Genomic DNA, 225,472 nt, shown 5'->3' on the forward strand with positions numbered 1-225,472 from the left:
GAGCCGTTCCGCGGGGGCCGGAGGCCGGGCGGGAGGCCGGGCGGGAAGGACGCGGAGGCGTGCCGGGTCAGCTCAGTGCCCGGTAGCGGCGCTCGGGCCGTCCCGTGCCCCCGTACCGCAGCGTCACCTCGGCCCGCCCCGTCTCCGCGAAGTATTCGAGGTAGCGGCGGGTGCTGACCCGGGAGAGCGCCCCCGCCTGCGCGCACTCGGACGCGGACAGCCCCTGGGGGTGCTCCCGCAGGATGCGCTCCACCAGATCGGCCGTGTGCGCCGCGAGGCCCTTGGGCAGTTCGCGGGAGCCCGGCGGGCGGGTGCCGAATATGTGGTCCACGTCCTCCTGGCGGGCCTCCTGCCGGGCCTCGTCCAGGGCGTCGAGCCGGTTGCGCAGCGAGGCCACATGGTGCAACTGCTCCACCAGCGCCGACCGGTGGAACGGCTTGATCAGATAGTGCAGCGCACCGGCCCGCAACGCCGCCCTGACCACGCCCGCGTCGCGGGCGGCGGTGATGAAGAGGGCGTCGATACTGTGCCCGTCCGCGTCCCGCTCCTCCGCCGCACGCAGCTCCCGCAGCACGCCGATCCCGTCGATGTCGGGCAGATAGATGTCGAGCAGTACCAGATCGGGGCGCAACCGCCGGGCCGCGCGCAGCGCTTCGGCGCCGCTGTGGGCCACCCCGACGACCGTAAATCCGTCCATCGCGGACACATAGCGGCTGTGCAGCTTCGCGACCATGAAGTCGTCGTCCACCACCAGCACCTTTGTCACGCGGCCACCGTAGAGCGCGACCACAACGACCACAACGTCCGTTGATTCCGGAACGGAGACAGGCCGTCAACACGCGGGCAACATGTGGGCCACTTCACAGCGAAAGGCGGAACCCGTGCGATTGCGCACTCCACTCGCCCTGCTCGGGGCGGCGGTGCTGGTGCTCGTGGGGCCGCCGCTGCTCTCCACGGGCGGCGGCTCGGACAGCGGCACGCAGATCCCCGGACTGCGCCTCATGGTCCCCAACACCCCCGGCGGCGGATACGACATCACGGCGCGCACCGCCGCCAAGAACGCCGAGGACGCCGGACTCACCCACAACGTCGAGGTGTTCAACCTCCCCGGCGCGGGCGGCACCGTCGGCCTGACCCGGCTCGTGGGCGAACACGGCAACGGCAGGCTCGCGATGTCCATGGGCCTCGGCGTGGTCGGCGCGGTCCACACCAACAAGTCCCCCAAGACCCTGGGTGACACGACCCCGATCGCCCGGCTCACGGAGGAGCAGGACATCGTCGTCGTCGCCAAGGACTCCCCGTACAGGAGCATCGGCCAACTGCTCACCGCGTGGAAGGCCGACCCGGCCGGACTCCCGGTCGGCGGCGGGTCCTCGCCCGGCGGCCCCGACCACCTCGCCCCGATGCTGATGGCGAAGGCCGCGGGCATCGCCCCGAAACAGGTCAACTACATCCCGTTCGACGGCGGCGGCGAGCTGCTCGCCTCGATCCTCGGCGACAAGGTCGCCTTCGGCGTCTCCGGGGTCGGTGAATACCTCGACCAGATCAAGGCGGGCGAGCTGAGGCTGCTCGCCGTCACCGGTCCCAGGAGGGTCCCCGGACTCGACGCCCCCACCCTCCGCGAGGCCGGGCTGGACACCGACTTCACCAACTGGCGCGGCATCGTCGCCCCGCCCGGTCTCTCCGACGCCGAACGCGACAAGCTCGTCGGCCTGGTCCGGAAACTGCACGACTCGAAGCAGTGGAAGGACTCGATGAAGAAGAACGGCTGGGACGACGCCTTCCTGACCGGCGACGCCTTCGGTGACTTCCTGGACGCCCAGGACCGGCGCGTCGCCACGGTCCTCAAGGAGCTGGGACTGTGACCACCGACGACACGGCGCCCACCGCCTCCGTCCCTGCTCCCGTCCCTGCTCCCGACCCTGCCTCCGCCTCCGCCTCCGGGCGCGGCTCCTGGCTGCGCGACCACTCCGAACTCGGCGTCTGCGTCCTGCTCCTCGCCCTCGGCGTCCTGGTCCTCACCGACGCCCTCACCATGAGCGTCACCCTCACCCAGCGCGGCCCCGTCGGCCCCAGGACCGTCCCGGTCGTCATCGGCGCCGGACTGCTCGTGGTCGCCGTACTCCTCGCCGTGGACGTCCTGCGGGGCGGTCGCGGCGAGGCGGAGGGAGGCGAGGACATCGACCTCGCCGAGCCCGCCGACCGGAAGACCGTGCTCCTGCTCGCCGGGGTCTTCCTCGCGAGCGCCGTACTGATCGACCCGCTCGGCTTCCCGGTCGTCGGCGCGCTGCTCTTCTGGGGCTCCGCCCATGCGCTCGGCAGCCGGCACCACGACCGCGACCCGCTCATCGCGGCCGGACTCTCCCTCGTCACCTACTTCGTCTTCGACAGCCTGCTCGGGGTCCCGCTTCCGGGCGGCCCGCTGATGGGGGTGCTCTGACCGATGGATTCCCTCAACTCCCTCATCGACGGCTTCGGTACGGCGCTCACGCCGGCCAATCTGCTCTGGGCCGCCCTCGGTGTCCTGCTGGGCACGGCGATCGGTGTGCTCCCCGGCATCGGGCCCGCCATGGCGGTGGCCCTGCTGCTGCCGGTCACCTACGGACTCGAACCGACCGGCGCGTTCATCATGTTCGCCGGGATCTACTACGGCGCGATGTTCGGCGGCTCCACCACCTCGATCCTCCTCAACACCCCCGGGGAGAGCGCGGCCGTCGTCGCCGCGATCGAGGGCAACCCGATGGCGAAGTCCGGCCGCGGCGCCCAGGCGCTGGCCGCCGCGGCGATCGGACACTTCGCGGGCGGGATGATCGGCACGATCCTGCTGGTCGTCCTCGCCCCGACGGTGGCCTCCCTGGCCGTCGACATCGGGGCCCCCGACTACTTCGCCATCATGGTGCTGGCCTTCATCGCCGTCACCTCCGTCCTCGGCTCCTCCCGCGTCCGCGGCCTCGCCTCCCTCCTGATCGGTCTCACCATCGGCCTCGTGGGCCTGGACCAGATGACCGGCCAGCAACGCCTCACCTTCGGCTCGCTCCAACTGGCCGACGGCATCGACGTGGTGATCGTCGCGGTCGGGCTCTTCGCCATCGGCGAAGCCCTCTGGGTCGCCGCCCATCTGCGCCGCTCCACCGGCGAGCCGATCCCCGTCGGCCGCCCCTGGCTCGGCCGGGCGGACCTCGGGCGCACCTGGAAGCCCTGGCTGCGCGGCCCCCTCATCGGCTTCCCGTTCGGCGCGATCCCGGCGGGCGGCGCGGAGATCCCCACCTTCCTCTCGTACGTCACGGAGAAGCGGCTCTCCAAGCACCGGGCGCAGTTCGGCAAGGGCGCCATCGAAGGGGTCGCGGGGCCGGAGGCGGCGGCCTCCGCCTCCGCCGCGGGCACGCTCGTCTCGATGCTCACCCTCGGCCTGCCCACCACCGCGGTCGCCGCCGTGATGCTGGCCGCGTTCCAGCAGTACGGCATCCAGCCCGGCCCCCTCCTGTTCGAACGTGAACCCGAGCTGGTCTGGGGCCTCATCGCCTCGCTCTTCGTCGGCATGGTGCTGCTGCTCGCCCTCAACCTGCCGCTGGCACCCGTGTGGGCGAAGCTGCTGCGGATCCCGCGCCCGTACCTGTACGCGGGCATCCTGTTCTTCGCCGCGGTCGGTGCGTACGCGGTCGGCGGCGAGTCGCTCGACCTGGTGATCCTGCTGGTGATCGGTCTGATCGGGTTCGGGATGCGGCGGTACGGGCTGCCGGTGCTCCCCGCCGTGATCGGGGTGATCCTCGGCCCGGCCGCCGAACAGCAACTGCGGCGCGCGCTCCAGATCAGCGACGGCAGCCTCTCGGGCCTGGTCAACACCCCGTTCTCGGTGACGGTCTACGCGATCGTGGTGCTGATCGTGGCCTGGCCGCTGGTGCGCGGGCTGGTGGTACGCCGGCGCGCGACGGAGCGGAAGTAGCACAGGGGGCCGCCCGGGGGGATCCGGGCGGCCCGTGCGTCCCAGGGGCCCCGCGCTGTCGGTGGCGGCTGAGATTATCGACCGCATGACGACGATCGACTGGGACGCCGCCGCCGACTCCTTCGACGAGGAACCCGACCACGGGCTGCTCGATCCGGCGGTCCGCCACGCCTGGGCCGGGCGGCTGGAGAACTGGCTGCCCGCCACCGGCTCCGAGGTGCTCGACCTGGGGTGCGGCACCGGCAGCCTCGCGCTGCTCGCCGCCGGACAGGGGCACCGGGTCACCGCCGTCGACCGGTCGCCGCGGATGGCCGCGCAGGCGCGGGCCAAGCTCGCGGGGACCGGCTCCGAGGTGCTCGTCGGGGACGCCGCCGACCCCCCTCTGGGCGACCGGCGGTTCGATGTGATCGTCGCGCGGCACGTGGTGTGGCTGCTGCCCGACCCGGCGGCGGCCCTTCGCCACTGGTTCGGTCTGCTGAAGCCCGGCGGGCGGCTGGTGCTGATCGAAGGAGTGTGGGGCGGGGTCGGCCTCCCCGCGGCCCGTCTCACCGCGCTGCTCGCTCCGCACACCGAGCGCATCCACCACGAGGCCCTCTCCGGTGACGCCCGGCTCTGGGGCAAGGAGGTGGACGACGAGCGGTACGCCCTGGTGGCCCGCGCGGAGCCGCCGCGGCGGCACACGGAGGTCGTCGACGTCCATCTGATCCTCCGCCGCGGCCCCGATGTCCTGCTCGCCCGCCGGGCCGGTACGGGATACGCGGACGGGCTGCTCCACATGCCCTCCGGCCACGCGGAGGACGGCGAGGACGTCCGGGAGGCGATGATCCGGGAGGCGGCCGAGGAGATCGGTGTGGAGCTGGACCCCGAGGAGCTGCGGGTCGCCCTCGTGATGCAGCACCGGGGTCCCGCCGGCGCCCCGCGCATGGGCTGGTTCTTCGAGGCGGAGTACGACGCGGCCCGCCCGCCCCGCAACGCCGAACCGGGCAAGTGCTCCGAGCTGGCCTGGTTCCCGCTGGACGCCCTGCCGGACGACATCGTCGCCTACTGCCGCGCGGGCCTCGACGGATACCGGGCGGACGAGCGCTTCCTGATCCACTGGCACGAGGACGGCGACCCCATCGCCTACGACCCGGCGGGCATCGCGCGGGCCGTCCCGCTCCGGCCCGCCGGGGCCGACACCGGCAGGGTCCACCACATCGAGCTGTGGGTGAGCGACCTGGCCGGGGCCGAGCGGTGCTGGGGCTGGCTGCTCGGCCGCCTCGGCCATGTCCCGTACCAGCGCTGGCAGCACGGCCGCAGCTGGCGGCGCGGCAGCGCCTATCTCGTCCTGGAGCAGTCGCCCGACCTGGCCCGGGGCCCGCACGACCGCCGCCGCCCCGGCCTCAACCACCTGGCCTTCCACGTCCGGGACCGGGCCACCCTCGACGCCCTGGTGGCCGAGGCCCCCACGCACGGCTGGCGGCTGCTCTTCCCCGACCGCCATCCGTACGCGGGCGGCGGCGAGCACTACGCCGCGTATCTGGAGGACACGGCGGGACACGAGGTGGAGCTGGTGGCGGGCACCCGTCCGCACACTGATCCACCGGGGACGGCGGCACGGCGCTAGAGCGCGTGCGCGACGTCCCCCCGGGCCGTCGCGCACACGGCCTGAGGGCTGTCCCGCCAGGGATGACGGGACAGTCCTCAGGCGAGCAGCGGGGCCAGGCCTTCGGTACGGGCGAGCTGTTCCAGTTCGTCCAGCGCCCGGACCGCCGCTCCGGCCGCGTCCGGGTCACGCCCGGCGAGGCCGCTCTGCGTGAACTCGTCCTCGTCCAGCCGCAGTACGGACGTGCCGTCCGCCGACACCCACAGATCCAGGTCCAGATCCTCGACCGACAGCACACCGTCCGCCAGGACGGCGGGCCGGGTGATGTCGCAGTACCAGCCCTTCAGCTCCCCGTCCCCCGTACGCACCTCCTTCACCGCGAACCACCGGTCCCGCCAGTAGTGCTCGGTGAAGACGTCGCCCGGCTCGAACCGTACGAAGCCGAAGTCCCGGACACCGGGCGCCGCCCAGGGGGCCCGTACGGTCACCCGGGTGCCGTCGTCGCGCAGCAGCCCGGCGGGGTAGCGGATCTTGGTGCGGCCCGCCTTGGTCAGGGCGACGAGGACGGCCACCGGTTCAGACGAGGGTGCGGACATGACGTACCTCCGTGGCACAGATCCGGTAGCCGAACCAGTCGTTGATCGCCAGCATCGGACCGTTGCCCGCGTCGTTTCCGGTGTACGCGTCCGTGTACCCGGCGGCGCGCGCCCGGTGCAGGGAGTCGTTCTTCGCGAGCTTCGCCAGCCCCCGGCCGCGGTATGCCCGGCGGGTGCCGGTCATACCCGTCGAGTAGGTGGTCCGCCCGTCGGTCGTGGCCGCGCTGAATGCGGCCACCTCGCCGTCCACCATCGCGACCGAGGTCAGCCCGCTGTCGAAGCAGGGATGGCGCCACGTGCTGTTCAGCCAGTCCTCGTAGTCCGCGAGTTCGCTGGGGGTGTCGCTGGGCTCGTCCGCCGTCGTCTCCGCGTCCGCCTCGAACAGCGGCCGCGGATCGTCGGCGAAGTCGGCCGCCGTACGCAGCTCGACGCCCGCGGGGACCTCCTGACGCGGCGGCAGCGTGCCGTTCGCCAGGTCGAGGTGCAGGAAATGGGCGGGCCGCCTCGCCGTGTAACCGCGCTTCCGGGCGAACTCCCGGTTGGCCGGTTCGTCGAGGACCCAGGTGTAGACGGCGACGGCCCCGATCCCGGCCAGATACTCCTCGGCGGTGGTCAGCAGCAGCGAGCCCGCCCCACGACCCAGCCGGTCCGGACGGGTGTACGGATTGCAGAACCCCTGCCCCGGCTCGGGGCTCTCGTGCGCGATGCCGACCTGTGCCGTGGCGATGATCTCCCCGTCCTCCTCGGCGACGAGCAGCCGGTAGCGACGGTCGGGGTGGGAGGCGTCCAGATCGAAGGTGATCTGTTCGGCGGTGGCCACCATGTACGGAAGTGCGGCCCGCCGTACCCGGACCCAGCCCTCCGCGTCGGTGGGCCGGAAGTCGCGAACGATGACAGTCATGCGCCGGACGCTACGTGGAGCCCGGCCCGAACCGCTCCCCAATTTCCCGCGGTGGGGGAGAATCGGCCCGTGACCCTGAAGATCGCCATTGACCCGGATGCCGGCATCGCCCCGTACGAGCAGCTGCGCACGCAGCTCTCCGAACTGGCCCGCTCCGGCGCCCTGCCCGTCGGCCACCGGCTCCCGACCGTACGCGGCTTCGCCGATGAGCTCGGCCTCGCCGCCAACACCGTGGCCAAGGCGTACCGCGCGCTGGAGGCCGACGGGGTGATCGAGACCCGCGGCCGGAACGGGACGTTCGTCGCGGCCGCCGGGGACGCGGCCGAGCGGAAGGCCGCGACCGCCGCACAGGAGTACGCCGAGCTGGCCCAGCGGCTCGGCCTGTCCCGGGCACAGGCGGTGTCGCTCGCCCAGGACGCGGTGCGGGCCGCGTACACACGATGACGGCGCCCCAGGGGTAATCGACGGGCGCGGGCACGGGCCGGTGGACAGGGGCACGGGCCGGCGGAGGCGGGCACGCGCCGCCCCGGAGACGGAGTCAGAGCCGGAGTCGGAGTCGGAGTCGGAGTCAGAGGTAGAGGCCCGCGTCCGCACCCGCGTCCTGCTTCGGTACCGACGCGGGTCCGCTGCCGCGCCGCAGCGCGTACAGCTCCGCCAGCGTCGCGCCCTCCCGGCCGAGCCCTTCCTCCGTACCCAGCCAGGACACCGACTCCTGGCGGGTCAGCGAGCCCACCTCGATCCGGGCCAGACAGCGGCCCGGCCTGACGACCGCCGGGTGCAGCCGCTCCAGGTCCTCGTTGGTGGTGACCCCCACCAGGACGTTGCGTCCCTGACCCAGCAGGCCGTCCGTCAGATTCAGCAGCCGGGACAGCGCCTGGCCCGCCGTGTGCTTGGCCTCGCCGCGGATCAGTTCGTCGCAGTCCTCCAGGAGCAGCAGGCGCCAGCGCCCCTTCGCCGTGCCGTCGTCCTCGCCGATCGCGATGTCCATCAGATAGCCGACGTCGTTGAACAGCCGCTCGGGATCCAGCACACAGTCGACCTGGCACCAGTCGCGCCAGGACCGGGCCAGGGTGCGCAGCGCGGACGTCTTGCCGGTGCCGGGCGGACCGTGCAGCAGGAGCAGCCGGCCCGCGATGTCGTCCGGGGTCACCTTCATCAGCCGGTCCATGGCCTGAGCCACCGGAGCCGTGTAGTTGGGGCGGACCTCGTCCCAGGTCCCGGCGGCGATCTGCCGGGTGGTGCGGTACGGGCCGCGGCGGGGGGAGACGTACCAGAAGCCCATGGTCACGTTGTCGGGCTGTGGTTCCGGTTCGTCCTGGGCGCCGTCCGTCGCCTGCCCGAGCACCTTCTCCGCCAGCTCGGGGCTGGTCGCGGTGACGGTGACATCGGCGCCCCGGTTCCACCGGGAGACCAGCAGGGTCCAGCCGTCGCCCTCGGCGAGGATGGCGCTGCGGTCGTCGTCGCGGGCGGCCCGCAGCACCTTGGCGGCCGGGGGCAGCAGTGTCGCACCGGACTTGACGCGGTCGAGGGAGGAGCTGTGGGAGTACGGCTGCTCGCCCGTCGCGAAGCGGCCGAGGAACAGCGCGTCGACGACGTCGGAGGGTGAATCACTGTCGTCGACGGTGAGCCGGATCGGCAGAGCGGACTCAGGGTTGGCAGACATGGCGCCCATGATCCGGTACGGGGCGACCCCGCGCACCCAGGTTTCACCACCTCGTGCGGGTCGACCGTACCCGGCTCCCGTCGAACTCAAGGGGGCGGTAAGGCGCATTCGCCAAGAATCTTTGACATGGACACTTCCTGTTCCATGGGTGCTGCTGCTACCACGGACGGAGCAGATATCCCTGCTCAAGGAGGTCCCATGAATATGTCCAGACTCGTGGCGTTCTCGTCCTCTCTCCTGCTCGGTACCGCGCTCGCCCTCACCGGGGCAAGTGCGGCCAACGCCGCCGAAACCGTCAAGGCCGTCGACTACGTGGCCCTTGGCGACTCGTACTCCTCGGGCGTCGGGTCCGGCAGCTACGACAGTGCCAGCGGCGACTGCAAGCGCAGCACCCGCGCCTACCCGGCACTCTGGGCCGCCGCCAACTCCCCCTCCTCGTTCGCCTTCACCGCCTGCTCCGGTGCCCGTACCGGGGATGTCACGGGCGGTCAGCTCGGCCCGCTGAACTCCTCGACCGACCTGGTCTCGATCTCCATCGGCGGCAACGACGCGGGCTTCGCCGACGTCATGACGACCTGTGTCCTCCAGCCGGAGTCGACCTGCCTCGGCCGGATCGCCACGGCGCGCGCCTACGTCGACTCCACCCTGCCCGGCAAGCTCGACTCCGTGTACGCGGCGATCAGCGCCAAGGCTCCCTCCGCCCGGGTCGTCGTCCTCGGCTACCCCCGCTTCTACAAGCTCGACGGCAGCTGCCTCGCCGGTCTGAACGAGAAGGAGCGCGCCGCCATCAACGGCGCCGCCGACTACCTCAACGCGGCCACCGCCAAGCGGGCCGCCGACCACGGCTTCACCTTCGGTGATGTCGCGAAGGCCTTCGCCGGGCACGAGATCTGCTCAAGCAACGTCTGGCTGCACAGCCTGAACTGGACCAACATCGGTGAGTCCTACCACCCCACCGCCGCCGGACAGTCGGGCGGCTATCTGCCCGTCCTGAAGTCGGCCGCCTGACCGCGTCCGCCCCGTGGATCAGGAGGCCCCGCCGGTCGGGGTCTCCTTGTCCGCGGGACCGGAATGGACAGGAAATCGACCGGTACGGACCGGTACGGACCTGAACGGACCGGGGGGCCGACGCCGGCCCGATCTGTCCAAGTCGCCCTGGAATCGGACAGATTCGGTAACTGGTCGTCAACCTCCGTATGTGTGTGCTCAATCCTGCAACCGGGATACACGAGTGTCATCGCGGGGCGATAGGGTTAACCTGCCCGGGCCGGGTGCCCTCGTACGGGTGGGGAGTGACATGGAACAGATAACGGTGCGAAGCAGGCCGCGAGTGCCTGCCATTACCTGCGGCAGCAGCGCGACCAGTTCGCGCCTCGACCGCCATCTCGCGGTGCTCGGCGGCCCTGCCGTCCCGCAGCGCGACTCGGCGGAAGCGACCCTGCTGATGCGTGAGCTGACCTCGCGCGATGCCGCGCACCGCCGCCGGAGCAAGAGCGCGCGTGTCTCGCTCTTCGCACCGCTGCGGCGACTGCGGCGCTCGCTCTTCGGCAGCCGCCGCTGATCAGACGGCACGTCACCACTGATCCGGCCCGTCACCCGGGGCGGATCAGGCGATCACACCGTCCCGGCGTAGCACTGCTGTGTGCCCGTCCGTCATTCCCAGGGCCCGCAGCAGTGCGTCGGTGTGCTCACCCAGCGCCGGTACGGCGTGTACGCGGCAGCTTTGTCACCCCTGCCCTGCGGCACCCCCCTGCCCCACGGCCACCGCCCGCCTCGGGGCCGCTCCCGCCCCCCCGGCCCGTTCCCGCCGCACGGCCCCGTTCCCGCCGCAACGTCCAGCCTCTTCGCGGCCGGTCACAGCAGCGCGAACTGTCCGTCCGGGCCCTCCTCGTGGTGATCGAGCACGGAGGCGGGCCGCCGCGACGCAGCCGCGACCGGCAGCACCCCGGCGCTCAGCAGCTCCTCGCGGGAGAGCAGCGGCGCCCCGAGCAGCCGCGCCCGTAGCGTCCGCTGCCCGGCCCGGAGCCCGTCGAGGAGCGCGAGGACGGTGATGAGTTCGAGCAGCTCCGAGGTCCACTCCTGGCGCCAGCCGTGCGGGCCGACCGTCTCCAGACCGCCGCCACCGGGCTCGCCTCCGGCCCCTGTGACCGCTGCCGCTGCCGCTGCCGCTGCCGCTGCCGCTGCCGCTGCCGCCGCCGTACGCCGCTCGATCCAGAGCTCCAGCATCCGTACGCCACCCACCCGGAACTCCCACGCCCCGGCGGGTACGGGGGAGATGCGGCCCTCACCGATGGCGAGCACCTCCTCGCCGGGGTCGTAGCCCAGCGTGAGCGGCCGGGGCGGGATCGCCGCCCGCACATAGGGGCGACGGCCGCCCGGCAGCCGGGGGCGTTCACCGCCACGTGCTCCGCGCAGCTGCGCCCGCATCAGCTCCCGGCCCAGCTCCACCCCGGCCGACCACAACGGTCCGTCGGCGGGCAGCGGTACGGAGCAGCCCGCGGGGGAAGGACGGGCGACGGCGAGCACCCAGGCCAGTACGGACTCGGCGGTGGGCGCGTCCGGGCCGGTGCGGCCCTCGCCCCCGATCCGGCGGCGCAGCAGATCGAGCAGGCCCGGTGCGAGGTTGGGTTCGCTGCCGCCGGGCCGCCGGAAGAGCGGCCGGATGCGGCCGGGCCGCCCGGCGGGGGAGTGCCCGTCGGGAAGCAGCGCCGTCACCGAGAGGGCGGGTCCCGGGGCCTGCGGTACATACCCGTGCTCGATGGCGAAGAGCTGGTGCTCGTCCGCGACCCGCCACAACTCGGGGCGGGCGGCGTCGATCAGCCGGTGGTCGGGGATCAGCCACTGTTCGTCGTAGGGGCCGTGCAGGATGCGTACGGGTTCGGGGAAGGGCCCGGGGTTCCGGGCGAACCTGCCCGTCGCGGTGTTCCGGCCGGGCAGCGCGGCGACCGGGGTGTGCGGCGTACGGGAGCGGCTGGGCCCGAACAGCCGTTCCTGCTCGGCGCCTTCGGCCCGGACCAGCAGCTCCCACCGTGCTTTGAGCGTCGCCCGGTCGGGGCCGGTCACCCAGGGGCGCCCGGTTCTGAGCGGTCGTACCGACCACGGCATCAACTCGTCGAGCAGCGGGAAATCCGCGTCCCCGCCGGCCCCGGCCGCCCTCCGCGCTGCCACCGTGTCGTCCTCCCCCTCGCCACGTCCGCCGAACCTCCGGCATCGTAACGGCGGGGCATGACCCCATGGGGTGGTGTCAGTGCGCCTCGACCGTCACGGAGAAGGAGAAACGGTCCCCCCGGTACCTGATCCGCGCCACGTCCACGACCCGGCCGCCGTCGTCGTAGGTCACGCCCGTGTAGTGCAGGATCGGGCTCAGCAGCGGAATCCGGAGCAGTTCGGCGGTGACCGGGTCGGCGAGGCGGGCCTCCACGGTGTCGGTGATCCGGGAGATCCGCACCCCGAGGGCGTCGCGCAGTACCTTCGTCATCGGCCAGCGTTCGAGATCGGCCACATCGAGGCGGGCCGCGACCTCGGGACGCAGGGCGTTCTCCGCCCAGTTGGTGGGCTCGCCCGTCTCGTCGTCGCAGCGCAGCCGCCGGTAGCTGACCACCTCGGCGCAGTCCGGGAAGAACTCGGCGAGGTCGCCCGGGACCGCGCCCGGACCGTGGCCCAGGACGGTGGTCCGCTCGCCCGACTGCTGTGCCACGATCGCGTCGACCGAGCCCAGCAGTCGGACCGGCGAGACGCGGCGGGCGCGCGGCTCGATGAACGTGCCGCGCCGCCGGTGCCTGCTGATCAGCCCTTCCGTCTCCAGCTCCTTCAGGGCCTGGCGCATGGTCAGGACGCTGACGCCGTAGTGCACGGCGAGCTGTTCCTCGGTGGGCAGCCGCGGCGAGGCGTCCTGCGGGCGGCCGAGTATCGAGGCCCGCAGCGACTGCGAGACCTGGTACCAGAGGGGGAGCTTCCGGTTCAGCACCAGCGAGTCGGGGGCGAAGGCGGGTGTGTGGCGCACCTCGTCCACCCGGAGCGTCCGGCCCTTGCTGTCCGCCCCGCCCGGCTCACCCACCTCGTTCACCCCGCTCACTCGGCCACCTCGGTCATCCCTCTCCGCCGGCGCCCCGCGCCGCCGTGTCCCGCTCCGCGCCTACGGGCGGAAGTTGCGGGTCAGACCCTGCCATACGTCGTCGTACCCGCGTTGCAGGTGGTCGGCGGTCGCGGCCTGTGCGGTCGCCGTGACGGGCCAGCGGGTCTCGAACATGAAGGCAAGACCGTCGTCGATCTTCTGCGGCTTCAGCTCCGCCGCGCTCGCCCGTTCGAAGGTCGCGTGGTCCGGGCCGTGCGCGGACATCATGTTGTGCAGCGATCCGCCGCCCGGGACGAAACCGTCCGCCTTCGCGTCGTACGCCCCCTCGATCAGTCCCATGTACTCGCTCATCACATTGCGGTGGAAGTACGGCGGGCGGAAGGTGTCCTCGCCGACCAGCCAGCGCGGGGCGAAGACGACGAAGTCCACCCCGGCGAGACCGGGGATGTCGGACGGCGAGGTCAGCACCGTGAAGATCGAGGGGTCGGGGTGGTCGTAGCTGATCGTGCCGATGACATTGAAACGGCGCAGGTCGTAGACGTACGGGGTGTGGTTGCCGTGCCAGGCGACGACATCGAGCGGGGAGTGGTCGTATGTCGCCGACCAGAGGTTGCCGCAGAACTTGTTGACGACTTCGACGGGGCCTTCGCGGTCCTCGTACGCGGCGACGGGCGCCAGGAAGTCCCGCGCGTTCGCCAGGCCGTTGGCGCCGATCGGGCCGAGGTCGGGGAGGACGAACGGCTGGCCGTAGTTCTCGCAGACGTAGCCGCGGGCGGTGTCGTCCAGCAGCTCCACCCGGAACCGCACGCCGCGCGGGATCAGCGCGATGTGCCCCGGTTCGGCGCGCAGCAGGCCCAGTTCGGTGCGCAGCAGCAGGCCGCCGTGCTCCGGGACGATCAGCAGCTCGCCGTCCGAGTCGCTGAACACCCGGTCCGTCATCGAGGAGTTGGCGTGGTAGAGGTGCACGGCCATGCCGGTGCGCTGCCCGGCGTCGCCGTTGCCGCCCAGCGTCCACAGACCGGACAGGAAGTCGGTGCCGGGGGAGGGGGCGGGCAGCGGGTTCCAGCGGAGCCGGTTGGGGTCGGGGACCGACTCGGTGAACGGCGCGGTGCGCACGGCGCCGTTGTCGACGCGGACGAACGGCGGGTGGGCGGCCGAGGGGCGGATCCGGTAGAGCCAGGAACGGCGGTTGTGGGCCCGCGGTTCGGTGAACGCGGAGCCGCTCAGCTGCTCCGCGTACAGGCCGAGAGGGGCACGTTGCGGCGAGTTGCGGCCGTGCGGCAGGGCGCCCGGAACCGCCTCCGTGCTGTGCTGATTGCCGAAGCCTGACGAATACGCCGGCTCCTCCGCCGTCTTCCCCGCCTGCTCGATGCCGCTCATCATGCGCTCCCGGTGCTGAGAATCCCTGAAATCCGCCGGACAACGAATCCTATGGGTAACCGTAGGAATCGGAACAGGGCGCGTCAACGGCATTCGTGGTGCGCAAGGGGGTTCCAAAAGTTGAACAATGCTCTACTCTCCCGCACATGTCGTGGACACGCAGAGTTCTGGTGGTTCTCGCGGCGCTCGTCGCCGCGTTGCTCGCGGCTCCGGCCGCCCAGGCGCACGAAGAGCGGCCCCTCACCCTTCCCGACGGCACCGGCAGCGTCCCCCAGTACCGCACCGGTGCTCCGGATCTACTGGTCTGCAAGAGCGACCGGGCGGACTTCGTACGCCGGATATCGGGCTTCCCGGCGCAGCTGCGGACCCGGAACCTGGCCCTCTTCGAACAGTGCCGGACGTCCGGCTACCGGCATCTGCAACAGGCCGTCGACGCCGCCGTCCGGCCCGGGACCACCATCGCGATCCTGCCCGGCCTGTACGAGGAGGAGCCCTCGCTCCCGAAACCGGCCGGGGAATGCGCCCGGCTCAAGGCCCCCGACTCGCAGCTCGGCTACCAGATCCTCACCTACGCACAGCAGAAGCAGTGCCCGCACAACCAGAACCTGGTCGCGATCCTCGGCAAGAAGGACCTCCAGATCGAGGGGACGGGCGCGAAGCGCACGGACGTCGTCATCGACGCCAAGTACCAGAAGCTCAACGCGATCCGCGCCGACAAGTCCGACGGGATCTACTTCAAGAACTTCACCGCCCAGCGCACCACCTTCAACTCCCTGTACGTCCTGGCCCAGGACGGCTTCGTCATCGACGACGTCCTCACCCGGTGGAACGACGAGTACGGCTTCCTGACCTTCGCCAGCGACCACGGGCTCTACAAGAACTGCGAGTCGTACGGGAACGGCGACTCCGGCATCTACCCCGGCAGCGCCTCGGACATCAACGACGGCCGGGGCTACGACGTCCCCCGCTACTCCATCGAGATCACCGGCTGCCGCAGCCACCACAACATGGTCGGCTACTCCGGCACGGCGGGCGACTCCGTCTATGTCCACGACAACGAGTTCGACCACAACATGGGCGGCGCCTCGATGGACAGCGCCTTCCCCGGACACCCCGGCCTGCCGCAGAACCACGCCCGTTTCGAACGCAACCTGATCCATGACAACAACGCCGACTACTACCGGTACGTGGCCGACGGCACCTGCGCCAAGCCGCCCGTGGAGCGCGGCTACGAACAGGGGGTCGTCTGCCCGCAGATCTCCATGCCGCCGGGCACCGGAATCATCACCGCGGGCGGCAACTGGAACCTGTACGAGAACAACTGGATCTACGGGCACCGGCGCGCCGCCTTCTTCCTGAGCGCCGCCCCCGCGTTCATCCGGGGCGAGAACTCCCTCGCCAAGCAGGCCGACACCTCCCACCACAACCGGTACGCCGGCAATCACCTCGGCACGGACAAGGAGGGCAGGTCCCGGCCCAACCGCACCGACGTGTGGTGGGACGGGCAGGGCGACTCCAACTGCTGGCAGCCCGGAACGGGAGCCGCCACCCCGCGCACCCTGCCCGAATGCGGCGCGGAACGCGGTGAGGTGTCCTGGCCCACCGACCGGCTGACGGGCGAGCCGGTGAAGCTCGCCCATCTGCTGGTCTGCGCCGACTACAACGTGCAGGCGCGACGGCTGCCGGCCGGCTGCGACTGGTACGGGGCACGGGGCATCGAACGCATCGAGGTGCAGGCGGCCCTCGGGCTCGCCGCGGTCCTCGCCCTGGTCGGCGGGGTGCTGTGGTGGCGCAGGCTGCGCCACAGCCGGACCCTGACCGTGCTGACCCTGCTGGGCGGTGCCGGTCTGGCCCTGGACGTGGCCGGTTCCACCATGGGGCTCGCCTCCTCCTATCTGCCCGCCGCGGCCCTGTTGCTGACGGGTGTGTGGTGGACCGGTACCGGGCTCGCGCTGCGCCGGGAGCGGCCGGGCTTCGGCTGGACCACCGTCGTCCTGGGCGCGCTCACCCTGCTGGACGCCTTCGACAAGGCGGTCCTGATGATCCCGTGGATCCCGCTGAGTCCGGCGTGGGCGCGGGGGTTGCTCGGCGTGGTGTGGGTGCTGTGGGCGGTCGTCGTCGCCGCCCGCCACGGCGCGGAGCCGGAGCCCGCGCCCGCGAAGGACGCCGACGAGCACGCCGAAGGGGCCACCGGCGAGCAGGCGGCCGAGCACTCCGCCGGACAAGGGGCCGAGCACGCCTCCGGGCACACGGAGGCCGCCGGTGCTCCGGAGGGGCAGCCCTCCACGACCCGCACTCCGCCGAACGGAGACGCCTCATGAAGCCGCCCCGCGCCCGCGTCCGTCTCCGCGGCGGAGGCGGCCCCGCGCCCGTCCGTCCCCGCACCCGTCTCCGCGGCGGAGGCGGCCCCGCGAGGGCCGGGCTCGTCCGCGGCGGTCTGCTCGCCCTTCTCGCCGCGGCCGTCCTCGTCCTCGGGGCGAGCGGCTGCGGCGGGCGCGCCACCACGCATCACAAGCCCGGGACCGGCCACGAGCAGGCGAGCGGTGCCGTCGGGCGGCTGCTGGCCACCGAGGACGGCAGCGGTCACCGACTGCGCCAGGTCGACGCCGACCGGGCGCCGGAGGTGGCACTCTCCGTACGGCCCGACTCCGAGGACGGCTGGAACGTCCATGTCTCCGTACGGAACTTCCGCTTCACCCCGGACAGCGTGGGCGGCGCCGCGCTCGCCGGGCGCGGCCATGTCCGCCTGTTCCTCGACGGGCGCCCGCTCGCCCGGCTCTACGGTCCCTGGTACCACCTCCCCAGCACACTCGCCCGCTCCACCACCGGTGAGGGCCGCTCCCTCACCGCCCGGCTCTACGCCGACGACCACACCGCCTGGGCCGTCGCCGCCAAGCCCATCCAGACCACCACCCCTCTCGCTCCCGGCACTTCCGCAACGTCCGGTACCTCCGGGAGCCCCACGCACCCGTCGGATCCGCCGCCCCGGCCCGCCGCCGACCGCATCCTGGACATCACCGTCTCCCACGGCAAGGTCAGCCCCGCCCCCGGCCGCACCGAGGTCCGGAAGGGCGAACGCGTCGCCCTCCGCGTCCGCACCGACCGCGCCGACACCCTCCACGTCCATGGCTACGACAAGGCGGCCGAACTGCCCGCCGGTCGCACCACCACCCTCACCTTCACCGCCGACCGCACCGGGCTCTTCGAGGTCGAGACACACGAGTCCGACCTGCTCCTGACCCAACTCGTCGTACGGTGACGGCGGATCCCGAAGGCGCGGTGCGCACGGCGACCGTCCTCGCCCACGGCGTCGGCTCCGCACACGACCTGCCTCTCTCGCCCTTCTACGCCTTCGCGGGAGCCTTCGCCGCGCTCTTCGTCTCCTTCCTCGCGCTCGGCCTGCTCTGGTCCGCCTCCCGATTCCGGGGCGATCGGGCGGGCCGCCCGATCCCCGGCGCCGTACAACGCCTCGCCGACGCCCGGCCGACCCGCCTCGCGGCGCGCGTGCTCGCCCTGGCCGCCGCCCTGTTCGTGCTGCTCCACCTCCTCCTCGGCCCTGACGACCCGGAACTCAACCCCGCCCCCGGCGCCCTCTATGTGCTCCTCTGGGTCGGGCTCGTCCCCGCTTCCCTGCTCCTGGGCCCCGTCTGGCGGCTGCTCAATCCGCTGCGCACCGTGCACCTCCTCCTCTGCCGCGCCCTGCGCCGCGACCCCGCCACCGGCCGCCCCCTCCCCGTCCGCCTCGGGCTGTGGCCCGCCGCGGCCGGACTCCTCGCCTTCACCTGGCTCGAACTGGCCTCGCCCGACCCCGCGTCGTCCTCCGCCCTCCTCCTCTTCCTCGCCCTCCACTCCGCGGTCCACCTGGCGGGGGCCGTCCGCCACGGCGCCCGCTGGTTCGACCGTGCCGACGCCTTCGAGGTCTACTCCGGCCTGCTGGCCCGCCTTTCCCCGCTCGGCCGCCGCCCGTCCGACCGCCGTCTCGTCCTGCGCTCCCCGTTCAACGGACTGGACGCCACCGAGCAGGGCCCCGGACTCGTCGCCACCGTCTGCGTGATGCTCGGATCCACCGCGTACGACGGCTTCTCCGACTCCCCCTCCTGGATCACCACCGTGCAGACATCACCCCTGGGCCGCACCCCGACCGCCACGCTCGGACTCCTCGGTGCCGTCGCCCTCGTCGCCGCCCTCTACGTCCTGTGCGCCGGAGCCACCCGGCTGATCTCCGGCACCCTTCCGCACCCGCTCACCGCCTTCGCGCACTCGCTCGTCCCGATCGCCCTCGGCTATCTCGTCGCCCACTACTTCACACTCTTCGTCACCGAAGGTCCACGCACAGTCATGGTGGCACTCGGCACTGACAATCCCGCTCCGCCCCCGCCGTTGCTGGGGCCGGGCGCTCTCGCCACGCTCCAGGTCGCCGCCATCGTCCTCGGTCATGTCCTGGGGGTCGTGGCCGCGCACGACCGGTCCGTCCGGCTGTTCCCGCCGGCCCGTGCCGTCGCCGGGCAACTGCCCCTGCTGGCCCTGATGATCGCGTACACCCTCGGCGGGCTCGCCCTGCTCATCGCCTGACGGACCGGCGTCCACCACCCCTGCCCGCAGAGGAGACCCACGGCATCATGGAGCCCGTGCCCCATGCGAACCCGAACCTCCGCCGTGCCCCGGTGCAGCAGCGCAGCACCGTACGTCTCGCCCGGATACTCGACGCCTGCGCCGAACTGCTCGACGAGACCGGCTACGAACAGCTCTCCACCCGTGCCGTCGCCGTCCGGGCGGAGGTGCCCATCGGCTCCGTCTACCGCTTCTTCTCCAACAAGCGGGCGCTGGTCGACGCCCTGGCCCTGCGCAATCTGAACAGCTACGCCGACCGCATCACTGCGCGGCTGACCGATATCGGGGCCGCCGACTGGCGGGGGGTCATCGACGCCGTACTCGACGAGTACCTGGCGATGAAGCGGACCGTCCCCGGCTTCGCCCTCGTCGACTTCGGCGCCCCGTCCCCGGTCGACGACCCGTTGGGCGACGCCAACCGGCGGGTCGCGGGCCGGCTCGCCGAACTGCTCTCCGGCCACCTCGGGCGCAGCTCCGACCCGGACCTGCTCCGGGCGATCCTGGTCAGCGTCGAGGCCGCCGACGCCCTCTTCCAACTCGCCTTCCGCACGGACCCGTCGGGTGACCCGGCCATCGTCGCCGAGACCCGGATCCTGATCAGGGCCTACCTCGGGCAGATCCTCGACTGACCGGTGCGGCCAACCCCTCCCCGCCATGCGTACCGGTCGGTATGCTCGGCCGGGCCGGTGCGGGGGCCGGGGCAACCGCCCTGCCTGCCCGGCCCATGTCCGCGCGCCACTTCCGTCGCCGCCCGGGGAGGGCCCATGTCCCACGACGCCCACGACTCCCACGACGCCGTTGAGTCCCACGACTCCCACGACGCCGTTGAGCCCCGCAACTCCCGTACCGCACCGCGTATCTGCCCCCTCTGCGAGGCCACCTGCGGTCTCACGCTCACCATCGAGGGAAACAGGGTCACCGGAGCCCGCGGCGACCGGGACGATGTGTTCAGCCGGGGGTTCATCTGCCCCAAGGGCGCGTCCTTCGGCGGACTCGACGCCGACCCGGACCGCCTGCGCACCCCGCTCGTGCGCCGGGACGGTGTGCTGCGGGAGGCGACCTGGGGCGAGGCGTTCGACATGATCGCCGCACGGGTCCCCGCGCTGATCGAGGCGCATGGGCGGCAGAGCGCCGGTGTCGTCCTCGGCAACCCCAACGTGCACACGATGGCCGGTGCCCTCTATCCGCCGCTCCTGCTCGCCACGCTCCGTACCCGCAATCTGTTCACCGCGAGCACCCTCGACCAAATGCCGAAGCACGTCTCCAGCGGGCTGCTCTTCGGCGATCCGAACGCCATCGCCGTGCCCGACCTGGACCGCACCGACCACCTGTTGCTGCTCGGCGCCAACCCCCTCGAATCCAACGGCAGCCTCTGTACCGCCCCCGACTTCCCGGGCAAGCTCAAGGCGCTGCGCCGCCGCGGCGGCACCCTCACCGTCATCGACCCGCGCCGCACCCGCACCGCCCGCCTCGCCGACCGGCACGCGGTGATCCGGCCCGGCACCGACGCCCTGCTGCTGGCCGCACTCGCCCAGGTCCTGTTCGAGGAGAAGCTCACCGCCCCGGGCGCCCTGGCGGAGCACCTCGACGGACTCGACGAACTCGCCCGAGCCATGGGGGACTTCACCCCCGAAGCGGTCGCCGGGACCTGCGGCATCGACGCCGCCACCATCCGTGCGATCGCCCGCGAGCTCGCCGCCGCCCCCACCGCCGCCGTCTACGGGCGCATCGGCAGCTGCACCGTGGAGCACGGCACCCTCGCGAGCTGGCTGGTCGACGTCCTCAACATCCTCACCGGCAACCTCGACCGCCCCGGCGGCGCCCTCTTCCCGCTCTCCGCCACCGGCCGCGCCCCCCGCCCCGCCGCACCCGGCAAGGGCTTCGCCCTCGGCCGCTGGACCAGCCGGGTCTCCGCGCACCCCGAGGCCAAGGGCGAACTGCCCATCGCCGCGCTCGCCGAAGAGATCCAGACCCCGGGCGACGACCGCATCCGGGCGCTGATCGTGCTCGCCGCCAACCCCGTGCTCTCGGCACCGGACGGCGACCGCCTCGACCGGGCCCTCGCCGACGGGCTCGACTTCATGGTCAGCGTCGACCCGTACCTCAACGAGACCTCGCGCCACGCCGATGTGGTGCTGCCCCCGCCGCCGCCGTCGCAGAGCGGCCACTTCGACTTCGCGTTCAACTCCTTCGCCGTCCACAACCAGGTCCGCTACACCCGCCCCGCGATACCGCTGGAGGACGGCCTGATGGACGAGAGCGAGATCCTCGCCCGCCTCGTCCTGGCCGTGGGCGGGATGCACGGAACGCCCCCGGAGGCCGTCGACGACCTGGCCATCGGCACCGCGCTCACCAAGGCGGGCGCCCCGAAGGAACTCGCCGCCGAACTGTCCGGTCTCACCGGCCCCGAACGCCGGCTCGACCTGATGCTGCGCCTCGGCCCGTACGACATCACGCTGGACACGCTCCTCGCCCACCCGCACGGCATCGACCTCGGTCCGCTCGGGTCGCGCCTCCCGGAGATCCTGCGCACCCGCAGCGGACGCGTCGAGCTCTTCCCGGCACCGATCGCCGCCGACCTGCCGAGGCTGCGCGCCGCCCTGGACGAACGGCGGGGACGGGACGGGCGGCCCGCGCCGCTCCTCCTCGTGGGCCGCCGCCATCTGCGCTCCAACAACAGCTGGATGCACAACGTGGCCGCCCTGCGCGGCGGCACCAACGTCTGCACCCTCCAGATCCACCCCGACGACGCGGCCCGCCTCGGACTGGAGGACGGCGCCATGGCCCGTATCACGGCCGACGGCGGTGAGGTCGAGGCCCCGGCGGAGATCACGGAGACGGTGGGCACCGGAGTGGTGAGCCTGCCGCACGGCTGGGGGCACAGCCGCCCCGGCGCCCGGATGTCCGTCGCGGCGGCGGACCCCGGCGTCAACGTCAATCAGCTGCTCGACGGCTCGCTGCTCGACCCGCTCTCCGGCACCGCTGTGCTCAACGCCTTCCCCGTCTCCGTAGCACCTGCCCATTGACCTGGGGTTTTGCTCGTATTGCTCGCGCGTCAACATCTTGTTAACGCCGCGACGGGGCACCTAACGTCATCCGGACCGCCGACTCCGGTGGGAGTTCAAAGGTGAACGTGAGGTGTCCCACATGCTGACAATCCTCGGCTTTGCCATGATTGCCACCTTCTTGGTGCTGATCATGACGAAGAAGATGTCGCCGATCGCGGCGCTGGTCCTGATCCCCGCACTCTTCTGTGTCGCCGTCGGCCAGGGGGCCGAGCTCGGCGACTACGTCATCGAGGGCGTCGGCAACCTGGCACCGACCGCCGCCATGCTCATGTTCGCCATCGTGTACTTCGGCGTGATGATCGACGTCGGCCTCTTCGACCCGATCGTCCGGGGCATCCTGCGCTTCTGCAAGGCCGACCCGCTGCGGATCGTCGTCGGTACGGCGGTCCTCGCCGCGATCGTCTCGCTGGACGGCGACGGCTCCACCACCTTCATGATCACCGTCTCGGCGATGTATCCGCTCTACAAGCGCCTGAAGATGAGCCTGGTCGTGATGACCGGCGTCGCCGCCACGGCGAACGGGGTCATGAACACCCTGCCCTGGGGCGGTCCCACCGCCCGCGCCGCCACCGCGCTCAAGGTGGACGCGGCCGACATCTTCGTCCCCATGATCCCGGCGCTCGCCGTCGGACTGCTCGCCGTCTTCATCCTGGCGTACGTCCTCGGCCTGCGTGAGCGCAAGCGGCTCGGCATCCTCACCCTGGACGAGGCCCTCGTCCAGGACCCGGCGACCGAGACGGTGCTCGTCGGTGCGGGTGACGGTGGCGACCGTACCCGCAAGGTCTCCGGCGGAGCCGGTACGGGGACCGGCGCGGGCACGGATGCCGACGCCGCACCCGCCACCGGGAGCGACGGGAGCGACGGGGACGACGGGAACGACACGGACGGCGACGAGGAGTTCAAGGGCCTCGACCCGAACCGGTCCACGCTGCGTCCCAAGCTCTACTGGTTCAACGCCGGTCTCACCGTGGCCCTGCTGACCGCGATGATCATGGAACTGATGCCGATCCCGGTTCTCTTCCTGCTCGGCGCGGCCCTCGCCCTCACCGTCAACTTCCCGCACATGCCCGACCAGCGGGCCCGGATCGCGGCCCACGCGGACAACGTCCTCAACGTCTCCGGCATGGTCTTCGCCGCCGCCGTCTTCACCGGTGTCCTGACCGGCACCGGCATGGTCGAGCACATGGCCGACTGGCTCGTCGGCGCCATCCCCGACGGGATGGGCCCGCACATGGCCATCGTCACCGGTCTGCTCAGCCTGCCGCTCACGTACTTCATGTCCAACGACGGCTTCTACTTCGGTGTCGTCCCCGTCCTCGCCGAGGCCGGAGCCGCCCACGGCGTCTCTCCCCTGGAGATCGCCCGCGCCTCCCTGGCCGGGCAGGCCCTCCACATGTCGTCCCCGCTCGTCCCCGCCGTCTACGTCCTCGTCGGCATGGCGAAGGTCGAGTTCGGCGACCACACCAGGTTCACCGTCAAGTGGGCCGTGCTCACCTCGCTGGTGGTGCTCTGCGCCAGCATCCTCTTCGGCATCATCTGATCCATGGCCGCCACGAACGGCCCCGGCAGGGGCTGGCTGCTGCGCCTCGTCATCGCCTTCGCGTTCGCGCAAGGAGCGGTGTCGATGGCGCGGCCCGCCGTCTCCTACCGGGCCCTGTCCCTGGGCGCGGACGAGCGGGCCATCGGCGTCATCGCCGGGGTGTACGCACTCCTCCCGCTGTTCGCCGCCGTGCCACTGGGGCGCAGGACCGACCACGGCCGTTGTGCACCCCTGCTGCCGCTCGGCGTCGCCCTGATCTCCGGCGGCTGCGCCCTGAGCGGCCTCGCCGGTTCCCTCCCCGAGATGGCGGCCTGGAGCGGAGTGATGGGCCTGGGCCACCTCTGCTTCGTGATCGGCGCCCAGTCGATCGTCGCCCGGCAGTCCGCCCCCGCCGAACAGGACCGCAACTTCGGCCACTTCACCATCGGCGCCGCGCTCGGCCAGCTCATCGGCCCGATCGCCGCCGGCTGTGTCATCTCCGGGCGGGACGGCGCCATGGACCGTACGAGCGCGCTGGCCCTCCTCGTCGCGGCGGCCGTCGCCGCCGTCTCCTTCGCCTCCCTCCGGCGCATCGAACACCGGGCCCCCGCCCGGCCCGCCGGACCGTCGGCGCGGAAGGTCCCCGTCGGCTCCATCCTGCGCACCCGCGGGGTTCCGGCGGGCATCTTCATCAGCCTGGCCGTGCTCTCCGCCACCGACATCCTCACCGCGTACCTGCCGGTCGTCGGCGAACACCGCGGGATCGCCCCCGCCACCGTCGGACTGCTGCTGAGCCTCCGGGCCGCCGCCACCATCGCCTGCCGGCTGGTGATGACGCCGATGCTCCGCATCCTCGGCCGGACCGCCCTGCTCACCACCACCTGCCTGCTCGCCGCCCTGCTCTGCGCGGGCATCGCGCTGCCCCTGCCCGTGTGGGCGCTGGCCGTGCTGCTCGCCGTGCTCGGGTTCTGCCTGGGTGTCGGCCAGCCCCTGTCCATGACCACCGTCGTGCGGGCCGCGCCCGCCGGGTCCCGCTCCACCGCCCTCGCCCTGCGGCTGACCGGCAACCGCCTCGGCCAGGTCGCGGCCCCCGCCTCCGCCGGACTGATCGCCGGTTTCGCGGGCACCGCGGCCCCGTTCGTGATGCTCGGCGCGCTGCTCCTGGGCGCGGCGGGACTCGGCGCCCGCGGCGAAGGGCCCCGCACCGCCCGTTGAGCGGCACTCAGGACCGCGTCCCTGTCTGCGTCCCTGTCTGCGCCACCGCCTGCGCCACCGCCTGCGCCTCTGGCGCCCAAAAACTAACGGCGCTAGTTTGGGGTCCGGACGACAACGGCAGCACCCATGCCCTGGAGGACATGCCATGAAGGCCCATGACGGGATGTACATCGGCGGTACGTGGCGGACGGCCGAGGGCCCGGACACGATCGCGGTCGTGAACCCCGCGGACGAGCAGGTCATCGCCCGGGTCCCGGCCGGCACGGCGGCCGACATCGACGCCGCGGTACGTGCCGCCCGCGCCGCGTTCCCGGGCTGGGCGGCGACGCCGCCCGCCGAGCGCGCGGCCCGGATCGCCGCGCTGCGCGACGCCCTGGACGCCCGCAAGGACGAGATCGCCGAGACCGTCACCGCGGAACTGGGCGCGCCCCTTCCGCTCTCGCAGAGGGTGCACGCGGCTCTGCCGGTGGTCGTCGCCGGTTCGTACGCCGAACTCGCCGCCACGTACGCCTTCGAGGAGAAGCTCGGCAGCTCCACCGTCCTGCTGGAGCCCGTCGGCGTGGTCGGCGCGATCACCCCCTGGAACTACCCGCTCCACCAGATCGTCGCCAAGGTGGCACCCGCGCTCGCCGCGGGCTGCACGATCGTCCTCAAGCCCGCCGAGGACACCCCGCTCACCGCGCAGCTGTTCGCCGAGGCCACCGAGGCGGCGGGGCTGCCCGCGGGGGTCTTCAACCTCGTCACCGGTCTCGGCCCGGTCGCCGGACAGGCCCTCGCCGAGCACGAGGGCGTCGACCTGGTCTCGTTCACCGGATCGACCGCCGTGGGCAGACGGATCGGGGCGACCGCGGGCGCCGCCGTCAAGCGCGTCGCCCTGGAACTGGGCGGCAAGTCCGCCAACGTGATCCTGCCCGGCGCCGATCTGGCCAAGGCCGTCAACGTCGGCGTCGCCAACGTGATGTCCAACTCCGGTCAGACGTGCAGCGCCTGGACCCGGATGCTGGTCGACGCCGAGCGGTACGAGGAGGCGGTGGCCCTCGCCGCGGCGGCCGTCGCCAAGTACATACCGGGGGAGCGGGTCGGCCCCGTGGTCAACGCCGAGCAGCGCGACCGGGTGCGCGGCTACATCGAACAGGGCATCGCGGAGGGCGCCAGGCTCGTCGCCGGTGGCCCCGAGGCCCCGAAGGAGGAGGGCTACTACATCAGCCCCACGGTGTTCGCCGATGTCACCCCGGACATGACCATCGCCCGCGAGGAGATCTTCGGCCCGGTCCTGGCGATCCTCCGGTACGAGGACGTGGACGACGCCCTCCGGATCGCCAACGACACCGTGTACGGCCTGGCCGGAGCCGTCTGGGCCGCCGACGACGCCGAAGCCGTGGCGTTCGCCCGCCGGATGGACACCGGCCAGGTCGACATCAACGGCGGGCGGTTCAACCCGCTGGCCCCCTTCGGCGGCTACAAGCAGTCGGGTGTCGGGCGCGAACTGGGCCCGCACGGTCTGGCGGAGTACCTCCAGACCAAGTCGCTCCAGTTCTGAGCCGACCTTCGCCGTCCGAGCCGCTCCAGTTCTGAGCGGACCTTCGCCGTCCGAGTCGCTCCAGTTCTGAGCCGGCCTCCCCGTCCGAGCCGCTTCAGGGCCGAGCGGGCCTTCCCGCCCGAGCGGGCTTTCCCGCCCCAGCCGCGCTACGTATCCGAACGCCTCCGAACGTATCCGAACCAGCCCCCAACCAAGGAGCCTGCACGTGGTCCGCGCCGCCGTACTGCCCGCCGTCGGAGCTCCCCTGGAGATCACCGACATCGCACTCCCGCAACCCGGCCCCGGCCAGGTGCGCGTCGCCCTCGCCGCCGTAGGGGTCTGCCACTCCGACCTGTCCCTGTCGAACGGCACCATGCGGGTTCCGGTCCCCGCCGTCCTCGGCCACGAGGGTGCCGGAACCGTCCTCTCCGTCGGCGAGGGCGTCACCCATGTCGCCCCCGGCGACGGTGTCGTCCTCAACTGGGCACCGTCCTGCGGGACCTGCTTCCACTGCGGGATCGGCGAGGTCTGGCTCTGCGCCGACGCCCTCAAGGGCGCCGGCAACATCCATGCCCGTACCGCCGACGGCACCGAACTCCACCCCGGTCTGAACGTCGCGGCCTTCGCCCAGGAGACCGTCGTCGCCGGGAAATGCGTGCTGCCCGCCCCGGCCGGCATCCCGCTCACCGACGCCGCCCTGCTCGGCTGCGCCGTCCTCACCGGTTACGGCGCGATCCACCACTCCGCCCGGGTCCGCGCGGGCGAGAGCGTCGTCGTGTTCGGGATCGGCGGGGTCGGCCTCGCCGTCCTCCAGTCCGCCCGGATCGCGGGTGCCTCGCGGATCATCGCGGTCGACGTCTCCCCCGAGAAGGAGGAGCTGGCCCGGCGGGCCGGGGCCACCGACTTCGTCCTCGCCTCCGCCACCACCCCGCGCGAGATCCGCAAACTCACCGGAGGTCAGGGCGCGGACGTCGCCGTGGAGTGTGTCGGACGGCCCGCCACGATCCGCGGAGCCTGGGAGTCCACCCGGCGCGGCGGCCGTACCACGGTGGTCGGCATCGGCGGAAAGGATCAGGAAGTCACCTTCAACGCCCTGGAGATCTTCCACTGGGGCCGGTCACTGACGGGCTGCGTCTACGGCAACAGCGACCCGGAGCGGGATCTGCCGGTACTCGCCGAACACATCCTCGCGGGCCGCTTCGACGTCTCCATGATGGTCACCGAACGGATCGGGCTGGACGGCATCCCGGCGGCCTTCGACAACATGATCGCGGGCAAGGGCGGCCGTGCGCTGGTGGTGTTCTAGGCGCATCGCCCCGTGAGGCCGGAGCCCGCCGGGATCCCCGGGGACGGAGCTCAGTTGTCCGGGGTCAGCAGCCGGGCGTCCATCTCGCCCTGCTCGAACAGCCGGGAGGCCGGGCCCACGATCAGCGGGTCCGGCTCCCCGACCAGCTCCAGGTCCTTGCCCGGGTAGTCGAAGCGGTGCAGGACATGGCGCATCGCCTCCAGCCGGGCCCGCTTCTTGTCGTTGCTCTTCACCACGGTCCAGGGCGAGTCCGCCGTGTCCGTGTGGAACAGCATCAGCTCCTTGGCCTCGGTGTACGCGTCCCACTTGTCGAGCGAGGCGAGGTCGACCGGGCTCAGCTTCCACCGCCGTACCGGATCGATCTGCCGGATCATGAACCGGTTGCGCTGCTCATTGCGCGAGACGGAGAACCAGAACTTCACCAGACGGATGCCGTCGCGTGCGAGCATCCGCTCGAAGTCCGGCGCCTGGTGCATGAATTCGAGGTACTCGCGGGTCGTGCAGAACCCCATCACCCGCTCCACCCCGGCCCGGTTGTACCAGGAGCGGTCGAACAGCACGATCTCCCCGGCGCTCGGCAGATGAGCCACGTACCGCTGGAAGTACCACTGGGTGCGCTCGCGCTCGGTCGGCTTCTCCAGCGCCACCACCCGCGCACCACGCGGATTGAGATGCTCGGTGAACCGCTTGATCGTGCCGCCCTTGCCCGCCGCGTCACGCCCCTCGAAGAGGATCACCAGCCGTTCGTCGCGCTCCTTCACCCGGTGCTGGAGCTTCAGCAGCTCGATCTGCAGGGCGCGCTTGGCCTTGTCGTAATCCCGCCGACGGAGCTTGCGGTCGTACGGGTAGTCCTCGCGCCAGGCGTCCCGGGCGTGGCCCTTCGGCGTCACCAGGACCGGGTCGTCGTCCCCGCTGTCGACCACACCGAAACCGCCGAGATACGGGCCCCCGTAGCGTGCCGCCCGCTTCTCGGACTCCGGAGCGGAATCGCGCTTCCCGCCGGTCCCGCGCCGCGTCCCGCTACGGTCGCCCCGCTGATTGCCGCTCTTCGCCATGACGGGATCCCTCCACGGGCAGCGCCGGATTCTTCCGCGTCAGGCCAGTCTGCTGACGGGTCCGGGAGACCGCCACCCCGGCCAGGCAGAGCAGCCCGCCGCCGACGCTGAGCAGCGCGGGCACCTCGTCCAGCAGCAGCCAGGCCATCACCACCACCAGTGCGGGCACCGCGTACGTGGTGGCGCCCATCCTGCCCGCGGTGGTGCGGGCCAGGGCGTAGGCCCAGGTGGTGAAGGCGAGAGCGGTAGGGAAGACGCCCAGGTAGACCATGTTCAGGGTGGCGGACAGCGGCGCGTCGGCGGCCTCGGAGACCAGCACCCCGGAGAACGGCAGACAGGCGACCGTACCGATCAGGCAGCCGAAGGTGGTGACCTGAAGAGCGGAACCGTGCCGCAGAGCGGGCTTCTGGCCCACCACCCCGGCCGCGTACGCCACGGCGGCCAGCAGGCAGAGCAGGACCCCCAGCACCGAGGAGCCGCCGTGACCGGACAGGGAGAGCCCGACCACCGCCGCTCCCGCGAACGAGACGGCCATCCCCGCCAGCAGCCTGCGCGGCAGCCCTTCACCGAGCAGCCGGGCGCCGAGCAGGGCGATCAGGATCGGGCCGATGTTCACCACCATCGCGGCCGTCCCGGCATCCACCTCCTGCTCGCCCCAGTTGAGCACCACCATGTAGAGCCCGAACCAGAGCAGCCCGGACGTGACGATGCCGGGCCAGGCGGCCCTGGCGGGCAGCCCCTCGCGGCGTACGAGACAGATCGCGCCGAGCACCAGCGTGCCCGCCAGCAGCCGGCCGAGGGCCAGCGCACCGGGCGAATACGCCTCGCCCGCGCTGCGGATGGAGACAAAGGCGGAGGCCCACAGCACCACCGTGGTGCAGGCGGCGGCCGGGGCCCGCCAGTCGCGCCCCGGTGCGGATTCCGCAGGTGATCCCGGTGTCGTCGTCGTCATGACCACGAGGCTAGGGCCGTGACGTTGCGGCCCCCACCGAATGGTCGTCCTCGGTCAATCGTCGGCCGTCCGGTCGCTCGGCTTGTCACCCGGCGGTCGATCGTCGGTCAGTCGGCAGGTCACACAGCGGGTCTCACGGCAGCCATTCGTCCCCCGGTCCTCCGCCGGTCCTCCGCCGGTCGTCAGTCGAGCGCCGACGCCTCGATGCCGAGCAGCCCCGACAGCGCCCGCTGTCCGTCCGGCGTCGCCCGTACCGCGCGCCCCGTCCCGATCCGTACGCACCACCCGTTGTCCAGCGCGTGCCGGCACAGCGCGGCGCCCGCGACGCCCGCCAGGTGCGGGCGGCGTTCCGTCCAGTCCAGACAGCTCCGTACGAGTGGCCGCCGGGACGTCGAACGAAGGCCGATGCCCAGCGCGTCGAACCAGCCCAGGCCCTCGTCGGTGAGTGCGAAGCCGGTGTCCTGGCGCAGCAGCCCGCGTTCGGTCATCGCCTCGGTGATCCTGATGCCGAGCCGGCCCGCGAGATGGTCGTAGCAGGTGCGCCCCCGGGCCAGGGCGCTGCTCATGCTCGCCGCGCGCAGGGTGCGCGGCTGTTCCGCCGCGTCGGGCATGACCTGGGCGGCCAGCTCCTCGACGAGGTGCGCGACGCGTTCGTCGGCCAGCCGTACATAGCGGTGACGGCCCTGCCGTTCCTCGGCCAGCAGCCCGCCCGCCACCAGCTTGCCCAGGTGCTCGCTGGCGGTCGACGGGGCGACCCGGGCGTACCGGGCCAGCTCACCGGCCGTCCAGGCGCGCCCGTCGAGCAGGGCGAGGCAGAAGGAGGCGCGGGTCTCGTCGGCGAGCAGCGTCGCCAGCGCGGCGAGGCGCGGAGCGGCCGGATCGTGCGGTGTCGGGCGTGCCATACGGTCAAGGATGCGTCAGGAACGGTTCGGCGTGGGTCGAACCGTTGCCGCCCCGGCGCGGACCACCTGCTCGTACTGGAGCGCGAGCCCGTCCAGCAGGGCCCGCAGCCCGGTCCCGAAGGCGCCCTCGTCCACCTGCTGGCGGCGGTCCGCCAGCAGGTGGGCCTGGCCGAGGTGCGGGTAGTCCGCCGGGTCGTACGCGGTCTCGTCGTCGACGAAACCGCGGGCGAAGGAGCCCAGTGCCGAACCGGTGATGAAGTAGCGCATCAGTGCCCCGATGTACGTGGCCTGGGCGGGCGGCCAGCCCGCCCCGACCATCCCGCCGAACACCGCGTCGGCGACCCGCAGACCGGCCGGCCGGCGGCCGGGGCCCTGCGCGAGGACCGGGACGATGTGCGGGTGCTCGGTGAGCGCCGCGCGGTAGGAGACGGCCCAGTCGTGCAGGGCCTCGCGCCAGTCCCGGGGGTCGGACGCGTCGAACATCGACAGATCGACCTGGGCGGAGACGGCGTCGGCGACCGCGTCCAGGATCTCGTCCTTGTTGCGGAAGTGGTTGTAGAGCGAGGGTCCGCTGACCCCCAGCTCGGCCGCCAGGCGGCGGGTGGAGACGGCGTCCAGCCCCTCGGAGTCCACGAGCGCGCTCGCCGTTCCGACGATGCGGTCTCTGCTGAGGAGGGGCTTGCGCGGTCGGGCCATGCGGCTCATAGTAGGGCCTGCGAGCAGGAAACTAGCAGTGCTAATTTAAAGTGGGGTGCCGTCCGATGAACCTGGAGCTCAGCGAGGAGCAGGAAGCCGTCCGGCGGCTGGCCGAGGACTTCGTCGCCCGTGAGGTCACTCCTCATGCCGTCGAGTGGGACCGCGCCGAGAGCGTCGACAAGTCGATCGTGGGCAAGCTGGGGGCGCTCGGCTTCCTCGGGCTCACCGTTCCCGAGGAGTACGGCGGCTCGGGCGGCGACCATCTCTCGTACTGCCTGGTCACCGAGGAGCTGGGACGCGGGGACTCCTCGGTCCGCGGCATCGTGTCCGTCTCGCTCGGCCTGGTCGCCAAGACCATCGTGTCCTGGGGTTCCGAGGAGCAGAAGCATCAGTGGCTCCCGCGTCTCACCGCGGGCGAGGCGATCGGCTGCTTCGCCCTCACCGAGCCGGGGACCGGCTCGGACGCCGGGAACCTCACGACGAAGGCCGTCCGCGACGGCGACGACTACGTCATCAACGGCACCAAGATGTTCATCACCAACGGAACCTGGGCCGATGTGGTGCTGCTCTTCGCCCGCACCAACGACACCCCTGGCCACCAGGGAATCTCCGCCTTCCTGGTCCCCGCGGACAGCCCAGGCATCACCCGCCGCACCATCCACGGCAAGCTCGGTCTGCGCGGCCAGCCCACGGCCGAGCTGGTGCTGGAGGATGTCCGGGTACCCGCCGCCGCGCTCATGGGACCGGAGGGCAAGGGCTTCTCCCTCGCCATGTCCGCCCTGGCCAAGGGCCGGATGTCGGTCGCGGCGGGCTGCGTCGGCATCGCCCGGGCGGCACTCGACGCCGCCCTGCGGTACGCGGGCGAGCGCGAGCAGTTCGGCAAGTCCATCGCGAGCTATCAGCTGGTCCAGGAGCTGATCAGCGACATTTCCGTGGACGTCGACGCCGCCCGGCTGCTGACCTGGCGGGTCGCCGACCTCATCGACCGGGGCGCGGACTTCGCCACGGCCGCCTCCACGGCGAAGCTCTTCGCCTCCGAGGCGGCCGTGCGCGCCGCCAACAACGCCCTCCAGGTCTTCGGCGGCTACGGCTACATAGACGAGTACCCGGTCGGCAAGCTGCTGCGCGACGCCCGTGTGATGACGCTCTACGAGGGCACCAGTCAGATCCAGAAGCTGATCATCGGCCGGGCGCTGACCGGGGTCTCCGCCTTCTGACCGATTCCGGACGGCCGTCACTCGAACGGGCGTCTGAGTACCGGACTGAGTACGGATGCGGATGTGGCGCACGCCACGTCGGCGGATGCTGTGCGGCATGAGTGAGACGACATCGGTCAAGCAGCAGAGCACCGCGGCCTTCTACAGCCAGGCCGTCGCATCCTTCGGGGTGGCGATGGGCGCGGTGGCCCTCGGCATCTACTTCCTCGACGCCGACGCGTGGGTGCGAGGCTTCCTCGCCATCGGCGTGCTCTACCTCGTCACGTCGTGCTTCACACTGGCCAAGGTCATCAGGGACCGCCAGGAGGCGGGGCAGCTCATCAGCCGCGTCGACCAGGCGCGACTGGAGAAGATCCTCGCCGAGCACGACCCCTTCCAGAAGCTCTGACCTCGGCTCCGGCATCCGGAGCCCCGGACTCTAAGCGCTTGCTCAGGTTCGGGGTATGGTGTTCGTCCGCTGACGGAGAGGGGCACGTGGCGATGAGTACGGCGCAGGAGATGGACGGTGACGACACCCCGTGGGGTGAGGTGACACCCGAGGCGGCCAGGCGGCTCCTCGTCGCCGCCGTCGACGCGTTCGCCGAGCGCGGGTACCACGCGACCACCACCCGCGACATCGCCGGCCGTGCCGGGATGAGCCCGGCCGCGCTCTACATCCACTACAAGACGAAGGAAGAGCTGCTCCACCGGATCAGCAAGATCGGGCACGACCGGGCCCTGTACGTCCTGGAGGCGGAGGCCGACCGGGACGGCACGGCGGCCGAGCGGCTCGCCGGGGCGGTCCGGTCCTTCGTCCGCTGGCACGCCGAGCGGCACACCACCGCGCGCGTCGTGCAGTACGAGCTGGACGCCCTCGGTGACGAGCACCGCACCGAGATCGTCGAGCTGCGCCGCAGGAGCGACGCCGTGGTGCGCAGGATCATCAGCGAGGGCGTACGGGCGGGGGAGTTCGACGTTCCCGATGTTCCCGGCACCACGCTCGCGGTGCTGTCGCTCTGCATCGACGTGGCGCGCTGGTTCAACGCGCAGGGGAGCCGGACACCCGACGAGGTCGGCGAGCTCTACGCCGACCTCGTGCTGCGCATGGTCGGTGCCCAGAAGTAGCGGTTCCGCGACCCCGGCGGGCGCGCGGTGGCTCAGAAGTACGCGCGGTGGCTCAGAAGTAGTAGCGCGACACCGACTCGGCGACGCAGGCCGGCTTGTCGCCGCCCTCGCGCTCGACGGTGACCAGCGCGGTGACCTGGACGCCGCCGCCCGCCTCCTCGACGCTCTTGAGCACGGCCGTGGCGCGCAGCCGTGAGCCCACCGGGACGGTCGAGGGGAAGCGGACCTTGTTGGATCCGTAGTTGATGCCCATCTTCATGCCCTCGACCCGCATGACCTGCGGTACGAGCGCGGGCAGCAGGGACAGCGTCAGATAGCCGTGCGCGATCGTCGTGCCGAACGGCCCGCCCGCCGCCCGCTCGGGGTCCACATGGATCCACTGGTGGTCACCGGTCGCCTCGGCGAACCGGTCGATCCGCTTCTGGTCGATCTCCAGCCAGTCGCTGTGACCCAGCTGCTCGCCCACCCCGTCGCGCAGCTCCTGTGCGGACGTGAAGATCTTCGGTTCTGCCATGGTTCCGGTCCCTGCCTTCCGGCTCTGTGCCTTCATGCGGCGCCTCGCGGCTCGATGTCTAAGCGCTTGCTCAGCATCCTTCGGGTGGTGCGGTCCTGTCAACGACGGCGCGTCCGGAGTGCGGGGCGCCTTTGGCGACTCGCGGCTGATCGGCAGGGTTTTCGAAGAGGGAGGTGAGGTTCGAGGTGGGACCAGTAGGGTTTGAGGAGTGCCACAGATCCCACAGACACTCCATGAACTCACGGTCGGCCAGCTCTCCGCGCGTAGCGGCGCCGCGGTTTCCGCCCTGCACTTCTATGAGTCCAAGGGCCTGATCAGCAGCCGCCGCACCAGTGGCAATCAGCGCCGCTACACCAGGGACGCCCTGCGCCGGGTCGCGTTCGTGCGCGCCTCGCAACGTGTCGGCATCCCGCTGGCCACCATCAGGGACGCGCTCGCCGAGCTGCCCGAGGGGCGAACCCCGAACCGGGACGACTGGGCCAGGCTCTCGCGGGCGTGGCACGGCGAACTGGACGAGCGCATCGCCCAGTTGGCCCGGCTGCGCGACCATCTGACCGACTGCATCGGCTGCGGGTGTCTGTCGCTGGAGACCTGTGTGCTCTCCAACCCCAACGACATCTCCGGTGACCGGATCACCGGTTCGCGTCTGATGCCCGAGCACAAGCGGTCCGACGGCGGGGAGACGAAGCCCGGCGGCGAGGCGAAGTCCGGCGGCGAGGCGAAGTCCGGCGGTAGCACGCAGCCGGGCGGCGGCACGGCGTCGGACCGTGGCACGGCGTCGGACCGTGGCGCGGCGTCGGACGGTGGCGCGGATCAGGGCTGCTCGCAACGGCCGGGCTGCTAGGGGCAGTCGGAGCGCGGGTGAGTGTGGGGAAGCGCGGGGGGTGTGCTTCCGGTAGTGTCGCGCTCTTCGGCCGGCGGATGCCCGCGTACCGGAGTCCCCTCCGGAGGGTCCCAGTGACCTCGCGCCCCCTCGACCTGGCCGTCGCCCGCGTACGCACGGTCTTCGCCGGAATGACGAGTCCGACGGAGACCGGTTGCGGTCGGTGTCATCTGCCGCGGGAGACCGCGCTGTTGCGCACCCCTGACGTACCGATACCGCCCGACGTCCTGAGCAGGTACGCGGGCGAGGTGCCCGACCATTTCGACGACCCGGACGCGTCGATGCGCCGTTTGCTGCCCGACCTGGTGGAACTCCTCGTGGCGGGCGGGGTGGACGGCGCCTACGGCGGGCTGCACGCCCTGGGCCGTACCCGCTGGAGCCGCTGGCCGGCCGAGCAGCGGGAGGCCGTCCACGGCTTCTTCGAGGCGTGGTTCACCCAGGTGCTGCGGACCCCGCCGGAGGAGTCCGGCGGGGAACCGCCTGCCACGACGTGCTCCAGTCCTGTGTCACCTCGCTCAGCACCGTCACTCCCTTTCTCGCCATCTGGGCGGCCGAGGGGCGCGGCGGGCCCGCCGACGGCCATCTGCTCGCCTGCGTGGAGCGGTACATCGACGACCTCATCGGCGACGAGTGGCCGCTGGGCTGGTGGGCCGATCACGGACGGGACGAGCCCGTGGCGGAGCTTCGGGCGTGGGTACATGAGCACGCCCCCGACCGACTGCGCGCGGTGGGTGCCGACCCGGCACTCCTTCTCCGCGTCGAAGTGCTCGGCCTGCCCTGCGACGACCGGTGGCCCGCCCTGGAGGCACTCGACCACCCCACCGGCGGCGGGGGAGGGTGAGCGCCGCGTCGCTTCCCGGACCGTCGTTTCCCGGACCGTCGTTTCCCGGACCGCCCGGCCCGGGTGCGCCTCACGCCGCCGACGCCAGGTTCCGGTGACGCATCCGCCGGGCCCTCGCCAGCGCACCGGCCGTCAGCACGGGCCGCGGTACCACGATGCCGCATCCGGTGCAGACCGGCCCCGACCACGGCTCCCGGCCGACGTCCTGCCGCCAGGCGAAACCGGTCGCCGTGCAGACCGGGCAGGCCGCCCCGGGCTCGGACCCCAGCGCCGCGATCAGCCGTCGCAGCACCTCGGCGAGCGGTGCGGACGGATGGACCCCGGGGTCGGCGCAGCGGGCGACACCGTTGCCGCCCCAGGTGCGGCGGTGCCAGTCGTCGAACGCGGCCGGCCGGCGCCGCCCGTCGTGCTTCTCGCGCCGCCTGCGCTCCGCGAACCCCGTCTCGTACGCGAGCCAGATGGCCCGCGCCTCCTCCAGCTCCTCCAGCGCGCGCATCAGGCGCACCGGATCGGGGGCCCGGTCCTCGGGTCCGATCCCGTGCCGGGCGCACAGATGGTGCCACGTCGCCCGGTGGCCGTAAGGGGCGAACCTCTCCAGGCACTTGCGCAGCGAGTACCGCCGCAATGCCAGATCGCCCAGCGGATCGCGGACCTGTCTCGCAAGACTCCGGAAACCGGCCATGACACTGCCACCTCCGTCACTCGTACTTCGGCGTCAAGGAATGGACGTACGACTGCCCGTTTCGGCTCCATCGAAAGATGAGAAACGTCCAATGGCTGAGACACCCCACGTGGGGCGGGGGTGATGACCGGTTGCATGGCGGCGTGCGGCCCGGTGGTGAGAGGGCGTGCGCGCATGTGGTGATTCGGGAAAGGTGACCGGTGTTCACCTTACTGAGGGGTGATACCGCCAGTAACCTCCGGCGCATCGGCCTCTCGGAGGAGCACGCATGCCCCCACGCACCGGCACATTCAGGGCCGCCGCAGTCGCGGCCGCCCTCGCCCTCGGTACCTTCCTGCCGACGGCCTCGCCACCGGCCCGAGCCGCGGCGGCGGAACCCGTACCCGTCACCGATCACTGCCAGGGGCAGTGCGCCGACATCCTTCCCCCCGGCGAGAACGGCAACGCCACCCTCGTCGAGATCCTCGGCAACAAGGCGTTCGGCACGCACCCGGCCCACAGCGACGACCAACTCGACCGCTACAACGGCCTGGTGGCCGGGCACACCGCACTCACCGACCGGAAGCTGACCGACTTCTTCAACGACGCCTCCTTCGGGGTCGCGAAGGACCAGATCGAATCCGTCACCTCGCCCCGCGAGGACGTCACCATCACCCGGGACAAGGCGAGCGGCGTCCCCCACATCAAGGGCACCACCCGTTACGGCACCGAATTCGGCGCCGGGTTCGCCGCCGGCCAGGACCGGCTCTGGCTGATGGATCTCTTCCGGCACATCGGGCGCGGCGAACTGACCTCGTTCGCGGGCGGCGCGCTCGCCAACCAGGGCCTGGAGCAGCAGTTCTGGCCGCAGGCCCCGTACACCGAGGCCGACCTCGAAGCCCAGGTCGAGCGGATCAGGACCACCGAGGGCGCGCAGGGCGAGCAGGCCATGGCCGACGCCCAGGCGTATGTCGACGGGATCAACGCCTACCGGGAGAAGTCCAAGAAGGGCCGCTACTTCCCCGGCGAGTACGTCCTCACCGGCAAGATCGACGCCATCACCAACGTCGGCGAGATCCAGCCCTTCCGGCTGACCGACCTGATCTCGATCGCGTCCGTCGTCGGCGGGCAGTTCGGCGGTGGCGGAGGCGGCGAGGTGCAGGCCGCCCTCTCCCTGCTGGCCGCCCAGGAGAAGTACGGCGTCGCCGAAGGAACCGAGGTCTGGGAGTCGTTCCGGCAGCGCGAGGATCCCGAGGCCGTGCTCACCGTCCATGACGGCACCGCGTTCCCGTACGCGGGCAAGCCGGACGACGCCCGCGGCACCGCCCTTCCCGACCGGGGCTCCGTCACACCCGAACCCCTGATCCACGACCGGACCGGCTCGGCGGGAACCGACCGGAAGGACCCGGTCGAGGCCCCGGCCGCCCTCGAACCGCTCCAGGGCATGTACGACAAGGGCGTCATCCCCGAGGGCTCGCTCCCGGGCTCCGGCACCGGCGCCGAGAAGCGCGGTATGTCCAACGCCCTGCTGGTCTCCGGCAAGCACACCGCGAGCGGAAACCCGATCGCCGTCTTCGGACCGCAGACCGGCTATTTCGCACCCCAGTTGATGATGCTCCAGGAACTCCAGGGTCCCGGCATCAGCGCCCGGGGCGTCTCCTTCGCCGGAGTCGGCATGTACATCCAGATGGGCCGCGGTCAGGACTACGCCTGGAGCGCCACCTCGGCCGGCCAGGACATCACCGACACATACGCCATCGAGCTGTGCGAACCCGGTGGCGGCGCCCCCACCAAGGACTCCACGCACTACCTCTACCGGGGCACCTGCACCGCGATGGAGAAACTGGAGCGCGCCAACTCCTGGAAGCCGACCGTCGCCGACTCCACCGCCGCGGGCTCCTACCTCATGCGGGTGTGGCGCACGAACTACGGCATCGTCACCCATCGCGCCACGGTGGCCGGCAAGCCCGTCGCGTACACCTCGCTGCGCACCACCTACCGCCACGAGGCCGACTCGATCGTCGGCTTCCAACTGCTCAACGACCCCGGCCAGGTCAAGGACGCCGCCTCCTTCCAGCGAGCGGCGGGCCATATCGACTACGCCTTCAACTGGTTCTACGCCGACTCCCGCACCGCCGCCTACTTCAACAGCGGCATGAACCCGGTCCGGGCGCAGGGCGTCGACCCGGCCCTGCCGATCAGCGCCGAGCGGGCGTACGAGTGGCGGGGCTACGACCCGGCGGCCAACACCGCCGACTACACGCCGTACGCCGAGCACCCGCAGTCCAGCGGCCAGGACTACTACGTCTCCTGGAACAACCGGCAGGCCGAGGGCTACGCGAGCGCGGGCTTCGGCTTCGGGGCGGTGCACCGGGGCGACCTGCTGGACGACCGGGTGGCGAAGCTCGTAGAGGAGGGCGGGGTCACCCGCGCCTCCCTGACCCGGGCCATGGCCGATGCCGCGCTCACCGATCTGCGGGGCGAGCAACTGCTGCCCGAACTGCTGAAGGTGGTGCGCTCCCAGCCCGTCTCCGACCCGGAGATCAGTGCGGCGGTACAGCAGCTGGAGTCCTGGCGGGCGGCCGGATCGCAGCGCAGGGAGAGCAGTGAGGGCTCCCACGCGTACACCCACGCCGACGCGGTACGGATCATGGACGCCTGGTGGCCGAAACTGATCGAGGCCGAATTCCGGCCCGGTCTGGGCGACGGCCTCTACAACGCCCTGACCGGCAGCCTCGCCGTCGACGAATCCCCGGCGGCCGCCCACGGGCCGAGCGGGGCGCACAGCGGTTCCGCTTTCCAGTACGGCTGGTGGGGCTTCGCCGACAAGGACCTGCGCCAGGTCCTCGGGCAGCCCGTCAAGGGCCCGCTGGCGAAGACGTACTGTGGCAACGGTGACCTGAGCGGCTGCCGTGACGCCCTGCTCGCCACTCTGAAGCAGGCGGCGGCCGAACCGGCCACCGAGGTCTATCCCGGTGACGACAGCTGCAAGCCCGGCGAGCAGTGGTGCTCCGACGCGATCATCCACCGCCCGCTGGGCGGGATCTCGCAGAAGTCGATCCACTGGCAGAACCGGCCGACCTATCAGCAGGTCGTGGAGTTCCCCTCCCACCGGTAGGGGCCGTACGGATGGGCCCGGCCGCCCGGTATCGCCGCCCTGAGCAGGCGATATTCGGTGGTCGGGCCTCCCCGGTCCGGGGATAGGGTGCCGTACATGACAGTGTCAACGCGCCTGGAGAAGGTCACCCCCGACAACGTGATCGCCGCCTGCCGCCTTCAGGTCCGCCCGGACCAGACGACGTTCGTGGCGCCGGTCGCCCAGTCGCTGGCCGAGGCGTATGTGCATCCCGGCGTCGCCTGGCCCCGGCTGATCTGCGACGGCGAGCGGATCGTGGGCTTCGTGATGGCCTTCTTCGACATCCCCTTCGACTACGACGCGGACGTACCGGACGCCCCGCCGCGCTCCGGGCTCTGGCGCCTGGCCGTCGACGCCGGTGAACAGGGCCGCGGCTACGGGCGCTTCGCGGTGCGCGCGGTGAACGAGGAGCTCCGCAGACGCGGCGGGACGCTCTCCACGGTGACCTGGCATCCCGGCGAGGGCGGCCCGGAGGGCTTCTATCTGGGGCTCGGTTACCTCAAGCGCGGGCTGACGAACGACGGCGAGTACCTCGGCGAACTGGACCTGACCGTCTGACCACCCGGCGGATCTGCCGGCACGACCGCCCGACCGCCCGACTGCCCGCCCGCCCGACTGCTCGCTCGCCCGCCCGACTGCCCGACCGCCCCTCGACCGACCGACCGCTCGACCGACCGCCCGACGGGGGGCCTGCCCCCGTGGGCGCCCTGCCGGTCGGGTGCCGCCCGCCCGCAGGGGACGGCACCTACGGGGACGGCACCCGTCCGTCCTACCCGCCGTACCGCAGATACTTCTTCCGCTTCGCCCGGAACGCCGCCAGGTCCTCGCGCCAGGCACCCACCACCTCATCGGTGTCCGCGCCCGCGTCGATCATGGTGCGGACCCGGGTGTTCCCGGTGAGCTTGTCGATCCAGTTGTCCGGGCGCCAGGCGAAGCCGCTCCAGGACCGCTTCGCCGTCACCAGCAGGGCGATGCCGGTACGGACCGGGTCGAAGACCTCCCGGTCCTGGACGTGCAGCTGCACCCCGCCGACCGTCTTCCCCTGGAACTTGGAGAACGTCGGCGCGAAGTACGCCTCGCGGAACGACACCCCGGGCAGTTCCAGGGCATTGGCGGCGGCTGCCCAGCGGTGGTCGATGCCCTCCGCCCCCAGCAGCTCGAACGGCCGCGTGGTGCCCCGGCCCTCGGAGAGGTTCGTGCCCTCGAAGAGGCAGGTGCCGGAGTAGACGAGGGCCGTTTCGGCGGTCGGCATGTTCGGGCTCGGCGGCACCCACGGCAGCCCGGTCCCGTCGAAGAAGTCCGAGCGCCGCCACCCCGACATCGTGACCACGTCCAGCTCCGCCGGCCGCTCCGCCAGGAACTCCGCGTTGAAGAACAGGGCCAGCTCGGCGACGGTCATGCCGTGGGCCTGGGCGATCTCCCGGCGGCCCACGAACGTCGCGAACGCCGGATCGAGGACCGGCCCGAGCGCCGCGCGCCCGGTCACCGGGTTCGGCCGGTCCAGGACGACGAAACGTCTGCCCGCGAGCGCGGCGGCCTCCATGCAGTCGTACAGCGTCCAGATGTACGTGTAGAAGCGGGCCCCCGCGTCCTGGATGTCGAAGACGACCGTGTCCACCCCGGAGGCGGTGAAGATGTCCGCGAGCGGCTGACCGCTCTTCAGATATGTGTCGTAGACCGGCAGCCCGGTCGCCGGGTCGTCGTACCGCCCCTCCGAGCCGCCCGCCTGCGCGGTGCCCCGGAAGCCGTGCTCCGGGCCGAAGACGGCGGTCAGGTTCACCCGCGGGTCCGGGTGCATCACATCGACGATGTGGCGCACATCGGCGGTGACACCGGTCGGATTGGTGACGATCCCGACCTTCTGGCCCCGCAGCGTCCGGTAGCCGTCGGCGGCCAGCCGGTCGAACCCGGTGCGGACCCGGCCGTGCCCGCCGCCGTGCCCCGGGCGGGCGGCGGCGGGTCCGGTCCCGGCCGCCGTTGCCGCGAGGGCGCCCACAGCGCTCCCGGCGGCCAGCAAACCACGTCTGGACAGGCTCATTCCGCTACCTCCATGATCGCGCCGACTGTCATGGTCACGCACGCTAGCGCGGGCGCGGGCCGCGCGGAACGACTCGGACCGGGCAGTTTCCCCGTCCTGGCGCCGGCCCCTTCCCCGACGACATACCGACCGGTTAGTCTGCCGGGGCAGTCGGCTGAGAGAGGCGGGACCCGATGAGTACGGTGCAGGGCGCTGGCGTGGTGGTCACAGGAGCCGGAGGCGGTATCGGCGCCGCGCTGGCCCGCAGATTCGCCGCGGAAGGTGCGCGGGTCGTCGTCAACGACCTCGACCTCGGCCGGATCGAGCCGCTCGCCGAGGAGATCGGCGCCACCGCCGTCGCCGGTGACGCCTCCCGCATCGTGGACACCGCCCGTGACGCCCTCGACGGCACGGTGGACATCTACTGCGCCAACGCGGGCCTCGCCTCGCCCGGCGACGTCTTCGCCGACGAGGAGATCTGGGCCGCCGCCTGGGACGTCAACGTCATGGCCCATGTCCGTGCCGCCAAGGCCCTGCTCCCGGACTGGCTGGAGCGCGGCAGCGGCCGCTTCGTCACCACCGCCTCCGCCGCCGGACTCCTGACGATGATCGGCGCGGCACCGTACAGCGTCACCAAGCACGGCGCCGTCGCCTTCGCCGAGTGGCTGTCCCTGACCTACCGCCACCGCGGCCTCAAGGTCCACGCGATCTGCCCGCAGGGCGTGCGTACGGACATGCTCACCGCCGCGGGCTCCGCGGGCGAGTTGGTCCTCGCCCCCGGCGCCATCGAGCCGGAAGCGGTCGCCGACGCGCTGTTCGACGCCATGGCCGAGGACCGCTTCCTGGTCCTGCCGCACCCCGAGGTCGCCGGGTACTACCGGGCCCGCGCCAAGGACCCCGACCACTGGCTGGGCAGTATGAACCACCTCCAGCGGAAGTGGGAGGAGACCGGCGCATGATCTCCTCCCCGTACGCGGCCAAGCCCTGGGCGGCCCTGCTCAGCGCGGCCCAGCGCACCCCCGTCACCCCGGCCGAGACCCTGGTGCACGCCTTCCGCGCATCCGTCGCCCGCGCCCCCGAGCGCCCCGCCCTCGCCTACTTCGACGGGCGCCTCACCTACCGGGAGACCGACCGGCTCTCCGACTCCGTGGCCGGGCATCTCGCGGCCGAGGGGCTCCGGCGCGGCGACCGCGTCGCGATCATGCTCCAGAACACCCCGCACTTCGTCCCGGCGCTGCTCGGCGCCTGGAAGGCCGACGCCACCAAGGAACGGCTCGCCGCATACAAGTATCCGCGCGAGGTGGAGATCCTGGCCGAGCTCCCCAAGACGGCGAGTGGGAAGATCCTCAGGCGGGAACTGCGTTCCCCTCGGTAGACCGGTTCACGCACAGTACGGAAGGCAGGTGGCGGCAACATGGCCAAGGCGACGGACGGGGACGCCACGCCCGTCCCTCAACGGCTGCTGGCCGCTGCCACCAGGCTCTTCGCCGAGCGCGGCTACGACCGCACCTCGGTCCAGGAGATCGTGGAGGCGGCGGGCGTCACCAAGGGGGCGCTGTACCACTACTTCGGCTCCAAGGAGGACCTCCTCCAGGAGGTGTACGCCCGGATGCTGCGGCTCCAGCAGGAGCGGCTGGACGCCTTCGCGGACGCCGACGCGCCGGTCGAGCAGCGGCTGCGCGACGCCGCCGCCGACGTGGTCGTCACGACCATCGACAACCTCGACGACGCCGCGATCTTCTTCCGCTCGATGCACCATCTGAGCCCGGAGAAGAACAAGCAGGTGCGGGGCGAGCGGCGCCGCTACCACGAGCGCTTCCGGGCGCTCATCGAGGAGGGGCAGAGGAGCGGGGTGTTCTCCACCGCCACCCCGGCGGACCTGGTGGTCGACTACCACTTCGGCTCCATCCACCACCTGTCCACCTGGTACCGCCCGGACGGCCCGCTGAGCCGCCAGGAGGTTGCCGACCACCTGGCGGACCTGCTGCTGCGGGCCCTGCGCCCGTAGCCACCCGGCCCGCCTCCGTACCGGCCCGCCCCGCCCCTCCGTCCGGCCCGCCTCGGCCCCGCTCCGACACCGAGAGCCGTCCCACGCGCTCCGGCGGGTGCGGGATTCTGCGGGCTTACAGGCATATCCGAAGAGCTGTCCGTTTATAGAACGTACATGTCCGGTTCCCGCTCTTGACGGTGCGCGGTCATCTCGCTGAACATCGGTCACGCATCTCGCACCAGTAGCTCCAGTACCCGGCCGGGCACGGCACGGCCGGGTAGCCCCCCGCACGTTCCGTCAGTCCCCGAACGGAATCCGGAGCCCCTCGATGAGCCTGAACCGCTTTGCCCTGCGCAGATCCCCGGCCCTTCCGGCCGCCGCCGCACTCGCTCTCGCCGCCCTGCTCGCCACCGCCGCACCCGCCGCCCAGGCGGCCGGGACCACCGCGGCACCGGCGGCGGTGGCCGCCCCCGACATCCCGCTCGCCAACGTCAAGGCGCATCTCACCCAGTTCCAGTCGATCGCCACCGCCAACGGCGGCAACCGCGCCCACGGCCGCCCCGGCTACAAGGCGTCCATCGACTATGTGAAGGCCAAGCTGGACGCGGCCGGATACACCACGTCCCTCCAGCAGTTCACCTCGGGCGGTGCCGTCGGCTACAACCTCATCGCCGACTGGCCCGGCGGCGACGCGAACAAGGTCCTCATGGCCGGGGCCCATCTGGACTCGGTGACCTCCGGCGCCGGCATCAACGACAACGGCTCCGGCTCCGCCGCCGTGCTCGAAACGGCACTGGCCGTCTCCCGGGCCCAGCTCCAGCCGGACAAGCACCTCCGCTTCGCCTGGTGGGGCGCGGAGGAGCTCGGCCTCGTCGGGTCGCGGTACTACGTCAACAACCTGCCGTCCACCGAGCGTTCCAAGCTCTCCGGCTACCTCAACTTCGACATGATCGGCTCGCCCAACGCCGGTTACTTCGTCTACGACGACGACCCGGTCATCGAGAAGACCTTCAAGGACTACTACGCCGGTCTCTCCATACCCACCGAGATAGAGACGGAAGGGGACGGCCGCTCCGACCACGCCCCGTTCAAGAACGTGGGCATACCCGTCGGCGGACTGTTCTCGGGCGCGGACTACACCAAGACCGCCGCCCAGGCCCAGAAGTGGGGCGGCACGGCGGGACAGGCCTTCGACCGCTGCTACCACTCGTCCTGCGACAACACGAGCAACATCAACGACACGGCCCTCGACCGCAACAGCGATGCCATCGCCCACGCGATCTGGACCCTGTCCGCCGGGACCGGCGAACCGCCCACGGGCGAAGGCGTCTTCAGCAACGCCACCGATGTCGCCGTCCCCGACAACGGAGCCGCGGTGACCTCGTCGATCGCGGTCACCGGCCGTACCGGCAACGCCCCCGCCGCCCTCCAGGTGGGTGTCGACATCAAGCACACCTATCGCGGCGATGTGGTCATCGACCTCCTCGCCCCGGACGGGACCGCCTACCGGCTGAAGAACTCCAGCAGCGGCGACTCGGCCGACAACGTCATCGCGACCTACCCGGTCGACGCGTCGAGCGAGACCGCCAACGGCACCTGGAAGCTCCGGGTGCAGGACGTGGCCGCGCAGGACACCGGCTACATCGACAGCTGGAAGCTCACCTTCTGAGCCTGAGCCCCGAGCCCTTGGGGCCGGGGGCCGGGAGCCGAGCCCCGATCCCTGTGGCCGGGGGCCATGGGGCCGGTCACTGAGCCCCGGACCCCGGACCCCGAGCCCCGATCCCCGAGCCCCGATCCCCGAGCCCCGGACCCTGAGCCCCGAGCCCGGAACCGGCGCCCGGCCACAGCCCCGGCGCGGGGCGGACCCACCCGGTCCGCCCCGCGCCGCCGGGCTCCCGGATCAGCGGTACTTCTTGATCTCCCGCCGGGCCAGCGACCGCTGGTGCACCTCGTCCGGCCCGTCCGCCAGCCGCAGCGTCCGTGCCGCCGCCCACAGCTCCGCCAGCGGGAAGTCCTGACTGACCCCGCCCGCGCCGTGCAGCTGGACCGCCCGGTCGAGGATGTCCACCACCGCCCGCGGGGTCGCGATCTTGATGGACTGGATCTCGGTGTGCGCACCCCGGTTGCCCACGGTGTCCATCAGCCAGGCGGTCTTCAGCACCAGCAGCCGCAGCTGCTCCACCGTGACCCGGGCGTCCGCGATCCAGTTCTGCACGACGCCCTGCTGGGCGAGCGGCTTGCCGAAGGCCGTACGGGACACGGCCCGCCGGCACATCAGCTCGATGGCCCGCTCGGCCATGCCGATCAGCCGCATGCAGTGGTGGATCCGGCCCGGACCCAGCCGTGCCTGCGCGATGGCGAAACCGCCGCCCTCCTCGCCGATCAGGTTGGTGACGGGCACCCGTACGTCGGTGAAGACGACCTCGGCATGACCACCGTGGGAGTGGTCCTCGTAGCCGTACACCCGCATGGCGCGGCGCACTTCGAGGCCCGGGGTGTCCCTCGGGACGAGGATCTGCGACTGCTGACGGCGGATGTCCTCGCCGTCCGGATCGGTCTTGCCCATCACGATGAAGACCTGGCACTCCGGGTTCATCGCCCCGGAGATGAACCACTTGCGGCCGTTGACGACGTAGTGGTCGCCGTCCCGCGTGATCCGGGTCTCGATGTTGGTCGCGTCCGAGGAGGCGACCTCGGGCTCGGTCATGGCGAACGCCGACCGGATCTCCCCCGCGAGCAGCGGCTCCAGCCACCGCTTCTTCTGCTCGGCCGTCCCGAACTGGAAGAGCACCTCCATGTTCCCGGTGTCCGGCGCCGCGCAGTTCAGCGCGGTCGGCGCCAAGTGCGGGCTGCGGCCCAGGATCTCGGCCAGCGGGGCGTACTGGAGGTTGGTCAGCCCGGCACCGTACCCGGCATCGGGAAGGAAGAGGTTCCACAGGCCCTGCCTGCGCGCCTCGGCCTTCAGGTCCTCCACGATCTGCGGGGTGTCCCACGGGGAGGCGAGGAGGGCGCGCTGGTCGTCCGCGGTCCGCTCGGCCGGGTACACATGCTCGTCCATGAAGGCGAGCAGCTTGGTGCGCAGCTCTTCGGTACGGGCGTCGAATGCGAAGTCCATGGGGGTGATCAGCCTTCCTGGAGGGTGGTGAGGCCGTGCTCGATGAAGACCGGGACGAGATCGCCGATGCGGTCGAAACCGGGGCCCACGGTCTGGCCGCGGGTGTAGCGGTAGTGGATGCCCTCCAGGATCACGGCGAGCTTGAACCAGGCGAACGCGGTGTACCAGGAGATGGCGGAGGTGTCCCGGCCGGACCGGGCGGCGTAGCGCTCGATCAGCTCGGCGGGTGCGGGGTGACCGGCCGCGCCGCTGGTGGTGGACACCGGGGACCCGGGCAGCCCGAGGTCGGAGCTGTACATGACGAGCAGCCCGAGGTCGGTCAGCGGGTCGCCGAGGGTCGACATCTCCCAGTCGAGAACGGCCTTGATCCGGTCGTCCGAGCCGATCAGGACGTTGTCCAGGCGGTAGTCGCCGTGCACCACGGTGGGCGCGGGGGAGTGGGGCAGGTCGCGGCCGAGCGCGGCGTGCAACGCGTCGATCCCGGCGAGTTCACGGTTGCGGGAGGCATCGAGCTGCTTGCCCCAGCGGCGCAACTGCCGGTCCAGGAAACCCTCCGGGCGCCCGAAGTCGCCGAGCCCGACGGCCTCGGCGTCCACGGCGTGCAGATCGACCAGGGTGTCGACGAGACCGAGGATCGCACCCCGGGTGCGCTCGGCGCCCAGCGGGGCGAGCTGCTCGGCCGTGCGGAACGGGGTGCCCTCGACGTACTCCATCACGTAGAAGGGCGAGCCGATGACCGCGTCGTCCTCGCAGAGCAGCACGGGCTCCGGCACCGGCACGGCGGTCTGGTGCAGGGCGCTGATGACCCGGAACTCGCGCTTCATGTCGTGCGCGGTGGCCAGGACATGGCCGAGCGGAGGTCTGCGCACGACCCACCGGCCGGTGCCGTCGGTGACGGTGTACGTGAGGTTCGACCGGCCGCCCTCGATCAGCCGGGCTTCGAGCGGTCCGCCCACCAGCCCCGGCCGCTCGCGGTCGAGATGCGCGCGCAGCGGGTCGGGGTCGAGACCTGGCGGGTGGACTGGGCTCATGGTGCGCACCTCCGGGACGGCAGAACGATCGCTGCCCATGATGCCGACCAGTCGGTATGTCGTCCAGTGAACTCCCTGAATCGAGTACGGGAACCCCCTCCACCCTCTGGTCTTCAGTCGTATCTCTGAATAGAGTTCACGTATGGATACAGCCTTGTTGATCGACGAAGTCCGGCTCACCCCGATCCTCATAGCGGACCCGCCCCTTCTGAACACACAGGGCGTCCATCAGCCGTACACCCCCCGGCTCATCGTGGAGGTCGTCACGCGCGGTGGGGTGACGGGCATCGGGGAGACCTACGGCGACGGCACCTATCTGGAGCTCGCCCGGCCGCTGGCCGAGGCGCTGCCCGGTCGCCCGGTCAGCGATCTGAACGCGCTGTTCGCGCTCGCCGAGGAGGTGTGCGGCGACTCACGGGCCGCCGACGACCGGGTCGACGCCGGTGGACTGCGCGGTGTCCGGACCGCGGACAAGCTCCGGCTCTCCGTCGTCTCGGGCTTCGAGGTCGCCTGCCTGGACGCGCTCGGCAAGACCCTCGGCCTGCCCGTGCACGCCCTGCTCGGCGGCAAGGTCCGCGACACCGTCGAGTACAGCGCGTACCTCTTCTACCGCTGGGCCGCCCACCCGGAGGGCGGCGAGCGGGACGACTGGGGTGCGGCTCTCGACCCGGCCGGCATCGTCGCCCAGGCCCGGCGCTTCGCCCGCGAGTACGGCTTCACCTCCTTCAAGCTCAAGGGCGGTGTCTTCGAGCCCGACCAGGAGATCGCCGCGGTCCGGGCCCTCGCCGAGGCGTTCGGCGGGCAGCCGCTGCGGCTGGACCCCAACGGTGCCTGGTCCGTCGAGACCTCGCTGTACGTCGCCGAGCAACTCAAGGACGTACTCGAATACCTGGAGGACCCGGCGAGCGGTACGGCGGCGATGGCCGCAGTGTCCGCCGGGACGGATGTGCCGCTGGCCACCAACATGTGCGTCACGACCCTCGCCGAGGTGCCCGAGGCGTTCGCCCGGGACGCGGTCCAGGTCGTCCTCAGCGACCACCACTACTGGGGCGGCCTGCACCGCACCCGCGAACTGGCCGGGATCTGCCGCACCTTCGGCGTCGGACTCTCCATGCACTCCAACACCCACCTCGGCATCAGCCTCGCCGCGATGACCCACGTCGCGGCCACCGTGCCCAACCTCGATTTCGCCTGCGACAGCCACTACCCCTGGCAGACGGAGGACGTCATCACCACCCGGCACGTCTTCTCCGACGGGGCCCTCGCCGTCTCCGACGCCCCCGGGCTCGGCGTCGAACTCGACCGCGAGCGGCTGGCCGCGCTGCACCGGCGCTGGCTGGACGACGACGGCACGATGCGCGAGCGCGACGACGCCGCCGCGATGCGCAAGGCCGACCCGGAGTGGGTGACACCGCCGATCCCGCGCTGGTGACCCCGCCCCGCTCCCACCCGGGGCCCCGCACCGCCCGCACCCGGAGTCCCGCCCTGCTCCCCACCCTGAGTTGCGCCCGCTGCGGCCCGCGCCGAAGGTCGGAGGATGAAGGCGATCAGCTACAGCAGGTACGGCTCGGCCGATGTCATGGAGTACGGCGAGCGGCCCGACCCGAAGGTCGGCCCGGACACGGTCCTGGTGAAGGTGCGGGCCGCGGCTGTCAACCCCGTCGACTGGAAGGCCCGTGAGGGCCACCTCCAGTCGGGCCTCGAAGCCGTCTTCCCGGTGATCCCGGGCTGGGACGTCTCCGGAGTCGTCGTGCAACCCGGTGTCGCGGTGGACGAGTTCGCCGTGGGCGACGAGGTCATCGGCTATGTGCGGGAGGACTTCCTCTCCCGTGGCACGTTCGCCGAATACGTCGCCGCACCGGTGCGCACCCTCGCCCGCAAGCCGATGGGCCTGAGCTTCGAGGAGGCGGCGGGGCTGCCGCTGGCCGGGCTCACCGCCTACCAGGTGCTGCACCGCACCCTGAGGATCCGGAGCGGCGATACGGTCCTCGTCCACGCGGCGGCGGGCGGCGTCGGCTCGCTCGCGGTGCAGCTCGCCCGGCACGCGGGCTGCCGGGTCATCGGCACGGCGAGCGCCCACAACCACGACCATGTGCGCAGCCTCGGCGGCGAACCGGTGGAGTACGGCGACGGGCTCGTCGACCGGCTGCGGGCCCTGGCCCCCGACGGCATCGACGCCGCCTTCGACACGGTGGGCGGGGAAGCCCTGCGGGCCTCGGCGGACACCCTCGCCGAGGGCGGCAGGCTCGCCTCCATCGCGGACGGGGAGGTCTTCTCGTACGGCGGCCGCTACGCCTTCGTCCGGCCCGACGCCAAGGATCTGGCCCATCTGGCGGAACTGGCCGAGCAGGGCATCATCACGGTCAACGTGGACCGGGTCTTCCCGCTGGAACAGGCCGCGGACGCGTACCGGCTCAACGAGGAGGGACGCACCCGCGGAAAGGTCGTCGTCACCGTGGCCTGGGACTGACACCGGGCCCGGAGGCGACCGGCGTACGGAAGTGACAAGGGCCCGGAGGCGACCGGCGCCGGAGGTGACCGGCGTACGGAAGCGACCGGCACCCGAAGCGACCGCGCGGACGCCCGCCGCCGGTCAGAACAGCATGGCCGCGGCGAACACCGCGAGCGCCACGGTGCACGCCGTCGCCAGCAGTGCGTGGCGGGGCGACAGCGGCTGGGGCCGAGCGACGTTCATCCCCAGCACCCGCCGGTGGGCCACCCGCAGAAACCCCAGCCAGGCCAGCGCGCTCAGCGCCACCGCGACCACGGCGGCGGGGGTCGCACCGGCGTGCAGCGCCTGCCTGCCCGCCAGCAGCGCCACCACCGTGCAGGACAGGGTGGTGCGCCGCCAGGCCAGCCTGGTCCGCTCCGGCTGGAGGCCGGGATCCCGTGGGGGCCCGGTCACCGGCCCTCCCAGCCGAAGAGGACGACCACCACCATCGCGACGGCGACGACGGCGACCGCGAGACTCAGCAGCGTCGGGAAGCGCGAGACCGGCAGATCCTCACCGCGCCGCATCGCCCGCTCGCACCGCACCCAGTGATTCACCGCCCTGAGCGCACAGAGCACACCGGCGGCCAGCAGCGCGAGTGCCAGACCGGCCCGGACGCCCCAGGCCAGTTCCGGCAGGAACTGATCGACGGCGAAACCGCCGCCGATCAGGGCCAGAGCCGTCCGGATCCAGGCGAGGAACGTGCGCTCATTGGCCAGCGAGAACCGGTAGTCAGGGGTGTCGCCCTCTTCACGGATCCGCTGCGGGGCGAACCACAACCGAAGGCTCCGTACGAAATCGTTCACGCCCGGAACCCTATCTGTCGGTTTGTGGTCGTTTACGACCAGGAGCCGGACTCAACGGGACCGGAACTCCCGCAACCGGTGGTGCGCCTCCAGTCCGTCGGGCACCCAGGGCCATTCGGTGAGCCGCGGTTCCAGTTCGGCGTCGGTGAGGAAGGTGTGCCACGCGACCTCTTCCGCCTGAGGATTCACCGGCAGCTCGCACCGCACCTGGTACACGGCCGACCACCAGGAGTGCTCGGCGCTCGTGTACAGGAAGGTGAAGAGCGGTTCGGGGCGGGGGAGCCCGCTGACCCCGAGCTCCTCCTCCGCCTCGCGCAGCGCGGCCTCGTCGTAGGACTCGCCCGCGCCCACGACCCCGCCGACGAACATGTCGTAGTGCGAGGGGAAGACCAGTTTGCCGGCGGTCCTGCGGTGCACGAAGAGCCTGCCCCGCGCGTCCCGCACCTCGATGAACACACAGCGATGGCGCAGGCCCCGCGCGGTCGCCTCACCGCGCGGGGCCTGCCCGACGACCTCGTCGTCCTCATCGACGATGTCCAGGATCTCCTCGGTCCGGTCAGTGGGTTTCATACGGCCCATCCAACCTCACGCCATCGGCGGTGATCCCGGCCCCACGACGTGGGCGACCGGAGCCCTGCCGTACGCGGTCACTGCCCCATGACGTACTTGACGGTCGGGCCGGTCGTCCAGCCGCCGTCCACCGCCAGCTCGGCGCCCGTGATGTACGAGGCGGCGTCCGAGAGCAGGAACACCACGGCCTCCGCGATCTCGGGAGCCTCGCCGACCCGGCCCATGGGCGTGTTCGGGTAGTTGCCGTCGCCCTGCTGAATGCCGACGGCGGCGGTCATCGGGGTGTAGGTCATGCCGGGGTGGACGGAGTTGACCCGGACCTTGGCCGTGCCCAGCTCCACCGCGCCGACCTTGGTCAGACCGCGTACGCCCCACTTGGAGGCGCCGTAGCTGGAGGTCATGGCGAGGCCCATCAGACCGGCGGCCGAGGAGATGTTGACGATCGAACCGCCGCCGTTCTCCTTCATCACGGGGATCACGGTCTTCATGCCGATGAACACGGCGGTCAGGTTGATGTCGATCACCTTGCGGAAGTGCTCGACCGTCTCGGTCTCCAGCGGCTGACCGGTGGAGACGCCGGCGTTGTTCACCAGGCCGTCGATCCGGCCGAACTCGGCGAGCGTGAACTCCGCGACGCGCTGCCAGTCCTCCTCGGAGGTCACGTCGTGGTGCAGGAACCGGGCGTTGTCGCCGAGCGCGGCGGCGGTGGCGGCGCCCTCCTCGTCGAGGACGTCGGTGATCACGACGTTGCCGCCGCCCGCGACGGCGAGGCGGGCGGCCTCGGCGCCGAGGCCGCGGGCGCCGCCGGTGACGATGACGGTCCTGCCGGTGAGGCTGGTCTTGTCGCTCATGGTGCTGTCCTTCATATGGTGCGGGTGGTTCCGGAGCGGCCCGGCACGGGTGCGTGCAGAAACGCGGTGGTGGTCTCGACGAGATCGGCGCGGAACAGGTCCTCGCCGGTCAGCGCCTCGATGCCGTCGAGGTACTGGCGGGCGCGGTCGGCCATGGCCGCGCCGATCAGGGTGAGCGCCAGATCGAGCCGCTCCAGGCGCACCGCCTCGGGCAGCGCGCCCAGACAGTCCGCGATCCGGCCGATCAGCCGCCCGTAGGCGGTGGCGTCGACCGCGGGGTGCAGCTCGCCCGTGCGCAGCCCGGTCTCATGGGTGAGCTGGGCCGAGACGCGCAGACAGCGCCGGCCCCGGTCGTCGGTCAGCAGACCGGCCTCGGCCGTCACCAGGGCCGTGAGCAGCTCCCGTACGCCCGCGTCCGCGCCCAGCGCGTCCAGGAGCGGGGCCAGTAGCTGCTCGGCGCGGGACTGCCGGCCCGCCATGACCGCGTCGAGCAGTCCGGCCCGGGAGCCGAAGTGGTACTGCACGGCGGAGGGATTGCTCTGCCCGGCCAGTCGGACGATGTCCCTGATCTGGGCGCCTTCGACGCCCTGCGCCGCGAAGATCTCCTCGGCGGCGCGGATGAGCTTGTCCCGGGTCTCGGGTCCTGACGTTCTCGCCATGAGCCCATACTAATGCTGGCCATTATTAATAACCAGGGGCCAAGGGCCCCGGAAGCCGGTACAGGGCTGTTCCGCGGGTGGCACCGCCCGTTCAGCGAGGCTGGAGACGCTCGGTCCGCCGCCCGGCCACCGGGCCCGCCGGCATCGCGGGATGCAGCCCGAGCAGCACGATCCCGGTGACGATCGCCGCCAGCCCCGCCGCCTCCCAGGCCAGCGCGCCCGTGTCGGTACGCACCCGGTCGCCGAGGAAGCCGATCCCGCAGGCGATCCCGGCCAGCGGCTGGGCGGCGGTCAGCGCGGGCAGCGACATCCGCAGCGGACCCGTCTCGAAGGCGCTCTGGACCAGGATCAGCCCGGTCACGCCCAGGACGACGACGCCGTACGGCTGCCAGGCCGTCATCAGCGCCTCCCAGCCGCCCTCGGTCAGCCGCTCGCCGCTCGCCCGGGTCAGGGCGTCCTGGAGTCCGTACAGCAGACCGGCCGCCACCGCGAGGAGCACAGGGGCCGCCCCGATCCGGGAGTGCCTCGCGGCGGCCGTCAGCAGCACGGCGAGGCCGACCACCACGCCGATCACCAGCCAGTGGCGCACAGGGTCGGTCACCGGCCCGCCGCCGCGCGGCTCGCCCGCCACCAGGAACGCCGTGACACCGCCCGCCAGCAGCCACAGCCCGGCCCAGCCCTGCCGGCCCAGCGGCTGCTTGGTGCGGTGCCGGGACAGGGCCATGGCGAACAGCAGATTGGTCGCCAGGAGCGGTTCCACGACCGATACCTCGCCCCGGCCCAGAGCCAGCGCGCCCAGCACCATCCCGCAGACCATCAGCCCGAGCCCGGCCAGCCAGCTCTTCACCCGCATCAGGTCGAGCAGCAGCCTGGGGGAGAGGAAGTCGCTCATCGGGGCACGCCGGGCGGCAGCCTGCTGAAGGACGAAGCCGAAGCCCAGACAGCAGGCGGCGCTCACGGAGAGAACCAGGACCAGCACCGACACGATCTCTTCCTCAAGTCAGGCCGGGAGGGAGTGATGTGGTTCGACGATAGTCCCTGCGCCGTACAGGAGCGGTGAGAATGCGGCCGACCGGGCGGTTGACGCCGCCGCGGCCGGTACCGAAGATCTAACGCACGGGTAACTTCGCGCACGGCCCCGGCTCCCCGCCCTGCCCTCTCCTCCCGCTCCCGCACCACCCCGGCACCGCCCCCGACAAGGATGGAACCCATGGCCTACGACGCTGATGTCATCGTGATCGGGGCCGGCCTCGCGGGTCTTGTGGCCACCGCCGAGCTGGTCGACGCCGGCCGTTCGGTGATCGTGCTCGACCAGGAGCCCGAGCAGTCCATCGGCGGCCAGGCGCACTGGTCCTTCGGCGGCCTGTTCCTCGTCGACTCGCCCGAACAGCGCCGGCTGCGGGTCAAGGACAGCCGCGAGCTGGCCCTCCAGGACTGGTACGGCACGGCGGGCTTCGACCGCAAGGAGGACCACTGGCCGCGCAAGTGGGCCGAGGCGTACGTCGATTTCGCCGCCGGTGAGAAGCGGTCCTGGCTGTACGAGCAGGGGCTGCGGCTCTTCCCGGTCGTCGGCTGGGCCGAACGCGGCGGCTACGACGCCAACGGCCACGGCAACTCGGTCCCCCGCTTCCACATCACCTGGGGCACCGGCCCCGGCGTCGTCGCCCCCTTCGAACGCCGGGTGCGCGAGGGCGTCGCCAAGGGCCTCGTCCAGCTGAGGTTCCGCCACCGGGTCACCGGCCTCGGCCGCTCGGCGGGGGCCCTCGACACGGTCACCGGCGAGATCCTGGAGCCGAGCGGCGCCGGGCGCGGCACCGCGAGCAGCCGCGAGGTCGGCGGCGCGTTCGAGCTGAAGGCCCAGGCGGTGATCGTCACCTCGGGCGGCATCGGCGGCAACCACGACCTCGTACGCTCCCAGTGGCCGGCGCGGCTCGGCACGCCGCCCGAGAAGATGCTCTCCGGGGTACCCGCCCATGTCGACGGGCTGATGCTGGGCATCGCCGAGGACGCGGGCGCCCACCACATCAACCGCGACCGGATGTGGCACTACACCGAGGGCATCGAGAACTGGAACCCGATCTGGGCCAAGCACGGCATCCGGATCCTGCCCGGCCCCTCCTCCCTCTGGCTGGATGCCCGCGGCAAGCGGCTGCCCGTGCCGCTCTTCCCCGGCTTCGACACGCTCGGCACCCTCGAACACATCATGAAGTCCGGATACGGGTACACCTGGTTCGTCCTGGACCAGCGGATCATCGGCAAGGAGTTCGCGCTCTCCGGCTCCGAGCAGAACCCGGACCTCACCGGCAAGTCGGTCCGCGACGTGATCGGCCGGGCCCGCGCCGATGTGCCGGCACCGGTCAAGGCGTTCATGGACAACGGTGTGGACTTCGTCGTCGAGAACGACCTCGGCGCCCTCGTCCGCGGCATGAACGCGCTCACCGGCGACACCCTGATCGACGAGGACGACCTGCGTCACGAGATCACCGCACGCGACCGCGAGATCGCCAACCCCTTCACCAAGGACCTCCAGGTCACGGCCATCCGCGGGGCCCGCGCCTATCTGGGCGACCGGCTGATCCGTACGGCGAAGCCGCACCGCATCCTCGACCCGAAGGCGGGCCCGCTGATCGCGGTGCGCCTCAACATCCTCACCCGTAAATCCCTGGGCGGTCTGGAGACGGATCTCTCCTCACGGGTGCTCGCCGCGGACGGTAACCCGCTGCCCGGGATGTACGCGGCGGGGGAGGCGGCGGGCTTCGGCGGCGGCGGCGTGCACGGCTACCGGTCGCTGGAGGGCACGTTCCTCGGCGGCTGCATCTTCTCGGGCCGCGCGGCGGGCCGGGCGGCTGCCGAGGCGGTGGGCTGAGGCGGTCGGCAGAGGGGGTCGGCCGAGTCGGCGGTCCGGGGAAGTCGGCCGAGGCGGTCCGGGGAGCGCCCTCCCCGTCATCCGGACCTCCTCCGGCGGCCGAGCGGCGACTGCGCCACCCGGATCACCCGGGCAGCAGCTCCACCACCCGGAACCGCTCGGCCACGATCATCGTGTCGTCGTCGACGGTGAACTCCGGGTCCCCCAGGGCCTCCCGCATCTCCGCGCTGTGCCAGAACCGCTCGTGCTCCAGCCGCCACTCGGCCACCGACGCATAGCCCTCGCCCTCGTCGAGCGCGTGCTGGAGTCCGACCTCGCCCAGCGACAGCACCCGTACCCCGGTCACCTCGACCACGGCGACCTCCCGGCCCTGCGAGTCGATCAGCGCCGACCGCTCGCCCACCGGCGGCAGTTCCTCCTTCTCCGCCTCGTATTCGGCCAGCAGCCCGGAGGTGGACACCTTCTCCCCGGAGAGCACGGCCGCGACCAACGTGTCGCGCAGCGGGCCGGGGAAGCCCAGAAGGAGGGGTTTGAGGGGTTCGCGGTTCTCCATGACGCCAGTCTGGCACGCACCGGTCGGCCGCCGGGGGCCGCGCGGTGCCCGTACCGGACGGTGGAGGCACGCTGTGCGAACATCCGCCGAATGTGGTCTCATTCCGGCCAACTATAAGGAAGCCCAGAGGAGTTGACGGAGAGCTGCCCTTGACTCGGAGCCGCGCCTGCCGCTTGGCTGTGCGCGATCATTTGCCCACACCGCGTCGAAAGAAGCCTGCGGATGTCCCCGCCTCCGCCGCCCCTGGGCCGCCCCCGCAGACGGGGCGGCCGCTCGGACCACTCCTTCGACCCGGCCCTGGGTGACAGCGAACTCATCGACGCCCGCGACCAGTTCACCCAGGGCAGATGGACCGTGGCCCGCGCGCTGCTCGTCGCCACCACCACCGACTGGGACCGCCGCGGCCATCGGGTCCTCGCCCTCGCCGAGACGGGGTCCGCCGTCGAATGGGCCCGCGACTGGCTGCTCGCCGAACCCGACAGCGCCGATGCCGCCACGCTCCTCGGCTGCGCCGCCGTCGCCCGCGCCCGGCGCCCCAAGGCCGCAGCCGACGCCGTGCCCCTGGCCCGCGAAGCCTGCCTGGCCGCCGCCGGGCGCGCCCCCGCCGACCCGACCCCCTGGCTCGGCCTGCTCCTGCTGGACCGTGCCGTCGGCGGCGACAGCGCGGAGACCGGCAGGCTCTTCGAGGAGATCCGTTCCCGGCACCCCGAACACCACCACGCACACCATCTGATGGCGGCCCATCTCGCCGAGAGCCGCCCCGACAGCGGCCAGGACCCGCTCCACGAGGTCTACGACTTCGCCGCCTGGGCCGCCGAACAGGCCCCCGCGGACTCCCCGCTCGCCGTGCTCCCGGTCATCGCCCATGCCGAGCGCTACCGCGTCCTCGTCGCCGCGGGCACCGAGTCCGACGATCCGGCGGCCTCCGGGCACTGGGCCGGGAGGCGGGCCCGCCAGGTCATGAAGGCCGCGTTCGACTGGTGGCTGGAGTGGGAGCGCGAGGACCACCCCCGCCACCGCGCCGACCTCAACTTCCTGGCACACGCCAAGGTCTGCGAGGGCCGCCCCGCCGAGGCCGCCGCCCTCTTCCACCGCATCGGCCCGCACGCCACACCCGCCCCCTGGGCGTACTCCGGCCGCGAACCGTACCCCGCCTTCCTCACCGCGCGACGTTTCGCGCTCGGCACCCCCTGAAAGACACCGCATTCGGACACCACCGCACGGACGTCGCCACTGAGGACGTCACCACAGAAGGGACCAACCCCGCCATGTCGACGGGCAGTTCATATTCGAGCGATACCGGCACCACGAAGGTGACCGGCGATACCGGCGGGATCAACACGTACAAGGGCGAGGAACGCGCCCTGCGGGCGAACCGGCTCGGCACCCCCGGCCTGCTGCTCTCGGTACTCGCCGCCAGTGCCCCGCTGATGGTCGTCGCCGGGGTGATGCCCACGGTCTTCGGCGTGATGGGCATCGTCGGACAGCCCCTGCTCTACGTCATCCTCGGCATCGTCCTGATGCTGTTCGGCGTCGGCTACGCCGAGATGAGCCGGCACGTCCACAACGCCGGGGCCTTCTACGCCTACATCGCCCGCGGTCTCGGCCCGACGGCCGGCGCGGGCGCCTCGCTCGTGGCGCTGGTCGCGTACAGCGCGATGCAGGTCGGCATCTACGGCATCCTCGGCTTCGAGGTCTCCGGCCTCTTCTCCACGTACCTCGACATCGATCTGCACTGGTGGATACCGGCCCTCGTCGCGGTGGCGGTCGTCGGTGCCCTGGGATGGCTGAAGATCGATCTCAACGCCAAGGTGCTCGGCGTCCTGCTGGTCGTGGAATGCGCCCTCGTCGTGATCTTCGACATCGCGGCCGTCAGCAAGCCCGGACCCGAGGGCCTGTCCCTGCACGCCTTCAACCCGGAGACCCTCACCGGCGCCGGACTCGGCACCGCCCTGTGCTTCTGCATCGCCGCGTTCGTCGGCTTCGAGCAGGCCCCGGTGTACGCGGAGGAGACCAGTCGCCCGCAGATCGTCGTGTCCCGGGTGATGTTCCTGGCCGTCGGCTACGCGGCGCTGTTCCTCGCCGTCAGCTCCTGGGCCCTGACCGTCGCCACCGGCCCCGGATTCATCGCGGACACCTCCCTCAAGGAGGGCCCCGGCATGCTCTTCGGCCTCACCGAGGAGCGGCTCGGCACCACCTTCACCGACGTCCTGCACGTCCTCTTCGTCACCGGCATGTTCGCCGCGCTCCTGAGCTTCCACAACGTCGTCGCCCGCTACGCCTTCGCGATGGGCCGCGAGGGCCTGCTGCCCGCCGGGTTCGGCCGCACCAACAAGGTGAGCGGCGCCCCCGCCACCGGATCACTGCTCCAGTCCGTCCTCTCCGCCGTGATCGTGCTGGCCTTCGCGCTCACCGACGACAACCCGATCGGTGACCCCACCGCGCCCGTACTGCACCTGTTCACCTGGATGGGCAACGTCGGGGCGCTCGGCGTCATCGTGCTGATGGCCGCCGCCTCGTTCGCCGTCATCGCCTTCTTCGTACGCCGCGGCGCCGGCCGGGCCCAGGCCCCGCGTCTCGTCGCGTCCGCTCTCGCCGGTGTCGCCCTGCTGGCCATCGCCGTCTTCACCGTCAGGGACTTCGGCATCCTCGTCGGCTCGGGTCCCGGCTCGGTACTCAACTGGCTGCTGCCCGGCGTGATCGTCGCCGCGCTCGTCGCCGGCCTGGTGTACGGGGCGGTGCTGCGCTCCACCAAGCCGGAGGTGCACGCGAGGATCGGCCTCGGCAACGAGGCGTTCCAACTGGAGAAGGCGGCCGGGGACACCCCCGCCCGGCGCTGAGCGGCGCACCCGCACCGGCCGGGGCGCACGATCGGGACCGTGCCCTTCCGGCACATGACGACGGCGCCCGCCGGCCCGGAGGCATGCCGTGGCATGCGCACCGGGCCGGCGGGCGCCATGGGGCACGGTCCCACGGGCCGTGGGGGGAGGACCGTGCGGGCGGCTGCTCGCTAGAGAACCAGCGACAGCAGCAGGATGAAGGCCAGCGAGACGACGGAGATGATCGTCTCCATCACCGACCAGGTCTTGACGGTCTGACCGACGTCCATGCCGAAGTACTCCTTCACCAGCCAGAACCCGGCGTCGTTGACATGGCTGAAGAACAGCGAGCCCGCGCCGACGGCGAGAACCAGCAGCGCCGCGTGCGAGGTGGACATGTCGGCGGCCAGCGGGGCGACCAGACCGGCCGCCGAGATGGTGGCGACGGTCGCCGAACCCGTCGCGAGCCGGATCCCGACGGCTATCAGCCAGCCGAGCAGCAGCGCGGGGATCGACCAGTTCTCGGAGAACTCCAGGATCATCTGGCCCACACCGGCGTCGATGAGGGTCTGCTTGAAGCCGCCGCCCGCGCCCACGATCAGCAGGACGCCGGCGATCGGTGCGAGGGACTTCTCGACGGTGCTGGAGAGCCGGCCCTTGGTGAACCCGGCCGCCCGGCCCAACGTGAACATGCCGACGATGACAGCCGCGAGCAGAGCGATCAGCGGCGAGCCGATCACATCGGTGACCCGCTGGACGCTGTTCTCCGGGTTGTCCACGACGATGTCGACAAGTGCCTTGACCAGCATCAGGACGACCGGAAGCAGAATGGTCGCCAGGGTGGCGCCGAAGCTGGGACGACGGTCCAGCTCCTCGGACGGGCGCTGCGGAATCATCTGCTCCGGCGCCTTGATGTCCACCCAGCGGGCGGCGTAACGGGAGAAGAGCGGACCCGCGATGATCACCGTCGGGATCGCGACCAGTACACCCAGGGCCAGCGTGACCCCGAGATTGGCGCCGAGGGCGTCGATCGCGACCAGCGGGCCGGGGTGCGGCGGGATCAGCCCGTGCATCACGGAGAGACCGGCCAGCGCCGGGATACCGATCCGCATCAGGGAGTAGTTGCCGCGCTTGGCGACCAGCAGCACCACCGGGATCATCAGCACGATCCCGACCTCGAAGAACAGCGGCAGACCGATGATCGAGGCGATCAGGACCATCGCCCACGGCATGGCCCGCCTGCTCGCCTTCGCGAGGATCGTGTCGACGATCTGGTCCGCGCCCCCGGAATCGGCGAGCAGCTTGCCCAGGATGGCGCCGAGCGCGATGAGGACGCCGACGCCCGCGACGGTCGAGCCGAGACCGGCGGTGAAGCTGGCGATCGTCCTGGCCGGTGCGGCACCCGCGAACGAACCGAGCGCGAGTGACCCGATGGTCAGCGCGAGGAACGCGTGCATCTTGAACTTGGTGATGAGCAGAACGATGACGGCGATGCCCGCCAGAACGGCGATGCCCAACTGCGCGTTGCCGGCCGAAGTGATCGGTTCGACGGCGTCCGCTGCCAGCATCTCGACGCTGAGACTGGTCACGGTGATGATCCTTAGATGTCGAGCCGGCGCAACGCGGCGACGGCTCGCTGGGTGATTTCCTCGGGGGTGCCGGACACATCGACCGCTACGCCGGCCTCGTCGGCCTGGAGCGGCTGGAGGGTGGCGAACTGCGAGTCGAGCAGCGCGGTCGGCATGAAGTGGCCCTTGCGGTCCGCCATCCGCTCCTCGATCAGGGCCCGGTCGCCGGTCAGATGAAGGAAGACGGCACCGGGGGCCCCGGCCCGCAGCCGGTCGCGGTAGACCCGCTTGAGCGCCGAACTGCTGACGACACCACCGAGACCGGCCCGGCCGTGCGCCCACTGGCCGATCGCGTCCAGCCAGGGCCGGCGGTCCGTGTCGTCCAGCGGGGTGCCGGCCGACATCTTGGCGATGTTCGCCGCGGGATGGAAGTCGTCTCCCTCGGCGTACGGAACGCCGAGTCCGGCGGCGAGCAGGGGACCGATCGTGGTCTTGCCGGTTCCTGCTACGCCCATCACCACGACGACGTGGGGGGTGCTCATTGGTGCCTCGCTGTCTTCTTCGACATCGGTCCGTCGCGCTACTGAAACCCATTAGGTACGACTTATTCAAGTGGCTGTGACACAAACGTCGTACTTTTTGTTCCCGAGGGGTGCCCCGTAGGCTTGCCCCATGACCACACAGAGCCAGGGGCTGCATACACATGTGCTGGACACCCTGGGTCTGGAGATCGCCTCCGGCCAGTGCCCACCGGGCCGGGTGCTGCGCAGCGACGAGCTGGTCCAGCGCTTCGACGTCTCCCGTACGGTCGTCCGCGAAGTGGTCCGCGTCCTGGAGTCCATGCACCTGGTCGAGTCCCGGCGCCGGGTCGGAGTGACCGTGCAGCCTGCCGAGGCGTGGAACGTCTACGACCCGCAGGTCATCCGCTGGCGGCTGGCCGGCAGCGACCGCCCGCGCCAGCTCCGCTCACTGACCGTTCTGCGCTCGGCGATCGAACCGGTCGCGGCCCGTCTCGCCGCCCGCAACGCCACCCCCCAGCAGTGCGCACAGCTCACCGAACGCGCCCTGGGCATGGTCGCCACCTCGCGCGGCCAGCAGCTGGAGGGCTATCTGGAACACGACACCGCGTTCCACCGGATCATCCTCAACGCCTCCGGCAACGAGATGTTCGCGCGCCTCGGGGACGTGGTCGCCGAGGTCCTCGCGGGCCGTACCCACCACCAGGTGATGTTCGAGGACCCCGACCCGGCCGCGGTCACCCTCCACGTCCGGCTCGCCGAGGCGGTCCGCGAGAGGGACGAGAAGGGGGCCGAGCGCCTCACCAAGGAGATCGCGGTCGGCGCCCTCCACGAACTGGACGTCCTCGCGCCGTAGCCCGGCCGCTCGTCCGAAGGGGCATCGCTCCGGTCCCCCGCCGGGCGGTCCACGCCGCCGCGGATGACCGCGCGCCACCTCATGAGGCGTACCGTTGTCGTCGGCGTTCGATCATGACAAAAGCTCAGAAACAGGGAGACCACGCTATGCCGCAGCAGGTGCAAGGGGTCATCGCACCGGGGAAGAACGAACCGGTACGGGTCGAGACGATCGTGATCCCGGACCCCGGTCCCGGTGAGGCCGTCGTGAAGATCCAGGCATGCGGTGTCTGCCACACCGACCTGCACTACAAGCAGGGCGGCATCAACGACGACTTCCCGTTCCTGCTGGGCCACGAGGCCGCGGGCATCGTGGAGTCCGTCGGCGACGGCGTCACGGACGTCGCGCCGGGCGACTTCGTCATCCTCAACTGGCGTGCGGTGTGCGGACAGTGCCGCGCCTGTCTCCGCGGCCGCCCCTGGTACTGCTTCGACACCCACAACGCCAAGCAGAGGATGACACTGCTGGACGGCACGGAACTGTCGCCCGCGCTCGGAATCGGCGCGTTCGCCGAGAAGACGCTGGTCGCCGCCGGCCAGTGCACCAAGGTCGACCCCGAGGTCTCCCCGGCCGTCGCCGGTCTCCTCGGCTGCGGCGTCATGGCGGGCATCGGCGCGGCCATCAACACCGGCGAGGTCGGCCGCGGCGACTCGGTCGCCGTCATCGGCTGCGGCGGCGTCGGTGACGCCGCCATCGCCGGTGCCCGGCTCGCGGGCGCGGCGAAGATCATCGCCGTCGACATCGACGACCGGAAGCTGGAGACGGCGAAGAGGATGGGTGCCACGCACACCGTCAACTCCCGTTCCACCGACCCGGTCGAGGCGATCCGCGGCCTGACCGGCGGCAACGGCGCCGACGTCGTCATCGAGGCGGTCGGCCGCCCGGAGACGTACAAGCAGGCCTTCTACGCCCGCGACCTGGCCGGCACCGTCGTCCTGGTCGGCGTGCCGACCCCCGAGATGCAGCTCGAACTGCCGCTCATCGACGTGTTCGGCCGCGGCGGCTCCCTCAAGTCCTCCTGGTACGGCGACTGTCTGCCCTCGCGCGACTTCCCGATGCTGATCGACCTGCACCAGCAGGGCCGTATCGACCTCGGCGCCTTCGTCACCGAGACCATCGGGCTCGGCGACATCGAGCAGGCGTTCGCCCGGATGCACGACGGCGACGTCCTGCGCTCGGTGGTGGTCTTCTGATGACCGCCCGCATCGACCACCTCGTCACCTCCGGCACCTTCGCCCTCGACGGCGGCGAGTGGGACGTCGACAACAACGTCTGGATCGTCGGCGACGACTCCGAAGCGGTCGTCATCGACGCCGCCCACGACGCCGACGTCATCCGCGCCGCGCTCGGCGGCCGTACGCTGCGCGCCATCATCTGCACGCACGCGCACAACGACCACATCGACGCGGCCCCGGCCCTCGCCGCCGCCACCGGCGCACCGATCCTGCTGCACCCGGACGATCTGCCGCTGTGGAAGCAGACGCACCCGGACCGCGCGCCCGACGGTGAACTGGCCGACGGCCAGGAGCTGGAGATCGCCGGGACGGTCCTGAAGGTGCTGCACACCCCGGGGCACGCCCCGGGCGCCGTCAGCCTGTACGCCCCCGAGCTGGCCACGGTCTTCACCGGCGACACGCTCTTCCAGGGCGGACCGGGCGCCACCGGCCGGTCCTTCTCGCACTTCCCGACGATCGTCGACTCCCTCAGGGACCGGCTGTTCGCCCTGCCGGAGGCGACCACCGTCCGTACCGGACACGGCGATTCCACCACCATCGGCGCGGAGGCCCCGCACCTGGACGAGTGGATCGCCCGCGGCCACTGACCCGGCCGTTCACCCTTCAGGCCATGCGGAGAGCCGCAGCCCGCTCTTGAAGCGGCGCGGCTCTCCCGTGACCGGATCGATGAACTCCAGCCCGGCGGCGAGCAGTTGGAGCGGGCGCGCCCAGTCCTCCGGCGCACCGTCCGGCTCCACCACCGGGTAGAGCGGATCGTGGACGAGCGGCAGCCCCAGACTGTTCATATGGACCCGCAGCTGATGCGTCCGCCCGGTGGCGGGCAGCAGCCGGTAACGGCCCAGCCCGCCCCGATGCTCCAGCAGCTCGATCCGGCTCTCGCTGTTCGCCTCGCCCGGCTCCTCCCGCGCGGCGAGCACACCACGCTCCTTGACGATCCGGCTGCGTACGGTGCGGGGGAGGGCGAGGGCCGGATCGTACGGGGCGACCGCCTCGTACTCCTTGCGGACGAGCCGGTCCCGGAACAGCGTCTGGTACGCGCCCCGCTCCTCGGGCCGCACGACGAAGAGCACCAGCCCCGCGGTCACCCGGTCCAGCCGGTGGGCGGGCTGCAACCCCGGCAGGCCGAGATCGCGCCGCAGCCGGGCGACCGCGGTCTCGGTGATGTGCCGGCCGCGCGGGGTGGTGGCCAGGAAGTGCGGCTTGTCGGCGATGACGAGATGCGCGTCGCGGTACACGACGCCGACGGGGAACGGCACCGGCTCCTCCGGCGCGAAGTCCCGGTGGAACCAGAGGAAGCGCCCGGCCGTATACGGCTCGTCGCCACGCACCGCACCGCCGTCCGCGCCGACGAACCTGCCCTCGTCGAGCATCGCGGCCACGCGCGGCGCTCCGACCGCCCCCGCGAACCGCGCCATCAGATGATCCCCGACGGTGGCCCAGGCGCCCTCGGTGTCCTCCGGCAGCCGCACCCGCACCGCATCGACCCCGTCCCGCTGGGGCAGCGGCGCGACAGGCGGCCTCCCGCGCCCCCTCACCGGCCGGTCCGGAACGGGCCGGTGGCGCGGTGGGGGCGGTCGGCGGCGGTACGGGTCATGCGGTGGTCCTCCCGGCGGGCGAGGTGCGGGGGCCCCGTCATCGGACATTCTTGTGTACCGGAGCCGATTTCGGCGAACAGGTCCCGTCCTGCCGCCGGAGGCCGTGGAACACGGGGGCGACAAGGGGTCGGAGATCCTGCCTCGAAGGAGCCCCGCCATGGCTGACCTGCGGCACAGCGGAGCGGCCTCCCCGTGATCACGATGAAGGCCGCTCCGCTGTACTGCTCTGTGTCCGAGGGGGACTCGGTTCGCCGGTCCGCCGCACCCCGCACGGGGCGGCACCCTGGGGGCAACGGGGTGGGGGCACGTCCCTGCCGGGATTCCGCGTGGGGGCGGGGAGCCATGGGTGCGGTTGCGTCCGGCAGGGACGTGCGATCAGGGGAGGCGCGGGACCCGTCCGGCCTGGCGGTACCGGTCCAGTTCGTCCATGGCCGCGTTGACCGTGGCGGTCATCCGGCGGGCCTCGGCAAGGGTGATCCAGCCCAGGTAGATGCGGTGTTCGTCCTGTTGGCACGTGTCACAAGGGTGATCGATGCCGATAGCTCCGAAGCTGACCCGTACCCGCCGTAAGGCGTTGACGAAGTCGGCCCCTACCTCCTTGGCCTCGGTGTGGTCGTCCTCGTCGAAATGCTCGGGCCCTACGGGCGAGTAGTCCATGGTGGGAGTGCCTTTCAGAGCCTGCCGGTCAGAGCCGGAACGGCGATCAACACGCAGAGGCAGCCGACCGCAAGAACGAAGGCGGACCAGCCAAAGCGGTAAACGGCCCTCATGACGGCCCCCTGAGGGCGGATGCGTCCCGTTCCTGCCTGCCGCGCACCCGGCTGACAGCGAGGGCGGCCAGGGCGTCGAGCTGGCGGCAGTGGTAGGCCGTGCCGGGCAACAACCGCTTGTAGTGCGTCTCCCACGGGACACCCGCAGGGCGGGTCACCCGCACCATCCCGCAACGCACAGAAATCACGGTGCAGGGCATGTTCTTGTCCTTGTCGAACACGATCTGCCCGGCCTTGATCTCACCGGCCGACCTGAACGGCCGCACCGGTTCGGGAAGCTGCGCGACCCGCTTGCGGGGGTTCTTCGGAACGGTCGACACCCCTGCCGTACGGGGTGGCTTCGGCCTCATGGTGGTCATGTCAGACGCGCCGGGTGCCACGGGGCCACCTCTTCGCGGCCGGGGATGTTCCGTGCTCGGGGTGCCGGTTCAGAAGGACGCGGCAGTCGGTCGCCTTCGAGTGGTCGCCCGCCTTGACCGCCTTCGCCAACTCGGCGCGCAGCACGGTGCACTTGTCACACTTCATCGAGCCCTCCAACGGCTGCGCTCGTTCTCGTACCGGATGCGGGGGCGGAGGCGCTGTATGGCCTCGCTCTGCGACCGGTCATCGGTCTGTTCGTCGGTTGTTTCCGCCGCTTCCGCCGTGTCCGGGCATCGAGGGGAACCACACGCACACCGGGGCCATACGAACACCGACCGGATCGGCGGATCACCTCCGTCCGGGTAGTCCTCGCCCGCTACCACAGGTGTAGCGAAGGGTGGTTCCTGTCCGTGTGGGGCACCGCTCGTTGCAGCCACGGCCCGTTCCTCTCCGTAGTGAACCCACTACCAGGGCCGCCAGCATTGACCTAGAGTCGCGCTGTCTGCTACGTCGCTCTTCGGGAGGGCACATTGGTAAACCGCAAGGAACTGAACCCCGAAGCAGGCCCACTCGCGGCCTTCGGTGCACGTATGCGCAGATTCCGTGAGGCTCGCGGCTGGACTCAGGACCACTTCGCTACGCTGGTCGGCTGCACGGGGAGACATATCTCAGCGCTCGAAACTGCCCGGAAGCCCCCAACTCTGCCCTTCAGTCGCAAGGTTGACTTGGCGTTAGGCACATCGAACACCGCGGATTCGTTCGAGCGTGAATGGCGGGAGATCAGGCACGGCAGCCTGCTGGAAGGCTTCCCTGAGTACCTGGCGCACGAGGGGCGCGCAGTGGAGATCCGGCTGTTTGAGTCGGGCCTGATCCCTGGGTTGCTCCAGACACCGGAGTACGCGGAGGCGCTGGAGGTGAGCAACGTCAAGCGAGGCTCCATCACGGCCGAACAGGCACAGGAACGGGTCACGTCCCTGATAGAACGTCAAGCAGCCTTGGTGCGAACGCTGCCGCCCCTGCTGTTCGTGGTGCTGGATGAAAGCTGCATCCGGCGACCGATCGGGGGGCACGCGGTGATGAATCGGCAGTTGGCGCGCTTGGCCGAATTTGCCGAGGAGACGAACACCGTGCTCCAAATCGCTGCGTTCGCCGGTGGCGAGGAGAGGCCGTTCAACCGCGCGGTGAACTTGCTGACTCTGCCCGATCGCTCCCTGATCTCCTACGTCGAGTCGCAGACGCAAGGGCATCTGGACCGCGATATCACTTCCGTGGCGCCGCTGCTGAGGGCCTACCATCAGATGCAGGCACCCGCGCTCTCCCAAGCGGCATCCGTGGACATGATCACGCAGGCACGAAAGGGCACCCCGTGACGACCGACTCTCAGCCTCTCCCACTCCGTTGGGTCAAATCCTCCTACAGTGGCAACGGCGGCACATGTGTCGAGTGGGCCCCGACACAGGTGCTGGCTACCGGCATCGTTCCCGTCCGAGACAGCAAGGATGTGAGCGGCCCTGTGCTGTCCTTCCCTGCCGGTTCGTTCGCCACGTTCGTGGCGGGCATCAAGGCCGGAGAGTTCGGCTCGCTCTAGAACTGAGCCACGTACGCGCAGTGCCCCGGTTCCGGATCTCTCCGGCCGGGGCGCTTTGCTTTGGTTTGTTCAGGGGAGTGCGCCCCAGTCCGTGATGAACGTCCTGAAGTGGCGGAAGCGGCGTCAGGACGCCGAACGGGCGCGGCTTGGGCTGGCATGGGCCGACTCGGTCTGTCATTCCTGGTCTGACCTGGGGAATCTCTCGGCTGTTGGTCACGTGGTTGGTCACGCCACAGCCTGGAAAAGCAAAAAACCCCTGTTCAACAGGGGTCTTAGCTGGTGTCCGAGGGGGGACTTGAACCCCCACGCCCGATAAAGGGCACTAGCACCTCAAGCTAGCGCGTCTGCCATTCCGCCACCCGGACCGGGTGTCTGTCTCGCGGGCCGTGCCCGTTCCGACGTGGAAAACCATAGCAAACAATCGGGGGTGCTCGATCACGTCCCGGCACGCGTGAACGGCGCATGACGAGGGGTGGGTGCCCTTGGGTGTGCGCGCCGGGCGCGGGAGGATGAGGGGGAGCACCACAGCGACAGTGGAAGGAAGCAGTGTGAGCGAGACCAACGTGGCCCGGACCGTATCCGGCGAGGACGAGGTCGTGGACCTCTGCCGTGAGCTGATCCGGATCGACACCAGCAACTACGGAGACCACTCGGGCCCCGGTGAGCGGCTCGCTGCCGAGTACGTCGCGGAGAAGCTCGCCGAGGTCGGGCTCGAACCGAAGATCTTCGAGTCCCACAAGGGCCGTGCCTCCACCGTGGCCCGCATCGAGGGCGAGGACCCGTCCAGGCCCGCGCTGCTCATCCACGGGCACACCGACGTCGTCCCGGCCAACGCGGCCGACTGGACGCACGACCCGTTCTCCGGGGAGATCGCGGACGGCTGTGTGTGGGGCCGTGGAGCGGTCGACATGAAGGACATGGACGCCATGACCCTCGCGGTCGTCCGTGACCGCATGCGCAGCGGCCGCAAGCCCCCGCGCGACATCGTGCTGGCCTTCGTCGCGGACGAGGAGGCGGGCGGCACGTACGGCGCCCGCTACCTGGTGGACAACCACCCCGGACTGTTCGAGGGCGTCAACGAGGCGATCAGTGAGGTCGGCGGGTTCTCCTTCACCGTCAACGAGAAGCTGCGGCTCTACCTCGTGGAGACGGCCCAGAAGGGCATGCACTGGATGAAGCTGACCGTGGACGGCACCGCCGGGCACGGCTCGATGATCCACAAGGACAACGCCATCACCGAGCTGTCCGAGGCCGTCGGGCGCCTGGGCCGGCACAAATTCCCGGTGCGGGTGACCAAGACCCTGCGGCACTTCCTCGATGAGCTCTCGGACGCCCTGGGCACCGAGCTCGACCCCGAGAACATGGAGGAGACCCTCGCCAAGCTGGGCGGTATCTCCAAGCTCATCGGCGCCTCGTTGCAGAACACCGCGAACCCGACCCAGCTCGGCGCGGGCTACAAGGTCAACGTCATTCCGGGACAGGCGACCGCCCATGTCGACGGCCGGTTCCTGCCGGGGTACGAGGAGGAGTTCCTGGCCGACCTGGACCGGATCCTGGGCCCCAACGTGAGGCGCGAGGACGTACACGCGGACAAGGCGCTGGAGACCACGTTCGACGGTGCCCTCGTCGACGCGATGCAGACGGCGCTGGTCGCCGAGGACCCGATCGCGCGGGCCGTGCCGTACATGCTCTCGGCCGGTACGGACGCCAAGTCCTTCGACGACCTGGGCATCCGCGGCTTTGGTTTCGCTCCGCTGAAGCTGCCGCCGGAGCTCGACTTCGCCGGGATGTTCCACGGTGTGGACGAGCGGGTGCCGGTCGACGGTCTGCAGTTCGGCGTGCGCGTGCTCGACCGGTTCATCGACAATTGCTGAAGCCCGAGGCATAAATCGACCGCCTGTGCGTATGTGACCGGAAAGAGTGAATCGGCTCATTCGCTCGTAGCCCCGCTAAACCCTCCTCGTTACAAGTGATGCGGTCCGCGGCTGGGACCGCATTTCCAACTAGGAGGAATAATGATCAAGAAGGTCGTCGCAGTTGCGGCTGCTACCGGTGGTCTCGTGCTCGCGGGTGCGGGTATGGCCGCCGCCGACGCGGGTGCCCAGGGTGCCGCCATCGGCAGCCCCGGTGTGCTCTCGGGCAACGTCATCCAGGTTCCGGTCCACGTGCCGATCAACCTGTGCGGCAACACGGTCAACGTGATCGGGCTGCTGAACCCCTCCTTCGGCAACACCTGCGTCAACGCGTGACGTTGCGCGTCAACCCGTAAGGGTTTGAGCCAGGCCGGTCCCGGAGTGCGTGCCATGCACTCCGGGACCGGTCGGCATTCGGCCCTCGCACGGTCGTGTCCGGGGGTATTTCGGAAGGCAGAAGGCAGGAAACGAACCTATGCGACAGGTCACTCGTAAAGGCCTGATCACCATGGCGGCGGCGGGCGGCGTGCTCGCGCTCAGCGGTGGCTACGCGCACGCCGACGCCGGGGCGGCCGGGGGTGCGTCGAATTCTCCCGGGGTGCTGTCCGGGAATTCGATCCAGATTCCGGTCGAGGTACCGATCAACGCGTGCGGGAACTCCGTGAGCGTCGTCGGACTGCTCAACCCGACATTCGGCAACGACTGCGAGAACGGATCACCGGGGAACGCGTCGGGTCCCGGTGCGGCCGACAGCGGCAGCTCCGGCAACCACGCGGCCGCGGGCAGTACCACCGCGCAGGCTCCGGGCGGTGACGCAGAGAAGGCCGGGCACAGCGGGGCCGGGCACAGCGGGGCCGGGACCGGCAGGCACCGTGCGCCCGGTGCCTCGGCCGAGGGCACGGCGCAGGGGTCGCCCGGCATCCTCTCCGGCAACAACGTCGCGGTGCCGATCGACATCCCGGTGAACGCCTGTGGCAACAGCATCACCATCGGCGGGCTGCTCAACCCGACGTTCGGCAACAGCTGCGCCAACGACCCCGTGGTCAGGCCGCCGCACGAGGAGCCGGAGGTGCCGGTCACGCCCGGTACGCCCGTCACCCCGCCGGCCAACAGCCCGCCCGAGGCCAACGTTCCCGCACCCCAGCTCCACCCCGGCGAGCAGCTCGCACAGACCGGTGGAGGCGGGCTCGACCTGCTGATCCCGGCGGGCGCGGGCCTGCTCCTCGCCGGTGCGGGCGCCGTGCTGTACCGCCGCTCCCGCAGCGCCGCATAGCGGCTTCGCGCCTGTCGCGAACCACGCTGTGAGAGGAGCGGGCCCCGCCGTTGCGGGGCCCGCTCCGATGTCATCGGGCGGCGCGTTCCGCCGTCATCCGGATCTCCGTTCCGCGGTCACCAGGTGGCCCGGAGCTGGCGGATGATCCGTCTGCGCAACCGCACTCTGCGGCTGCCGTCGCGGCGCAGCGTCAGGCGGTCCAACTCCCAGTGCCCGTACTCGGCGCGGTCGGTCAGCAGTCGGGCCGCATCCTTGCGGGACACCCCGCGCGGCACGTACACGTCGACAAATTCGTATTCCGGCATCGCATCTATTGTGCGGGCACAGCCCCGGTACGGATAGCGTCTGCACTATGTCTGATGCTGCGCAGCCCACCGCTGCCGAGGTACGTGCCGCCGCCGAAGCGGTCAAAGCCGCGCTCGACCGTCACCTCGAGGCGGTCGAACGCCGTACCGGGGACGACGACCCCGCCGTCTATGACGCGTTCAACGCACTGGCCGCTGCGGCCGAGGTCTACGACGAACTGCTCTACGACCGCTATGACGAGGTCACGCCCTTCGAGATCCCCGGCGCGGACGACTCCCTGCCGCCCTATGCCGGTCCCGGGGAGCCCAGCGCGCTGAGCGTGCTGATCCGGCGCGACTACACGGTCGTGGAACCCCCGCGACTGCTCGCCCAGGCACAGCGCCTCGCCGACCTCGAATCGGACGACCGGGGCGTCGGGAACAACCCCGTGGTCGGCACCAGCGTCCATGCCGCGCTGGGGGTGCTGTTCGGTGAGTACGAACCGGACGAGATCGCCTCCCGGCACACCGAGTTCGGCCTGGAGGAGGGGGATTCCACCCTCTGGGTCTCGGCCGGTGACGTGCCCCCCGAGCCCGGTGAGTGGCTGGGCGCACCGTTCGATCACGCCGATCCCCAGCTCGTGGTCTGCCGCTTCGACGTCAGCTCCGTCTTCGACGAGGAGGAGCTGGACGAGGACCTGGACGACCTGACGGCGGGCAGATCCTGACCTTCCGGTGAGATCCGGCGATCCGTGGCCCCGGCGTACCGGGGCCACAGTGCTGTCCGGACGGCGGTTACGAGGCGGCGTCGGGGGTCGGCAGGGCCTCCAGCAGCGCGCGCAGACGGGTCGTCCGCTCCTGGGCGGGGATCTGCGCCACCGCGTGCGGGAGCGCCTGGTCCACGCCGTGCACGACGGACAGATGCCGCTCCCCGCGGCTGAACGCGGTGTACACCCAGGGGCGGCTGAGCCCCTGCGCCGCGTCGCCGGGCAGCACCACGACCACGGCGGGCCAGCGCATCCCGGCCGCCTGGTGGGCGCTGAGGGCCCAGCCGTGCCGTACGGCCGTCTCGACCCGGTCCTGGGGCACGACGACGGCGGTGCCCGCACAGTCCAGGCGCAGGCCCTCCGCGTCGGCCGAGAGCACCACCCCGGGCACGGTCCGGCCGGGTGCCGGGACATGGACGACGCGGTCGCCCGGGTCGAAGCCGCCGAACCGGCCGGGGCCCGGGTTGAGACGCTGCTTCAGCGCCGCGTTCAACGCGCGGGTGCCCGCCGAGCCGCCGTGGCCGACAGTGATCACCTGGGTGTCGGCCGAAGGGATACCGAAGGCGCGCGGCACCGAGTCCGCGACCAGCTGCACGGTGCGGTGGACCGCCTCGCCCGCGTCGCGCACGGGGACGATCACCACCTCCTTGCCCGGGGCCTCGACCTGATTCAGCTCACCGATGCCGATGCCGGAGACCAGCTCGCCGATCGGCCCCGGGTCCGGTGTACGGGACACGACCTGCGGGCACGCACGGGCGGCCAGCACATCCGCGAAGACCCGGCCCGCGCCCGCGGAGCCCAGCACGCCGGGATCGCCGCTCAGCACCAGACGGGCGCCGTCGGCGAGGAACTCGACCAGGATCGCGGCCGCCTCCACGTCCAGCTGCGGGGCGTCCAGCACCACCAGCAGGTCGAGGGCGAGCGCACCGTCCTCGTCCCGGCCGGGTCCTTCGGCGCCGGACAGCAGCCCGGCGAGGGTGACCGCCGACTCCGGGTCACCGACCGCCTCGGCCAGTCTGCGGCGGCCGTCCGTGCTGTGCGTGGTACCGAGGGCGCGCAGCCCCAGGCCCCGCGCCGCCGCGATCAGGGCCGCGGGCTCGGCGCGGGCCGCCTCGCCGCCGCTGTGGGCGACCAGGCCGCCCGTGGCGACCGTGCGGATCAGCTCGGCCGCCGACGGGGAGGGGGCGGAGGCGGCGGCCTCGGTCCAGTCGGCGCTCTTCTCACAGGCGTTGACCAGCCGGGCCAGACCGTCGGCGAGGCTCTCCTCCGCCAGTGCGTACCGATCGAGGCCCAGCAGCACCTGGACCGGCTCCCGCACCTCCTCGGGGCTGTCGTCGCCGTCCACGCCGTCCACGCCGTTCGTGTCGTCGCTTCCGTCGCTCTCCTCGGCGGATCCGGTCGCCTCCGCCGATTCCGACGGGTCCAGGCCCTCCTGGAAGACCAGCACGACACCCTCGGCGACGGCGTGCTCCACGGCGGCGTCGGGATCGGTCACCGCACGCTCGGCCAGCGACGCCCGTACGGCCGTGGCGTCCAGTGCCGTGTGGCCCTGGCGGGCGGCCCGCTCCAGCAGCCAGCCGACCAGCGCCGCGGTCCTGCGCTCGTCGTCCGGACCGCAGGCGGCGCCCAGCAGGGCCCGCGCGAAGCCGTCCGCCTGCTCCGGGTGGACCCCGGGGACGGCGAGCAGCTGCCAGGGGTCCTCGCGCAGGATCTCGGCGGCCTGCTCGCCCAGCGTCCCGGTGGCCGGGCGGGCCAGCGCCTCGGGAGCCCCGCCCTCGACGAGCAGCTCCCGCACCGAGGCCGCGGCCTCGGGTGACGCGCCCTGCGCGGCCGGGGACGGCTCGGCCGGCCGGGGGCGCGCGGAGGGCTGCGCGGTGGCCGGTGCGGCGCGGCGGGGGGCGGGCGCGGCGGCGGGGGAGTCGAAGAACGTGGTGCCCGCCTTCTCACCGCTCTCCACGGCCCGGACCGCGGCGAGCAGATCGGCGGCGGTGCCGCTGAGCTTCGTACCGGCCGGGATGGGGCCGTCCTTCTCGGCCTTGCGCTTCTCGATCCGCTCCCGCAGCTCACGCTGGGCGGCGAGCTCGGTCTCCGCCTCGGAAGGCGCGGCCGCGGCCGGTGCCTCGTCGCCGGTGGCCTTGTCGCCGGCCGGCTGGTCCTCGGCCGTGTCGTCGGCGGCCTCGTCCTCGGTCGCGTCCTCGTCGGCGGCGGTCCCTGTCGCCTCGGCGGGCGTGGCGGAGGCATCCGGGGCCGACGGCCCGTCCTCGGCGGGCGTGCCGGTGCCCGGCGTGGGCGCGCCGACGGTGCCGGGGGCCGCGTCGGTCTCGCGGTCTTCGGCCGAGGGGCCTGGGGTTTCCCCCCGGGGAAGCGCAGTCACAGCGTGCTCCAGTCCTGGTCGGGATAGCGGTGCACGGGCGCCGACACATCGTCGAGCGCCTGGCAGATCTCGTCAGGAAGACTAAGCGCCTCCACTGACAAAGCCTCCCTGAGCTGCCGCGCGTTGCGCGCGCCGACGATCGGGGCGGCCACGCCCGGCCGGTCGCGGACCCAGGCGAGCGCCACCTGGAGGGCCGTCGTGGCCAGGCCGTCCGCCGCGGTTGCCACCGCGTCCACGATCCGGCTCGCCGGGTCGTCGAGATAGGGCTCCACGAAGGGGGCCAGCTGCTCGGACGCGCCCCGGGAGCCGGACGGGGTGCCCAGGCGGTACTTGCCGGTCAGCACACCGCGGCCCAGCGGCGACGAGGGCAGCAGCCCCATGCCGAGGTCGAGCGCGGCCGGCAGCACCTCCCGCTCGACGCCGCGCTGGAGCAGCGAGTACTCCATCTGTGTGCTGGCCAGCCGGGTGCGTACGCCGGGGGCGGCGAGCTGCCAGGTGGCCGCCTTGGCCAGCTGCCAGCCGCAGAAGTTCGACACCCCCGCGTACCGGACGCGGCCGGACGAGACCGCCAGGTCCAGCGCCTGCAGGGTCTCCTCCATCGGGGTCTCCGGATCGAACGCGTGGACCTGCCACAGGTCCACATAGTCCGTGCCGAGCCGCTCCAGGGACGCGTCGAGCGCGGCCAGCAGATGTCCGCGCGATCCGTTGAAGCGGCGGTACGGGTCGGCGACGCTGCCCGCCTTCGTGGCGATGACCAGGTCCTGGCGCGGCACGAGGCTGTCCACGAGCCGCCCGAGCAGATACTCGGCCTCCCCGCCCCCGTACACATCGGCGGTGTCGACCAGGGTGCCGCCCGCGTCCCAGAAGGCCTTCAGCTGGTCGGCGGCGTCGTGTTCGTCGGTGTCCCGGCCCCAGGTGAGGGTGCCGAGCCCGATCCGGGACACGCGTAGGCCGGTACGGCCGAGATGCCTCTGCTCCATGGGCGCTGAGATTACTGGCCATGGCTCCACGGAGGGGGAGCCTGTGGACAACCGAGGGGCCACCGCGCCTGCCGGATCGCGCCGACGCGCGCTAGAGTCCGGACCACAGGGACGTTACTGATCAGTAAGGGGAGCGGATATGCGGCTCGGCATCAATCTCGGTTACTGGGGCGCCGGCATGGACAGCGACAACCTCGCTGTCGCCCAGGAGGCCGACCGGCTCGGATACGACGTGTGCTGGGCGGCCGAGGCCTACGGCTCCGACGCACCGACCGTGCTGTCCTGGGTCGCCGCGCAGACGGAGTCCATCGACGTCGGCTCCGCGATCATGCAGATCCCGGCCCGCCAGCCCGCCATGACGGCGATGACGGCGGCCACCCTCGACTCGCTCTCCGGGGGCCGTTTCCGCCTCGGTCTCGGGGTGTCCGGCCCGCAGGTCTCCGAGGGCTGGTACGGCGTCAAGTTCGACAAGCCGCTGGCCCGCACCCGCGAGTACGTCGAGATCGTCCGCAAGGCGATGTCCCGCGAGCGCCTCAGCTACGAGGGGCAGCACTGGACGCTGCCGCTGCCGGACGGTCCGGGCAAGCCGATCAAGCTCACCGTCCACCCGCAGCGCGAGCACATCCCGCTCTACATCGCGGCCATCGGGCCCAAGAACCTGGAGCAGACCGGCGAGATCGCCGACGGCGCCCTGCTGATCTTCCCGTCCGCCGACCACCTGGAGGACACCGCGGTGACGTACCTGCGGGCGGGCCGTGAGAAGGCCGGGAAGACCATGGACGGCTTCGACGTGTGTCCCACCCTGCCGCTGGCCGTCGGCGACGACATCAACGGCCTCGCCGACATGTTCCGCCCGTACACCGCGCTGTACGTCGGTGGCATGGGCAGCCGCAAGCAGAACTTCTACAACCAGCTCGCCCAGCGCATGGGCTACGAGAAGGAAGCGGCCGAGATCCAGGACAAGTACCTCTCCGGCGACAAGAACGGCGCCGCCGCCGCCGTACCGCACCGGCTCATCGACCAGACCACGCTGCTCGGCCCGGTGGAGCGGATCTCCGAGCGGATGCAGGCGTACGCCGCCGCCGGAGTCACCACCCTCACCCTCGCCCCGGCGGGCTTCACGCTCGACGAGCGGATCGCCGCCCTGCGCGCCGGTACGGACGCCCTGGAGCGCTCCGGCCTCGCCTAGGACTTCGGTCCCGCAGGACCGGGCAGCACTACGGCCGTGGTGGGGGCTCGGGGGTCATCCCCGCCACGGCCGTCACCCAGCACAACGCGCCGTCCGGCCGACGGTTACGCGGCACCCGCCCGGCGCCGCTCCACGCTCCTCCGGTTGCCGACTGTTCCGCAGCGCATTTGACTTTGGCTCTGCGGACACCGGTACGGAGGTGGCAGTGATGCTCTCGGCAAAAAGTCTGTTCGAGGAGATCCTCGACGACGACGAATCGTTCCGGCTCTTCTGCTCCATCGCCGCCAGCGGGGAGTCCCAGGGCGGCTGGGAGAACGCCCGGATCGCCGCGCTCGTTCCCGCGAGTCAGCGCGACCTCGCCTCCAAGATCGTCCGGCACGGGGCCGACGAGGACAAGCACGGCCGGATCTTCAACGCGCTCCTGAAGAAGCGCGGACTGCCGCCCGTCGAGGTCCCCTCGGAGACCGACTACACGATGCTGCTCGAAGGACACGGCATCGGCCTGGCGCATGTCCGGCTCAGCGGCGATGAGCCGCTCTCGGAGCGCGACATCATCACCTACCTGGCTCACAGCCGGGTCACCGAGCAGCGCGCCTCCGAGCAGATGCGGCTCCTGCGCAAGCACTTCGCCGACCATCCCGACCTCGGCCGCGCGGTGAAGATGATCTCCAACGACGAGGACAACCACCTCGCGTACTGCCACGAGGAACTGCTCCGCTTCGCCCGCGCCGGACACGGCCGCAGCATCCAGCGCGTCCTGCGCGAGTGCGCCCTGGCCGAGATCCGGGTCTACCGCGATGTCAGCCTGGCCGTGATGGCACACATGGGGGCCCTGCTGCACTGGTCCCGTGCCAGGGCGGCCGTCCTGGCGGCGGGCATCCACGCGATGTACGCGTACGAGCGCCTCGTCGGCTGGCGGCGCATGGTGAGCCTGGCGCAGCCGGAGCGGCGTGACGCGCTGGGCGGCCCGGCGGTCCAGGAAGCCGAGTACGCGTGAACCCGCCGTCCCGTCCGGTGCCGTACGGGCTCAGAGCCAGCCACGCCGCTTGAACTGCCGGTACAGGCCGAACACCGCGCAGCCCATCAGGGCGATGACCGCCGGGTAGGTCCACGCCCAGTGCAGTTCCGGCATGTGGTCGAAGTTCATGCCGTAGATGCCCGCGACCATCGTCGGGACGGCGGCCATGGCGGCCCAGGCCGAAATCTTGCGCATGTCGTCGTTCTGCCGCACCCCCATCTGCGCCAGATGCGCCGACAGAATGTCCGAGAGCAGCCGGTCCAGACCCTCCACCTGCTCGTTGGCACGCGTCAGGTGGTCGGCGACATCGCGGAAGAACGGCTGCGAGTGCTCGTGCACGAACGGCACTCCGGCGCCCGCGAGCCGGGACATCGGTGCCGCCAGCGGCCCGGTCGCCCGGCGGAACTCCAGCACCTGCCGCTTGAAGGTGTAGATCTGGGCCGCGGTGTTCTTGGAATTGCCGGTACCGGTCGGCGCGAACACCTGGGTCTCCAGCTCCTCCAGGTCGACCTGGAGCTCCGCGGCGACATCGATGTAGTGGTCCACGACCGCGTCGCTGATCGCGTACAGCACGGCCGTGGGGCCGTGCTTGAGCACCTCGCGATCGGCTTCCAGACGTCGGCGCACGGCCGCCAGCGGGGCGCCCTCGCCATGCCGGACCGTCACCACGAACGAGTCGCCTATGAAGACCATCAGCTCGTCGGCGGTGACCGTGTCGCCCTCGGGCTCGTAGACGACCGGCTTGATGACCGCGAACAACGAGTCGTCGTACACCTCCAGTTTGGGCCGCTGGTGCGCGCTCAGCGCGTCCTCCACGGCCAGTGGGTGCAGCCCGAACTCGTGGCGGACCAGATCGAACTCCTTCTCGGTCGGTTCGTGCAGCCCGATCCAGAGAAACGCGTCCCCGGTGGCCCGCGCCTCGTCGAGCGCATCGGAGAAGTCGGCGGGGCCCTCGGTGCGGCGCCCGTCGCGGTAGATGGCACAGTCCACAATCACGGCGGGCATTCTTCCTTGCCGCGGCCCGCTCCGCACCTTTGCCCGGCGATCCCTCTGCCCGGCCCTCTACCCTGGCCCGTATGCCCACCCTGATCCTCGTACGCCACGGACGCTCCACCGCCAACACGGCCGGAGTGCTCGCGGGCCGCACTCCGGGTGTCTCCCTGGACGAACGCGGCGCCGAGCAGGCCGCCGCCCTCCCCGGACGCCTGTCGGCGCTCACGCTCGCCGCCGCCGTCAGCAGCCCGTTGCAGCGCTGCCGCGAAACGCTCCAGCCCCTGCTCGACGCCCGCCCCGGCCTGCCCCTGCACACCGAGGAGCGGATCAGCGAGTGCGACTACGGGGACTGGTCGGGGCGCAAGCTCGCCGAACTCTCCGACGACCCCCTGATGACCGTCGTGCAGCAGCACCCGTCCGCCGCGGCGTTCCCCGGCGGCGAGTCCATGCGGGCCATGCAGGCCCGCGCGGTCGACGCCGTACGGGACTGGAACGCCCGTATCGAGGCCGAGCACGGCGACGACGCGACCTATGTGATGTGCTCGCACGGCGACATCATCAAGGCCCTCGTCGCCGATGCGCTCGGCATGCACCTGGACCTCTTCCAGCGCGTCCACGCCGACCCCTGCTCGGTCACCGCCATCCGCTACACCCGGCTGCGCCCCTTCCTCCTCCGGCTCGGCGACACCGGTGACTTCGCCTCGCTGGCACCGCGCGAACAGGGCGTCGGGGCGGATGCCGCGGGGCCCCCGGCGCAGGACGGATCGGCGGACGCGGCGGTCGGGGGCGGCGCGGGGGCGCCGTGATCGCTTCGCACAGTAGGGTGGACGCGCCGTAGGCGCCCCCTCATCCGCCGTCAATTCTCAAGGGAGACAGGACGTGTCCCGTCAGGTGTTCCTCTACGACCCACCGGACCGATTCGTGGCCGGTACGGTCGGGTTGCCTGGCCGCCGAACGTTTTTCCTTCAGGCGTCCTCAAGTGGCCGGGTCACCAGCGTGTCCCTGGAGAAGACCCAGGTCGCCGCGCTGGCCGAGCGGATCGACGAACTGCTCGACGAGGTCGTGCGGCGGACCGGCGGCAACTCGCCGGTGCCCGCCGTGGCCCCCATGGCCGTGGCCGACACCGCGCCTCTCGACGCACCCGTCGAGGAGGAGTTCAGGGTCGGCACGATGGCGCTGGCCTGGGACGGTGACGAACAGCGCATGATCGTCGAGGCGCAGGCCCTGGTCGAGCTGGACGCCGACTCCGAGGACGACCTCGCGGAGGCCGAGGAACGGCTCCTGCAGGACGAGGAGAACGGTCCGCCGATGCTGCGCGTCCGGCTGAGCGGCGCACAGGCGCGCGCCTTCGCCAAACGCGCCCTCGACGTCGTGAACGCCGGCCGCCCGCCGTGCCCGCTGTGCAGCCTGCCGCTCGATCCGGAAGGACACGTATGCCCGCGCCAGAACGGATACCGTCGCAGGGCCTGACGGACGCCGGGCTGCTCACCCTGCTCACCAAGGGGCAGCTCACGGTCCTCGGACAGGTGCGCGGCGCGTCCAACGCGGTGCTCCACTGCACGGTCGCGTACGAGGGCGAGGAACGCACCTGCGCCTACAAACCCGTCGCCGGGGAGCAGCCGCTGTGGGACTTCCCCGACGGGACGCTCGCCCAGCGCGAGGTGGCCGCGTACGAGGTCTCCCGGGCGACCGGGTGGGGACTCGTGCCGCCCACGGTGCTGCGTGACGGGCCCTACGGCGAGGGCATGTGCCAGCTGTGGATCGATTCCCCCGAGGGTGAGGGCGAGCCGTCGCTGCTCGCCCTCGTCGAGTCCGAGGAGCCCGGGGACGGCTGGAAGGCCGTGGGCTTCGCCGAGGTGGGGGAGGGCCGGACGGCGCTCCTGGTGCACGCGGACGACGCCCGGCTGCGACGGCTCGCCGTGCTCGACGCGGTGATCAACAACGGCGACCGGAAGGGCGGGCACCTGCTGCCCGCGCCCGGCGGGCGGCTGTACGGCATCGACCACGGGGTCACGTTCAACGCGGACGACAAGCTGCGCACGCTGCTGTGGGGCTGGGCGGGCGAGCCGCTGACGTCCGAGGCGGTGGAGGTGCTCGGCCTGCTGGCCGGGGAGCTGGGGCCGGGGGCGGGGCTCGCCACCCGTCTGGCGGAACTGATCACCGGGGCGGAGCTGGCGGCGCTGCGGGCCAGGGTCGCGGGTCTCCGGGGGACGGGACGGCATCCCGAGCCGAGCGGCGAGTGGCCGGCGATTCCGTGGCCGCCGGTCTGAGGGCCGGGTGTGCGCCGGCGGCTCCGTACGGCGATCGCGCGCGAAGCAGCCGCGCTTGAGCACGAGGCAGCCACGGTTCACGGCCGTACGCCGGGGTGCCGTCGGTGGTCCCTGGCATGGGCGGCCGTCGGCCCCGGAAGCCGTGGAACGGGATGCGGACGAGCCCCTAGCCGAACGCCACGCATCCGCGCAAGACCGCCTCTTCGGCCACGTTCCCCGATCCGGTTCGTATCCGGAAGCATCGTCCGGTTACGCTCATGACATGCATGCCTGGCCCGCTTCTGAGGTCCCCGCCCTGCCTGGCAAGGGCCGCGACCTTCGGATCCACGACACCGCGACCGGCGGACGGATCACCCTTGACCCCGGTCCCGTCGCCCGCATCTACGTCTGCGGCATCACGCCGTACGACGCGACCCACATGGGTCATGCGGCGACCTACAACGCGTTCGACCTCGTTCAGCGCGTGTGGCTCGACACCAAGCGGCAGGTTCACTACGTCCAGAATGTGACCGACGTGGATGACCCGCTGCTGGAGCGGGCCGTGCGCGACGGTGAGGACTGGACCGAGCTCGCCGAGCGCGAGACGGCTCTGTTCCGGGAGGACATGACCGCCCTGCGCATGCTCCCGCCGCAGCACTACATCGGTGCGGTGGAGGCGATACCCGGCATCGTTCCGCTCGTCGAACGTCTCCGGGACGCGGGCGCCGCCTACGAACTCGACGGCGATGTGTACTTCTCCGTCGAGGCCGACCCGCACTTCGGCGAGGTCTCGAACCTCGATGCCGAGGCGATGCGTCTGCTCTCCGCCGAACGCGGCGGCGACCCGGAGCGCACCGGCAAGAAGAACCCCCTCGACCCGATGCTCTGGATGGCCGCCCGTCCGGGCGAGCCGAGCTGGGACGGCGCCTCGCTCGGCAGTGGCCGGCCCGGCTGGCACATCGAGTGCGTGGCCATCGCCCTGGAACATCTGGGGATGGGCTTCGACGTACAGGGCGGCGGTTCCGACCTCGTCTTCCCGCACCACGAGATGGGCGCCTCGCACGCCCAGGCGCTGACCGGCGAGCACCCGTTCGCCCGGGCGTACGTCCACGCCGGCATGGTCGGGCTGGACGGCGAGAAGATGTCCAAGTCCCGCGGCAACCTCGTGTTCGTGTCGGCTCTGCGCCGCGACGGCGTGGACCTGGCGGCCATCCGCCTCTCCCTGCTCGCGCACCACTACCGGGCCGACTGGGAGTGGACCGACAAGGTGCTCACCGATGCGGTCGAGCGTGCCGGACGGTGGCGTGCCGCTGTCTCCCGCCCCGACGGACCGTCCGCCGACGCCCTGGTCGAGGAGGTCCGCGAGGCCCTCGCGGACGACCTGGACGCCCCCGCGGCGCTGGCCGCGGTGGATCGCTGGGCCGCGCTGGCCAGTTCCGGGGCCGGTACGGACGAGAGCGCGCCGGGTCTCGTCTCGCGCACCGTCGACGCACTGCTGGGCGTCGCGCTGTAGTCCCTGCGGGCCCGTCTCCGTAACAACCGCTCGCCCGTAACAACCGCTCGCCCGTGACAACCGCTCGCCCGTGACAACCGCTTGATCCGTAACAACCGCTCGATCCGTGAGCGACGACCGGCCCCGGACTTCTCCATGAAGTCCGGGGCCGGTCCGCTTTCCCGGGGGCGAAAAGGCGAGGGGCGCCGGACGGGACCGTTCGTCCCGTCCGGCGCCCCTCGTTCCGGTTGTTCCGGCGCCGCTCCCGCAGTCCTCCGGGACTCAGTCCTCGGACGAATCCTCGGATGTCTCGTCCGGGCCGCGGTCCTCGTCGGAGGGCGAGTCCGCGGCCGGGGGCGGCGGGCCACCGGGCGACGAGGAGCCGGTGGTGTTCCCCGGGCCCGTTTCCGGCCGCGGCGGTTTGGGCGGTCTGGTGCGGCCGCTCGACGGGTCCCGCAGATACGAGACGTCACCGGTCTCCGTCGCATGACCGCCGGGCGCCTGTCCCGGGCCGCCGTCCCGGCGCCGCAGATAGCGTTCGAATTCGCGGGCGATGGCCTCGCCGGACGCCTCGGGCAGCTCGGCGGTGTCCCGGGCCTCCTCCAGCGTCTGGACGTACTCCGCGACCTCGCTGTCCTCGGCGGCCAGCTGATCGACGCCGAGCTGCCAGGCGCGGGCGTCCTCCGGCAGTTCGCCGAGCGGGATCCGCAGCCCGATCAGGTCCTCCAGGCGGTTCAGCAGGGCCAGCGTCGCCTTGGGGTTGGGCGGCTGCGACACATAGTGGGGCACCGCCGCCCACAGGCTCACCGCGGGCACGCCCGCGTGGGTGCAGGCTTCCTGGAGGATGCCGACAATGCCCGTCGGCCCCTCGTACCTGGTCTCCTCCAGATCCATGGTCCTGGCCAGATCGGGGTCGGAGGTGACCCCGCTGACCGGTACCGGCCGGGTGTGCGGGGTGTCGCCCAGCAGTGCCCCGAGGATGACCACCATCTCGACGCCCAGCTCATGGGCGTATCCCAGGATCTCGTTGCAGAACGAGCGCCAGCGCATCGACGGTTCGATGCCGCGGACCAGGACCAGGTCGCGGGGTTTCTCCCCGCCGACGCGGACGACGGAGAGGCGGGTGGTGGGCCAGGTGATCTTGCGCACCCCGCCGTCCAGCCACACCGTGGGCCGGTTGACCTGGAAGTCGTAGTAGTCCTCGGCGTCGAGCGCCGCGAACACCTCGCCCTTCCACTCCCTGTCCAGATGTCCGACCGCTGTGGAGGCGGCGTCACCGGCGTCGTTCCAGCCCTCGAACGCGGCCACCATGACCGGGTCGATCAGCTCGGGTACCCCCTCGAGCTCGATCACCCAGGCCTCCTTCCGAAGTCTTCTTGTGTACGGAGCAACCTTACGGCTTCGGCCCCCTCCCGCCGCAGCCCCTTTGCACGGGTGGGTGAACCTTGCCACTGAAGGTGCATCAACGGTCGAAACAGGGCATCAGCCTCCGGATTCATCCGAGCTGTGCTGACCGAATTTCCCCTCAACACTGGACGACCGGCCCTGTACGGCGCTATACATCGGATGACCACAACAGAGGTCCGATGTTATTCCCCTGGGGGCGCACATGAGTCAGACCGTCACGGATTTCGAGGTTCACGACATCCGTTTTCCCACCTCGGAACAGCTGGACGGCTCGGACGCCATGAACCCCGATCCCGACTACTCCGCCGCCTACGTCGTCCTGCGCACGGACATCCCCGGCGGCCCCGGCCCCTCCGCCGGCACCGGTACCCCGGACAGCGGCGGCGCCGGCATCGAGGGACATGGCTTCTGTTTCACCATCGGGCGGGGCAACGAGATCATGGCCGCCGCCATCGAGGCGCTGCGGCCCTACGTGGTGGGGCGCCCGGCGCCCCGTACGGCGGCCGATCTCGCCGCGCTGCACCGCGAGCTCACCCATGACTCGCAACTGCGCTGGCTGGGACCGGAGAAGGGCGTGATGCACATGGCGGCCGGCGCGGTCGTCAACGCCGCCTGGGACCTCGCGGCCAAGGCAGCCGGCCTGCCGGTGTGGCAGTTCCTCGCCGCGATGACGCCGGAGGAGCTCGTCTCCCTCGTCGACTTCCGCTATCTCACCGACGCGCTCACCCCCGAGGAGGCCCTCGCGATCCTGCGGGCCGCCGAGCCGGGCCGCGCCGAGCGCACCGAGCGGCTTCTCGCCCAGGGCTATCCCGCGTACACCACCTCGCCCGGCTGGCTGGGCTACTCCGACGAGAAGCTCGTCAAGCTCGCCCAGGAAGCGGTCGCGGACGGCTTCGGCCAGATCAAGCTGAAGGTCGGCGGCGACCTGGACGACGACATCCGCAGACTCGCGCTCGCCCGCGAGGCCGTCGGCCCCGGCATCCGGATCGCCGTCGACGCCAACCAGCGCTGGGACGTCGCCGACGCGGTGGCCTGGATGAGCGCGCTCGCGCCCTACGACCCGCACTGGATCGAGGAGCCGACCAGCCCCGACGACATCCTCGGCCACGCCGCCGTGCGCGCCGGACAGTCGGTCAAGGTCGCCACCGGCGAACACGCCGCCAACCGCGTCGTGTTCAAGCAGCTGCTCCAGGCCGGTGCCGTCGACTTCGTCCAGATCGACGCCGCACGCGTCGCGGGCGTCAACGAGAACCTGGCGATCCTGCTGCTCGCCGCCAAGTACCAGGTGCCCGTCTGCCCGCACGCCGGCGGCGTCGGCCTGTGCGAACTGGTCCAGCACCTCTCGATGTTCGACTACGTGGCGGTCTCCGGAACCTGGGAGGACCGCGTGATCGAGTACGTCGACCATCTCCACGAGCACTTCGCCGACCCCACCGTCATCGAGGACGGACGCTACGTCGCGCCGCGCGCCCCCGGCTTCTCGGCCCGGATGCTTCCCGGATCGATCGCCGATCACCGCTACCCCCAGGGCCCCGTCTGGCAGGCCCGCCGCACACCTCAGGAGGCCGACCGATGACCGGTACACAGGACTTCGACCAGATGTCCGCCCTGGTGACGGGCGGTGCGTCCGGGATCGGAGCCGCCGTCGCGACGATGCTCCTGGAGCGCGGCGCCCGGGTCGCGATCCTGGACCGGGAGACCACGGGAGCGCCCCCGGGTGTGCTCGCGCTCAAGGCCGATGTGAGGGACGACGCGGCCGTGCGGGACGCGGTGGACCGGGCCGCCGCCGAACTGGGTGCCCTGCACACCCTCGTGTCCAACGCGGGGATCGGTTCCCTCGGCACCGTGGAGGACAACGACGACGACGAGTGGGCCCGGGTGCTGGACATCAACGTCCTCGGCATGGTCCGTGCCGCCCGCCACGCGCTGCCCCATCTGCGCCGCGCCGCAGCCGGCCGGCCGGGCTCCGCGTCGATCACCCAGACCTGCTCGATCGCCGCCACCGCCGGGCTGCCGCAACGGGCGCTCTACAGCGCGAGCAAGGGCGCGGTGCTCTCGCTGACCCTCGCCATGGCCGCCGACCATGTCCGTGAAGGGGTCCGCGTCAACTGCGTCAACCCGGGCACCGCGGACACCCCGTGGATCGGCAGGCTGCTCGGCCAGGCCGACGATCCGGGCGCCGAACGCGCCGCGCTCAACGCCCGCCAGCCGCTGGGCCGGCTGGTCTCGGCCGACGAGGTCGCCGCCGCCGTCGTCTATCTCGCGAGCCCCGCGGCAGCCTCCGTCACGGGCACCGCCCTCGCCGTCGACGGGGGGATGCAGGGCCTGCGACTGCGTCCCGCCGACGCCTGAGACCACGTACCACCAGCACTGCCCGCCCCACCAGTACCACCAGCACCGCACACGCCACCAGTACCACCAGCACCGCACACGCCACCAGTACCACCAGCACCCCCCGCACCGCAGAATGAGCCGCCCCACCCGCACAGCCCCGCACCGCCGAAATACTCCGAGCCAGTACTCCACGAAGGACGGGACCCCCATGAGAGTGCGTACGACGAGTGCGGCAGCCTGTGCCGTACTGCTGGCCGTCACAGCCCTTGCGGGCTGCAACCGCGACTCCGCCGACAGCGGGGACGGTGGCGGAAAGGTCGGCATCGACCTGCCGCGCAGCGACAGCGATTTCTGGAACTCCTACCAGCAGTACGTGGAGAAGGGTGTCAAGGGCGGGGAGGTCAAGGCCCTTCCGCTGACCAACTCGCAGAACGACATCGGCAAGCTCGTCGCCAATGTCCAGACGTTCACCGACCAGGGCGCCAAGGCCGTCGTGATGGCTCCGCAGGACACCGGTGCGATAGCCGAGACGCTCAACACGCTGAACGAGAAGAAGATCCCGGTCATCAGCGTCGACACCCGCCCTGAGAAGGGCAGCATCTACATGGTGGTGCGCGCCGACAACAAGGCGTACGGCGCCAACGCCTGCAAGTACCTCGGTGAACAGCTCAAGGGCAAGGGCAAGGTCGTCGAGTTCCAGGGCGACCTCTCCTCGATCAACGGGCGCGACCGCTCCCAGGCGTTCAAGGAGTGCATGGACAAGGACTTCCCCGACATCGAGGTCTTCGAGCTGGCCACGGAGTGGAAGGGCGATGTCGCCTCTGCCAAGCTCCAGTCGACGCTGGCCGCGCACCCCGACATCAACGGCATCTACATGCAGGCGGGCGGGGTGTTCCTCCAGCCCACACTCGCCCTCCTGGAGCAGAAGAAGCTGCTGAAGCCGGCCGGTACGCCGGGCCACATCACGATCATCTCCAACGACGGCATCCCGGAGGAGTTCGACGCCATCAAGGCCGGGAAGATCGACGCGACGATCTCCCAGCCCGCCGACCTCTACGCGAAGTACGCCCTGTACTACGCCAAGGCGGCCCTGGAGGGGAAGACCTTCAAGGAAGGTCCGACCGACCACGACTCGAACATCATCAAGATCCCGGGCGGTTTCGAGGACCAGCTCCCGGCGCCCCTGGTGACCAAGGAGAACGTCGACGACCCGAAGCTGTGGGCCAATCAGCTGGAGAAGAAGAGCTAGCCATGAACCAGGCACCACCACCTGCCGTACAGGCGACAGGCATCGTCAAACGCTTCGGACCCACGGTGGCACTGGACGGCGTCGAGCTCACGGTGCGGCCCGGCGAGTCCCACGCGCTCGTCGGCCGCAACGGCGCGGGCAAGTCCACCCTCGTCAGCGTCCTCACCGGACTCCACCGGGCGGACGAGGGCACCGTGACCTTCGGCGGGGAGCCGTCGCCCGCCTTCGGGGACACCATGGCCTGGCAGTCCAGGATCGCCTGCGTCTACCAGAAGTCCATGGTCGTCCCGGACCTGACCGTCGCCGAGAACCTCTTCCTCAACCGCTTCGACGACAACGCCCGCTGGATCAGCTGGGGCAGGCTCCGCAGGCGTGCCGAGGCACTGCTCGCCGAGTACGGGGTCCAGGTCGACCCCAACGCGCGCGCCCGGGATCTCGCCGTGGAGCAGCGGCAGTTCGTGGAGATCGCCCGCGCGCTGTCCTTCGGCGCCCGGCTGATCGTCCTGGACGAACCGACCGCGCAGCTCGACGCCCGCGGGATCGGGCGGCTCTTCGACAAGCTGCGGGAACTCCAGTGCCAGGGAGTGGCGTTCCTGTTCATCTCCCACCATCTCCAGGAGGTGTACGAGCTGTGCACCGCCGTCACCGTCTACCGTGACGCCCGCCATGTGCTGACCGCCCCGGTCGCCGACATCGGCAAGGCCGATCTGGTCGCGGCGATGACGGGGGAGCAGGGCAGCGGCGCGGGCGCCTGGCACGCCACCGGCGTGGGCGCGGTCGACGAGTCGGCCGCCCCCGTGCTGCGTACCGAACAGCTTTCCCTGGCAGGCGAGTTCGAGGCGATCGACCTCCAGGTGCGCCCCGGCGAGGTGCTCGGCCTCGCGGGCTCGGCGGCCAGTGGCAACACCGCGCTCGGCGAGACGCTGGCCGGGATGCGCAAGGCGACCGGCGGCACGATCTCCGTGCACGGCAGCGCCGTACGGCCCGGCAGCGTGCCGCACGCCCTGGACGCCGGGATCGGGTACATCCCCGAGGACCGCCACGACCAGGGGCTCGTGCTGGACCGCAGCGTCGCCGAGAACGCCACCCTCACGGTCACCGACCAGCTGGGTCCGTGGGGGACCGTACTGCCCTCCCGCACCCGGCAGTTCGCCCGGTCGATGATCGCCTCGCTCGACATCAAGACCCAGGGGCCCGAGCAGCCGGTCTCCGGGCTCTCCGGCGGCAACCAGCAGAAGGTGGTGGTCGCCCGTGCGCTGGCCCGCGGACCGAGCGCGCTGGTCGCGGTCCGGCCCACGGCGGGGGTGGACATCAAGTCCAAGGACTCGCTGCTGGGTGTGGTCCGGCGGGTCGCCGACGAAGGAAACGCGGCAGTGATCATCTCGGACGAGCTGGACGATCTACGGGTCTGCGACCGGGTACTCGCCCTGTTCCACGGGCGGGTCGTCGCGTCGTTCGCAAGCGGGTGGACCGACGGGGAACTCGTCGCCGCCATGGAAGGTGTGGGGGAAAGGGAATGACCGGGACGATACAGCCGTCCGTCGCCGACGACGGCATCAAGAGCGGGGCGGGGGACGGCAGCCCGCGCGGCCGGCTGGCGCTGATCCGGTGGAGCGACTTCTCGCTGGTGCCGGTGATCCTGGTGCTGATGGTGATCGGGTTCATCGTCTCGCCGGTGTTCCTCACCTCCAACAACCTGATCAGCGTCGTCCAGCAGTCCTCCGAGCTGAGCCTGCTCGTGCTCGGCCAGGCACTGATCCTCATCTGTGGCCGGATGGACCTGTCCCTGGAATCGACGATCGGCATCGCGCCCGTCGTCGCCATGTGGCTGGTGCTCCCCACGGACGGCGGCCGCTTCGCCGGTCTGGAGCTCTTCCCGGCCTGGTCGGCGATTCCGCTCTGCCTGCTCGTCGGCCTGCTCGTGGGCGTGATCAACGGCTTCCTGATCCTCAAGCTCCGGGTCAACGGCTTCATCGCCACGCTCGGCATGCTCACCATGCTGCGCGGCCTCCACATCGGCATCACCGAGGGCAAGTCGATCACCGACGTCCCGGAGTCCTTCCGCTACCTGGGCAAGAGCGAGTGGTTCGGCGCCCCGGCCGCTGTCTGGATCTGCCTGGCGCTGTTCGCGATCGGCGGTGCGGCGCTGGCCTGGCTGCGTCACGGGCGCTCGCTGTACGCCATCGGCGGCAACCCGGAGGCGGCGCGGGCGGCCGGAATCCGGGTCGACCGGATCACCTGGATCGTGCTGGCCATCGGCGGACTGCTGGCTGCCTTCGCGGGCATCCTCTACACCGGCCACTACGGATCGGTCGCGGCCACCCAGGGCAACGGCTGGATCTTCCAGGTGTTCGCCGCCGCGGTGATCGGCGGCATCAGCCTCAAGGGCGGGCGCGGCACGCTGTTCGGTGCCCTGACCGGCGTACTGACGCTTCAGCTGGTGGTCAATGTGATGACCCTCGGCGGTGTGCCGGCCCTGTGGAACCAGTTCCTCAACGGTGCGATCATCATCGTCGCGCTGGTCATCTCCCGCTTCGCGAGCGGAGAGAAGCAGGACTGAGCGGACCGCCTCGCGGGAGCGGGCGGGCCATGCCGTACGGGCCGGTGGGTGAGGTGTCACCCACCGGCCCGTACGTATGTCATGGCGTCTGAGAGGCTCGATGGGACGTTCCCGGTGTCATGGCGTCCGGAGAAGCTCGATGGGACGTCCCCGTGTCATGGACTCCGGAGAGGGCGCGGCCGCCGCGCCCGTACGAGCCTCACAGCGTGGACCTGAGCCACTGCTCCACGCTCGCCACATGCACCGTCGCCCAGGCCCGTGCGGCCTCCGCGTCCCGGTCCCGCAGCGCGGCGAGGATCGCCCGGTGCTCGTGCAGGGTGCGGCTGACGGCGTCCTCCTGTGTCAGGCCGCGCCAGACCCGCGCCCGCGTGGTCGGCCCGGAGAGTCCGTCGAGCAGGGAGCAGAGCACCGAATTGCCGGAGGACTGCACGATCCCGCGGTGGAAGTCCAGGTCGGCCGCGACCAGCTCCTCGACCGACGGCTGTCCGCCCAGGGCGTCCAACTGGGCTCCGAGCACGTCGAGTTGGGTCTCGCTGATCCGGCCCGCCGCCATCGCCGTCGCGGCCGGTTCCAGGATCCGGCGCACCGCGAGGAATTCCAGCACCGTGTCGTCGCGGTGGAAGTCCACCACGAAGCTCAGCGCCTCCAGGAGCAGCTGCGGGTCCAGGCTGGTGACGTAGGTGCCGTCGCCCTGCCGCACATCGAGGATCCGGATCAGCGACAGGGCGCGCACCGCCTCCCGCAGGGAGTTGCGCGACAGCCCCAGTTCCGCGGCCAGTTCACTCTCCTTGGGCAGTCGGTCGCCGGGACGTAGCGCACCCGAGACGATCATTCCCTTGATCTTCTCGATCGCCTCGTCGGTGACAGCCATGACGGTCCTCCTGGATTCGGACTGGATTAGACATCCGATGTCTGGCTCCATTATGCGGGTCCGGACACCCGAAAGAGCAGCCTCCGCCCCAGCCGTGGTGCTGGTCACTCCCAGAGGGAGGACGGTGCCTCGCGCCGTACGACGGGGGCGATCTCCTCGGCGAACCTCTCCAGGGTCTCCAGCTGTTCCCCGTGGCTCAGTCCGAAGCCGTCCACGGTGATCGACTGGAGGTCGTGACGGTACACCGCGTGGTAGCCGAGGATCTTGTCGATGATCTGCTGCGGGCTGCCGATCAGCTGAGGTCCGTTCTCCATCGCGTCCTCGATCGTCCGGAACGGGGTGTTGTACCCGGCCCGGCCCGCCAGCTGGGGCTTGAACGTCTGCCGCACCCGTGCCTCGTACAGCTCCTTGTACCGTCCGACGGCCTCCCGCGCACTGTTCGCGATCAGCAGCCCGCCCGAGCCCGCCGCCACATGCGCGTCGGCCGGATCGTGCCCGTACGCCTCGAACCGCTCCCGGTAGTGGTCGATCAGCCGCGCGTACGCCTCGCGTGGCTGGATGGCGTTGGCCGTGAACAGCGGATCACCGTGCTTGGCCGCCAGTTCGGGGGAGTTGAGGCTGGTCGCCGAGCCGTGCCAGACGCGGGGCGCCCCGGCGTACGGACGCGGCACCGTCGTCACGTTCTTCAGCGGCGGACGGAACTCGCCCTCCCAGTCCACGCCCTCCTCCGTCCACAGCCGCCGCAGCAGTTCGTACTTCTCCTCCTGGAGGTCCCACTGACGGTCCTCGTCGAGCCCGAAGAGGTCGAAGTGCCCGGCCTCGGCGCCCTTTCCGACGACCAGTTCGAGCCGCCCCCGGGAGAGCTGGTCGAGCGTCGCGAAGTCCTCGGCGACCCGCACCGGGTCGAGGATCGCGACGACCGTGACCCCGGTCAGCAGCCTGATGACGCGCGTACGGGCGGCGATCGCGCCCAGCACCACGCTCGGGCCGGAGGAGAGGAACGGCCCGGCGTGCCGCTCGCCGATCGCGTACGCGTCGAAACCGAGGCGCTCCGCCGCCGTACCGGTTTCGATCACCTCCTCGAACCGGTCGGCGGCCGAGGGGAGTTCACCGGTCAGCGGGTGCGGGGCGTGGCCGATCAGGGAAAGTACGGAGAATTTCATGACCTCCACTGTCCCCGCGGCATATTGCGCGCGTATGGCGGCCGTATGGCACATATCCGGGCAGGGGTGCGGTGCGGCGTCCCGGATACGCGGACGGGGGCGCCTCCCCGCCAGTGGGAAGCGCCCCCGTGCACCCGCCCCGATGCCGGTCCGGTGATCAGTCCCGGCCGGCCAGCATGTCGTCGACCCTGCCGCGGATCTCGTCGGTCGCGAGCCCCCGGATCGTCAGTGTCGTACGGCGGCGCAGCACATCGTCCGCCGTCTCGGCCCACTCGTGGTCGCGGGCGTAGGCGACCTGGGCCCAGATCTCCGGCGCGTCCGGGTGGACGCGCTCGGCCAGCGCCGGGTTCTCGTTGGCCAGGCGCGCGATGTCGAAGGACAGCGAACCGTAGTGGGTGGCCAGGTGCCGTGCGGTGTCGGGCGACATCCGGGGACCGGAGGCACCGCCGTCGACCAGGAGCCGGTGCGCGACCGCGGCGGGGTTGGATATCCCGGGCAGCGGAAGCTTCCGCGGCAGCCGCGCCATCGGCTCCATGTCCTCCGCCAGCGGGTGCCCCGGCAGCGCGGCGAGCTTGTTCATCACGGTGCGGCCGATGTGGCGGAACGTCGTCCACTTGCCGCCCGCGACCGACAGCATGCCGCCGCGGCCCTCCGTCACGACCGTCTCGCGCTTCGCCTTGGACGTGTCGCCGGGGCCGCCGGGCAGCACCCGCAGACCCGCGAAGGAGTACGTGATCAGATCGCGGGACAGCTGCTGGTCCCGGATCGAGAACGCCGCCTCGTCCAGGATCTGCGCCGTGTCCGCCTCGGTCACCGCGACATCGCCCGGGTCGCCCTCGTACTCCTCGTCGGTCGTCCCGAGCAGCAGCATGTCCTCCCACGGCAGGGCGAACGTGATGCGGTACTTGTCGATCGGGGTGGCCAGTGCCGCCTTCCAGGGGCGGGTGCGCCTGAGCACCAGGTGCGCGCCCTTGGACAGACGTATGGAAGGCGCCGCGTTCGGGTCCTCCATCTTCCGCAGGTGATCGACCCACGGTCCCGTCGCGTTCAGCACGAGCCGGGCGGTGACCCCGAACTCCGTGCCGTCCGTGCGGTCCGACAGATCGGCGCCCGTGACCCGGCCCCTGGTGAACCGGAGGCCGGTCACCGCCGCGTGGTTGAGGACGGCCGCACCCGCCTCGACGGCCGCACGGACCGTCATCAGCGCCATGCGGGCGTCGTTCATCTGGTCGTCGCCGTAGACCGCGACGGCCTTCAGATTGTCCGTACGCAGCTCGGGGACGTCGCGCTGCGCCTTCGCGGGGCTGATCACATGGCCGACGCCGTCACCGAACGCGGACAGCGCCGAGTACGCGAACACGCCCGCACCGAGCTTCGCCGCGCCGTGCGGCCCGCCCTTGTAGACCGGCAGGTAGAAGGTGAGCGGATTGGCCAGGTGCGGGGCGACCTCGCGGGAGACCGCGCGCCGTTCGAAGTGGTTCTCCGCCACCAGCTTCACCGCGCCGGTCTGCAGGTAGCGCAGACCGCCGTGGAGCAGCTTGGAGGAGGCGGAGGAGGTCGCCCCGGCGAAGTCACCGGCGTCCACCAGCGCCACCCGCAGTCCGGACTGCGCGGCGTGCCAGGCGGTGGAGATGCCCAGGATGCCGCCGCCGATGACCAGGAGGTCGTACGTCGCCTTGGAGAGCTGCTCCCGAGTCTCGGCGCGGCTCGGGAGGGAGCCGGAGGCCGGGTGCGTCCCGAGTGCGGGGACGCTCTGCAGGGTGGTCATGGTGATTACTCCTCGACTGTGCTGTCGTCGAGCCAGCCCATGGTCCGCTGCACGGCCTTGAGCCAGCTCTTGTACTCGCGGTCGCGGGTCTCCGCGTCCAAGCGGGGGGTCCACTCCGCGGCCCGGCGCCAGTTGGCGCGCAGGGCATCGGTGTCCGGCCAGAAGCCGACGGCCAGACCGGCGGCGTAGGCGGCGCCGAGGCAGGTGGTCTCGGCGACCATCGGACGCACCACGGGTGCGTCGAGGAAGTCGGCGAGCGTCTGCATCAGCAGGTTGTTGGAGGTCATGCCGCCGTCGACCTTGAGCGCCGCGAGCTCGACGCCGGAGTCCTTGGTCATGGCGTCGCTGATCTCGCGGGTCTGCCAGGCGGTGGCTTCGAGTACGGCACGGGCGATGTGCGCCTTGGTGACGTACCGGGTGAGACCGGCGATGATGCCGCGGGCGTCGGGGCGCCAGTACGGGGCGAACAGGCCGGAGAAGGCGGGGACGAAGTAGGCGCCGCCGTTGTCCTCGACCGAGGAGGCCAGCGTCTCGATCTCGGCCGCGGACTTGATCAGGCCCATCTGGTCGCGCATCCACTGCACCAGCGAACCGGTGACCGCGATGGAGCCCTCCAGGGCGTACACCGGGCGCTCGTCGCCGATCTGGTAGCCCACCGTGGTGAGCAGACCGTTGTACGAGTTCACCGGGGTGTGGCCGGTGTTCATCAGCATGAAGGTGCCGGTGCCGTACGTGGACTTGGCCTCGCCCTCGGCGAAACACGTCTGGCCGAACAGCGCGGCCTGCTGGTCACCGAGCGCGGAGGCCACCGGGACCCCGTCGAGCACGCCGCCCTTGGCGGAGCCGTACACCTCGGCGGAGGAGCGGATCTCGGGGAGCACGGCGGCGGGGATGCCGATGGAGTGGAGGATCTTCTCGTCCCACGCCATCGTGTGCAGGTTCATCAGGAGGGTGCGCGAGGCGTTCGTGACGTCGGTGACGTGGACGCCGCCATCGGTGCCGCCGGTCAGATTCCAGATGACCCAGGAGTCCATGGTGCCGAAGAGGATGTCGCCGCGCTCGGCGCGCTCGCGGAGTCCCTCGACGTTGTCGAGCAGCCAGCGGACCTTGGGCCCGGCGAAGTACGAGGCGAGCGGCAGACCCGTCTCGCGGCGGAAGCGGTCCTGGCCGACGTTGCGGCCCAGCTCCTTGCAGAGCGCGTCCGTGCGGGTGTCCTGCCAGACCAGCGCGTTGTGCACGGGCTCGCCGGTGTTCTTGTCCCAGAGCAGGGTGGTCTCGCGCTGGTTGGTGATGCCGATCGCCTTGACATCGGCGGAGGTGATCCCCGCCTTGACGATGGCCGAGGCGACGACCTCCTGGACGTTCTCCCAGATCTCGGTCGCGTCGTGCTCGACCCATCCCGGCTTCGGGAAGATCTGCTCGTGCTCCTTCTGGTCGACGGAGACGATCCGGCCGTCCTTGTCGAAGACGATGCAGCGGCTGGAGGTGGTGCCCTGGTCGATGGCCGCGATGAACGGCCCGGTGCCATGGGTCCCGGTGGTGTGTGCGTCGGTCACGGTGTGCTCCCGGAAAGTCTGTGTGTACGGCTCTGAATGGCTCAGGCGAAGGCGAGCTGGTAGATCCCGCCCGCGAGGGCGCCGCCGATCAGCGGACCCGCCACGGGGATCAGGGCATAGCTCCAGTCCGAGCCGCCCTTGTTGGGCAGTGGAAGCAGAGCGTGCACGATTCGGGGGCCGAGGTCACGGACCGGGTTGATCGCGTATCCGGTCGGGCCGCCGAGCGAGAGGCCCAGACCGACGACGACGAACGCGGTGATCATCGCGCCGAGCACGCCCGGACCCTTCGGATCGTCCGGACCGAGGCCGGGGATCGTGCTCTGGGTGAGGATGGCGAGCACCAGGACGGTGGTCGCGATGATCTCGGTCGCCATGTTCTGGCCGACGTTGCGGATCTCCGGCGAGGTGAAGAAGACGCCGTGCACCGGACCCGGGTTCGCCGTCTTCTGCTTCGCGACCTCGGGGTCGTTCAGGTGTGCCGTGAAGTGACCGAAGTACGCGGCCCAGACGAGCACCGCGCCGATCATCGCGCCGAGGAGCTGCCCGGCGAAGTAGACCGGGACGTCGCTCCACTCGGTGGCGCCCTTGATCGCGAGGCCGACGGTCACCGCCGGGTTGAGGTGGGCGCCGGACGTGCCGGCGGATATGTACGCACCGGTGAGCACGGCGAAACCCCACCCGAAGGTGATGGCGAGCCAGCCGGCGTTGAACGCCTTGGAGCGCTTCAGCGTGACGGCGGCACAGACGCCGCCGCCCAGCAGGATGAGTACGGCGGTACCTATGGTCTCGCCGATGAAGATGTCGGAGCTGGACACCCGCGACTCCTTTGTCGTTCGTCCAGGGGAAGGCGACTCACCGGGTCCCTCCGGTGAATCGCGCCCCAGGTGGGTACCCACGAAGTGTGGTCACTCCACCTGTAGGGCTTGACCGGCCCTTGGCACTGCCACACCCTAACGCGGAAATTCCGTTAGGTGTTCGGCAATGCCGACCGCTGAACGGCAGTGTTTCCCCCGAATGAATGAAGCGTCAAGGGTGTGTGGCGTACGACTCGGTGCGGGACCCGATCGTTACGGCCTCGGCCGGGTCGGCGGCGGGTGCGGCAGCCGGTGCGGCGGCCGGCCGGCTCAGAAGCGGCCGGCGCCCAGGTCCCGGGAGACCGCGCGGGCGCAGTCCCGTACCGCCGCGATCAGCTCGGGGCGCAGCTCGCCGCCCGGACAGACCCGCTCCACCGCTCCGGTGACGGCCACCGCGCCCACCGGCATCCGCCGCCGGTCGTGGATGGGTGCGGCCACGGCGGCCACCCCTTCCCAGGTCTCCTCCACATCGGTGCCCCAGCCGCGCGCCCGGATCAGGTCGAGCAGCGACTCGAACTCGTCCGGGGCCGTGACGGTGCGGGTGGTGAAGGACCGCCGCTCCGTCTCCATGACCTCGCTGTGCGCCACCGGGTCGAAGGCCGAGAGCACCTTGCCCAGCGCCGTGGAGTGCAGCGGCTGCATGGCCCCGACCTCCAGGACCTGGCGGCTGTCGTCGGGCCGGAAGACGTGGTGGACGACGAGGACGCCGTGCTGGTGCAGGACACCCAGATGGACGCTCTCGCCACTGGAGCGGGCCAGGTCGTCGGTCCACACCAGGGCGCGCGCCCGCAGTTCGTGGACGTCCAGATAGCTGTTGCCGAGCCGCAGCAGTTCGGCGCCGAGCTGATAGCGGCCGGACGCCGCGTCCTGCTCGACGAAGCCCTCCAGCTGGAGCGTGCGCAGAATGCCGTGGGCGGTGCCCTTGGCCAGCCCCAGGGAGGAGGCGATGTCGGAGAGGCCGAGCCGACGCTCGCCGCCCGCCAGCAGACGCAGCATCGCGGCCGCCCGCTCCAGCGACTGGATGTTCTTGGCCATCGCGCCGTACTCCTCCACCTCGGTTCGACAATGCTGAACACTATCGGTCGATGCCGACCTCTGCTCGACCCCCGGGAAACTCTGCCCCACCACTCGCAGCGTGCTGTCCCCCGGGCACAGCATGCAGTCCGCACCGTGAACGCACTGACGGGGCAGGGCCGCGTCCGGCTACGCTGGCGGGGTGCGCCTTCCGACAGAGGGTCGCAAAGCCGACAGCCGTCGCATCCCTGGGAGATCATCCATGGCCTCGTTGCCGACATCCGCCGCCGAAAGCCGGACCCGAGTCGACGCCCTCCGAGAGGCGCTCGCCACCCGTGTGGTGGTGGCCGACGGTGCCATGGGCACCATGCTCCAGGCACAGGACCCCACCCTTGAGGACTTCGAGAACCTCGAAGGATGCAACGAGATCCTCAATGTCACCCGCCCCGACATCGTCCGCTCGGTGCACGAGGAGTACTTCGCGGTCGGTGTCGACTGCGTCGAGACGAACACCTTCGGCGCGAACCTCGCGGCCCTCGGCGAGTACGACATCCCCGAGCGCGTCCACGAGCTCTCCGAGTCCGGCGCCCGGATCGCCCGCGAGGTCGCCGACGAGTTCACCGCGTCGACCGGACAGCAGCGCTGGGTGCTGGGCTCCATGGGACCGGGCACCAAGCTGCCGACCCTGGGCCACGCCCCGTACGGCAAGCTCCGCGACGCCTACCAGCAGAACGCCGAAGGCATGATCGCCGGTGGCGCCGACGCCCTCCTGGTGGAGACCACCCAGGACCTGCTGCAGACCAAGGCGTCGATCATCGGTGCCCGGCGGGCCCTGGAAGCCACCGGCACCAACCTGCCGCTGATCTGCTCCGTCACCGTCGAGACGACCGGCACCATGCTGCTCGGCTCCGAGATCGGCGCCGCGCTCACCGCGCTGGAGCCGCTCGGCATCGACATGATCGGCCTGAACTGCGCCACCGGCCCCGCCGAGATGAGCGAGCACCTGCGCTACCTCGCCCGGCACTCCCGGATCCCGATCTCCTGCATGCCGAACGCGGGACTCCCGGTGCTCGGCAAGGACGGCGCGCACTACCCGCTGGGCCCGTCCGAGCTCGCGGACGCCCAGGAGACCTTCGTACGCGAATACGGCCTCTCCCTGGTCGGCGGCTGCTGCGGTACGACGCCGGAGCACCTGCGCCAGGTCGTCGAGCGGGTCCGCGGCACGGCCCCCACGGTCCGCGAACCGCGCCCCGAGCCCGGTGCCGCCTCGCTCTACCAGACCGTCCCCTTCCGCCAGGACACCTCGTACCTCGCGATCGGTGAGCGTACGAACGCCAACGGCTCGAAGAAGTTCCGCGACGCGATGCTGGAAGCCCGCTGGGACGACTGCGTCGAGATGGCCCGCGACCAGATCCGCGAGGGCGCGCACATGCTCGACCTCTGCGTCGACTACGTGGGCCGCGACGGCGTCGCCGACATGGAAAAGCTGGCGGGCCGCTTCGCGACCGCCTCCACCCTCCCGATCGTGCTGGACTCCACCGAACTGCCCGTGCTGCGCGCCGGCCTGGAGAAGCTCGGCGGCCGTGCCGTACTGAACTCCGTCAACTACGAGGACGGCGACGGCCCCGAGTCCCGCTTCGCGCTGGTCAGCGCCCTGGCCTCGGAGCACGGTGCCGCACTGATCGCCCTGACCATCGACGAGGAGGGCCAGGCCCGCACCGTCGAGCACAAGGTCGCCATCGCCGAGCGGCTCATCGAGGACCTCACCACCAACTGGGGCATCCACGAGGCGGACATCCTCATCGACACCCTCACCTTCACCATCTGCACCGGTCAGGAGGAGTCCCGCGGCGACGGGATCGCCACCATCGGGGCCATCCGCGAGCTGAAGAAGCGCCACCCCGACGTCCAGACCACGCTGGGCCTGTCCAACATCTCCTTCGGCCTCAACCCGGCCGCCCGCGTCGTGCTGAACTCCGTCTTCCTCGACGAGTGCGTCAAGGCGGGTCTCGACTCCGCGATCGTGCACGCCTCCAAGATCCTTCCGATCGCGCGCCTGGAGGAGGAGCAGGTCAAGGTCGCCCTCGACCTGATCTACGACCGCCGCGCCGAGGGCTACGACCCCCTGCAGAAGCTCATGGAGCTCTTCGAGGGCGTCAACATGAAGTCCATGAAGGCGGGCAAGGCCGAGGAACTGCTCGCCCTGCCGCTGGACGAGCGCCTTCAGCGGCGCATCATCGACGGCGAGAAGAACGGTCTCCAGGCCGACCTCGACGAGGCCCTCCAGGACACGCCCGCCCTGGACATCGTCAACAAGATCCTGCTCGAAGGCATGAAGGTCGTCGGTGAGCTCTTCGGCTCGGGCCAGATGCAGCTGCCGTTCGTGCTCCAGTCCGCCGAGGTCATGAAGACCGCGGTGGCCCACCTGGAGCCCCACATGGAGAAGTCGGACGCGGACGGCAAGGGCACCATCGTGCTGGCCACCGTCCGCGGCGACGTCCACGACATCGGCAAGAACCTCGTCGACATCATCCTGTCCAACAACGGCTACAACGTCGTCAACCTGGGCATCAAGCAGCCCGTCTCCGCGATCCTGGAAGCCGCCGAGGAGCACCGCGCCGACGTCATCGGCATGTCCGGTCTCCTGGTGAAGTCCACCGTGATCATGAAGGAGAACCTCCAGGAGCTGAACCAGCGCAAGCTGGCCGCCGACTACCCGGTGATCCTCGGCGGTGCCGCCCTCACCCGGGCCTATGTCGAACAGGACCTCCACGAGATCTACGAGGGCGAGGTGCGCTACGCCCGCGACGCCTTCGAGGGCCTGCGGCTGATGGACGCCCTCGTCGCCGTCAAGCGCGGAGTCCCCGGTGCCACGCTCCCCGAGCTGAAGCAGCGCCGGGTGCCCAAGCGGGAGGCGGCCGTGCTGGAGGTGTCGGAGCCGGAGGAGGGCGTCCGCTCCGACGTCGCGACGGACAATCCCCTCCCCGAGCCGCCGTTCCGGGGCACCCGGGTCGTCAAGGGCATCCAGCTCAAGGAGTACGCCTCCTGGCTGGACGAGGGCGCGCTCTTCAAGGGCCAGTGGGGCCTCAAGCAGGCCCGTACCGGCGACGGACCGACGTACGAGGAGCTGGTGGAGACCGAGGGCCGCCCGCACCTGCGCGGCTGGCTCGACAAGCTCCACACCGAGAACATGCTGGAGGCGGCCGTCGTCTACGGCTACTTCCCCTGCGTCTCCAAGGGCGACGACCTGATCCTGCTCCACGAGGACGGCTCGGAGCGCACCCGGTTCACCTTCCCGCGCCAGCGCCGCGGCCGGCGGCTGTGTCTCGCCGACTTCTTCCGCCCCGAGGAGTCCGGCGAGGTGGATGTCGTCGGCCTCCAGGTCGTCACCGTCGGGTCGAAGATCGGCGAGGCCACCGCCGAGCTGTTCGAGGCCAACTCCTACCGTGACTACCTGGAGCTGCACGGCCTGTCCGTACAGCTCGCCGAGGCCCTGGCGGAGTACTGGCACGCCCGGGTCCGCAGCGAGCTGGGCTTCGCCGGCGAGGACCCCGCCGATGTCGAGGACATGTTCGCGCTGAAGTACCGCGGCGCGCGCTTCTCCCTCGGATACGGCGCCTGCCCCGATCTGGAGGACCGGGCGAAGATCGCCGAGCTCCTGGAGCCGGAGCGGATCGGGGTCAAGCTCTCCGAGGAGTTCCAGCTGCACCCCGAGCAGTCCACCGACGCGATCGTCATCCACCACCCCGAGGCGAAGTACTTCAACGCCCGGTGAGGCACTGTTCCCCGCGCGGCAGCACGCCGTTCCCCGCGCGGTAGCCGGACGAGTCGTACACTGGTCGGTCCAGTGCAGGCCGGTCGCCCTCCCCACCGGGACGGCGGCCGGCCTTCTCGTCCCTACGGAAGGTGTGCCGGATGACCAGTACGGTTCCCGCGTCCCTGACTCGCACGGCCGAAGGCGCCGCCCTGCAGGCGGTCCTTCTCGACATGGACGGAACCCTCGTCGACACCGAGGGCTTCTGGTGGGACGTCGAGGTGGAGGTCTTCGCCGATCTGGGTCACCGGCTCGATGAGGCGTGGCGGGACGTGGTCGTCGGCGGGCCGATGACCCGCAGCGCCGGCTACCTCATCGACTCCACCGGAGCCGACATCACGCTCGACGAACTCACCGGGCTGCTCAACGACCGCTTCGAGAAGCGCATCGGAAGCGGTGTGCCGCTGATGCCGGGCGCCGGGCGTCTGCTGGCCGAGCTCGCCGCGTACGACGTGCCGACCGCCCTCGTCTCCGCCTCGCACCGGCGGATCATCGACCGGGTGCTGGACTCGGTCGGCCACCACCACTTCGCCCTCACGGTCGCCGGTGACGAGGTCACCCGGACGAAGCCGCACCCGGAGCCCTACCTCACCGCCGCCGCCGGCTTCGGGGCCGACCCGTGGCGCTGCGCGGTCATCGAGGACACCGCCACGGGTGTCGCCGCGGCGGAGGCCGCGGGGTGCCGGGTGGTCGCCGTACCGTCCGTGGCGCCGATCGCCCCGGCATCAGGCCGGGTGATCGTGAGCTCGCTCGAAGAAGTCGATCTCGCGTTCCTTCGGGGACTGATCACGGGACCGCGCTGAGAACGCAAGCGCGGCGACCGCCCCGCGCGCTGAGAACGCAAGCGCGGCGACCGCCCCGTCCGCACGCGCCGGGGTCCCGTGCCGTCACTGGGCGCCGGGGCGCACCAGGCCGCTCTCGTAGGCGTAGACGGCGGCCTGCACGCGGTCCCGCAGGCTCAGCTTCGTCAGCACATGCCCCACGTGCGTCTTGACCGTCGTCTCGCTGACGAACAGGTCCGCGGCGATCTCCGCGTTGGACAGCCCGCGCGCCACCAGCTTCAGGACTTCCACCTCGCGCTCCGTCAGCGTGTGCAGCGCGTCCGGAACCGGGTCCTCGCCCGAGGGCAGGTGATCCGCGTACTTGTCCAGCAGCCGGCGCGTGATGCTCGGAGCCAGCATCGCCTCACCCGCCGCCACCACCCGGATGGCCTGGACCAGCTCATTGGCCGGAGCGTCCTTCAGCAGGAAGCCGCTCGCACCCGCGCGCAGCGCCTCCACCACGTACTCGTCGAGGTCGAACGTCGTCAGGACCAGCACCTTCGCCGGACCGTCCCGCCCCGGACCGGTGATCTGACGGGTGGCCTCCACACCGTCCATCCGAGGCATACGGATGTCCATCAGCACCACATCGGGCTGCAGCGCCCGCACCTGATCGATGGCCTGCAGACCGTCCCCGGCCTCACCGACCACCGCGAGGTCGCCCTCGGCCTCCAGAATCATCCGGAAGCCGGTGCGCAGCAGTGGCTGGTCATCGACCAGCAGGACCCGGATCGCCACGAAAACTCCTTAAGGGCCCTCAGGGGCCACTGGTTGGCCGGCCTCGGCCCGGACCGGTCCCATTCTGCCCTGGCCATCCTCGCCGGACTCCGCCGGGCGTACCGACAACGGGTATACCGGGGGAGTCCCGCCGAATTCCGGACAGACCGCGCGGTGGTCGCACCAGCCGCACAGCTTCGTCGGACGCGGCCGCCACTCACCCGTCTCCGTCGCCAGTGAGATCGCCTCCCACAGCGCCAGCAGCTTGCGCTCCACCCGCTCCAGGTCGGCCACCACCGGGTCGTACGTCAGCACGTCACCGCTGCCCAGATAGACCAGCTGGAGCCGCCGCGGCACGACGTCCTTCAGCCGCCAGATCACCAGGGCGTAGAACTTCATCTGGAACAGGGCACCCTCCGCGTACTCCGGACGCGGTGCCTTGCCCGTCTTGTAGTCGACGATCCGGACCTCACCGGTCGGCGCCACGTCGATCCGGTCGATCACCCCGCGCAGCTTCAGCCCGGACGCCAGCTCCGTCTCGACGAACAGCTCCCGCTCGGCGGGCTCCAGACGCGTCGGGTCCTCCAGCGAGAACCAGCGCTCCACCAGCTGCCCGGCCTCACCCAGCCAGCGCGCCAGCCGCTCGCCCTCCGTGTCCTCGGCGAACAGCTCGGTCAGCTCCGGCTTCGACTCCAGCAACCGGTCCCACTGGCCGGGAATCAGCGCCTGCGCCCGCGGGGCCGTGCGGTCCGCCGCCGGTGCGTCGAAGAGCCGCTCCAGCACCGCATGCACCAGCGTGCCCCGGGTAGCCGCCTCACTGGGCTTCTCCGGCAGCTTGTCGATGACCCGGAAGCGGTACAGCAAGGGGCACTGCATGAAATCGCTCGCCCGCGACGGCGACAGGGACGAGGGCGGCTGGGGCGGCCGCGGTACGGAGGTCATGGCTCAGACCCTACGACCCGCCACTGACAGCGAGCGGCATACCATCGACCACAGAGCCTCGCACACTGCATGATCGTGGCAGACGCCACCGACCGAAGGGACCACGTGGACGAGAGCGGCGACAGCGGGCGGCCGCAGCCCGGCGCAGGGGGAACGGGCCCCGGCGCCGGACCCGAGAACGGCAAACCGCAACGCCCCGCAGAACCGGGCGGCGGCCTGCTCATGGGCCGCCCCTTCGGAGTGCCCGTATACGTCGCCCCCAGCTGGTTCGTCGTGGCCGCCCTCATCACCTGGGTCTTCGGCGGCCAGCTCGACCGGGTCCTGCCCGAGCTCGGTGGCCTCCGGTACCTGGTCGCGCTCTTCTTCGCGATCGCCTTCTACGCCTCCGTACTCGTCCATGAACTGGCCCACACGGTCGCCGCGCTGCGCTACAAGCTCCCGGTCCGCCGTATCCAGCTGCAGTTCTTCGGCGGCGTCTCGGAGATCGAGAAGGAATCCGAGACCCCCGGCCGCGAATTCGTCCTCGCCTTCGTCGGCCCGCTGCTCTCCCTCGTCCTCGGCGGTGTGTTCTACCTCGCCATGCAGTTCGTCGAGCCCGGCACCGTCCCCGGCGTCCTGCTCGCCGGACTGATGATCTCCAACCTCATCGTGGCCGCCTTCAACCTGCTCCCCGGCCTCCCGCTCGACGGCGGCCGGATGCTGCGCGCCGTCGTCTGGAAGATCACCGGCAAGCCCATGAGCGGCACCATCGCCGCCGCCTGGGTCGGCCGAGGCCTCGCCGTCACCGTCCTCGTCGGCCTCCCGCTCCTCACCCACACCGGAGCCCTCGGCAACGCCACCGACGAGATCAGCGGCATGGAGACCGTCACCGACGCCCTGCTCGCCGCGATCCTCGCCGGAATCATCTGGACCGGCGCCGGAAACAGCCTGCGCATGGCCCGCCTGCGCGAACATCTCCCCGACCTGCGCGCCCGCACCCTCACCCGGCGCGCCGTCCCCGTCGAATCGGCCACCCCGCTCTCCGAGGCGCTCCGCCGGGCCAACGAAGCGGGCGCCCGCGCCCTCGTGGTCGTCGACGGACAGGGCAACCCCAAGGGCGTCGTCCGGGAGGCGGCCATCGTCGGCGTCCCCGAGCACCGCCGCCCCTGGGTCGCCGTCAGCGGTCTCGCCCAGGACCTCACCGACGGCATGAGGGTCCCCGCCGAACTCGCCGGCGAAGCCCTGCTGGACCGGCTCAAGGCCACCCCGGCCACCGAATACCTCGTGGTCGAGGAGACCGGCGAGATCTACGGAGTCCTCTCCACCGTCGACGTCGAACGCGCATTCGTCGCCGCCATGGCCCGCCCCGGCGCCTGACCCGGCGGCGGGGCCCGGCCACCGCAGCCGCCGGCGCGGTCGGCGCCCCGGGAAACACCGGTACGCTGGTCACATGTCTGAACCGACCGGTGCCGCCCGCCGACGTGGGCCCTTCAAGGTCGGGGACCAGGTCCAGCTCACCGACCCCAAGGGACGCCACTACACCTTCACGCTCGAAGCCGGAAAGAATTTCCACACCCACAAGGGTTCTTTCCCGCACGACGAGCTGATCGGTGCTCCCGAGGGCAGTGTTGTCCGTACCACGGGAAACGTCGCCTATCTCGCGCTGCGCCCCCTGCTCCCCGACTTCGTCCTGTCCATGCCCCGCGGCGCCGCCGTGGTCTACCCCAAGGACGCGGGCCAGATCCTGGCCTTCGCCGACATCTTCCCCGGCGCCCGTGTCGTGGAGGCAGGCGTGGGGTCGGGCGCGCTGAGCACCTTCCTGCTCCGGGCCATCGGCGAGCAGGGCATGCTGCACTCCTACGAGCGCCGCGAAGACTTCGCCGAGATCGCCCAGCAGAACGTCGAGCGCTACTTCGGCTCCCCGCACCCCGCCTGGCAGCTCACCATCGGTGACCTTCAGGACAACCTCTCCGACACCGAGGTCGACCGCGTCGTCCTGGACATGCTCGCTCCCTGGGAGTGCCTGGAAGCCGTGTCCAAGGCGCTCGTGCCCGGTGGCATCCTCTGCGCGTACGTCGCGACCACCACCCAGCTCTCGCGGACCGTCGAGTCCATCCGTGAGATCGGCTGCTTCGCCGAGCCGCAGCCCTGGGAGTCGATGATCCGCAACTGGCACGTCGAGGGTCTGGCCGTCCGCCCCGACCACCGGATGATCGGTCACACCGGCTTCCTCGTCACCGCCCGCCGCCTCGCGGACGGCGTCGAGGCCCCGCTGCGCCGCCGCCGCCCGTCCAAGGGCGCCTACGGCGACGACTACGACGGACCCGGCAGCCAGAGCGGTTCCGCCACCCGCGGCTGACCCCGTACAACGCACCGGCGCCGCCGCGCAGTTGCCCGGACCGACCCGGGAACTGCGCGGCGGCGCCTTTTCGTTGCGGTGGGGGACGGACGTACACCCGTGGGAACCGGCACCTGTGGGAACCGGCACCCACCCCGCTGTTCCCACGCCGTGTGAGGTGTGGCACGATGCTGGCCACCCCCGCCCGCCGACGCCCATCCGGCACGGCCTTCCCCCCCCGGCTCCCCAGGAACCACAGGAGACATACCGCGTGCAGACCTCCGAGCTCCCGGACCTCGCGCACACCGACACCAAGCCGGTGCACTGGCTCGCCACGGCCGCGGCCATGGCCGCCGTCGTCGCCGGGGCGGGACTGCTCCAGCCCGGCTCGGCCACCGCCACCGCCACCGCCACGGCGTCGGAGCACCGCAGTACCGCCCAGCACGGCACCGCGCCCGTCCCGGCCCCGGACCCGGCGACGGCGTCCTTCCCGCTGGACTGCGGCAGTGCCGGGCGCACGGTGGCCAAGCAGGCCCCCGGAGACCTCGACGGGGACGGCAGACCGGAAACGGTGGCGGTCGTCCACTGCGCGGCCGGCTCCGGTACCCCGCCCAGCGGCGTCTACGTCCTCACACAGAGGAGCGGGGCCGCGTCCAGGGTCGTGGCGACCCTGGTGGACCCCGCCCAGAAGATGACGGTCGGCGACTTCGCCGTACGTGACGGCGTCGTCTCGGCGACCCTGCTCGGCTACTCCTCGATCGATGTCCCGCGCTGCTGCCCCGACCGGCGGGAGAACGTCACCTGGCACTGGAAGGGCAACGCCTTCGTCCGTTCCACGGGCGACCTCGCACGGAGTGCCTGAACGGTTACTGCGCGTCCGGTCCGTAGACCTCGACGCTGTCCGAAACGCGACGGACATGAATGCAGTCGCCGGGGCACTCCTTGGCCGAGTCCACGATGTCCTGGAGGAGCGGCAGCGGCACCGGCGTTGTGGCGCCCTTGTCCTGCAACAGCTCGTCGTCCCCGCTCTTCACGTACGCCAGACCGTCGATGTCCAGCTCGAAGACCTCAGGTGCGTATTGCACACAGATGCCGTCGCCCGTGCAGAGGTCCTGGTCGATCCAGACCTCCAGGTCCTGCGTGTCACTGTCGCCCGACGCGTCCTGCTGCACGGTCATGTGTCCTGCCGTTCCCTGCGTATCTGAACCAATTGGAGCCAGCCCTGACGGGTGTTGAACGCTTCGACGATACAACCGGCCGCTTTCCGATGCTCAAGGGTGGGTATTCCCTTGTCGTGAGGGAGAGCGCAAGGGTGAAGATCGGACACGTCCCGGAGTCTTTGTGATCTAGGGGTTTCAATCATCACCCACCCAGGTAGGGTCAGGAAGCGTCCAGCTCCCCATGGAGGAGGTGAGGACCGTGGCAGCCCACGACGACGACATCAACCGCGGCAACCGGCCCGGGCGAGGGTCAGAAGACCCAGCCGGCCAGGTCGCCTATCTCGAGCAGGAAATCGCCGTCCTGCGACGTAAGCTCGCCGACTCTCCGCGTCATACGAGGATTCTCGAAGAGCGGATCGTCGAGTTCCAGACGAACCTCGCAGGCGTGTCCGCACAGAACGAGCGGCTCGCCAATACGCTCCGCGAGGCCCGCGACCAGATCGTGGCCCTCAAGGAGGAGGTCGACCGGCTCGCACAGCCGCCGGCCGGCTTCGGGGTCTTCCTGCAAGCGAACGAGGACGGTACGAGCGACATCTTCACCGGGGGTCGCAAGCTCCGGGTGAACGTGAGCCCCAGCGTCGAGCTCGAAGACCTCCGGCGAGGCCAGGAGGTCATGCTCAACGAAGCGCTCAATGTGGTCGAGGCCATGGCGTACGAGCGCGCGGGCGACATCGTCACCCTCAAGGAGATCCTTGAGGACGGCGAACGGGCCCTGGTGGTCGGGCACACCGACGAGGAGCGGGTGGTGCGGCTCGCCGAGCCCTTGCTGGACATCACCATCCGCCCCGGCGACGCCCTTCTGCTGGAGCCGAGGTCCGGCTATGTCTACGAGGTGGTCCCCAAGAGCGAGGTCGAGGAGCTCGTCCTCGAAGAGGTCCCGGACATCGACTACGACAAGATCGGCGGTCTGGGCGACCAGATCGAGCTGATCCGCGACGCGGTCGAGCTTCCGTACCTGCACCCCGACCTCTTCCGGGAGCACGAACTGCGGCCACCGAAGGGCATCCTGCTCTACGGCCCGCCCGGCTGCGGCAAGACTCTTATCGCCAAGGCCGTGGCCAACTCGCTCGCCAAGAAGGTCGCCGAGGTCACCGGACAGCCCACGGGGAAGAGCTACTTCCTCAATATCAAGGGCCCCGAGCTCCTCAACAAGTACGTCGGCGAGACCGAGCGGCATATCCGCCTCGTCTTCCAGCGTGCCCGGGAGAAGGCGAGCGAGGGTACCCCCGTCATCGTCTTCTTCGACGAGATGGAATCCCTCTTCCGCACCCGCGGCAGCGGCGTCAGCTCGGACGTGGAGAACACCATCGTCCCCCAGCTGCTCGCCGAGATCGACGGGGTGGAGGGCCTGGAGAACGTCATCGTCATCGGCGCCTCCAACCGCGAGGACATGATCGACCCCGCCATCCTGCGACCCGGCCGCCTCGATGTGAAGATCAAGATCGAGCGTCCGGACGCCGAGGCCGCGAAGGACATCTTCGCGAAGTACCTGACCCCGTCCCTCCCGCTGCACGCCGACGATCTGGCCGAGCACACCGGCTCCAAGCCGGCTGCCGCCCACGCCATGATCCAGTCCGTCGTGGAGCGGATGTACACGGAGTCCGAGGAGAACCGCTTCCTCGAGGTCACGTACGCCAATGGCGACAAGGAAGTCCTGTACTTCAAGGACTTCAACTCCGGCGCGATGATTCAGAACATCGTCGACCGGGCAAAGAAAATGGCCATCAAGGCATTCCTCGAACAAGGCCAGAAGGGCCTTCGCGTCTCCCATCTCCTCCAGGCATGTGTGGATGAGTTCAAGGAGAACGAGGACCTTCCGAACACCACCAACCCGGACGACTGGGCCAGGATCTCCGGCAAGAAGGGTGAGCGGATCGTCTTCATCCGCACACTCGTCACCGGAAAGCAGGGCGCGGACACCGGCCGGTCCATCGACACGGTGGCGAATACCGGGCAGTACCTGTAGTGAGCGGTCCGGCTGCGGACGCCCGGTTCGGGCGTCCGCAGCCGGTTGCTTTCCGACCGTCACGACCCGGCCGGAACAATGACGTAATTGATCTCCCCACCGGCGCAGAGGCGCTCTAGGCTCTGCGGTACCGCCGAGTCGCGCAGTGCGGTGACGGGCACCGCATACGCACCGGACAAGCAGCGGTACTTGAGCGTCGCCCCCGCAGGGGAGCGGCGCCGGGCAAGGAGGGCCGCATGACCGTACGGCGAGTAATGGGCATCGAGACGGAGTACGGAATCTCCGTCCCCGGCCACCCCAACGCCAATGCCATGCTCACCTCGTCCCAGATCGTCAACGCCTACGCGGCGGCGATGCACCGGGCGCGCCGCGCCCGCTGGGACTTCGAGGAGGAGAATCCGCTGCGCGACGCGCGAGGCTTCGACCTCGCCCGTGAAACCGCCGACTCCAGCCAGCTCACCGACGAGGACATCGGCCTCGCCAATGTGATCCTCACCAACGGTGCCCGGCTGTACGTCGACCACGCGCACCCCGAATACAGCTCACCCGAGATCACCAACCCACGCGACGCGGTGCTGTGGGACAAGGCCGGCGAGCGCATCATGGCCGAGGCCGCCGAGCGGGCGGCCGCGATCCCCGGTGCCCAGCCGATCCACCTCTACAAGAACAACACCGACAACAAGGGCGCCTCCTACGGCACCCACGAGAACTACCTGATGCACCGGGAGACCCCGTTCTCGGACATCGTGCGCCACCTGACCCCGTTCTTCGTCTCCCGGCAGGTCGTCACAGGCGCGGGCCGGGTCGGCATCGGCCAGGACGGTCACGAACACGGCTTCCAGATCAGCCAGCGCTCGGACTACTTCGAGGTCGAGGTGGGCCTGGAGACCACGCTCAAGCGCCCCATCATCAACACCCGGGACGAGCCCCATTCGGACGCGGAGAAGTACCGCCGGCTCCATGTGATCATCGGTGACGCGAATCTCTCGGAGATCTCGACCTATCTGAAGCTCGGCACCACGGCCCTGGTCCTCTCCATGATCGAGGACGGCTTCATCAACGTCGACCTCGCCGTCGACCAGCCCGTACGGACCCTGCACCAGGTCTCGCACGACCCCACCCTGAAGCAGCTCATCACGCTCCGCAGCGGCCGGACGCTCACCGCTGTCCAGCTGCAGATGGAGTATTTCGAACTGGGCCGCAAGTACGTCGAGGAACGCTACGGCGCCGACGCGGACGAGCAGACCAAGGACGTCCTGCTCCGCTGGGAGGACACCCTCAACCGGCTGGAGAACGATCCGATGAGCCTGGCCGGGGAGCTGGACTGGATCGCGAAGCGGGAGCTCATGGAGGGCTACCGCCGCCGCGACGGCCTGGACTGGGACGCGCCGCGCCTGCACCTGGTGGACCTCCAGTACGCCGACGTACGGGCGGACAAGGGGCTCTACAACCGCCTGGCGGCCCGCGGCAGGATGAAGCGCCTGCTGGACGAGGACGAGGTCACCCGGGCCCGCACGAAGCCCCCCGAGGACACCAGGGCCTATTTCCGGGGCCGCTGCCTGGAGCAGTACGCGGACGACGTCGCCGCGGCCTCCTGGGACTCGGTCATCTTCGACCTGCCGGATCGTGACTCGCTGCAACGGGTGCCCACCATGGAGCCGCTGCGCGGCACCCGCGAACACGTCAAGGACCTCCTGGACCGGTGCCGCACGGCGGAGGAGCTGGTCCGGGTGCTGTCGGGCGGCTGAAAGGCCGCTCGGCTGGGAATCAATCAGATGACCTCCGGACGTTGAGACAAGTACCGGGCCAATGTCGGACCCCATGGGTAGGGTCTGATCAAGTGCTTCGAACCGAGCGGGGTGAGCTACATGGCGACCAAGGACACCGGCGGCGGACAGCAGAAGGCGACGCGCTCCACCGAGGAGGCCGAGGAGCAGGCGCAGGACGCGCAGGCGTCCGAGGACCTCAAGGAGCGCCAGGAGAAGCTGAGCGATGACGTCGACTCGGTACTGGACGAGATCGATGACGTCCTCGAAGAGAACGCCGAGGACTTCGTCAGGTCTTTTGTTCAAAAGGGTGGACAGTAGTTCACGGATGTGAACGCCCGGAAGTGAACCCGGGCGCTCGCGGTGCACGGGGAGGCGGGGTGACGGCTTGCACGACGGAGGTGAGCCGTCACCCCGTACGCGGCCGCACGATGAATTCCGCTGCTCCCGCCGAACATGTGGATCACTGTCACGGGGCGGGTAGGGTCCGTGGCGTAATGTGCTTCAACTGCAATTCGGCCATCGGCAAGTTGGGGGATGATCCTGACACCTTGCGCAGGGCCATCGCATACCTGGAGGGAAACGCGTGGAAGCCAACACTCGTAGCACCGGGCGTCTACCAGCTGCCTTCCTGACGCCGGGTTCGTCCTCGTTCATGGACTTCCTGTCCGACCAGTCGCCCCAGATGCTTCCGGGCAACCGGAGTCTGCCGCCCCTGAAGGGGGCCATCGAGGCGCCGCACGGTACGACCATCGTCGCGGCTTCGTTCCCCGGCGGTGTCGTGCTGGCAGGTGACCGGCGCGCCACCATGGGCAACATGATCGCGCAGCGCGACATCGAGAAGGTCTTCCCGGCCGACGAGTACTCGGCGGTGGGCATCGCCGGTACGGCGGGTCTGGCCGTGGAGATGGTCAAGCTCTTCCAACTGGAGCTGGAGCACTTCGAGAAGGTCGAGGGCGCTCAGCTCTCCCTGGAGGGCAAGGCCAACCGGCTCTCCACCATGATCCGCAGCAATCTGGCCATGGCCATGCAGGGCCTCGCGGTCGTCCCGCTCTTCGCGGGCTTCGACGTGGACCGCGAGAAGGGCCGGATCTTCTCCTACGACGTCACCGGCGGCCGTGCCGAGGAGAGCGGCTACGCGGCCACCGGCTCCGGCTCGATCTTCGCCCGCGGATCGATGAAGAAGCTCTACCGCGAGGACCTGACGGAGCAGCAGGCCCTCACCCTGGTCGTACAGGCGCTGTACGACGCCGCGGACGACGACTCGGCGACCGGTGGCCCGGATGTGGCCCGCCGGATCTACCCGATCATCACCGTCATCACCGACGAAGGCTTCCGGAGGCTGACCGACCAGGAGTCCGCCGAGATCGCGCGCTCGATCCTGGAGCGGCGCCTGGAGCAGCCCGACGGCCCGCGCGCCGCGCTGCTCTGACCGGTCCCTGAGGCTCCTTCGATGCACTCGTCACTGACAGAAAGGGACGGATAGCCGGTGTCGACGCCGTTCTATGTCTCACCTCAGCAGGCCATGGCCGACCGGGCGGAATACGCCCGGAAGGGCATCGCCCGTGGTCGCAGCCTGGTAGTGCTGCAGTACGCCGACGGCATTGTGTTCGTCGGCGAGAACCCGTCCCGTGCGCTGCACAAGTTCAGCGAGATCTATGACCGGATCGGCTTCGCGGCCGCCGGTAAGTACAACGAGTACGAGAACCTCCGCATCGGCGGCGTACGTTACGCGGACCTGCGGGGTTACACCTACGACCGCGACGATGTGACGGCCCGTGGGCTGGCCAACGTCTACGCGCAGACGCTGGGCACCATCTTCTCCAGCGCGGCCGAGAAGCCGTACGAGGTGGAGCTGGTGGTCGCCGAGGTCGGTGCCGCGGCCGAAGGCGACCAGATCTACCGGTTGCCGCACGACGGTTCCATCGTGGACGAGCACGGTTCGGTCGCGGTCGGCGGCAACGCGGAGCAGATCAGCAGCTTCCTGGACCAGCGCCACCGTGATGGCATGACGCTCGCGGAGGCGCTCAAGCTCGCCGTTCAGGCGTTGTCGCGCGAGCCCAACGGTGGCGAGCGGGAGATTCCCGCGGAGCGGCTGGAGGTCGCGGTTCTGGACCGTACGCGGCCGCAGCAGCGCAAGTTCAAGCGGATCGTCGGCCGGCAGCTGACGCGGCTGCTGGACGCGGACGGGGCGGGGACCACCCCGACGGACGCCCCGTCCGACATCGAGGACGCCGATTCCGCCGACGCGCCGGCCGATTCGGCCGGTGCCAAGGGGGCCAGTGCCAAGGGGACGGGCGCCAAGAAGGCCGGTGCCAAGGGTGCCGGTGGATCCACCAAGGGCAAGGACGCTTCCGAGTCGTCGGAGTCGTCCGGAGCTTCGGAGACACCGGAGTCGTCGGAGGAGTAGACCCCTCCGGTCAGGCTTGCTCCTGTGCCCCGGCCCGCGGTCCACCGCGTGCCGGGGCGCGGTCATGAGCGGGCGGCGACTTTGGACGGCGGCGCGGTGGAGCCGCGCACCACCAGTTCGACGGGCAGGCTGCCCGGTTCCGCGGGGCGGCCGTCCAGGACGGCGAGCAGCGCCCTCATGCCCCGTTCGCCGACCTGCTCGGCGGGCAGGCTCACCGTGGTGAGCTCCGGTTCCACCGCGGTGGCCAGGGCCAGATCGTCGAACCCGGTGACCGAGACGTCGTCCGGCACCCGCAGCCCGAGCCGGCGGACGGCCTTGCAGGCACCCGCGGCCAGGATGTCGTCGTCGCAGACGATCGCGGTCGGCCGGGGCCCGTCGGTGTCCAGTACCCGCGCGGTGGCCTCCCGCCCCGCGCGTACGTCGAGGGGGGCCCGGACGGTGTCGACGACGGCGTCCGGCACATCCCGCAGCGCCTTGTGCAGGGCCTGGGCGCGGACCGCGAAGGTCCAGGTGTCCACGGCGGACGCGAGGTGCACGAAGCGACGGTGCCCGAGGGACAGCAGATGCTCCACCACCTGCCGCATACCGTCGGCGATGTCGAGGTTCACATGCGCGGCGGCTTCCGGGCCGGACGGGTCGCTGTCCAGCATGACCAGGGGCAGCTCGGCGCCGTGCAGCGCGCCGAGGGCATCGGCGGCCATGGAGGAGGCGATCACCCCGTCGAGTGCGGCGCGGGCGGAGGCGAAGGGGTCCCGGGCCGGGCCGGTGCCGTCGGGCGAGGGGTAGAGCACGACGCCGAAATCGTGCTCGGCGGCGACGGCGGCGGCGCCGGTGTAGACGCGGGCGAAGAACTCGTTGGTGAGGGCGGGGACCACGAGCAGCGCGGTCCGGGTACGGCCGAGGCGGAGGCTGCGGGCGGCGAGGTTCGGCCGGTAGTCGAGCTCCGTGGCGCGTTCGCGTACCCGCCGCGCTGTGGCGTCCGACACCCGGCCGTGCCACTTGTCGCCGAGCACCAGGGAGACGGTGGCCTGGGAGACACCCGCCGCGCGGGCCACGTCGCGGCTGGTGGGCCGTGCCGGGGCGGGCTGCTGTGCGCTGGTCACTCGGGCCTCCGTGCGGGGTGGTGCGGGGGTGACCGGGACGGGGCGGTGCGAGATCCCGGGGTGCCGCGAGGTGGACCCGCGGACTGCCGTCATGGTACGTATGTGCCTCGACGTTATACGTAAAACCTCGGCGGGGCGGGAGTCCGGCCGAGGGTGAGGGGGCGGGAATGGCCGCGGGATATCTGGACATCCTCCGGGCGCGGCATGCCGCCCGGCTGCTGACGGGCACTCTGGTGGGGCGGCTGCCGAGCGGCACCGCCCACATCGCCATCGTGCTGTTCACCCGCGCCGAGGGCGGCAGCTACACACAGGCGGGCGCCCTCGCCGCCGCGTACGGCCTCGCGACGGCGGTGGGACAGCCGCTGCTCGGGCGGGCCGTCGACCTCTACGGGCAGCCGCGCATCCAGTTCCCCGCCGCGGTGCTCTCCGCGCTCGGCATGTCCCTGCTCGCCCTGGTGGGCCTCGACACGCTGCCGCTGGCCTACCTCGCGGTGATCATCGCCGGACTCTTCACGCCGCCGCTGGAGGGCGGGCTGCGGGCCCTGTGGCCGAGCGTCCTGGGGCGCGAGGACCGGGTGCACCGGGCGTACGCCATGGACGCCGTGGCCCAGGAGGTGATGTTCACCGTCGGCCCGCTCCTGGTGACGGTCCTGGTCTCCCTCTGGTCGCCCGCCGCCGCGCTCCTCGTCATCAACGCGATAGGCGTCCTGGGCGCCCTGTCCGTCGTACTGTCGGAGCCCTCCCGCGCCTGGCGCTCGGCGCCCCGCGAGGCGCACTGGCTGGGTGCCCTGCGCTCGCCCGGACTCCTCGCGCTGCTCGGCGCGTTCTTCTTCGTCGGGCTCGCGCTGGGCTCGATCACCGTGGCGGGTGTCGCCTACGCCGACGACCACGGCAGGGAATCCGTGTACGGCTGGCTGATGGCCGCGCTCGGTCTGGGCGCGCTGATCGGCGGTGCGACCTACGGGGCACGGCAGTGGGCGGGCGCGCCGGAGCGGCGGCTGCGGGTCATCGTCGCTCTGCTGGCGCTGGGCTACCTGCCGCTGATGCTGACCCCCTCGGTGCCCGTGATGACGGCGCTCGCCGCGCTGGCCGGAGTGTTCCTGGCCCCGGCGATCGCCTGCTCCTTCATCGTCGTGGACCGGCATGCCCCGCGGGGCACGGTGACCGAGGCGTTCTCCTGGCTCGTCACCACGTTCGGCGTAGGCGCCGCGGCCGGAACGGCCGCGGCGGGCCCGGCGGTGGAGCTCGGCGGAACGGCGTGGAGCTTCGCGGTCGCGGGGGCCGGTGGGGTGGCCGCCCTGGTGGTTCTGCTGGCCACCGGAAGGGTCCTCGCAGATCCCGGGCGTACGGCCGCTGTTGTGGCGGGATCGGAAAATGATCGAAACGGTGCCGTCGAACCCGGTTTCAGCTCAGGCCATAAGGCGTAATGTTCAGTCATGGACCGCCGCATTTTCGGGCTGGAGAACGAGTACGGCGTCACGTGCACGTTCAGGGGACAGCGCCGACTGTCACCTGACGAAGTGGCGCGCTACCTCTTCCGCCGTGTTGTGTCATGGGGCCGCAGCAGCAATGTCTTTCTGCGGAACGGCGCCCGCCTCTACCTCGACGTGGGATCGCATCCGGAATATGCCACCCCCGAATGCGACAACGTGACCGAACTGGTCACGCATGACAAGGCCGGCGAACGCATTCTCGAAGGTTTGCTCGTCGACGCCGAACGCCGCCTGCACGAGGAGGGAATCGCGGGCGACGTCTATCTCTTCAAGAACAACACCGACTCGGCGGGGAACTCCTACGGATGCCATGAGAACTACCTCGTGGCCCGGCACGGAGAATTCTCCCGGCTCGCGGACATTCTCATTCCCTTCCTCGTCACCCGGCAGCTGATCTGCGGCGCGGGCAAGGTGCTCCAGACGCCGCGCGGAGCGGTCTACTGCGTCAGCCAGCGCGCCGAGCACATCTGGGAGGGCGTCAGCTCCGCGACGACCCGCTCGCGTCCGATCATCAACACCCGCGACGAACCCCACGCGGACGCGGAGCGGTACCGCCGCCTCCACGTCATCGTCGGTGACTCGAACATGTCCGAGACGACCATGCTCCTCAAGGTGGGCGCGACCGACCTGGTGCTCCGCATGATCGAGGCGGGCACCGTCATGCGGGACCTGACCCTGGAGAACCCGATCCGGGCGATCCGCGAGGTCAGCCACGACATCACCGGTCAGCGCAAGGTGCGCCTGGCCAGCGGCCGTGAGGCCTCGGCCATCGAGGTCCAGCGCGAGTACTACGAGAAGGCCGTCGACTTCGTCGAACGCCGGGGCATCCGGACCGGCACGGTCGACCAGGTCCTCGAACTGTGGGGCCGCACCCTCGATGCCATCGAGGCCGAGGACCTCGACCGGATCGGCACCGAGATCGACTGGGTGATGAAGTACAAGCTCATCGAGCGGTACCGGGCCAAGCACAACATGACCATGTCGAATCCGCGGGTCGCCCAGATAGACCTCGCGTATCACGACATCCACCGTCGTCGCGGGCTCTACTACCTGCTGGAGCGCAAGGGCCAGGTCGCCCGCATCTGCAACGACATGAAGATCTTCGAGGGCAAATCGGTGCCCCCGCAGACCACCAGGGCGCGCCTGCGCGGTGATTTCATCCGCAGGGCGCAGGAGCAGCGGCGGGACTTCACCGTCGACTGGGTCCATCTCAAGCTCAACGACCAGGCGCAGAGAACGGTGTTGTGCAAGGACCCGTTCCGTTCCGTGGACGACCGAGTGGAGAAGTTGATCGCGGGTATGTGAGCCGACGACAGGACACGCCTCGGCTTCTCACACGACAGGGCCCCGTACGTTCCTCGTACGGGGCCCTGTGCACGGCCTAGAGTGTCCGGGACCCAACTACCGTGCCCCCTGAGATCTGAGGAACCAGTGCGCCGACTTGCCGGCCTTCTCGTCGTCCCCCTCCTGCTGCTGTCGACAGCGGCATGCGGCAGCGACGACAAGGCCTCCGACTCCGCCTCGTCGAAGAACGGAATGCCCGCGATCACCGCAGGTGCGAAGTTCGGCGAGAAGCCCACGCTCGCCAAGGGCAAGGGTGATCCGCCCAAGGAACTGAAGACCGAGGTCATCAGTGAGGGTGACGGCGCGAAGCTCAAGAACGGCGACGCGATCCAGGTCAATTATCTCGGGCAGTCGTGGGACTCCACCAAGCCGTTCGACAACAGCTTCGACCGTAAGCAGCCGTTCGATCTGACGCTCGGTGCCGGCATGGTCATCCAGGGCTGGGACAAGGGCCTCGTCGGGCAGAAGGTCGGCAGCCGGGTCCAGCTGGTCATCCCCCCGGCGCTCGGCTACGGCGAGCAGGGGCAGGGCGACATCAAGCCCAACGCCACCCTTGTCTTCGTCGTCGACGTCCTGAAGGCGACGCAGATCCCCGCCTCCGCCAAGGGCAGCGAGGTCGCCCAGGACAACATCGACCTGCCGAAGGTCGGTACGAAGACCGACGGCAAGGCGCCGACCGTCACGATCCCCAAGAGCGATCCGCCGAAGAAGCTGGTCTCCAACTACATCCTGGAGTCCGACGGTGCGGTCATCAAGGAGAGCGACAGTGTCGTCGTGAACTATGTGGGTCTGGTGTGGAAGGGTGGCAAGCAGTTCGACAGCACCTACGCACAGGGCAAGACCCAGACCTTCCCGCTGGCCCAGATCACCCTCAAGGGGCTCAAGGACGGTCTGATCGACAAGAAGGTCGGCAGCCGGGTGCTGCTCGTCATCCCGCCGGACCAGGCGTTCGGCGACAAGGCTCAGCAGAGCATCCCCGCCAAGTCCACGCTGATCTTCGCCGTGGACATCCTGGCGAAGATGTAAGACTGTCCCGGTTGCCCAGTTCATCATTTAGAGGAGCAGTTCAGTGAGCATCGAGAAGCCCGAGATCGACTTCCCGGGTGGCGAGCCGCCGGTCGACCTTCAGATCAAGGACATCTGGGAGGGCGACGGCCCCGTCGCCAAGGCCGGAGACAGCGTCTCCGTCCACTACGTGGGTGTGGCCTTCTCCACCGGCGAGGAGTTCGACGCTTCGTGGAACCGCGGCACTCCGCTGCGTTTCCAGCTCGGTGCCGGTCAGGTCATCTCCGGCTGGGACCAGGGCGTCCAGGGCATGAAGGTCGGCGGCCGTCGCGAGCTGACCATCCCCGCGCACCTCGCGTACGGTGACCGCGGCGCCGGTGGCGGCTCCATCGCCCCGGGCGAGACGCTGATCTTCGTCTGCGACCTGGTCGGAGTCTGACCGGTCCGTCGGACGTGAGTGAGGGCCCATGCCGTACGGCATGGGCCCTCACGCTGTCCGGCGCGGGACCTCGCTTTTTGTTCGGACACCCGAGGGCGGTACGGTCGACGGTCATAGCATGGAGAGAAAGGGCGTCGATGGCGATTGCCAAGGCCGAGCGGCTGATGAACCTGGCGCTGTGTCTGCTGGGAACCCGGCGCCCGCTCAGTAAGCGTGAGCTTCGCGGCTCCATCGAGGCATACCTGGAAGCCGGCTCCGACGACTCCTTCAACCGGATGTTCGAGCGGGACAAGGACGATCTGCGGGAACTCGGGCTGATCATCGAGACCGTGGAGAACCTGGACGGCGACACCGGATATCTGGCACGCCGCGACAGCAACCGGCTGCCGCCCATCACGCTGGACGCCGAGGAGGCCGCCGCGCTCGGGCTCGCCGCCAAGGTGTGGCAGCAGGCCCGGCTCGCCGGGGCGGCCAGCGGCGCGCTGCAGAAGCTGCGGGCCGCGGGCATGCCGGAGGCGGAGGACGCGTACGAGGTCCACAGCGCCCTCGAACCCCGTATTCCGGTGCATGAGGCGGCCTTCGAGCCGCTGATGCTGGCCTGCCGCGACCGCCGCCCGGTCACCTTCGACTACCGCAAGGCGAACTCGGCCCGGCCGGCGCAGCGCCAGGTCGAGCCCTGGACCCTGGAGTGCTGGCGCGGGCACTGGTATCTGGCGGGCTGGGACCGGGACCGGGGCGCGGAGCGGGTGTTCCGGCTGTCCCGGATCGCCGGGAAGGTGCGCTCCAGGTCCGGCGCCTTCACCGCCGAGGTGCCCGACGTGGTGACGGTGCGCGAGACCGTCGAGAGCTGGGCGGGGGAGACCGCGACCAGGACCGCGCGGATCAGGCTGCGGTCCGGTTCCGGCTACCCGCTGCGCTCACGCGCCATAGCGGTACGGGAACTCGGCGACGGGTGGGACGAGTTGGAGATCCCGTACGGGCACGGCCTGGACGCCTGGCTCGTCGAGTTCGGCCCGGACGTCGTCGTGGAGGAGCCCGCCGACCTGCGGGCCGATGTGGTGGACCGGCTGCGCGCCGTGGCCAAGGACTAGGGGACCGTACCGATGGCCACGAACGCGATCGACCAGACCCGCCGGATGCTCTCCCTGGTGACGTATCTGCGCGAGCGCCCCGGCGCGCACGTCCAGGACGTGGCCCGCGCCTTCGGGATCACCGAGGACGAGCTGATCTCGGACCTCGATGTGCTCCCCATGTGCGGGACCAGTTTCCGGGGCGGGGACCTGCTGGACATCGACACCGACGGTGACCGCATCTGGTGGCACAACCCCGACGACGTGGCCGAGCCGCTGCGGCTCGCCGCCGACGAGGCCACCGCCCTGCTCGTCGCGGCACGTGCCGTGGCGACCCTGCCCGGACTGCGCGAGAGCGACCGGCTGGCCCTGGTGCGGGCGACCGCCAAGCTGGAGACGGCGGCCGGTGAGGTCGGGGCCGCGAGCTCCCGGCTCTCGGTGACCTTCGAATCGGAGGGCGGGGTCTTCGCCGATGTCGACCGGGCGATCTCCGAGCGGCGCAGGCTCTGGCTGCGCTACTACTCGCCCGCCCGCGACGAGCTGACCGAACGCGAGGTGGACCCGATCCGGCTGTTCGCCGTCGGGCACACCTATATGGAGGGCTGGTGCCGGCTCTCCGAGGCCCGGCGCACCTTCCGGCTGGACCGGGTCGCCGAGATCCGGCTGCTCGACGCCCCGGCCGCGCCGCCGGAACTGGAACTGCGGGACCTGTCGGAAGGGCTGGTGCAGCCCTCGGCGCAGGACCCGGAGGTCGTCATCGAGGTGGGGCCCGGCGGCCGGTGGGTCGCCGAGTACTACCCGCACGACAGTGCGGAGGAACGCCCCGACGGCGGGCTGCGGATCACGCTGCGGACGCCGGACCCGGCCTCGCTGCGCAGGCTCGCGCTGCGGCTGGGCGGCGAAGGCCGCATCGTGTCCCCGCCCGAACTGGCGGACAGCGCGCGGCGGGCGGCCCGTGACGCGCTGGCGGCCTACGACGGCGCGGCCTGAGCGGCGACCGGAGGAGATATGGATCATATGTCTGTGATATCAGGTGTGACGGTGATGGCGGTGCCGTCCTCCGGCCCTGTTCCCGTCCCGGTCCCCGCCGCCGTACGGTTCCGGGCCGCCTGCCCGGACTGCCGCGGGCGCTTCGAGCTCGCCGCGGACGCCCTGCGTCTCGCGATCGGCGCCAGCCGCCGCACCACGTTCTACTCCTTCACCTGCCCCGAGTGCGACGCCGCGGTCCGCAAGCCCGCCGGGGAACGCATCATCGAACTCCTCACCGGCGGCGGCGTCTCCACGCTGCGCCTGCACACCGCCCCGTAGGAAGAGGCTCTGCCGCATGTTCTGGCCCATGCTCGCCATCGCCCTGGGATTCCTGGGCATCGCCGTACTCGGTGTCCTCGCCATCAAGGTGTTCGTCGAAGCGCAGCGGCTGGGCCGTCAGGTGTCCACCACCACACAGCGCATCAACCGAGCGGCCGAGGACCTCGAACGAGCGGCGACCGACCTCGCCGCCACCGGGGATGCCCTCCGATAGCAGGGGCGCGGCCTGATGTTTCTCCACTTCGGGGGGTACGCTGCTGAGGTCGGCCCAGGCAGGGAGGTGCGGGCCGCAATCGGGAGTATGCACAGGCATTGCCTGACGTTTACCCCTGCGGGTTACGATCGCTGCCAGCGCACAGGTCGGACGTATGTCCTGCCGAACGGGTAGCGAGCCCACCCTCCAGTCGCCTCAGTGAGAAGGAAGTCGCACATGATCGGCAATCTGAAGCCCCTCGAGATCGTTCTGATCATCGCTGTCATCCTGCTGCTCTTCGGTGCCAAGAAGCTTCCCGACATGGCGCGTTCGCTCGGCAAGTCGGCCCGCATCCTCAAGAGCGAGGCCAAGGCCATGAAGAAGGACGACGCCGAGCCGGCGGCGCCCACGACGGAGACCGTCGCGGACCAGACCCCGCCGCAGTCCACCGCCGCACGCACCATCCAGGCCGCTCCGGGAGATGTCACCAGCTCCCGCCCGGTCAACGAGGCCAAGCCCACCACCCAGAGCTGACAGCTGACACGCTCCGCCGACAGCTGCTGCACGAGACGAGGGAAGTGGGTTGCTCAAGTCTGCCCGCAAGCAGGAGAAGGACGACGAGGGGCGCATGCCCCTCCTCGATCACCTGCGTGAGCTGCGTAACCGGCTTCTGAAGGCCGTCCTCGCGATCGTCGTGGTGACGATCGTCGCCGCCTTCTTCCAGAAGGAAATCTACGACTTCCTTCTGCGCCCCCTGCTGAATTCGGTCGGCTGCAAGGACGGCGTGGTCATCGCGATCAACGGGAAACCGTGCGCGCTGCTCAAGACCGACACCCTGATGGCGCCCTTCACCAACGCCCTCAAGGTCGCGCTGATGTCCGGCGTGCTGATCGCCACCCCGGTCTGGCTCTACCAGCTGTGGGCCTTCGTCGCGCCGGGACTGCACAACGGCGAGAAGCGGTACGCGTACGGCTTCGCCGTCGTGGGCGCCCCGCTCTTCATCGCCGGTGGCTATCTCGCCTACGCGATCCTTCCGCAGACGGCCGAGATCATGCTCGGGTTCAGCCCGGAGAACGTACAGAACCAGATCGGGCTCGACAGCTATCTGGATCTGCTCACCCGCATGGTGATCGTCTTCGGCCTGGCCTTCGAGCTGCCGCTGCTGCTCATCGCGCTGAACCTGACGGGTGTCGTCTCCGGCAAGCGGATGCTCACCTGGTGGCGCGGCATGATCGTGGGGCTCACCGCCTTCGCCGCCATCGCGACCCCCGGCGGTGAGCCGGTGTCCATGCTGCTGCTCGCCGGACCGCTCGCGCTGCTGTACTTCATCGCGGTCGGCTTCTCCCTGCTGAACGACAAGCGGAAGAACCGCAACAACCCCGACGCCGAGCTCGACGACGACGAAGCCTCGCAGCTCGACCTCACCCCCGAGGACGTCGGAGGGGTGGAGAACGTGTCCGCCTCGCGCAAGGCCCTCCCGGGACAGGCTTCCGGGGAGTCCGACCGTGCTGACACGCACCGGCTGAACGGTTACGACGACATCACCTGACCTTGTAGGGTCCGGCGGGTGACCAGCGAGATCACTCTTTTCGTCAATCCCACCGCAGGACGCGGCCGGGGCGCGCACGCCGCGCAGCCGGCCGCTTCCGCGTTGCGGGACGCCGGATTCTCCGTCCGTACGGTTCTCGGTGAGGACGCCGGCGACGCCCTGCACCGGGCCCGGCAGGCCGTGGCCGCAGGGACCGGGGCGCTGATAGCCGTGGGCGGGGACGGGCTGATGTCCCTCGCCCTCCAGGCCGTCGCCGGGACGGCGACACCCCTCGGTGTCGTCGCCGTCGGCACCGGCAACGACTTCGCCCGTGCGCTGGGCCTGCCGATCCAGGACCCGGCCGCCGCCGGACGGCTGGCCGCCGGGGCGCTCAAGTCCGGGGGCGTGCGCGACATCGACCTCGGCCGGGCCGGGGAGCGGTGGTTCGGGTCGGTGCTCGCCTCCGGCTTCGACTCGCGGGTGAACGACCGGGGCAACCGGATGCGCTGGATCGGTGGCCGGTTCACGTACGACCTCGCGATCCTCGCCGAGCTGGCCGCGTTCCGGCCGATCCCGTACCGGATACGGCTGGACGGCGGCGAAGTCCGGGAGATCGAGGCAACACTGATCGCCGTGGGCAACGGGAGCTCGTACGGCGGCGGCATGCGGATCTGCGCGGACGCCGTGATGGACGACGGGCTCTTCGACGTCACCGTGGTCGCGGACTGCGGCCGGGCCACGCTGCTCAAGGTGTTCCCGAAGGTCTACCGGGGGACGCACCTGAGCCACCCCAAGGTCACCGTGCACCGGGTCTCCTCGATCGAGCTGGCGGCGGCCGGTGTGACCGCGTACGCGGACGGTGAACCGCTGGGGCCGCTGCCGCTCACCGCCACCTGTGTGCCCGGCGCGGTCAGGGTGCTCACCGGGTGAACCGATCGGCGATTCAAAGATCGGGCTGACTGTCGGAGGTGGCGGGTAGGCTCGTATCAAGATGACAGAGGACCTCTCACCAGCTGAGCGATACCAGGCTTCTCGGGTCCGTGCGGCCGAGCAGGCCACGGCCCTCGGGCCCTTCCGAGACATGTACGAATTCGGACTGGACCCGTTCCAGATCGAGGCCTGCCAGGCACTGGAGGCGGGCAAGGGGGTGCTGGTCGCGGCCCCCACCGGGTCGGGCAAGACGATCGTCGGCGAGTTCGCCGTACACCTGGCGTTGACGCAGGGCCGCAAGTGCTTCTACACCACGCCCATCAAGGCCCTGTCCAACCAGAAGTTCACCGATCTGGTCAAGCGCTACGGCGCGGACAAGGTCGGCCTGCTGACCGGGGACAACAGTGTCAACTCGGAGGCACCGGTGGTCGTCATGACCACCGAGGTCCTGCGGAACATGCTGTACGCGGGCTCCCAGTCCCTGACCGGCCTCGGTTACGTCGTGATGGACGAGGTGCACTACCTCTCCGACCGCTTCCGCGGCGCCGTGTGGGAAGAAGTGATCATTCATCTGCCCGAGTCGGTGACTCTGGTGTCCCTCTCGGCGACCGTGTCCAACGCCGAGGAGTTCGGTGACTGGCTGGACACCGTCCGCGGCGACACCGAAGTGATCGTCTCCGAGCACCGGCCCGTGCCGCTCTGGCAGCACGTCATGGCCGGGCGCAAGATGTACGACCTCTTCGAGGAGGAGACCGACCACGGCGGCCGCGGCGCCGGACGCCGTGAGGTCAACCCCGATCTCGTCCGGCTGGCCCGGATGGAGAATCAGCGCGGGTACAACCCGCGCGAGCGCCGCCGCGGCAAGATGGTGCGCGAGGCGGACCGTGAGCGCGAGCGGCGTCAGCGCAGCCGGATCTGGACGCCGGGCCGCCCCGAGGTCATCGACCGGCTGGACACCGAAGGGCTCCTGCCCGCCATCACGTTCATCTTCAGCCGGGCCGGCTGCGAGGCCGCCGTACAGCAGTGTCTGCACGCCGGGCTGAGGCTCAATGACGAGGCCAAGCGCCGCCTGGTGCGGGAGATCGTCGAGGAGCGGACCGCGTCCATCCCCGGCGAGGACCTCCATGTCCTCGGCTACTACGAATGGCTCGAAGGCCTGGAGCGGGGCATCGCCGCACACCACGCGGGCATGCTGCCGACGTTCAAGGAGGTCGTCGAGGAGCTGTTCGTGCGCGGCCTCGTCAAGGCGGTCTTCGCCACCGAGACGCTGGCACTCGGCATCAACATGCCGGCGCGCTCGGTGGTGCTGGAGAAGCTGGTCAAGTGGAACGGCGAGCAGCACGCCGACATCACTCCCGGCGAGTACACCCAGCTCACCGGCAGGGCCGGACGCCGGGGCATCGACGTCGAGGGCCACGCGGTGGTCCTGTGGCAGCGGGGGATGGACCCGACGGCGCTGGCGGGCCTCGCGGGTACGCGTACGTATCCGCTGCGCTCCAGCTTCCGCCCCTCGTACAACATGGCGGTGAACCTGGTGCAGCAGTTCGGGCGGCACCGTTCGCGTGAGCTGCTGGAGACCTCCTTCGCCCAGTTCCAGGCCGACCGGTCCGTCGTCGGGATCTCCCGGCAGGTCCAGCGGAACGAGGAGGGGCTGGAGGGCTACCGGGAGGGCATGACCTGCCATCTCGGCGACTTCGAGGAGTACGCGCGTATGCGGCGCGACCTCAAGGACCGGGAGACGGAGCTGGCCAAGCAGGGCGCCGCACAGCGGCGCGCCGCGGCCGCGGCGTCCCTGGAGAAGCTGAAGCCCGGTGACGTCATCCATGTGCCGACCGGCAAGTTCGCCGGGCTGGCGCTGGTGCTGGATCCGGGGCTGCCGGCCGGGCGGGCCGACGGGCATCGCGGATTCGACCAGCACGACGGTCCGCGTCCGCTGGTGCTGACCGCCGAGCGGCAGGTCAAGCGGCTGGCGTCGATCGACTTCCCGGTGCCGGTGGAGGCGCTGGAGCGGATGCGTGTCCCGAAGTCGTTCAATCCGCGCTCGCCGCAGTCGCGCCGTGATCTGGCGTCCGCGCTGCGGACCAAGGCGGGGCACATCGAGCCGGAGCGGCACCGCAAGCAGCGGGCCGCGGCGGCCGACGACCGGGAGATCACCCGGCTGCGGACCGAACTGCGCGCGCATCCCTGCCACGGGTGCGACGAGCGGGAGGATCACGCCCGGTGGGCCGAGCGGTACCACCGGCTGCAACGCGACACCCGGCAGCTGGAGCACCGGATCGAGGGGCGGACGAACACGATCGCCCGGACCTTCGACCGGATCGTCGCGCTGCTCACCGAGCTGGACTACCTCCAGGGCAGCGAGGTCACCGACAACGGCAGACGGCTCGCCCGGCTCTACGGTGAGCTGGACCTGCTCGCCAGCGAGTGCCTGCGGGAGGGTGTCTGGGAAGGGCTGAACCCCGCCGAACTCGCCGCGTGTGTCTCGGCGTTGGTGTACGAGGCGCGGCAGGCGGACGACGCGGTGGCCCCCAAGCTGCCGTCCGGGCCCGCGAAGACCGCCATGGCCGAGATGGTCCGTATCTGGGGCCGGCTCGACGCCCTGGAGGAGGACTTCAAGATCAACCAGACCGAGGGCGTCGGACAGCGCGAGCCCGATCTCGGGTTCGCCTGGGCGGTCTATATGTGGGCCTCCGGGCACACGCTGGACGAGGTGCTGCGCGAGGCGGAGATGCCGGCGGGGGACTTCGTACGGTGGTGCAAGCAGGTGATCGACGTGCTGGGGCAGGTCGCCGCCGCCGCTCCGCGGGACGGGAGTTCGGTGGCGAAGAACGCGCGCAAGGCCGTGGACGGGGTGCTGCGGGGCGTGGTGGCGTACAGCTCCGTGGGGTGACCGTCGGACGGGGCGGGCAGGGGTGTTCCTCCTCTGCCCGCCCCGTCCCACGACCGGGTGCGGCGGGGCGGCTCAGGCCGCTTGCCTGGACGCGTCTCGTTTGGCCACTTCCTCGCGGACGAGAGGAATCACGAACCGGCCGAAGTCGATGGCGTCGTCCAGCAGGTCGTAGCCGCGGGCGGAGAGGATCTCCACGCCCAGGTCGTAGTAGTCGAGCAGCGCCTGCGCCACCGTTTCCGGTGTGCCCACCAGCGCCGTCGAGTTGCCCGCGCCACCCGTCTCGGCCGCGGTGGGTGTCCACAGCGCCCGGTCGTGGCGCTCGCTCTGCGCGGCCACTCTGAGCAGCCGCTGCGAACCGGAGTTCTCGGGGTTCGTCAACGGGTGGCGGCGGGCCGGCGGGGCGCCGGCCCTGCGGGCCTTGATGCGGTCGAGCGTGCGATGCGCCTTCTCCCAGGCCAGTTCCTCGGTCGGCGCGATGATCGGGCGGAAGGCGACCTGGATCTTCGGGACGTCGGTGCGGCCCGCGGCCTTCGCGGCGGCCTTCACGGACTCGATCTGTTCGGCGGTCTCGGCGAGCGGTTCGCCCCAGAGGCAGTAGATGTCGGCCTCGGCGCCCCCGGCCGCGTAGGCGGCGGCCGACGATCCGCCGAACGAGACGCGCGGATGCGGCTGTTGGACCGGGAAGGTGTCGCTCACGAAGTCGTTGAACCGGTAGTGCGTGCCCTCGTGGTCGAAGGGCTCGTGCGAGGTCCAGGCCCTCTTGATGATCTGGATGGCCTCACGGGTACGCGCGTACCGCTCGTCCTTCGTGAGGAAGTCGCCCTCGCGCTGCTGCTCGTGGTCGTTCCCGCCGGTGATGAAGTGCACGGCGAGGCGTCCGTCGCTGATCCGGTCCAGGGTCGCGAAGGTCTTGGCCGCGAAGGTGGGGTACGAGACGTTGGGGCGGTGGGCCACCAGGATCTGCAGCGTCTCGGTCCGGGCGGCGATGTACGCGGCGGCGGGGGACGGGTCGGGGGAGCCCGAGCCGTAGGCGAACAGCACCCGGTCCCAGCCGTGGTCCTGGTGGGCGCGGGCCAGCTTGAGCGTGTACTCCTTGTCGAAGGACACCCCTGAGCGGGCGGTCACTTCGGAACCTTCATTGGTCGCTGCGATGCCGAGGAACTCGACGGGCATGGCGAAGCCTCATCTCGTGCTGCGGTGGAAACCGGTCGTGTCGGGGAATGCCGTGACGTGGAGCGGTCAGGGACGACACGAGGAGGACCACACTCGACCGAAGTCGATGTGGTCACGGGTGACCAGCCGCAGCTGAGGGCGCATTCGCCCAGTGGAACAGGCGTGTTGGTGTCTCGTCAACCATGGGCCGGTGGACGGACCGGGCCGGTGGACGGACACGCCGCCCGCGGTGCGGGCAGGGGTGGTGGCCGCAGCCCTCGTCCGAGAGCCTGCGGCCACGACGGTCCCCCGCCCGTGGTGCGGCTCGGTCAGATCTTCCTGCGGCTCCTCGCCGCCGTTCCCGCGCAGATCAGTCCCAGCAGGACGGTCAGCCCACCGACGACGACGTTGTTGATGATGACCCCGGTGTCCGGGCTGCTGCCCACGATCCAGGTCGACACGATGATCCAGGCACCCATGGCGCACATGGCCCAGCTCAGGCCGTACATGCGCTCAGGCATGACGGAGAATCCCAGTGCCAGCACGGCGATGGCGATACCCATCACGAGGTTGTGCGTCACGAGCGCGGGCTGGCTCGCGGTGAAGTGGAGCACCCACGGCGAGACGGCGCAGTACAGACCGACGAGGAATGCCGGTCCGTCCACCAACGCCACGTCGCGGCCACCGAGCATACGGTCGTACCGCTCGCGCATTTCGGGGACATCCGGGTGACCGGCCAGGTCACGCCGGGTGTGTGAGACGTTGCTCATGAGTTTTCGTCTCCTTCGGTCCAACAGGCCCGACCGCTGTGGGGAGTGTGCGGAGAGTGCCTGCAGATACCATTCTGCTCTTATCTCTCCCTTATGCGTAGATTTATCTCACTGTGCGATCGGCGGATGTACGGTCATGGCCGTCGGACCCCGGTGTGGCACGGTCTTCTGGGCCGTCCAGTCGTTCAGCCGTTCCGCCAGCGACACCAGATCGTCGGTCCTCAGTACCCGGTCCCCGTACCCGGGCAGGGGGACGTGCAGGGGCTCCGTCCAGCGTTCCGGGATCGCCCCGGTCCCGTACACCGCGCCCGCGAGGCCGCCCGTCACCGCCGCGACCGTGTCGGTGTCTCCGCCCACGTCGACGGCCGCCACCAGCGCGCTCTCGAAGCAGTCCGTCGTGCGCAGCGCCCACAGCGCGGTGCCGAGGCACGGCCACACCGCTCCGTTGAACTCGGTCGCCCTGTCCGGGTGCCAGTCGGGCGCGAGGTTGGCGGCCCACCGCGCACGGTGATCCTCGTGTACGTGCTCCAGGGCGTCGGGCACGGCGGCGAGCGGGTCGCCGCCGGCCAGCGCCACCCGGACCAGTTCGTGGAAGAGGGCGGTACCTTCCCAGGCCGCCCGGTCACCATGCGTCAGCGCCGCGATCCGGCGGGCCGCGTCCATGGTCGCCGCTCGGCCCGCCCCCGAGAAGTACACCGCCGAGGTGGTGGCCCGCATCAGGCAACCGTTGCCCGCGGCCCGTCCGTTGACCTGGAAGTGCAGGGCGGCGGCCAGGTCCCAGGGCTCACCGCTCGTCAGGACCTCCTCGGTCTGCAGACCGATGTCCTTCGGGTCGCCCGCCGCCCACCGCCGGAACCGGCCGAACATCTCCGGCAGGTCCAGGCCGCCGCACTCCAGCAGGGACTCCCCGACGAGGACCGCCATCTGCGTGTCGTCCGTCGCCTCGCCCGGATCCCAGCCGCCGCCCCCGCACATCGTGCCGACGCCGTCCGGGAAGCGGGCCGTGAACGCTCCGGCGGGGCCGAACTCGAACGGGGCCCCCAGCGCGTCGCCGGCCGCCGAGCCGACGACGGCGCCCGACACCCGGGCCGTGCGGGATACCTGATCCAGCGGGTTCATCGGGCCAGGGTAGGGCGGGCGGCACGCGCCCGCTCGCATCGGGGGCCGTCACGGCTCGCACGAGCCGCTTCGGGACTACTTCGGCGGCATCAGGACCGTGTCGATGATGTAGACCGTGGCGTTGGCGGTCGGCACATTGCCGCAGACGACCTTCGAGGAGTCGTTCACCGTGTAGACCATCCCCGAACCGGACGTCGTCAGCCTGCTCTTCTCCAAGGTGTCGAAGGACCCGTTCTCCAACTGCTTCGGCGTCAGCTTCTCGCCCACCACGTGATAGGTGAGCACCTTGGTCAGCTCGGCCTTGTTCGCCAGCAGTTTGTCCAGGTCGGCCTTCGGGATCTTGGCGAAGGCCTCATTGGTCGGCGCGAACACCGTGATGTTCTGCGCGTTGTTCAGGGTGTCGACCAGACCCGCCTGCTTGACGGCGGTGACCAGCGTGGAGAGGTCCGGGTTGTTCGACGCGGCCGTGGCGACCGGGTCCTGCGCCATACCGGAGAACGAGCCCGCGCCGTCCTTCGGCACCGATGCGCACGCCGGGCCGAACGGCTCGTCCATGTTCATGGAGTCGCCGTCCGACGTGGCCGGTGACGATGCCGCGCTCGGCGTGGAACCGGCCGCGGAGTCCTTGGAGTCGTCGGAGGAACAGGCCGTCAGGGCCAGTGGCAGAACGGCTGCGGCGGACACGGCCACGGCGATGCGACGGAAGTGCAGGGTGTTCATGGTGTTCTCCTGGATGGGGTAGTGATCAATACGCTGTTCATGGGCGTTGGGTGACGAAGAGTCAGGACACGTTGACCACCACCGAATGCCAGCCGGTCGCACCGTTGGGGACGGTGCCGACCCGTTTGCCGGTCTGGGTGGCGCCGGTGCGGTCCGTGGCGCGGACCTCAAGGGTGTGGTTGCCGGACGTGGCCGGCCATTCCCACACCCACTGACGCCAGGTGTCCCGGCTGTCCTCCGTGCCGAGGCGGGCGGTGTGCCACTCGCCGCCGTCCACCCGGACCTCCACCCGGTCGATGCCCCGGTGCTGGGCCCAGGCGACACCGGCGACGGGCACCGTGCCCGCCTTGGGTGACGCGAAGGGGCGCGGGGTGTCGATGCGCGATTCGGTCTTGATGGGACCCCGGCGCGACCAACTGCGCTTGACCCAGTAGGCGTCGTAGTCGTCGAACGTCGTCAGCTCGATGTCCTGGATCCATTTGCAGGCCGACACATAGCCGTACAGCCCCGGCACGAGCATCCGGACCGGGAAACCGTGCGCGAAGGGCAGCGGCTCGCCGTTCATACCGAGCGTGAGGAGCGCGTCCCGCCCGTCCATGACGTCCTCGACCGGTGTGCCGATCGTCATGCCGTCCACCGAACGCGACACGATCTGGTCGGCGGGTCCGCCCCGCGACGGGGGCTTCACTCCGGCCTCGCGCAGTAGGTCGGCCAGTCGCACGCCGATCCAGCGGGCATTGCCGATGTAGGGCCCGCCGACTTCGTTGGACACACACGCCAGGGTGATGTCGCGCTCGATGATCTCCCGCGCCAGCAGGTCGCGGAAACTGACCGTGAGGGGACGGCCGACACCCTTGCCATGGATGCGCAGCCGCCACCGGTCGGCATCGACCTGGGGTACCACCAGAGCGGTGTCCACCCGGTAGAAGCTCTTGTTCGAGGTGATGAACGAGCTCACACCCCGGATGCCCAGATCGGCGCCGCGCGGGACGGCGGGCGCCGCCGAATCCGGCACCGGGAGGACGATCTCCGCGCGTGAGGCGGAGGCCCCGGCCTGTACGGACGCGGTGAGTCGCCGTCCCACCAGGCCCGCACCGGCCGAGGCCGCCGCGGCCGTGGTCGCCGCGATCACGAAACCGCGGCGGTCGAAGGAGCCCGGCGTCCCCCGGTCCGTCTCCCCAGCCGCGGGAGTCGGACCGGGAACCCGCGTGAGCCGCCCGATCAGGAGATACAGCACTCCCGCGGCCACCACGGCTCCCACCACCGAAGGCAGTGCGTCGCCCGGCCCGCCCTCCGGCCGGGTGGTCGCCGCCACCGCCCCGACCACGCCGAAGATCAGAACGGCCGCCGAACCGAGCCGCCGGTGCCGCAGCGCGAGCACCCCCACCGCCATGGCGAAGACCGCCAGCAGCACGAGGATGCCCAACTGGAGCACCAGCTTGTCGTTGGTGCCGAAATGCCGTACGGCGAAGTCCTTCAGCGCCGGGGGAGTGCGGTCGATGACCGCCCCGCCCACCGCTGTGACCGGCCCCGCCTCGGGACGTACGGCAGCAGCGACCAGCTCGGCCACGCACAGGGCGCAGAACCCGGCGATCAGACCGCCGAGCGCGGCGAAGGCGGCACGCGCCCAGCGGGACCTGCGGGACCTGCGGGACCCGGAGGTGCCGTGCGTCCGCGAATCGTTCTGAACTTTCCTCACGCCATGTATTCGGCACGGGACGGCCCGTGGATTGGTTATTCACCCGATCGGGTCAGAGCCGAAGACCGACCAATCCGCCCCGGCCACGGCGACGAATCAACGGAAAGGGGCCCCCAACAGCGCCCCGGCCGGCGAAGAAGGACCCGAGGAGCAGGCAATGGCACGGGAACGGCGGCGGATGGCCGTGGTGGGCGCCGGAGTGGCGGGACTGACCGCGGCGCACATCCTCCACAAGGCCCACGACGTGACGCTGTACGAGGCGGACGAACGCGTCGGCGGACACGCGCACACCCACGACCTGACCGGGTCGGACGGCCGCACGCACCGCGTCGACTCGGGCTTCATCGTCCACAACCGGCGTACCTACCCGTACCTGCTGCGCCTCTTCGACGAACTCGGCGTCCCCACACAGAAGTCCGAGATGAGCATGTCCGTACGGTGCGAGGGGTGCGGCCTGGCATACGCGGGCGCCTGCGGCCCCGCCGGGCTGTTCGCCCAGCCACGGGCCGCGCTGCGCGGCCGCTATCTGCGGATGCTCGCCGAGGTGCCGCGCTTCCACCGGGCGGCCCGTGCCCTCCTCGCGCGGCCGGACACCGCGGCCCCCGAGATGACGCTGGGCGAATTCACCGCACGCGCCCGCTTCTCGCCGTACTTCCACTCCCACTTCCTGACCCCGATGGTCTCCGCCGTCTGGTCCTGCGACCCGGTGACCGCACTGCGCTACCCGGCCCGCTACCTGTTCAGGTTCCTGGACCACCACGGGATGCTCACGGTCGGTGGCTCCCCGGTCTGGCGCACCGTCACCGGCGGCTCGCGTACCTACGTCGACCGCGTCGCCAAGCGGCTCAACGCCGTGCACACCTCCACACCGGTGCGGTCCCTGCGCCGCCAATCCGACGGCGTGGAACTCCTCACCGAGGACGGCACCACCGAGACGTACGCCGCCGTCGTCATCGCCACCCACCCGGACCAGGCGCTGCGGCTGCTGGCCGACCCGACGGAGGAGGAGCGCCGTACCCTCGGCGCGTTCCGCTACTCCCGCAACCCCACCCTGCTGCACACCGACACCACGCTCCTGCCCCGCAGCAGCGGCGCACGGGCCTCGTGGAACTACCTGATGCCCTCCTGCACCGCCGACAGCGACCGGGTCACCGTCAGCTACGACATGAACCGGCTCCAGCGGCTGGATGCCCCCGACACCTTCGTCGTCACACTCAACGGCGCCGACCGCGTCGATCCGGACCGGGTCCGGGCCCGCATGGTCTACGAACATCCCGTCTACACCCCGGAATCGGTGGCCGCCCAGGCCCGGCTTCCCGCACTGTCCGGACCCGTCACCGCCTACGCCGGGGCGTACCACGGCTGGGGGTTCCACGAGGACGGCTGCCGTTCGGGGGCCGAGGCGGCGGCGGCGCTGGGGGTGGCGTGGTGAGCGCCCTCTACCCGTGCACGATCACCCATGTGCGGACCATCCCCGGCCGATACGCGTTCCGCCACCGCACCCATCTGTGGTTCATCGACCCCGAACGGCCGCCCCGGCTGCCGCGCGTCCTGCGCCCGCTGGCCCGTTTCGACGCCCGCGACCACTTCGGCGGCACCGCGCCCACCATCCGCGCCGGGCTCGAACGCTTCCTGCGCGGCCACGGCCTGGACCTTGCCGATGGCACCGTCACGATGCTCACCCAGGCCCGCGTCCTGGGCCATGTGTTCAACCCGCTGACCGTCTACTGGTGCCGGCGCCGGGACGGGACCCCGCTCTGCGTCGTCGCCGAAGTGCACAACACCTACGGCGAACGGCACGGGTATCTGCTCCGCCCGGACGCGGCGGACCGGGCGGAGACCGCCAAGGAGTTCTACGTATCGCCGTTCTTCCCCGTCGACGGCAGCTATCGGATGCGGCTGCCGGAGCCCGGCCCCCGCCTCGGCCTGACCATCCGTCTGGAGCGCGACGGAGCCCGCCCGTTCACCGCGACCGTACGCGGCACCCGGCGCGAAGCCACCCCCGCCGAGCTGCTCCGGCTGTCCCTGCGTCACCCCTGGTCCACCGTTCTCGTCTCCGCCGCGATCCGGCTGCACGGCATCCGGCTGTATCTGCGCGGGCTGCCCGTGCGGCCCCGCCCCTCCCACCGCACACAGGAAGGCATGCAGTGAACGCGCCCACACCCGCGCTGTCCGCGCACCGCACCCCCGCTCCCGACCCGGAGCGCTGGCCCGACATCGTCACGCCGCCCCGGACCTCCCGGGCACGGACCGCCCTCGCGGAACGGATCGTCCGGAGCGCGCTGGCCCGGCTGCCGCTCCGGGCCCGGCTCGCCGGCGGCGAGAGCCTGGGCCTGGGCGGCCCGCTCATGGACATCCGTGAACCGGAGCGGTTCTTCCGCAGGATCGGCGCGCACGGCCTCATCGGCTTCGGCGAGTCCTACATGGCGGGCGAGTGGGACTCGCCCGACCTGGTGGGCGTGCTGACCGTGCTCGCCGGACACGCGGCCGAACTGGTCCCCCGCCCCCTGCAACGGCTGCGCGGGCTGTGGGCGGCGCGCCGGCCCGCCGGGCACACCAACACGCCCGAGCACGCCCGCGACAACATCAGCCACCACTACGACCTGTCGAACGACCTCTTCTCCCTCTTCCTCGACGAGACCCTGACGTACTCCGCCGCGTACTTCCGCGGCTTTCCCGCCGAGCGTTCGGTGCTGCCCGCCGCCCAGCACCGCAAGATCGACCGCCTGCTGGACCTGGCCGGCGTCGGCCCCGGCAGCACCCTGCTGGAGATCGGTACCGGCTGGGGCGAACTCGCCCTCAGGGCCGCCGGCCGCGGCGCCCGTGTCGTCACGGTCACGCTCTCCGCCGAGCAGCGCGAACTGGCCGAGGCCCGCATCCGTGAGGCCGGGTTCGAGGACCTGGTCGAGGTCCGGCTGTGCGACTACCGCGAGATCGCCGGGGAGTACGACGCGATCGTCAGCGTCGAGATGATCGAGGCGGTCGGCGAGGAGTACTGGCCGGTCTACTTCACCGCCCTGGAACGGCTCCTGGCCCCTGGCGGGCGTATCGCCCTCCAGGCCATCACCATGCCGGACGACCGGATGCGCGCCGGCCGCACCACGTACACCTGGATCCAGAAGTACATCTTCCCCGGCGGGCTGCTGCCCTCCGTTCAGGCCGTGGAACGGGTCACCGCCGACCACACCTGCCTGCGGATACGGCAGCGCACCCCCTTCGGCACGCACTACGCCGAGACCCTGCGCCTGTGGCGGGAACGGTTCACCGAACGGACCGACGAGATCGACGCCCTCGGCTTCGACGCGACCTTCCGCCGGATGTGGACCTTCTACCTCGCCTATTCGGAGGCGGGCTTCCGCTCCGGCTATCTCAATGTGCAGCAACTGCTCCTGACCCGCGAGGAGACCGCGTGACCACCTCCACCGGAACTCCAGGCAGGACCGCCCCGCGCGGCGCCGCCCGGCCGCACTCCTCGCCGCGGCCGGGGTGCCGGGCCCCGGTCCGGCAGATGTCCCGGGGCACGACGGAGCCGGAGCGGTGAGCGGGTTCCCCTGGGCGGCGTTCGCCGGTGGCCTCGCGGCCTCGGCGGGCGCCGCCCTCGCCGTCATGCTGGTCACCTTCGTGATCGCGCTCGGGAAGGGCGTGCACCGCGTCGTGGACGTCGCGTGGGGGATCGCCTTCGCGGCGGTGGCGGTCGTCTCGTACGTCCTGTCGGCGGGCGGGGGCGACGACGGGCGGCGGCTGCTGGCGACGGTGCTCACCGTTGTCTGGGGCCTGCGGCTCGCCGCGCACATCGGCCGGCGCGGCCGGGGCCGGGGCGAGGACCCGCGCTACGGGGCGATGCTGGCCAAGGCCCCCGGCCATCGGGAGCTGTACGCCCTGCGGAAGGTCTACCTCCTCCAGGGCGCTCTGGTCTGGCTGATCTCGCTGCCGGTGCAGGCCGCGCAGTATCTGACGGGGCCGCCGACCTGGTGGACCTGGGCGGGGACGGCGCTGTGGGCAGTGGGTTTCGTCTTCGAGGCCGTCGGGGACCGGCAACTGGCCCGCTTCACCTCCGATCCCGCCAACCGGGGCCGGATCATGGACCGGGGACTCTGGTCGTGGACCCGGCACCCGAACTACTTCGGTGACTTCTGCGTCTGGTGGGGGCTGTTCCTGCTGGTGTGCGAACAGCCCGCGGTGGCGGGGGCGACGCTCGTGGCTCCGGTGGTGATGAGCTTCCTGCTGATCAAGGGAAGCGGGAAGGCGCTGCTGGAGCGGCACATGGCGCAGCGGGCAGGTTACGCCGACTACACGGCCCGGACCAGCGGATTCTTCCCCCGGCCACCGCGTGGGAACTGATCCTGGCGGCGGCGATGGCCGTGGCAAGGGCGATGGTGGCGGTGGCCCTGGCGGTCCGCGTGAGCGTGCGGAGATGTCGCGCCCCGGCCGACGTCACGCGTACCGGCATCACGCGCACCGGCGTCGCCGCCCCGTCGGGCGGTGACGCCGGTGCCGGTCAGGCGGGGAAGTCCATCAGGGCCACCGGGTTCGATGTGGGCCGCTCCGACCCGCCCGCCGGTTCGACGGTGATCCCCATGCCGGACGCCCCGTCGACCGGCCCGTCGAGCAGTACCGCCCCATCGGTCGCGGACGGGTTCATCAGGCCGGCGGAGCGCATCGTTCCGCTGTCGTTGAACCAGAGCTGGTACACCTTGCCGCCCGGCGGCCGGGCCATGCCCGAGGCCAGGAACACCGCGCGGTCCCGGCTCCGCGAGACGACGACAGTGCCCCGGGCGCCCCCGGCCAGCTCGCCCGAACTGGTCCTCGCGTCCGGCGCGGAGAGCACCTGGGCCAGTTGCTCGCTCTGCCGCTGGGCGCGGTCGGCCTCGTGCCGGGCATCCTGCGCCACGTGGTTCTGCCACACCGCGATGCCGCCGAACGCGGCGGCGGCCGCGACGCAGGCGGCGAGTGCGTACGCCGACCAGCGGCCGGTGCGGCCGGGGCGCTCGTCGCGGGCGGAACCGCCGCGGGCGTGGGCGGGTGGCTCCTGTCGTACGGCCGTGATCTCCCGCAGGACACGGGCGCGCAGCTCATGGGGCGGCTGCACCGACACCGCGAGACCGAGCCGGGCGGCGGTGGCCGACAGCTCCCGTACCTCCTGGGCGCAGGCCTCGCAGTCGTCCAGATGGCGTTCGAACTCGTGGCGCTCGGAATCGGGCAGCGCGTGCAGGGCATAGGCCCCGGTCAGCGTGTGCAGTTCGGCCGTGCTCATGTGCTCACCCCCAGGCAGTCGCGCAGCCGGATCAGGCCGTCACGCAGTCGAGTCTTGATGGTGCCCAGAGGTACGGAGAGGAGCTCCGAGACCTCGCGATAGGTCAGGCCCCGGTAATAGGCCAGGGTCACCGACTGGCGCTGCAGTTCGGACAGGTTGCGCAGACAGCGCCGTACCTGTTCCCTCTCCAGCCGGGTCTCGACCTGTTCGGAGACCTCGTCGAACGCGGGCGTCCGCTCCAGCAGCGCGGCCCTGTGCTCCCTCGCAGCCGAGGCCTCCGCCGAGCGGACCCGGTCGACCGCCCGGTGGTGGGCGAGGGTCAGCACCCAGTTCACGGCCGATCCCCGGGACGCCTGGAAGCGGGGCGCGGTCCGCCACACCTCGACCCATACCTCCTGCGCGACCTCCTCGGACTGGGCGGGATCGCGGAGCACGCTGCGCACCACTCCGAGTACCGGCCCGCAGACGGCGTCGTACACGGAGGCGAAGGCGTCCTGGTCACCCCGGGCGACCAGGACCAGAAGCTCCTGGAGATCGGGCCCCGGCACGGGCACTCCGCTGATCTGTACGGCTTCCTTCACGCGGGTCCTCCCAGGACGCTCATCGGTTCCAGGAGTGATTCGGAGCCGATGGCGGCGCGGATTGGTCAGCTCGCGCGATCCTTCCACGCCGCCCGGATCGCCCCGGGGCCGCCCCGGGATCGTGCGGGAGTCGCACCGCCGGGACTGAGCCGGGACCGCACCGCCGGGCGTCGGCCGTCAGCTCACCGCCGTGTCCCCGACCCGGCCGGGAACGCCGTCGCCGGGCCGGGGCGCCGCCACATCGGCGCTCTTCGCCTTCCGCACCGCGCGGAGGGTGAGGAAGATCAGCAGTCCGAACGGCGACAGCAGGATCGTCAGCACCAGCAGCGGGCCCATCACCAGGGGCGACACCCCGAGCTTCCGCGCTTCGAGGAACATCCACTGACCCAGCAGCAGATCCCAGGCGATCACCTGCGCCCAGAGCGCTCCCGCCCCGTTCGCTAGGGCCGCCAGGTCACGGAACGCATCGATGTCGGGGTTGCTCACCGCCGTCCAGAGCTCGGGGAAGACCGGCACGGCCAGCACGAGATAGACCGCCAGCACCGGCAGGACGGTCAGCGGTGAGGCGACGATCCGCGCGGTGGTGGCCCAGTTGGGCGCGAAGATCATGAGCAGCCAGAAGGGGGCCGTCAGATAGAACGTGATCTCGAAGAGTGCACCGGTCATGCCACGAGCTCCTTGTCGTAGGAATCGGAGTTCCGCCGTGCGGGTGCCGACCGCAGCGCCGCCCAGGCGCCGATCGCGGTGGCGGCCAGGATCATGCCCGCGGCCGCGAGGGTCGACCCGTCCGGGTGGATCAGCGGCTGACCGCGGAGCGCCTGCCAGGTGACCAGGGCCACGACCGCCGCGTACGTGCCGGAGGCGACGACCACCAGCCGGAAGCGCACACGCGGGTCGCGCAGCCGGGCGACCCGGGGCGCGAGCAGGAGCAGGAGGAGCAGGAAGAGCGGGATCAGCTGGAGCGCGTGCATCCCGACGAAGTGCGGAATGCGCAGGTCGCCTCCGGTCGTCGACCAGCCGGTGATCGGCATGGAGGGTCCGCCGTCCGGTACGCCGACGGTGTGCGCGCCCACCACGTCGGCGGTGTCCAGGTCACCGGCCGCGCGCTGTCCCGCGCTCGGCTGCGACATCAGGAAGCCGAACCCCGCGCCCACCAGGGCGAGCAGCACTCCCGAGCGGATCGCCCAGGCGGAGGCGCGATCGGCGATGCGGGCGCGGAGCAGCAGTACGGCGATCACCAGCGTGGCCGCCCAGAGGGTGATGACGGTGTAGGCCATCACGTCGTACAGCCTCGTATCGAACGGCGTCTCGTGATTGAAGTGGCTGCGCTTCCCGCGGATGACCTGCCCGGTGATGATGGCCATCTCGCCCAGGCTGGCCAGTACGACCAGGTTGCCGGCCCACCGTCCTATGCGACGGCCGTGCGTGAGCAGCGTCAGCATCCAGGCGAGCGCCATGCAGTACGGCACGAACGAGACGGCGAACTTGAACGGCTTGGCCCAGATCGGCGCGCCCGCCAGCATCCGGTCGTCGGCCACGAGACCCACCGCGGAGACAACCGCCATCACGGCCATCGCGGCGGAGAACAGGACCAGCGGTCGGTGCCATAAACGCCACGTCGACATAGGTAACCCCCAGGAGAGCAACGATTATGGATAGTGGGACTCCCCGCTATCCGATAGAGGGACTATCTATGATGAGGGCGGGATTTGGCAAGTACGAAAGGGCGGACACGCGGTGCGCATCGGTGAGTTGAGTCGCAGGTCCGGGGTCCCGGTGCCGACGATCAAGTACTACGTACGCGAGGGGCTGCTGCCCGCCGGGCAGCTGACCAGCCCGAACCAGGCGAGTTACGACGCCGGGCACGAGCGCAGGCTGCGGCTGATCCGGGCGCTGCTGGACGTCGGGGGACTCTCGCTGTCCGCCATCGGTGATGTGCTGGAGGCTGTCGACGACCCCGAGCAGCCGGTGCACAAGGTGCTGGGCGCGGCGGCGGAGGGCGTCACCCCGACGGACGGCGAGGAGGCGGGGCCCGAGCTGGAGGACGCCCGCGACGAGGTCGCCGAGCTGCTGGAGCGGCGGGGCTGGCACGTGGAGGAGGAGAGCACGGCCGGGGAGTCGCTGGCCGGGGTGCTGGTCGCGCTGCGGCGGGCCGGGCACGGCGGATTCACCGAGCTGCTGGACGTGTACGCGGACGCCGCCGAGCCGGTCGCCCGCGCCGACCTCGACTATGTGGCGCGGCGCGTGGCGCGCGAGGACCTGGTGGAGAGCGTGGTCGTGGGCACCGTGCTCGGTGAGGCGATGTTCGGGGCGCTGCGGCGGCTGGCCCATGTCGACGCGTCCGCCCGCCTCTACGAGGAGACGGGGACGGCGGAGGGCGGGGAGGGCCCGGCGGGCGCCGGCGCTGACGGTGCGGCGGAGGGACCGGCGGAGGATGCGGACGGGGTGGGCGTTGCCGACGAAGCGACGCCGGGCGCTCTCGACGTAGCGCCGGAGTCTTCTGACGCGGTGCCGGACGGTGCGGGGGAGAAGCGGAACGGCGTGCGCGGGCGGGACGCGGCGGCGCGGAGGTGAGCACGCGCGCCTGACACGCGAAGGCCCCGGTCACCGTGGGAAACGGCGACCGGGGTCCACGGACGAGCTGTCAGGGGGCGCACGCCGTCCCCGCGTCACGCCGCCTCCACAACCGGGGCCGTCCCCGACCGGGGCAGTGCGCGTGACCGCGACCGCGCGTTACGCGGCGCTCTCCTGCTCGCGCTCCACCTGCTCGTTCCACTCGCGCTTGACGGCGCGCCAGGCGTCGTCGTTCTTCCCGAGGCGCCAGTAGCCGGAGATCGACAGCTGCTGGAGCGGGATCTTCCGGTCCAGTCGCAGATAGCGGCGGATCTCCTTCACGAAGCCCGCCTCGCCGTGCACGAACGCCTGTATCTCGCCCTCGGGGAAGTCCAGTGCCTTCACCGCCGCGGTCAGGGCCTCCCCGACCGGACGGTCGCCGCGGTGCAGCCAGGTCACCGCCACCCCGTCGGGCGTCACGATCTTCTGCTCCTCCGAGGCGTCCGGCACCTCGATGAAGGCGTGCACCGGGGCGCCCGCGGGCATCTGCTCCAGCGCCGCGGCGATCGCGGGCAGCGCGCTCTCGTCACCGGCCAGCAGGTGCCAGCCCGCCGCGGCCCGCGGCCCGTACCCACCGCCGGGTCCCAGGAACGTCACCTGCTCGCCCGGCCGCGCACGGGCCGCCCACGGTCCGGCGAGGCCCTCGTCGCCGTGCACCACGAAGTCGATGGCCAGCTCGCGGGTCACCGGGTCCCAGGAGCGCACCGTGTAGGTGCGGGTGGTGGGCCACAGCTCACGGGGATACGCCTCGCGGATCGCTTCCATGTCGAACGGGTGCGCGTAGTCGGCGCCCTCGGGTGCGAAGCACAGCTTGACGTAGTGATCGGTGAACCCGGAGAGCGCGAAGCCGGCCAGTCCGTCACCGCCGAGGATCACCCGCACCATGTGCGGGGTGATCTGCTCGGTACGCAGGACCTGCGCACCCTGGGCCCTGGGTGCCTGCCGCTCTGCCACGAGGATCTCCCTGATCTGGACGTACGGGGGCCCGGAAACCACCGGGCCGGAGAAGTTAGGTTTACCTAAGCTAGCACCTCATGCCCGAAGTGTGGAGAGCAGTCGCTGCAGAGCGCCGCCCAGACCCCACTGGTCCGAGAGCGCCTCAAGCGCTGCCGGGTCACGCGGCTCGTCGGGCAGGGCCGGATCGAAGTCGGGCAGCGGGACGTCACCGGCGACCCGGACCACCTTCGGCGCGACGGCGACGTAATCGCGCGCCTCGTCCAGCCGCTTGCGCTGCGAGGGCGTCAGCTTCGCGGCGGGGTCGTCCACGGCGGCCATGATCCCGGCCAGATCGCCGAAGGCGTCCAGCAGCTTGGCCGCCGTCTTCTCGCCGATGCCGGGAACGCCGGGCAGGCCGTCGCTGGGGTCGCCGCGCAGCAGGGCCAGATCCACGTAACCGGAACCGTCCACGCCGTACTTCTCGCGCAGCCACGCCTCATCCGTCATCTGGAGCATCCCGACACCCTTGAGCGGGTACAGCACCCGCACCTGCCGGGCGTCGTCGACCAGCTGGTAGAGGTCGCGGTCGCCCGTGACGATGTCGACGGGGCCGGTCGCCAGGCCGGTGAGCGTGCCGATCACGTCGTCCGCCTCGTACGGCGCGACTCCCACCCGGGCGATCCCGAGCGCGTCCAGCACGTCCTCGATGATCGGCACCTGCGGGGACAGCGTGTCAGGGGTGTCCTCCTCGTCGGCCAGCCCCTCCGCCGTCTCCACCGCCACCCGGTGCGCCTTGTACGTGGGGATCAGTTCGACCCGCCAGTGCGGCCGCCAGTCGGCGTCCCAGCAGGCGACCAGGTCGTCCGGCCGGTGGTCGTGCACCAGCCGGGTGATGAAGTCGAGGAGCCCGCGCACGGCGTTGACCGGGGTGCCGTCCGGTGCGCGGACCGAATCCGGGACGCCGAAATAGGCGCGGTAGTAGAGGGAAGCGGTGTCGAGGAGCATCAGGCGTCGCGTCACACCCCCGATGATGCCGCACCCCACTGACACCGGCTCAGAGGTGAGCTGAATCACTCTTGTGTTTGGTGTGCGTAAGTGTGGGCAGGCGCGCCAGCGGAGCGGACCACGTCGCATTTTCAACCAATGCGCGTGCAGTGCGGACCGAATCCGCACCGCTCCACGGTCTGCCGGAGGGGGTGGCAGACCGTTTTCGGTTCAACGCGTGAGGTGTATGTGTCAAGGCTGCAAGCCGACCACTTGTACAAAGTGTTCGGCAGACGACCCGATCAAGCCGTGCGGAAACTCGAGAACGGCACCGGCCGAGACGAGCTGCGCGCCGACGGAACGACCGCAGCGGTGATCGACGCCTCGTTCACGGTGGAACCCGGCCAGATCTTCGTCGTGATGGGTCTCTCCGGTTCCGGCAAGTCCACCTTGCTGCGGATGCTCAACGGACTGCTCGACGCCACGGCCGGACGCGTGCTGTTCGACGGCCAGGACCTGACCGCCCTGAGCCCCCGTGAACTGCGCCACGTCCGCTCCTCCAAGATCAGCATGGTGTTCCAGCACTTTGCGCTCTTCCCCCACCGGAGCGTCCTGGAGAACGCCGCCTACGGCCTCGAAGTGCAGGGTGTGCCGCGCGCCGAGCGTGAGCAGCGCGCCGCCCAGGCGCTGGAGCTGACCGGTCTGGCCGGCTGGGAGAAGTCCTGGCCCGACGAACTTTCCGGCGGAATGCAGCAGCGTGTGGGCCTGGCCCGTGCGCTGGCCACCGACGCCGACCTGCTGCTGATGGACGAGTCCTTCAGCGCGCTGGACCCGCTGATCCGCCGCGACATGCAGGATCAGCTGCTCGAACTCCAGAAGCGGCTCAAGAAGACCATCGTCTTCATCACCCACGACCTCAACGAGGCCATGCGCCTCGGTGACCGGATCGCCGTGATGCGCGACGGGCGGATAGTCCAGCAGGGCACCGCCGAGGACATCCTGGTCCGTCCGGCCAACGACTACGTCGCGTCGTTCATCCAGGACGTCGACCGCTCCAGGGTGCTCACCGCCGGTTCGATCATGGAGCAGCCCGAGAAGGGCCGCTCGGACAAGGACCTGATCGCCGGAGCGCCCGCGACCGTGTCCGCCGAGACGCCGATCGCCGAGCTCTTCACGCCCTGCTCCACCAGTGGTGTGGCCGTGGCCGTCACCGGCGACCGGGGTCAGGTGATCGGTGTCGTGCCGCGCGCACGTCTGCTCGCCGCACTCGGCGAGGAACCGCGGGTCGAGCCCGTGAGCCCGTCCCGGTCCGACGTCAGGAAGGTGACCGCCGGTGCCTAGGTTCACCTTCGGTGAATGGGTCGAGGACGCGGTCGACTGGCTCCAGTCGAACCTCACCTGGATCTTCGACGCCATCAAGGCCGTGCTCGGCGGGATGTACGACGGCGTCAACGCCGTGCTCGGCGGCGGTGAGCCGCTGCTGATGGCCGCGATCTTCGCCGTCATCGCGTTCTGGCTGCGCGGCGCGGTTCCGGCCGTTCTCACCTTCGCGGGCTTCGCCCTGATCGACTCCCTCGCCCTGTGGGACGAGGCCATGGCCACGCTCTCGCTGGTCGTCGTGGCAGCCGTCATCACCATCGTGATCGCGGTGCCCATGGGCATCTGGGCCGCGCGGAACAACAAGGTCAGTGCCGCGCTCCGGCCGGTGCTCGACGTCATGCAGACGATGCCGGCCTTCGTCTACCTGATCCCCGGCGTCATGTTCTTCGGCGTCGGCGTCACCCCCGGCGTCATCGCCACCATCGTGTTCGCGATGCCCCCCGGCGTCCGGATGACCGAACTCGGCATCCGCCAGGTGGACAGCGAGCTGGTCGAGGCGGCCGAGGCGTTCGGCACCACACCCCGCGACACCCTGACCCGGGTCCAGCTGCCCCTCGCCCTGCCGACGATCATGGCCGGTATCAACCAGGTCATCATGCTCGCGCTGTCGATGGTGGTCATCGGCGGCATGGCGGGCGCGGGCGGTCTCGGCGAGAAGGTGTACGCCGCGATCACCCAGCTCCAGGTCGGTCTAGCCGCCGAGAGCGGTATCGCCGTCGTCATCCTCGCCATGTACCTGGACCGGATGACCGGGGCGCTCAACGAGCGGGTCTCCCCGCTCGGCCGCCGCGCGGCGGCCAAGATCGCGTCCGGTGCGCGGGGCCTCAAGGTCACCCACTACAAGCCGGGCACCGCGGTCGCGATGATCGGTGTGGTCGTCCTCGCCCTGATCGCCGGCGGGCTCAACATCGCCGGCTCGGACGACGGCAGGAGCGCCGAGGCGGGCGACAGCGCGGACGTCGGCAAGGGCCAGAAGATCAACCTGGGCTACATCCCCTGGGACGAGGGCATCGCCTCCACCTTCCTCTGGAAGGAGCTCCTGGAGCAGCGCGGCTACACGACCGACATCAAGCAGCTCGACGCCGGTCCGCTCTACTCCGGCGTCGCCCGCGGGGACATCGACTTCCAGACGGACTCCTGGCTGCCGACCACCCACAAGGACTACTGGGACAAGTACAGCTCCAAGATCGACGACCTCGGTTCGTGGTACGGGCCGACCTCGCTGGAGCTGACCGTTCCCTCGTACGTCAAGGGCATCGACTCGCTCGATGACCTCAAGGGCCAGGGCAAGAAGTTCAACGGCAAGATCATCGGCATCGAGGCCAGCGCCGGAATGATGGGCACCCTCAACAAGAAGGTGCTCAAGGAGTACGGCCTGGAGGGCGAGTACAAGGTCGTCTCCTCCAGCACGTCCTCGATGCTCGCCGAGCTGAACGCCTCCATCAAGAAGAAGGAGCCGGTCGTGGTGACCCTGTGGTCGCCGCACTGGGCCTACGGCAAGCACGACCTGAAGAAGCTCAAGGACCCCAAGGGCGCCTGGGGCAAGGGCGAGGACGTACACACCGTCGCCCACAAGGGCTTCGCCAAGAAGGCACCGCCGGTCGCCGAGTGGCTGAAGAAGTTCAAGCTCACCGAGGAGCAGCTCACCAGCCTGGAGAACGAGATCCAGACCGCCGGCCAGGGCAAGGAGCAGGACGGCGTACGCGCCTGGCTGAAGAAGTCCCCCGGCCTCGTCGACAAGCTCGCCCCGCTGCCCAAGGGCGCCGGTGGCGCCCAGCAGCAGGGCAAGGACGCGGGCAAGACCGTCAACATGGGCTACTTCCCGTGGGACGAGGCCATCGCGAGCACGTACCTGTGGCAGAACATGCTGGAGGACCGCGGCTACCGGACGACCGTCAAGCAGCTCGACCCCGGACCGCTCTACACGGGGCTCGCGCAGGGCCAGATGGACGTCCAGTTCGACTCCTGGCTGCCGACGACGCACAAGGTCTACTGGGACAAGTACAAGGACAACCTCACCGACCTCGGTTCGTGGTACGGGCCGACGTCGCTGGAGCTGACCGTTCCCTCGTACGTCAAGGGCATCGACTCGCTCGATGACCTCAAGGGCCAGGGCAAGAAGTTCAACGGCAAGATCATCGGCATCGAGTCGAGCGCCGGGATGATGGGCACCCTGAACGAGAAGGTGCTCAAGGAGTACGGCCTGGAGGGCGAGTACAAGGTCGTCTCCTCCAGTACGTCCTCGATGCTGGCCGAGCTGAACCGCTCGATCAAGAAGAAGGAGCCGGTCGTGGTGACCCTGTGGTCGCCGCACTGGGCCTACGGCAAGCACGACCTGAAGAAGCTCAAGGACCCCAAGGGTGCCTGGGGCAAGGGCGAGGAGATCCACACGGTCGCCAAGAAGGACTTCGCGAAGGACTTCCCGGAGCTGACCGGCTGGCTGAAGGACTTCAAGCTCAGTGAGGAGCAGCTGGCCTCGCTGGAGGTGGAGATCCAGAAGGGCGGCGCGGGCAAGGAGAAGGAGTCCGCCCGTCGCTGGATGGACGCCAACCCCGACGTGGCGGAGAAGCTGACGCCCGTCGGCAGCTGATTTCGGCGCCTCGTCAACGAGGGGACGGTCCCGGTGTCGCACCGGGGCCGTCCCCTTCGGCATGGCCGAAAGAACGCCCCGGGGAGGTTTCCCGCTTCTTCGCCCGTGCTCCATCTCGGCAAACGATGTGCGTAGTGTGCTGGCAACCGGGAGGATGGCCAGGCGGGAGGGAGCCCGGACATGGACGAGAAGGAAGCACCGCGAGTGGGTGCCGCGGTCCGCCGACGGCGCAGAACCCTGGGGCTGACGCTGGCCTCGGTCGCCGCGCGCAGCGGACTGTCCGTGCCTTTCCTGAGCCAGATCGAGAACGAGCGCGCCCGCCCCAGTCCCCGGTCCCTGGACCGTGTCGCCGAAGCGCTGGAGACCACGACCGCGCGGCTGCGCGCCGCCGCCGACTCGGCACGCTCGGTGGATGTCGTGCGGGCGGGCGAGGGCGACGGGGTACGCCGCGTGGTGCGCGGCCGCCACCAGCTCAGCGCCCTGGAGTTCACCGGTGAGCAGGACCTCGGGCGCGAGTTCCAGCACCGGAACGACGAGGTGATGTACGTCGTCGAGGGCGCCGCCGAAGTGGAGGCCGAGGGGCAGGCGTACCGGCTGGAGCGCGGCGACACGCTCTTCCTGTCCGGCGGTGTACGGCACCGTTGGCGCGCCACCGTGCCGGAGACCCGGCTCCTGTTCGTCGCGGTGGCCGAGAACATCGACGCCACGTACGACTCCCGCCGCTGACCGCCGCTGACCGCCGCTGACCGCCGCTGACCGCCGCTGACCGCCGCTGACCGCCTCAGGCTGCCGACCGAAGACCGCTGCCATCCGAAGGCCGTTCCCGAAGACCGCTGCCACCCGAAGGCCGCCTCGGGCCGTTGACGCAGGCAGGCAGCCCCGGCCGCCGAGAGCCCGGCGCGGAGGGCCGCGAGTCCCCGCCGCCTCCGCGGCTGCCGTACGTCCCCGAAAGGCCCGCCCGTGCGTGTCGTCTCCCTGGTCCCCTCGCTCACCGAGGCCGTCGCCGTCACCGCACCCGGGCTGCTGGCCGGGGTCACCGACTGGTGCACCCACCCGCCGGACCTCACCGCCGCCCGGATCGGCGGCACGAAGAACCCCGACGTGGCGGCCGTCGTCGCGCTGCGCCCCGATCTGGTCATCGCCAACGAGGAGGAGAACCGCGCACCGGACCTCGCCGCCCTGCGGGAGGCCGGACTCGATGTCATGGTCACCGAGATCCGCACCCTCGACGCGGCCTTCGCCGAACTGGAACGCGTCCTGGTCACCGGGTGCGGCCTCGCCCGGCCCCGCTGGCTGGACGAGGCCGAGGCCGCCTGGGCGGCGCTCCCGCCGCCGGGGACTCCGCGCCCCGCGATCGTGCCCGTCTGGCGCAGACCGTGGATGGTGCTGGGCCGCGACACGTTCGCCGGTGATCTGCTGGCCCGCCTCGGGGTGCGCAATGTCTACGCGGACCATGCCGAGCGCTATCCCCGTATCCCGCTCGCCGAGCTGAACGCGGCCGGAGCCGAACTGGTCGTGCTGCCCGACGAGCCGTACCGCTTCACCGCCGACGACGGACCCGAGGCGTTCCCCGCGCTGCCCGCCGCACTCGTCGACGGGCGCCACCTCACGTGGTACGGGCCGTCACTGGCAGCGGCGGCTTCGGCGCTGCGAGCAGCGCTCCGCTGACCAGCCCGCGCAGCGTGCGCGTCCCGGCCACGGCCCAGGCCGCCACCAGGAACACGTACAGTGCGACGGCCGGCCAGGTGAAGACATCGAGCCCGGTGTGCCGGGCCAGTCCCGCGACGCCGGTCACGCACGTACCGACCGGGAAGGTGAAGCCCCACCACGTCATCGTGAACGTCATGCCGCCCCGCACCGCCCGGACCACCATCGCGACGGCCAGCGCCAGCCACAGCAGCGCGAACCCCATCACCGGTACCCCGTACAGCACGGCGAACGCACCGAAGGCGGAGGCGTACGGGGCAGCGACCGCGCCCGGCGCCACATCGGCCAGCTGATTGACCGCGGTCGTCGACTGACCCAGCGGCCCGAGCACCAGGAACAGCGTCGGCGTCAGCGCGAGCGGCAGGGGGCCCTGGTGCACCAGCCGGGCGAAGACGACCGGCAGCACGACCACCGTCGCCAGCAGGGAAAGGCCGAACATCCCGTAGCAGGCCATCAGCAGGGCCCCACGCCACTGCCCCGCGGGCAGTTCGGGCACCAGCAGCGCCCCGAGCGACGCGGAGACCATCGGCGCCACCAACGGCAGCAGCCAGACGGGTGAGGCCGTACCGGGTTCGAGACGGTGGCGTACGACCATCAGGTACGGGACGGCGACGGCGGCGACGAGCCCGACCAGTGTGCCCGCGACGAACAGCACCGTGTTGACCGCGAGCGCGGCCTGCTGCCCGATGACGTCCTTGCCGACCACCATGGTGCCGCCGCCGACGGCGAGCAGCGCCATGGACAGACAGCCGTAGAACGGGGCGACGGCCGGGTCCAGGAGATGGGTGCGGGCCTGGTCGCGGTGGAAGATCCAGTGCCCGGTGCGGGCCGTGAGGACGGCGACGAGCAGAAGCGCGGAGAGCGCCCACACGACGGTGCACAGCGCGCGCAGACCCGGTAGGTGCGCGGGGAGCGCGACACCCGCGCTCGCGACGATCGCGGTACCCATGACGGACGCGTACCAATTGGGGCCGATGTGCCGCAGGTACGGCAGCCGGAGGGCGGCCGGGCGGGAGGCGAAGGACGACGGGGACTGCGGCTCGGTCCTGGGCTGGGTCTGCGGAAAGATGGCCATGCCACGATTCTTGGCGGTGGCACCGTCCCCCACCAGGGAGTCCGTCTCTATGAGGTCATAAGCTGGCTTTATGTCCAGCGACGCACATGTGCCCCTGTCCCACCGGGTCCCGGACCTCGGGGCGCTGGAGCTGCTGCTCGCCGTCGCCCGGCACGGCAGCCTCGGGCGGGCGGCCCGTGACGTCGGCGTCACCCAGCCCGCCGCGTCCAGCCGCATCCGGTCGATGGAGCGGCAGCTCGGCGTCGCCCTCCTGGACCGCTCCCCGCGCGGCTCCCGGCTCACCGACGCCGGTGCCCTGGTCACCGACTGGGCGCGCAGGATCATCGAGGCCGCCGAGGCGTTCGACGCGGGCGCCCAGGCGCTGCGCGACCGGCGCGACTCGCGGCTGCGGGTCGCGGCGAGCATGACGATCGCGGAGTACCTGCTGCCGGGCTGGCTCATCGCGCTGCGCGGCCAGCGCCCGGACACCGCCGTGTCGCTGCTCGCGGGCAATTCGGCGGCGGTCGCCCGGCGGCTCCTCGGCGGCGAGGCCGATCTGGGTTTCGTGGAGGGCCTGTCGATCCCGGAGGGACTGGACGGCACGGTGATCGCGCACGACCGCCTGGTCGTCGTGGTCGCCCCCTCCCATCCGTGGGCCCGCCGCCGGACGCCCCTGCTGCCCGGGGAGCTGGCCGCGACCCCGCTGATCCTGCGGGAGCACGGCTCCGGCACCCGGCAGGTCCTGGACGCCGCGCTCGCGGTGCACGGCGGGCTGGCCCAGCCACTGCTGGAGCTGTCCTCGACGACCGCCGTGAAGGGTGCGGCGGAGAGCGGTGCCGGACCCTGCGTGCTCAGCGAACTGGCGCTCGGCGAGGAGCTGTCGGCCCGCCGCCTGGTGCAGATCCCGGTCGCGGGCGTACGCCTCCGCCGCCAGCTGCGCGCCGTATGGCCCTCCGGCCACCGGCCCACCGGCCCCGCCCGCGACCTGCTGTCCCTGACGGCGCGCGACTCCCGCCCGCCCGGCGTCTGAGCGCTCCATGCCGGACCGGGGCGTCCGGCCTCCGGCGGGCGGGCCGAACGGGGAATCCGGCCTCTGGCGGGTGTCCTGGCCGAACGGGGGCTCGGGCCTGGTGGCGCGTCAGGCCCGGGTGAGGGCCGGGGCCAGGCCGGCCCCGCCCCGGTGCCGGTCGCGCTCCGTGGCCGCGGCCGCCACCAGCGCCCGCATCACGCGCAGGTCGTCACCCATCTCCGGATGCCACTGCACACCCAGCACCCACTGCGGCCCCGGGAGTTCGACCGCCTCGACGGTGCCGTCCGCCGCGTGGGCGGCGGCCGACAGCGACGGCGCGAGCCGGTCGACGGCCTGGTGGTGATAGGTCGGTACGACGGACGCCTCGGCGACCACCGACGCGTACCGGGTACCGGGCACCGGCGTCACCAGGTGCTCGCCGAGAACCCCGGTCGTGCCGGGCGGACCGCAGTGCCCGTCGATGTGCTGGATCAGGGTGCCGCCCAGCGCCACGTTCAGCAGCTGCATGCCCCGGCAGATCCCGAGCACCGGGACGCCGGACGCCAGCGCCGCGTCGAGCAGGGCCTTCTCCCAGGCGTCGCGCTCACCGGCCGGCGGACCGGTACGGGGGTCGCGCTCCGCCCCGTACAGCTCGGGCGCGACATCGGCGCCGCCCGCGACGACGAGGGCGTCCAGCCGGGCCACGGCGGCGGCGGCCCGCTCCGGCGCGTCCGGCGGCAGCAGCGCGGCCAGGCCGCCGGACCGCTGGACCAGCCGCGGGTACGCGGCGGGGAGGACGGCGGCGGGCAGCTCCCAGACGCCCCAGCTGGTCGTGGGTTCCAGATAGGTGGTGATGCCGACGAGAGGTTCGGGCACGGTGCGTTCCCTCCGGTGGGCCGCCCGCGGGCGGGCCGAAGTCAATGGTGTCACCGCATACCTTATGGCTCCGGTGCCGTCGTGCAAGGGTCCGTGGGCCGCGGTCCGGGTCCGTGGGCCGCGGCCCGTTCAGGACAGGAAGCCGCGCAACAGCGCCGCCGTGCCCGCGCAGTGTTCGCGCGTCACCGCGCGGGCCGCCTCCTCGTCCCCGTCCAGCACCGCCCCGACGAGTGCCGCGTGCTGACGCTGGGAGTGCTCCAGGTTCCGCACGAGCAGCGGTATGCAGTCCAGCAGATCGTTCACCGTGGCCCTGACCGCCGCGTACTGGGCGGTCAGCGTCGGTGATCCGGAAAGTTCGGCCAGTGTCAGGTGAAACAGGGTGTCGTGCCTGCGGTAGTCGGGCAGAGGTGTCTCGTGTGTCGCCGCCAGTGCCGTACGCAGCCGGTCAGCGCCCTCGCCGGTCAGCCCGTGCGCGGCGCAGAGTCCGGCGGCCCCGGTCTCCAGGACCTCGCGGAAGCGCAGGATGTCCTCCATGTCGACCGCCGCCACCCGGCGGCGCAGCTCGTCCTCGCCCGCCGTGCCGGTACGTGGCGTCACGAACGTGCCGCCGTAGCGCCCGCGTCTGCTCTCCACCAGGCCCTGCTCCTGGAGCACCTTCAGGACCTCGCGCAGGGTGACCCGGCTGATCCCGAGCAGCTCGGCCAGCTCGCGCTCGGCCGGCAGCCGCTCGCCGCCCGCCACCAGGCCGAGCCGGATCACCTGGAGTATCTGCGCCAGGGCCTCCTCGAAGCCGTTGCCCGCGCGGACGGGGCGCAGCACGGGCCGCAGGCGGGCCGTCGCCGGTCTCTCGCCGGATTCCTCGGTCACGTTCCGCTTCCCTTTCATTCAATGGTTCCATCCCCTACCTTAAGGCTCCCGGCCGGCCGATGGAGGAGTATCCCGTGGCAGAGCGAACACCCCCGCTCGGTACCGAGGAACTACGTGTCCTCGTCGCGAGCGGCGAGATCGACACCGTCGTCCTCGCCTTCCCCGACATGCAGGGAAGGCTGCAGGGCAAGCGTTTCGCCGCCGGGTTCTTCCTCGACGAGGTCATGGAACACGGCACCGAGGGCTGCAACTATCTGCTCGCCGTGGACACCGACATGAACACCGTCGACGGATTCGAGATGTCCTCCTGGGACCGCGGATACGGCGACTTCGCCATGCGCCCCGACCTCAGCACCCTGCGCCGGGTGCCGTGGAACGAGGCGACGGCCATGGTCATCGCCGACCTCGCCTGGGAGGACGGATCGCCCGTCGTCGCCGCACCCCGCCAGATCCTGCGCCGCCAACTGGAGCGGCTCGCCGCACTCGGCCTCACCGCCCACGTCGGCACCGAACTCGAATTCATCGTCTTCAAGGACACCTACGAGCAGGCATGGGACCGCAACTACCGCGATCTGACACCGGTCAACCAGTACAACATCGACTATTCGGTCCTCGGCACCGGACGCGTCGAACCCCTGCTGCGCCGCATCCGTAACGAGATGGCCGCCGCCGGGCTCACCGTGGAGTCGGCCAAGGGCGAGTGCAACCCCGGCCAGCACGAGATCGTCTTCCGCTACGACGAGGCCCTGGTCACCTGCGACCAGCACGCCGTCTACAAGACGGGCTCCAAGGAGATCGCCGCGCAGGAAGGTGTCGCGCTCACCTTCATGGCCAAGTTCAACGAGCGCGAGGGCAACTCCTGCCACATCCACCTCTCGCTCCAGGACGCCGAGGGCCGCAACGTCATGGCGGGCGACGACGGGGCCATGTCCCCGCTGATGCGCCACTTCCTCGCCGGACAGCTCGCCGCCCTGCGCGACTTCACCCTCCTCCACGCGCCGAACATCAACTCCTACAAACGCTTCCAGCCCGGCTCCTTCGCCCCGACCGCGGTCGCCTGGGGCCACGACAACCGGACCTGTTCCCTGCGCGTCGTGGGCCACGGCCGATCGATGCGCTTCGAGAACCGGCTGCCCGGCGGCGACGTCAACCCGCACCTCGCGGTCGCCGGTCTCATCGCCGCCGGGCTCCACGGCATCGAAGAGGAACTGGAACTCCCCGAGGCGTGCGAGGGCAACGCCTACACCGCCGGGTACGAGCAGGTGCCCACCACCCTCCGGGAAGCCGCCGACCTCTGGGAACGGAGCGACGTGGCCCGTGCGGCCTTCGGTGACGAGGTCGTGCGGCACTACCGCAACATGGCACGCGTCGAACTCGAAGCCTTCGACGCCGCAGTGACCGACTGGGAGCTCCGCCGCTCCTTCGAACGCCTGTGAGGCACCCTGTGACCGCCGACCACCACCCCGCCGATGTCAGCGACACCGTGAGCGCGGACCGACCCGTGCACCCCGACGCCCATGACGTGATCAACCCGGCGACCGAGGAACACCTCGCCACCGTCGCGGCCACCACCCCCGCCGAGGTCGACGCCGCCGTGACCCGTGCCGCGTCGGCCCAGCGCACCTGGGCCGCCCTGGCCCCGGCCGACCGGGCCCGTCTGCTGCGCCGCTTCGCGGCAGCGGTCGACGCCGAGATCGAGCCCCTGGCCCGGCTGGAGACGGCCGAGGCCGGTCACCCGCTCGGCAACGCCCGCTGGGAGGCGGGCAACGTCCGCGATCTGCTCGACTTCGCCGCCGGGGGAGTGGAACGCCTCAGCGGCCGGCAGATCCCGGTCCCCGGCGGAATCGACTTCACCCTCCTGGAACCCCTCGGCGTCATCGGGGTGATCGCCCCGTGGAACTTCCCCATGCCGATCGCCGCCTGGGGCGTCGCCCCCGCGCTCGCCGCGGGCAACGCCGTACTCCTGAAACCGGCCGAGACCACCCCGCTCACCGCCCTGCGACTGGCGCGGATCGGGCGGGAGGCGGGTCTTCCCGAAGACCTCTTCCAGGTGCTGCCGGGGGCGGGCGAGGTGACGGGCCACGCCCTGGTCACCCACCCCGGCGTCGCCAAGATCGTCTTCACCGGCTCCACCCGCGTCGGCAAGCGGATCATGGCCCAGTGCGCCGACCGTGTGAAGCGGCTCACCCTCGAACTCGGCGGCAAGAGCCCCAACATCGTCTTCGCCGACGCCGACATCGAGGCCGCCGCGGCGGCCGCCCCCATGTCCTTCCTGGACAACGCGGGGCAGGACTGCTGCGCCCGCACCCGCATCCTCGTCGAGCGGTCCGCGTACGACCGGTTCCTGGAACTGCTCGCCCCCGCACTGGCCTCGGTCGTCGTCGGGGACCCCACCGACGAGAAGACCGCGATGGGACCGCTGATCTCCCGCGCCCACCTGCGCCGGGTCCGCGACTACGTCCCCGAGGGCGCGGCCGCCCTGCGCGGCAGCGCCCCCGAGGGCCCCGGATTCTGGTTCCCGCCGACCGTCCTCACCGATGTCCGCCCGGACGCGCCCGTCGCCACCGAGGAGGTCTTCGGGCCGGTGGCGGTGGTCCTCCCCTTCGAGGACGAGGCCGACGCCGTACGGCTCGCGAACGCCACCGACTACGGCCTCGCGGGCTCCCTCTGGACCCGCGACGTGGGCCGCGCCCTGCGCGTCGCCCAGGCGGTCCGGGCCGGGAACCTCTCCGTCAACTCCCACTCCGCCGTCCGGTACTGGACCCCGTTCGGCGGCTACAAACAGTCCGGGCTCGGCCGCGAACTGGGCCCCGACGCCCTCACCGCCTTCACCGAAACCAAGAACGTCTTCCTCAGCACGGAGGCCTGAACCCGCATGACCACCGACACCGAGAACATCTGCCGCCGCCTGGTCGGCCGCACCGCCGTCATCACCGGAGCGGGCAGCGGCATCGGCCTGGCCACCGCCCGCAGGCTGGCGTCCGAGGGCGCCCACGTCGTCTGCGCCGACATCGATACGGCAGCGGGCACAGCCGCCGCCGAGGAGGCCTCAGGCACCTTCGTCCAGGCCGATGTCACCGATCCCGGACAGGTCGAGGCGCTCTTCAAGGCCGCGTACGACACCTACGGTTCCGTCGACATCGCGTTCAACAACGCGGGCATCTCACCGCCCGACGACGACTCCATCCTCACCACCGGCCTGGAGGCGTGGAAGCGCGTCCAGGACGTCAACCTCACCTCCGTCTACCTCTGCTGCAAGGCCGCCCTGCCCTATATGCGCCGCCAGGGCCGCGGCTCGATCATCAACACCGCGTCCTTCGTGGCCAGGATGGGGGCGGCGACGTCCCAGATCTCGTACACCGCGTCCAAGGGCGGTGTCCTCGCCATGTCCCGCGAGCTCGGTGTGCAGTTCGCCCGGGAGGGCATCCGGGTCAACGCCCTGTGCCCGGGACCGGTCAACACCCCGCTGCTGCGGGAACTGTTCGCCAAGGACCCGGAGCGCGCGGCCCGCAGGCTCGTCCACATCCCGCTCGGCCGGTTCGCCGAGGCGACCGAGATCGCGGCGGCCGTCGCCTTCCTGGCGAGCGACGACTCCTCGTTCGTCAACGCCACCGACTTCCTCGTCGACGGCGGCATCTCCGGGGCCTATGTGACCCCGCTCTGACGGCCGCCGCGGCCCCGGGCCCGGACCCTAGAGTGGGGGCATGACCTTCGCGACACCGCCCGGCTGGTACCCGGACACGGGTGCCCCCGGCACCGAGCGCTGGTGGGACGGCACGGCCTGGACCGCGCACACCCGCCCGCTCGCCGCCGGGCACCCCGAACCGCGACAGCCGGACACGGCACCGTCGTTCGGGCCGCCCCTGCTTCCCCAGCAGCGCACCGGCAGCGGAATGCCCCGCGGCGGCACGTCCCGCGGCCGGGTCCTGGCGGTCGCGCTGTCGGCACTGGTGGTCGTCGGCGTCGCCGTCACCGGTGCCGTGCTGCTGGGCAGGGACGACGGCGGTACGCGGCCGACTGCGGACCCCGGCGGAACGGCCGCGTCCCCCACGGCCCCGGCCACCGCCTCCCCGAGCAGTGCCGCCCCCGACGACTCCCCGGCCCTCCTCACCGATCAGCTCAACGGGATCACCCTTCCGGTCCCCGCCGGCTGGGAGAAGCCCGACAGCACCGTCGAGGACGTGCCCACCATGCACACCACCCCCTCCTACAGCTGCCCCGGCGACTCCGGCGCGTTCTGCTACCACGGCACGGTCACCACCCACACCCCGGCCCGTACCGACGCGAGCACCCCCGAGGCGCTGGCCGAGCAGGACATCGAAGCCGCCGCCGACAACGCGTACGAGGAGAGCATCGTCGGCGACCGCATCCACGGCGGCATCGTGTCGCACAAGGTGCTGAAGTCCGAGTCGGTGAGCGTGGCCGGGCGTACGGGCTACCTGGTGCGCTGGCAGGTCACCACCGGGAAGGGCCCCGGCGGCGTGGTGCAGTCACTGGCCTTCCCCTCGGCGGTGGGCAGCGAGACACCGGTCCTCGTCAGGTTCGCCTTCGACGCGGGCCGCCAGGAGCTGCCGCTCTCCCTCATGGACACGATCACCCAGGGCATCCGCCCGGTGGGCGACAGCGCGACGAGCGGCGGGGTGGGCAGCTCGGTCGCTCCCTGACACCGCCGGCGCGAACGTCCGGAGCCACACCGGAACCGTGCCGCGCCGCGCTGGAGCGCTGCCGGAGCCTGCCGGGCCGCACCGGAGCCCGCCGGGACCGTACCGGAGCCCGCCGGATCAGAGGAAGGTACGGCCCTCGCCCCGGTACGTCGGTACCGTCGCCGTGATCCGGTCGCCCTCGATCAGGTGCAACTCCTCGAACCGCTCGCACAGTTCACCGGCCTTGGCGTGCCGGAACCACACCTTGTCGCCGATCAGGAGATCGTCCGCCGGGGCGCCCAGCAGTGGAGTCTGCACCTCGCCCGCGCCCTCCTGCGGGTCGTAGCGCAGCCCCTCCGGCAGATACGGCACGGGCAGCCGGTCCGCACCGGCCGCGCCGGACGCCGGATAGCCGCCGCCCAGCACCGTCACCACGCCCACCCCGGGCCTGCGCACCACGGGCTGCGCGAACAGCGCCGCCGGACGGCCGGTGAACGACGTGTAGTTGTCGAACAGCCGCGGAACGTACAGCCCCGACCCGGCCGCGATCTCCGTCACCGCGTGCTCGGCCGCGGTGTGCTGGACGCTGCCCGTACCGCCGCCGTTCACGAATTCCAGGTCCGGCACCACCGCCCGCACCGCCCGCACCACCTCGGCCCGGCGGGTCGCCAGCTCCTTGCGGGCCGCGGACTGCATCAGCCGGACCGCCCGGGAGCGCAGCGGACGCCCCGCGATCGAGTCGCCGACCCCGGCGACATGACCCTCGTACGCCATCAGGCCCACCAGCCGGAATCCCGGCCTGCGGGCCACCGAGCGGGCCAGCTCCGCCAGCTGGACGGGGGAGCGCAGCGGGGAACGCAGCGCTCCGATCCTGACCCGGCCGCCCAGCAGCCGCAGCGAGGTGTCCAGCTCCAGGCAGACCCGGATCTCCTCACTCCCACCGGCCCGCGCCGCGTCGATCAGCTCCAGCTGCGCCTGGTCATCGACCATCACCGTCACCGCGGCGGCCAGCTTCGGGTCGGCGGCCAGCTCGGCGAACGCGGCGCGGTCGGCCGACGGGTAGGCCAGCAGCACGTCCTCGAAACCCGCGCGCGCCAGCCACAGCGACTCCGCCATCGTGAACGACATGATCCCGGCGAACCCGGGACGCGCGAGCACCCGTTCCAGCAGGGTCCGGCAGCGCACCGACTTGCTCGCCACCCGGATCGGCTTCCCCGCGGCCCGGCCGACGAGATCGTCGGCGTTGGCGTCGAAGGCTTCCAGATCGACCACGGCGATCGGGGCGTCGAGATGGGCGGTGGCCCGGTTGTATCGGGTCCGGTCAGCGGCGCGGGCAGTCATGGCCGCAGCTTGCCAGACACCCGTACCGCTGGGTAGGGGGACGATCGGGGCAGATCCCCCGGCCCCGGCGGCCCGTTCCCCTCAGCGGCTCCCCAGCCCGTAGAGTAACGGGCACGCGAGGACCAACGGGCCTGCCTGTGACGCTGATCCGCGGGCGGTACGAGGACGTGAACCAGGGGGCGGGCCGGATGAGTACCGAAGCGCAGCGCGCTCCCGTGCCGCCCCGCCCGACCACCCCGCCGCCGACGCCGCCCCACCCTGCGGGACCGCCCCCCGCCGTGCCACCGCCTCCCGCACCTCCGGCGACGAAGGCCCCGCACCGACCGCAGCGGCAGCCGCAGACACAGCCGATGCGCACACCGGCACCGCAGCCGCGGCCGACCGGCACACCGGCCCCGCAGCCCCCGCCCGGCGCGCCGAACCACCAGGCCCCTCCCGCGCCGACAACCCCCGTCGCACCCGCGCACCGGACCCCTCCCGCGCCCGTCGCGCCCCCCGCGCCCACCCGCCAGGCCCCCGCCGCACCCCTGCGCCCGGCCGCCCCCGCCGTGAACCCGCCCGCCGGCCACACCCCCGCCGAGACGACCGCCCGGCTGCGCCCCGTGCCGCCGTCCGCACCCGGGACCACCGGCCCGCAGTCCCCGCCGCCTCCGCAGACCTCTCCGCCTCCGCAGTCCCCTCCGCTTCCGCCGTCCACGCGGTCGCCGCAGTTCCCGCCGGTCGTGCCGTCCCCGCCGCCTGCGCCGGACGCGCCCCCCGCCGTGCCACCGCCTCCCGCGACCCGGCGCAGACCCGTCGGCGCGGTGGACCTCACACCCCTCCCCGGTAGGGCGCCCCGCCCCGGACCGCAGCCCGCACCCCCCGGCGCGTACCCCGGCTCCTACCCGGTACCGCACCGCTACGGCTTCCCCGAGACGCCCGTGGAGACCACCACCCGGCTGCGCCCGGTCCGGCCGCGGCACCGGGGCCGGACCGCCGCGGCCGCCGCCTGCGTCGTCCTCGGTCTCGGGCTGATCGGCGGCGCGGTCACCGGCGCCTGGCTCACCGGCGACTCCTCGGCCGAACCCGGCACCCGCAGCACCTACACCACGGGCCGGACCCTCTGGCACAGCGTCCCCGTCGACACCCTCTTCCCGCGCACCCTCAAGGGCGACGGCGCGGGCCCCGGCGCCGCGGGCCGGGTATGGACGCGGGTCGCGGTCGCCGCCGACAGTGGCTGTGCCAAGGGCCTCGACCCGCTGCTCCTCCAGACGCTCCGCCCGGTCGGCTGTGAACGCATGGTGCGGGCCACCTACACCGACGCGACGCGGAGCAGCGTCACCACCGTCGGAATGATCTTCACCGAGGCGGCCGAGGAGGGCATGCGCGCGCTCAGCAGCCGCTTCACCGAGCAGCGCCTCGCCGCGCGCAAGGACCTCATGCCGCGCACGTACGCCGTCGGAGGGACGGTCGCCGCGACGTTCGGCGACGCGCAGCGCGCCAGCTGGACGGTTCATGTACTCACCGAGGTCCCGGTCGTCGTGTTCGCCGTCTCCGGCTTCGCCGACGGGCGTACCGTCGCCGACCCGCAGCCGGCCGCCGCGGCCATGGCCGCCGGTGCGACGACGCCCGCCGCCCAGGCCGGGCTCGGCCACGAGGCCGTGGGCGTGGCCGACCGGGTGGAGCGCGGCCTGCGCAGGACCGTCACCGACCTCACGGAGAAGCCGGAATGAACCGCAGCCGCCGTGCCCTCGCCGCGGTCTGCGCCGCCACCGTCCTCGCGCTCACCGCCGCCGCCCCCGCCCACGCGGACGCCATCCGGGACCAGCAGTGGGGCCTGGGGGCCCTGCACACCGACCGGGCCTGGCAGACCACCAAGGGCAAGGGCATCATCGTCGCCGTCCTCGACACCGGGGTCGACAACACCCACCCCGACCTGGCCGGCGGAGTGCTCCCCGGCAAGGACCTCATCGGTTTCGGCGCCGGGCGGGGCGATGAGGCCTGGGCCCTGCACGGCACCGCGATGGCCGGGATCATCGCGGGCCGCGGCAGCGGCACGGGACGGGGCGACGGCATCCTCGGCATCGCTCCCGAGGCCAGGATCCTCCCGGTCCGGGTGATCCTGGAGTCCAACGACCCCTCCCGCGCCAAGGCCCGCAAGTCCCGCGGCACCGCGCTCGCCGACGGCATCCGCTGGGCCACCGACCACGACGCCGACGTCATCAACCTCTCGCTCGGCGACGACAGCAAGTCCGCCCACCCCGAACCGGGCGAGGACGCCGCCATCCAGTACGCCCTGGCCAAGGGCGTGTCCGTCATCGCCTCGGCGGGCAACGGGGGCGAGAAGGGGGACCGGGTCTCCTACCCCGCCGCCTACCCCGGCGTGATCGCGGTCGCCGCCGTGGACAAGCACGGCACGCACGCCTCGTTCTCCACCCGCCGCTGGTACGCCACCGTCAGCGCGCCCGGCGTCGACATCGTCGTCGCCAACCCCGACCGCAAGTACTACATCGAGTGGGGCACCTCCGCGGCCTCGGCCTTCGTCTCCGGAGCCGTCGCCCTGGTCCGCGCCGCCCACCCCGGCCTCACGCCCGCCCAGATCAAGAAGCTCCTCGCGGACACCGCCCGCAACGCCCCGGCCGACGGCCGCGACGACGCCCGCGGCTACGGCATCGTCGACCCGGCCGAGGCCATCGGGACGGGGTCCCGGATGCGCCCGGCCGACCTCGGCGCGAAGTCCGCCGTGACCGGATACCGCAAGCGGTACTTCGGCCCGGGACCCACCCCGCCGGACAGGGACGAGGCCCCGGTGAACTGGCCGGCCCCGGCGGCGGGCGGCCTCGGCGCCGTCCTGCTGGGCCTGGCCGTCGTCCTGTGGCGGGGCCGGAGGCTCACCGGGCGTCGCTGACCACGCCGACCGCGGCCTTCGCGACGGCCTCGACCAGCGTGATGCCGGCCTCCTTCGTCGGCTGCCCGTCACAGAGCACGGCCACCAGGTAGTCGCGCCCGCCGGCCCGTACCCGCCCGATGCTGTTGATGTCCCAGAGCCCCGTCGTGGTGCGCGGCATCCAGCCGTTCTTCAGCGCCCACGCGTCGCCCGCCGCGGAGACTCCCCACCGCTGGTCCGCCTCGACCCGCCCCATCAGCCCCCGCACATAGACCCGTGACGCCCGGGAGAGCACGGATCCCTCGACGGACCCCTGCGCGGAGTCCCCGTCGCCGTCCCCGTCGAACACCGCCCGCAACAGCCGTACCTGATCCGCCGCGGTGGTCTGTGTCAGCCCCCAGGCCCGCGCGGCGGCGGTGCCGGTCAGCCCGAGCCGTACGTTCGCCGCGTCGAGCCCCTCCGCGCCCCCGATCACCCGCCAGAGCCTGGTGGCCGAGGCATCGTCGCTGCGCCCGATCATCGAGGCCGCGTACGTCTGCTCGGCGTCGCTCAGCTCACGCCCCTCGTCCTGGGCCCGCAGCAGCAGCGCCGCCAGGATGTCCACCTTGACGATGCTCGCGGTGTCGTACGCCGCCCCGTCCCCGTACACCGCACCCGCCCCCCTGCCGGTGTCCAGCACCGCGACCGACAGCCGGGCGTCACCGATCAGGGGCGCGACCACCCGGGCCAGCTCCGCGTCGAGATCCACCTCGGCCTCCTCGCCCCTCGCCGCCGCCGGTGCACGTGTGGCGGGCGGTGAGGCGGACGATACGGAGGCCACCGCACCGGGCGAGGTATCCGGCGCGCGACCCACCGGATAGGCGCCCCCGGCGGTCGAACAGGCCGGTGGCACCGTGGCCGACACCACGGTCTTCACCGCCGCGGCGGCCGGGGCGGACCGCGTGGACCGGCGGCGCAATCTCTGTCGGGACATGGTCCGGACGCCAGGAATCCCACCGGGCAGCAGCCTGTGCCCGACCTGTCGCCGGGGTGGGAAGAGGCAGGGACTACGCTCGTCCCGTGGCGCTCAAGAACATTCCGGACCCCGGTTTCTCCGACGACGACGGCACGGCCGATCCCGCACTGACAGCGGCGCTCGCCGCCTGGTCGGCGGACCGGACGGCGGTGGACCCGGTCCTCGAAGCACTGCGGACCGCCCGGCTGCTCGTTCCGGTGGTCGCCGTTCTCGGCGAGGTCGAGGAGGACGAGAACGGGCTGCGCCGCGAGAAGACCAGTGACATGGCGGTCCCCACGCTCCAGGCCGGTGACCGGCGCGCGCTGCCCGCCTTCACCTCGACCGTTTCGCTGGCCCGCTGGGACCCCGAGGCCCGCCCCGTCGCCGTACCCCTGCACCAGGCACTCCAGGCCGCCGCGCACGAGAAGGCCGACACGGTGGTGCTGGACCTCGCCGGGCCCGTCGCGTTCGAGCTGACCGGTCCGGCCCTGCTGGCGCTGGCCGAGAACCGCACCAGCACGGACCCGCTCCAGGACCCGGCCGTCGTCGCGGCGGTACGGGACACGGTGGCGGCCGAACCTGCCGTGATCCGGGCCCACCTCGGGCCGGGCCCGGCCGACGGCACCCTGGCACTCGTCCTCGCCCCGGACGCCGTGCCCGCCGAGGCGGCCCGCCGCGTCGCCGAAGCCCTGTCGGCCAGCGAGGTACTGCGGGCCAGGCTGGTGCGCGGCCTCGATCTGGCGCTGCTGCCCGCCGGGGCGGTCACCCCGGGTGAAGCGCTGTTCACTCGCTGATCACCGATCTGCTCAACGCGCGCATCTCGCACCACACCGTGAGAATTACGGGAAATCAGATCAAACCGACTGATCGCCCCAGATCTCGCGAGGTGGTTGTATGCAGACGCGGACAGTGGTGTCGGAATTCCTGGGAACGCTGCTGCTGGTCTTCTTCGCCGTCGGATCGGCGGTGCTCGCCGTCGAGTACATCGGAACGGTGGGCATCGCCCTCGCGTTCGGCTTCACTCTGCTCACGCTCGCCTACGCGCTGGGTCCGGTCTCCGGCTGCCATGTGAACCCGGCGGTCACGCTGGGCATGCTGGTGGCCCGCAGGATCGACCTCCGGACGGCCGTCGAGTACTGGGTGGCCCAGTTCCTCGGCGGCATCGTGGGTGCGGCCCTGCTCTTCCTGCTGGCCAAGCAGGTCCCGGGGCTGAAGACGAGCGGCGCGTTCGGGAGCAACGGCTACGACGACCGGTCGGCCGTCCACATCAACCTGGGCGGAGCGTTCCTCGCCGAGGTGGTGCTGACCTTCCTGCTGGTCTTCGTGGTGCTGGCGGTGACCCACAAGGTCGCGGTCATCGGCTTCGACGGGCTGCCCATCGGACTGTCCCTCGCGGCGATCCACCTGGTGGGCATCCCGCTGACCGGTACCTCGGTCAACCCGGCCCGCTCCCTCGGTCCGGCCCTGTTCGCGGGCGGTGCGGCCCTCTCCCAGCTGTGGCTGTTCATCGTGGCGCCGCTGGTCGGTGGCGTGATCGCGGCGTTCGCGCACCGGCTGACCCATCCGGTGCCGGCCCTGGAGCCCGCGCAGCTCGACGGGACCGCCTGAACCCGGCGCGGACCCCCGGCCCCGGCCCGAACCGAAAGCGCGAGCCCGCCGCCAGTGACACTGGCGGCGGGCTCGCGCTTTCGGTTCGGGGGAGAGCGGTCAGCCGTAGACCGGGCCGGTGTACTTCTCGCCGGGGCCCTGGCCGGGCTCGTCCGGTACGAGAGACGCCTCGCGGAACGCCAGCTGGAGCGACTTCAGGCCGTCCCGCAGCGGAGAGGCGTGGAAGGTGCTGATCTCCGTGGTGCTCGCGTCCAGCAGTCCGGCGAGCGCGTGGACCAGCTTGCGGGCCTCGTCCAGGTCCTTGTGCTCCTCGCCCTCCTCGGTCAGGCCGAGCTTGACGGCGGCCGCGCTCATCAGGTTGACGGCGACCGTCACGATCACCTCGACCGCGGGAACCTCCGCGATGTCACGGGCCATGTCGTCGAAGCCGGGGGAGCCGGAGGAATCGGTGCTGGGGGTCGCGTCGCTCATGTCCCACACGATAAGGCCAGGCCCGTACGCCACTGTCCGCGGGAGCCCGTTGCGCGCACCGGTCGGCGCCACTCCGGGGAAGCTGCTAACCTTGTGTAACGACCGGCCGGACATCTATGTGCCCGGCCCACAAGTGGAGGCTCCGATCTCCCACCTGTCTGTCCCTGGAGGACGGCGGGTCACCGGTCAGGTGGCGACCATCGTTCCGTACGGACGATGGAGCCGCCCGATGCGCCCCGCGGTAGACGCGGCGGTGTTCCGGTAGTTCAAGGAGCCCCGCCTGTGTTCCGTCCGGGGCATTTTTGCCGTTCCGGCTCGGTTGGTCTCACGAAACAGACGCTACGGGGCTGTCCGCCAGGCGGTCGCGTGGTGCTACCGAGGAGGATCCATCAGCGCCGAGCCCCGCATCAACGACCGGATTCGCGTTCCCGAGGTGCGACTTGTCGGTCCCAGCGGCGAGCAGGTCGGGATTGTTCCGCTTGCCAAGGCCCTGGAGCTCGCACAGGAGTACGACCTCGACCTGGTCGAGGTGGCGGCGACCGCCCGTCCGCCCGTGTGCAAGCTCATGGACTACGGGAAGTTCAAGTACGAGTCGGCCATGAAGGCCCGTGAGGCGCGCAAGAACCAGGCGCACACGGTCATCAAGGAGATGAAGCTCCGGCCGAAGATCGACCCGCACGACTATGACACCAAGAAGGGTCACGTCGTCCGGTTCCTCAAGCAGGGCGACAAGGTCAAGATCACGATCATGTTCCGTGGTCGTGAGCAGTCCCGCCCCGAGCTGGGCTTCCGACTGCTCCAGCGTCTCGCTTCGGATGTCGAGGACCTCGGTTTCATCGAGTCCAACCCGAAGCAGGACGGCCGGAACATGATCATGGTTCTGGGCCCGCACAAGAAGAAGACCGAAGCTATGGCCGAGGCCCGTGAGGCCCAGGCCGCCCGCAAGGCGGAGCGTCAGGGCTATGCGCCCGACGCCGAGTCCGAGGGTGAGGCTGCTGAGGCTCCGGCCGCAGCCGCCGAGGCTCCGACCGAGACACCTTCCGAGGCGTGATCCTCGGGGGCTGCCATCCAGGCGCCCCGGGTCCCCGCGGAATCCCATAGAGATCTGACGCCCCTGCAGTCCGGTGCCCGCACCGTGAGGGGCGCCACTGACGAGGAGAGAACGGCGCGATGCCGAAGAACAAGACGCACAGCGGTGCCAGCAAGCGCTTCAAGATCACCGGCTCCGGCAAGGTGCTCCGCGAGAGGGCCGGCAAGCGCCACCTGCTCGAGCACAAGTCGTCCAAGAAGACCCGCTCGCTGACCGGCACGGTCGTCGTGGCTCCGGCCGACGCCAAGAAGATCAAGAAGCTTCTCGGCAAGTGAGGTTCGGCCCCCGGTGACCCCGGGGGCACGACCTCGATCACACCGGGACCAATTCGTTTCCGGGCCGTGTGAGGACAACCACGGCCCCGCTACAAGGAGTTAACAAGTGGCACGCGTCAAGCGGGCAGTAAACGCCCACAAGAAGCGCCGGGCAATTCTCGAGGCCGCCAAGGGCTACCGCGGTCAGCGTTCGCGCCTGTACCGCAAGGCCAAGGAGCAGGTCACCCACTCCCTGGTCTACAACTACAACGACCGCAAGAAGCGCAAGGGCGACTTCCGTCAGCTGTGGATCCAGCGCATCAACGCCGCTGCCCGCCAGAACGGCATGACGTACAACCGCCTCATCCAGGGTCTGAAGGCCGCCAACATCGAGGTGGACCGCAAGATCCTGGCCGAGCTCGCGGTCAACGACGCCAACGCGTTCGCCGCCCTCGTCGAGGTTGCCCAGAAGGCCCTCCCGAGCGACGTCAACGCCCCGAAGGCCGCCTGATCCAGGCCGCTCTTCCAGGTAACCGAGCCGGACCCGCAGGCGCACGCCGTCTGCGGGTCCGGTGCGTTGCGCCACCTGATCCCCACCTCCGTACGCAGAGAGGCTCGCCGCCGACCATGGGCACCCCCGAACTGATCTCCCCGCGATCGCCGCGCGTCACCGCCGCCCGGCGGCTGGCCAAGCGAAACTTCCGCGGCAAGGAGCGCCGGTTCATCGCCGAGGGGCCGCAGGCCGTGCGCGAGGCCGCCGGGCACCGGGGCAGCGACGGCGAGCCGACGCTCATCGAACTGTTCGCCACCGTCGAGGCCGCCGAGCGGTACGGCGACATCATCGACGCCGCCCACGCGGCGGGCGCCCGGGTACATCTGGCCGACAGCGAGGTACTGGCCGATGTGTCGCAGACCGTCACCCCGCAGGGCCTGATCGGCGTCTGCCGCTTCCTGGACTCGCCGTTCGAACAGATCCTCGCCGCCAAGCCCACGCTGGTGGCCGTGCTCGCCAACGTACGGGACCCCGGGAACGCCGGTACGGTGCTGCGCTGCGCCGACGCGGCGGGTGCCGACGCCGTCGTGCTCACCGATGCCTCGGTGGACCTCTACAACCCCAAGTCCGTGCGGGCGTCGGTCGGTTCGCTGTTCCATCTGCCGGTCGCCGTCGGAGTCCCCGTCGAGCAGGCCGTGCGGGGACTGCGGGACGCCGGGGTACGCATCCTCGCCGCCGACGGCGCCGGCGCCGACGACCTCGACGACGAGCTGGACGCGGGCACCATGGGCGGGCCCACCGCCTGGGTCTTCGGCAACGAGGCATGGGGACTGCCCGAGGAGACCCGTGCGCTGGCCGACGCCGTGGTCCGCGTCCCCATCCACGGCAAGGCGGAGAGCCTCAACCTCGCGACCGCGGCGGCCGTCTGCCTGTACGCCTCCGCGCGGGCGCAGCGCCCGCGCCGTACCGCCTGATCCACCGCGGTCGGCGTCGGCTTCCGGCGGCCCGTGGACGCGGGGCGCCACCGGCCACCGACCGATACCGGCCACCGCGTGAGCCCTCCCACCGGCGCACCGGCGCAGTGCGCCCCCGCAGGGTGTCGCTCGCTCACCGACGACTAGTAGGGTGACGAACTCGGGGGCCCACTGCACCGGTTCGAGAGGTGGGGTACGGGAATATGGCTGTCGGTATGAGCGGTCCGCGTCAGGCACACACGGCCGTCGTACGCACTGCCGCGGACCGGGACGGTACGGGTCCGGACGTCATGGACACGGGCGGGGACGGCGCCGGCCGGCAGCTCAGGGAAACCGACCGGCACCTCAGGGAAACCACCGGCCGGGAATCCGCCGGAGACGTCGACGACGTCGGTATCGGCATCGACGCGGACGACCTTCCCGACGGCCTCGTCATCGCCGACGCGAGCGGCCGGGTCATCTGCTTCAACTCCGCCGCCGCCCGGATCACCGCCACCCCGCGCGCCGCCGCACTCGGCCGTTCCCTGGAGCACGCGCTGCCCCTGGAGGACCTCAAGGGACAGCGCTGGTGGACCCTGACCGACCCGTACGGCGGGCTCGCCACCCGCGTGGGACAGCCCGAGCGCAACCTCCTGCTGCCCGGCGGCCGCGAGGTCCTGGTCTCCGCACGGTACGTACGCGAGCGGCCGACCGGGCCGGTGCGCCGTGTCGTGGTCTCGCTGCGCGGCACCGAGGCCAGGCGGCGCACCGAACGCAGCCACGCCGAGCTGATCGCCACCGTCGCCCATGAGCTGCGCTCCCCGCTGACCTCGGTCAAGGGCTTCACCGCGACGCTCCTGGCCAAGTGGGAGCGCTTCACCGACGACCAGAAGCGGCTGATGCTGGAGACCGTCGACGCCGACGCGGGCCGCGTCACCCGGCTCATCGCCGAACTGCTCGACATCTCCCGGATCGACTCCGGCCGCCTGGAGCTGCGCCGTCAGCCGGTCGACATCTCCGCCGCGGTCGAACGCCACATCCAGGCCCTCACCGCGAACGGGCAGGAGCCCGACCGCTTCCTCGTCCGTACCCGGCAGCCGCTGCCCGACCTGTGGGCCGACCCCGACAAGGTCGACCAGGTGCTCGGCAATCTGCTCGAAAACGCGGTGCGGCACGGTGAGGGAACCGTCACTATTGAGATTGCCCCCGCACCCGCGCCGGCGAAGAGTGACGAAACAGGAACGGCAGTCACCGTGAGCGACGAAGGCCCCGGCATCCCCGAGGAGTCGATGGGACGCGTCTTCACCCGCTTCTGGCGGGGGAGCAAGCGCGGCGGGACCGGTCTGGGCCTCTATATCGTCAAGGGAATCGTCGAGGCCCACGGCGGCACGATCACCGTCGGCCGCGGACCCGGCGGCGGCGCCGAATTCCGATTTATTCTGCCCGTGAGCGCGCCGGCCTACTTGAACTGAGAGGGTCTGCGGAGCAATCGGGCAGCGTGTCGGTGGGCGACGGGCGGGCCCTGAGCCGCCCACGGCCCCCTCCACCCACTGCGGCCCTTAGACTCGACCTTTGGCACCTTTGTGTCCTCCAGGCGTCGAGCGGGGCCACGGGGGTCCGGGGGTATCCCCCGGTAAGAGCAGTATCAGCCAATCGGAAGCACGGGAAGAGATGTCGGCACCGAACAAGTCGTACGACCCAGTCGAGGTCGAGGCACTGAAACCGGAAGAGATCGAGCGCATGCGGGACGAGGCGTTCGCCGCCTTCGCCGCCGCGGGCGACCTCGACGCGCTCGCCCAGGCGAAGACCGCGCACACCGGAGGTACCTCGCCGCTGTCCCTCGCCAACCGGGAGATCGGCGCTCTGCCGCCGCAGGCCAAGGCCGAGGCGGGCAAGCGCGTGGGCCAGGCCCGCGGCGCCGTCTCCAAGGCCCTCGCCGCCCGTCAGGCGGAACTGGAGGCCGAGCGGGACGCCCGGGTACTGGTCGAGGAGGCGGTGGACGTCACCCTGCCCTACGACCGCACCCCGGCAGGAGCCCGCCACCCCCTCGCGACCATCATGGAGCGCGTCGCGGACGTCTTCGTGGCCATGGGCTACGAGATCGCGGAGGGCCCCGAGGTCGAGGCGGAGTGGTTCAACTTCGACGCCCTGAACTTCGTGCCCGACCACCCGGCCCGGCAGACGCAGGACACCTTCTTCGTCCAGGGCACCACGCCCGACGGCAGGGCGACCACGGGCGACGAGTCCGGCATCGTGCTGCGCACGCACACCTCGCCGGTCCAGGCCCGCTCCCTGCTGGAGCGCAAGCCGCCCGTCTACGTGGTCTGCCCGGGACGGGTCTACCGCACCGACGAGCTCGACGCCACGCACACCCCGGTCTTCCACCAGATCGAGCTGCTCGCCGTCGACGAGGGCCTCACCATGGCCGACCTCAAGGGCACCCTCGACCACATGGTCCAGGCGCTCTTCGGAGCGGACATGAAGACCCGGCTGCGGCCGAACTTCTTCCCGTTCACCGAACCGTCCGCCGAGATGGACATGGTCTGCTACGTCTGCCGCGGCGAGTCCGTCGGCAACCCGGACCGCCCCTGCCGCACCTGCGGCAGCGAGGGCTGGATCGAGCTCGGCGGCTGCGGCATGGTCAACCCCAAGGTGCTCATCGCCTGCGGCGTCGACCCCAAGAAGTACAGCGGATTCGCCTTCGGGTTCGGCATCGAACGGATGCTGATGTTCCGCCACAACGTCGAAGACATGCGAGACATGGTCGAGGGTGACGTCCGGTTCACCCGGCCGTTCGGGATGGAGATCTGATGCGCGTCCCGCTTTCCTGGCTGCGGGAGTACGTCGACCTGCCGGCGACGGAGACCGGCCGTGACGTACAGGCCAAGCTCGTCGCCGTCGGCCTTGAGGTCGAGACCGTCGAGCAGATCGGCGCCGGGCTCAAGGGCCCCCTCGTCGTCGGACAGGTCCTGACCATCGAGGAGCTGGAGGGCTTCAAGAAGCCCATCCGCTTCTGCACGGTCGACGTCGGCACCGCCAACGGCACCGGTGAGCCGCAGGAGATCGTCTGCGGAGCCCGTAACTTCTCCGTCGGCGACAAGGTCGTCGTGGTCCTGCCCGGCGCCGTCCTGCCCGGCGACTTCGCGATTGCCGCGCGCAAGACGTACGGCCGTACCTCGCACGGCATGATCTGTTCCACCGACGAGCTCGGCATGGGCGACGACGGCACGCACGGCATCATCGTGCTGCCGCCGGAGCACGAGGTCGGCACCGACGCGATCGAGCTGCTCCAGCTCGTCGACGAGGTCCTCGACATCGCCGTCACACCGGACCGGGGCTACTGCCTGTCCCTGCGCGGCGTCGCCCGCGAGGCGGCCATCGCCTACGGGCTGCCGCTGCGCGACCCGGCCCTGCTCGACGTGCCCGCGCCGAACGCCTACGGCTACCCGGTCAAGGTGGCCGACCCGATCGGCTGCGACCGCTTCACCGCGCGCACCGTGACCGGCCTCCAGCCCGAGGCACGCTCCCCGATCTGGATGCGGCGCCGTCTGCAGAAGGCCGGGATGCGTCCGATCTCGCTGGCCGTCGACATCACGAACTACGTGATGCTGGAGCTCGGCCAGCCGCTGCACGCCTACGACCGCACCCGTGTCGACGGGCCGATCGGGGTGCGCCGCGCCCAGCAGGGCGAGAAGCTGACCACGCTCGACGGCACCGTGCGGGTACTGGACGCCGAGGACCTGGTCATCACCGACAACCGCGGGCCGATCGGCCTCGCCGGTGTCATGGGCGGTGCCAACACGGAGATCGCCGACGCCCGCAACGGCGAGACGCTCACCACCGAGGTCGTCATCGAGGCCGCGCACTTCGACGCGATCGCGATCGCCCGGACCGCGCGCCGCCACCGGCTGTCCTCCGAGGCGTCCAAGCGCTTCGAGCGCGGCGTCGACCCGCAGGCCGCCGCCGCTGCCGCGCAGCGCACCGTCGACCTGCTGGTCCTCCTCGCGGGCGGCACCGCCGAGGCGGGCGTCACCGAGATCAGCGCGCCCTCCGCGCCCCGCACCATCGCGATGCCCGCCGACCACCCCGACCGGGTCGCCGGTGTGGAGTACGGCCGCGAGACCGTCGTACGCCGCCTCCAGCAGGTCGGCTGCGACGTCTACGGGCAGGACGAGCTGATCGTCACGGTGCCGTCCTGGCGCTCCGACCTCGCCGAGCCGAACGACCTGGCCGAAGAGGTCATCCGGCTGGAGGGTTACGAGAACCTCCCGTCCACGCTGCCGACGCCGCCGTCCGGCCGCGGTCTCACCGACCGCCAGCGGCTGCACCGCCGCATCGGCCGGGTACTGGCCGGAGCGGGCTACGTCGAGGCGCTGAGCTACCCGTTCATCGGCGACGCCGTCCTGGACCAGCTCGGCCTGGACAAGGACGACGCCCGCCGCCGTACGGTCAAGCTCGTCAACCCGCTCTCCGACGAGGAGCCGGCGCTGCGCACCACGCTGCTGCCGGGCCTCCTCGGCGCACTGCGGCGCAACGACGGCCGGGGCAGCCACGATCTCGCGCTCTTCGAGACCGGGCTCGTCTTCCGGCCGACCGGCCATGAGACGCAGGCCGTACGGCTGCCCGTCGACCGGCGCCCCTCCGCCGAGGAGATCGCCGGACTCGACGCGGCGCTGCCGCGCCAGCCGCGCCGCGCCGCCGTCGTCCTCGCGGGCGCCCGCGAGCAGGCCGGCTGGTGGGGCAAGGGCCGCCCCGCCGACTGGGCCGACTCCATCGAGGCCGCCCGCGCGATCGCCCGTGAGGCGGGCGTCGAGCTGACCGTCCGCGCCGACCGGCACGAGCCGTGGCACCCGGGCCGCTGCGCCGCGCTGTTCGTCACCGTGAACGGCGAGGAGACCCTCTTCGGTCACGCGGGCGAACTGCACCCGCGGGTCATCAAGGAGCTCCACCTGCCCGAGCGGACCTGCGCCATGGAGGTCGAGCTCGACGTGCTGGAGCGGGCCGTCGACGGCGCGCTCCAGGCACCCCGGATCTCCACCTTCCCGGTGGCGACCCAGGACGTCGCGCTGATCGTCGCCGAGGACGTACCCGCCGCCGAGGTGGAGCGTTCCCTGCGCGACGGCGCGGGCGAACTCCTCGAATCGCTGCGGCTGTTCGACGTGTTCACCGGTGACCAGATCGGCGAGGGCCGCAAGTCCCTGGCGTACGCGCTGCGGTTCCGTGCCGCGGACCGCACGCTGACCGTCGAGGAGGCGTCGGCCGCCCGCGACAGCGCGGTCGCGCTGGCCGCCGAGCGCACCGGCGCGGTGCTGCGCGGCGCGTAGCACCCAGGCACCGGCACAGCAGGGAGGGGCGTATCCGGTCACCGGATACGCCCCTCCTCATGTCCCGCCGAACGGCGGAGGGACCGCACGCGGACCCGGAGACGGAACCGGGAGGAAATCGGTCCCGGACTCCGATCCGCAGCCACCCTCCTCTTCGTTGGGCAGTGGGTCGTGCGATCCGGCGCCGTCCCCCCTGCCTCGGAGCGTCGGGCAGGCCGGCAGGGCGAACGGCGCGGGTGCGGGTCGTCGTCTGTACGAGGGGGAGCCGACGACCCGGCCGCCTCTTGCGAGACGGCCCAGTCAACCGATACGCGAACCGGCGCGACAGGGTGCACAGCAGGATGGTTCGGGCATTCCGTTCACACCCCGTGTGAATCGTGCTCCACTAGGGCTGTCCCGCCGGGGATCATGGGACAGCCCTTAGGCTCATCGCGACGCACGACTGGGGGGGCCATGGAGCCCAATATCCTGCTCGAAGCCCTGATCGACGAGGCCGGTGTCTCCCGGGCGGGGCTCGCCGGGCACATCAACCAGGCGGGCCGGGCCCGCGGCCTGTGCCTGCGCTACGAACACACGGCGGTGTCCCGGTGGCTGAAGGGGCAGCGCCCGCGCGGCCAGGTGCCCGATCTGATCTGCGAAGTCCTCGGTACCCGCCTGCGACGCCCGGTCGCCCTCGACGACATCGGCATGGGCGCGACCGGCGGGAACGCCACGGCGGACAGCATGTCGCTCTCCGGATTCGTCGACCGGGCCACCACGCTGTGGCGCTGGGACGAGCAGCGGCGCCCGCACCTCGCCACCGCCCCCGCGGTCACCGGAACGACGGCGGTGATGCCGGTCTGGGAGTGGGAGAACCCTCCGGAGGACACCGATGTCTCCCGGCCGGGGCAGACCCGGGTGAGCACGGCCGACATCGTGACGCTCCGGGCGGCCCGCGACCACTACGAGCAGATGTACCGCAAGGCGGGCGGCATCGCGACCCGCTCCCGGGTCGTCGGCTTCCTCAACGCCCGGGCCGCGCCCCTGCTGCGCGGCGGCTGCGGCGACGAGCTGGGCCGGCGGCTGCACCGGGCGACGGCCGGACTGGTGGCCGTCGCGGGCATCTGCGCGTACGACTCCGACGCCCACGGCCTGGCCCAGCGCTACTTCCACCAGGCGCTGCGCCTGGCCAAGGCCGGCGGCGACCGGGGCCTGGGCGCCTATGTGATCGCCCTGCTGGTCAACCAGTCGCTCTTCCTCGCCGAACACCGCCGTGCCGTCGCCTTCGCCGAGGCGGCGCTGCGGGCCGCCGGAGCGCGCATCACCCCGGCCCTGGCCGCCGATCTGTACGCCATGCAGGCCAAGGCGTACGCCCGGCTCGGGGACTCCGGCAACACCCTGGCGTGCATCCGCCGTGCCGAGTCCGAGGCGGACCTCGTCCGGCCCGGCGGGGAGCCGGACGAGACGGGATACGTCCAGCCCGGGCTGGTCGACGTACAGGTGGCGGAGGCGCTGCTCACCCTCGGGGATGTGTCCGCCGCCCGGCAGCACGCGGTCTCGGCGGTGCGCGCCCCGGCGCACGACCGGGGCAGAGTGCACCGGCTGGCGATGCTGACCCAGATCGAACTGCTCCAGGGCGAGGCGGACCGAGCGGCGCGCACGGCCGCCGAAATGGCCGAAGGGGCCCGGGGGATGGACTCCCGGCGGCTGCGCGACCGGCTCCGCTCGGTGCGGGAGCAGCTCACGGCGAGCGGTTGCGCCGAAGCGGTGCGGACGGCCGAAGTCATCGAGGGGGCACTGCGCGTGCCTCTGTGAGCTCCCCCGTACACCGCTCCGTGCGTTCCCCTGCGGGACGGACCCTGCTGCCATGTGCCATCGACGTGTCGAAAGGCGGCAGCACCGTGCAGTGGACGAACTCAAGCGAACAGAATGTGTATGAGAATCCCTGGTTCCGGGTGAACCTGGCGGACGTCGTCCTCCCCGACGGCCGTCATCTCGACCACTTCGTCATCCGGCTCAGGCCCGTCGCCGCGGCCACCGTCGTCAATGACGCCGATGAGGTACTGCTGTTGTGGCGGCACCGTTTCATCACCGACAGCTGGGGCTGGGAACTCGCCGCGGGTGTGGTCGAGGACGGCGAGGACATCGCCGCGGCGGCTGCCCGGGAGATGGAGGAGGAGACGGGCTGGCGCCCCGGCGAGCTGCATCCGCTGATGACCGTGGAGCCGGCCAACGGGCTCACCGACGCCCGGCACCACCTCTTCTGGTCGCGGGAGGCCCACTACACCGGCCCTCCGCAGGACGGCTTCGAGTCCTCGCGCCGCGAGTGGATACCGCTCAAGCTGATCCCGGACCTGATCGCCCGCGGTGAGGTGCCCGCGGCCAATATGGCCGCCGCGCTGCTGATGCTCCGTCATGTGCGGCTGGGGTGAGAGCCCTGCCGGGATGCGCGCGGGACCGCGCGACGGGTGGAGACGGGGCCGCGCGTGCGACGGGTCCGCCGAGGGCGTGCGAAGGGTGGAGACGGGGCCGCGCGACGGGTACGCCGAGGACATGGGAAGGGCCGGTCGGGGGTGCCCGGCCGGCCCTTGAGGTGACAGCTCCGCAGGTCAGGCGTACGGGTAGAAGCCCGAGCCGGTCTTGCGGCCGAGCCGGCCCGCGTCGACCATCCGCTGGAGCAGCGGGGGAGCGGCGTACAGCGGCTCCTTGAACTCGGCGTACATCGAGTCGGCCACCGAGGCCACCGTGTCCAGGCCGATCAGATCGGCGAGCTTCAGCGGGCCCATCGGGTGGGCACAGCCGAGCTCCATGCCGTTGTCGATGTCCTCGCGGCTGGCGATGCCCGACTCGAACATCCGGATCGCGGAGAGCAGATACGGGATCAGCAGGGCGTTCACGACGAAGCCGGACCGGTCCTGGGCACGGATCGCGTGCTTGCCGAGCACGTCGTGGACCACGGCCTCGGCGCGCGCGATGGTCTCGTCCGAGGTGGTCAGCGCCGGGATCAGCTCCACGAGCTTCTGCACCGGGGCCGGGTTGAAGAAGTGGATACCGATGACCCGGTCCGGGCGCGAGGTCGCGACGGCCAGCTTCACCAGCGGGATGGAGGAGGTGTTGGAGGCCAGGATCGCGTCCTGCCGGGTCACCACCTGGTCGAGCACCTGGAAGATCTCGGTCTTGACCTGCTCGTTCTCCACGACGGCCTCGATGACGAGATCGCGGTCGGCGAACTCACCGAGGTCGGTGGTGAAGCTGAGGCGGCCGAGGGTCTCGTCGCGCTCCTCTTCGGTGATCTTGCCGCGTTCGGCGGCCTTGGAGAGGGAGTTGTGCAGTCGGGTGCGGCCGATCTCCAGCGCCTCGCCGGTGGTTTCCGCCACCTTCACTTCGAGGCCGCTGCGCGCACACACCTCCGCGATACCTGCGCCCATCTGGCCACAGCCCACCACTCCGACGCGTGCAATGTCGGCCATAGAGTCCGTCACCTCGTGCCTTTCGCTGTTCTCCGTATCGCAGGGTCCCGTGTGATTCCGGTGCCCGCCTCGACCCCACGACGTTACTCCGCGATCCGGCCCCGCCGGTTCGCGGGTCATCCGGCCGGGAGCGGGCATGATCTGCGTCACGCACGGCTACCGATGCCGTACACAGAGGAAGCGAAACGGTGGGTGGGTGAAGATGTCGCAGGTGGGTCGAAGAGCTTTTGTGGCGGGCGCGGCCGGAGTGGTGGCCGCGCTGACGGCGGCCGGTGATGCCGTGGCGTCCTCGGGTGCGGCGGCGCGCGGCGCCGGTTCCGCGCGGGGTCACGGGAGCGGCCATGGACACGGACAGGGGCACGGCCACGGCCACGGGCACGGGGAGGGCCACGGTCACGGGCACGGGGAGGGCCACGGTCACGGTCACGGCTCCGTGGCGCGCGAGCTGCGCGGCATGTGGATCGCCACCGTCGCCAACCTGGACTGGCCCTCCGCGCCGGGCCGTCCGGCGGCGGAGCAGCGGGCGCAGCTGATCGCGTATCTGGACCGGGCGGTGGAGCTCCGGCTGAACGCCGTGGTCCTCCAGGTCCGGCCGACCGCCGACGCGCTGTGGCCCTCACCGTACGAACCCTGGGCCCAGTGCCTCAGCGGCGTCCAGGGGCAGGACCCGGGCTGGGACCCGCTCGGCACGGCCGTGAGCGAGGCGCACCGAAGGGATCTGGAGCTGCACGCCTGGTTCAACCCGTACCGCGTGGCGAACCACACCGACCCCTCCAGGCTCATCGCCACCCATCCGGCCCGGCTGCACCCGGAATGGGTCCTGCCGTACGGCGGGAAGCTCTACTACAACCCGGGTCTGCCCGAGGTTCGCCGCTTCGTCCAGGACGCGATGCTGGACGCCGTGCGCCGCTACGACATCGACGCGGTCCACTGGGACGACTACTTCTACCCGTATCCGGTGGCCGGTCAGGTCTTCGGCGACGACGCCGCGTACGCGCGGTACGGCGCGGGCTTCCCGGACAGGGCCGCCTGGCGGCGCGACAACACCGACCGGCTGGTCCGCGAGACCGCCGAACTGATCAGGGGCGTCAAGCCGGACGTCCGGTTCGGGATCAGCCCCTTCGGGGTGTGGCGCAACGTCGCGAGCGACCCGCTCGGTTCGGACACCCGTGCCGGGGTGGAGACGTATGACGACCTGTACGCCGACACCCGTAAGTGGATCAAGGAGGGCTGGATCGACTACATCTGCCCGCAGATCTACTGGAACATCGGGTTCGCCGCAGCCGACTACGCGAAGCTGCTGCCCTGGTGGGACGAGGTCGTCCGGGGCACGGGCGTCGATCTGTACGTGGGGGAGGCGCTGTACAAGGCGGGTGACCCGGCCCAGCCCGCCGCCTGGCAGGACCCGGCCGAACTCTCCCGGCATCTCACGTTCGCCCGCGACTACGGCGAGGTGGACGGGCACATCTTCTTCTCGGGCAGGTCCGTGACGGCGGACCGGATCGGCGCCCTGGCGCGGGTGGTGGCCGACCACTACCCCAGCCGGGTACGTGCGCCGGGCTGACCGGACGTACGGGGCCGGGGCCGGAGTGAATCCCGGCCCCGGCTCCTGGCTGCTCGCTAGTACGGCTCCGGGTCCTTCTGTGCGGCGGTGTGCTGTACGACGCTGTCGGGCCCGGGTGACATCAGTGATTCGTGACCGTCCTCGAAGCGCAGCCGGTACGGGGGCGTGCCCCCGTCGCCGAGCACTTCGATGATCTCCGCGACCCGGTCGTGCTGCCCCACGGTCCTGCCGTGCGTCAGCAGCCGGTCGCCGGCGTGTGCCTCCATCGGGAGTGACCTCCTCACGGGTGGCGGTCCATGTCGACAAGTCTATGACCGTATGGCGGGTTCGCCTCCTGCGCGGCCCTTCGCCCTGCCTTCGGTCCCGACTTCCGCCCGGCCTTCTGCCCCGTCCTCCGTCCGGTCTTCCGTTCCGCCTCGGGGCCGGTCTCCCGTGCGCCCGCCCCGCCGGCCGCCCGCCCGCTGGGTGGCCGCGATGCAGACGAGCACGGCCACCGCGGCGACCGGTGCCGCCGCCGAGACCGTCTCACCGAGGAGGAGGAACGACCACACCAGCGTCAGCAGCGGCTGGGCGAGCTGGAGCTGACTGGCCCGGGGCACGCCGATCTCCGCCATGCCCCGGTACCAGACGTACAGGCCGAGGAAGGTCGACACCGCGGCCACCCACACCAGGCCGAGGACGCCGTGCGCGGTCAGGTGCACCGGTTCGAAGGGCAGCGCGACCGCGGCGCCCGCCACCGCCAGGGGGAGGCAGAGGATCAGCGCCCAGCCGATCACCTGCCAGCCGGGCATCACCCGGGCCAGCCTGCCTCCCTCGGTGTACCCGGCCGCGCACACCAGGAGCGCGCCGAAGAGGTACAGGTCACCGGACGACACGGCCCCGCCGCTCTCCCGCACCGTGAAGGCGATCACCACGGCCGCCCCGGCCAGTGCGGCGATCCAGAACGTACGGGAAGGGCGTGCCCCGGTACGCAGCGACGCGAACACCGCCGTGGTCAGCGGCAACAGCCCCACCACCACCGCGGCGTGCGACGTGGTGGAGGTCCGCAGGGCAAGGGTGGTCAGCAGCGGGAATCCCACCACCACACCGCCCGCGACGACCGCGAGCGGACCCCAGTGGCGGCGGTCGGGCAGCGGGACCCGGGCGGCCAGCAGCACGCTGCCCGCGATCAGTGCGGCGAGCACACTGCGCAGCGCGACCAGGGACCACGGGCCGAAGCTCTCCAGCCCCCAGACGGTGGAGGGGAAGGTCAGCGAGAACGCGACGACGCCGAGCCCGGCGAGCACGGTGCCGCTGCGGGCCTCCGAGGAGTCCGGGGCCGCCGGTAGGCCCACCGACGGGTCGGCCGCGGCCGACGGCCGGGTGGTCGCGCCGTCCGGAGCACCCGTCGACGTCGAGGGAGCAACCGCTATCGAGGTCGATCCAGTAGCGCTATCCTGTGCTGTCATGCAAGAGCGTAGCAGCGTCGCCGAACTGGCCAGTTCTCTCCGGGGGGAACTGAACCGCTACTCACCCGGTGGGAAACTGCCATCCAGTCGCGCCCTCGTGGAGCGCTTCCGGGTCAGCCCCGTCACCGTCTCCCGGGCCATCGCCCAGCTCGCCGCCGAAGGGCTCGTCGTCACCCGGCCCGGCTCCGGGGCCTTCCGGGCGGAGCCCCGCGGTGCCGTCCCCGCCCCCGGCGACACCTCCTGGCAGGAGGTGTCCCTGAGCGGCGACGGCGGCCCGGAGGTGGTGCCGCGCACCGTCGACGCCTCCGGCGTCCTGGTCACCCTCGCCGCCCCGCCGCCCGGCGTCATCGAGTTCAACGGCGGCTATCTCCACTCCTCGCTCCAGCCCGAGCGGGCCCTGTCCGCCGCACTGGCACGGGCCGGACGCCGGCCGGGTGCATGGGGGAGGCCGCCCACCGACGGGCTTCCCGAACTGCGCGCCTGGTTCGCCCGTGAGATCGGCCCGGCCGTCTCCGGCGCCGACGTCCTGATCACCTCGGGCGGACAGAGCGCCCTGGCCACCGCCCTGCGCGCCCTCGCCCCGCCCGGCGCCCCGGTCCTCGTCGAATCGCCCACCTACCCCGGGATGCTCGCTGTGGCCCGCGCCACCGGACTGCGCCCCGTTCCCGTGCCCGCGGACTCCGACGGGGTGCGCCCCGATCTGCTCGCCGCCGCGTTCCGGGCCACCGGGGCCCGGGTCTTCGTCTGCCAGCCGCTCTTCCAGAACCCCAGCGGTGCCGTCCTCGCGGCCGGGCGACGCCCCGAGGTCGTCAGGATCGCGCGGGCCGCCGGAGCGTTCGTCATCGAGGACGACTTCGCCCGCCGCCTCGTCCACGAGGACGCGGGGCCGCTCCCGGCGCCCCTGGCCGCCGACGACCCGGACGGGGTCGTCGTCCACGTCTGCTCGCTCACCAAGGCCACCTCGCCCAACCTCCGGGTGGGCGCGCTGGCCGCCCGCGGCCCCGTCCTGGAACGGCTGCGGGCCATTCAGGTCGTCGACAGTTTCTTCGTCCCCCGCCCGCTCCAGGAAGCCGCGCTGGAACTGGTCGGCGCCCCGTCCTGGGGGCACCATCTGCGCGTGGTGGCGGCCGAGTTGAAGAACCGTCGCACCGCCATGACCACCGCGCTCCTGAAGGAGCTGCCGGAGCTGGCGCTGCCGCACGTCCCGTCGGGCGGCGGCAGCCTCTGGCTGCGGCTCCCCGGGGACGGCGCGGGCGCCGACGAGTCCGCCATGATCTCCGCGGCCCTGCGCGCGGGAGTCGCCATCGCTCCGGGCCGGCCGTACTTCTGCGCCGAACCCCCGGCAGGACACGTCCGGTTGAGCTTCGCCGCGGTCTCCGGACCGGCCGAGATCGCGGAAGGCGTACGGCGTCTGCGCACGGCCTGCGACGAACTCTTCGGCGGGCCGCCCCGGGGCGATAGCCTCCGGGCATGACCGAAACGCCCGAGGACCGTTACGAGATATCGTCCGCCCCGGACCGGCTCGATCCGGCCCGTATCCACAACTGGCTCTCCACCGACGCCTACTGGGCGCTGGGGCGCACCCGCGAACACCAGGACCGGGCCATCGCCGGATCGCTGAACTTCGGCGCGTACGACAGGGCATCGGGCGAACAGGTCGCCTACGCGCGGGTCGTGACCGACCTGGCCACCTTCGCCTGGCTCTGCGATGTGTACGTCGACCGGTCGGCCCGCGGTCACGGGCTCGGCATCCGGATCGTCGAGGCAGTCCGCGACCATCTCGCGCCCACCGGCGTCCGTCGGCTCCTGCTGGCCACCGACGATGCCCACGGGGTCTACGAGAAGGTCGGTTTCACCGGACTGGACCACCCGGAGAGGTGGATGTCGCTGCGGCCGGCCTGACCCGGATTCCCGTGCGGCGCCCTCTTGACCGGCGTGACGTTCGGCCCCACGGTCGCCGCCATGTACGAGTCTCCTTGGTCGCCGCGGCCCGCAGCTCGTCCCTGCCGGCCGAGCGCTTCGACGACGACCGGCCGCTCGACCACGCCGGCCGGCACGAGATACAGCTCGTCGCGCACACCCTGGTGCCGCTGTGCGGCGCCGAACTGCGCTACTGCTCGCCCACCCCGCGCAGCCGGGCCACCGGGGACGCGCTGGGCTACGCCCCGATGGCACAGCCCGCGCTGCGCGACTGCGACATGGGCCGCTGGCGGGGGCTGACGCCGGCCGAGGTCACCGCCCGTGAACCGGGCGCCGTCGACGCCTGGCGCGCCGATCCGCGCCACGCCCCGCACGGCGGTGAATCGCTGCTCGCCTTCATCTCGCGGATAGGGGGCCGGCTGGACACCCGCCCCGCCTGCGACGGTGCCATCGTCGCGGTCGCCGAACCCGCGGTGATCCGCGCCGCTCTCGTCTACGCGCTCAACGCCCCGCCGTCGGCGTACTGGAACGTGGACGTCCGCCCGCTCTCCACGCTCACGCTGACCGGTCTGCCGGGCCGCTGGAGCCTGAACCTCGAAGCGGGCATCCGCTGATATCCCCAGCACCCTGCCCACTGCTTCCCCAACGCCTCCCGACTGCTTCCCCCAGCGCCTCCCCACTGCACCTTCCGGCGTCGTCCACTGACACCCCCGGCCGCTTCCCCCCCGTACTCCCGGCGTCTTCCCGTCCGTCCGACCAGTCGGTATCGCGGGGCGTCAGGGTTCCCACGGGCACGCGCCCGGGACGAGGAGGCCACCGTGCCGCAGATCCACGGTCACTGCGACGAACGGTTCGCCGGGGTGCGTGAGGCGTTCGAGCGGAATTTCACCGAACGCGACGAGCTGGGCGCGGCCGTCACCGTCCTGGTCGACGGCGCACCGGTGGCCGACCTCTGGGGCGGCTGGGCCGACGAGGCCCGGACCCGCCCCTGGGAGCGGGAGACCCTGGCCAACGTCTGGTCCACGACGAAGGGCCCGACGGCGCTCTGCGCCCACATCCTGGCCGACCGCGGGCTGCTCGACCTCCAGGCACCCGTCGCCCGGTACTGGCCGGAGTTCGCCGGGGCGGGCAAGGAGTGCGTCCTCGTACGTCACCTCCTGGCGCACCGGTCCGGCCCGGCCGGTCTCCGGCAGCCGCACAGCCTGGCCGCGCTGTACGACTGGGAGCTGACCTTGCGCCCGGCTGGCGGCCACCGAACCCTGGTGGGAGCCCGGCACCCGGTCCGGCTACCACGCGATCACCTACGGATTCCTGGTCGGCGAAGTGGTCCGCCGGATCACCGGCCTGCTGCCGGGGGAGTTCCTGCGGCAGGAGATCACCGGACCGCTCGGCATCGACTTCACGATCGGACTCCCGGAGAAGGACACGCACCGCGTCGCCGAACTCGTCCGGGCGAAGCCCGCGAGGGCCGCACAGGCCGCGCTCCTCGCACACCTGGAGCCGGTGGCCGTCGCCCCGCTGCTCAACCCCGCCACGGGCCGGGCCATGGCCAATACGCCCGAGTGGCGGGCCGCCGAGATCCCCGCGGCCGACGGCCACGGAACGGCCCGCGCGGTCGCGTCGCTGTACGGAACCCTGGCCGGGCACGGCAGCCTGGAGGGCCGCCGGATCCTCTCCCGGGAGGCGGCGGAACGCGTCCGCGAGGGTCAGGGCGGCTGCCGGGACCTGGTGATCGGCGGGGGCTTCGCACACGACACCGAGATCGCGCTCGGCGTGTGGCTGAGCGGCCCGAACCGTTCGTACGGTCCCCATCCCCGGGCTGTCGGCCACGACGGCGCGGGCGGATCCTGTGGCCTGGCCGATCCGGGCTCCGGGGTCGCCCTCGGCTATGTCATGAACCGGATGGGTGCCGGCATCGCCGACGACCCGCGGAAAATGGCCCTGGTCGAGGCGGTGTACGCGGCGCTCCGACGCCCGTGAGACCGGCTCGGGCCCCCGGCGCTGTGATTCACCGGGTATCCCCGGGTTTCACCTGCGGTTGTCAGGAGTGTGAGGATGGCTCCATGACAACCAAGGTCTTCTTCGACATCACCATCAATGACGAGCCCGCAGGACGGATCAACTTCAACCTGTTCGACGACGTCGTGCCCAGGACGGCGGAGAACTTCCGCGCCCTGGCGACCGGCGAGAAGGGCTTCGGCTACAAGGGCTCCTCCTTCCACCGGGTCATCCCGGACTTCATGCTGCAGGGCGGCGACTTCACCCGCGGTGACGGCACGGGCGGCAAGAGCATCTACGGCGAGAAGTTCGCCGACGAGAACTTCAAGCTCACGCACGACCGTCCGGGGCTGCTGTCCATGGCCAACGCCGGACCGAACTCCAACGGTTCGCAGTTCTTCGTCACGACCATCGTGACCTCGTGGCTGGACGGCAAGCACGTCGTCTTCGGTGAGGTCGACGGCGACGACAGCATGGAGCTCGTCCGCAAGATCGAGAGCCTCGGTACGCCGAACGGCCGCACCCGCGCGAAGGTCACCATCGCCGACTGCGGCGTGGTCTGACCGGTCCAGGACCCTTTCGGGCCCACGGCTGAGCCGGCCGGCCGACGGACACGTCGGCCGGCGCCTCGGCCGGACCTCCGTGCCCCGCACCCTGCGCTACCGGTGAGCGAGCACGAGGAACTCCCCGTCGCCCGCACCGACGGGCTCGCGGTTCCATCCTCCGTAGAGCCGCTCGACCTCGAAGCCCGCGTCCCGCAGCGAGGAGCGGAGCTCGTCCTCGGTCCGGAAGCGGAGCGTCGCCGTACTGGTGAGTTCCGCCCCGTCGGGGAACGCGTAGTGATGCGTGAAGCCGACGCCCACACCTTCCGCCCCCGCCCCGCCGCCGGCCATGAGCCCGCAGTCGGCCACGTGCCCGGCACCGCCCCCTGCGCCCGCGGCGTCCCGGACGGCCGTCACCTCGGTCCACACCGTCACGGAACCACCATCGGGCAGCTCGACGCGCTGCTCAGAGTCGACCGGATTCCACCGCTCCCAACCGCGGGCCCGTGGATCACGTGTGTCGAAGACGATCCGGCCGCCCGGCACGAGGGAGCGCCGCAGATCGGCGAGCGCACGGGCCCAGGCATCGTCCGCGACGAAGAACTGCGCGACATGGCTGGTCATGACCGCCACGTCGAACGAGGCGTCGGGCAGCACCGAGGACGTGCCCTCCACCCAGACCACCCGCCCGGCACCCGGCTTGGCGCGCGCCGCCTCCAGCGAGGCGCGCGCCGGGTCCACCCCCGTCACCCGGTGACCGGCGGCGGCCATGCCGAGGGCGAGCCGGCCGGTTCCACAGCCGAGATCGAGGACCCGGGCACCGGGGACGCGGCCCACGACGGAGAGAAAGAAGTCGTCCTCGCGCGACCAGGGGCACTGGGCGTCGTACACCGCCACCAGCCGCGCGTCGCGGAACTCACCGTGCAGCATCCAAGGCTCCCTGTTCGTCCTTCGCGTCCTTCGCGCGGTGCACCTTCGCCCCTGCTGTCCGGCAGCGCGCGGCCCGTTGTCGTACCCCCGTGGGAGGGTGCCACAAGGACGCCGAACAGGGCGCCCGCATCCGTGTACCGGCCGCCGTCGCGCGGCCGTCGAAGGAGTGCACATCATGTCCGGCACCGACGCCGTCGCCACGTCCCTGGAAGCCATCGCCACCCTGCTGGCGCCCGACAGCCCGGCAGTCGCCGAACGGGTGCGGCACGCCCACGTCGACCCCGGCGGCTATGTGCGTGACCATGCGGACCGGCTGGAGGACCGGGGTATCGAGGAGGCCGTTCCCAACCTCGCCTGGATAGCGCTCATCGACGCGCTCGACGAGCACCGGCTGCTCGCGGAGTTCGACTGGAAGGAGGATCCCACCGAGATACGGGGCCGGTTGACCGCTCTCGCGTCCCGTCCGTCCGTGGACCCCTGGGTGCTCTTCGACGCCGATGAGATGCTCCTGCCGACCGCCGAGTTCCTGGACGCCTGTGGCCGCCACTACCGGGAGGTCGGCGCCGCGCTGGCCGTCCTCGACATCGAGTCGGACTGCTATCCGGTGGTGTGTCTGCGCGCCGCACGCACCGAGGAGCTGACCGCGCTCGCGGCTCGCGCGGGCTTCCCCGCCTGGAGCCTCGGCGGGTGAGAGGCCGTGCCCGCCGCGAGCGATCCGGGCGTGCTACGCCGGCGGGGGAGCGGCCGGAGCGCCCGGCATCGTGGCGTTGAGCGTGCCGTAGTCGAGGCCGTCCGCCAGCGTCGTGCTCGTCCCGGTGGTGAGGAGTTCGCGCGCGCTGCGGTCGACCAGGGCGTAGGCGGCCTCGGCGATCGCGGAGCCCGCACTGACCCGGGCGACGCCGAGCTTCGCCAGCGTGGGGACCGGGAGCGCGCCCGGCCCGGTCAGCAGGTTCAGCGGGACCGGTACCCCGTCGGCCAGGGCCGAGACGGTCGCCTCGTCGAAGGCCCCCAGGACGAACACCCCGTCCGCGCCCGCCTCGGCGTAGACACGGGCCCGGTCCAGGGTCTCCTTGAGCCAGGAGTCGGGATCCGCGGGGCGCAGCCGGTGGGTGTCGATCCGGGCGTTGAGGAAGAGCGGTACGCCCGCGGCGTCCGCGGCGGACCGCGCGGCCGCGATACGAGCGGCCTGCTCGTCCGGCCGTCGCAACGGGTGTGCGCCGGAGCGGAGGGAGTCCTCAAGATTGACTCCGACGGCACCGGCGTCGAGCACGCCCCGTACGGTGCCGGCCAGTTCCGCGGGGGTACGGGCGAAGCCGCTCTCGATGTCGGCGGTGACGGGGACGCTCACCGCGGCGGCGATACGGGAGATGAGAGCGAGGGCGGCATCGCGGTCCAGCCGGTCGCCGTCGGGCGATCCCAGCGACCAGGCGACGCCCGCGCTGGTGGTGGCGACGGCCGCCGCTCCGGCCGCCTCGACGAGTCGCGCGGAGGCCACGTCCCAGGCGTTGGGCAGTACGAGGGGCCTGCCGGGCACGTGCAGCGAGCGGAGCAGGAGTGCCCGGTCGTGGAGGGACGTCATGGTGATCTCTTCCTTGGCTCAGGGGCCCCGTACCGCACACGGCCGCACGGCCCGACGGCCGGATGTTAAGGCCGGGGCGATGGTCCGCCGCACGGGAAGTGGCCATGTTCCCGTACGGGTCCCTGGGACCGCACCTGATTTCGCCCCCACCGGCGGCAGGGCTGCGGGCGCGCGGGGTCCGGGCGCCGAAGGTACGTGCCGTGTTCCGTCAACTTCGGGTCGGCGTCCGCGTCGGCTCCTACACTCCGGACATGAACGAAGTCGATCTGCTCGAAGGTGTCCTGTCCAAGACCGCCGATGTCATCGGCGGTGTCGCCGCCGACCAGTTGAATCTCCCCACACCGTGCGACGAGTACGACGTCGGGACGCTGATCCGTCACATCGGCGGCTGGATCCTCGTGTTCGAGGCGGGGAGCCACGGGCGTACGTACGAGGGTGACGCCGCGAACCACCGCTGCGGCGCCGACCCGGCGGCCGAGTTCCGTCAAGCCGCGGCGGGGGTGGTGTCCGGATGGAAGAAGTACGGCTTCGACCGCGAGGTCCCCGTCACCGGCCGCGAGATGCCCGCCGGGCAGGTGTTCAACATGACCCTCATGGAGTACCTGACCCACGGCTGGGACCTGGCGGTCGCCACCGGGCAGCCGGTCCCGTACACCGAGGAGGAGGCGACGGCCGGCCTGGCCCGCGCGCAGGCCACGCTGCCGCCGCAGTTCCGGGGCGAGGGCATGGCCTTCGGCGAGATCGTTCCCGTGGCCGAGGACGCGTCGGCGATGGACCGGTTCGTGGCGTTCCTCGGACGCGACCCGGTGCCGCCGACGGCCCGGTAGACCTCCGGAGTCGCCCGCCGCATCCCCGGCGTGTTCGGGCAGCCGTAGGGCATGGTCGTACAGGGAGGGCGGGAGGGTGAGCGCGTCGCGCTCTTCCTGAGCGCTCACCGGGCGGAGTGTGACTCGATTCCGTAGGTCATGTACGCAGCCCGCCGGCCGGGTTCGGGCCCTGTCGAAGGAATGCGAACGGGGGCTCCGCCGTACCGCGGCACCCGGCGCCGAGGTACGGCGCCGGGCCGCGGCGGAAAGGAGCACCCGGCCGGAGACGAGTCCCGCTCGTCCGGGCCGCGACCGGGCGCTCAGCCGGTGGCGGCGCCGAACCACCGGGGCAGCCGGCCGATCAGATCCTGCTGGTCGTCACCGACCCACGCCACATGGCCGTCCGGGCGCAGCAGTACCGCGGGCGCGTCCAGTTCCTCGCTGACGTCGACGACATGGTCGACCCGGTCCGCCCACCCCGCCACCGACAGCCTGCCGGTCCGGTCGAGCAGCAGCCCGCGGCCGTCGTGCATCAGCTCGTAGAGGCGCCCCCGCTTCAGCTCCAAGTCCCGCATGCGCCGGCCGAGCAGTTCGTGGCCCTCGCCGAAGTCGTAGCGGACCTCGACCGCGGTGATCATCCCGGTGACGTACCGGTTCACCTCCTCGAAGTCCATCAGCTTCGAGAACAGCTCCCGCAGCGCGGTGGCACCCGGATCGGTCCCCAGCAGGGTGATCTGCGCCCGGGTGTTGTTCAGCACGCGGGCGCCCACCGGGTGGCGTTCGGCGTGGTAGCTGTCGAGCAGCCCCTCCGGCGCCCAGCCGTTGACCTCGGCGGCCAGTTTCCAGCCGAGGTTGAACGCGTCCTGCACACCGAGGTTCATCCCCTGCCCGCCGGTCGGCGGGTGGACGTGCGCCGCGTCGCCGGCCAGCAGCACCCGCCCGACCCGGTAGTGCTCGGCCTGCCGGGTGGCGTCGCCGAACCGGGACAGCCAGCGCGGTGAGTGCGCGCCGAAGTCGGTGCCGGCGACCGCCCGCAGTTGCCGCTTGAACTCTTCGAGGGTCGTCGCGGTCGTACGGTCCTCGGACACCCCGTCGGCGGGCACGATGATGCGGCACACTCCGTCCTCGCCGGGGGCGACGCCGAACCGCAGCTGGGTCTTGCGGACTTCCTCGACGACGGAGGCGATCGTCGCCGGATCCTCGGTCACCTCCATCTCGCCGAGGAGTGTCTCGACCGTCGCGGGCTCGCCGGGGAAACCGACGCCGAGTTGCTTGCGCACCGTGCTGCGGCCCCCGTCGCACCCGACGAGGTAGCGCGAGCGCAGGTGCGTGCCGTCCGTCAGCCCGACGGTCACGCCCTCCGCGTCCTGGCTCAGCCCGGCCACTTCGCAGCCGCGCCGGATCTCGGTACCGAGTTCGAGGGCCCGCGCGTTGAGCAGCCGCTCGCTGACCGGCTGCGGAGTGGCGAGACCGTACGGGTGCGCCGTGTCCAACCGGTCGGGCCACGGCTTCATGATGCTGCCGAAGAGACCGCCGACCTGGAACTTCTTACTGACCGCGAGGAACCGGTCCAGCAGGCCGCGCTGGTCCATGATCTCGACGCTGCGCGCGTGGAGGCCCTGCCCGCGGGACTCCTTGGTCGGCTCGGTCAGCTTCTCCAGTACGACCACCCGCACTCCGGCCAACCGCAGCTCACTGGCCAGCATCAGGCCGGTCGGTCCGCCACCGGCCACGATCACGTCAATCATCAGAACGCCCATTCAACGAGAGTGGAATTCGACCGGCCGCTCGGCGCGGTCCAGTGGCACGCGCACCCGCACCGCGGTGCCGAGTGCCCGCGATCGCACCGCGAGTCCCCCGGCGGTTCGACGGTCCCGCGCAGCCCATACATCGACAAACCCATGCATACCTCGTGGATCTGTCATTTCCGCAGGTTCTGGCCTTGGCCGATCATTCTGCGGTACGACCGGGGCCTTGCCGCAAGCCCCCCGGTGGGCTATACCTTGAGAGTGGCAAGGAGTCCTTACTCCTTGCCCTTTGTCGTTTCCGCCGCAGGGACGGAGCAGGGTTCCCGTCCCCGGCCCCCGGACGTCTTCAGCAGACGGGTTGCGCACACCGCTGTGCCGTCCTGCTCCACACCGGCCCGGGATTTCGATCCCCGATGTACGGGCCGTAACGTTCATGCTCCCGGTACAGCCCGCCGGTTCTTTGCATAAAAGTGCAGCGCTGCGTATAGTCATGCCATCGACGAGGAGGATATCGATGGCGGTACGTGCAGCGGTAGCAGGGGCGAGCGGATACGCCGGCGGGGAGCTGCTCCGCCTCCTGCTGGTCCACCCCGAGGTCGAGATCGGCGCCCTCACGGGCCACTCCAACGCGGGGCAGTCGCTCGGCTCGCTGCAACCGCACCTGAGGCCGCTCGCCGACCGGGTGCTCCAACCCACCACCGCCGAAGTACTCGCCGGACACGACGTGGTCTTCCTGGCCCTGCCGCACGGCCAGTCCGCCGCGGTGGCCGAGCAGCTCGGCGACGATGTCCTCGTGGTCGACATGGGCGCCGACTTCCGGCTGAAGGACGCCGCCGACTGGGAGAAGTTCTACGGTTCGCCGCACGCCGGGACATGGCCCTACGGTCTGCCCGAGCTGCCCGGCGGCCGAGGGGCGCTGGAAGGTGCCAAGCGCATCGCCGTGCCCGGGTGCTACCCGACCGCCGTCTCCCTCGCACTCTTCCCCGCGTACGCGGCCCGGCTCGCCGAGCCCGAGGCGGTCGTCGTCGCCGCGTCCGGCACCTCCGGCGCGGGCAAGGCGGCCAAGCCCCACCTGCTGGGCTCCGAGGTGATGGGCAACATGACCCCGTACGGCGTCGGCGGTGTCCACCGGCACACGCCGGAGATGATCCAGAACCTCGGGGCCGCCGCCGGTGAGCCGGTCACCGTCTCCTTCACACCGACCCTCGCGCCCATGCCCCGCGGCATCCTCGCCACATGCAGCGCGAAGGCGAAGCCGGGTGTCGACGCAGGGGCCGTGCGCGATGCCTACGAGAAGGCGTTCGCCGACGAGCCGTTCGTCGACCTCCTCCCCGAGGGCCAGTGGCCCGCCACCGCGTCCGTGTACGGCTCCAACGCCGTGCAGATCCAGGTCGCGTACGACGAGGCGGCCGGCCGGATCATCGTGATCAGCGCCATCGACAACCTCGCCAAGGGCACCGCGGGCGGCGCCCTGCAGAGCATGAACATCGCGCTCGGACTTCCCGAGAGCACAGGTCTTTCGACGATCGGAGTGGCACCGTGAGCGTCACGGCAGCACAAGGATTCTCGGCGGCGGGCATCGCCGCCGGAATCAAGGAGAGCGGTAACCCCGACCTGGCCCTCGTGGTCAACAACGGGCCGCGTCGCGCCGCCGCGGGAGTCTTCACCTCCAATCGCGTCAAGGCCGCCCCCGTCCTCTGGTCGGAGCAGGTGCTCAAGGGCGGCGAGGTCACCGCCGTCGTCCTCAACTCCGGCGGGGCCAACGCCTGTACGGGACCCCAGGGTTTCCAGGACACCCACGCCACCGCCGAGAAGGCCGCCGAGGTCCTCGAAGGACACAGCGCGGGCGAGATCGCGGTCGCCTCGACCGGACTCATCGGCCTGCTGCTCCCGATGGACAAGCTCCTGCCGGGCATCGAGAAGGCCGCCGCGTCCCTCAGCGAGCACGGCGGCGAGAAGGCCGCCATCGCCATCAAGACGACCGACACCGTGCACAAGACGGCCGTCGCGGGCGGCGCGGGCTGGACCGTCGGCGGGATGGCCAAGGGCGCGGGCATGCTCGCCCCCGGCCTCGCCACCATGCTGGTCGTCCTCACCACGGACGCCGACGTGGACGCCGCGGGCCTCGACTCCGCGCTGCGCGACGCCACCCGGACCACCTTCGACCGGGTCGACTCCGACGGCTGCATGTCCACCAACGACACCGTGCTGCTGCTCGCCTCGGGGGCGAGCGGAATCACCCCGGAGCAGGCCGAGTTCGCCGAGGCCGTACGGACCGTGTGCGCCGACCTCGCCCGCCAGCTGATCGGCGACGCCGAGGGCGCCTCCAAGGACATCCGGATCGAGGTGATCAACGCCGCGACCGAGGACGACGCCGTCGAGGTGGGCCGCTCCATCGCCCGTAACAACCTGCTCAAGTGCGCCATCCACGGTGAGGACCCCAACTGGGGCCGTGTCCTGTCCGCGATCGGTACGACGAAGGCCGCTTTCGAGCCCGACCGGCTGAACGTCGCCATCAACGGTGTCTGGGTCTGCCGGGCCGGCGGCGTCGGCGAGGACCGCGACCTCGTCGACATGCGCTACCGGGAGGTCACGATCACCGCCGACCTCGCCGAGGGCACCGAATCGGCCGTCATCTGGGCCAACGACCTCACCGCGGACTACGTCCACGAGAACAGCGCGTACAGCTCATGAGTACGGCCCGCAAGCACACCGCACTGCCGAAGGCGCAGATCCTCATCGAGGCGCTGCCCTGGCTGACCCGGCACCACGGCAGGACCGTCGTCATCAAGTTCGGCGGCAACGCCATGATCGACGAGGAGCTGAAGGCAGCCTTCGCCCAGGACGTCGTCTTCCTGCGGCACGCCGGCCTCAAGCCCGTCGTCGTGCACGGCGGCGGCCCGCAGATCACCGCCCAGCTGGACAAGCAGGGTCTGGTCAGCGAGTTCAAGGCCGGTCTGCGCGTCACCACGCCCGAGGCGATGGACGTCGTACGGATGGTCCTGGCCGGACAGGTCCAGCGCGAACTCGTCGGGCTGCTCAACCAGCACGGCCCGCTCGCCGTCGGCATGACCGGCGAGGACGCCCACACCATCACCGCCACCCAGCACCGGCCCACCATCGACGGCGAACTCGTCGACATCGGCCGGGTCGGCGAGATCACCGCGATCGACACCGGGGCCATCCAGGCGCTGCTGGACGACGGCCGCATCCCGGTCGTCTCCTCCATCGCCCGATCCGCCGACGACAACCACGTCTACAACGTCAACGCCGACACCGCGGCCGCCGCGCTCGCCGCCGCGCTGAACGCCGAGACGCTGATGGTCCTCACCGATGTCGAGGGCCTCTACGAGGACTGGCCCCACAGCGACGACGTGATCAGCCGCCTGACCGCGACCGAGTTGGAGAAGCTGCTGCCGGACCTCTCCAGCGGCATGGTCCCCAAGATGCGGGGCTGCCTGCACGCCGTACGCAACGGTGTCGAGACCGCCCGGGTCATCGACGGCCGGGTCCAGCACGCGATCCTGCTGGAGATCTTCACCGACGAGGGAGTCGGCACGATGGTCGTGCCCGACGCACAGCACGCGACACAGGGGGAAGCATGACCAACGCCGGGCTTTCGCAGCGGTGGCGGGGCGCGCTCATGGACAACTACGGCACCCCCGCGCTGTCCCTGACCCGTGGCTCCGGTGCCCGCCTCTGGGACGCGGACGGCGCCGAGTACCTCGACTTCGTCGGCGGCATCGCGGTGAACGCGCTGGGCCACGCCCACCCCGCCGTCGTCGAGGCCGTCTCCGCGCAGGTCGCCGCCCTCGGGCATGTCTCCAACCTCTTCATCGCCGAACCGCCCGTCGCGCTCGCCGAACGGCTGCTCCAGCTCTTCGGCCGGCCCGGCCGCGTCTACTTCGCCAACTCCGGCGCCGAGGCCAACGAGGCCGCCTTCAAGATCGGCCGGCTCACCGGACGCACCCACATGGTCGCCACCGACGGCGGCTTCCACGGCCGGACGATGGGCGCGCTCGCCCTCACCGGCCAGCCGAAGAAGCGCGAGCCCTTCCTGCCGCTGCCCGGCGACGTCACCCATGTCCCGTACGGGGACGTGGCGGCGCTGCGGTCCGCGGTGACCACCGACACGGCCCTGCTGATCATCGAGCCCGTCCAGGGCGAGAACGGCGTGGTCGTGCCGCCCAAGGGCTATCTGGAGGCCGCCCGGGAGATCACCCGGGCCACCGGCACCCTGCTCGTCCTGGACGAGGTGCAGACCGGCATCGGCCGCTGCGGCCACTGGTTCGAGCACCAGGCCCACCAGGGGGTCGAGCCCGACGTCGTCACCCTCGCCAAGGGGCTCGGCGGCGGACTGCCGATCGGCGCCGCCGTCGCGTTCGGACCGGCGGCCGACCTGCTCAAGCCCGGCCAGCACGGCACGACGTTCGGCGGCAACCCGATCGCCTGCGCCGCCGGACTCGCGGTCCTGGACACCCTCGCCGCCGACGGCACCCTGGATACGGTGAAGCGGCTCGGCGAGCGGATCCGCGTGAGGGTAGAGGGACTCCAACACCCCCTGGTCTCCCATGTCCGCGGCTCGGGACTGCTGCTGGGTATCGTGCTCACCGGACCCCTCGCACCACAGGTGCAGCAGGCGGCCCAGGGAGCCGGGCTCCTGGTGAACGCGCCCGCCCCCGATGTCGTACGGCTCATGCCGCCGCTGATCATCGGTGACGACGAGGTGGACGCGTTCCTGCGGATCCTGCCGGGCGCTCTCGACGCGGCATACGGGGACGGACGATCCGGAGCATGACGATCCGGAGAATGAGGCGACGACGATGACCGAGGCGCAGGAATCCGAGCACGGCGGGCCGTCCGTGCCACAGACCCGCACGGCCCGCCACCGCCGGATCGTGGACATCCTGAACCGGCAGCCGGTGCGCTCCCAGAGCCAGCTGGCCAAGCTGCTGGCCGACGACGGGCTGAGCGTCACCCAGGCGACGCTCTCCCGGGACCTCGACGAGCTGGGCGCGGTCAAGATCCGCAACACCGGCGGGGAGCTGATCTACGCGGTGCCGAGCGAGGGCGGATTCCGTACCCCGCAGGCGCCGCTGGGCGGCTCCGCCAAGGAGGAGCGGATGCGCAGGCTCTCCTCCGAACTCCTCATCTCGGCGGAGGCATCGGCCAACCTCGTGGTGCTGCGCACACCGCCGGGCGCGGCCCAGTTCCTCGCCTCGGCCATCGACCAGGCCGAGCTCCAGGCCATCCTCGGCACCATCGCGGGTGACGACACCCTGATGCTGATCAGCCGCGACCCGAACGGAGGCCAGGCCCTCGCGGACCATCTGCTGCGGCTGGCCCAGAACGACCGCTGAACCGGGGCCCTCCGTCCGGACCGGGCCGGGCGGAACCCGCGTGGACACGGCCTGCGGGACAGCCCTCAGTAGCCGGTGATCGCGGTCGGGCCCGAGGCGGTCCCGATCGCGATGTGCGGGCGGCGGGCCGGGTTCGCCCAGGCCAGGATGCGGTCCATCGCGGCCGCCGGTACGGAGACGCAGCCGGCGGTCGCACCGCGCCCGTTCACATGCAGGAAGATCCCGGCACCCCGGCCCCGTACCGGCCGGGCGTAGTTGAAGCCGATGACCAGGGCGCGGGCGTACGGGGCGGTGTACGTGACCAGATGCTCGGCCTCGTCCGCCCGGCAGTCCGCGGGTCGCGGTTCCACCCAGCGGTTGTAGGCCCGTGCCGCGTTGTCCTGGCACCACCAGGAGCGGTCGTTGACGCGCCGGTAGGGGTACGCCGTCCCCGGAGCGGGCGCCTTGATCCCGAAGGCGTACGGGAGGTCGTACAGCCCGGTGGGCGTGGTGTTCGTGCCCTGCTCGCGCGTACGGCCCTCGGCGAGCCCCTTCGCGCCGAACCGGGCCGGCGCCGAACCCGCCGCCAGCCATCCGCCCCGTCGCCGCTCCCACCAGGTCACCGTGCCGGTGGTGGAGCCGGTGTCCGGGGCCTCGGCCGTGATCAGCTGGCTGCCGCCGCCGGTGTCGGCCAGCCGTGCGGGAAGCGGCGGCCCGCCGTCGGGCCGGGCCGCGACCGAGCCCAGCAGGGCGAGCAGTACTCCACCGGTCACCAGAGAGACGCGCATGGTCCGGACCGTACGGCGCCCGGCGCGGCGGCCCCACCGGGCCTGCTCCGTACGGCCCAGTCGCTCACCGCCCGGGAGGCACCGCCGTCGGCGCCATCGGCGGCAGCGGGAGGGGGAGTCCCGGCAGCCCGTCGATGCTCGTGGCGATGTCCGGCTTCTTCTCGAAGTACGCGCTGAGGCTCTCGTCGTCCTCGCGCCGGAACCGGTCGGCGTGCAACGGGCGGTCCTGGTCGTACGAGAGGTGGGGCACCGCGAATCCGCAGGTGTCCCGGATCAGTTCGGCCCGCACGACGATGATCGCGCGCAGCCCGTGCGGGGTGGGGTCGACACCGGGGAAGTGGTCCAGGAGCCCGGTGAACCGCGCATCGTCGCGGAAGACCGGCTCACCGCGGCCGTGCACCCGCACGATGGTGGGCGGTCCCTGGAAGGCGCACCACATCAGCGTGATGCGCCCGTTCTCGCGCAGGTGGGCGATGGTCTCCGCGTTGCTCCCGGCGAAGTCCAGGTAGGCCACGGTCCGTTCGTCGACCACGGCGAACGAGCCGCTGACGCCCTTGGGGGAGAGGTTGACCGTGCCGTCGGCGTCCAGGGGAGCGGTCGCCGTGAAGAACAGGGGCTGCTCCTCGATGAAGGTCCTCAGCCGTCCGTCGATGCGTTCATATGTCTTTCCCATGGTGTCGAGTATCGGCGGCGAAGGCCCGTCTGCCGAGAGATGAAGGCCCGCCTGCCGAGGGATGAAGGCCCGCCTGCCGAGGGATATGGCACGACACATCACCGCCGCACGTCTCTGACCAGCGGTTTTGACAAAGCATACGGAGGACTGCATAGTTATACCCATCAGTGATTGCACCGTAAGGAGAAACCCGTGACCGAGCGCGTCGTACTCGCCTACTCGGGCGGCCTGGACACCTCCGTCGCCATCGGCTGGATCGCCGAGGAGACGGGCGCCGAGGTCATCGCCGTTGCCGTGGACGTCGGCCAGGGCGGCGAGGACCTGGACGTCATCCGCAAGCGCGCGCTCGCCTGCGGTGCCGTCGAAGCCGAGGTCGCGGACGCGAAGGACGAGTTCGCCGAGGAGTACTGCCTCCCCGCGATCAAGGCCAACGCCCTCTACATGGACCGCTACCCGCTGGTCTCCGCCCTCTCCCGGCCGACCATCGTCAAGCACCTCGTCGCCGCCGCGAAGAAGCACAACGCGGGCGTCGTCGCCCACGGCTGCACCGGCAAGGGCAACGACCAGGTCCGCTTCGAGGCCGGCATCTCGGCCCTCGGCCCCGACCTGAAGTGCATCGCCCCGGTCCGTGACTACGCGATGACCCGGGACAAGGCGATCGCCTTCTGCGAGGAGAAGAACCTCCCGATCGCGACCACCAAGAAGTCCCCGTACTCCATCGACCAGAACGTCTTCGGGCGCGCCGTCGAGACGGGCTTCCTGGAGGACATCTGGAACGCGCCGATCGAGGACATCTACGAGTACACCGAGAACCCGGCCGCCGTGCGCGAGGCCGACGAGGTCGTCATCTCCTTCAAGGAGGGCGTCCCGGTCGCCATCGACGGCAAGCCGGTCACCGTGCTCCAGGCGATCCAGCAGCTCAACGAGCGGGCCGGCGGCCAGGGCGTCGGCCGGATCGACATGGTCGAGGACCGGCTCGTGGGCATCAAGTCCCGCGAGGTGTACGAGGCTCCCGGCGCGATCGCCCTGATCACCGCCCACCAGGAGCTGGAGAACGTCACCGTCGAGCGCGAACTGGCCCGCTACAAGCGCCAGGTCGAGCAGCGCTGGGGCGAGATGGTCTACGACGGCCTGTGGTTCTCCCCGCTCAAGCGCGCCCTGGACGGCTTCATCAACGAGGCCAACCAGCACGTCACCGGTGACATCCGGATGACCCTGCACGCCGGCCGCGCCGTCGTCACGGGTCGCAGGTCCGAGCAGTCGCTGTACGACTTCAACCTCGCCACCTACGACTCGGGCGATACGTTCGACCAGTCCAAGGCGCAGGGCTTCATCGAGATCTTCGGCCTTTCGTCGAAGATCGCCGCCAAGCGTGACCTGGTCTGACCGCCACCTGTTACGTCACCGCCTCCCCGTTCCTTCGCGGCGGGGAGGCGGTCGCACATCCACCCCCTTGTTCTCCGAGGAGCACGCAGTGAGCAACGGCACCGGCAACGGCAACAGCGACGTACGCCTCTGGGGCGCCCGCTTCGCCGACGGCCCGGCCGAGGCGCTGGCCAAGCTGTCCGCGTCCGTCCACTTCGACTGGCGGCTCGCGCCGTACGACATCGCCGGCTCCCGCGCCCACGCGCGTGTCCTCAACAAGGCGGGACTGCTCACCGAGGACGAGCTGACCCGGATGACCGCCGGTCTCGACCGGCTCGAAGCCGATGTCGCCGACGGATCCTTCACCGGCACCATCGCCGACGAGGACGTCCACACCGCGCTGGAGCGCGGCCTGCTGGAGCGCCTCGGCCCCGACCTCGGTGGCAAACTGCGGGCCGGCCGCTCCCGCAACGACCAGATCGCCACGCTCTTCCGGATGTACCTGCGCGACCACGCCCGGATCATCGGCTCACTGATCGCCGACCTCCAGGACGCCCTGGTCGGTCTCGCCGAGGCACACCCGGACGTGGCCATGCCCGGCCGTACACACCTCCAGCACGCCCAGCCCGTCCTCTTCGCCCACCATGTGCTGGCCCACGTCCAGTCCCTGACCCGGGACGCCGAGCGGCTGCGCCAGTGGGACGAGCGGACCGCCGTGTCCCCGTACGGCTCCGGAGCGCTCGCCGGGTCCTCGCTCGGCCTCGACCCGGAGGCGGTCGCCGCCGACCTCGGCTTCGAGCGCGGCTCGGTGGCCAACTCCATCGACGGCACGGCCTCGCGGGACTTCGTCGCCGAATTCGCCTTCATCACCGCGATGATCGGCGTCAACCTCTCCCGGATCGCGGAGGAGGTCATCATCTGGAACACGAAGGAGTTCTCCTTCGTCACCCTGCACGACGCCTTCTCCACCGGCTCGTCGATCATGCCGCAGAAGAAGAACCCGGACATCGCCGAGCTGGCGCGCGGCAAGTCCGGCCGTCTGATCGGCAATCTGACGGGCCTGATGGCCACGCTGAAGGCCCTCCCGCTCGCGTACAACCGTGACCTCCAGGAAGACAAGGAGCCGGTCTTCGACTCCTGCGACCAGCTCGAAGTCCTGCTGCCCGCCTTCACCGGCATGATGGCCACGCTCACCGTCAACCGGGAGCGCATGGAGGAGCTGGCCCCGGCCGGCTTCTCGCTCGCCACCGACATCGCCGAGTGGCTGGTCAAGCAGGGCGTCCCGTTCCGGGTCGCACACGAGGTCGCGGGCGAGTGCGTCAAGGAGTGCGAGCAGCACGGCATCGAGCTGGACCAGCTCACCGACGAGCAGTTCGCGAAGATCTCCGAGCACCTCACCCCGGAGGTCCGCACCGTCCTCGACGTGCGCGGCGCCCTCGCCTCCCGCAATGGCCGGGGCGGTACGGCGCCCTCCGCCGTCGCCGTGCAGCTCGCCGAGGTGAAGAGCGACCTGGCGGCCCAGCACGCCTGGGCGACCGCACAGCGGTAGCGGCCACGAGGGGCGCGGCGCCCGCTCAACAGGTGTACGAAGGGCATCGCGGGCTACGTTGGTCGGGACGGAGCAACGGAACCGACCACGAGGAGCCCGCGATGCCCTTCGCCGCCCTGGCCGCCGCGACGACCCCGACCGCTCACATCGGGCTCGGCCTTGCCGCCGTCGGCAGGCCCGGCTACATTAATCTGCACCGCGACCGGGACCTGCCCGCCGACCGGGGCGTCGACGCGCTGCGCGCCCGCACCCATGAGCTCCTGGACGCCGCCTACGCCCAGGGCGTCCGCTACTTCGACGCGGCCCGCTCCTACGGCCGCTCCGAGGAGTTCCTGGCCGGCTGGCTGACCGCCCACCCCGAGGTCTCGGACGTCGTCATCGGCAGCAAATGGGGCTACACCTACACCGCGGACTGGAGCGTCGACGCCGAGGCGCACGAGGTCAAGGACCACAGCCTGTCCATGTACGAGCGCCAGCGCGCCGAGACCGCCGAGCTGCTGGGGGACCGGCTCGACCTCTACCAGATCCACTCGGTGACCGCCGACAGCCCGGCGCTCGACGACAAGGCACTGCACGAGCGCCTCGCCGCGCTCGCCGCCGAGGGCGTCACCGTCGGCCTCTCCACCAGCGGACCCGGTCAGGCCGACGCCATCCGGGCCGCCCTCACCGTCACGGTGGACGGCGAGCCCCTGTTCCGCACCGTCCAGGCCACCTACAACGCGCTGGAGACCTCGGCCGGACCGGCGCTCGCCGAGGCCCATGACGCCGGGCTCACCGTGATCGTCAAGGAGGGCATGGCCAACGGGCGCCTGGCCGGTGCCGAGGCCCCCGCCGTCGTCCAGGAGATCGCCGCCCGGGCCGACGTCGGCAGTGACGCGGTCGCTCTCGCGTTCGTCCTGCGCCGGCCCTGGGCCGGTGTCGTCCTCTCCGGTGCGGCCACCGTGAACCAGCTCTCCGGCAATCTGCACGCCGCCGTCGTCGATCTCGACGAGGAAGGGCGCGACCGGCTCGACGCACTGGTGGAGGAGCCGGAGGCGTACTGGCGCCACCGCTCCACACTGCCGTGGAGCTGACCCGGCCCCGTCGCACCGGCCCGTCGCACGGCCCCGTCAGCGGGGCCTGGACCCGACACTCCTCAAGGACTGATCCCTCAACGGAGCAATCCACCAAGGAGTGATTCCGCACGGACGGGTCCCGCACGGACGGGTCCCGCACGGACCGGTCCTGCACGGACCGTCCGTCAGGGGCCGGTGGCCCCGGCTCCCGCGGCCCAGTCGGCGAGCGCTTCGAAGTCGCCGCGCTCCAGGCCGATGCGCGGATCGATCTGCCGCAGCAGCGCTCGCACCGGGTGATGGGCGGCGACCCACTCCCGGTCCCGGCCGGTGATCTCGTCGTCGACCCAGGCGAACGGCCTTCCGGCCGCGTACTCGACGATGTACCGCGTCTTCCAGTACGTCCCGTCCGGCGCGCTGCCGTGCATCTCGGGCCAGTCGATGTACGGCAGCACGGGCAGCCCGAGATGCGGGCCGATCCACTCGTTGGCCTCGTCCTTCCAGGTGGTGGCCCAGATCAGCTCGTACCGTCCGGCCAGGCTCAGCAGTTCGTCGCCGTGTGCCGGGTTGAGCAGGACGGGAAGGGGAGGGCCCGCGGTCCACCCCGTCGGGCGCATCCGGTGTCTGCGGTATCCGTCCGGCGCCTTGCGGCGGGACAGCGCCGCGTACGGATTGAGCGGACCGTCGATGTCGATCAGCAGCAGCGGCTTCATGCCCTTATGCTGCCCACTTCGCCGTCGCCGCGGCACCGGATATCGCTCAGCGGCATCGGTGGCGGTCTCCGCCGCCACCGCGTCCGGACGTGGCGTGCGGGCAGGGCGGCCCCCCCTCACCTGGTGAGACGTTAATGTCTCACATGGGTTAAGGTCGTCTCATGACTCTCGACCGTGAGCAGGTGCTGCGCAGTGCCGCCGCCCTGCTGACCCATAAATCCACGGCCACCATGGATGAGGTCGCCAAGGCCGCGGGCATCGGCCGCGCCACCCTTCACCGTCATTTCGCCGGGCGGGACGCCCTGGTGAAGGCGCTGGAGGAGCTCGGCATCCGGGAATTCGAAGCGGCCCTGGATGCCGCCGCGCTCGACGAGGGCACCGCCGAGGAAGGGCTGCGCCGCCTCGTCGCGGCCGTCGAGCCCGGTGCCGGGCTGCTTTCCTTCCTCGTCACCGAGAACCAGCTCTTCGAGGGCGATGAGGTGAACGAGGGCTGGAACCGGCTCGACGCCAGGGTCTCCGCCTTCTTCCGGCGCGGTCAGGAACGCGGCGAGTTCCGTATCGACCTCACCCCCGCCTGGCTGACCGAGGCCCTCTACGGGCTCATCGGCACCGGCGCCTGGTCCGTCCAGGTGGGACGGGTCGCCGCACAGGACTTCCAGTACATGATCGTCGAGTTGCTGCTCGGCGGAGCACGGCGGAGCGTGGAGCAATGACCAGCATCGACCAGCACCAGCACACCGCGGACGTCGTACGCCGCCCGGGGCGGTGGATCGCCCTGGCCGTACTCGTGCTCGCCGTGCTGCTGGTGGCCGTCGACGCGACCGTCCTCGGCCTCGCGACCCCGTTCCTCAGCGAGGACCTCGAACCGACCGGCACCCAGTTGCTCTGGATCGGCGATGTCTACTCCTTCGTCATCGCCGGACTCCTCGTCTCCATGGGCAGCCTCGGTGACCGTATCGGCCGCAAGAAGCTGCTGCTGATCGGCGCCGTCGCGTTCGGCGCGGTCTCCGTGCTCAACGCGTACGCGCAGACCCCGGAGATGATGATCCTGGCCCGAGCGCTGCTCGGTGTCGCGGGCGCCACCCTGATGCCGTCCACGCTGGCCCTGATCCGCAACCTCTTCCACGACCCGCGCGAACGCAGCCTCGCCATCGGTATCTGGGGCGCCATGGCCTCCGCGGGCGCGGCCGTCGGCCCCGTCGTCGGCGGATTCCTCCTCGAACACTTCTGGTGGGGATCGGTCTTCCTCATCAACCTGCCCGTCATGGCGGTCCTCGTGGTCGTCGGCATCAAGCTGATCCCCGAGTCGAAGAACCCGGCACCGGGCCCCTGGGACCTGGTCAGTGTCGCGCTCTCCCTGATCGGCATGATCGGAGTCGTGTACGCCATCAAGGAGGTGGCCGCACACGGGGCGAGCTGGGAAGTCGCCGCGTCGGCCGTCATCGGCGTGGCCGCGCTCACCTGGTTCATCCGCAGGCAGCTCAAGCTGCCAGCGCCTCTGCTGGACATGCGGCTCTTCCACCACCGGGGCTTCTCTGGCGCGGTCCTCGCCGACCTGCTGACCATCCTCGGCCTGTCCGGGCTGGTCTTCTTCCTCTCCCAGTTCCTGCAACTGGTCCAGGGCCGCGGCCCGCTGGAAGCCGGGCTCGCCGAACTGCCCGCGGCCGTCGGCGCGGTCACCGCGGGTCTGCTGGCCGGATTCGCGGCCCGCCGTTTCTCGGTCCGCTCCGTGGTCTCCGGCGGACTCGCGGCGGTCGGCCTGGCCCTGGCGTCCGTGACCGTGCTCAGCAAGGACACCGGATACCCGCTGCTCGGCGGGATGCTGCTGGTCGTCGGTGTCGGCGCCGGGTTCGCCTTCACCGTCACCGCCGATGTCATCCTCTCCAGCGTGCCGAAGGAGCAGGCGGGCTCCGCGTCCGCCGTCTCCGAAACGGCGTACGAACTCGGCGCCGCCCTCGGTATCGCCCTGCTCGGATCCATCGTCACCGGCGTCTACCAGGACTTCGTGACTCCGCCGGGCATCCCCTCCGACACGGCGGCGGCCGCCCATGAATCCCTCGGAGGCGCCGTCGAAGCGGCCACCGACCTGCCCGCGGGGCAGGCGGATCCCCTGATCTCGGTGGCCCAGGAGTCGTTCGTCGACGGGCTGCAGCTCGCCGCGGGCGTCGGTGCCTCGGTACTCCTGGCGACCGCCGTCGCCGCCTGGTTCCTGCTGCGGGGCCAGAAGCTGGAGGAGGGCATCGAGCACCCGTAACCACCCGTACGCGTAAGGGCCCGCACCCCCGAGGGGTGCGGGCCCTTACGTCACCGGGTTCAGGCGGCCTTGGCCTTCGTCGCGTAGATGTCCACGTACTCCTGGCCGGACAGCCGCATCACCTCGGCCATCACCGAGTCCGTCACGGCCCGCAGCACATAGCGGTCGCGGTCCATGCCCTCGTAGCGCGAGAACTCCATCGGCTCACCGAAGCGCACCGTGACCTTGCCCGGCCGGGGCAGTCCGGCGCCGCCCGGCTGGAGCTTGTCCGTGCCGATCATCGCGAACGGGATCACCGGCGCGCCCGTCATCAGCGTCAGCCGGGCGATACCCGTACGGCCCCGGTAGAGCCGGCCGTCGGGGGAGCGGGTGCCCTCCGGGTAGATCGCGAAGGCATGGCCCTCGTCCAGCACCCGGCGGCCCGTCATCAGCGCCGCCACACCACCGCGTCCGCCGTCCCGGTCCACCGGGATCATGCCGCAGCCGGTGAAGAACCAGGCCATCAGGCGGCCCTTGAGCCCCTTGCCCGTGACGTACTCGTCCTTGCCGATGTAGAACACCGGCCGGTCGCAGCAGATCGGCATGATCATCGAGTCGATGAACGTGAGGTGGTTGCCCGCGAGGATCACCGGCCCGGACCCGGGGATGTTCTTCGCGCCTTCCACCTGCGGGCGGAACATCAGGCGCAGGATCGGTCCGAGCACTGCCTTGATGACCGTGAGTCGGGACAACGGTTCCTCCGGTGTCGTGGCCGGGCCGGCCGAGGTGCGATGAGGGTCTGTGCGGGTGAGGGTCTGTGCAGGTGAGGACGATACTCGCGGGTACCGCCCGATCGCACATCGGGTTCACGAAGTGGATACGCAGTGTTGACGCGTGTTTGCGCCATGTTCGCCCCGGGGCTGCCGGGCGGACGGCCCGGCTGCCTACGATCGGCCCTCGCTCGACAGGTGCCAGACACTACAGCCAGGAGCATTCATGACAGAGCGTGCGCAGACGAGTCCCGGCCGGCGAACCCTTCTGGGCGCGGCCGTCCTCGGTACGGCGGCCCTGGGACTGCCCGCCGCGGCGCAGGCCGCCGAGCGTGGCCGCGGCGGCCACGGCAACGGCCACGGCTCCCTCCGGGACCTGCCCGTACCGACCGTCATAGGCCACCGGGGCGCCAGCGGCTACCGCCCCGAGCACACCCTCGGCTCCTACCAGCTGGCCCTGGACATGGGCGCACACATCGTCGAGCAGGACCTCGTGCCGACGAAGGACGGTCACCTCGTGTGCCGCCACGAGAACGACATCACCGCCACCACCGATGTCGCCGACCACCCCGAGTTCGCGAGCCGCAAGGTCACCAAGAAGATCGACGGGATTCCCCTCACCGGCTGGTTCACCGAGGACTTCACACTGGCCGAGCTGAAGACGCTGCGTGCCAAGGAGCGCATCCCGGGCAACCGCCAGAGGAACACCCTCTACGACGGCCGCTGGGAGATCCCCACCTTCGAGGAGGTCCTGCGCTGGGCCGACAAGGAGGGCCGCAGGCGCGGCAGGCCGGTCTGGCTGTACGTCGAGACCAAGCACCCCACGTACTTCCGCGGCCTGGGCCTCGGCCTGGAGGAGCCGCTGGCCCGGCTGCTGCGCCGCTACCGCCGCCACCGCGCGGACGCTCCGCTCATTCTCCAGTCCTTCGAGCCGGGCTCCATCCAGCGGCTGTCCAGGCTCGTCGCCACCCCGCGCGTCGTCCTGCTGTCCGGACCCAAGGAGCGCCCCTGGGACTTCGTGGAGGCCAATGACCCCCGTACGGTCGCCGACCTCGTCAAGCCGGCCGGCCTGAAGTGGATGGCGTCGTTCGCGCAGGGCATCGGTCCCACCCTGGACCTGATCATTCCCAAGGACGCCTCGGGCCGGCTGACCACGCCGACCACGCTGGTGAAGGACGCGCACGCGCAGGGCCTGCTCCTCCACCCGTACACGATGCGCAACGAGAACACCTTCCTGCCCGCCGACTTCCGCCGGGGCACCGACCCCCACGCGTACGGCGACGCGTTCGGCGCCTTCCGGGCGTACTTCGCCACCGGTATCGACGGAGTGTTCTCCGACAACCCGGACACCGCGCTGCTCGCGGCGGCGGACTTCGCCCGGAACTGACGTACCCCTCCGGCCCGCCGAGCACCGCACGCCGTCAGCCGCCGTCGTCAGCCACCCGACCGGGCATGCCCCGGTCGGGTGGTGCTCCCGGCACACGGCAACCGGCTGCCCGCGGGGCACGTCCGCTGGGGCATGACCCTTCTCGATCATGCTCCGGCCGCCGTCGCCTCCCCGGCCGCCGTCGCCTCCCCGTCCGCCGCTACCGGGAGCGCCGCCCCCGCCCTCGTCGTCCGCGCCCTGCGCCCCCTGGTGCGCGCGGAGGCCTCGGCCGAGGCGCCCGCCGCCGCCCTCGACCCCGCCGACCTCGAACAGGCCGTATGGCTGCGGCTGCTGGAACGTCTGGCGACGGCCGGACCACCGGACGACTCGGCCCGCTGGGTGCGCGACTCCGTACGGGCGGAGGCCCGCCGAGGCCGCCGCACGGCCCGGCACGAGCACCCGTACGCCCGGGTGGAACCCCGCGCCGATCCGGCCGGCTGCCCGGAGCGGGCCGCCCTGGGCGCGGCCGAACGCCGGGCGCTGCGTGCGGCCGTGGCCCGGCTGCCCCGGCGCTGCTCCCGGCTGCTGGAGGCGATGCTCGCCCCCGGCGATCCGACCTACCGGGAAATCGCAGGGGAGTTGGGTATGTCACAGGGCAGTTTGGGTCCGATGCGTTCCCGTTGCCTTGGATGTCTGCGCAGAATGCTGGCGGCGGAGGTTGTTGCTCCTGAACCGCGGGGATAGGAGCGGTAGACAACCGGCGGACAGGTGAGCGGGAGGCATGCGCACATGGGCATGAGTGTGACCATCTCGGCGGCGACGGCACAGGACGTCGAGCAGATCTTCAGGCTCCAGTACCTCTGCTTCCAGAGCGAGGCGGAGCTCTACGACAACTACCGGATAGACCCTCTCGTCCAGAGTCTCGAATCGGTGCGCGGTGAAGTCGCCGCGGATCTGGTGTTCGTGGCCAGGCTGGGCGAGGAAGTGGTCGGCTCGGTACGCGGATTCATCGACCGGGACGGTACGGGCCAGATCTCCAGGCTCTGCGTCCACCCCCGGCTCCAGGGACACGGCCTCGGCGCCCGTCTGCTGGGGGCCGCGGAGGCGGGCCTGGCCGCGGACCGGTCGGCCACCCGCTTCCGGCTGCACACCGGCCATCGCAGCGAGAACAATCTGCGGCTCTACCGCAGGGCGGGATACGCGCAGGTCGGGGCCGCCACCGGTGCGGACGGGGTGCGGATGCTCCTGCTGGAGAAGGACGCGGAGGCACGGGCCTACGTGGCCAGCGCCTGACGGACCGGTCCGGCCCGTCCGGGGTCTCCCGGAACGGTGCGCGAGGCCCTAGACGGTCCTGGCGCGGCGCAGCCAGATCATCCCGGTGACCGGCAGGATCACCGGGATGAACAGGTAGCCCATCCCGAAGTCCGACCAGACGGTCGCATCGGGGAAGGCGGACGGCTCCACCAGCGTCCACGTACCGACCACGAGCACTCCCGCGAGTTCGGCGGCGCAGCACACCAGCGCCGCCTTTCGGGCCTTCTCCCCGCCCCGCACCAGCGAGTACGTGATGAAGCCGTACACGAGGGCCGCGACGGCCGACAGGACATAGGCCAGCGGCGCCTTGTCGAAGTCCAGGATCATCTCGACGACGGAGCGGGATGCGGCCGCCACGGTGAACACGCCGTAGAACCAGACCAGCACCCGTCCGGGACCGGTGCCCAGCTCGAAGGACTGCTTCGGGGGAGCCCCGGGGCGTTCGGTGTCGGTCACGGTCAGTTTCCCCAGATGTCGTAGAGCCGCACTTCGAGCACCGCCAGCACGACCGCGCCCGCCGCCACCGTGACCGAACCCCAGCGGGTCCGCTCGGTCAGCGACAGGAAACCGGCGGCCGGTACGGCGGCGAAGGAACCGATCAGATAGGCGATGAAGATCGTCATGCCCTGCTCCGGCCGCTCGCCGCGGGCCAGCTGCACGATTCCCACCACCAGCTGGGCCAGGGCCAGCACCGAGACGACGGCCATCCCGATGAAGTGCCAGTCCTTCGTGGGCTGGTCCCGGTAGGCGGCGAATCCGCACCAGGCGGCGAGGGCGAGCGCGGACACGGCGACCGCGACCGTCAGGGCGTCAAGCATGAAGCGAGGGTATTACGGAGCCGCCGGACCTCCGCGAGGGGCCCGGTGCCCCTCACGCCCGAAGGCCCGTGCCGCGGCAACGGATCCCGTCACGCTCACGGTCGCGGGATCGTGGCCTTGGCCACAGCGGCCCTCCCCGTCACACCGGCCCAGGCGACCGCCCCCACCTCCCGCCCCCTTGTATCGGCGCAGGTCACAGACGCGCGAGGAGAGAATCCCCGCTTTCCCCGCGCCGTTGCGCGCGGCCATCCACGGCTGTCCGCTATCCGGACAGCCGGGATCGGGGAGTCGTTACGTCTGTTTTACTTGGGACATGACCACGACGAGCAGCCGCATCCTTGCGACCGAGGCGATCAGCGCGCCCGGTGCTCGTTGTATGTGTCGAATGCGCGCCTTCTGAGGGCCCCCGCCTGAGCCTCGCGCCCCGAAGCGAGTCCGAGCCTGCGCCGTTTGCACCCAATGGAACGAGCCCGCCCGAGCCTGCGCCGCCTGCCGGCCTTCCGCCGCGGCCGGCCATGCCGAGACCCACCGGCAGACCAGCCCGAACAGTCTCTTCAGACGAATGCCCCGTGCCCGGCGGACACCGCGCCGCGCACTCGACAGTGACGGAAACCCCTGTGATCACCACTACGGGCCTCACGAAGGTCTACCAGTCGCGCGGCCGTGAGGTCACCGCACTCGACGGCGTCGACCTGCACGTCCGCGAGGGCGAGGTCTACGGCGTCATCGGACAGAGCGGCGCCGGGAAGTCCTCCCTGATCCGCTGCGTCAACCTGCTGGAGCGGCCCACGTCCGGCACCGTCACGGTGGCCGGCCAGGACCTCACCGCGCTCGCCGGCCGAGGCCGCCGCGCCGGCCAGGAGCTGCGCGAGGCGCGCAGCCGTATCGGCATGGTCTTCCAGCACTTCAACCTCCTGGCCTCGCGCAATGTGCGGGACAACGTGGAACTCCCGCTGGAGATCCTCGGCGTCTCCGGCCAGGCCCGCACCCGTAAGGCACTCGAACTTCTCGACCTCGTCGGCCTCACCGACAAGGCGAAGGCCTACCCCGGCCAGCTCTCCGGCGGTCAGAAGCAGCGCGTCGGCATCGCCCGCGCCCTGGCCGGCGACCCCAAGGTGCTGCTCTCGGACGAGGCGACCTCCGCGCTGGACCCCGAGACCACCCGCTCCATCCTCTCGCTGCTGCGCGACCTCAACCAGCAGCTGGGCCTCACCGTCCTGCTCATCACGCACGAGATGGACGTCGTCAAGACGGTCTGCGACTCCGCCGCGCTGATGCGGCGCGGCCGCATCGTCGAGTCCGGCACCGTCGGGGAACTGCTCGCCACCCCCGGCTCCGAACTGGCCCACGAGCTGTTCCCGGTCGGCGGCGCCGCCTCCGGCCCCGACCGCACCGTCGTCGACGTCACCTTCCACGGGGAGGCCGCGAGCCGGCCGGTGATCTCCCAGCTCTCGCGTACGTACAACATCGACATCTCCATCCTCGGAGCCGCGATGGACACCGTCGGCGGCAACCAGATCGGCCGGATGCGCATCGAGCTGCCCGGCCGCTTCGAGGACAACGTCGTACCGATCGGCTTCCTGCGCGAGCAGGGCCTCCAGGCCGAGGTCGTGGACGCCGAGGCCCCCGCCGTACCGGAACAGGCATCCGCCCCGCTCACCCAGGAGGTCGCCAAGTGACCTGGTCCGAAATGCAGCCACTGCTGACCCAGGGCACCGTCGACACCCTCTACATGGTGCTGTGGTCCGCGGTCGTCACCGTGCTGGTCGGTCTTCCGCTCGGTGTCCTGCTGGTCCTCACCGACCGGGGCGGACTCCTGCGGAACACGGCGGTCAACAAGGTCATCGGCGTGATCGTGAACATCGGCCGCTCGCTGCCGTTCATCATCCTGCTGATCGCCCTGATCCCCTTCACCACCTGGGTCGTCGGCACCTTCATCGGCCCGACGGCGATGATCGTGCCGCTCGCCGTGGGCGCCATCCCGTTCTTCGCCCGGCTCGTCGAGACGGCGGTCCGCGAGGTCGATCACGGGCTCGTCGAAGCCGTCCAGTCGATGGGCGGCTCCATCCCGACGATCGTCCGCAAGGTGCTGCTGCCGCAGGCGCTGCCCTCGCTCGTCTCCGGCGTCACCACCACCGTCATCGTGCTCATCGGCTACTCGGCGATGGCGGGCGCGGTCGGCGGCGAAGGGCTCGGCTCGAAGGCCGTCACCTACGGATTCCAGCGCTTCGACAACCAGTTCATGCTCATCACCGTCGCGCTGCTGATCGTCATCGTGACCGTGATCCAGCTGATCGGCGACGGAGTGGTGCGCCTGCTGGCCCGCCGGGGCCGCACCCTCTCCTGACGCCCCCCGACTTTCTCTCCCCCCAAGCCCGAACTCCTTGTCCGGGCGCACCACCTCATCACCGAAAGAGGCACTCTTCGTGCGTAAGAACATCAAGATCACCGCGGCTGCCGCCGCCACCGCCGCCCTCGCCCTGGGCCTCAGCGCCTGCGGTACGGACTCCGACCCGGCGTCCAAGGGCGACACCGGCGCCAAGGCCGACACCTCCAAGGCGCTCGTCGTCGCCGCGTCCCCGACGCCGCACGCCGACATCCTCGGCTTCGTCCAGAAGAACCTGGCGGCCAAGGAAGGTCTCAAGCTGGAGGTCAAGGAGTTCACGGACTACGTCCTGCCGAACACCGCCACCGAGACCGGCCAGGTCGACGCCAACTTCTTCCAGCACCAGCCCTACCTGGACGACTTCAACAAGAAGAACAACACCCACCTCGTCTCCGTCGGCACGGTGCACCTGGAGCCCCTGGGCCTGTACTCCAAGAAGGTCAAGGACCTGGGCGACCTCAAGTCCGGTCAGACCATCGCCGTACCGAACGACACCACCAATGAGGGCCGCGCCCTCCAGCTGCTCGCCCAGAACGGTCTGATCACCCTCAAGGACGGCGTCGGCACCGACGCCAAGCTGAGCGACATCACCGACAAGAAGGGCCTGGAGTTCAAGGAGCTGGAGGCCGCCACCGTGCCCCGCGCCCTGAACGACGTCGACGCCGCCGTCATCAACGGCAACTACGCCATCGAGGCGAAGCTCAAGCCCTCCAAGGACTCCCTGGCGCTGGAGAAGGCCGACGGCAACCCGTACGCCAACATCATCGCCGTGAAGAAGGGCAACGAGAAGGACGCCCGCGTCCAGAAGCTCATCAAGCTCCTCAACTCCGACGAGGTCAAGAAGTTCATCGAGGACACCTACCAGGGCTCGGTCATCCCGGCCTTCGGTACCCCCGCCAAGTCCTGACCTCTGCCGGGTACTTGCGAACGGAGCCCCGCGCCCTCCCCTCGGGGAAGGCGCGGGGCTCCGCCGTGCGGACCCGCCCATGCACAACGTCGGCCCGATGCTGCATGCTGTGCTTTTACCCGGTCTTCGGCATGGAGCTGCGCATGACTACCACCTTTCCGTCCATCTCCATCAGCACGGACAGGTTGGTGATGCGCCCCTTCGAGATGGCCGACATCCCCGCGTACATCGAGATGATGAACGACGAACTCGTCACCGCCTGGACCGACGGACCGCACCCGTACACCCAGGTCGACGCCGAACGCTGGGTCCGCAGGATCGCTCCCGCCGAGCGCACCGCGGGCAACGGCATCGTCCTCGCCGTCACCGAATTCCTCACCCAGCGCCTCGTCGGCTCCGTCCGGCTCCTGAACACCGACTGGCGCACCCTGGCCACCGAGGTCCGCTACATCACCGCCCCCTGGGCGCGCGGCGAGGGTTACGCCACCGAAGCCGTGCTGGCGCTCGCCGAATGGCTCTTCCGCGACCAGCGGTTCGAACGCATCGAGCTGCGCACCCCCGCCGACAACACCGCCTCCCAGCAGGTCGCCCAGAAGCTGGGCTGCATCAGCGAGGGAGTCCTGCGCAACGCCCGGATAGCGCGCACCCGGACCGAGAACGGCACGGACGGCGGCTGGACCGACATCCGGACCGACCTGATCGTCTGGGGCCTGCTCCCCGAGGACCTCGAAGGCGTCGCCGAGGAACTGGCCGACGCCGGTGGCTACGGCACCTACAACGACTGGAACTGACACCGCGCAGCCCCTCGCCGGGTCCCGGCACCGACCGGGTACTCTCACCCTGCCCGCCACCCGTGGGCAACCCCCGCCTGCTACACCCCCAGGAGACAGACGACGATGGCCGACCGGGTCACGGTGATCGGCTGGGACGGCTCGCCACTGACCAGAGCGGCGACGGCGGCGCTCTCGGCCGCCACGCTCGTCGCGGGCGCGGCCCACCACCTCGCACTGCCCGAAGTCCCCGAACGCGCCGAACGCATCCGCCTCGGCAGCGTCGACCTGGCCGCCCGCCGGATCGCCGGACATCGCGGCAGCCCCGTGGTCCTCGCCGACGGCGACCCCGGCTTCTTCGGTGTCGTACGCACCCTGCGCGCCCCCGAGCACGGCCTGGAAGTCGAAGTCGTGCCCGCCGTCTCGTCCGTGGCGACCGCGTTCGCCCGCGCCGGCATGCCCTGGGACGACGCACAGGTCGTCGTCGCCCACCCCCGCACGCTGCGCCGCGCCGTCAACGTCTGCCGCGCCCACCACAAGGTCGCCGTCCTCACCTCACCCGGCGCGGGCCCCGCCGAACTGGCACTCCTCCTCGAAGGCGTGCACCGCACCTTCGTGATCTGCGAGGAGCTCGGCACCGCACGCGAGCAGGTCACGGTCCTCACCTCGGACAAGGCGGCCGACCACGCCTGGCGCGACCCGAACGTCGTCATCGTCATCGGCGGCGGACCCGAGACCAGCCCCACCGGTGCCTGGATCGCCGGCCGTCAGCCCGCCTACCCCCGCGGCGCCCGAGGCTGGGCGCTGCCCGCCGAGGCGTACCGGGACGGCGCGCCGGACCCCGGCGAGGAGAGCGGCGAGGGCGAGTCCCCGGGCCTGCGCGCCGCCCAGCTGGCCCGCCTCGGCCCGCGCACCGGCGACCTGCTCTGGGACATCGGTTCCGGCAGCGGAGCCCTGGCGGTGGAAGCGGCCCGCTTCGGCGCGGCGGTACTGGCCGTGGACAGCGAACGGTCGGCCTGCGACCGTACGGCGGCTGCCGCCCGCGCCTTCGGCGTACCCCTCCAGATCGTCCAGGGGCGCGCCCCGCACATCCTGGAACGGCTGCCCGAACCGGACGTCGTACGGATCGGGGGCGGCGGCGTCCCCGTCGTCACCGCCGTCGCCGACCGGCGCCCGGAACGCATCGTGACCCACGCGTCGACCCGCGACGAGGCGGAGGCGCTCGGAGCCGCGCTCACGGGCAACGGATTCACCGTCGAATGCTCCCTGCTCCAGTCCGTCGAACTCGACACCACCGCGTGGACCGAACGCGAACGGTCCGTGGTCTTCCTGCTCTCCGCACGGCGTTCGGACCTCGCCCCCTGACCTGTGCGGCGTGCCGCGCGGGGTAGGCTGGCCGATCGTTGTACCGCGCCCGGACGTTCGTCGCTTCGTTCGTCAATGTCCGGAAAAGGGGACCGTTTTGGTCCGCACTGTGGTACGGCACATCCCGGGGGACGCGCGAAGTGGCGCAGTCCACAGAGAGCCGTGGCAGAACTTCCTGTCGCGGCGGCGTACGGCCGCGAGAATATGAAGAGGTCCGCGGGCGTTTCGTGCCGCGCGGCGAGCCCGCTCGTTCTTGTTGACGAGCACCGGCGTGCCGTGGTTCGGGCATCCCGGGCGAAGGGCCGAAGGAGCACTGACGATGGGCGAGGGGTACGCATGACTGACACCGGCCAGATCCCGGGCGAGGGACTGCCGGAGAACGCAGGCATGGTGGAGCAGCCGGGCATCCCCGCCCCGGACGCGTACACCTTCCTCGATCCCTCCGAGCACACACCCGAGGACGACGACCTTCTGCTGATGCCGACCTCCCAGGGCGCCTGGAGCGACCCGCAGGCAGCCCCGGCTGTTCCGGGCCAGACCTCGGGAGTCGCCGCGTCCTACGCACCGGCACCGGGCCACGCACCGGCCCCGAACGCCGAGCAGGCCGCACAGCAGGCCCCTGCCCAGGATCAGCACCAGGCACAAGCACAGGTCAGGACCGCGCCGCAGTCCGCGGTGCCCGCGCAGGGCCAGGCCGCGTACGCCACCCAGGCGCCCGGCACCGTCCAGGGCACCCACGAGTCCGGTGGCCGCGACGCCGGTTCCGTCGACCTCGACGGCGTACGGATTCCGGGCCCCACGCCCGCGCAGACTCCCGCCCAGGTCCCGGTGGCCGCGCACGCCGCGGCTCCCACCCGCCGCCCGCTGCACCGCGGCCCCGCGTCGGACGGGGGCCCGTCGTACGGCGGTACGCCCACCGGCGGTGTGGTCCGCTCGCTCGCCGACCGGGGGCCCGCCGGTGCGCCGCAGGCCCCGGCCCCGATGGCCGCACGGCACGCGGGACCGCCCGCGACGGGTCCCGAGTACTTCGACGCCCCGGCCGAGGAGGCCCCGGTGCTGCCCGGCCCGCAGCTGGGCGAGCTTCCGCCGCAGAGCGGGGCTCCGTGGGGTGCCCAGGCGCCGCAGCAGGCGGCGGAGACACCCGCACCCGAGCAGGCGGTCCAGGCCGTCCAGCCGGAGGCCACGGCCCAGCAGGACCAGGTGATCCCGCCGCAGGCCGCACCGGCAGAAACGGTCGTCCCCGAGCCGACGGAAGCGGAGGCACCGGCGATCCCGGCGGAGGCACCCGCCGAGGCACCGGCGGAGGCACCGGCGGAGGTTCCCGTAGAGGTGCCGGCCGAGGTCTCCGCAGAGGCAGCGACGGCCCCCTCGGCGGACATCCCCGCCGAGACGCCCGCCGAGGCGCCTGTCGAGACCCCGGCGGAGGCTCCCGGCGAGGTCACGTCCGAGGCCGCCCCCACGGTGGAGGAGCCGGTGGAACCCCTCGTACCTGAGGAGGGCTCGGCAACGACTCCGGACCCGGTTCCGGTTCCGGCTCCCGCCCCGGCACCGGTCGTCGAGGCCGAGCTGCCGGAGGCCGTCGTCGAGCCGGCAGCCGCGCCCGAGCCCGAACCGGCCGTCGTCGAGGCGCCCGCCGTCGCCCCCGTGGTGATCGAGCCCGCAGCGGCGCCGATCGCCCCGGAAGCCGAGGAGCCCGGTCCCGCCGAGTTCGCCGTGGAGGCGGCGCCCGTGGAACCGGCGCCCGCCGAGGCCGGACCTGTGGTGACGCAGGAGGCGCCCGCGGTGGTGGCCGCCCCGGAGCCCGTGGCCGCTCCGGAGCCCGTGGTGGAGCCGGAGACGGTGGTGGAGCCGGAGGCCGCCCAGGTCCCTCAGCAGGTCCCCGTACCCGAGGACTTCACGGGGCCCGAGATCATCGAAACCCCGGAACTCGTGGAGCAGGAGCCGGCCGAGGCTCCCCCCGCGGCCGTGCAGCCGGCCGACGCCGTGGCCGCCGAGGAGCAGCCCTCCGAGGAGCCGCCTGCCGAGCAACCGCCCGCGCAGGAGCAGCCCGCCGAGGAGTTCACCCCGCCCGCTCCCGGGTACGACGACGCCGAACGCGAAGCGGTCCTGCGGGTAATGCGGGAGCGCCGCGACATCCGCAACGGCTTCCGCAGCGACCCGATCCCGCACGAGGTCCTGCTCCGCGTCCTCGAAGCCGCGCACACGGCACCGAGCGTGGGCCACTCGCAGCCCTGGGACTTCGTCGTCATCCGCTCCGCGGAGACCCGCCGGTCCATGCACGAACTGGCCCAGCGTCAGCGTGATGCCTACGCCAGCTCGCTCCCCAAGGGCCGGGCCAAGCAGTTCAAGGAACTGAAGATCGAGGCCATCCTCGACACCCCGGTGAACATCGTCGTCACCGCCGACCCCACCCGCGGCGGCCGGCACACCCTCGGCCGGCACACCCAGCCGCAGATGGCCCCGTACTCCTCCGCCCTCGCCGTGGAGAACCTGTGGCTCGCCGCACGGGCCGAGGGCCTCGGCGTCGGCTGGGTCAGCTTCTTCGACGAGCGCGAGATGGTCCGCGCGCTCGGACTGCCCGAGCACCTCGAAGTCGTCGCGTACCTCTGTGTCGGATACGTCGACGAGTTCCCCGAGGAGCCCGAGCTGATGCAGGCGGGCTGGTCCAAGCGCCGCCCGCTGTCCTGGGTCGTGCACGAGGAGACGTACGGGCGGCGCGCCCTGCCCGGCGAGGAGCCGCACGACCTGCTCCAGGAGACCATCTCCACCATCCGCCCGCTGGACGCCAAGGCACTCGGCGAGGCATGGGAACGCCAGAAGCGGATGACCAAGCCGGCCGGTGCGCTCGGCATGCTGGAGATCATCTCCGCCCAGCTGTCCGGACTCTCCCGGATGTGCCCGCCGCCGATCCCCGAGCCCGCGGCCGTCGCGATCTTCGCCGGGGACCACGGGGTGCACGCCCAGGGTGTGACCGCCTGGCCGCAGGAGGTCACGGCCCAGATGGTGGCCAACTTCCTCGGCGGCGGAGCCGTCTGCAACGCCTTCGCGGCCCAGGTCGGCGCCGAGGTCTGCGTGGTCGATGTCGGTGTGGCCTCCGAGCTGCCCGCGACGCCGGGTCTCCTGCCGCGGAAGGTGCGCCCCGGCACGGCGGACTTCACCACCGGTCCCGCACTCAGCCGCGAAGAGGTACTCGCGGCCATCGAGGTCGGCATCGAGACCGCCCGCGACCTGGTGGCCGCGGGCAACAAGGCGCTGCTCACCGGCGAGATGGGCATCGCCAACACCACCGCGTCGGCCGCCCTGATCTGCGTATACACCGGCATCGACGCGGCAGAGGTGACCGGCCGGGGCACCGGGATCAACGACGAGATGCACGCCCGCAAGGTCGATGTCGTCCGCCGGGGGCTCGACCTGCACCGGCCCGACCCGGCCGACCCGATCGGTGTGCTCGCCGCGGTCGGCGGCCTGGAGCACGCCGCGATGGCGGGCTTCCTGCTCGGCGGCGCGTCGCTGCGTACGCCGGTCATCCTGGACGGCGTGAGCGCGGGAGCGGCGGCCCTGGTCGCAAGGGCCATCGCCCCCGAGGCCCTCGCCGCCTGCATCGCCGGTCACCGCAGCGCCGAGCCCGGCCACGTCGCCGCTCTCAACAAGCTGGGCCTGCGCCCGCTGGTCGACCTGGACCTGCGCCTCGGCGAGGGCACGGGCGCCCTGCTCGCGCTCCCGATCGTGCAGAGCGCGGCCCGCGCGATGCACGAGGTGGCGACGTTCGACGCAGCGGGCGTCACGGAGAAGTAACACTCCCCGGCGACCGACCAGCCACCCCCCTACTCCTCAAGCCCGCCCGGCGCTTGAGGAGCGGGGCTCGGGGGCGGAGCCCCGAGTTCAGCGCCGCCAACCCCAGCCCCCCGCCGGCCAACCCCAGCCCACGTCGGCCAACCCCAGCCCGTCCGGCGTTTGAGGACATCTGTTCCCCGAGCCCCAGGGCCGCCGCCCCCCACTCCAGCCAGTCCGGCGCTTGAGGACACCGGGGCCCGGGGCCGCTGACCCCAACCCCAAGCCCCCACTCCCAGCCCCTCCGGCGTTTGAGGAGCGGGGTCCGGGGCAGCGCCCCGGTTTCGGGAAGGGGCGGGTAGGGGACAAGCCCGCCGCAGGCGACCGACCCCACACCCGCCCCGCGTATCGTGGTCCCACGCGACCCCACACCCGCCCCACCCCCGCCCGCCCCAGCCGCCCCACCCCCACAGCGGCCCCCTACGCACCACCCCGCACGAGGAGCCCGCACCACCATGGCCGAGCACGCCGATCACCCCGCTTACCCCGTCGGACTGCGCCTGAACGGGCGCCGCGTCGTCGTCGTCGGCGGCGGCCAGGTCGCGCAGCGCCGCCTGCCCGCACTCATCGCGGCCGGTGCCGACATCACCCTGATCTCCCCGTCCGCGACCCCGTCCGTCGAGGCGATGGCCGACGCCGGCGAGATCCGCTGGGAGCGCCGCCGGTACGTCGACGGCGACCTCGGCGACACCTGGTACGCCCTCGTCGCGTGCTCCGACCCGGTCGCCGCCGACGCCGCCTCCGCCGAGGCGGAGCGCTCCCGTACCTGGTGCGTCCGCAGCGACGACGCCGAGGCCGCCACCGCCTGGACCCCGGCCACCGGCCGCAGCGAGAACGTCACGGTCGCCGTCCTCACCACCACGTCGCAGGGCCGCGACCCCCGCCACTCCGCCGCCGTCCGCGACGCCATCGTCGAGGGCCTGCGCGACGGCACCCTCGCCGCCCCGCACCACCGCACCCGTGCCCCCGGCGTCGCGCTGGTCGGCGGCGGTCCCGGCGACCCCGACCTGATCACCGTGCGCGGCCGTCGTCTGCTCGCCGAGGCCGACGTGGTCATCGCCGACCGGCTGGGCCCCCGTGACCTGCTCGACGAACTCCCGCCGCACGTCGAGGTGATCGACGCCGCGAAGATTCCGTACGGCCGCTACATGGCCCAGGAGGCGATCAACCAGGCGCTGATCGAGCACGCCAAGGCGGGCAAGGCCGTCGTCCGGCTCAAGGGCGGCGACCCGTTCGTCTTCGGCCGGGGCATGGAGGAGGCCCAGGCACTGGCAGCCGAGGGCATCTCCTGCACGGTCGTCCCCGGGATCTCCAGCTCCATCTCCGTTCCGGGCGCGGCCGGTATCCCGGTCACCCACCGCGGCGTCGCCCATGAGTTCACCGTCGTCAGCGGTCATGTCGCCCCGGAGGACCCGCGCTCGCTGGTCGACTGGGCGGCGCTCGCCCGACTGCGCGGCACCCTGGTCCTGCTGATGGCCGTCGACAAGATCGGCGCCATCGCCGCCGCGCTGATCGCCCACGGCAAGGACCCCGGGACCCCGGTCGCCCTGGTCCAGGAGGGCACCACGGCCGCCCAGCGCCGGGTCGACGCGACCCTGGCGACCGTCGGCGAACGAGCTGTCGCCGAAGAGGTGCGCCCGCCCGCCGTGATCGTCATCGGCGAAGTCGTCGCGGTCGGTCCGGACTCCGTGGCACCCCCCGCCGGGTAACCCGCGGTAACCGATCTTCATCCAAGGCGTTGGCACCACACACCGGACAAGGCAGTATCACCCTGTGGCAGATCTCATCACCGTCGACGATCCCGACGACCCGCGCCTGCGCGACTACACGGGCCTGACCGATGTCGAACTCCGGCGCCGCCGTGAGCCGGCCGAAGGCCTCTTCATCGCCGAGGGCGAGAAGGTGATCAGACGGGCCAGGCACGCCGGGTACGAGATGCGGTCGATGCTGCTCTCCGCCAAGTGGGTCGATGTGATGCGCGACGTCATCGACGAGGTGCCGGCCCCCGTGTACGCGGTCAATCCGGAGCTCGCCGAACGCGTCACCGGCTACCACGTGCACCGGGGGGCCCTCGCCTCCATGCAGCGCAAGCCGCTGCCCACCGCCGATGAACTGCTGGCCACGGCCCGCCGCGTGGTCGTCATGGAGTCGGTCAACGACCACACCAACATCGGTGCGATCTTCCGTAGCGCCGCCGCCCTCGGCATGGACGCCGTGCTGCTCTCACCGGACTGCGCCGACCCGCTCTACCGGCGTTCGGTCAAGGTCTCGATGGGTGCGGTCTTCTCCGTTCCCTACGCCCGGCTCGACGCCTGGCCCAAGACGCTGGAGTCGGTACGGGAAGCGGGGTTCAAGCTCCTCGCGCTCACTCCCGACGAGAAGGCGTCCAGCATCGACGAGGCGGCACCGCACCGGCTGGAGCGGGTGGCGCTGATGCTCGGAGCCGAGGGCGACGGGCTGTCCACACAGGCACTGATGGCCGCCGACGAATGGGTCCGTATCCCCATGGCGCACGGCGTCGACTCGCTGAATGTGGGAGCGGCGGCGGCGGTCGCCTTCTACGCGGTGGCGACGGGCCGTCCCCGGGGCTGACCACGCTCCGGCGGTCGCTCGCCCCGGAACCTACCGTTCCAGCGGGACACCCGCCTGCGCATGCCGCGCGTCGGCGTTCTGGGTGTGCGGCTGCGAGGTGCCCGAGGTGCCCAGCCCGCGCGCCGGACCCTGGCACCCCTGTGCGGCGGCGATGCCCAGGGCCACGAGCAGGGTCACGACGACGAAGACGACGAGCCGCTGCCGCAGCAGCCGCGGATTCGCCGGCCGCCGCCCCGCCGAGGTGGTCCGGGCCCCGCCTCTCGTGCCCGGCCGGCCGTTCTTCGTCCCGTTCGTCGCGCCGGGGCGCTTACCGGAACGCGTGGTGTTGCGCGGGGCCGACTGGGAACGCGAGCCTCCGGTACGGGGCGCGGCCGGACGGGCGGGCGCGGTACGCCTGTTCTGCTGGGGGCGGGACGCGGAGGGGCCGTCCGCGCGGCGGGTGTGCTGCTCGGTGTACGGACCGTCCAGGCGGCCGGTCGGCCGGTCCAGCTCCTGCGCGGAGCGCTGGGTGGGCGGCCGGCTCTCGTGCAGGCCCTGCGCCTCCCGGGCCGCGATCTCCTTGAGCCGCATGGAGAGCTGGAGCGTGCTCGGCCGCTCCTCCGGGTCCTTCGCCAGACAGGCGCGTACCAGCGGAGCGAGCGCGTCGTGCACGTCGTGCAGCTGCGGCTCCTCATGCACCACGCGGTACAGCATCACCTCGGAACTGCCGTGCCCGAAAGGCGAATCGGCCATCGCCGCGTAGGCGAGGGTGGCACCGAGCGAGAACACGTCCGTCGCGGGTGTCACCGCCGCGCCCCGGACCTGCTCGGGCGCGAGGAAACCGGGCGACCCCACCGCCGTACCGACATGGGTCAGCGTGCTCGCCCCGGTCGCCCAGGCGATACCGAAGTCGATGATCCGGGGGCCCTTGGGGGAGAGGAGGATGTTCGACGGCTTCAGATCACGGTGGACGACACCCGCCTCGTGCACCGCCACCAGCCCCTCGGAGAGCGCCGCCCCGATGGAGGCCACCTCGGCGGCGGCCAACGGCCCCTCCTCGGCGACCTTGTCGTGCAGGGAGGGACCGGGCACGTACTGCGTCGCGAACCAGGGGCGGTCCGCCTCCAGATCGGCGGCGACCAGACGCGCCGTACAGCCTCCGCGGATCCGCCGGGCCGCCGACACCTCGCGTGCGAAGCGCGAACGGAACTCCTGATCCTCCGCCAGGTCGGGCCGGATCACCTTGAGGGCCACCCGCTGACCACGCCGGTCGGAACCCAGATAGACGACGCCCATGCCGCCCGCCCCGAGTCGCCGGTGCAGCCTGAACGAGCCGACGAGACGCGGGTCCTCGCGCCGGAGCCGCATCATCGCCATCGTCTGCCCATCCCCGCTGCCTGGTCCGCCTGACGAGGCACAGCTTACGTACCCGGCGCCCGGCGCGCTCAGAGGCCGCGCCCTCGCCGGAGATTCGATTGTCCGTGCCGGGTGGGAAACGTGAAGAGTGGTCAGGAGGCCGTGGATCCGGGCCTCCCGCCCCGTGCGAGATCTCAAAGGACCGTCGCAGAAGGGGGATTGGATCGATGCCGGGGGATCGCGGGGAGAGGGTCATGGACGCGGGAGACACGACCGGTGCCTAGGAGGTGGGGGCCTCCGGAGTGGGCCTCAGGGTGGAGACAGCCCTCCGCCGGGGGGTGGTGGAAGTGAGTGAAGTCACCCGGAGCGGCTCCGTGGTCCGTACCGCGCGCTTCATGGCGACCAGGGGGCTCGCCCGGTCGAACAGCCGCTTCTCAGGGGGGACGCCCCCGAACGTCCCCTCCGGGATGACCCCAAGCCCTGACGCCCGATCTCCACCCAGGGGAGTACGTCGACTACCGACAGCTCATCCTCATGGAGGCCCGGCATTCGGTACGCGGGCATGACGACCCCTGCCCGCCGCTTCCCTAGTGTTGAGGTCAAGCGGCGGGTGAAGCACTCGTCCCCCGAGGTCAACGCCCGCCGCCCCACATCAGGTCAGGAGAGGAACCATGTCGGACACGGCAACGCGGACCATGATCCGCACGCAGGGACGCAAGGCATACGCCTCGTTCGGCGCCCGCCCGTCCGGCACGCGTCACCCCTTGGTGGCGACGGCCATGGTTCTTCCTCTGGCGGCCCTGCTCGTAGTCGTCTTCGGCGGCTGGGACGCAGTGGTCACACAGGCGTCGTCCGTGGGCGTGATGCTGGGGCGCTGAGCGGCGCCCCGGGTCCGGAAGAGCGGTCCGGACCGGGACATCCGGCCAACAACCCCGTGGGGACGGGGGTGCGGCGGACGGCAGCGTTTGTCCGGTCAGCTGGGGAGCTGACCGGACATCGCGCTGTCCGGACCACGGCAGCCCCCTGCGGACGGAGCAGCGCGTCACCGACGGGACGGTGCACGGATGCGAACCCTGTACAGCGCTTCGCGCGCTCGGCGGGCGTACGCGAACGCCCGCGGCCCCCGCCCGCCCCGCCGCGTACCCTCGTCGCGGGACCGGCGGCAGGGCCGGAGCGATCACCGCCGGGGGAGCCGTTGAGTACCACCGCAGTCGTACGGGAGCTGGGCGCACTCGCGCACGGCAGCTCCCATCCGCCCGCCGTACGGTGTGTCTGCGGGCCGCCCCAGGTGCTGGCGGACCGCCCGGACGGCACCGTCGTCCGCAGCGGCCGGATCGTGGCCAAGGCGCACGCCGCGGACACGGACCACGAGGCGCTCGCCGCCCGCGTCGCCCTGGCGGCCGACCCCCGGCTGACCGGCGTCCTGCTTCCCCCGCTGCCCGCACCGGCCGGGCCCCGTTCCGGCCGCCCCGTCACCCTCTGGCCGCACGGTGAACCCGTCGACCCGGCGGACCCCGACGCCGCGCCCTGGGAAGAGGCCGCCACTCTGCTCGCCCGCCTCCACCGCACCGGGCCCCCACTGCCGCTCCCGCCGATGCGTGGCCCTGCCAAGGCCGCCCTCGCCGTGGCCCGGATGCGGGCGGCCCGGCCCGGTGAGCCGGCCACGTCCGCCGTCCTCGCCGCCTGGCGCTCCCTGCCCGCCTGGGCGCGTGGCGAGGAGCCGGCCCCCGCGCACCGCGCCGGCTTCCTGTGCCACGGGGATCTGCACCTGGGCCAACTCGTCCGGCACCCGGCTCCGCACGGCCCCTGGCTGCTCATCGATGTCGACGACGCGGGTCTGGGCGACCCGTCCTGGGACCTCGCCCGGCCCGCGGCCTGGTACGCCGCCGGGCTGTTGCCCCCCGAAGTCTGGCTGCGTTTCCTGGCCGCCTACCGGGCCGCGGGCGGTCCGGCCGTACCCGTCGACGGGGACCCCTGGCCCGAACTGGATGTCCCGGCACGCGCCCTCACGGTGCAGACCGCGGCGCTCGCCTTCGCCAAGTCCGCCGCGGAGGGCCGAACTCCGGATGAGGTGGAGCAGATGATGATCGATGCCTGTGCCCGAATTGCGTCCCTCCCGCCCGAGTTGGCGGCCGAAGGCTCGTCGTAGGGTGAACCGACCGCCGTCGGGCAGGCATTCCGGCGACGGCACACCGAAGGCGAGGAGCCGAGCCGATGATGCAGTGCCCCAAGTGTCACGCGCAGATGCACACGTACAACCGCAATGGCGTCCAGATCGAGCAGTGCAGCGGCTGTCGCGGGATATTCCTCGACTACGGCGAGCTGGAGTCCCTGACCCGTCTGGAGTCGCAGTGGACGCAGCAGGCCCCGCCCGCGCCCCCCGCCCCGCAGGGCTACCCGGCGGCCGCGGCGCCCGCTCCCGCGTGGGGCGCCCCGCAGCACCACGGCGGTCACCACGGCCACCACCGTCAGAAGAGCTTCGGCCGGATGCTCTTCTCCTCCTGAAACCCTTGCCGTCCCGCGGGCCCCGGACGCGTCCTGTCCGGGGCCCGCGGGACCGTGCGCGGGATGTCGGGGGAACGGCAGAACCCCCGGTCGTCGAGACGACCGGGGGTTCTGGATGGTGCGCGATACTGGGATTGAACCAGTGACCTCTTCCGTGTCAGGGAAGCGCTCTCCCGCTGAGCTAATCGCGCAGGGTGACCCTGCGTGTACTGCGTGCGCGATACTGGGATTGAACCAGTGACCTCTTCCGTGTCAGGGAAGCGCTCTCCCGCTGAGCTAATCGCGCGGGGATCCTTGCGGACCGGTGGACGATACTGGGATTGAACCAGTGACCTCTTCCGTGTCAGGGAAGCGCTCTCCCGCTGAGCTAATCGTCCTTGGAGGTGGAGACGGGATTTGAACCCGTGTAGACGGCTTTGCAGGCCGTTGCCTCGCCTCTCGGCCACTCCACCAGGGATGGGGATTCGGGAAGAATTCCCCACCTTCTGCGAGCGGACGACCAGGTTCGAACTGGCGACCTCAACCTTGGCAAGGTTGCGCTCTACCAACTGAGCTACGTCCGCGTGTCTTTCCGGTGCGCTTGCGCGTCCCGGCGACGTGGTGAACTCTAGCGGATTCCTGGGCCAGTACAAAAACGCGTTTGCGCAGCGTGCTGCGGTGCCTCCGCCCCGGCGCAGGTCACCGCGCACCGTCCTAGACTCACCAGAGTGTTCGACCTTGCTCCGATAGCCCGCTTCGGCGGCCTCGTCGCCTCCGGTCTGCAGGATGTCACCAGTGACCCGGCAGCCCTCGACTCATCCGGTTTCTGGGCCGTATGCGCCGATTTCGAAGGCCGCCTCGTCTGCGCCCGCTTCTCCACCGTACGGACGGAGCCGGTGCCCGCTCCCGTGCCCGGTGCCTGGCGCGGTCCCGCCGCCGGGGACTGGACCTCATCACTGGACCGGGACGCCTACAAGGCGGGCGTACGGCGGATCCGTGAACACATCGCGGCGGGTGAGGTCTATCAGGCCAATCTCTGCCGGGTGATGTCCGCGCCGCTCCCCGATCCGGGCGGCGCCGACGTGGACGCCCTCACCGCGCTGCTGGCGCGCGGCAACCCGGCCCCGTACGCAGGAACGATCCGGCTGCCCGCGCACGGTGTGGAGATCGCCACCGCGTCGCCCGAACTGTTCCTCGCGCGGGACGGGCGGACCGTCGAGTCCGGGCCGATCAAGGGAACCGGGCGCACCGAGGACGATCTTCTGGACAAGGATCACGCCGAGAACGTGATGATCGTCGACCTGGTCCGCAACGACCTGGGGCGCGTCTGCGCGACCGGCAGCGTGAGCGTGCCCGACCTCTGCGCGGTGGAGAAGCATCCCGGGCTCGTCCACCTCGTCTCCACCGTCCGCGGGCGGCTGGCCGACGGGGTGGGCTGGCCGGAGCTGCTGGCCGCGGCGTTCCCGCCCGGTTCCGTCACCGGGGCGCCCAAGTCCAGCGCGCTGCGGATCATCGAGGCGCTGGAGACCGCGCCGCGCGGACCGTACTGCGGGGGGATCGGCTGGGTCGACGCCGACCGGGCCACTGCCGGGCTGGCCGTCGGCATACGGACGTTCTGGATCGACCGGGACCCTCCCGTGCCGGTCCTCCGCTTCGGTACCGGGGCGGGCATCACCTGGGGCTCCGACCCGGAGCGCGAGTGGGACGAGACCGAACTGAAGGCGTCGAGACTGCTCGCTGTGGCGTCGGGCGCCTTCGAGGAGACAGGAAGGACCGCGACATGAGGATGTGGGTCAACGGCGAACTGCGGGACGCCGACGACGCCAGGCTGTCCGTGCTCGACCACGGGCTCACCGTGGGCGACGGTGTCTTCGAGACGGTCAGGACCACCCACGGCCGCCCGTTCGCCCTGACCCGGCACCTGGACCGGCTGACCCGCTCGGCCCGTGGCCTCGGCCTGCCCGACCCCGACCTCGACGAGGTCCGCCGCGCCGCCTCCGCCGTCCTCGGCGCCAACCCCATGGCGCTCGGCCGGCTGCGGATCACCTACACCGGCGGGCTGTCCCCGCTCGGCTCCGAGCGTGGCGACGCCGGGCCCAGCCTGGTCGTCGCGCTGGGCGGGGCGGCGCGCCGCCCCGACACCACGGCCGTGATCACCGTCCCGTGGACGCGCAACGAACGCAGTGCGGTCGCCGGTCTCAAGACCACTTCGTACGCCGAGAACGTCGTCGCCCTCGCCCGGGCCCGTGAGCACGGTGCGTCGGAGGCGCTGTTCGCCAACACGGCCGGACAGCTCTGCGAAGGCACCGGCTCCAATGTCTTCGTCGTCCTCGACGGGCAGATCCACACCCCGCCCGTCGCCTCCGGCTGCCTCGCCGGGATCACCCGCGCGCTGGCCGTGGAGTGGACGGGGGCTCAGGAGACGACCCTTTCGATGGACGTCCTGGAGCACGCCGAGGAGATCTTCCTGACCTCCACGCTCCGGGACATCCAGGCCGTCCACCGGGTCGATACACGGGAGTGGGCCGGGAGTCCCGGGCCGGTGACGGCGAAGGCCATGCGCGTCTTCGGTGAAAGAGCGGCCAACGACCTCGACCCGTGACACGGGGCGCCGTCCGAGACACGTGGCGCCGCCCGTGACACGCGACGCCGTCTGTAAAAGCGGGTGACGGATGGCCACTCAGCGGATAGAAAGCGCGTGATGACCACGACACTCCGGCCGACCGGGCCGATTCAGCAAGGCGCCGACGGCGCACGGGCGCGTATGTACGACGTGTGCGACAACGGACGGGCCGTCGGCGTCGTCGCGATCAGCACCGATGATTCGTTCGGCGCCACGGCGGGAGTTCTGCACTCGCTGCGGATCGACGAGGCCCAGCGCAGGCGCGGTCGCGGCACCATCGCCGCGCTCGCCGCCGAGGAGGTGCTGCGGGGGTGGGGCTGCACCCAGGTGCGCGTCGAGGCCCCGGAGGGCAACGAAGGCGCCCAGCGGCTGGCCGCCGCGCTCGGCTACGTGGAGCGGAGCCGGAACATGATCAAGGAGCTCGGACCGGACCCCGCCGAGCTGCCCGCCGGCCTCACGGGTCGCCCCATGAGCGCCGAGGAGTACGCCCGCTGGGACGTCTCCAGCGTGAAGGCGTACGCACAGGACTGGATCGACCGGGGCGTACCGGAGGAGCAGGCCCGGCACAAGGCCGAGACCGACCAGGCCCGCAACCTCCCGGACGGCCGGGCCACCGACGGCATGCACTTCCACGTTCTGGTCCACGAGGACGAGGTCGTCGGCCATGTGTGGGTGGCGCGGCGGGAGACGCGGCCGGGGGAGACCGTCGGGTACGTCTACGACGTCGAGGTGCGCACCGAGCACCGGGGCAAGGGCTACGGCCGCGCCCTGATGCGTCTTGCCGAGGACATCACCCGCGAAGCCGGGTTCGACCGGCTCGGCCTGCACGTCTTCGCCGCCAACACCCCGGCGCTGCGGCTGTACGAGTCGCTGGGCTACACGACGACCCAGTACAACCTGGCCAAGGCGCTGTAGCGGCGCCGACGGGCGGCCCGGTGGCGCGGCGCCCCCGGGTCAGCCCCGCTCGGCGAGCAGCCGGTCGATGATCTCCTCGATCCGCTCGCGGAGCCCGTCCTGGCTCTTGCCGCCGTCCAGACGTTCGTCGCCGACCACATACGTCGGGGTGCCGGTGACACCGATCGCCTTGCCCTCCGCCTGGTCGGCGTCGACGATCAGCAGATGCCGGCCGTCGATGAGCGCGGTGTCGAACTCCTCGGCGTCCAGGTCCAGTTCACGTGCCACGTCGAGAAGCAGCGGCTCGCCGGTGCGGGCGAGCTCGTCGGTCCTGGCCAGCACCGCTTCGATGTACGGCCAGTCCTTGCCCTGCGCGGCGGCCTCCTCGGCGGCCTGCGCCGCGGCGTACGCGTGTTTGTGCTTGTCCAGCGGGAAGTGCCGCAGCCGGACCTCGACGCGGTCGCCGTACCGGGCGCGCAGGGCGTGCACATCGCTGAGGGCCAGGTGGCAGTCGGGACATTCGAGATCGCACCAGATGTCGAGGACGACCGGGGCTGCGGGGGTGGAATCGCTCATGGGAACAGTCTTTCAGGCCGGGTGGAGGGCTTCCATCGGGACCTGGGGAGGAGTGCGGCCCTGAAATGTCCCTGATGTGGCCGGGGGGCGTGGCCCCGAAGCCGGTGATCGGTGCAGGATGGAGGGGACGTTTCCCCGCGCTCCTGGAGGCCCCGATGCTTGCCGAGACCATTT

207 protein-coding genes, 6 tRNA genes and 7 pseudogenes (1 of these 220 cut by a window edge) are annotated in these 225,472 nt (G+C 71.3%); 139 read left to right on the top strand and 81 right to left on the bottom strand.

The window, feature by feature from the left end; all coding sequences use genetic code 11:
- Nucleotides 1-67 precede the first annotated feature (67 nt).
- The gene (locus A6A29_RS41280) at nt 68-766 is read right to left on the bottom strand and encodes a response regulator (RefSeq protein WP_073729563.1); all 699 of its coding nucleotides are present in this window, start codon (nt 764-766) and stop codon (nt 68-70) included.
- Nucleotides 767-881: 115 nt separating this feature from the next.
- On the opposite strand from A6A29_RS41280, the gene A6A29_RS41285 reads away from it, so the two are divergent.
- The 4 genes from A6A29_RS41285 to A6A29_RS41300 all read left to right on the top strand — a co-directional run bounded on the left by A6A29_RS41285 (nt 882) and on the right by A6A29_RS41300 (nt 5,549).
- Entirely contained in the window at nt 882-1,865 is a 984-nt protein-coding gene (locus tag A6A29_RS41285; protein ID WP_073729051.1) for a Bug family tripartite tricarboxylate transporter substrate binding protein, read from the top strand.
- Nucleotides 1,862-2,440 (top strand): tripartite tricarboxylate transporter TctB family protein, encoded by a 579-nt coding sequence (locus tag A6A29_RS41290; RefSeq protein ID WP_073729053.1) that lies wholly within the window; start codon nt 1,862-1,864, stop codon nt 2,438-2,440. The genes A6A29_RS41285 and A6A29_RS41290 overlap by 4 nt, the downstream gene beginning before the upstream one ends.
- A gap of 3 nt (nt 2,441-2,443) precedes the next feature.
- Nucleotides 2,444-3,943, top strand: a complete 1,500-nt coding sequence (locus A6A29_RS41295) for a tripartite tricarboxylate transporter permease (RefSeq protein WP_073729055.1) — start codon at nt 2,444-2,446, stop codon at nt 3,941-3,943.
- 85 nt (nt 3,944-4,028) lie between these two features.
- Complete coding sequence (locus A6A29_RS41300) at nt 4,029-5,549, top strand: trifunctional class I SAM-dependent methyltransferase/NUDIX hydrolase/VOC family protein (RefSeq protein WP_073729057.1); 1,521 nt, start codon at nt 4,029-4,031, stop codon at nt 5,547-5,549.
- Nucleotides 5,550-5,626: 77 nt separating this feature from the next.
- Here the strand turns inward: A6A29_RS41300 and A6A29_RS41305 are convergent, their stop codons facing one another.
- Nucleotides 5,627-6,124: a DUF402 domain-containing protein gene (locus A6A29_RS41305; RefSeq protein ID WP_073729059.1), complete on the bottom strand. Its 498-nt coding sequence runs from the start codon at nt 6,122-6,124 to the stop codon at nt 5,627-5,629.
- Nucleotides 6,105-7,025 carry a GNAT family N-acetyltransferase gene (locus tag A6A29_RS41310; RefSeq protein ID WP_073729061.1) on the bottom strand — a complete coding sequence of 307 codons (921 nt, stop codon included), beginning with the start codon at nt 7,023-7,025 and terminating at the stop codon, nt 6,105-6,107. The genes A6A29_RS41305 and A6A29_RS41310 overlap by 20 nt, the downstream gene beginning before the upstream one ends.
- A gap of 69 nt (nt 7,026-7,094) precedes the next feature.
- Between A6A29_RS41310 and A6A29_RS41315 the strand changes: the two genes are divergently transcribed.
- A complete protein-coding gene (locus A6A29_RS41315; protein WP_073729062.1) occupies nt 7,095-7,469 on the top strand; it encodes a GntR family transcriptional regulator in 375 nt (124 codons plus the stop codon).
- A 124-nt stretch (nt 7,470-7,593) separates the two neighbouring features.
- On the opposite strand, the gene A6A29_RS41320 is transcribed toward A6A29_RS41315, so the two are convergent.
- Nucleotides 7,594-8,688, bottom strand: a complete 1,095-nt coding sequence (locus A6A29_RS41320) for a DUF5925 domain-containing protein (RefSeq protein WP_385728791.1) — start codon at nt 8,686-8,688, stop codon at nt 7,594-7,596.
- Nucleotides 8,689-8,886: 198 nt separating this feature from the next.
- On the opposite strand from A6A29_RS41320, the gene A6A29_RS41325 reads away from it, so the two are divergent.
- A complete protein-coding gene (locus A6A29_RS41325) occupies nt 8,887-9,696 on the top strand; it encodes an SGNH/GDSL hydrolase family protein (RefSeq protein ID WP_073729064.1) in 810 nt (269 codons plus the stop codon).
- A gap of 289 nt (nt 9,697-9,985) precedes the next feature.
- Nucleotides 9,986-10,249, top strand: a complete 264-nt coding sequence (locus A6A29_RS41330; RefSeq protein WP_073729065.1) for a hypothetical protein — start codon at nt 9,986-9,988, stop codon at nt 10,247-10,249.
- Nucleotides 10,250-10,542: 293 nt separating this feature from the next.
- Here the strand turns inward: A6A29_RS41330 and A6A29_RS41335 are convergent, their stop codons facing one another.
- The 3 genes from A6A29_RS41335 to hmgA form a co-directional block, all read right to left on the bottom strand.
- Nucleotides 10,543-11,856 carry a type ISP restriction/modification enzyme gene (locus tag A6A29_RS41335; protein WP_073729066.1) on the bottom strand — a complete coding sequence of 438 codons (1,314 nt, stop codon included), beginning with the start codon at nt 11,854-11,856 and terminating at the stop codon, nt 10,543-10,545.
- Nucleotides 11,857-11,932: 76 nt separating this feature from the next.
- The gene (locus A6A29_RS41340; protein WP_107468423.1) at nt 11,933-12,700 is read right to left on the bottom strand and encodes a GntR family transcriptional regulator; all 768 of its coding nucleotides are present in this window, start codon (nt 12,698-12,700) and stop codon (nt 11,933-11,935) included.
- 123 nt (nt 12,701-12,823) lie between these two features.
- Nucleotides 12,824-14,143 carry a homogentisate 1,2-dioxygenase gene (hmgA, locus tag A6A29_RS41345; protein ID WP_073729067.1) on the bottom strand — a complete coding sequence of 440 codons (1,320 nt, stop codon included), beginning with the start codon at nt 14,141-14,143 and terminating at the stop codon, nt 12,824-12,826.
- Nucleotides 14,144-14,289: 146 nt separating this feature from the next.
- Between hmgA and A6A29_RS41350 the strand changes: the two genes are divergently transcribed.
- From A6A29_RS41350 to A6A29_RS41390, 9 genes are all read left to right on the top strand, one after another.
- Nucleotides 14,290-16,464: a right-handed parallel beta-helix repeat-containing protein gene (locus A6A29_RS41350; RefSeq protein WP_079183256.1), complete on the top strand. Its 2,175-nt coding sequence runs from the start codon at nt 14,290-14,292 to the stop codon at nt 16,462-16,464.
- The gene (locus tag A6A29_RS41355) at nt 16,461-17,402 is read left to right on the top strand and encodes a cupredoxin domain-containing protein (protein ID WP_241838852.1); all 942 of its coding nucleotides are present in this window, start codon (nt 16,461-16,463) and stop codon (nt 17,400-17,402) included. Before A6A29_RS41350 ends, A6A29_RS41355 begins: the two co-directional genes overlap by 4 nt.
- A complete protein-coding gene (locus A6A29_RS41360) occupies nt 17,399-18,715 on the top strand; it encodes a hypothetical protein (RefSeq protein ID WP_073729068.1) in 1,317 nt (438 codons plus the stop codon). The genes A6A29_RS41355 and A6A29_RS41360 overlap by 4 nt, the downstream gene beginning before the upstream one ends.
- A gap of 47 nt (nt 18,716-18,762) precedes the next feature.
- A complete protein-coding gene (locus tag A6A29_RS41365; protein ID WP_073729069.1) occupies nt 18,763-19,383 on the top strand; it encodes a TetR/AcrR family transcriptional regulator in 621 nt (206 codons plus the stop codon).
- A gap of 135 nt (nt 19,384-19,518) precedes the next feature.
- Complete coding sequence (locus tag A6A29_RS41370; protein WP_079183257.1) at nt 19,519-21,780, top strand: molybdopterin-dependent oxidoreductase; 2,262 nt, start codon at nt 19,519-19,521, stop codon at nt 21,778-21,780.
- Between the two features lie 121 nt (nt 21,781-21,901).
- On the top strand, nt 21,902-23,362 hold the full coding sequence (locus tag A6A29_RS41375; protein WP_073729070.1) for a CitMHS family transporter: 1,461 nt from the start codon (nt 21,902-21,904) through the stop codon (nt 23,360-23,362).
- Nucleotides 23,363-23,365: 3 nt separating this feature from the next.
- Complete coding sequence (locus A6A29_RS41380; RefSeq protein ID WP_073729071.1) at nt 23,366-24,556, top strand: MFS transporter; 1,191 nt, start codon at nt 23,366-23,368, stop codon at nt 24,554-24,556.
- A 145-nt stretch (nt 24,557-24,701) separates the two neighbouring features.
- Nucleotides 24,702-26,096 carry an aldehyde dehydrogenase family protein gene (locus A6A29_RS41385; RefSeq protein WP_073729072.1) on the top strand — a complete coding sequence of 465 codons (1,395 nt, stop codon included), beginning with the start codon at nt 24,702-24,704 and terminating at the stop codon, nt 26,094-26,096.
- A gap of 205 nt (nt 26,097-26,301) precedes the next feature.
- Complete coding sequence (locus A6A29_RS41390; RefSeq protein ID WP_073729073.1) at nt 26,302-27,381, top strand: Zn-dependent alcohol dehydrogenase; 1,080 nt, start codon at nt 26,302-26,304, stop codon at nt 27,379-27,381.
- Between the two features lie 50 nt (nt 27,382-27,431).
- On the opposite strand, the gene ppk2 is transcribed toward A6A29_RS41390, so the two are convergent.
- The 4 genes from ppk2 to A6A29_RS41410 all read right to left on the bottom strand — a co-directional run bounded on the left by ppk2 (nt 27,432) and on the right by A6A29_RS41410 (nt 30,986).
- A complete protein-coding gene (ppk2, locus tag A6A29_RS41395) occupies nt 27,432-28,304 on the bottom strand; it encodes a polyphosphate kinase 2 (protein ID WP_073729572.1) in 873 nt (290 codons plus the stop codon).
- A 97-nt stretch (nt 28,305-28,401) separates the two neighbouring features.
- Nucleotides 28,402-29,388: a DMT family transporter gene (locus tag A6A29_RS41400; protein WP_073729574.1), complete on the bottom strand. Its 987-nt coding sequence runs from the start codon at nt 29,386-29,388 to the stop codon at nt 28,402-28,404.
- A 182-nt stretch (nt 29,389-29,570) separates the two neighbouring features.
- Nucleotides 29,571-30,290 carry an ArsR/SmtB family transcription factor gene (locus A6A29_RS41405; protein WP_073729074.1) on the bottom strand — a complete coding sequence of 240 codons (720 nt, stop codon included), beginning with the start codon at nt 30,288-30,290 and terminating at the stop codon, nt 29,571-29,573.
- A 15-nt stretch (nt 30,291-30,305) separates the two neighbouring features.
- Nucleotides 30,306-30,986, bottom strand: a complete 681-nt coding sequence (locus A6A29_RS41410) for a TetR/AcrR family transcriptional regulator (RefSeq protein ID WP_073729075.1) — start codon at nt 30,984-30,986, stop codon at nt 30,306-30,308.
- A 65-nt stretch (nt 30,987-31,051) separates the two neighbouring features.
- On the opposite strand from A6A29_RS41410, the gene A6A29_RS41415 reads away from it, so the two are divergent.
- The 3 genes from A6A29_RS41415 to A6A29_RS41425 all read left to right on the top strand — a co-directional run bounded on the left by A6A29_RS41415 (nt 31,052) and on the right by A6A29_RS41425 (nt 33,307).
- Nucleotides 31,052-32,203, top strand: coding sequence for an acyl-CoA dehydrogenase family protein (locus tag A6A29_RS41415; protein ID WP_073729076.1), 1,152 nt, complete (start codon nt 31,052-31,054; stop codon nt 32,201-32,203).
- 97 nt (nt 32,204-32,300) lie between these two features.
- Nucleotides 32,301-32,591, top strand: a complete 291-nt coding sequence (locus tag A6A29_RS41420) for a YiaA/YiaB family inner membrane protein (RefSeq protein ID WP_198953580.1) — start codon at nt 32,301-32,303, stop codon at nt 32,589-32,591.
- Between the two features lie 92 nt (nt 32,592-32,683).
- Nucleotides 32,684-33,307, top strand: coding sequence for a TetR/AcrR family transcriptional regulator (locus A6A29_RS41425; RefSeq protein WP_073729576.1), 624 nt, complete (start codon nt 32,684-32,686; stop codon nt 33,305-33,307).
- A gap of 52 nt (nt 33,308-33,359) precedes the next feature.
- On the opposite strand, the gene A6A29_RS41430 is transcribed toward A6A29_RS41425, so the two are convergent.
- On the bottom strand, nt 33,360-33,821 hold the full coding sequence (locus A6A29_RS41430; protein ID WP_073729078.1) for a MaoC family dehydratase: 462 nt from the start codon (nt 33,819-33,821) through the stop codon (nt 33,360-33,362).
- Between the two features lie 208 nt (nt 33,822-34,029).
- Between A6A29_RS41430 and soxR the strand changes: the two are divergent.
- Nucleotides 34,030-34,503 (top strand): annotated as a pseudogene (gene soxR / locus A6A29_RS41435) (redox-sensitive transcriptional activator SoxR); the annotation flags it as partial.
- 691 nt (nt 34,504-35,194) lie between these two features.
- A complete protein-coding gene (locus tag A6A29_RS43645) occupies nt 35,195-35,545 on the top strand; it encodes a hypothetical protein (RefSeq protein WP_079183258.1) in 351 nt (116 codons plus the stop codon).
- Nucleotides 35,546-35,615: 70 nt separating this feature from the next.
- Here A6A29_RS43645 and A6A29_RS41445 read toward each other — a convergent pair whose 3' ends face one another.
- Nucleotides 35,616-36,227: a hypothetical protein gene (locus A6A29_RS41445; RefSeq protein ID WP_073729079.1), complete on the bottom strand. Its 612-nt coding sequence runs from the start codon at nt 36,225-36,227 to the stop codon at nt 35,616-35,618.
- Between the two features lie 268 nt (nt 36,228-36,495).
- Here A6A29_RS41445 and A6A29_RS41450 point away from each other — a divergent pair, with 268 nt between their 5' ends.
- Nucleotides 36,496-39,324, top strand: a complete 2,829-nt coding sequence (locus tag A6A29_RS41450) for a penicillin acylase family protein (protein ID WP_073729080.1) — start codon at nt 36,496-36,498, stop codon at nt 39,322-39,324.
- Nucleotides 39,325-39,420: 96 nt separating this feature from the next.
- Complete coding sequence (locus A6A29_RS41455; RefSeq protein WP_073729081.1) at nt 39,421-39,900, top strand: GNAT family N-acetyltransferase; 480 nt, start codon at nt 39,421-39,423, stop codon at nt 39,898-39,900.
- 211 nt (nt 39,901-40,111) lie between these two features.
- Here A6A29_RS41455 and A6A29_RS41460 read toward each other — a convergent pair whose 3' ends face one another.
- A complete protein-coding gene (locus A6A29_RS41460; protein ID WP_073729082.1) occupies nt 40,112-41,380 on the bottom strand; it encodes an exo-beta-N-acetylmuramidase NamZ family protein in 1,269 nt (422 codons plus the stop codon).
- Nucleotides 41,381-41,553: 173 nt separating this feature from the next.
- Here A6A29_RS41460 and A6A29_RS41465 point away from each other — a divergent pair, with 173 nt between their 5' ends.
- The 4 genes and pseudogenes from A6A29_RS41465 (at nt 41,554) to A6A29_RS41480 (ending at nt 45,018) form a co-directional block, all read left to right on the top strand.
- Nucleotides 41,554-42,318: an SDR family oxidoreductase gene (locus tag A6A29_RS41465; RefSeq protein WP_073729084.1), complete on the top strand. Its 765-nt coding sequence runs from the start codon at nt 41,554-41,556 to the stop codon at nt 42,316-42,318.
- Nucleotides 42,315-42,623, top strand: a pseudogene (locus A6A29_RS41470) (AMP-binding protein); the annotation flags it as partial. The gene A6A29_RS41465 and the pseudogene A6A29_RS41470, both read left to right, overlap by 4 nt.
- A gap of 150 nt (nt 42,624-42,773) precedes the next feature.
- The gene (locus tag A6A29_RS41475; RefSeq protein WP_073729088.1) at nt 42,774-43,367 is read left to right on the top strand and encodes a TetR/AcrR family transcriptional regulator; all 594 of its coding nucleotides are present in this window, start codon (nt 42,774-42,776) and stop codon (nt 43,365-43,367) included.
- A 310-nt stretch (nt 43,368-43,677) separates the two neighbouring features.
- Nucleotides 43,678-45,018, top strand: coding sequence for a M28 family metallopeptidase (locus A6A29_RS41480; protein WP_073729090.1), 1,341 nt, complete (start codon nt 43,678-43,680; stop codon nt 45,016-45,018).
- A 231-nt stretch (nt 45,019-45,249) separates the two neighbouring features.
- On the opposite strand, the gene A6A29_RS41485 is transcribed toward A6A29_RS41480, so the two are convergent.
- Both A6A29_RS41485 and A6A29_RS41490 read right to left on the bottom strand, forming a co-directional pair.
- Entirely contained in the window at nt 45,250-46,464 is a 1,215-nt protein-coding gene (locus A6A29_RS41485) for an acyl-CoA dehydrogenase family protein (protein WP_073729092.1), read from the bottom strand.
- Between the two features lie 8 nt (nt 46,465-46,472).
- Entirely contained in the window at nt 46,473-47,495 is a 1,023-nt protein-coding gene (locus A6A29_RS41490; RefSeq protein ID WP_073729094.1) for a phosphotransferase family protein, read from the bottom strand.
- A 142-nt stretch (nt 47,496-47,637) separates the two neighbouring features.
- Here A6A29_RS41490 and A6A29_RS41495 point away from each other — a divergent pair, with 142 nt between their 5' ends.
- Together A6A29_RS41495 and A6A29_RS41500 are read left to right on the top strand one after the other, a co-directional pair.
- Nucleotides 47,638-48,927: a glucarate dehydratase family protein gene (locus A6A29_RS41495; RefSeq protein ID WP_073729096.1), complete on the top strand. Its 1,290-nt coding sequence runs from the start codon at nt 47,638-47,640 to the stop codon at nt 48,925-48,927.
- Nucleotides 48,928-49,032: 105 nt separating this feature from the next.
- Nucleotides 49,033-49,965: an NADP-dependent oxidoreductase gene (locus tag A6A29_RS41500; RefSeq protein WP_073729097.1), complete on the top strand. Its 933-nt coding sequence runs from the start codon at nt 49,033-49,035 to the stop codon at nt 49,963-49,965.
- Nucleotides 49,966-50,088: 123 nt separating this feature from the next.
- On the opposite strand, the gene A6A29_RS41505 is transcribed toward A6A29_RS41500, so the two are convergent.
- From A6A29_RS41505 to A6A29_RS41530, 6 genes are all read right to left on the bottom strand, one after another.
- Nucleotides 50,089-50,400 carry a DUF202 domain-containing protein gene (locus A6A29_RS41505; protein ID WP_073729098.1) on the bottom strand — a complete coding sequence of 104 codons (312 nt, stop codon included), beginning with the start codon at nt 50,398-50,400 and terminating at the stop codon, nt 50,089-50,091.
- Entirely contained in the window at nt 50,397-50,792 is a 396-nt protein-coding gene (locus tag A6A29_RS41510) for a YidH family protein (protein ID WP_073729100.1), read from the bottom strand. The genes A6A29_RS41505 and A6A29_RS41510 overlap by 4 nt, the downstream gene beginning before the upstream one ends.
- Nucleotides 50,793-50,843: 51 nt before the next feature.
- Nucleotides 50,844-51,371, bottom strand: a complete 528-nt coding sequence (locus A6A29_RS41515) for an NUDIX hydrolase (RefSeq protein WP_385732064.1) — start codon at nt 51,369-51,371, stop codon at nt 50,844-50,846.
- Between the two features lie 68 nt (nt 51,372-51,439).
- The gene (locus tag A6A29_RS41520) at nt 51,440-52,213 is read right to left on the bottom strand and encodes a glucose 1-dehydrogenase (protein WP_073729580.1); all 774 of its coding nucleotides are present in this window, start codon (nt 52,211-52,213) and stop codon (nt 51,440-51,442) included.
- Nucleotides 52,214-52,224: 11 nt separating this feature from the next.
- Complete coding sequence (locus tag A6A29_RS41525; protein WP_073729102.1) at nt 52,225-52,872, bottom strand: TetR/AcrR family transcriptional regulator; 648 nt, start codon at nt 52,870-52,872, stop codon at nt 52,225-52,227.
- Nucleotides 52,873-52,963: 91 nt separating this feature from the next.
- Nucleotides 52,964-53,857, bottom strand: a complete 894-nt coding sequence (locus tag A6A29_RS41530) for a DMT family transporter (RefSeq protein WP_073729104.1) — start codon at nt 53,855-53,857, stop codon at nt 52,964-52,966.
- Nucleotides 53,858-54,082: 225 nt separating this feature from the next.
- On the opposite strand from A6A29_RS41530, the gene A6A29_RS41535 reads away from it, so the two are divergent.
- Nucleotides 54,083-55,738, top strand: a complete 1,656-nt coding sequence (locus tag A6A29_RS41535; RefSeq protein WP_073729106.1) for an FAD-binding dehydrogenase — start codon at nt 54,083-54,085, stop codon at nt 55,736-55,738.
- A 124-nt stretch (nt 55,739-55,862) separates the two neighbouring features.
- On the opposite strand, the gene A6A29_RS41540 is transcribed toward A6A29_RS41535, so the two are convergent.
- Nucleotides 55,863-56,291, bottom strand: a complete 429-nt coding sequence (locus tag A6A29_RS41540; RefSeq protein WP_073729108.1) for an ASCH domain-containing protein — start codon at nt 56,289-56,291, stop codon at nt 55,863-55,865.
- Nucleotides 56,292-56,513: 222 nt separating this feature from the next.
- Between A6A29_RS41540 and A6A29_RS41545 the strand changes: the two genes are divergently transcribed.
- Nucleotides 56,514-57,485 carry a hypothetical protein gene (locus A6A29_RS41545; RefSeq protein ID WP_073729111.1) on the top strand — a complete coding sequence of 324 codons (972 nt, stop codon included), beginning with the start codon at nt 56,514-56,516 and terminating at the stop codon, nt 57,483-57,485.
- Between the two features lie 74 nt (nt 57,486-57,559).
- Nucleotides 57,560-59,131 (top strand): APC family permease, encoded by a 1,572-nt coding sequence (locus tag A6A29_RS41550; RefSeq protein WP_073729113.1) that lies wholly within the window; start codon nt 57,560-57,562, stop codon nt 59,129-59,131.
- Between the two features lie 170 nt (nt 59,132-59,301).
- Here the strand turns inward: A6A29_RS41550 and A6A29_RS41555 are convergent, their stop codons facing one another.
- Together A6A29_RS41555 and A6A29_RS41560 are read right to left on the bottom strand one after the other, a co-directional pair.
- Nucleotides 59,302-60,699 carry a GntP family permease gene (locus A6A29_RS41555; protein WP_073729115.1) on the bottom strand — a complete coding sequence of 466 codons (1,398 nt, stop codon included), beginning with the start codon at nt 60,697-60,699 and terminating at the stop codon, nt 59,302-59,304.
- A gap of 11 nt (nt 60,700-60,710) precedes the next feature.
- A complete protein-coding gene (locus A6A29_RS41560) occupies nt 60,711-61,220 on the bottom strand; it encodes a gluconokinase (protein ID WP_073729117.1) in 510 nt (169 codons plus the stop codon).
- Nucleotides 61,221-61,350: 130 nt separating this feature from the next.
- On the opposite strand from A6A29_RS41560, the gene A6A29_RS41565 reads away from it, so the two are divergent.
- From A6A29_RS41565 to A6A29_RS41575, 3 genes are all read left to right on the top strand, one after another.
- Complete coding sequence (locus A6A29_RS41565; protein ID WP_073729119.1) at nt 61,351-62,052, top strand: FadR/GntR family transcriptional regulator; 702 nt, start codon at nt 61,351-61,353, stop codon at nt 62,050-62,052.
- A 146-nt stretch (nt 62,053-62,198) separates the two neighbouring features.
- The gene (locus A6A29_RS41570; RefSeq protein ID WP_073729121.1) at nt 62,199-63,284 is read left to right on the top strand and encodes an S-(hydroxymethyl)mycothiol dehydrogenase; all 1,086 of its coding nucleotides are present in this window, start codon (nt 62,199-62,201) and stop codon (nt 63,282-63,284) included.
- Nucleotides 63,284-63,913, top strand: a complete 630-nt coding sequence (locus A6A29_RS41575; RefSeq protein WP_073729123.1) for an MBL fold metallo-hydrolase — start codon at nt 63,284-63,286, stop codon at nt 63,911-63,913. The genes A6A29_RS41570 and A6A29_RS41575 overlap by 1 nt, the downstream gene beginning before the upstream one ends.
- A gap of 9 nt (nt 63,914-63,922) precedes the next feature.
- Here A6A29_RS41575 and A6A29_RS41580 read toward each other — a convergent pair whose 3' ends face one another.
- The 4 genes from A6A29_RS41580 to A6A29_RS45660 all read right to left on the bottom strand — a co-directional run bounded on the left by A6A29_RS41580 (nt 63,923) and on the right by A6A29_RS45660 (nt 66,216).
- On the bottom strand, nt 63,923-64,861 hold the full coding sequence (locus tag A6A29_RS41580) for an RluA family pseudouridine synthase (RefSeq protein WP_073729125.1): 939 nt from the start codon (nt 64,859-64,861) through the stop codon (nt 63,923-63,925).
- A 435-nt stretch (nt 64,862-65,296) separates the two neighbouring features.
- The gene (locus tag A6A29_RS41585; RefSeq protein WP_073729127.1) at nt 65,297-65,578 is read right to left on the bottom strand and encodes a hypothetical protein; all 282 of its coding nucleotides are present in this window, start codon (nt 65,576-65,578) and stop codon (nt 65,297-65,299) included.
- 109 nt (nt 65,579-65,687) lie between these two features.
- Complete coding sequence (locus A6A29_RS41590; RefSeq protein WP_143197161.1) at nt 65,688-66,041, bottom strand: hypothetical protein; 354 nt, start codon at nt 66,039-66,041, stop codon at nt 65,688-65,690.
- Between the two features lie 10 nt (nt 66,042-66,051).
- Nucleotides 66,052-66,216 carry a hypothetical protein gene (locus A6A29_RS45660; RefSeq protein WP_158074511.1) on the bottom strand — a complete coding sequence of 55 codons (165 nt, stop codon included), beginning with the start codon at nt 66,214-66,216 and terminating at the stop codon, nt 66,052-66,054.
- A gap of 365 nt (nt 66,217-66,581) precedes the next feature.
- Here A6A29_RS45660 and A6A29_RS41595 point away from each other — a divergent pair, with 365 nt between their 5' ends.
- Together A6A29_RS41595 and A6A29_RS41600 are read left to right on the top strand one after the other, a co-directional pair.
- Nucleotides 66,582-67,421 (top strand): helix-turn-helix domain-containing protein, encoded by an 840-nt coding sequence (locus tag A6A29_RS41595; RefSeq protein ID WP_073729129.1) that lies wholly within the window; start codon nt 66,582-66,584, stop codon nt 67,419-67,421.
- Nucleotides 67,418-67,639, top strand: a complete 222-nt coding sequence (locus A6A29_RS41600) for a DUF397 domain-containing protein (RefSeq protein ID WP_073729131.1) — start codon at nt 67,418-67,420, stop codon at nt 67,637-67,639. Before A6A29_RS41595 ends, A6A29_RS41600 begins: the two co-directional genes overlap by 4 nt.
- 277 nt (nt 67,640-67,916) lie before the next feature.
- Here A6A29_RS41600 and A6A29_RS41610 read toward each other — a convergent pair.
- Nucleotides 67,917-68,004 (bottom strand) — tRNA-Leu (locus A6A29_RS41610).
- A gap of 144 nt (nt 68,005-68,148) precedes the next feature.
- On the opposite strand from A6A29_RS41610, the gene A6A29_RS41615 reads away from it, so the two are divergent.
- The 3 genes from A6A29_RS41615 (at nt 68,149) to A6A29_RS41625 (ending at nt 70,825) form a co-directional block, all read left to right on the top strand.
- A complete protein-coding gene (locus A6A29_RS41615; protein ID WP_385732050.1) occupies nt 68,149-69,513 on the top strand; it encodes a M20/M25/M40 family metallo-hydrolase in 1,365 nt (454 codons plus the stop codon).
- A 141-nt stretch (nt 69,514-69,654) separates the two neighbouring features.
- Complete coding sequence (locus tag A6A29_RS41620) at nt 69,655-69,888, top strand: chaplin (protein ID WP_073729137.1); 234 nt, start codon at nt 69,655-69,657, stop codon at nt 69,886-69,888.
- 139 nt (nt 69,889-70,027) lie between these two features.
- The gene (locus A6A29_RS41625; RefSeq protein ID WP_073729139.1) at nt 70,028-70,825 is read left to right on the top strand and encodes a chaplin; all 798 of its coding nucleotides are present in this window, start codon (nt 70,028-70,030) and stop codon (nt 70,823-70,825) included.
- A 116-nt stretch (nt 70,826-70,941) separates the two neighbouring features.
- Here the strand turns inward: A6A29_RS41625 and A6A29_RS41630 are convergent, their stop codons facing one another.
- A complete protein-coding gene (locus A6A29_RS41630) occupies nt 70,942-71,130 on the bottom strand; it encodes a DUF5703 family protein (protein WP_073729141.1) in 189 nt (62 codons plus the stop codon).
- Nucleotides 71,131-71,177: 47 nt separating this feature from the next.
- Between A6A29_RS41630 and A6A29_RS41635 the strand changes: the two genes are divergently transcribed.
- Nucleotides 71,178-71,837: a hypothetical protein gene (locus tag A6A29_RS41635; protein ID WP_073729143.1), complete on the top strand. Its 660-nt coding sequence runs from the start codon at nt 71,178-71,180 to the stop codon at nt 71,835-71,837.
- 67 nt (nt 71,838-71,904) lie between these two features.
- Here A6A29_RS41635 and A6A29_RS41640 read toward each other — a convergent pair whose 3' ends face one another.
- Together A6A29_RS41640 and A6A29_RS41645 are read right to left on the bottom strand one after the other, a co-directional pair.
- Entirely contained in the window at nt 71,905-74,250 is a 2,346-nt protein-coding gene (locus tag A6A29_RS41640) for a helix-hairpin-helix domain-containing protein (protein ID WP_073729145.1), read from the bottom strand.
- Nucleotides 74,247-75,230: an aldo/keto reductase gene (locus A6A29_RS41645; RefSeq protein WP_073729147.1), complete on the bottom strand. Its 984-nt coding sequence runs from the start codon at nt 75,228-75,230 to the stop codon at nt 74,247-74,249. The genes A6A29_RS41640 and A6A29_RS41645 overlap by 4 nt, the downstream gene beginning before the upstream one ends.
- A 139-nt stretch (nt 75,231-75,369) precedes the next feature.
- Here A6A29_RS41645 and A6A29_RS41650 point away from each other — a divergent pair, with 139 nt between their 5' ends.
- Both A6A29_RS41650 and A6A29_RS41655 read left to right on the top strand, forming a co-directional pair.
- Complete coding sequence (locus A6A29_RS41650; protein ID WP_073729149.1) at nt 75,370-76,419, top strand: LLM class F420-dependent oxidoreductase; 1,050 nt, start codon at nt 75,370-75,372, stop codon at nt 76,417-76,419.
- A gap of 208 nt (nt 76,420-76,627) precedes the next feature.
- Nucleotides 76,628-77,416: a hypothetical protein gene (locus tag A6A29_RS41655; protein ID WP_073729151.1), complete on the top strand. Its 789-nt coding sequence runs from the start codon at nt 76,628-76,630 to the stop codon at nt 77,414-77,416.
- Between the two features lie 30 nt (nt 77,417-77,446).
- Here the strand turns inward: A6A29_RS41655 and corA are convergent, their stop codons facing one another.
- Nucleotides 77,447-78,442 (bottom strand): magnesium/cobalt transporter CorA, encoded by a 996-nt coding sequence (gene corA / locus A6A29_RS41660; RefSeq protein ID WP_073729153.1) that lies wholly within the window; start codon nt 78,440-78,442, stop codon nt 77,447-77,449.
- Nucleotides 78,443-78,513: 71 nt separating this feature from the next.
- Between corA and A6A29_RS41665 the strand changes: the two genes are divergently transcribed.
- The 4 genes from A6A29_RS41665 to mshC all read left to right on the top strand — a co-directional run bounded on the left by A6A29_RS41665 (nt 78,514) and on the right by mshC (nt 82,192).
- Nucleotides 78,514-79,236: a histidine phosphatase family protein gene (locus tag A6A29_RS41665; protein WP_073729155.1), complete on the top strand. Its 723-nt coding sequence runs from the start codon at nt 78,514-78,516 to the stop codon at nt 79,234-79,236.
- Nucleotides 79,237-79,309: 73 nt separating this feature from the next.
- Entirely contained in the window at nt 79,310-79,900 is a 591-nt protein-coding gene (locus A6A29_RS41670) for a DUF3090 domain-containing protein (RefSeq protein ID WP_073729157.1), read from the top strand.
- Nucleotides 79,864-80,700, top strand: coding sequence for an SCO1664 family protein (locus tag A6A29_RS41675; protein WP_073729159.1), 837 nt, complete (start codon nt 79,864-79,866; stop codon nt 80,698-80,700). Before A6A29_RS41670 ends, A6A29_RS41675 begins: the two co-directional genes overlap by 37 nt.
- Before the next feature lie 262 nt (nt 80,701-80,962).
- Complete coding sequence (gene mshC / locus A6A29_RS41680) at nt 80,963-82,192, top strand: cysteine--1-D-myo-inosityl 2-amino-2-deoxy-alpha-D-glucopyranoside ligase (protein WP_073729161.1); 1,230 nt, start codon at nt 80,963-80,965, stop codon at nt 82,190-82,192.
- Between the two features lie 261 nt (nt 82,193-82,453).
- Here the strand turns inward: mshC and A6A29_RS41685 are convergent, their stop codons facing one another.
- The gene (locus A6A29_RS41685) at nt 82,454-83,524 is read right to left on the bottom strand and encodes a PAC2 family protein (RefSeq protein ID WP_073729163.1); all 1,071 of its coding nucleotides are present in this window, start codon (nt 83,522-83,524) and stop codon (nt 82,454-82,456) included.
- Between the two features lie 256 nt (nt 83,525-83,780).
- Between A6A29_RS41685 and A6A29_RS41690 the strand changes: the two genes are divergently transcribed.
- The 5 genes from A6A29_RS41690 (at nt 83,781) to A6A29_RS41710 (ending at nt 89,721) form a co-directional block, all read left to right on the top strand.
- Entirely contained in the window at nt 83,781-85,154 is a 1,374-nt protein-coding gene (locus A6A29_RS41690; RefSeq protein WP_073729165.1) for an enolase C-terminal domain-like protein, read from the top strand.
- Complete coding sequence (locus A6A29_RS41695; RefSeq protein ID WP_073729167.1) at nt 85,151-85,930, top strand: SDR family NAD(P)-dependent oxidoreductase; 780 nt, start codon at nt 85,151-85,153, stop codon at nt 85,928-85,930. Before A6A29_RS41690 ends, A6A29_RS41695 begins: the two co-directional genes overlap by 4 nt.
- 190 nt (nt 85,931-86,120) lie before the next feature.
- On the top strand, nt 86,121-87,161 hold the full coding sequence (locus A6A29_RS41700) for a sugar ABC transporter substrate-binding protein (RefSeq protein ID WP_073729169.1): 1,041 nt from the start codon (nt 86,121-86,123) through the stop codon (nt 87,159-87,161).
- Nucleotides 87,162-87,163: 2 nt separating this feature from the next.
- Nucleotides 87,164-88,681 carry a sugar ABC transporter ATP-binding protein gene (locus A6A29_RS41705; RefSeq protein WP_073729171.1) on the top strand — a complete coding sequence of 506 codons (1,518 nt, stop codon included), beginning with the start codon at nt 87,164-87,166 and terminating at the stop codon, nt 88,679-88,681.
- Entirely contained in the window at nt 88,678-89,721 is a 1,044-nt protein-coding gene (locus A6A29_RS41710) for an ABC transporter permease (protein ID WP_079183261.1), read from the top strand. The genes A6A29_RS41705 and A6A29_RS41710 overlap by 4 nt, the downstream gene beginning before the upstream one ends.
- A 199-nt stretch (nt 89,722-89,920) precedes the next feature.
- Here A6A29_RS41710 and A6A29_RS41715 read toward each other — a convergent pair whose 3' ends face one another.
- The 6 genes from A6A29_RS41715 to A6A29_RS41740 form a co-directional block, all read right to left on the bottom strand.
- Entirely contained in the window at nt 89,921-90,592 is a 672-nt protein-coding gene (locus A6A29_RS41715; RefSeq protein ID WP_073729173.1) for a FadR/GntR family transcriptional regulator, read from the bottom strand.
- Nucleotides 90,593-90,696: 104 nt separating this feature from the next.
- Entirely contained in the window at nt 90,697-91,755 is a 1,059-nt protein-coding gene (locus A6A29_RS41720; RefSeq protein WP_073729175.1) for an LLM class flavin-dependent oxidoreductase, read from the bottom strand.
- Between the two features lie 157 nt (nt 91,756-91,912).
- The gene (locus A6A29_RS41725; RefSeq protein WP_073729177.1) at nt 91,913-93,523 is read right to left on the bottom strand and encodes a glycerol-3-phosphate dehydrogenase/oxidase; all 1,611 of its coding nucleotides are present in this window, start codon (nt 93,521-93,523) and stop codon (nt 91,913-91,915) included.
- A 5-nt stretch (nt 93,524-93,528) separates the two neighbouring features.
- Nucleotides 93,529-95,079: a glycerol kinase GlpK gene (glpK, locus tag A6A29_RS41730; RefSeq protein ID WP_073729179.1), complete on the bottom strand. Its 1,551-nt coding sequence runs from the start codon at nt 95,077-95,079 to the stop codon at nt 93,529-93,531.
- A gap of 41 nt (nt 95,080-95,120) precedes the next feature.
- Nucleotides 95,121-95,894, bottom strand: a complete 774-nt coding sequence (locus A6A29_RS41735; RefSeq protein WP_073729181.1) for an MIP/aquaporin family protein — start codon at nt 95,892-95,894, stop codon at nt 95,121-95,123.
- Between the two features lie 309 nt (nt 95,895-96,203).
- Complete coding sequence (locus tag A6A29_RS41740) at nt 96,204-96,968, bottom strand: IclR family transcriptional regulator (protein ID WP_073729183.1); 765 nt, start codon at nt 96,966-96,968, stop codon at nt 96,204-96,206.
- A gap of 241 nt (nt 96,969-97,209) precedes the next feature.
- Here A6A29_RS41740 and metH point away from each other — a divergent pair, with 241 nt between their 5' ends.
- Together metH and A6A29_RS41750 are read left to right on the top strand one after the other, a co-directional pair.
- On the top strand, nt 97,210-100,722 hold the full coding sequence (gene metH / locus A6A29_RS41745; protein WP_073729185.1) for a methionine synthase: 3,513 nt from the start codon (nt 97,210-97,212) through the stop codon (nt 100,720-100,722).
- 140 nt (nt 100,723-100,862) lie between these two features.
- The gene (locus A6A29_RS41750) at nt 100,863-101,564 is read left to right on the top strand and encodes an HAD family hydrolase (RefSeq protein WP_073729187.1); all 702 of its coding nucleotides are present in this window, start codon (nt 100,863-100,865) and stop codon (nt 101,562-101,564) included.
- A gap of 84 nt (nt 101,565-101,648) precedes the next feature.
- On the opposite strand, the gene A6A29_RS41755 is transcribed toward A6A29_RS41750, so the two are convergent.
- Both A6A29_RS41755 and A6A29_RS41760 read right to left on the bottom strand, forming a co-directional pair.
- Entirely contained in the window at nt 101,649-102,320 is a 672-nt protein-coding gene (locus A6A29_RS41755; RefSeq protein WP_073729189.1) for a response regulator, read from the bottom strand.
- 9 nt (nt 102,321-102,329) lie between these two features.
- Complete coding sequence (locus A6A29_RS41760; protein WP_241838864.1) at nt 102,330-103,175, bottom strand: RecB family exonuclease; 846 nt, start codon at nt 103,173-103,175, stop codon at nt 102,330-102,332.
- Between the two features lie 171 nt (nt 103,176-103,346).
- Here A6A29_RS41760 and A6A29_RS41765 point away from each other — a divergent pair, with 171 nt between their 5' ends.
- From A6A29_RS41765 to A6A29_RS41775, 3 genes are all read left to right on the top strand, one after another.
- Entirely contained in the window at nt 103,347-104,597 is a 1,251-nt protein-coding gene (locus tag A6A29_RS41765; protein ID WP_073729586.1) for a site-2 protease family protein, read from the top strand.
- A 73-nt stretch (nt 104,598-104,670) separates the two neighbouring features.
- Nucleotides 104,671-105,579 (top strand): tRNA (adenine-N1)-methyltransferase, encoded by a 909-nt coding sequence (locus A6A29_RS41770; RefSeq protein ID WP_073729193.1) that lies wholly within the window; start codon nt 104,671-104,673, stop codon nt 105,577-105,579.
- 250 nt (nt 105,580-105,829) lie between these two features.
- Nucleotides 105,830-106,420, top strand: coding sequence for a hypothetical protein (locus tag A6A29_RS41775; RefSeq protein ID WP_073729195.1), 591 nt, complete (start codon nt 105,830-105,832; stop codon nt 106,418-106,420).
- Between the two features lie 4 nt (nt 106,421-106,424).
- Here A6A29_RS41775 and A6A29_RS41780 read toward each other — a convergent pair whose 3' ends face one another.
- Entirely contained in the window at nt 106,425-106,736 is a 312-nt protein-coding gene (locus A6A29_RS41780; RefSeq protein ID WP_073729197.1) for a ferredoxin, read from the bottom strand.
- 241 nt (nt 106,737-106,977) lie between these two features.
- On the opposite strand from A6A29_RS41780, the gene arc reads away from it, so the two are divergent.
- The 6 genes and pseudogenes from arc to prcA all read left to right on the top strand — a co-directional run bounded on the left by arc (nt 106,978) and on the right by prcA (nt 112,920).
- Nucleotides 106,978-108,744, top strand: a complete 1,767-nt coding sequence (arc, locus tag A6A29_RS41790; RefSeq protein ID WP_073729199.1) for a proteasome ATPase — start codon at nt 106,978-106,980, stop codon at nt 108,742-108,744.
- Between the two features lie 236 nt (nt 108,745-108,980).
- Nucleotides 108,981-110,492 (top strand): depupylase/deamidase Dop, encoded by a 1,512-nt coding sequence (dop, locus tag A6A29_RS41795; protein WP_241838854.1) that lies wholly within the window; start codon nt 108,981-108,983, stop codon nt 110,490-110,492.
- A gap of 120 nt (nt 110,493-110,612) precedes the next feature.
- Nucleotides 110,613-110,831 carry a ubiquitin-like protein Pup gene (locus tag A6A29_RS41800; RefSeq protein WP_073729588.1) on the top strand — a complete coding sequence of 73 codons (219 nt, stop codon included), beginning with the start codon at nt 110,613-110,615 and terminating at the stop codon, nt 110,829-110,831.
- 122 nt (nt 110,832-110,953) lie between these two features.
- Nucleotides 110,954-111,145: pseudogene (locus A6A29_RS41805) on the top strand (endonuclease domain-containing protein); the annotation flags it as partial.
- Nucleotides 111,097-111,942 carry a proteasome subunit beta gene (gene prcB, locus A6A29_RS41810; protein WP_073729203.1) on the top strand — a complete coding sequence of 282 codons (846 nt, stop codon included), beginning with the start codon at nt 111,097-111,099 and terminating at the stop codon, nt 111,940-111,942. The pseudogene A6A29_RS41805 and the gene prcB, both read left to right, overlap by 49 nt.
- Nucleotides 111,943-111,999: 57 nt before the next feature.
- Nucleotides 112,000-112,920, top strand: coding sequence for a proteasome subunit alpha (prcA, locus tag A6A29_RS41815; RefSeq protein ID WP_073729205.1), 921 nt, complete (start codon nt 112,000-112,002; stop codon nt 112,918-112,920).
- 62 nt (nt 112,921-112,982) lie between these two features.
- Here prcA and A6A29_RS41820 read toward each other — a convergent pair whose 3' ends face one another.
- Nucleotides 112,983-114,023, bottom strand: coding sequence for a LacI family DNA-binding transcriptional regulator (locus A6A29_RS41820; protein ID WP_073729207.1), 1,041 nt, complete (start codon nt 114,021-114,023; stop codon nt 112,983-112,985).
- A 167-nt stretch (nt 114,024-114,190) separates the two neighbouring features.
- Between A6A29_RS41820 and A6A29_RS41825 the strand changes: the two genes are divergently transcribed.
- The 12 genes from A6A29_RS41825 (at nt 114,191) to A6A29_RS41880 (ending at nt 126,223) form a co-directional block, all read left to right on the top strand.
- Complete coding sequence (locus A6A29_RS41825) at nt 114,191-115,450, top strand: MFS transporter (RefSeq protein WP_073729209.1); 1,260 nt, start codon at nt 114,191-114,193, stop codon at nt 115,448-115,450.
- Between the two features lie 9 nt (nt 115,451-115,459).
- Nucleotides 115,460-116,821 carry a Pup--protein ligase gene (pafA, locus tag A6A29_RS41830; protein ID WP_073729211.1) on the top strand — a complete coding sequence of 454 codons (1,362 nt, stop codon included), beginning with the start codon at nt 115,460-115,462 and terminating at the stop codon, nt 116,819-116,821.
- A gap of 126 nt (nt 116,822-116,947) precedes the next feature.
- Nucleotides 116,948-117,886, top strand: a complete 939-nt coding sequence (locus tag A6A29_RS41835; protein WP_073729213.1) for an FKBP-type peptidyl-prolyl cis-trans isomerase — start codon at nt 116,948-116,950, stop codon at nt 117,884-117,886.
- A gap of 43 nt (nt 117,887-117,929) precedes the next feature.
- Nucleotides 117,930-118,304, top strand: a complete 375-nt coding sequence (locus A6A29_RS41840; protein ID WP_073729215.1) for an FKBP-type peptidyl-prolyl cis-trans isomerase — start codon at nt 117,930-117,932, stop codon at nt 118,302-118,304.
- A 137-nt stretch (nt 118,305-118,441) separates the two neighbouring features.
- Complete coding sequence (locus A6A29_RS41845; RefSeq protein WP_073729217.1) at nt 118,442-119,395, top strand: helix-turn-helix transcriptional regulator; 954 nt, start codon at nt 118,442-118,444, stop codon at nt 119,393-119,395.
- A gap of 12 nt (nt 119,396-119,407) precedes the next feature.
- Nucleotides 119,408-120,364, top strand: a complete 957-nt coding sequence (locus A6A29_RS41850) for a helix-turn-helix transcriptional regulator (RefSeq protein WP_073729219.1) — start codon at nt 119,408-119,410, stop codon at nt 120,362-120,364.
- Nucleotides 120,365-120,382: 18 nt separating this feature from the next.
- Nucleotides 120,383-120,682, top strand: coding sequence for a hypothetical protein (locus A6A29_RS41855; RefSeq protein ID WP_079183263.1), 300 nt, complete (start codon nt 120,383-120,385; stop codon nt 120,680-120,682).
- Nucleotides 120,683-120,698: 16 nt separating this feature from the next.
- On the top strand, nt 120,699-120,896 hold the full coding sequence (locus tag A6A29_RS41860) for a hypothetical protein (protein WP_073729223.1): 198 nt from the start codon (nt 120,699-120,701) through the stop codon (nt 120,894-120,896).
- A gap of 216 nt (nt 120,897-121,112) precedes the next feature.
- On the top strand, nt 121,113-121,409 hold the full coding sequence (tatA, locus tag A6A29_RS41865; RefSeq protein ID WP_073729225.1) for a Sec-independent protein translocase subunit TatA: 297 nt from the start codon (nt 121,113-121,115) through the stop codon (nt 121,407-121,409).
- A gap of 49 nt (nt 121,410-121,458) precedes the next feature.
- Nucleotides 121,459-122,424 (top strand): twin-arginine translocase subunit TatC, encoded by a 966-nt coding sequence (gene tatC, locus A6A29_RS41870; protein ID WP_073729227.1) that lies wholly within the window; start codon nt 121,459-121,461, stop codon nt 122,422-122,424.
- A gap of 18 nt (nt 122,425-122,442) precedes the next feature.
- Nucleotides 122,443-123,333, top strand: coding sequence for a diacylglycerol kinase (locus tag A6A29_RS41875; protein WP_073729229.1), 891 nt, complete (start codon nt 122,443-122,445; stop codon nt 123,331-123,333).
- Between the two features lie 61 nt (nt 123,334-123,394).
- Nucleotides 123,395-126,223, top strand: a complete 2,829-nt coding sequence (locus tag A6A29_RS41880; RefSeq protein WP_073729231.1) for a DEAD/DEAH box helicase — start codon at nt 123,395-123,397, stop codon at nt 126,221-126,223.
- Between the two features lie 72 nt (nt 126,224-126,295).
- On the opposite strand, the gene A6A29_RS41885 is transcribed toward A6A29_RS41880, so the two are convergent.
- The 5 genes from A6A29_RS41885 to A6A29_RS41905 form a co-directional block, all read right to left on the bottom strand.
- Nucleotides 126,296-127,396 carry an LLM class flavin-dependent oxidoreductase gene (locus tag A6A29_RS41885; protein WP_073729233.1) on the bottom strand — a complete coding sequence of 367 codons (1,101 nt, stop codon included), beginning with the start codon at nt 127,394-127,396 and terminating at the stop codon, nt 126,296-126,298.
- A 308-nt stretch (nt 127,397-127,704) separates the two neighbouring features.
- Nucleotides 127,705-128,145: an SPW repeat protein gene (locus A6A29_RS41890; RefSeq protein ID WP_073729235.1), complete on the bottom strand. Its 441-nt coding sequence runs from the start codon at nt 128,143-128,145 to the stop codon at nt 127,705-127,707.
- 108 nt (nt 128,146-128,253) lie between these two features.
- Nucleotides 128,254-129,264, bottom strand: coding sequence for an ADP-ribosylglycohydrolase family protein (locus A6A29_RS41895; protein ID WP_073729237.1), 1,011 nt, complete (start codon nt 129,262-129,264; stop codon nt 128,254-128,256).
- A gap of 75 nt (nt 129,265-129,339) precedes the next feature.
- Entirely contained in the window at nt 129,340-129,984 is a 645-nt protein-coding gene (locus A6A29_RS41900; protein WP_073729239.1) for a fasciclin domain-containing protein, read from the bottom strand.
- A gap of 61 nt (nt 129,985-130,045) precedes the next feature.
- Nucleotides 130,046-131,581 carry a molybdopterin-dependent oxidoreductase gene (locus tag A6A29_RS41905; RefSeq protein WP_073729590.1) on the bottom strand — a complete coding sequence of 512 codons (1,536 nt, stop codon included), beginning with the start codon at nt 131,579-131,581 and terminating at the stop codon, nt 130,046-130,048.
- A 259-nt stretch (nt 131,582-131,840) separates the two neighbouring features.
- On the opposite strand from A6A29_RS41905, the gene A6A29_RS41910 reads away from it, so the two are divergent.
- The 4 genes from A6A29_RS41910 (at nt 131,841) to A6A29_RS41925 (ending at nt 136,024) form a co-directional block, all read left to right on the top strand.
- The gene (locus tag A6A29_RS41910) at nt 131,841-133,115 is read left to right on the top strand and encodes an NAD(P)/FAD-dependent oxidoreductase (RefSeq protein ID WP_073729241.1); all 1,275 of its coding nucleotides are present in this window, start codon (nt 131,841-131,843) and stop codon (nt 133,113-133,115) included.
- Complete coding sequence (locus tag A6A29_RS41915; RefSeq protein ID WP_198953581.1) at nt 133,112-133,834, top strand: DUF1365 domain-containing protein; 723 nt, start codon at nt 133,112-133,114, stop codon at nt 133,832-133,834. Before A6A29_RS41910 ends, A6A29_RS41915 begins: the two co-directional genes overlap by 4 nt.
- Nucleotides 133,831-135,096, top strand: coding sequence for an SAM-dependent methyltransferase (locus A6A29_RS41920; protein ID WP_073729245.1), 1,266 nt, complete (start codon nt 133,831-133,833; stop codon nt 135,094-135,096). Before A6A29_RS41915 ends, A6A29_RS41920 begins: the two co-directional genes overlap by 4 nt.
- A 124-nt stretch (nt 135,097-135,220) precedes the next feature.
- Complete coding sequence (locus A6A29_RS41925; protein WP_073729247.1) at nt 135,221-136,024, top strand: DUF1295 domain-containing protein; 804 nt, start codon at nt 135,221-135,223, stop codon at nt 136,022-136,024.
- Between the two features lie 157 nt (nt 136,025-136,181).
- Here the strand turns inward: A6A29_RS41925 and A6A29_RS41930 are convergent, their stop codons facing one another.
- The 4 genes from A6A29_RS41930 to A6A29_RS41945 form a co-directional block, all read right to left on the bottom strand.
- On the bottom strand, nt 136,182-136,937 hold the full coding sequence (locus A6A29_RS41930; protein WP_073729249.1) for an anti-sigma factor: 756 nt from the start codon (nt 136,935-136,937) through the stop codon (nt 136,182-136,184).
- The gene (locus A6A29_RS41935) at nt 136,934-137,518 is read right to left on the bottom strand and encodes a sigma-70 family RNA polymerase sigma factor (protein WP_073729252.1); all 585 of its coding nucleotides are present in this window, start codon (nt 137,516-137,518) and stop codon (nt 136,934-136,936) included. Before A6A29_RS41935 ends, A6A29_RS41930 begins: the two co-directional genes overlap by 4 nt.
- A 177-nt stretch (nt 137,519-137,695) precedes the next feature.
- Nucleotides 137,696-138,184 (bottom strand): ABA4-like family protein, encoded by a 489-nt coding sequence (locus A6A29_RS41940; RefSeq protein WP_073729254.1) that lies wholly within the window; start codon nt 138,182-138,184, stop codon nt 137,696-137,698.
- Nucleotides 138,181-139,143 (bottom strand): hypothetical protein, encoded by a 963-nt coding sequence (locus tag A6A29_RS41945; protein WP_073729256.1) that lies wholly within the window; start codon nt 139,141-139,143, stop codon nt 138,181-138,183. The genes A6A29_RS41940 and A6A29_RS41945 overlap by 4 nt, the downstream gene beginning before the upstream one ends.
- A gap of 151 nt (nt 139,144-139,294) precedes the next feature.
- On the opposite strand from A6A29_RS41945, the pseudogene A6A29_RS41950 reads away from it, so the two are divergent.
- Nucleotides 139,295-139,969: pseudogene (locus A6A29_RS41950) on the top strand (MerR family transcriptional regulator); the annotation flags it as partial.
- A 282-nt stretch (nt 139,970-140,251) separates the two neighbouring features.
- Here A6A29_RS41950 and A6A29_RS41955 read toward each other — a convergent pair.
- Together A6A29_RS41955 and A6A29_RS41960 are read right to left on the bottom strand one after the other, a co-directional pair.
- Entirely contained in the window at nt 140,252-141,085 is an 834-nt protein-coding gene (locus A6A29_RS41955; RefSeq protein ID WP_073729592.1) for a siderophore-interacting protein, read from the bottom strand.
- Nucleotides 141,086-141,163: 78 nt separating this feature from the next.
- Nucleotides 141,164-142,072: a 5'-3' exonuclease gene (locus A6A29_RS41960; RefSeq protein ID WP_073729594.1), complete on the bottom strand. Its 909-nt coding sequence runs from the start codon at nt 142,070-142,072 to the stop codon at nt 141,164-141,166.
- Nucleotides 142,073-142,300: 228 nt separating this feature from the next.
- On the opposite strand from A6A29_RS41960, the gene A6A29_RS41965 reads away from it, so the two are divergent.
- From A6A29_RS41965 to A6A29_RS41980, 4 genes are all read left to right on the top strand, one after another.
- Nucleotides 142,301-143,392, top strand: coding sequence for a quaternary amine ABC transporter ATP-binding protein (locus A6A29_RS41965; RefSeq protein WP_073729596.1), 1,092 nt, complete (start codon nt 142,301-142,303; stop codon nt 143,390-143,392).
- A complete protein-coding gene (locus tag A6A29_RS41970) occupies nt 143,385-146,021 on the top strand; it encodes an ABC transporter permease/substrate binding protein (protein ID WP_073729258.1) in 2,637 nt (878 codons plus the stop codon). The genes A6A29_RS41965 and A6A29_RS41970 overlap by 8 nt, the downstream gene beginning before the upstream one ends.
- Before the next feature lie 180 nt (nt 146,022-146,201).
- Nucleotides 146,202-146,747, top strand: coding sequence for a helix-turn-helix domain-containing protein (locus A6A29_RS41975; RefSeq protein ID WP_073729260.1), 546 nt, complete (start codon nt 146,202-146,204; stop codon nt 146,745-146,747).
- Nucleotides 146,748-146,981: 234 nt separating this feature from the next.
- Nucleotides 146,982-147,689 carry a helical backbone metal receptor gene (locus A6A29_RS41980; protein ID WP_073729262.1) on the top strand — a complete coding sequence of 236 codons (708 nt, stop codon included), beginning with the start codon at nt 146,982-146,984 and terminating at the stop codon, nt 147,687-147,689.
- Here the strand turns inward: A6A29_RS41980 and A6A29_RS41985 are convergent.
- Entirely contained in the window at nt 147,628-148,803 is a 1,176-nt protein-coding gene (locus A6A29_RS41985) for a TDT family transporter (RefSeq protein WP_073729264.1), read from the bottom strand. The genes A6A29_RS41980 and A6A29_RS41985 overlap by 62 nt on opposite strands.
- Nucleotides 148,804-148,873: 70 nt before the next feature.
- Between A6A29_RS41985 and A6A29_RS41990 the strand changes: the two genes are divergently transcribed.
- Nucleotides 148,874-149,812, top strand: a complete 939-nt coding sequence (locus tag A6A29_RS41990; RefSeq protein ID WP_073729266.1) for a LysR family transcriptional regulator — start codon at nt 148,874-148,876, stop codon at nt 149,810-149,812.
- A gap of 108 nt (nt 149,813-149,920) precedes the next feature.
- Here the strand turns inward: A6A29_RS41990 and A6A29_RS41995 are convergent, their stop codons facing one another.
- On the bottom strand, nt 149,921-150,667 hold the full coding sequence (locus tag A6A29_RS41995) for a gamma-glutamyl-gamma-aminobutyrate hydrolase family protein (protein ID WP_073729268.1): 747 nt from the start codon (nt 150,665-150,667) through the stop codon (nt 149,921-149,923).
- A 129-nt stretch (nt 150,668-150,796) separates the two neighbouring features.
- Nucleotides 150,797-151,534 carry a FadR/GntR family transcriptional regulator gene (locus tag A6A29_RS42000; RefSeq protein WP_241838855.1) on the bottom strand — a complete coding sequence of 246 codons (738 nt, stop codon included), beginning with the start codon at nt 151,532-151,534 and terminating at the stop codon, nt 150,797-150,799.
- A 74-nt stretch (nt 151,535-151,608) separates the two neighbouring features.
- On the opposite strand from A6A29_RS42000, the gene A6A29_RS42005 reads away from it, so the two are divergent.
- From A6A29_RS42005 to A6A29_RS42020, 4 genes are read left to right on the top strand one after another with little or no spacing between them, the layout of a single operon-like run.
- Nucleotides 151,609-152,970 carry a glutamine synthetase family protein gene (locus A6A29_RS42005; RefSeq protein WP_073729272.1) on the top strand — a complete coding sequence of 454 codons (1,362 nt, stop codon included), beginning with the start codon at nt 151,609-151,611 and terminating at the stop codon, nt 152,968-152,970.
- Between the two features lie 47 nt (nt 152,971-153,017).
- Nucleotides 153,018-154,403: an aldehyde dehydrogenase family protein gene (locus A6A29_RS42010; protein WP_385731162.1), complete on the top strand. Its 1,386-nt coding sequence runs from the start codon at nt 153,018-153,020 to the stop codon at nt 154,401-154,403.
- Between the two features lie 6 nt (nt 154,404-154,409).
- The gene (locus A6A29_RS42015) at nt 154,410-155,198 is read left to right on the top strand and encodes a 3-oxoacyl-ACP reductase (protein WP_073729274.1); all 789 of its coding nucleotides are present in this window, start codon (nt 154,410-154,412) and stop codon (nt 155,196-155,198) included.
- Nucleotides 155,199-155,238: 40 nt separating this feature from the next.
- Nucleotides 155,239-156,198, top strand: coding sequence for a DUF2510 domain-containing protein (locus tag A6A29_RS42020; RefSeq protein WP_073729276.1), 960 nt, complete (start codon nt 155,239-155,241; stop codon nt 156,196-156,198).
- 117 nt (nt 156,199-156,315) lie between these two features.
- Here the strand turns inward: A6A29_RS42020 and A6A29_RS42025 are convergent, their stop codons facing one another.
- A complete protein-coding gene (locus A6A29_RS42025; protein WP_073729278.1) occupies nt 156,316-157,518 on the bottom strand; it encodes an amino acid deaminase/aldolase in 1,203 nt (400 codons plus the stop codon).
- An 803-nt stretch (nt 157,519-158,321) separates the two neighbouring features.
- Here A6A29_RS42025 and A6A29_RS42030 point away from each other — a divergent pair.
- Entirely contained in the window at nt 158,322-159,230 is a 909-nt protein-coding gene (locus tag A6A29_RS42030; protein WP_073729280.1) for a hypothetical protein, read from the top strand.
- Nucleotides 159,227-160,405, top strand: coding sequence for a type VII secretion-associated serine protease mycosin (gene mycP, locus A6A29_RS42035; protein ID WP_073729282.1), 1,179 nt, complete (start codon nt 159,227-159,229; stop codon nt 160,403-160,405). The genes A6A29_RS42030 and mycP overlap by 4 nt, the downstream gene beginning before the upstream one ends.
- On the opposite strand, the gene A6A29_RS42040 is transcribed toward mycP, so the two are convergent.
- Nucleotides 160,389-161,357 (bottom strand): serine hydrolase, encoded by a 969-nt coding sequence (locus A6A29_RS42040; protein WP_073729284.1) that lies wholly within the window; start codon nt 161,355-161,357, stop codon nt 160,389-160,391. The two genes, mycP and A6A29_RS42040, sit on opposite strands and share 17 nt — an antisense overlap.
- An 86-nt stretch (nt 161,358-161,443) precedes the next feature.
- Between A6A29_RS42040 and A6A29_RS42045 the strand changes: the two genes are divergently transcribed.
- Nucleotides 161,444-162,172, top strand: a complete 729-nt coding sequence (locus A6A29_RS42045) for an SseB family protein (protein ID WP_073729286.1) — start codon at nt 161,444-161,446, stop codon at nt 162,170-162,172.
- A gap of 100 nt (nt 162,173-162,272) precedes the next feature.
- Nucleotides 162,273-162,986, top strand: coding sequence for an MIP family channel protein (locus A6A29_RS42050; protein WP_073729288.1), 714 nt, complete (start codon nt 162,273-162,275; stop codon nt 162,984-162,986).
- A gap of 99 nt (nt 162,987-163,085) precedes the next feature.
- Here A6A29_RS42050 and A6A29_RS42055 read toward each other — a convergent pair whose 3' ends face one another.
- Nucleotides 163,086-163,457, bottom strand: a complete 372-nt coding sequence (locus tag A6A29_RS42055) for a DUF1844 domain-containing protein (RefSeq protein ID WP_073729290.1) — start codon at nt 163,455-163,457, stop codon at nt 163,086-163,088.
- A 319-nt stretch (nt 163,458-163,776) separates the two neighbouring features.
- Here A6A29_RS42055 and infC point away from each other — a divergent pair, with 319 nt between their 5' ends.
- From infC to A6A29_RS42100, 9 genes are all read left to right on the top strand, one after another.
- The gene (gene infC / locus A6A29_RS42060; protein ID WP_073729292.1) at nt 163,777-164,508 is read left to right on the top strand and encodes a translation initiation factor IF-3; all 732 of its coding nucleotides are present in this window, start codon (nt 163,777-163,779) and stop codon (nt 164,506-164,508) included.
- A gap of 119 nt (nt 164,509-164,627) precedes the next feature.
- Nucleotides 164,628-164,822 carry a 50S ribosomal protein L35 gene (rpmI, locus tag A6A29_RS42065; protein ID WP_003970213.1) on the top strand — a complete coding sequence of 65 codons (195 nt, stop codon included), beginning with the start codon at nt 164,628-164,630 and terminating at the stop codon, nt 164,820-164,822.
- A 106-nt stretch (nt 164,823-164,928) separates the two neighbouring features.
- The gene (rplT, locus tag A6A29_RS42070; RefSeq protein ID WP_007457565.1) at nt 164,929-165,312 is read left to right on the top strand and encodes a 50S ribosomal protein L20; all 384 of its coding nucleotides are present in this window, start codon (nt 164,929-164,931) and stop codon (nt 165,310-165,312) included.
- Between the two features lie 116 nt (nt 165,313-165,428).
- On the top strand, nt 165,429-166,268 hold the full coding sequence (locus A6A29_RS42075) for a TrmH family RNA methyltransferase (protein ID WP_073729295.1): 840 nt from the start codon (nt 165,429-165,431) through the stop codon (nt 166,266-166,268).
- Nucleotides 166,269-166,471: 203 nt separating this feature from the next.
- Nucleotides 166,472-167,719: a sensor histidine kinase gene (locus tag A6A29_RS42080; protein WP_073729297.1), complete on the top strand. Its 1,248-nt coding sequence runs from the start codon at nt 166,472-166,474 to the stop codon at nt 167,717-167,719.
- Between the two features lie 199 nt (nt 167,720-167,918).
- Nucleotides 167,919-169,058 carry a phenylalanine--tRNA ligase subunit alpha gene (gene pheS, locus A6A29_RS42085; RefSeq protein ID WP_073729299.1) on the top strand — a complete coding sequence of 380 codons (1,140 nt, stop codon included), beginning with the start codon at nt 167,919-167,921 and terminating at the stop codon, nt 169,056-169,058.
- Nucleotides 169,058-171,571, top strand: coding sequence for a phenylalanine--tRNA ligase subunit beta (pheT, locus tag A6A29_RS42090; RefSeq protein ID WP_073729301.1), 2,514 nt, complete (start codon nt 169,058-169,060; stop codon nt 171,569-171,571). The genes pheS and pheT overlap by 1 nt, the downstream gene beginning before the upstream one ends.
- Nucleotides 171,572-172,024: 453 nt before the next feature.
- A complete protein-coding gene (locus A6A29_RS42095; RefSeq protein WP_073729303.1) occupies nt 172,025-173,365 on the top strand; it encodes a transcriptional regulator in 1,341 nt (446 codons plus the stop codon).
- Nucleotides 173,366-173,451: 86 nt separating this feature from the next.
- On the top strand, nt 173,452-173,982 hold the full coding sequence (locus A6A29_RS42100; protein ID WP_073729600.1) for an NUDIX domain-containing protein: 531 nt from the start codon (nt 173,452-173,454) through the stop codon (nt 173,980-173,982).
- A 177-nt stretch (nt 173,983-174,159) separates the two neighbouring features.
- On the opposite strand, the gene A6A29_RS42105 is transcribed toward A6A29_RS42100, so the two are convergent.
- On the bottom strand, nt 174,160-175,020 hold the full coding sequence (locus tag A6A29_RS42105) for a 3-hydroxybutyryl-CoA dehydrogenase (RefSeq protein WP_073729305.1): 861 nt from the start codon (nt 175,018-175,020) through the stop codon (nt 174,160-174,162).
- A 439-nt stretch (nt 175,021-175,459) separates the two neighbouring features.
- Between A6A29_RS42105 and A6A29_RS42110 the strand changes: the two are divergent.
- Nucleotides 175,460-176,584 (top strand): annotated as a pseudogene (locus A6A29_RS42110) (glycoside hydrolase family 10 protein); the annotation flags it as partial.
- A 56-nt stretch (nt 176,585-176,640) separates the two neighbouring features.
- On the opposite strand, the gene A6A29_RS42115 reads toward A6A29_RS42110, so the two are convergent.
- Complete coding sequence (locus A6A29_RS42115) at nt 176,641-176,850, bottom strand: DUF1918 domain-containing protein (RefSeq protein ID WP_073729307.1); 210 nt, start codon at nt 176,848-176,850, stop codon at nt 176,641-176,643.
- A gap of 42 nt (nt 176,851-176,892) precedes the next feature.
- Nucleotides 176,893-178,032 (bottom strand): DMT family transporter, encoded by a 1,140-nt coding sequence (locus A6A29_RS42120; RefSeq protein WP_241838857.1) that lies wholly within the window; start codon nt 178,030-178,032, stop codon nt 176,893-176,895.
- Between A6A29_RS42120 and A6A29_RS42125 the strand changes: the two genes are divergently transcribed.
- The 5 genes and pseudogenes from A6A29_RS42125 (at nt 178,031) to A6A29_RS42145 (ending at nt 182,513) form a co-directional block, all read left to right on the top strand.
- Complete coding sequence (locus A6A29_RS42125) at nt 178,031-179,506, top strand: aminotransferase-like domain-containing protein (protein ID WP_073729309.1); 1,476 nt, start codon at nt 178,031-178,033, stop codon at nt 179,504-179,506. The genes A6A29_RS42120 and A6A29_RS42125 overlap by 2 nt on opposite strands.
- Complete coding sequence (locus A6A29_RS42130; RefSeq protein WP_073729311.1) at nt 179,503-179,934, top strand: GNAT family N-acetyltransferase; 432 nt, start codon at nt 179,503-179,505, stop codon at nt 179,932-179,934. Before A6A29_RS42125 ends, A6A29_RS42130 begins: the two co-directional genes overlap by 4 nt.
- Nucleotides 179,935-180,008: 74 nt before the next feature.
- Nucleotides 180,009-180,566 (top strand): histidine phosphatase family protein, encoded by a 558-nt coding sequence (locus tag A6A29_RS42135; protein WP_241838858.1) that lies wholly within the window; start codon nt 180,009-180,011, stop codon nt 180,564-180,566.
- 204 nt (nt 180,567-180,770) lie between these two features.
- Nucleotides 180,771-181,932 (top strand): annotated as a pseudogene (locus A6A29_RS42140) (serine hydrolase domain-containing protein).
- Nucleotides 181,933-182,015: 83 nt separating this feature from the next.
- Nucleotides 182,016-182,513 (top strand): peptidylprolyl isomerase, encoded by a 498-nt coding sequence (locus A6A29_RS42145; protein ID WP_073729313.1) that lies wholly within the window; start codon nt 182,016-182,018, stop codon nt 182,511-182,513.
- Nucleotides 182,514-182,609: 96 nt separating this feature from the next.
- Here the strand turns inward: A6A29_RS42145 and A6A29_RS42150 are convergent, their stop codons facing one another.
- Nucleotides 182,610-183,422, bottom strand: a complete 813-nt coding sequence (locus A6A29_RS42150) for a class I SAM-dependent methyltransferase (RefSeq protein ID WP_073729315.1) — start codon at nt 183,420-183,422, stop codon at nt 182,610-182,612.
- Between the two features lie 175 nt (nt 183,423-183,597).
- On the opposite strand from A6A29_RS42150, the gene A6A29_RS42155 reads away from it, so the two are divergent.
- On the top strand, nt 183,598-184,113 hold the full coding sequence (locus tag A6A29_RS42155; protein WP_073729317.1) for a DUF6630 family protein: 516 nt from the start codon (nt 183,598-183,600) through the stop codon (nt 184,111-184,113).
- A gap of 33 nt (nt 184,114-184,146) precedes the next feature.
- Here the strand turns inward: A6A29_RS42155 and A6A29_RS42160 are convergent, their stop codons facing one another.
- Nucleotides 184,147-185,001, bottom strand: coding sequence for an isocitrate lyase/PEP mutase family protein (locus A6A29_RS42160; protein ID WP_073729319.1), 855 nt, complete (start codon nt 184,999-185,001; stop codon nt 184,147-184,149).
- A gap of 251 nt (nt 185,002-185,252) precedes the next feature.
- On the opposite strand from A6A29_RS42160, the gene A6A29_RS42165 reads away from it, so the two are divergent.
- Nucleotides 185,253-185,828 (top strand): TIGR03086 family metal-binding protein, encoded by a 576-nt coding sequence (locus tag A6A29_RS42165; RefSeq protein WP_158074512.1) that lies wholly within the window; start codon nt 185,253-185,255, stop codon nt 185,826-185,828.
- 299 nt (nt 185,829-186,127) lie between these two features.
- Here the strand turns inward: A6A29_RS42165 and rox are convergent, their stop codons facing one another.
- Nucleotides 186,128-187,555: a rifampin monooxygenase gene (gene rox / locus A6A29_RS42170; protein ID WP_073729604.1), complete on the bottom strand. Its 1,428-nt coding sequence runs from the start codon at nt 187,553-187,555 to the stop codon at nt 186,128-186,130.
- 514 nt (nt 187,556-188,069) lie between these two features.
- On the opposite strand from rox, the gene argC reads away from it, so the two are divergent.
- Genes argC through A6A29_RS42195 form a run of 5 tightly spaced genes read left to right on the top strand, consistent with a single transcriptional unit; the run spans nt 188,070 to nt 192,915 of the window.
- Nucleotides 188,070-189,098, top strand: a complete 1,029-nt coding sequence (gene argC / locus A6A29_RS42175) for an N-acetyl-gamma-glutamyl-phosphate reductase (protein ID WP_073729323.1) — start codon at nt 188,070-188,072, stop codon at nt 189,096-189,098.
- A complete protein-coding gene (gene argJ / locus A6A29_RS42180; protein WP_073729325.1) occupies nt 189,095-190,249 on the top strand; it encodes a bifunctional glutamate N-acetyltransferase/amino-acid acetyltransferase ArgJ in 1,155 nt (384 codons plus the stop codon). Before argC ends, argJ begins: the two co-directional genes overlap by 4 nt.
- Entirely contained in the window at nt 190,246-191,160 is a 915-nt protein-coding gene (gene argB, locus A6A29_RS42185; RefSeq protein ID WP_073729327.1) for an acetylglutamate kinase, read from the top strand. The genes argJ and argB overlap by 4 nt, the downstream gene beginning before the upstream one ends.
- Nucleotides 191,157-192,353: an acetylornithine transaminase gene (locus A6A29_RS42190; RefSeq protein WP_073729329.1), complete on the top strand. Its 1,197-nt coding sequence runs from the start codon at nt 191,157-191,159 to the stop codon at nt 192,351-192,353. The genes argB and A6A29_RS42190 overlap by 4 nt, the downstream gene beginning before the upstream one ends.
- Before the next feature lie 25 nt (nt 192,354-192,378).
- Entirely contained in the window at nt 192,379-192,915 is a 537-nt protein-coding gene (locus tag A6A29_RS42195) for an arginine repressor (protein WP_073729331.1), read from the top strand.
- Nucleotides 192,916-192,980: 65 nt separating this feature from the next.
- On the opposite strand, the gene A6A29_RS42200 is transcribed toward A6A29_RS42195, so the two are convergent.
- Both A6A29_RS42200 and A6A29_RS42205 read right to left on the bottom strand, forming a co-directional pair.
- Nucleotides 192,981-193,682, bottom strand: a complete 702-nt coding sequence (locus A6A29_RS42200; protein WP_073729333.1) for a L,D-transpeptidase family protein — start codon at nt 193,680-193,682, stop codon at nt 192,981-192,983.
- A 64-nt stretch (nt 193,683-193,746) separates the two neighbouring features.
- Nucleotides 193,747-194,355: a pyridoxamine 5'-phosphate oxidase family protein gene (locus tag A6A29_RS42205; RefSeq protein WP_073729335.1), complete on the bottom strand. Its 609-nt coding sequence runs from the start codon at nt 194,353-194,355 to the stop codon at nt 193,747-193,749.
- 192 nt (nt 194,356-194,547) lie between these two features.
- Here A6A29_RS42205 and A6A29_RS42210 point away from each other — a divergent pair, with 192 nt between their 5' ends.
- The 3 genes from A6A29_RS42210 (at nt 194,548) to A6A29_RS42220 (ending at nt 198,342) form a co-directional block, all read left to right on the top strand.
- Nucleotides 194,548-195,741, top strand: a complete 1,194-nt coding sequence (locus A6A29_RS42210; protein WP_073729337.1) for an argininosuccinate synthase — start codon at nt 194,548-194,550, stop codon at nt 195,739-195,741.
- Between the two features lie 88 nt (nt 195,742-195,829).
- Entirely contained in the window at nt 195,830-197,269 is a 1,440-nt protein-coding gene (argH, locus tag A6A29_RS42215) for an argininosuccinate lyase (RefSeq protein WP_073729339.1), read from the top strand.
- Between the two features lie 101 nt (nt 197,270-197,370).
- Entirely contained in the window at nt 197,371-198,342 is a 972-nt protein-coding gene (locus tag A6A29_RS42220; protein ID WP_073729341.1) for an aldo/keto reductase, read from the top strand.
- Nucleotides 198,343-198,509: 167 nt separating this feature from the next.
- Here A6A29_RS42220 and A6A29_RS42225 read toward each other — a convergent pair whose 3' ends face one another.
- Nucleotides 198,510-199,034, bottom strand: coding sequence for an HAD domain-containing protein (locus A6A29_RS42225; protein WP_073729343.1), 525 nt, complete (start codon nt 199,032-199,034; stop codon nt 198,510-198,512).
- A 161-nt stretch (nt 199,035-199,195) separates the two neighbouring features.
- Between A6A29_RS42225 and A6A29_RS42230 the strand changes: the two genes are divergently transcribed.
- Nucleotides 199,196-199,747, top strand: coding sequence for a TetR/AcrR family transcriptional regulator (locus A6A29_RS42230; RefSeq protein ID WP_073729345.1), 552 nt, complete (start codon nt 199,196-199,198; stop codon nt 199,745-199,747).
- Nucleotides 199,744-201,288 carry an MFS transporter gene (locus A6A29_RS42235; RefSeq protein ID WP_073729347.1) on the top strand — a complete coding sequence of 515 codons (1,545 nt, stop codon included), beginning with the start codon at nt 199,744-199,746 and terminating at the stop codon, nt 201,286-201,288. Before A6A29_RS42230 ends, A6A29_RS42235 begins: the two co-directional genes overlap by 4 nt.
- A gap of 59 nt (nt 201,289-201,347) precedes the next feature.
- On the opposite strand, the gene A6A29_RS42240 is transcribed toward A6A29_RS42235, so the two are convergent.
- Nucleotides 201,348-202,019, bottom strand: coding sequence for a lysophospholipid acyltransferase family protein (locus A6A29_RS42240; RefSeq protein WP_073729349.1), 672 nt, complete (start codon nt 202,017-202,019; stop codon nt 201,348-201,350).
- A gap of 244 nt (nt 202,020-202,263) precedes the next feature.
- Between A6A29_RS42240 and A6A29_RS42245 the strand changes: the two genes are divergently transcribed.
- From A6A29_RS42245 to A6A29_RS42255, 3 genes are all read left to right on the top strand, one after another.
- Entirely contained in the window at nt 202,264-203,424 is a 1,161-nt protein-coding gene (locus A6A29_RS42245) for a glycerophosphodiester phosphodiesterase (protein ID WP_073729351.1), read from the top strand.
- A 132-nt stretch (nt 203,425-203,556) separates the two neighbouring features.
- Complete coding sequence (locus A6A29_RS42250; RefSeq protein WP_198953586.1) at nt 203,557-204,147, top strand: sigma-70 family RNA polymerase sigma factor; 591 nt, start codon at nt 203,557-203,559, stop codon at nt 204,145-204,147.
- A 45-nt stretch (nt 204,148-204,192) separates the two neighbouring features.
- Nucleotides 204,193-204,696 carry a GNAT family N-acetyltransferase gene (locus A6A29_RS42255; RefSeq protein ID WP_073729353.1) on the top strand — a complete coding sequence of 168 codons (504 nt, stop codon included), beginning with the start codon at nt 204,193-204,195 and terminating at the stop codon, nt 204,694-204,696.
- A gap of 48 nt (nt 204,697-204,744) precedes the next feature.
- On the opposite strand, the gene A6A29_RS42260 is transcribed toward A6A29_RS42255, so the two are convergent.
- Nucleotides 204,745-205,173, bottom strand: a complete 429-nt coding sequence (locus A6A29_RS42260) for a hypothetical protein (RefSeq protein ID WP_073729355.1) — start codon at nt 205,171-205,173, stop codon at nt 204,745-204,747.
- Between the two features lie 2 nt (nt 205,174-205,175).
- A complete protein-coding gene (locus tag A6A29_RS42265; RefSeq protein ID WP_073729357.1) occupies nt 205,176-205,535 on the bottom strand; it encodes a hypothetical protein in 360 nt (119 codons plus the stop codon).
- A gap of 617 nt (nt 205,536-206,152) precedes the next feature.
- On the opposite strand from A6A29_RS42265, the gene A6A29_RS42270 reads away from it, so the two are divergent.
- The 8 genes from A6A29_RS42270 to A6A29_RS42305 all read left to right on the top strand — a co-directional run bounded on the left by A6A29_RS42270 (nt 206,153) and on the right by A6A29_RS42305 (nt 217,386).
- Nucleotides 206,153-207,214: a methionine ABC transporter ATP-binding protein gene (locus A6A29_RS42270; protein ID WP_073729359.1), complete on the top strand. Its 1,062-nt coding sequence runs from the start codon at nt 206,153-206,155 to the stop codon at nt 207,212-207,214.
- Entirely contained in the window at nt 207,211-207,882 is a 672-nt protein-coding gene (locus tag A6A29_RS42275; RefSeq protein ID WP_073729361.1) for a methionine ABC transporter permease, read from the top strand. Before A6A29_RS42270 ends, A6A29_RS42275 begins: the two co-directional genes overlap by 4 nt.
- A 79-nt stretch (nt 207,883-207,961) precedes the next feature.
- Nucleotides 207,962-208,828 carry a MetQ/NlpA family ABC transporter substrate-binding protein gene (locus A6A29_RS42280; protein ID WP_073729363.1) on the top strand — a complete coding sequence of 289 codons (867 nt, stop codon included), beginning with the start codon at nt 207,962-207,964 and terminating at the stop codon, nt 208,826-208,828.
- Nucleotides 208,829-208,932: 104 nt separating this feature from the next.
- A complete protein-coding gene (locus A6A29_RS42285; RefSeq protein ID WP_073729365.1) occupies nt 208,933-209,619 on the top strand; it encodes a GNAT family N-acetyltransferase in 687 nt (228 codons plus the stop codon).
- Nucleotides 209,620-209,724: 105 nt separating this feature from the next.
- Nucleotides 209,725-210,963: a precorrin-6y C5,15-methyltransferase (decarboxylating) subunit CbiE gene (cbiE, locus tag A6A29_RS42290; protein WP_073729367.1), complete on the top strand. Its 1,239-nt coding sequence runs from the start codon at nt 209,725-209,727 to the stop codon at nt 210,961-210,963.
- Nucleotides 210,964-211,299: 336 nt separating this feature from the next.
- Nucleotides 211,300-214,758: a nicotinate-nucleotide--dimethylbenzimidazole phosphoribosyltransferase gene (cobT, locus tag A6A29_RS42295; protein ID WP_073729369.1), complete on the top strand. Its 3,459-nt coding sequence runs from the start codon at nt 211,300-211,302 to the stop codon at nt 214,756-214,758.
- Nucleotides 214,759-215,249: 491 nt separating this feature from the next.
- A complete protein-coding gene (cobA, locus tag A6A29_RS42300; protein WP_073729371.1) occupies nt 215,250-216,503 on the top strand; it encodes a uroporphyrinogen-III C-methyltransferase in 1,254 nt (417 codons plus the stop codon).
- A 64-nt stretch (nt 216,504-216,567) separates the two neighbouring features.
- Nucleotides 216,568-217,386, top strand: a complete 819-nt coding sequence (locus tag A6A29_RS42305) for a TrmH family RNA methyltransferase (RefSeq protein ID WP_073729373.1) — start codon at nt 216,568-216,570, stop codon at nt 217,384-217,386.
- A gap of 30 nt (nt 217,387-217,416) precedes the next feature.
- Here A6A29_RS42305 and A6A29_RS42310 read toward each other — a convergent pair whose 3' ends face one another.
- The gene (locus tag A6A29_RS42310; RefSeq protein ID WP_073729375.1) at nt 217,417-218,742 is read right to left on the bottom strand and encodes a serine/threonine-protein kinase; all 1,326 of its coding nucleotides are present in this window, start codon (nt 218,740-218,742) and stop codon (nt 217,417-217,419) included.
- Nucleotides 218,743-219,008: 266 nt separating this feature from the next.
- Here A6A29_RS42310 and A6A29_RS47420 point away from each other — a divergent pair.
- From A6A29_RS47420 to A6A29_RS42330, 4 genes and pseudogenes are all read left to right on the top strand, one after another.
- Nucleotides 219,009-219,205 (top strand): annotated as a pseudogene (locus tag A6A29_RS47420) (hypothetical protein).
- 187 nt (nt 219,206-219,392) lie between these two features.
- Nucleotides 219,393-219,599, top strand: coding sequence for a hypothetical protein (locus A6A29_RS42320; protein WP_073729377.1), 207 nt, complete (start codon nt 219,393-219,395; stop codon nt 219,597-219,599).
- A gap of 317 nt (nt 219,600-219,916) precedes the next feature.
- Nucleotides 219,917-220,870, top strand: coding sequence for a phosphotransferase family protein (locus tag A6A29_RS42325; RefSeq protein ID WP_073729379.1), 954 nt, complete (start codon nt 219,917-219,919; stop codon nt 220,868-220,870).
- Nucleotides 220,871-220,935: 65 nt separating this feature from the next.
- Nucleotides 220,936-221,226, top strand: a complete 291-nt coding sequence (locus A6A29_RS42330; RefSeq protein ID WP_073729381.1) for a TFIIB-type zinc ribbon-containing protein — start codon at nt 220,936-220,938, stop codon at nt 221,224-221,226.
- 116 nt (nt 221,227-221,342) lie between these two features.
- Here the strand turns inward: A6A29_RS42330 and A6A29_RS42335 are convergent.
- From A6A29_RS42335 to A6A29_RS42355, 5 genes are all read right to left on the bottom strand, one after another.
- A tRNA-Val gene (locus A6A29_RS42335) sits at nt 221,343-221,417 on the bottom strand.
- A 23-nt stretch (nt 221,418-221,440) separates the two neighbouring features.
- Nucleotides 221,441-221,512, bottom strand: a tRNA-Val gene (locus tag A6A29_RS42340).
- 19 nt (nt 221,513-221,531) lie between these two features.
- Nucleotides 221,532-221,603: transfer RNA gene (locus A6A29_RS42345), tRNA-Val, on the bottom strand.
- Nucleotide 221,604: 1 nt separating this feature from the next.
- A tRNA-Cys gene (locus tag A6A29_RS42350) sits at nt 221,605-221,678 on the bottom strand.
- A 38-nt stretch (nt 221,679-221,716) separates the two neighbouring features.
- Nucleotides 221,717-221,789: transfer RNA gene (locus A6A29_RS42355), tRNA-Gly, on the bottom strand.
- A 144-nt stretch (nt 221,790-221,933) separates the two neighbouring features.
- Here A6A29_RS42355 and A6A29_RS42360 point away from each other — a divergent pair.
- The 3 genes from A6A29_RS42360 (at nt 221,934) to A6A29_RS42370 (ending at nt 224,743) form a co-directional block, all read left to right on the top strand.
- Nucleotides 221,934-222,989: a chorismate-binding protein gene (locus tag A6A29_RS42360; RefSeq protein WP_198953582.1), complete on the top strand. Its 1,056-nt coding sequence runs from the start codon at nt 221,934-221,936 to the stop codon at nt 222,987-222,989.
- Nucleotides 222,986-223,807, top strand: coding sequence for an aminotransferase class IV (locus A6A29_RS42365; protein WP_073729383.1), 822 nt, complete (start codon nt 222,986-222,988; stop codon nt 223,805-223,807). Before A6A29_RS42360 ends, A6A29_RS42365 begins: the two co-directional genes overlap by 4 nt.
- A 99-nt stretch (nt 223,808-223,906) precedes the next feature.
- On the top strand, nt 223,907-224,743 hold the full coding sequence (locus tag A6A29_RS42370) for a GNAT family N-acetyltransferase (protein ID WP_073729385.1): 837 nt from the start codon (nt 223,907-223,909) through the stop codon (nt 224,741-224,743).
- Nucleotides 224,744-224,782: 39 nt separating this feature from the next.
- Here A6A29_RS42370 and A6A29_RS42375 read toward each other — a convergent pair whose 3' ends face one another.
- Complete coding sequence (locus tag A6A29_RS42375; RefSeq protein ID WP_073729387.1) at nt 224,783-225,298, bottom strand: DsbA family protein; 516 nt, start codon at nt 225,296-225,298, stop codon at nt 224,783-224,785.
- A 155-nt stretch (nt 225,299-225,453) separates the two neighbouring features.
- Here A6A29_RS42375 and A6A29_RS42380 point away from each other — a divergent pair, with 155 nt between their 5' ends.
- Nucleotides 225,454-225,472: the start of a hypothetical protein gene (locus A6A29_RS42380; protein WP_073729608.1), read on the top strand. It continues 446 nt past the right edge of the window; only the first 19 of its 465 coding nucleotides appear in the window; it begins with the start codon at nt 225,454-225,456; its stop codon lies beyond the right edge, outside the window.

The sequence above is a fragment of the Streptomyces sp. TSRI0281 genome, from assembly GCF_001905125.1.
Classification (GTDB): Bacteria; Actinomycetota; Actinomycetes; order Streptomycetales; family Streptomycetaceae; genus Streptomyces.

Bases quoted from the DNA above. Each gene is read 5' to 3' on its own strand.
- A6A29_RS41295 (WP_073729055.1), top strand. From the start codon at position 2,444: ATGGATTCCCTCAACTCCCTCATCGACGGCTTCGGTACGGCGCTCACG.
- A6A29_RS41300 (WP_073729057.1), top strand. From the start codon at position 4,029: ATGACGACGATCGACTGGGACGCCGCCGCCGACTCCTTCGACGAGGAA.
- A6A29_RS41305 (WP_073729059.1), bottom strand. From the start codon at position 6,124: ATGTCCGCACCCTCGTCTGAACCGGTGGCCGTCCTCGTCGCCCTGACC.
- A6A29_RS41310 (WP_073729061.1), bottom strand. From the start codon at position 7,025: ATGACTGTCATCGTTCGCGACTTCCGGCCCACCGACGCGGAGGGCTGG.
- A6A29_RS41320 (WP_385728791.1), bottom strand. From the start codon at position 8,688: ATGTCTGCCAACCCTGAGTCCGCTCTGCCGATCCGGCTCACCGTCGAC.
- A6A29_RS41325 (WP_073729064.1), top strand. From the start codon at position 8,887: ATGAATATGTCCAGACTCGTGGCGTTCTCGTCCTCTCTCCTGCTCGGT.
- A6A29_RS41330 (WP_073729065.1), top strand. From the start codon at position 9,986: ATGGAACAGATAACGGTGCGAAGCAGGCCGCGAGTGCCTGCCATTACC.
- hmgA (WP_073729067.1), bottom strand. From the start codon at position 14,143: ATGAGCGGCATCGAGCAGGCGGGGAAGACGGCGGAGGAGCCGGCGTAT.
- A6A29_RS41350 (WP_079183256.1), top strand. From the start codon at position 14,290: ATGTCGTGGACACGCAGAGTTCTGGTGGTTCTCGCGGCGCTCGTCGCC.
- A6A29_RS41355 (WP_241838852.1), top strand. From the start codon at position 16,461: ATGAAGCCGCCCCGCGCCCGCGTCCGTCTCCGCGGCGGAGGCGGCCCC.
- A6A29_RS41365 (WP_073729069.1), top strand. From the start codon at position 18,763: ATGGAGCCCGTGCCCCATGCGAACCCGAACCTCCGCCGTGCCCCGGTG.
- A6A29_RS41370 (WP_079183257.1), top strand. From the start codon at position 19,519: ATGTCCCACGACGCCCACGACTCCCACGACGCCGTTGAGTCCCACGAC.
- A6A29_RS41375 (WP_073729070.1), top strand. From the start codon at position 21,902: ATGCTGACAATCCTCGGCTTTGCCATGATTGCCACCTTCTTGGTGCTG.
- A6A29_RS41380 (WP_073729071.1), top strand. From the start codon at position 23,366: ATGGCCGCCACGAACGGCCCCGGCAGGGGCTGGCTGCTGCGCCTCGTC.
- A6A29_RS41385 (WP_073729072.1), top strand. From the start codon at position 24,702: ATGAAGGCCCATGACGGGATGTACATCGGCGGTACGTGGCGGACGGCC.
- A6A29_RS41400 (WP_073729574.1), bottom strand. From the start codon at position 29,388: ATGACGACGACGACACCGGGATCACCTGCGGAATCCGCACCGGGGCGC.
- A6A29_RS41405 (WP_073729074.1), bottom strand. From the start codon at position 30,290: ATGGCACGCCCGACACCGCACGATCCGGCCGCTCCGCGCCTCGCCGCG.
- A6A29_RS41410 (WP_073729075.1), bottom strand. From the start codon at position 30,986: ATGGCCCGACCGCGCAAGCCCCTCCTCAGCAGAGACCGCATCGTCGGA.
- A6A29_RS41415 (WP_073729076.1), top strand. From the start codon at position 31,052: ATGAACCTGGAGCTCAGCGAGGAGCAGGAAGCCGTCCGGCGGCTGGCC.
- A6A29_RS41420 (WP_198953580.1), top strand. From the start codon at position 32,301: ATGAGTGAGACGACATCGGTCAAGCAGCAGAGCACCGCGGCCTTCTAC.
- A6A29_RS41425 (WP_073729576.1), top strand. From the start codon at position 32,684: ATGAGTACGGCGCAGGAGATGGACGGTGACGACACCCCGTGGGGTGAG.
- A6A29_RS41430 (WP_073729078.1), bottom strand. From the start codon at position 33,821: ATGGCAGAACCGAAGATCTTCACGTCCGCACAGGAGCTGCGCGACGGG.
- A6A29_RS41445 (WP_073729079.1), bottom strand. From the start codon at position 36,227: ATGGCCGGTTTCCGGAGTCTTGCGAGACAGGTCCGCGATCCGCTGGGC.
- A6A29_RS41450 (WP_073729080.1), top strand. From the start codon at position 36,496: ATGCCCCCACGCACCGGCACATTCAGGGCCGCCGCAGTCGCGGCCGCC.
- A6A29_RS41455 (WP_073729081.1), top strand. From the start codon at position 39,421: ATGACAGTGTCAACGCGCCTGGAGAAGGTCACCCCCGACAACGTGATC.
- A6A29_RS41460 (WP_073729082.1), bottom strand. From the start codon at position 41,380: ATGAGCCTGTCCAGACGTGGTTTGCTGGCCGCCGGGAGCGCTGTGGGC.
- A6A29_RS41465 (WP_073729084.1), top strand. From the start codon at position 41,554: ATGAGTACGGTGCAGGGCGCTGGCGTGGTGGTCACAGGAGCCGGAGGC.
- A6A29_RS41475 (WP_073729088.1), top strand. From the start codon at position 42,774: ATGGCCAAGGCGACGGACGGGGACGCCACGCCCGTCCCTCAACGGCTG.
- A6A29_RS41480 (WP_073729090.1), top strand. From the start codon at position 43,678: ATGAGCCTGAACCGCTTTGCCCTGCGCAGATCCCCGGCCCTTCCGGCC.
- A6A29_RS41485 (WP_073729092.1), bottom strand. From the start codon at position 46,464: ATGGACTTCGCATTCGACGCCCGTACCGAAGAGCTGCGCACCAAGCTG.
- A6A29_RS41490 (WP_073729094.1), bottom strand. From the start codon at position 47,495: ATGAGCCCAGTCCACCCGCCAGGTCTCGACCCCGACCCGCTGCGCGCG.
- A6A29_RS41495 (WP_073729096.1), top strand. From the start codon at position 47,638: ATGGATACAGCCTTGTTGATCGACGAAGTCCGGCTCACCCCGATCCTC.
- A6A29_RS41500 (WP_073729097.1), top strand. From the start codon at position 49,033: ATGAAGGCGATCAGCTACAGCAGGTACGGCTCGGCCGATGTCATGGAG.
- A6A29_RS41515 (WP_385732064.1), bottom strand. From the start codon at position 51,371: ATGGGCCGTATGAAACCCACTGACCGGACCGAGGAGATCCTGGACATC.
- A6A29_RS41520 (WP_073729580.1), bottom strand. From the start codon at position 52,213: ATGAGCGACAAGACCAGCCTCACCGGCAGGACCGTCATCGTCACCGGC.
- A6A29_RS41525 (WP_073729102.1), bottom strand. From the start codon at position 52,872: ATGGCGAGAACGTCAGGACCCGAGACCCGGGACAAGCTCATCCGCGCC.
- A6A29_RS41535 (WP_073729106.1), top strand. From the start codon at position 54,083: ATGGCCTACGACGCTGATGTCATCGTGATCGGGGCCGGCCTCGCGGGT.
- A6A29_RS41540 (WP_073729108.1), bottom strand. From the start codon at position 56,291: ATGGAGAACCGCGAACCCCTCAAACCCCTCCTTCTGGGCTTCCCCGGC.
- A6A29_RS41545 (WP_073729111.1), top strand. From the start codon at position 56,514: ATGTCCCCGCCTCCGCCGCCCCTGGGCCGCCCCCGCAGACGGGGCGGC.
- A6A29_RS41550 (WP_073729113.1), top strand. From the start codon at position 57,560: ATGTCGACGGGCAGTTCATATTCGAGCGATACCGGCACCACGAAGGTG.
- A6A29_RS41560 (WP_073729117.1), bottom strand. From the start codon at position 61,220: ATGAGCACCCCCCACGTCGTCGTGGTGATGGGCGTAGCAGGAACCGGC.
- A6A29_RS41565 (WP_073729119.1), top strand. From the start codon at position 61,351: ATGACCACACAGAGCCAGGGGCTGCATACACATGTGCTGGACACCCTG.
- A6A29_RS41570 (WP_073729121.1), top strand. From the start codon at position 62,199: ATGCCGCAGCAGGTGCAAGGGGTCATCGCACCGGGGAAGAACGAACCG.
- A6A29_RS41575 (WP_073729123.1), top strand. From the start codon at position 63,284: ATGACCGCCCGCATCGACCACCTCGTCACCTCCGGCACCTTCGCCCTC.
- A6A29_RS41585 (WP_073729127.1), bottom strand. From the start codon at position 65,578: ATGGACTACTCGCCCGTAGGGCCCGAGCATTTCGACGAGGACGACCAC.
- A6A29_RS41590 (WP_143197161.1), bottom strand. From the start codon at position 66,041: ATGAGGCCGAAGCCACCCCGTACGGCAGGGGTGTCGACCGTTCCGAAG.
- A6A29_RS45660 (WP_158074511.1), bottom strand. From the start codon at position 66,216: ATGAAGTGTGACAAGTGCACCGTGCTGCGCGCCGAGTTGGCGAAGGCG.
- A6A29_RS41615 (WP_385732050.1), top strand. From the start codon at position 68,149: ATGAGGGGGAGCACCACAGCGACAGTGGAAGGAAGCAGTGTGAGCGAG.
- A6A29_RS41620 (WP_073729137.1), top strand. From the start codon at position 69,655: ATGATCAAGAAGGTCGTCGCAGTTGCGGCTGCTACCGGTGGTCTCGTG.
- A6A29_RS41625 (WP_073729139.1), top strand. From the start codon at position 70,028: ATGCGACAGGTCACTCGTAAAGGCCTGATCACCATGGCGGCGGCGGGC.
- A6A29_RS41630 (WP_073729141.1), bottom strand. From the start codon at position 71,130: ATGCCGGAATACGAATTTGTCGACGTGTACGTGCCGCGCGGGGTGTCC.
- A6A29_RS41635 (WP_073729143.1), top strand. From the start codon at position 71,178: ATGTCTGATGCTGCGCAGCCCACCGCTGCCGAGGTACGTGCCGCCGCC.
- A6A29_RS41645 (WP_073729147.1), bottom strand. From the start codon at position 75,230: ATGGAGCAGAGGCATCTCGGCCGTACCGGCCTACGCGTGTCCCGGATC.
- A6A29_RS41650 (WP_073729149.1), top strand. From the start codon at position 75,370: ATGCGGCTCGGCATCAATCTCGGTTACTGGGGCGCCGGCATGGACAGC.
- A6A29_RS41655 (WP_073729151.1), top strand. From the start codon at position 76,628: ATGCTCTCGGCAAAAAGTCTGTTCGAGGAGATCCTCGACGACGACGAA.
- corA (WP_073729153.1), bottom strand. From the start codon at position 78,442: ATGCCCGCCGTGATTGTGGACTGTGCCATCTACCGCGACGGGCGCCGC.
- A6A29_RS41665 (WP_073729155.1), top strand. From the start codon at position 78,514: ATGCCCACCCTGATCCTCGTACGCCACGGACGCTCCACCGCCAACACG.
- A6A29_RS41675 (WP_073729159.1), top strand. From the start codon at position 79,864: ATGCCCGCGCCAGAACGGATACCGTCGCAGGGCCTGACGGACGCCGGG.
- mshC (WP_073729161.1), top strand. From the start codon at position 80,963: ATGCATGCCTGGCCCGCTTCTGAGGTCCCCGCCCTGCCTGGCAAGGGC.
- A6A29_RS41690 (WP_073729165.1), top strand. From the start codon at position 83,781: ATGAGTCAGACCGTCACGGATTTCGAGGTTCACGACATCCGTTTTCCC.
- A6A29_RS41695 (WP_073729167.1), top strand. From the start codon at position 85,151: ATGACCGGTACACAGGACTTCGACCAGATGTCCGCCCTGGTGACGGGC.
- A6A29_RS41700 (WP_073729169.1), top strand. From the start codon at position 86,121: ATGAGAGTGCGTACGACGAGTGCGGCAGCCTGTGCCGTACTGCTGGCC.
- A6A29_RS41705 (WP_073729171.1), top strand. From the start codon at position 87,164: ATGAACCAGGCACCACCACCTGCCGTACAGGCGACAGGCATCGTCAAA.
- A6A29_RS41710 (WP_079183261.1), top strand. From the start codon at position 88,678: ATGACCGGGACGATACAGCCGTCCGTCGCCGACGACGGCATCAAGAGC.
- A6A29_RS41715 (WP_073729173.1), bottom strand. From the start codon at position 90,592: ATGGCTGTCACCGACGAGGCGATCGAGAAGATCAAGGGAATGATCGTC.
- A6A29_RS41720 (WP_073729175.1), bottom strand. From the start codon at position 91,755: ATGAAATTCTCCGTACTTTCCCTGATCGGCCACGCCCCGCACCCGCTG.
- A6A29_RS41725 (WP_073729177.1), bottom strand. From the start codon at position 93,523: ATGACCACCCTGCAGAGCGTCCCCGCACTCGGGACGCACCCGGCCTCC.
- A6A29_RS41740 (WP_073729183.1), bottom strand. From the start codon at position 96,968: ATGGCCAAGAACATCCAGTCGCTGGAGCGGGCGGCCGCGATGCTGCGT.
- metH (WP_073729185.1), top strand. From the start codon at position 97,210: ATGGCCTCGTTGCCGACATCCGCCGCCGAAAGCCGGACCCGAGTCGAC.
- A6A29_RS41750 (WP_073729187.1), top strand. From the start codon at position 100,863: ATGACCAGTACGGTTCCCGCGTCCCTGACTCGCACGGCCGAAGGCGCC.
- A6A29_RS41760 (WP_241838864.1), bottom strand. From the start codon at position 103,175: ATGCAGTGCCCCTTGCTGTACCGCTTCCGGGTCATCGACAAGCTGCCG.
- A6A29_RS41770 (WP_073729193.1), top strand. From the start codon at position 104,671: ATGTCTGAACCGACCGGTGCCGCCCGCCGACGTGGGCCCTTCAAGGTC.
- A6A29_RS41780 (WP_073729197.1), bottom strand. From the start codon at position 106,736: ATGACCGTGCAGCAGGACGCGTCGGGCGACAGTGACACGCAGGACCTG.
- dop (WP_241838854.1), top strand. From the start codon at position 108,981: ATGACCGTACGGCGAGTAATGGGCATCGAGACGGAGTACGGAATCTCC.
- A6A29_RS41800 (WP_073729588.1), top strand. From the start codon at position 110,613: ATGGCGACCAAGGACACCGGCGGCGGACAGCAGAAGGCGACGCGCTCC.
- A6A29_RS41825 (WP_073729209.1), top strand. From the start codon at position 114,191: ATGGCCGCGGGATATCTGGACATCCTCCGGGCGCGGCATGCCGCCCGG.
- pafA (WP_073729211.1), top strand. From the start codon at position 115,460: ATGGACCGCCGCATTTTCGGGCTGGAGAACGAGTACGGCGTCACGTGC.
- A6A29_RS41845 (WP_073729217.1), top strand. From the start codon at position 118,442: ATGGCGATTGCCAAGGCCGAGCGGCTGATGAACCTGGCGCTGTGTCTG.
- A6A29_RS41850 (WP_073729219.1), top strand. From the start codon at position 119,408: ATGGCCACGAACGCGATCGACCAGACCCGCCGGATGCTCTCCCTGGTG.
- A6A29_RS41855 (WP_079183263.1), top strand. From the start codon at position 120,383: ATGGATCATATGTCTGTGATATCAGGTGTGACGGTGATGGCGGTGCCG.
- A6A29_RS41860 (WP_073729223.1), top strand. From the start codon at position 120,699: ATGTTCTGGCCCATGCTCGCCATCGCCCTGGGATTCCTGGGCATCGCC.
- tatA (WP_073729225.1), top strand. From the start codon at position 121,113: ATGATCGGCAATCTGAAGCCCCTCGAGATCGTTCTGATCATCGCTGTC.
- A6A29_RS41880 (WP_073729231.1), top strand. From the start codon at position 123,395: ATGACAGAGGACCTCTCACCAGCTGAGCGATACCAGGCTTCTCGGGTC.
- A6A29_RS41885 (WP_073729233.1), bottom strand. From the start codon at position 127,396: ATGCCCGTCGAGTTCCTCGGCATCGCAGCGACCAATGAAGGTTCCGAA.
- A6A29_RS41890 (WP_073729235.1), bottom strand. From the start codon at position 128,145: ATGAGCAACGTCTCACACACCCGGCGTGACCTGGCCGGTCACCCGGAT.
- A6A29_RS41895 (WP_073729237.1), bottom strand. From the start codon at position 129,264: ATGAACCCGCTGGATCAGGTATCCCGCACGGCCCGGGTGTCGGGCGCC.
- A6A29_RS41900 (WP_073729239.1), bottom strand. From the start codon at position 129,984: ATGAACACCCTGCACTTCCGTCGCATCGCCGTGGCCGTGTCCGCCGCA.
- A6A29_RS41910 (WP_073729241.1), top strand. From the start codon at position 131,841: ATGGCACGGGAACGGCGGCGGATGGCCGTGGTGGGCGCCGGAGTGGCG.
- A6A29_RS41930 (WP_073729249.1), bottom strand. From the start codon at position 136,937: ATGAGCACGGCCGAACTGCACACGCTGACCGGGGCCTATGCCCTGCAC.
- A6A29_RS41940 (WP_073729254.1), bottom strand. From the start codon at position 138,184: ATGACCGGTGCACTCTTCGAGATCACGTTCTATCTGACGGCCCCCTTC.
- A6A29_RS41945 (WP_073729256.1), bottom strand. From the start codon at position 139,143: ATGTCGACGTGGCGTTTATGGCACCGACCGCTGGTCCTGTTCTCCGCC.
- A6A29_RS41960 (WP_073729594.1), bottom strand. From the start codon at position 142,072: ATGCTCCTCGACACCGCTTCCCTCTACTACCGCGCCTATTTCGGCGTC.
- A6A29_RS41975 (WP_073729260.1), top strand. From the start codon at position 146,202: ATGGACGAGAAGGAAGCACCGCGAGTGGGTGCCGCGGTCCGCCGACGG.
- A6A29_RS41985 (WP_073729264.1), bottom strand. From the start codon at position 148,803: ATGGCCATCTTTCCGCAGACCCAGCCCAGGACCGAGCCGCAGTCCCCG.
- A6A29_RS41990 (WP_073729266.1), top strand. From the start codon at position 148,874: ATGTCCAGCGACGCACATGTGCCCCTGTCCCACCGGGTCCCGGACCTC.
- A6A29_RS42015 (WP_073729274.1), top strand. From the start codon at position 154,410: ATGACCACCGACACCGAGAACATCTGCCGCCGCCTGGTCGGCCGCACC.
- A6A29_RS42020 (WP_073729276.1), top strand. From the start codon at position 155,239: ATGACCTTCGCGACACCGCCCGGCTGGTACCCGGACACGGGTGCCCCC.
- A6A29_RS42025 (WP_073729278.1), bottom strand. From the start codon at position 157,518: ATGACTGCCCGCGCCGCTGACCGGACCCGATACAACCGGGCCACCGCC.
- mycP (WP_073729282.1), top strand. From the start codon at position 159,227: ATGAACCGCAGCCGCCGTGCCCTCGCCGCGGTCTGCGCCGCCACCGTC.
- A6A29_RS42040 (WP_073729284.1), bottom strand. From the start codon at position 161,357: ATGTCCCGACAGAGATTGCGCCGCCGGTCCACGCGGTCCGCCCCGGCC.
- A6A29_RS42050 (WP_073729288.1), top strand. From the start codon at position 162,273: ATGCAGACGCGGACAGTGGTGTCGGAATTCCTGGGAACGCTGCTGCTG.
- A6A29_RS42055 (WP_073729290.1), bottom strand. From the start codon at position 163,457: ATGAGCGACGCGACCCCCAGCACCGATTCCTCCGGCTCCCCCGGCTTC.
- rpmI (WP_003970213.1), top strand. From the start codon at position 164,628: ATGCCGAAGAACAAGACGCACAGCGGTGCCAGCAAGCGCTTCAAGATC.
- A6A29_RS42075 (WP_073729295.1), top strand. From the start codon at position 165,429: ATGGGCACCCCCGAACTGATCTCCCCGCGATCGCCGCGCGTCACCGCC.
- A6A29_RS42080 (WP_073729297.1), top strand. From the start codon at position 166,472: ATGGCTGTCGGTATGAGCGGTCCGCGTCAGGCACACACGGCCGTCGTA.
- pheS (WP_073729299.1), top strand. From the start codon at position 167,919: ATGTCGGCACCGAACAAGTCGTACGACCCAGTCGAGGTCGAGGCACTG.
- pheT (WP_073729301.1), top strand. From the start codon at position 169,058: ATGCGCGTCCCGCTTTCCTGGCTGCGGGAGTACGTCGACCTGCCGGCG.
- A6A29_RS42095 (WP_073729303.1), top strand. From the start codon at position 172,025: ATGGAGCCCAATATCCTGCTCGAAGCCCTGATCGACGAGGCCGGTGTC.
- A6A29_RS42105 (WP_073729305.1), bottom strand. From the start codon at position 175,020: ATGGCCGACATTGCACGCGTCGGAGTGGTGGGCTGTGGCCAGATGGGC.
- A6A29_RS42115 (WP_073729307.1), bottom strand. From the start codon at position 176,850: ATGGAGGCACACGCCGGCGACCGGCTGCTGACGCACGGCAGGACCGTG.
- A6A29_RS42125 (WP_073729309.1), top strand. From the start codon at position 178,031: ATGCAAGAGCGTAGCAGCGTCGCCGAACTGGCCAGTTCTCTCCGGGGG.
- A6A29_RS42120 (WP_241838857.1), bottom strand. From the start codon at position 178,032: ATGACAGCACAGGATAGCGCTACTGGATCGACCTCGATAGCGGTTGCT.
- A6A29_RS42130 (WP_073729311.1), top strand. From the start codon at position 179,503: ATGACCGAAACGCCCGAGGACCGTTACGAGATATCGTCCGCCCCGGAC.
- A6A29_RS42145 (WP_073729313.1), top strand. From the start codon at position 182,016: ATGACAACCAAGGTCTTCTTCGACATCACCATCAATGACGAGCCCGCA.
- A6A29_RS42150 (WP_073729315.1), bottom strand. From the start codon at position 183,422: ATGCTGCACGGTGAGTTCCGCGACGCGCGGCTGGTGGCGGTGTACGAC.
- A6A29_RS42155 (WP_073729317.1), top strand. From the start codon at position 183,598: ATGTCCGGCACCGACGCCGTCGCCACGTCCCTGGAAGCCATCGCCACC.
- A6A29_RS42160 (WP_073729319.1), bottom strand. From the start codon at position 185,001: ATGACGTCCCTCCACGACCGGGCACTCCTGCTCCGCTCGCTGCACGTG.
- A6A29_RS42165 (WP_158074512.1), top strand. From the start codon at position 185,253: ATGAACGAAGTCGATCTGCTCGAAGGTGTCCTGTCCAAGACCGCCGAT.
- rox (WP_073729604.1), bottom strand. From the start codon at position 187,555: ATGATTGACGTGATCGTGGCCGGTGGCGGACCGACCGGCCTGATGCTG.
- argC (WP_073729323.1), top strand. From the start codon at position 188,070: ATGGCGGTACGTGCAGCGGTAGCAGGGGCGAGCGGATACGCCGGCGGG.
- argB (WP_073729327.1), top strand. From the start codon at position 190,246: ATGAGTACGGCCCGCAAGCACACCGCACTGCCGAAGGCGCAGATCCTC.
- A6A29_RS42190 (WP_073729329.1), top strand. From the start codon at position 191,157: ATGACCAACGCCGGGCTTTCGCAGCGGTGGCGGGGCGCGCTCATGGAC.
- A6A29_RS42195 (WP_073729331.1), top strand. From the start codon at position 192,379: ATGACCGAGGCGCAGGAATCCGAGCACGGCGGGCCGTCCGTGCCACAG.
- A6A29_RS42200 (WP_073729333.1), bottom strand. From the start codon at position 193,682: ATGCGCGTCTCTCTGGTGACCGGTGGAGTACTGCTCGCCCTGCTGGGC.
- A6A29_RS42205 (WP_073729335.1), bottom strand. From the start codon at position 194,355: ATGGGAAAGACATATGAACGCATCGACGGACGGCTGAGGACCTTCATC.
- A6A29_RS42220 (WP_073729341.1), top strand. From the start codon at position 197,371: ATGCCCTTCGCCGCCCTGGCCGCCGCGACGACCCCGACCGCTCACATC.
- A6A29_RS42225 (WP_073729343.1), bottom strand. From the start codon at position 199,034: ATGAAGCCGCTGCTGCTGATCGACATCGACGGTCCGCTCAATCCGTAC.
- A6A29_RS42230 (WP_073729345.1), top strand. From the start codon at position 199,196: ATGACTCTCGACCGTGAGCAGGTGCTGCGCAGTGCCGCCGCCCTGCTG.
- A6A29_RS42235 (WP_073729347.1), top strand. From the start codon at position 199,744: ATGACCAGCATCGACCAGCACCAGCACACCGCGGACGTCGTACGCCGC.
- A6A29_RS42245 (WP_073729351.1), top strand. From the start codon at position 202,264: ATGACAGAGCGTGCGCAGACGAGTCCCGGCCGGCGAACCCTTCTGGGC.
- A6A29_RS42250 (WP_198953586.1), top strand. From the start codon at position 203,557: ATGACCCTTCTCGATCATGCTCCGGCCGCCGTCGCCTCCCCGGCCGCC.
- A6A29_RS42255 (WP_073729353.1), top strand. From the start codon at position 204,193: ATGGGCATGAGTGTGACCATCTCGGCGGCGACGGCACAGGACGTCGAG.
- A6A29_RS42265 (WP_073729357.1), bottom strand. From the start codon at position 205,535: ATGCTTGACGCCCTGACGGTCGCGGTCGCCGTGTCCGCGCTCGCCCTC.
- A6A29_RS42285 (WP_073729365.1), top strand. From the start codon at position 208,933: ATGCTGTGCTTTTACCCGGTCTTCGGCATGGAGCTGCGCATGACTACC.
- cbiE (WP_073729367.1), top strand. From the start codon at position 209,725: ATGGCCGACCGGGTCACGGTGATCGGCTGGGACGGCTCGCCACTGACC.
- cobT (WP_073729369.1), top strand. From the start codon at position 211,300: ATGACTGACACCGGCCAGATCCCGGGCGAGGGACTGCCGGAGAACGCA.
- cobA (WP_073729371.1), top strand. From the start codon at position 215,250: ATGGCCGAGCACGCCGATCACCCCGCTTACCCCGTCGGACTGCGCCTG.
- A6A29_RS42310 (WP_073729375.1), bottom strand. From the start codon at position 218,742: ATGGCGATGATGCGGCTCCGGCGCGAGGACCCGCGTCTCGTCGGCTCG.
- A6A29_RS42320 (WP_073729377.1), top strand. From the start codon at position 219,393: ATGTCGGACACGGCAACGCGGACCATGATCCGCACGCAGGGACGCAAG.
- A6A29_RS42330 (WP_073729381.1), top strand. From the start codon at position 220,936: ATGATGCAGTGCCCCAAGTGTCACGCGCAGATGCACACGTACAACCGC.
- A6A29_RS42365 (WP_073729383.1), top strand. From the start codon at position 222,986: ATGAGGATGTGGGTCAACGGCGAACTGCGGGACGCCGACGACGCCAGG.
- A6A29_RS42370 (WP_073729385.1), top strand. From the start codon at position 223,907: ATGACCACGACACTCCGGCCGACCGGGCCGATTCAGCAAGGCGCCGAC.
- A6A29_RS42375 (WP_073729387.1), bottom strand. From the start codon at position 225,298: ATGAGCGATTCCACCCCCGCAGCCCCGGTCGTCCTCGACATCTGGTGC.